At 65.5% G+C, this 219,833-nt stretch carries 240 protein-coding genes, 1 tRNA gene and 1 pseudogene (2 of these 242 cut by a window edge); 132 read left to right on the top strand and 110 right to left on the bottom strand.

The features are described 5' to 3' along the window. The 9 genes in view from ACTIFP_RS01850 to fliS are tightly spaced (at most 45 nt apart) and all read left to right on the top strand, a layout consistent with a single transcriptional unit that may run on beyond the window. A protein-coding gene (locus ACTIFP_RS01850; protein ID WP_439567020.1) for a FliM/FliN family flagellar motor switch protein crosses the window boundary here: on the top strand, positions 1-235 show its end. It extends 698 nt beyond the left edge of the window; 235 of the gene's 933 nt are visible here — the last part of the coding sequence; its start codon lies off the left edge, out of view; the stop codon is at positions 233-235. Next, a complete protein-coding gene (gene fliN, locus ACTIFP_RS01855; RefSeq protein ID WP_310087510.1) occupies positions 228-566 on the top strand; it encodes a flagellar motor switch protein FliN in 339 nt (112 codons plus the stop codon). Before ACTIFP_RS01850 ends, fliN begins: the two co-directional genes overlap by 8 nt. Further along, on the top strand, positions 566-844 hold the full coding sequence (locus ACTIFP_RS01860) for a flagellar biosynthetic protein FliO (RefSeq protein WP_439567021.1): 279 nt from the start codon (positions 566-568) through the stop codon (positions 842-844). Before fliN ends, ACTIFP_RS01860 begins: the two co-directional genes overlap by 1 nt. Then, the gene (gene fliP / locus ACTIFP_RS01865) at positions 834-1,604 is read left to right on the top strand and encodes a flagellar type III secretion system pore protein FliP (RefSeq protein ID WP_439567022.1); all 771 of its coding nucleotides are present in this window, start codon (positions 834-836) and stop codon (positions 1,602-1,604) included. The genes ACTIFP_RS01860 and fliP overlap by 11 nt, the downstream gene beginning before the upstream one ends. Before the next feature lie 28 nt (positions 1,605-1,632). Beyond that, a complete protein-coding gene (locus ACTIFP_RS01870) occupies positions 1,633-1,878 on the top strand; it encodes a flagellar biosynthetic protein FliQ (protein WP_439567288.1) in 246 nt (81 codons plus the stop codon). 7 nt (positions 1,879-1,885) lie between these two features. Beyond that, a complete protein-coding gene (gene fliR / locus ACTIFP_RS01875) occupies positions 1,886-2,665 on the top strand; it encodes a flagellar biosynthetic protein FliR (protein WP_439567023.1) in 780 nt (259 codons plus the stop codon). A gap of 4 nt (positions 2,666-2,669) precedes the next feature. Then, positions 2,670-3,809, top strand: coding sequence for a flagellar type III secretion system protein FlhB (gene flhB / locus ACTIFP_RS01880; protein WP_439567024.1), 1,140 nt, complete (start codon positions 2,670-2,672; stop codon positions 3,807-3,809). A 45-nt stretch (positions 3,810-3,854) separates the two neighbouring features. Further along, positions 3,855-5,231: a flagellar filament capping protein FliD gene (gene fliD / locus ACTIFP_RS01885; RefSeq protein ID WP_439567025.1), complete on the top strand. Its 1,377-nt coding sequence runs from the start codon at positions 3,855-3,857 to the stop codon at positions 5,229-5,231. 11 nt (positions 5,232-5,242) lie between these two features. Continuing rightward, entirely contained in the window at positions 5,243-5,632 is a 390-nt protein-coding gene (fliS, locus tag ACTIFP_RS01890) for a flagellar export chaperone FliS (protein WP_439567026.1), read from the top strand. A gap of 191 nt (positions 5,633-5,823) precedes the next feature. Here the strand turns inward: fliS and ACTIFP_RS01895 are convergent, their stop codons facing one another. From ACTIFP_RS01895 to flgB, 14 genes are all read right to left on the bottom strand, one after another. Beyond that, the gene (locus ACTIFP_RS01895; RefSeq protein WP_439567027.1) at positions 5,824-6,882 is read right to left on the bottom strand and encodes a sigma-54 interaction domain-containing protein; all 1,059 of its coding nucleotides are present in this window, start codon (positions 6,880-6,882) and stop codon (positions 5,824-5,826) included. A gap of 182 nt (positions 6,883-7,064) precedes the next feature. Continuing rightward, positions 7,065-7,922, bottom strand: coding sequence for a flagellar motor protein MotB (locus tag ACTIFP_RS01900; protein ID WP_439567028.1), 858 nt, complete (start codon positions 7,920-7,922; stop codon positions 7,065-7,067). Between the two features lie 266 nt (positions 7,923-8,188). Beyond that, positions 8,189-9,052: a flagellar motor stator protein MotA gene (gene motA / locus ACTIFP_RS01905; protein ID WP_439567029.1), complete on the bottom strand. Its 864-nt coding sequence runs from the start codon at positions 9,050-9,052 to the stop codon at positions 8,189-8,191. A gap of 93 nt (positions 9,053-9,145) precedes the next feature. Next, entirely contained in the window at positions 9,146-9,976 is an 831-nt protein-coding gene (locus ACTIFP_RS01910) for a flagellin N-terminal helical domain-containing protein (protein WP_439567030.1), read from the bottom strand. Between the two features lie 13 nt (positions 9,977-9,989). Continuing rightward, positions 9,990-11,315, bottom strand: coding sequence for a flagellar hook-associated protein FlgK (gene flgK, locus ACTIFP_RS01915; RefSeq protein ID WP_439567031.1), 1,326 nt, complete (start codon positions 11,313-11,315; stop codon positions 9,990-9,992). After that, a complete protein-coding gene (locus ACTIFP_RS01920) occupies positions 11,312-11,641 on the bottom strand; it encodes a rod-binding protein (protein WP_439567032.1) in 330 nt (109 codons plus the stop codon). The genes flgK and ACTIFP_RS01920 overlap by 4 nt, the downstream gene beginning before the upstream one ends. Further along, positions 11,638-12,747: a flagellar basal body P-ring protein FlgI gene (locus ACTIFP_RS01925; protein WP_439567033.1), complete on the bottom strand. Its 1,110-nt coding sequence runs from the start codon at positions 12,745-12,747 to the stop codon at positions 11,638-11,640. The genes ACTIFP_RS01920 and ACTIFP_RS01925 overlap by 4 nt, the downstream gene beginning before the upstream one ends. Positions 12,748-12,761: 14 nt before the next feature. Next, positions 12,762-13,430, bottom strand: coding sequence for a flagellar basal body L-ring protein FlgH (locus ACTIFP_RS01930; RefSeq protein ID WP_439567034.1), 669 nt, complete (start codon positions 13,428-13,430; stop codon positions 12,762-12,764). Beyond that, positions 13,411-14,196, bottom strand: coding sequence for a flagellar basal-body rod protein FlgG (gene flgG, locus ACTIFP_RS01935; RefSeq protein ID WP_439567035.1), 786 nt, complete (start codon positions 14,194-14,196; stop codon positions 13,411-13,413). Before flgG ends, ACTIFP_RS01930 begins: the two co-directional genes overlap by 20 nt. A gap of 12 nt (positions 14,197-14,208) precedes the next feature. Further along, complete coding sequence (locus ACTIFP_RS01940; protein ID WP_439567036.1) at positions 14,209-14,952, bottom strand: flagellar basal body rod protein FlgF; 744 nt, start codon at positions 14,950-14,952, stop codon at positions 14,209-14,211. Positions 14,953-14,987: 35 nt separating this feature from the next. After that, complete coding sequence (locus ACTIFP_RS01945) at positions 14,988-15,815, bottom strand: flagellar hook-basal body complex protein (protein WP_439567037.1); 828 nt, start codon at positions 15,813-15,815, stop codon at positions 14,988-14,990. A gap of 13 nt (positions 15,816-15,828) precedes the next feature. Continuing rightward, entirely contained in the window at positions 15,829-16,125 is a 297-nt protein-coding gene (locus tag ACTIFP_RS01950; protein ID WP_439567038.1) for a flagellar hook assembly protein FlgD, read from the bottom strand. A 1-nt stretch (position 16,126) separates the two neighbouring features. Further along, on the bottom strand, positions 16,127-16,537 hold the full coding sequence (gene flgC / locus ACTIFP_RS01955; RefSeq protein ID WP_439567039.1) for a flagellar basal body rod protein FlgC: 411 nt from the start codon (positions 16,535-16,537) through the stop codon (positions 16,127-16,129). After that, entirely contained in the window at positions 16,534-16,884 is a 351-nt protein-coding gene (gene flgB / locus ACTIFP_RS01960) for a flagellar basal body rod protein FlgB (RefSeq protein ID WP_408021885.1), read from the bottom strand. The genes flgC and flgB overlap by 4 nt, the downstream gene beginning before the upstream one ends. Before the next feature lie 267 nt (positions 16,885-17,151). Between flgB and ACTIFP_RS01965 the strand changes: the two genes are divergently transcribed. From ACTIFP_RS01965 to ACTIFP_RS01990, 6 genes are all read left to right on the top strand, one after another. Next, positions 17,152-17,682: a flagella basal body P-ring formation protein FlgA gene (locus ACTIFP_RS01965; protein ID WP_439567040.1), complete on the top strand. Its 531-nt coding sequence runs from the start codon at positions 17,152-17,154 to the stop codon at positions 17,680-17,682. 179 nt (positions 17,683-17,861) lie between these two features. After that, a complete protein-coding gene (gene flgM, locus ACTIFP_RS01970) occupies positions 17,862-18,158 on the top strand; it encodes a flagellar biosynthesis anti-sigma factor FlgM (protein ID WP_439567041.1) in 297 nt (98 codons plus the stop codon). Beyond that, positions 18,158-18,454, top strand: coding sequence for a hypothetical protein (locus tag ACTIFP_RS01975; protein WP_439567042.1), 297 nt, complete (start codon positions 18,158-18,160; stop codon positions 18,452-18,454). Before flgM ends, ACTIFP_RS01975 begins: the two co-directional genes overlap by 1 nt. Positions 18,455-18,547: 93 nt before the next feature. Beyond that, entirely contained in the window at positions 18,548-19,372 is an 825-nt protein-coding gene (locus ACTIFP_RS01980) for a transglycosylase SLT domain-containing protein (protein WP_439567043.1), read from the top strand. Continuing rightward, positions 19,369-21,492: a flagellar biosynthesis protein FlhA gene (gene flhA / locus ACTIFP_RS01985; protein WP_439567044.1), complete on the top strand. Its 2,124-nt coding sequence runs from the start codon at positions 19,369-19,371 to the stop codon at positions 21,490-21,492. Before ACTIFP_RS01980 ends, flhA begins: the two co-directional genes overlap by 4 nt. Then, positions 21,482-22,228, top strand: a complete 747-nt coding sequence (locus ACTIFP_RS01990; RefSeq protein WP_439567045.1) for a sigma-70 family RNA polymerase sigma factor — start codon at positions 21,482-21,484, stop codon at positions 22,226-22,228. The genes flhA and ACTIFP_RS01990 overlap by 11 nt, the downstream gene beginning before the upstream one ends. A gap of 70 nt (positions 22,229-22,298) precedes the next feature. On the opposite strand, the gene ACTIFP_RS01995 is transcribed toward ACTIFP_RS01990, so the two are convergent. From ACTIFP_RS01995 to manD, 7 genes are all read right to left on the bottom strand, one after another. After that, entirely contained in the window at positions 22,299-22,793 is a 495-nt protein-coding gene (locus tag ACTIFP_RS01995) for a MarR family winged helix-turn-helix transcriptional regulator (RefSeq protein ID WP_439567046.1), read from the bottom strand. A gap of 30 nt (positions 22,794-22,823) precedes the next feature. Continuing rightward, the gene (locus tag ACTIFP_RS02000; protein WP_439567289.1) at positions 22,824-23,237 is read right to left on the bottom strand and encodes a hypothetical protein; all 414 of its coding nucleotides are present in this window, start codon (positions 23,235-23,237) and stop codon (positions 22,824-22,826) included. Positions 23,238-23,262: 25 nt separating this feature from the next. Next, positions 23,263-23,643 (bottom strand): hypothetical protein, encoded by a 381-nt coding sequence (locus tag ACTIFP_RS02005; RefSeq protein WP_439567047.1) that lies wholly within the window; start codon positions 23,641-23,643, stop codon positions 23,263-23,265. 60 nt (positions 23,644-23,703) lie between these two features. Continuing rightward, positions 23,704-24,201: a response regulator transcription factor gene (locus tag ACTIFP_RS02010; RefSeq protein ID WP_439567048.1), complete on the bottom strand. Its 498-nt coding sequence runs from the start codon at positions 24,199-24,201 to the stop codon at positions 23,704-23,706. Between the two features lie 170 nt (positions 24,202-24,371). Continuing rightward, positions 24,372-25,097: a FadR/GntR family transcriptional regulator gene (locus tag ACTIFP_RS02015; RefSeq protein ID WP_439567049.1), complete on the bottom strand. Its 726-nt coding sequence runs from the start codon at positions 25,095-25,097 to the stop codon at positions 24,372-24,374. A 33-nt stretch (positions 25,098-25,130) separates the two neighbouring features. Next, complete coding sequence (locus ACTIFP_RS02020; protein WP_439567050.1) at positions 25,131-26,036, bottom strand: DUF4861 family protein; 906 nt, start codon at positions 26,034-26,036, stop codon at positions 25,131-25,133. Continuing rightward, positions 26,024-27,235 (bottom strand): D-mannonate dehydratase ManD, encoded by a 1,212-nt coding sequence (manD, locus tag ACTIFP_RS02025; protein ID WP_439567051.1) that lies wholly within the window; start codon positions 27,233-27,235, stop codon positions 26,024-26,026. The genes ACTIFP_RS02020 and manD overlap by 13 nt, the downstream gene beginning before the upstream one ends. A gap of 146 nt (positions 27,236-27,381) precedes the next feature. On the opposite strand from manD, the gene ACTIFP_RS02030 reads away from it, so the two are divergent. Further along, on the top strand, positions 27,382-28,587 hold the full coding sequence (locus tag ACTIFP_RS02030) for a glycoside hydrolase family 88/105 protein (RefSeq protein WP_439567052.1): 1,206 nt from the start codon (positions 27,382-27,384) through the stop codon (positions 28,585-28,587). Between the two features lie 136 nt (positions 28,588-28,723). Continuing rightward, positions 28,724-29,893 carry an alginate lyase family protein gene (locus ACTIFP_RS02035; protein WP_439567053.1) on the top strand — a complete coding sequence of 390 codons (1,170 nt, stop codon included), beginning with the start codon at positions 28,724-28,726 and terminating at the stop codon, positions 29,891-29,893. Here the strand turns inward: ACTIFP_RS02035 and ACTIFP_RS02040 are convergent. The 4 genes from ACTIFP_RS02040 to ACTIFP_RS02055 form a co-directional block, all read right to left on the bottom strand. Further along, positions 29,890-31,482, bottom strand: a complete 1,593-nt coding sequence (locus tag ACTIFP_RS02040) for an acyl-CoA dehydrogenase family protein (protein ID WP_439567054.1) — start codon at positions 31,480-31,482, stop codon at positions 29,890-29,892. The two genes, ACTIFP_RS02035 and ACTIFP_RS02040, sit on opposite strands and share 4 nt — an antisense overlap. 2 nt (positions 31,483-31,484) lie before the next feature. Then, complete coding sequence (locus tag ACTIFP_RS02045) at positions 31,485-32,714, bottom strand: acetyl-CoA C-acetyltransferase (protein WP_439567055.1); 1,230 nt, start codon at positions 32,712-32,714, stop codon at positions 31,485-31,487. A 15-nt stretch (positions 32,715-32,729) separates the two neighbouring features. Then, positions 32,730-33,926, bottom strand: coding sequence for a CoA transferase (locus ACTIFP_RS02050; RefSeq protein WP_439567056.1), 1,197 nt, complete (start codon positions 33,924-33,926; stop codon positions 32,730-32,732). 109 nt (positions 33,927-34,035) lie between these two features. Next, positions 34,036-34,500, bottom strand: coding sequence for an Lrp/AsnC family transcriptional regulator (locus ACTIFP_RS02055; protein ID WP_439567057.1), 465 nt, complete (start codon positions 34,498-34,500; stop codon positions 34,036-34,038). Positions 34,501-34,620: 120 nt separating this feature from the next. Here ACTIFP_RS02055 and ACTIFP_RS02060 point away from each other — a divergent pair, with 120 nt between their 5' ends. Beyond that, positions 34,621-35,673 carry a Leu/Phe/Val dehydrogenase gene (locus tag ACTIFP_RS02060; RefSeq protein ID WP_439567058.1) on the top strand — a complete coding sequence of 351 codons (1,053 nt, stop codon included), beginning with the start codon at positions 34,621-34,623 and terminating at the stop codon, positions 35,671-35,673. Further along, a complete protein-coding gene (locus ACTIFP_RS02065; RefSeq protein ID WP_439567059.1) occupies positions 35,670-35,957 on the top strand; it encodes a hypothetical protein in 288 nt (95 codons plus the stop codon). Before ACTIFP_RS02060 ends, ACTIFP_RS02065 begins: the two co-directional genes overlap by 4 nt. A gap of 41 nt (positions 35,958-35,998) precedes the next feature. Here ACTIFP_RS02065 and ACTIFP_RS02070 read toward each other — a convergent pair. After that, positions 35,999-36,075: transfer RNA gene (locus tag ACTIFP_RS02070), tRNA-Arg, on the bottom strand. A 421-nt stretch (positions 36,076-36,496) separates the two neighbouring features. Here ACTIFP_RS02070 and ACTIFP_RS02075 point away from each other — a divergent pair. Then, positions 36,497-37,540: a YeiH family protein gene (locus tag ACTIFP_RS02075; protein WP_439567290.1), complete on the top strand. Its 1,044-nt coding sequence runs from the start codon at positions 36,497-36,499 to the stop codon at positions 37,538-37,540. A gap of 32 nt (positions 37,541-37,572) precedes the next feature. Here ACTIFP_RS02075 and ACTIFP_RS02080 read toward each other — a convergent pair whose 3' ends face one another. Next, the gene (locus tag ACTIFP_RS02080) at positions 37,573-38,331 is read right to left on the bottom strand and encodes a zinc-ribbon domain-containing protein (protein WP_439567060.1); all 759 of its coding nucleotides are present in this window, start codon (positions 38,329-38,331) and stop codon (positions 37,573-37,575) included. Between the two features lie 169 nt (positions 38,332-38,500). Here ACTIFP_RS02080 and ftsE point away from each other — a divergent pair, with 169 nt between their 5' ends. The 4 genes from ftsE to ACTIFP_RS02100 are packed head-to-tail and all read left to right on the top strand — an operon-like array spanning position 38,501 to position 41,403. After that, entirely contained in the window at positions 38,501-39,232 is a 732-nt protein-coding gene (ftsE, locus tag ACTIFP_RS02085) for a cell division ATP-binding protein FtsE (protein WP_439567061.1), read from the top strand. 10 nt (positions 39,233-39,242) lie between these two features. After that, positions 39,243-40,148: a cell division protein FtsX gene (locus ACTIFP_RS02090; RefSeq protein WP_439567062.1), complete on the top strand. Its 906-nt coding sequence runs from the start codon at positions 39,243-39,245 to the stop codon at positions 40,146-40,148. Further along, complete coding sequence (locus tag ACTIFP_RS02095) at positions 40,145-40,675, top strand: YdcF family protein (RefSeq protein WP_439567063.1); 531 nt, start codon at positions 40,145-40,147, stop codon at positions 40,673-40,675. Before ACTIFP_RS02090 ends, ACTIFP_RS02095 begins: the two co-directional genes overlap by 4 nt. Beyond that, positions 40,672-41,403: a lysophospholipid acyltransferase family protein gene (locus ACTIFP_RS02100; protein ID WP_439567064.1), complete on the top strand. Its 732-nt coding sequence runs from the start codon at positions 40,672-40,674 to the stop codon at positions 41,401-41,403. Before ACTIFP_RS02095 ends, ACTIFP_RS02100 begins: the two co-directional genes overlap by 4 nt. Positions 41,404-41,555: 152 nt before the next feature. On the opposite strand, the gene ACTIFP_RS02105 is transcribed toward ACTIFP_RS02100, so the two are convergent. Continuing rightward, a complete protein-coding gene (locus tag ACTIFP_RS02105; protein WP_439567065.1) occupies positions 41,556-42,464 on the bottom strand; it encodes a prephenate/arogenate dehydrogenase family protein in 909 nt (302 codons plus the stop codon). Between the two features lie 4 nt (positions 42,465-42,468). Beyond that, positions 42,469-43,584, bottom strand: coding sequence for a histidinol-phosphate transaminase (gene hisC / locus ACTIFP_RS02110; RefSeq protein ID WP_439567066.1), 1,116 nt, complete (start codon positions 43,582-43,584; stop codon positions 42,469-42,471). A gap of 78 nt (positions 43,585-43,662) precedes the next feature. Here hisC and metX point away from each other — a divergent pair, with 78 nt between their 5' ends. Next, positions 43,663-44,784, top strand: coding sequence for a homoserine O-acetyltransferase MetX (gene metX / locus ACTIFP_RS02115; RefSeq protein WP_439567067.1), 1,122 nt, complete (start codon positions 43,663-43,665; stop codon positions 44,782-44,784). A 2-nt stretch (positions 44,785-44,786) separates the two neighbouring features. After that, on the top strand, positions 44,787-45,371 hold the full coding sequence (gene metW / locus ACTIFP_RS02120; protein ID WP_439567068.1) for a methionine biosynthesis protein MetW: 585 nt from the start codon (positions 44,787-44,789) through the stop codon (positions 45,369-45,371). 29 nt (positions 45,372-45,400) lie between these two features. Here the strand turns inward: metW and ACTIFP_RS02125 are convergent, their stop codons facing one another. After that, complete coding sequence (locus tag ACTIFP_RS02125; RefSeq protein ID WP_439567069.1) at positions 45,401-46,036, bottom strand: TetR/AcrR family transcriptional regulator; 636 nt, start codon at positions 46,034-46,036, stop codon at positions 45,401-45,403. A gap of 202 nt (positions 46,037-46,238) precedes the next feature. Between ACTIFP_RS02125 and ACTIFP_RS02130 the strand changes: the two genes are divergently transcribed. Beyond that, positions 46,239-48,593: a TonB-dependent receptor gene (locus tag ACTIFP_RS02130; RefSeq protein WP_439567070.1), complete on the top strand. Its 2,355-nt coding sequence runs from the start codon at positions 46,239-46,241 to the stop codon at positions 48,591-48,593. A gap of 158 nt (positions 48,594-48,751) precedes the next feature. On the opposite strand, the gene ACTIFP_RS02135 is transcribed toward ACTIFP_RS02130, so the two are convergent. Genes ACTIFP_RS02135 through hemC form a run of 5 tightly spaced genes read right to left on the bottom strand, consistent with a single transcriptional unit; the run spans position 48,752 to position 53,698 of the window. Next, complete coding sequence (locus ACTIFP_RS02135; protein WP_439567071.1) at positions 48,752-49,885, bottom strand: CaiB/BaiF CoA transferase family protein; 1,134 nt, start codon at positions 49,883-49,885, stop codon at positions 48,752-48,754. Further along, entirely contained in the window at positions 49,878-51,080 is a 1,203-nt protein-coding gene (locus ACTIFP_RS02140; protein WP_439567072.1) for an acyl-CoA dehydrogenase, read from the bottom strand. The genes ACTIFP_RS02135 and ACTIFP_RS02140 overlap by 8 nt, the downstream gene beginning before the upstream one ends. A gap of 47 nt (positions 51,081-51,127) precedes the next feature. Next, entirely contained in the window at positions 51,128-52,045 is a 918-nt protein-coding gene (locus tag ACTIFP_RS02145) for a mitofilin family membrane protein (RefSeq protein ID WP_439567073.1), read from the bottom strand. A 19-nt stretch (positions 52,046-52,064) separates the two neighbouring features. Further along, positions 52,065-52,754: a uroporphyrinogen-III synthase gene (locus ACTIFP_RS02150; protein ID WP_439567074.1), complete on the bottom strand. Its 690-nt coding sequence runs from the start codon at positions 52,752-52,754 to the stop codon at positions 52,065-52,067. Continuing rightward, a complete protein-coding gene (gene hemC, locus ACTIFP_RS02155; RefSeq protein WP_439567075.1) occupies positions 52,751-53,698 on the bottom strand; it encodes a hydroxymethylbilane synthase in 948 nt (315 codons plus the stop codon). The genes ACTIFP_RS02150 and hemC overlap by 4 nt, the downstream gene beginning before the upstream one ends. A 62-nt stretch (positions 53,699-53,760) precedes the next feature. Here hemC and tsaD point away from each other — a divergent pair, with 62 nt between their 5' ends. From tsaD to ACTIFP_RS02170, 3 genes are all read left to right on the top strand, one after another. After that, on the top strand, positions 53,761-54,795 hold the full coding sequence (tsaD, locus tag ACTIFP_RS02160; RefSeq protein ID WP_439567076.1) for a tRNA (adenosine(37)-N6)-threonylcarbamoyltransferase complex transferase subunit TsaD: 1,035 nt from the start codon (positions 53,761-53,763) through the stop codon (positions 54,793-54,795). Then, positions 54,792-55,799, top strand: a complete 1,008-nt coding sequence (locus ACTIFP_RS02165) for an NAD(P)H-dependent glycerol-3-phosphate dehydrogenase (RefSeq protein ID WP_439567077.1) — start codon at positions 54,792-54,794, stop codon at positions 55,797-55,799. Before tsaD ends, ACTIFP_RS02165 begins: the two co-directional genes overlap by 4 nt. A gap of 76 nt (positions 55,800-55,875) precedes the next feature. Beyond that, positions 55,876-57,414 (top strand): lipopolysaccharide biosynthesis protein, encoded by a 1,539-nt coding sequence (locus ACTIFP_RS02170; RefSeq protein ID WP_439567078.1) that lies wholly within the window; start codon positions 55,876-55,878, stop codon positions 57,412-57,414. A gap of 13 nt (positions 57,415-57,427) precedes the next feature. Here ACTIFP_RS02170 and ACTIFP_RS02175 read toward each other — a convergent pair whose 3' ends face one another. Next, positions 57,428-57,685: a hypothetical protein gene (locus tag ACTIFP_RS02175; RefSeq protein WP_439567079.1), complete on the bottom strand. Its 258-nt coding sequence runs from the start codon at positions 57,683-57,685 to the stop codon at positions 57,428-57,430. 57 nt (positions 57,686-57,742) lie between these two features. Next, positions 57,743-58,741: an adenosine kinase gene (locus ACTIFP_RS02180; RefSeq protein ID WP_439567080.1), complete on the bottom strand. Its 999-nt coding sequence runs from the start codon at positions 58,739-58,741 to the stop codon at positions 57,743-57,745. Positions 58,742-58,849: 108 nt separating this feature from the next. On the opposite strand from ACTIFP_RS02180, the gene ACTIFP_RS02185 reads away from it, so the two are divergent. Then, a complete protein-coding gene (locus ACTIFP_RS02185; protein WP_439567081.1) occupies positions 58,850-59,533 on the top strand; it encodes an EI24 domain-containing protein in 684 nt (227 codons plus the stop codon). After that, the gene (locus ACTIFP_RS02190) at positions 59,530-59,910 is read left to right on the top strand and encodes a hypothetical protein (RefSeq protein WP_439567082.1); all 381 of its coding nucleotides are present in this window, start codon (positions 59,530-59,532) and stop codon (positions 59,908-59,910) included. Before ACTIFP_RS02185 ends, ACTIFP_RS02190 begins: the two co-directional genes overlap by 4 nt. Before the next feature lie 7 nt (positions 59,911-59,917). Here the strand turns inward: ACTIFP_RS02190 and queG are convergent, their stop codons facing one another. Continuing rightward, the gene (gene queG, locus ACTIFP_RS02195) at positions 59,918-60,970 is read right to left on the bottom strand and encodes a tRNA epoxyqueuosine(34) reductase QueG (RefSeq protein WP_439567083.1); all 1,053 of its coding nucleotides are present in this window, start codon (positions 60,968-60,970) and stop codon (positions 59,918-59,920) included. Between the two features lie 67 nt (positions 60,971-61,037). Between queG and ACTIFP_RS02200 the strand changes: the two genes are divergently transcribed. The 4 genes from ACTIFP_RS02200 (at position 61,038) to msrB (ACTIFP_RS02215) (ending at position 65,167) form a co-directional block, all read left to right on the top strand. Further along, positions 61,038-61,991: an ABC transporter ATP-binding protein gene (locus ACTIFP_RS02200; RefSeq protein WP_439567084.1), complete on the top strand. Its 954-nt coding sequence runs from the start codon at positions 61,038-61,040 to the stop codon at positions 61,989-61,991. Then, positions 61,988-63,283, top strand: coding sequence for an ABC transporter permease (locus tag ACTIFP_RS02205; RefSeq protein WP_439567085.1), 1,296 nt, complete (start codon positions 61,988-61,990; stop codon positions 63,281-63,283). The genes ACTIFP_RS02200 and ACTIFP_RS02205 overlap by 4 nt, the downstream gene beginning before the upstream one ends. Before the next feature lie 68 nt (positions 63,284-63,351). Next, positions 63,352-64,608 carry a cytochrome P450 gene (locus ACTIFP_RS02210; RefSeq protein ID WP_439567086.1) on the top strand — a complete coding sequence of 419 codons (1,257 nt, stop codon included), beginning with the start codon at positions 63,352-63,354 and terminating at the stop codon, positions 64,606-64,608. A gap of 136 nt (positions 64,609-64,744) precedes the next feature. Then, entirely contained in the window at positions 64,745-65,167 is a 423-nt protein-coding gene (gene msrB, locus ACTIFP_RS02215; RefSeq protein ID WP_439567291.1) for a peptide-methionine (R)-S-oxide reductase MsrB, read from the top strand. Here msrB (ACTIFP_RS02215) and ACTIFP_RS02220 read toward each other — a convergent pair. From ACTIFP_RS02220 to ACTIFP_RS02230, 3 genes are read right to left on the bottom strand one after another with little or no spacing between them, the layout of a single operon-like run. Continuing rightward, positions 65,148-67,013 (bottom strand): hypothetical protein, encoded by a 1,866-nt coding sequence (locus ACTIFP_RS02220; protein ID WP_439567087.1) that lies wholly within the window; start codon positions 67,011-67,013, stop codon positions 65,148-65,150. The two genes, msrB (ACTIFP_RS02215) and ACTIFP_RS02220, sit on opposite strands and share 20 nt — an antisense overlap. After that, positions 67,010-67,441, bottom strand: a complete 432-nt coding sequence (locus tag ACTIFP_RS02225; protein ID WP_439567088.1) for a GtrA family protein — start codon at positions 67,439-67,441, stop codon at positions 67,010-67,012. Before ACTIFP_RS02225 ends, ACTIFP_RS02220 begins: the two co-directional genes overlap by 4 nt. Positions 67,442-67,466: 25 nt before the next feature. Continuing rightward, on the bottom strand, positions 67,467-69,005 hold the full coding sequence (locus ACTIFP_RS02230; RefSeq protein WP_439567089.1) for an NAD(P)/FAD-dependent oxidoreductase: 1,539 nt from the start codon (positions 69,003-69,005) through the stop codon (positions 67,467-67,469). A gap of 163 nt (positions 69,006-69,168) precedes the next feature. On the opposite strand from ACTIFP_RS02230, the gene ACTIFP_RS02235 reads away from it, so the two are divergent. Further along, positions 69,169-70,131 carry a patatin-like phospholipase family protein gene (locus tag ACTIFP_RS02235; protein WP_439567090.1) on the top strand — a complete coding sequence of 321 codons (963 nt, stop codon included), beginning with the start codon at positions 69,169-69,171 and terminating at the stop codon, positions 70,129-70,131. A gap of 406 nt (positions 70,132-70,537) precedes the next feature. Here ACTIFP_RS02235 and ACTIFP_RS02240 read toward each other — a convergent pair whose 3' ends face one another. The 7 genes from ACTIFP_RS02240 to mnmG all read right to left on the bottom strand — a co-directional run bounded on the left by ACTIFP_RS02240 (position 70,538) and on the right by mnmG (position 79,854). Then, positions 70,538-73,321 carry an MSCRAMM family protein gene (locus ACTIFP_RS02240; protein ID WP_439567091.1) on the bottom strand — a complete coding sequence of 928 codons (2,784 nt, stop codon included), beginning with the start codon at positions 73,319-73,321 and terminating at the stop codon, positions 70,538-70,540. A gap of 31 nt (positions 73,322-73,352) precedes the next feature. Continuing rightward, a complete protein-coding gene (locus ACTIFP_RS02245; RefSeq protein ID WP_439567092.1) occupies positions 73,353-74,183 on the bottom strand; it encodes a fimbrial biogenesis chaperone in 831 nt (276 codons plus the stop codon). Between the two features lie 198 nt (positions 74,184-74,381). Further along, positions 74,382-74,879, bottom strand: a complete 498-nt coding sequence (locus ACTIFP_RS02250) for a DUF4402 domain-containing protein (RefSeq protein ID WP_439567093.1) — start codon at positions 74,877-74,879, stop codon at positions 74,382-74,384. Between the two features lie 346 nt (positions 74,880-75,225). After that, entirely contained in the window at positions 75,226-76,188 is a 963-nt protein-coding gene (locus tag ACTIFP_RS02255) for a ParB/RepB/Spo0J family partition protein (protein ID WP_439567094.1), read from the bottom strand. Next, positions 76,189-76,971 (bottom strand): ParA family protein, encoded by a 783-nt coding sequence (locus tag ACTIFP_RS02260; protein WP_439567095.1) that lies wholly within the window; start codon positions 76,969-76,971, stop codon positions 76,189-76,191. Next, positions 76,968-77,630 carry a 16S rRNA (guanine(527)-N(7))-methyltransferase RsmG gene (rsmG, locus tag ACTIFP_RS02265; protein WP_439567096.1) on the bottom strand — a complete coding sequence of 221 codons (663 nt, stop codon included), beginning with the start codon at positions 77,628-77,630 and terminating at the stop codon, positions 76,968-76,970. Before rsmG ends, ACTIFP_RS02260 begins: the two co-directional genes overlap by 4 nt. A gap of 361 nt (positions 77,631-77,991) precedes the next feature. Then, positions 77,992-79,854: a tRNA uridine-5-carboxymethylaminomethyl(34) synthesis enzyme MnmG gene (gene mnmG, locus ACTIFP_RS02270; protein WP_439567097.1), complete on the bottom strand. Its 1,863-nt coding sequence runs from the start codon at positions 79,852-79,854 to the stop codon at positions 77,992-77,994. Positions 79,855-80,016: 162 nt separating this feature from the next. On the opposite strand from mnmG, the gene ACTIFP_RS02275 reads away from it, so the two are divergent. Then, entirely contained in the window at positions 80,017-80,349 is a 333-nt protein-coding gene (locus tag ACTIFP_RS02275; RefSeq protein ID WP_439567098.1) for a hypothetical protein, read from the top strand. Then, positions 80,324-80,782 carry a hypothetical protein gene (locus ACTIFP_RS02280; protein ID WP_439567099.1) on the top strand — a complete coding sequence of 153 codons (459 nt, stop codon included), beginning with the start codon at positions 80,324-80,326 and terminating at the stop codon, positions 80,780-80,782. The genes ACTIFP_RS02275 and ACTIFP_RS02280 overlap by 26 nt, the downstream gene beginning before the upstream one ends. Positions 80,783-80,799: 17 nt before the next feature. Here ACTIFP_RS02280 and mnmE read toward each other — a convergent pair whose 3' ends face one another. Together mnmE and ACTIFP_RS02290 are read right to left on the bottom strand one after the other, a co-directional pair. Beyond that, positions 80,800-82,104, bottom strand: a complete 1,305-nt coding sequence (gene mnmE / locus ACTIFP_RS02285) for a tRNA uridine-5-carboxymethylaminomethyl(34) synthesis GTPase MnmE (RefSeq protein ID WP_439567292.1) — start codon at positions 82,102-82,104, stop codon at positions 80,800-80,802. Positions 82,105-82,127: 23 nt separating this feature from the next. Beyond that, complete coding sequence (locus tag ACTIFP_RS02290) at positions 82,128-82,418, bottom strand: DUF6489 family protein (protein WP_439567100.1); 291 nt, start codon at positions 82,416-82,418, stop codon at positions 82,128-82,130. A gap of 104 nt (positions 82,419-82,522) precedes the next feature. Between ACTIFP_RS02290 and ACTIFP_RS02295 the strand changes: the two genes are divergently transcribed. Beyond that, positions 82,523-83,221 carry a dienelactone hydrolase family protein gene (locus ACTIFP_RS02295; RefSeq protein WP_439567101.1) on the top strand — a complete coding sequence of 233 codons (699 nt, stop codon included), beginning with the start codon at positions 82,523-82,525 and terminating at the stop codon, positions 83,219-83,221. Continuing rightward, positions 83,218-83,634: a nuclear transport factor 2 family protein gene (locus tag ACTIFP_RS02300; RefSeq protein ID WP_439567102.1), complete on the top strand. Its 417-nt coding sequence runs from the start codon at positions 83,218-83,220 to the stop codon at positions 83,632-83,634. The genes ACTIFP_RS02295 and ACTIFP_RS02300 overlap by 4 nt, the downstream gene beginning before the upstream one ends. Here the strand turns inward: ACTIFP_RS02300 and ACTIFP_RS02305 are convergent. From ACTIFP_RS02305 to hemE, 6 genes are all read right to left on the bottom strand, one after another. After that, positions 83,631-84,032 (bottom strand): DUF1489 family protein, encoded by a 402-nt coding sequence (locus tag ACTIFP_RS02305; protein WP_439567103.1) that lies wholly within the window; start codon positions 84,030-84,032, stop codon positions 83,631-83,633. The genes ACTIFP_RS02300 and ACTIFP_RS02305 overlap by 4 nt on opposite strands. A gap of 107 nt (positions 84,033-84,139) precedes the next feature. Beyond that, positions 84,140-84,865 (bottom strand): TerC family protein, encoded by a 726-nt coding sequence (locus tag ACTIFP_RS02310; protein WP_439567104.1) that lies wholly within the window; start codon positions 84,863-84,865, stop codon positions 84,140-84,142. Continuing rightward, positions 84,862-85,152 (bottom strand): antibiotic biosynthesis monooxygenase family protein, encoded by a 291-nt coding sequence (locus tag ACTIFP_RS02315; RefSeq protein WP_439567105.1) that lies wholly within the window; start codon positions 85,150-85,152, stop codon positions 84,862-84,864. Before ACTIFP_RS02315 ends, ACTIFP_RS02310 begins: the two co-directional genes overlap by 4 nt. 15 nt (positions 85,153-85,167) lie before the next feature. Further along, positions 85,168-86,424 carry a transcription termination factor Rho gene (gene rho, locus ACTIFP_RS02320; protein WP_120217674.1) on the bottom strand — a complete coding sequence of 419 codons (1,257 nt, stop codon included), beginning with the start codon at positions 86,422-86,424 and terminating at the stop codon, positions 85,168-85,170. Positions 86,425-86,633: 209 nt separating this feature from the next. Beyond that, positions 86,634-87,083, bottom strand: coding sequence for a CopD family protein (locus ACTIFP_RS02325; RefSeq protein WP_439567106.1), 450 nt, complete (start codon positions 87,081-87,083; stop codon positions 86,634-86,636). Between the two features lies 1 nt (position 87,084). After that, positions 87,085-88,113 (bottom strand): uroporphyrinogen decarboxylase, encoded by a 1,029-nt coding sequence (gene hemE, locus ACTIFP_RS02330; protein WP_439567107.1) that lies wholly within the window; start codon positions 88,111-88,113, stop codon positions 87,085-87,087. A 349-nt stretch (positions 88,114-88,462) separates the two neighbouring features. Here hemE and ACTIFP_RS02335 point away from each other — a divergent pair, with 349 nt between their 5' ends. From ACTIFP_RS02335 to ACTIFP_RS02390, 12 genes are all read left to right on the top strand, one after another. Then, positions 88,463-89,275, top strand: coding sequence for a pyruvate, water dikinase regulatory protein (locus ACTIFP_RS02335; RefSeq protein WP_439567108.1), 813 nt, complete (start codon positions 88,463-88,465; stop codon positions 89,273-89,275). Continuing rightward, the gene (locus ACTIFP_RS02340) at positions 89,272-89,868 is read left to right on the top strand and encodes a Maf family protein (RefSeq protein ID WP_439567109.1); all 597 of its coding nucleotides are present in this window, start codon (positions 89,272-89,274) and stop codon (positions 89,866-89,868) included. The genes ACTIFP_RS02335 and ACTIFP_RS02340 overlap by 4 nt, the downstream gene beginning before the upstream one ends. A gap of 10 nt (positions 89,869-89,878) precedes the next feature. Next, positions 89,879-90,691: a shikimate dehydrogenase family protein gene (locus ACTIFP_RS02345; protein ID WP_439567110.1), complete on the top strand. Its 813-nt coding sequence runs from the start codon at positions 89,879-89,881 to the stop codon at positions 90,689-90,691. Further along, positions 90,688-91,311, top strand: a complete 624-nt coding sequence (gene coaE, locus ACTIFP_RS02350) for a dephospho-CoA kinase (protein WP_439567111.1) — start codon at positions 90,688-90,690, stop codon at positions 91,309-91,311. The genes ACTIFP_RS02345 and coaE overlap by 4 nt, the downstream gene beginning before the upstream one ends. Before the next feature lie 19 nt (positions 91,312-91,330). Then, the gene (gene dnaQ, locus ACTIFP_RS02355; RefSeq protein WP_439567112.1) at positions 91,331-92,032 is read left to right on the top strand and encodes a DNA polymerase III subunit epsilon; all 702 of its coding nucleotides are present in this window, start codon (positions 91,331-91,333) and stop codon (positions 92,030-92,032) included. Between the two features lie 45 nt (positions 92,033-92,077). Further along, positions 92,078-92,650 carry a ribosome hibernation-promoting factor, HPF/YfiA family gene (gene hpf / locus ACTIFP_RS02360; protein WP_439567113.1) on the top strand — a complete coding sequence of 191 codons (573 nt, stop codon included), beginning with the start codon at positions 92,078-92,080 and terminating at the stop codon, positions 92,648-92,650. Between the two features lie 162 nt (positions 92,651-92,812). After that, the gene (locus tag ACTIFP_RS02365; protein ID WP_439567114.1) at positions 92,813-93,277 is read left to right on the top strand and encodes a PTS sugar transporter subunit IIA; all 465 of its coding nucleotides are present in this window, start codon (positions 92,813-92,815) and stop codon (positions 93,275-93,277) included. Positions 93,278-93,298: 21 nt separating this feature from the next. Next, positions 93,299-93,637: a DUF1491 family protein gene (locus ACTIFP_RS02370; protein WP_439567115.1), complete on the top strand. Its 339-nt coding sequence runs from the start codon at positions 93,299-93,301 to the stop codon at positions 93,635-93,637. A gap of 193 nt (positions 93,638-93,830) precedes the next feature. Then, complete coding sequence (locus tag ACTIFP_RS02375) at positions 93,831-94,499, top strand: cell wall hydrolase (RefSeq protein WP_439567116.1); 669 nt, start codon at positions 93,831-93,833, stop codon at positions 94,497-94,499. A 144-nt stretch (positions 94,500-94,643) separates the two neighbouring features. Then, positions 94,644-95,255, top strand: a complete 612-nt coding sequence (locus tag ACTIFP_RS02380) for a DUF4136 domain-containing protein (protein ID WP_439567117.1) — start codon at positions 94,644-94,646, stop codon at positions 95,253-95,255. Next, positions 95,252-96,373 carry a M14 family metallopeptidase gene (locus ACTIFP_RS02385; protein WP_439567118.1) on the top strand — a complete coding sequence of 374 codons (1,122 nt, stop codon included), beginning with the start codon at positions 95,252-95,254 and terminating at the stop codon, positions 96,371-96,373. Before ACTIFP_RS02380 ends, ACTIFP_RS02385 begins: the two co-directional genes overlap by 4 nt. After that, positions 96,370-96,852 (top strand): GNAT family N-acetyltransferase, encoded by a 483-nt coding sequence (locus ACTIFP_RS02390; RefSeq protein ID WP_439567119.1) that lies wholly within the window; start codon positions 96,370-96,372, stop codon positions 96,850-96,852. Before ACTIFP_RS02385 ends, ACTIFP_RS02390 begins: the two co-directional genes overlap by 4 nt. Before the next feature lie 78 nt (positions 96,853-96,930). On the opposite strand, the gene ACTIFP_RS02395 is transcribed toward ACTIFP_RS02390, so the two are convergent. Continuing rightward, on the bottom strand, positions 96,931-97,386 hold the full coding sequence (locus ACTIFP_RS02395) for an Hsp20 family protein (RefSeq protein ID WP_439567120.1): 456 nt from the start codon (positions 97,384-97,386) through the stop codon (positions 96,931-96,933). Positions 97,387-97,575: 189 nt separating this feature from the next. Here ACTIFP_RS02395 and gpmA point away from each other — a divergent pair, with 189 nt between their 5' ends. Then, on the top strand, positions 97,576-98,262 hold the full coding sequence (gpmA, locus tag ACTIFP_RS02400; RefSeq protein WP_439567121.1) for a 2,3-diphosphoglycerate-dependent phosphoglycerate mutase: 687 nt from the start codon (positions 97,576-97,578) through the stop codon (positions 98,260-98,262). Between the two features lie 61 nt (positions 98,263-98,323). On the opposite strand, the gene ACTIFP_RS02405 is transcribed toward gpmA, so the two are convergent. The 3 genes from ACTIFP_RS02405 to ACTIFP_RS02415 all read right to left on the bottom strand — a co-directional run bounded on the left by ACTIFP_RS02405 (position 98,324) and on the right by ACTIFP_RS02415 (position 102,108). Then, positions 98,324-100,429 carry a TonB-dependent receptor plug domain-containing protein gene (locus ACTIFP_RS02405; RefSeq protein WP_439567122.1) on the bottom strand — a complete coding sequence of 702 codons (2,106 nt, stop codon included), beginning with the start codon at positions 100,427-100,429 and terminating at the stop codon, positions 98,324-98,326. 162 nt (positions 100,430-100,591) lie between these two features. Continuing rightward, positions 100,592-101,434 (bottom strand): 2,3,4,5-tetrahydropyridine-2,6-dicarboxylate N-succinyltransferase, encoded by an 843-nt coding sequence (gene dapD, locus ACTIFP_RS02410; RefSeq protein WP_439567123.1) that lies wholly within the window; start codon positions 101,432-101,434, stop codon positions 100,592-100,594. Next, positions 101,431-102,108 (bottom strand): pyrimidine 5'-nucleotidase, encoded by a 678-nt coding sequence (locus tag ACTIFP_RS02415; protein WP_439567293.1) that lies wholly within the window; start codon positions 102,106-102,108, stop codon positions 101,431-101,433. Before ACTIFP_RS02415 ends, dapD begins: the two co-directional genes overlap by 4 nt. A 149-nt stretch (positions 102,109-102,257) precedes the next feature. Between ACTIFP_RS02415 and ACTIFP_RS02420 the strand changes: the two genes are divergently transcribed. Continuing rightward, positions 102,258-104,660, top strand: coding sequence for a S8 family peptidase (locus ACTIFP_RS02420; RefSeq protein ID WP_439567124.1), 2,403 nt, complete (start codon positions 102,258-102,260; stop codon positions 104,658-104,660). Positions 104,661-104,702: 42 nt separating this feature from the next. Then, on the top strand, positions 104,703-106,004 hold the full coding sequence (locus tag ACTIFP_RS02425; RefSeq protein ID WP_439567125.1) for an amidohydrolase family protein: 1,302 nt from the start codon (positions 104,703-104,705) through the stop codon (positions 106,002-106,004). Here ACTIFP_RS02425 and ACTIFP_RS02430 read toward each other — a convergent pair whose 3' ends face one another. Next, entirely contained in the window at positions 106,005-106,499 is a 495-nt protein-coding gene (locus ACTIFP_RS02430) for a DNA-deoxyinosine glycosylase (RefSeq protein WP_439567126.1), read from the bottom strand. It lies immediately after the preceding gene. A gap of 307 nt (positions 106,500-106,806) precedes the next feature. On the opposite strand from ACTIFP_RS02430, the gene rpsL reads away from it, so the two are divergent. From rpsL to ACTIFP_RS02570, 28 genes are all read left to right on the top strand, one after another. Further along, positions 106,807-107,178: a 30S ribosomal protein S12 gene (gene rpsL / locus ACTIFP_RS02435; protein ID WP_037515637.1), complete on the top strand. Its 372-nt coding sequence runs from the start codon at positions 106,807-106,809 to the stop codon at positions 107,176-107,178. Positions 107,179-107,251: 73 nt separating this feature from the next. Further along, a complete protein-coding gene (gene rpsG, locus ACTIFP_RS02440) occupies positions 107,252-107,722 on the top strand; it encodes a 30S ribosomal protein S7 (protein ID WP_179497639.1) in 471 nt (156 codons plus the stop codon). Between the two features lie 93 nt (positions 107,723-107,815). After that, positions 107,816-109,909, top strand: coding sequence for an elongation factor G (gene fusA / locus ACTIFP_RS02445; RefSeq protein WP_439567127.1), 2,094 nt, complete (start codon positions 107,816-107,818; stop codon positions 109,907-109,909). Positions 109,910-110,027: 118 nt separating this feature from the next. Next, complete coding sequence (gene tuf, locus ACTIFP_RS02450; protein ID WP_439567128.1) at positions 110,028-111,221, top strand: elongation factor Tu; 1,194 nt, start codon at positions 110,028-110,030, stop codon at positions 111,219-111,221. A gap of 148 nt (positions 111,222-111,369) precedes the next feature. Beyond that, entirely contained in the window at positions 111,370-111,681 is a 312-nt protein-coding gene (rpsJ, locus tag ACTIFP_RS02455; RefSeq protein ID WP_011543089.1) for a 30S ribosomal protein S10, read from the top strand. Positions 111,682-111,980: 299 nt separating this feature from the next. Then, a complete protein-coding gene (gene rplC, locus ACTIFP_RS02460; RefSeq protein ID WP_037515835.1) occupies positions 111,981-112,757 on the top strand; it encodes a 50S ribosomal protein L3 in 777 nt (258 codons plus the stop codon). A gap of 2 nt (positions 112,758-112,759) precedes the next feature. Continuing rightward, positions 112,760-113,386, top strand: coding sequence for a 50S ribosomal protein L4 (gene rplD / locus ACTIFP_RS02465; protein WP_439567129.1), 627 nt, complete (start codon positions 112,760-112,762; stop codon positions 113,384-113,386). Continuing rightward, complete coding sequence (locus ACTIFP_RS02470; RefSeq protein WP_058806667.1) at positions 113,379-113,687, top strand: 50S ribosomal protein L23; 309 nt, start codon at positions 113,379-113,381, stop codon at positions 113,685-113,687. Before rplD ends, ACTIFP_RS02470 begins: the two co-directional genes overlap by 8 nt. 21 nt (positions 113,688-113,708) lie before the next feature. Further along, positions 113,709-114,560, top strand: a complete 852-nt coding sequence (gene rplB / locus ACTIFP_RS02475; protein ID WP_439567130.1) for a 50S ribosomal protein L2 — start codon at positions 113,709-113,711, stop codon at positions 114,558-114,560. A gap of 3 nt (positions 114,561-114,563) precedes the next feature. Further along, positions 114,564-114,839, top strand: coding sequence for a 30S ribosomal protein S19 (rpsS, locus tag ACTIFP_RS02480; RefSeq protein ID WP_037515648.1), 276 nt, complete (start codon positions 114,564-114,566; stop codon positions 114,837-114,839). After that, positions 114,839-115,219 (top strand): 50S ribosomal protein L22, encoded by a 381-nt coding sequence (gene rplV, locus ACTIFP_RS02485; protein WP_088439838.1) that lies wholly within the window; start codon positions 114,839-114,841, stop codon positions 115,217-115,219. Before rpsS ends, rplV begins: the two co-directional genes overlap by 1 nt. Position 115,220: 1 nt before the next feature. Next, complete coding sequence (rpsC, locus tag ACTIFP_RS02490; protein WP_120217696.1) at positions 115,221-115,928, top strand: 30S ribosomal protein S3; 708 nt, start codon at positions 115,221-115,223, stop codon at positions 115,926-115,928. An 11-nt stretch (positions 115,929-115,939) separates the two neighbouring features. Beyond that, positions 115,940-116,371, top strand: a complete 432-nt coding sequence (gene rplP, locus ACTIFP_RS02495) for a 50S ribosomal protein L16 (RefSeq protein ID WP_037515653.1) — start codon at positions 115,940-115,942, stop codon at positions 116,369-116,371. Between the two features lie 4 nt (positions 116,372-116,375). Further along, complete coding sequence (gene rpmC / locus ACTIFP_RS02500) at positions 116,376-116,579, top strand: 50S ribosomal protein L29 (RefSeq protein ID WP_037515654.1); 204 nt, start codon at positions 116,376-116,378, stop codon at positions 116,577-116,579. A gap of 11 nt (positions 116,580-116,590) precedes the next feature. Continuing rightward, positions 116,591-116,872: a 30S ribosomal protein S17 gene (gene rpsQ, locus ACTIFP_RS02505; RefSeq protein WP_439567131.1), complete on the top strand. Its 282-nt coding sequence runs from the start codon at positions 116,591-116,593 to the stop codon at positions 116,870-116,872. Positions 116,873-116,931: 59 nt separating this feature from the next. Continuing rightward, entirely contained in the window at positions 116,932-117,300 is a 369-nt protein-coding gene (rplN, locus tag ACTIFP_RS02510; RefSeq protein WP_011543078.1) for a 50S ribosomal protein L14, read from the top strand. 2 nt (positions 117,301-117,302) lie between these two features. Next, positions 117,303-117,620, top strand: a complete 318-nt coding sequence (rplX, locus tag ACTIFP_RS02515) for a 50S ribosomal protein L24 (protein WP_439567132.1) — start codon at positions 117,303-117,305, stop codon at positions 117,618-117,620. Then, entirely contained in the window at positions 117,613-118,191 is a 579-nt protein-coding gene (gene rplE, locus ACTIFP_RS02520; RefSeq protein WP_439567133.1) for a 50S ribosomal protein L5, read from the top strand. The genes rplX and rplE overlap by 8 nt, the downstream gene beginning before the upstream one ends. Positions 118,192-118,241: 50 nt before the next feature. Further along, positions 118,242-118,547 carry a 30S ribosomal protein S14 gene (rpsN, locus tag ACTIFP_RS02525; RefSeq protein WP_088439825.1) on the top strand — a complete coding sequence of 102 codons (306 nt, stop codon included), beginning with the start codon at positions 118,242-118,244 and terminating at the stop codon, positions 118,545-118,547. Positions 118,548-118,559: 12 nt separating this feature from the next. Then, positions 118,560-118,964 (top strand): 30S ribosomal protein S8, encoded by a 405-nt coding sequence (rpsH, locus tag ACTIFP_RS02530; RefSeq protein WP_439567134.1) that lies wholly within the window; start codon positions 118,560-118,562, stop codon positions 118,962-118,964. After that, positions 118,964-119,497, top strand: a complete 534-nt coding sequence (gene rplF / locus ACTIFP_RS02535; RefSeq protein WP_439567135.1) for a 50S ribosomal protein L6 — start codon at positions 118,964-118,966, stop codon at positions 119,495-119,497. The genes rpsH and rplF overlap by 1 nt, the downstream gene beginning before the upstream one ends. A gap of 3 nt (positions 119,498-119,500) precedes the next feature. Continuing rightward, positions 119,501-119,854, top strand: a complete 354-nt coding sequence (gene rplR / locus ACTIFP_RS02540; protein ID WP_120217705.1) for a 50S ribosomal protein L18 — start codon at positions 119,501-119,503, stop codon at positions 119,852-119,854. A 1-nt stretch (position 119,855) separates the two neighbouring features. Then, the gene (rpsE, locus tag ACTIFP_RS02545) at positions 119,856-120,557 is read left to right on the top strand and encodes a 30S ribosomal protein S5 (protein ID WP_439567136.1); all 702 of its coding nucleotides are present in this window, start codon (positions 119,856-119,858) and stop codon (positions 120,555-120,557) included. Between the two features lie 4 nt (positions 120,558-120,561). Then, positions 120,562-120,747 (top strand): 50S ribosomal protein L30, encoded by a 186-nt coding sequence (gene rpmD / locus ACTIFP_RS02550; protein WP_120217707.1) that lies wholly within the window; start codon positions 120,562-120,564, stop codon positions 120,745-120,747. Between the two features lie 57 nt (positions 120,748-120,804). Further along, complete coding sequence (gene rplO, locus ACTIFP_RS02555; RefSeq protein WP_439567137.1) at positions 120,805-121,332, top strand: 50S ribosomal protein L15; 528 nt, start codon at positions 120,805-120,807, stop codon at positions 121,330-121,332. 141 nt (positions 121,333-121,473) lie between these two features. Further along, positions 121,474-122,847, top strand: a complete 1,374-nt coding sequence (gene secY, locus ACTIFP_RS02560; RefSeq protein ID WP_439567138.1) for a preprotein translocase subunit SecY — start codon at positions 121,474-121,476, stop codon at positions 122,845-122,847. 48 nt (positions 122,848-122,895) lie between these two features. Then, a complete protein-coding gene (locus ACTIFP_RS02565) occupies positions 122,896-123,555 on the top strand; it encodes an adenylate kinase (RefSeq protein WP_439567139.1) in 660 nt (219 codons plus the stop codon). A gap of 48 nt (positions 123,556-123,603) precedes the next feature. After that, positions 123,604-124,308: a hypothetical protein gene (locus ACTIFP_RS02570; protein ID WP_439567140.1), complete on the top strand. Its 705-nt coding sequence runs from the start codon at positions 123,604-123,606 to the stop codon at positions 124,306-124,308. On the opposite strand, the gene ACTIFP_RS02575 is transcribed toward ACTIFP_RS02570, so the two are convergent. Together ACTIFP_RS02575 and ACTIFP_RS02580 are read right to left on the bottom strand one after the other, a co-directional pair. Continuing rightward, the gene (locus tag ACTIFP_RS02575; RefSeq protein WP_439567141.1) at positions 124,305-124,835 is read right to left on the bottom strand and encodes a YceD family protein; all 531 of its coding nucleotides are present in this window, start codon (positions 124,833-124,835) and stop codon (positions 124,305-124,307) included. The two genes, ACTIFP_RS02570 and ACTIFP_RS02575, sit on opposite strands and share 4 nt — an antisense overlap. Further along, positions 124,832-125,362 carry a ubiquinol-cytochrome C chaperone family protein gene (locus ACTIFP_RS02580; protein WP_439567142.1) on the bottom strand — a complete coding sequence of 177 codons (531 nt, stop codon included), beginning with the start codon at positions 125,360-125,362 and terminating at the stop codon, positions 124,832-124,834. The genes ACTIFP_RS02575 and ACTIFP_RS02580 overlap by 4 nt, the downstream gene beginning before the upstream one ends. A 183-nt stretch (positions 125,363-125,545) precedes the next feature. Between ACTIFP_RS02580 and ACTIFP_RS02585 the strand changes: the two genes are divergently transcribed. After that, complete coding sequence (locus tag ACTIFP_RS02585; protein WP_439567143.1) at positions 125,546-126,031, top strand: outer membrane protein assembly factor BamE; 486 nt, start codon at positions 125,546-125,548, stop codon at positions 126,029-126,031. 127 nt (positions 126,032-126,158) lie between these two features. On the opposite strand, the gene ACTIFP_RS02590 is transcribed toward ACTIFP_RS02585, so the two are convergent. Then, positions 126,159-128,423 (bottom strand): NADP-dependent malic enzyme, encoded by a 2,265-nt coding sequence (locus ACTIFP_RS02590; protein WP_439567144.1) that lies wholly within the window; start codon positions 128,421-128,423, stop codon positions 126,159-126,161. Positions 128,424-128,737: 314 nt separating this feature from the next. On the opposite strand from ACTIFP_RS02590, the gene mutS reads away from it, so the two are divergent. Together mutS and ACTIFP_RS02600 are read left to right on the top strand one after the other, a co-directional pair. Further along, the gene (gene mutS, locus ACTIFP_RS02595; RefSeq protein ID WP_439567145.1) at positions 128,738-131,401 is read left to right on the top strand and encodes a DNA mismatch repair protein MutS; all 2,664 of its coding nucleotides are present in this window, start codon (positions 128,738-128,740) and stop codon (positions 131,399-131,401) included. Further along, entirely contained in the window at positions 131,398-134,157 is a 2,760-nt protein-coding gene (locus ACTIFP_RS02600; RefSeq protein ID WP_439567146.1) for a [protein-PII] uridylyltransferase, read from the top strand. Before mutS ends, ACTIFP_RS02600 begins: the two co-directional genes overlap by 4 nt. Here ACTIFP_RS02600 and ACTIFP_RS02605 read toward each other — a convergent pair. The 5 genes from ACTIFP_RS02605 to ACTIFP_RS02625 all read right to left on the bottom strand — a co-directional run bounded on the left by ACTIFP_RS02605 (position 134,154) and on the right by ACTIFP_RS02625 (position 139,969). Beyond that, the gene (locus ACTIFP_RS02605; protein WP_439567147.1) at positions 134,154-134,705 is read right to left on the bottom strand and encodes a methylated-DNA--[protein]-cysteine S-methyltransferase; all 552 of its coding nucleotides are present in this window, start codon (positions 134,703-134,705) and stop codon (positions 134,154-134,156) included. The genes ACTIFP_RS02600 and ACTIFP_RS02605 overlap by 4 nt on opposite strands. Before the next feature lie 87 nt (positions 134,706-134,792). Beyond that, entirely contained in the window at positions 134,793-137,180 is a 2,388-nt protein-coding gene (gene pheT, locus ACTIFP_RS02610; RefSeq protein WP_439567148.1) for a phenylalanine--tRNA ligase subunit beta, read from the bottom strand. Then, a complete protein-coding gene (gene pheS / locus ACTIFP_RS02615; protein WP_439567149.1) occupies positions 137,177-138,274 on the bottom strand; it encodes a phenylalanine--tRNA ligase subunit alpha in 1,098 nt (365 codons plus the stop codon). The genes pheT and pheS overlap by 4 nt, the downstream gene beginning before the upstream one ends. An 82-nt stretch (positions 138,275-138,356) precedes the next feature. Continuing rightward, the gene (locus ACTIFP_RS02620; protein ID WP_439567150.1) at positions 138,357-139,259 is read right to left on the bottom strand and encodes a helix-turn-helix domain-containing protein; all 903 of its coding nucleotides are present in this window, start codon (positions 139,257-139,259) and stop codon (positions 138,357-138,359) included. Positions 139,260-139,708: 449 nt separating this feature from the next. Beyond that, positions 139,709-139,969 carry a hypothetical protein gene (locus ACTIFP_RS02625; RefSeq protein ID WP_439567151.1) on the bottom strand — a complete coding sequence of 87 codons (261 nt, stop codon included), beginning with the start codon at positions 139,967-139,969 and terminating at the stop codon, positions 139,709-139,711. 109 nt (positions 139,970-140,078) lie between these two features. Between ACTIFP_RS02625 and ACTIFP_RS02630 the strand changes: the two genes are divergently transcribed. Further along, a complete protein-coding gene (locus ACTIFP_RS02630) occupies positions 140,079-141,551 on the top strand; it encodes a helicase HerA domain-containing protein (RefSeq protein ID WP_439567152.1) in 1,473 nt (490 codons plus the stop codon). Between the two features lie 8 nt (positions 141,552-141,559). On the opposite strand, the gene ACTIFP_RS02635 is transcribed toward ACTIFP_RS02630, so the two are convergent. After that, positions 141,560-141,757, bottom strand: a complete 198-nt coding sequence (locus tag ACTIFP_RS02635; RefSeq protein ID WP_439567153.1) for a DUF1192 domain-containing protein — start codon at positions 141,755-141,757, stop codon at positions 141,560-141,562. A 137-nt stretch (positions 141,758-141,894) separates the two neighbouring features. On the opposite strand from ACTIFP_RS02635, the gene ACTIFP_RS02640 reads away from it, so the two are divergent. The 3 genes from ACTIFP_RS02640 to ACTIFP_RS02650 all read left to right on the top strand — a co-directional run bounded on the left by ACTIFP_RS02640 (position 141,895) and on the right by ACTIFP_RS02650 (position 144,800). Further along, entirely contained in the window at positions 141,895-142,872 is a 978-nt protein-coding gene (locus ACTIFP_RS02640; protein ID WP_439567154.1) for an NAD(P)H-quinone oxidoreductase, read from the top strand. Between the two features lie 152 nt (positions 142,873-143,024). Further along, positions 143,025-143,660 (top strand): cell cycle transcriptional regulator TrcR, encoded by a 636-nt coding sequence (locus ACTIFP_RS02645; RefSeq protein WP_439567294.1) that lies wholly within the window; start codon positions 143,025-143,027, stop codon positions 143,658-143,660. A gap of 3 nt (positions 143,661-143,663) precedes the next feature. After that, complete coding sequence (locus ACTIFP_RS02650) at positions 143,664-144,800, top strand: MBL fold metallo-hydrolase (RefSeq protein ID WP_439567155.1); 1,137 nt, start codon at positions 143,664-143,666, stop codon at positions 144,798-144,800. A 113-nt stretch (positions 144,801-144,913) separates the two neighbouring features. Here the strand turns inward: ACTIFP_RS02650 and rplT are convergent, their stop codons facing one another. From rplT to hisN, 3 genes are all read right to left on the bottom strand, one after another. Continuing rightward, a complete protein-coding gene (rplT, locus tag ACTIFP_RS02655) occupies positions 144,914-145,279 on the bottom strand; it encodes a 50S ribosomal protein L20 (protein WP_137752332.1) in 366 nt (121 codons plus the stop codon). Positions 145,280-145,292: 13 nt separating this feature from the next. Continuing rightward, positions 145,293-145,496, bottom strand: a complete 204-nt coding sequence (rpmI, locus tag ACTIFP_RS02660) for a 50S ribosomal protein L35 (RefSeq protein ID WP_088439780.1) — start codon at positions 145,494-145,496, stop codon at positions 145,293-145,295. 136 nt (positions 145,497-145,632) lie between these two features. Further along, positions 145,633-146,415: a histidinol-phosphatase gene (hisN, locus tag ACTIFP_RS02665; RefSeq protein ID WP_439567156.1), complete on the bottom strand. Its 783-nt coding sequence runs from the start codon at positions 146,413-146,415 to the stop codon at positions 145,633-145,635. Between the two features lie 116 nt (positions 146,416-146,531). Here hisN and ACTIFP_RS02670 point away from each other — a divergent pair, with 116 nt between their 5' ends. Further along, positions 146,532-147,074, top strand: coding sequence for a TetR/AcrR family transcriptional regulator (locus tag ACTIFP_RS02670; protein ID WP_439567157.1), 543 nt, complete (start codon positions 146,532-146,534; stop codon positions 147,072-147,074). Between the two features lie 4 nt (positions 147,075-147,078). On the opposite strand, the gene ACTIFP_RS02675 is transcribed toward ACTIFP_RS02670, so the two are convergent. Further along, entirely contained in the window at positions 147,079-148,014 is a 936-nt protein-coding gene (locus ACTIFP_RS02675; protein WP_439567158.1) for a ribose-phosphate pyrophosphokinase, read from the bottom strand. 222 nt (positions 148,015-148,236) lie between these two features. Here ACTIFP_RS02675 and ACTIFP_RS02680 point away from each other — a divergent pair, with 222 nt between their 5' ends. The 7 genes from ACTIFP_RS02680 to rpmG all read left to right on the top strand — a co-directional run bounded on the left by ACTIFP_RS02680 (position 148,237) and on the right by rpmG (position 153,862). Beyond that, a complete protein-coding gene (locus ACTIFP_RS02680) occupies positions 148,237-148,731 on the top strand; it encodes a YdeI/OmpD-associated family protein (protein ID WP_439567159.1) in 495 nt (164 codons plus the stop codon). 87 nt (positions 148,732-148,818) lie between these two features. Then, a complete protein-coding gene (locus ACTIFP_RS02685; RefSeq protein WP_439567160.1) occupies positions 148,819-150,501 on the top strand; it encodes an NAD+ synthase in 1,683 nt (560 codons plus the stop codon). A 110-nt stretch (positions 150,502-150,611) separates the two neighbouring features. Continuing rightward, complete coding sequence (locus ACTIFP_RS02690) at positions 150,612-151,043, top strand: DoxX family protein (protein ID WP_439567161.1); 432 nt, start codon at positions 150,612-150,614, stop codon at positions 151,041-151,043. A gap of 4 nt (positions 151,044-151,047) precedes the next feature. Next, the gene (locus ACTIFP_RS02695; RefSeq protein ID WP_439567162.1) at positions 151,048-151,251 is read left to right on the top strand and encodes a hypothetical protein; all 204 of its coding nucleotides are present in this window, start codon (positions 151,048-151,050) and stop codon (positions 151,249-151,251) included. 32 nt (positions 151,252-151,283) lie between these two features. Beyond that, a complete protein-coding gene (gene gltX, locus ACTIFP_RS02700) occupies positions 151,284-152,594 on the top strand; it encodes a glutamate--tRNA ligase (RefSeq protein WP_439567163.1) in 1,311 nt (436 codons plus the stop codon). A gap of 147 nt (positions 152,595-152,741) precedes the next feature. Continuing rightward, positions 152,742-153,479, top strand: a complete 738-nt coding sequence (locus ACTIFP_RS02705) for an energy transducer TonB (protein WP_439567164.1) — start codon at positions 152,742-152,744, stop codon at positions 153,477-153,479. 215 nt (positions 153,480-153,694) lie between these two features. Next, positions 153,695-153,862: a 50S ribosomal protein L33 gene (gene rpmG / locus ACTIFP_RS02710; protein ID WP_058818055.1), complete on the top strand. Its 168-nt coding sequence runs from the start codon at positions 153,695-153,697 to the stop codon at positions 153,860-153,862. Between the two features lie 125 nt (positions 153,863-153,987). On the opposite strand, the gene ACTIFP_RS02715 is transcribed toward rpmG, so the two are convergent. Both ACTIFP_RS02715 and ACTIFP_RS02720 read right to left on the bottom strand, forming a co-directional pair. After that, positions 153,988-154,314, bottom strand: a complete 327-nt coding sequence (locus ACTIFP_RS02715; RefSeq protein WP_439567165.1) for an Lrp/AsnC ligand binding domain-containing protein — start codon at positions 154,312-154,314, stop codon at positions 153,988-153,990. A 61-nt stretch (positions 154,315-154,375) separates the two neighbouring features. After that, positions 154,376-154,474: pseudogene (locus ACTIFP_RS02720) on the bottom strand (Lrp/AsnC family transcriptional regulator); the annotation flags it as partial. A gap of 136 nt (positions 154,475-154,610) precedes the next feature. Between ACTIFP_RS02720 and ACTIFP_RS02725 the strand changes: the two are divergent. Both ACTIFP_RS02725 and ACTIFP_RS02730 read left to right on the top strand, forming a co-directional pair. Continuing rightward, positions 154,611-154,775, top strand: coding sequence for a hypothetical protein (locus ACTIFP_RS02725; RefSeq protein WP_439567166.1), 165 nt, complete (start codon positions 154,611-154,613; stop codon positions 154,773-154,775). 76 nt (positions 154,776-154,851) lie between these two features. Beyond that, a complete protein-coding gene (locus ACTIFP_RS02730) occupies positions 154,852-155,097 on the top strand; it encodes a hypothetical protein (protein WP_439567167.1) in 246 nt (81 codons plus the stop codon). A 10-nt stretch (positions 155,098-155,107) separates the two neighbouring features. Here ACTIFP_RS02730 and ACTIFP_RS02735 read toward each other — a convergent pair whose 3' ends face one another. After that, positions 155,108-155,470, bottom strand: a complete 363-nt coding sequence (locus ACTIFP_RS02735) for a response regulator (protein ID WP_439567168.1) — start codon at positions 155,468-155,470, stop codon at positions 155,108-155,110. An 89-nt stretch (positions 155,471-155,559) separates the two neighbouring features. Between ACTIFP_RS02735 and ACTIFP_RS02740 the strand changes: the two genes are divergently transcribed. The 4 genes from ACTIFP_RS02740 to ACTIFP_RS02755 are packed head-to-tail and all read left to right on the top strand — an operon-like array spanning position 155,560 to position 158,095. Continuing rightward, entirely contained in the window at positions 155,560-155,823 is a 264-nt protein-coding gene (locus ACTIFP_RS02740; RefSeq protein WP_439567169.1) for a DUF3572 domain-containing protein, read from the top strand. Next, positions 155,820-156,461: an HAD family hydrolase gene (locus tag ACTIFP_RS02745; RefSeq protein ID WP_439567170.1), complete on the top strand. Its 642-nt coding sequence runs from the start codon at positions 155,820-155,822 to the stop codon at positions 156,459-156,461. The genes ACTIFP_RS02740 and ACTIFP_RS02745 overlap by 4 nt, the downstream gene beginning before the upstream one ends. Before the next feature lie 12 nt (positions 156,462-156,473). Then, positions 156,474-156,938 carry a RidA family protein gene (locus ACTIFP_RS02750; RefSeq protein WP_439567171.1) on the top strand — a complete coding sequence of 155 codons (465 nt, stop codon included), beginning with the start codon at positions 156,474-156,476 and terminating at the stop codon, positions 156,936-156,938. A gap of 8 nt (positions 156,939-156,946) precedes the next feature. Then, positions 156,947-158,095, top strand: coding sequence for a GNAT family N-acetyltransferase (locus ACTIFP_RS02755; RefSeq protein WP_439567172.1), 1,149 nt, complete (start codon positions 156,947-156,949; stop codon positions 158,093-158,095). Between the two features lie 39 nt (positions 158,096-158,134). On the opposite strand, the gene ACTIFP_RS02760 is transcribed toward ACTIFP_RS02755, so the two are convergent. Beyond that, the gene (locus tag ACTIFP_RS02760; protein ID WP_137752318.1) at positions 158,135-158,449 is read right to left on the bottom strand and encodes a sel1 repeat family protein; all 315 of its coding nucleotides are present in this window, start codon (positions 158,447-158,449) and stop codon (positions 158,135-158,137) included. Between the two features lie 140 nt (positions 158,450-158,589). Continuing rightward, positions 158,590-159,429: a pantoate--beta-alanine ligase gene (gene panC / locus ACTIFP_RS02765; protein WP_439567173.1), complete on the bottom strand. Its 840-nt coding sequence runs from the start codon at positions 159,427-159,429 to the stop codon at positions 158,590-158,592. Positions 159,430-159,514: 85 nt separating this feature from the next. Here panC and ACTIFP_RS02770 point away from each other — a divergent pair, with 85 nt between their 5' ends. The 6 genes from ACTIFP_RS02770 to ACTIFP_RS02795 all read left to right on the top strand — a co-directional run bounded on the left by ACTIFP_RS02770 (position 159,515) and on the right by ACTIFP_RS02795 (position 165,206). Beyond that, positions 159,515-160,363: a division plane positioning ATPase MipZ gene (locus ACTIFP_RS02770; protein ID WP_439567174.1), complete on the top strand. Its 849-nt coding sequence runs from the start codon at positions 159,515-159,517 to the stop codon at positions 160,361-160,363. Between the two features lie 28 nt (positions 160,364-160,391). Then, the gene (gene pgmG, locus ACTIFP_RS02775) at positions 160,392-161,774 is read left to right on the top strand and encodes a phosphoglucomutase/phosphomannomutase PgmG (protein ID WP_439567175.1); all 1,383 of its coding nucleotides are present in this window, start codon (positions 160,392-160,394) and stop codon (positions 161,772-161,774) included. Positions 161,775-161,896: 122 nt separating this feature from the next. After that, a complete protein-coding gene (gene lptB / locus ACTIFP_RS02780; RefSeq protein ID WP_439567176.1) occupies positions 161,897-162,715 on the top strand; it encodes an LPS export ABC transporter ATP-binding protein in 819 nt (272 codons plus the stop codon). Positions 162,716-162,729: 14 nt separating this feature from the next. Further along, on the top strand, positions 162,730-164,199 hold the full coding sequence (gene rpoN / locus ACTIFP_RS02785; protein ID WP_439567177.1) for an RNA polymerase factor sigma-54: 1,470 nt from the start codon (positions 162,730-162,732) through the stop codon (positions 164,197-164,199). 172 nt (positions 164,200-164,371) lie between these two features. After that, positions 164,372-164,497: a type B 50S ribosomal protein L36 gene (gene ykgO, locus ACTIFP_RS02790; RefSeq protein ID WP_003046794.1), complete on the top strand. Its 126-nt coding sequence runs from the start codon at positions 164,372-164,374 to the stop codon at positions 164,495-164,497. Positions 164,498-164,594: 97 nt separating this feature from the next. Then, positions 164,595-165,206 carry an HAD family hydrolase gene (locus ACTIFP_RS02795; RefSeq protein WP_439567178.1) on the top strand — a complete coding sequence of 204 codons (612 nt, stop codon included), beginning with the start codon at positions 164,595-164,597 and terminating at the stop codon, positions 165,204-165,206. Here ACTIFP_RS02795 and ACTIFP_RS02800 read toward each other — a convergent pair. The 3 genes from ACTIFP_RS02800 to ACTIFP_RS02810 form a co-directional block, all read right to left on the bottom strand. Beyond that, on the bottom strand, positions 165,191-166,630 hold the full coding sequence (locus ACTIFP_RS02800; protein ID WP_439567179.1) for a serine hydrolase domain-containing protein: 1,440 nt from the start codon (positions 166,628-166,630) through the stop codon (positions 165,191-165,193). The two genes, ACTIFP_RS02795 and ACTIFP_RS02800, sit on opposite strands and share 16 nt — an antisense overlap. A 241-nt stretch (positions 166,631-166,871) precedes the next feature. After that, the gene (locus tag ACTIFP_RS02805) at positions 166,872-167,135 is read right to left on the bottom strand and encodes a hypothetical protein (RefSeq protein WP_439567180.1); all 264 of its coding nucleotides are present in this window, start codon (positions 167,133-167,135) and stop codon (positions 166,872-166,874) included. Between the two features lie 6 nt (positions 167,136-167,141). Then, positions 167,142-169,292, bottom strand: a complete 2,151-nt coding sequence (locus ACTIFP_RS02810; RefSeq protein ID WP_439567295.1) for a S9 family peptidase — start codon at positions 169,290-169,292, stop codon at positions 167,142-167,144. 84 nt (positions 169,293-169,376) lie between these two features. Between ACTIFP_RS02810 and ACTIFP_RS02815 the strand changes: the two genes are divergently transcribed. From ACTIFP_RS02815 to ACTIFP_RS02835, 5 genes are all read left to right on the top strand, one after another. Further along, entirely contained in the window at positions 169,377-171,203 is a 1,827-nt protein-coding gene (locus ACTIFP_RS02815; protein WP_439567181.1) for an aminopeptidase P family protein, read from the top strand. 7 nt (positions 171,204-171,210) lie between these two features. Next, complete coding sequence (locus tag ACTIFP_RS02820; RefSeq protein ID WP_439567182.1) at positions 171,211-171,672, top strand: acyl-CoA thioesterase; 462 nt, start codon at positions 171,211-171,213, stop codon at positions 171,670-171,672. 263 nt (positions 171,673-171,935) lie between these two features. After that, positions 171,936-172,403: a hypothetical protein gene (locus tag ACTIFP_RS02825; RefSeq protein WP_439567183.1), complete on the top strand. Its 468-nt coding sequence runs from the start codon at positions 171,936-171,938 to the stop codon at positions 172,401-172,403. A gap of 34 nt (positions 172,404-172,437) precedes the next feature. Beyond that, positions 172,438-173,382 (top strand): bifunctional diaminohydroxyphosphoribosylaminopyrimidine deaminase/5-amino-6-(5-phosphoribosylamino)uracil reductase RibD, encoded by a 945-nt coding sequence (ribD, locus tag ACTIFP_RS02830; RefSeq protein WP_439567296.1) that lies wholly within the window; start codon positions 172,438-172,440, stop codon positions 173,380-173,382. A 9-nt stretch (positions 173,383-173,391) separates the two neighbouring features. Beyond that, on the top strand, positions 173,392-174,006 hold the full coding sequence (locus ACTIFP_RS02835) for a riboflavin synthase (protein WP_439567184.1): 615 nt from the start codon (positions 173,392-173,394) through the stop codon (positions 174,004-174,006). Between the two features lie 31 nt (positions 174,007-174,037). Here ACTIFP_RS02835 and ACTIFP_RS02840 read toward each other — a convergent pair whose 3' ends face one another. The 6 genes from ACTIFP_RS02840 to ACTIFP_RS02865 all read right to left on the bottom strand — a co-directional run bounded on the left by ACTIFP_RS02840 (position 174,038) and on the right by ACTIFP_RS02865 (position 178,983). Then, the gene (locus tag ACTIFP_RS02840; protein WP_439567297.1) at positions 174,038-174,499 is read right to left on the bottom strand and encodes an MmcB family DNA repair protein; all 462 of its coding nucleotides are present in this window, start codon (positions 174,497-174,499) and stop codon (positions 174,038-174,040) included. A gap of 147 nt (positions 174,500-174,646) precedes the next feature. After that, positions 174,647-175,195: a single-stranded DNA-binding protein gene (gene ssb, locus ACTIFP_RS02845; protein WP_439567185.1), complete on the bottom strand. Its 549-nt coding sequence runs from the start codon at positions 175,193-175,195 to the stop codon at positions 174,647-174,649. A 31-nt stretch (positions 175,196-175,226) separates the two neighbouring features. Further along, positions 175,227-177,098, bottom strand: a complete 1,872-nt coding sequence (feoB, locus tag ACTIFP_RS02850) for a ferrous iron transporter B (protein WP_439567186.1) — start codon at positions 177,096-177,098, stop codon at positions 175,227-175,229. Continuing rightward, positions 177,095-177,346 carry a FeoA family protein gene (locus ACTIFP_RS02855; protein WP_439567187.1) on the bottom strand — a complete coding sequence of 84 codons (252 nt, stop codon included), beginning with the start codon at positions 177,344-177,346 and terminating at the stop codon, positions 177,095-177,097. The genes feoB and ACTIFP_RS02855 overlap by 4 nt, the downstream gene beginning before the upstream one ends. Before the next feature lie 54 nt (positions 177,347-177,400). After that, positions 177,401-178,066, bottom strand: a complete 666-nt coding sequence (locus tag ACTIFP_RS02860) for a COQ9 family protein (RefSeq protein ID WP_439567188.1) — start codon at positions 178,064-178,066, stop codon at positions 177,401-177,403. A gap of 5 nt (positions 178,067-178,071) precedes the next feature. Next, positions 178,072-178,983 (bottom strand): DMT family transporter, encoded by a 912-nt coding sequence (locus tag ACTIFP_RS02865; protein ID WP_439567189.1) that lies wholly within the window; start codon positions 178,981-178,983, stop codon positions 178,072-178,074. A gap of 113 nt (positions 178,984-179,096) precedes the next feature. Between ACTIFP_RS02865 and ACTIFP_RS02870 the strand changes: the two genes are divergently transcribed. Further along, positions 179,097-180,182: an alkene reductase gene (locus tag ACTIFP_RS02870; protein WP_439567190.1), complete on the top strand. Its 1,086-nt coding sequence runs from the start codon at positions 179,097-179,099 to the stop codon at positions 180,180-180,182. Between the two features lie 116 nt (positions 180,183-180,298). On the opposite strand, the gene ACTIFP_RS02875 is transcribed toward ACTIFP_RS02870, so the two are convergent. Both ACTIFP_RS02875 and ACTIFP_RS02880 read right to left on the bottom strand, forming a co-directional pair. Further along, positions 180,299-181,195, bottom strand: a complete 897-nt coding sequence (locus ACTIFP_RS02875; RefSeq protein WP_439567191.1) for an HNH endonuclease — start codon at positions 181,193-181,195, stop codon at positions 180,299-180,301. An 85-nt stretch (positions 181,196-181,280) separates the two neighbouring features. Further along, the gene (locus ACTIFP_RS02880; RefSeq protein WP_439567192.1) at positions 181,281-181,631 is read right to left on the bottom strand and encodes a hypothetical protein; all 351 of its coding nucleotides are present in this window, start codon (positions 181,629-181,631) and stop codon (positions 181,281-181,283) included. 74 nt (positions 181,632-181,705) lie between these two features. Here ACTIFP_RS02880 and ACTIFP_RS02885 point away from each other — a divergent pair, with 74 nt between their 5' ends. Genes ACTIFP_RS02885 through ACTIFP_RS02895 form a run of 3 tightly spaced genes read left to right on the top strand, consistent with a single transcriptional unit; the run spans position 181,706 to position 185,058 of the window. Beyond that, positions 181,706-183,274, top strand: coding sequence for a recombinase family protein (locus tag ACTIFP_RS02885; RefSeq protein WP_439567193.1), 1,569 nt, complete (start codon positions 181,706-181,708; stop codon positions 183,272-183,274). A 3-nt stretch (positions 183,275-183,277) separates the two neighbouring features. Further along, entirely contained in the window at positions 183,278-184,165 is an 888-nt protein-coding gene (locus tag ACTIFP_RS02890; protein WP_439567194.1) for a ParB N-terminal domain-containing protein, read from the top strand. After that, positions 184,165-185,058, top strand: coding sequence for a plasmid partitioning protein RepB C-terminal domain-containing protein (locus tag ACTIFP_RS02895; protein WP_439567195.1), 894 nt, complete (start codon positions 184,165-184,167; stop codon positions 185,056-185,058). The genes ACTIFP_RS02890 and ACTIFP_RS02895 overlap by 1 nt, the downstream gene beginning before the upstream one ends. An 11-nt stretch (positions 185,059-185,069) precedes the next feature. Here the strand turns inward: ACTIFP_RS02895 and ACTIFP_RS02900 are convergent, their stop codons facing one another. The 3 genes from ACTIFP_RS02900 to ACTIFP_RS02910 are packed head-to-tail and all read right to left on the bottom strand — an operon-like array spanning position 185,070 to position 189,110. Beyond that, the gene (locus tag ACTIFP_RS02900; RefSeq protein WP_439567196.1) at positions 185,070-188,168 is read right to left on the bottom strand and encodes a hypothetical protein; all 3,099 of its coding nucleotides are present in this window, start codon (positions 188,166-188,168) and stop codon (positions 185,070-185,072) included. Further along, the gene (locus ACTIFP_RS02905) at positions 188,161-188,532 is read right to left on the bottom strand and encodes a hypothetical protein (protein ID WP_439567197.1); all 372 of its coding nucleotides are present in this window, start codon (positions 188,530-188,532) and stop codon (positions 188,161-188,163) included. Before ACTIFP_RS02905 ends, ACTIFP_RS02900 begins: the two co-directional genes overlap by 8 nt. Positions 188,533-188,543: 11 nt before the next feature. Next, complete coding sequence (locus tag ACTIFP_RS02910; protein WP_439567198.1) at positions 188,544-189,110, bottom strand: hypothetical protein; 567 nt, start codon at positions 189,108-189,110, stop codon at positions 188,544-188,546. A 102-nt stretch (positions 189,111-189,212) separates the two neighbouring features. Here ACTIFP_RS02910 and ACTIFP_RS02915 point away from each other — a divergent pair, with 102 nt between their 5' ends. Then, positions 189,213-190,157 (top strand): hypothetical protein, encoded by a 945-nt coding sequence (locus ACTIFP_RS02915; RefSeq protein WP_439567199.1) that lies wholly within the window; start codon positions 189,213-189,215, stop codon positions 190,155-190,157. 46 nt (positions 190,158-190,203) lie between these two features. Then, complete coding sequence (gene cas1 / locus ACTIFP_RS02920; RefSeq protein WP_439567200.1) at positions 190,204-191,274, top strand: CRISPR-associated endonuclease Cas1; 1,071 nt, start codon at positions 190,204-190,206, stop codon at positions 191,272-191,274. Here cas1 and ACTIFP_RS02925 read toward each other — a convergent pair whose 3' ends face one another. Further along, positions 191,275-192,240, bottom strand: coding sequence for a hypothetical protein (locus tag ACTIFP_RS02925; RefSeq protein WP_439567201.1), 966 nt, complete (start codon positions 192,238-192,240; stop codon positions 191,275-191,277). A gap of 61 nt (positions 192,241-192,301) precedes the next feature. Here ACTIFP_RS02925 and ACTIFP_RS02930 point away from each other — a divergent pair, with 61 nt between their 5' ends. Then, a complete protein-coding gene (locus ACTIFP_RS02930) occupies positions 192,302-192,562 on the top strand; it encodes a helix-turn-helix domain-containing protein (protein WP_439567298.1) in 261 nt (86 codons plus the stop codon). Positions 192,563-192,648: 86 nt separating this feature from the next. Here the strand turns inward: ACTIFP_RS02930 and ACTIFP_RS02935 are convergent, their stop codons facing one another. The 4 genes from ACTIFP_RS02935 to ACTIFP_RS02950 are packed head-to-tail and all read right to left on the bottom strand — an operon-like array spanning position 192,649 to position 195,675. Next, positions 192,649-193,302, bottom strand: coding sequence for a hypothetical protein (locus tag ACTIFP_RS02935; RefSeq protein ID WP_439567202.1), 654 nt, complete (start codon positions 193,300-193,302; stop codon positions 192,649-192,651). Next, positions 193,295-193,720: a 6,7-dimethyl-8-ribityllumazine synthase gene (gene ribH / locus ACTIFP_RS02940; RefSeq protein ID WP_439567203.1), complete on the bottom strand. Its 426-nt coding sequence runs from the start codon at positions 193,718-193,720 to the stop codon at positions 193,295-193,297. The genes ACTIFP_RS02935 and ribH overlap by 8 nt, the downstream gene beginning before the upstream one ends. Beyond that, entirely contained in the window at positions 193,720-194,997 is a 1,278-nt protein-coding gene (gene ribB, locus ACTIFP_RS02945) for a 3,4-dihydroxy-2-butanone-4-phosphate synthase (protein WP_439567204.1), read from the bottom strand. The genes ribH and ribB overlap by 1 nt, the downstream gene beginning before the upstream one ends. Positions 194,998-195,054: 57 nt before the next feature. Next, positions 195,055-195,675, bottom strand: a complete 621-nt coding sequence (locus tag ACTIFP_RS02950) for an ankyrin repeat domain-containing protein (protein ID WP_439567205.1) — start codon at positions 195,673-195,675, stop codon at positions 195,055-195,057. Positions 195,676-195,761: 86 nt separating this feature from the next. Between ACTIFP_RS02950 and ACTIFP_RS02955 the strand changes: the two genes are divergently transcribed. Genes ACTIFP_RS02955 through ACTIFP_RS02965 form a run of 3 tightly spaced genes read left to right on the top strand, consistent with a single transcriptional unit; the run spans position 195,762 to position 197,561 of the window. Then, positions 195,762-196,406, top strand: a complete 645-nt coding sequence (locus ACTIFP_RS02955; RefSeq protein ID WP_439567206.1) for an SCO family protein — start codon at positions 195,762-195,764, stop codon at positions 196,404-196,406. Continuing rightward, on the top strand, positions 196,394-196,849 hold the full coding sequence (locus ACTIFP_RS02960) for a YcgN family cysteine cluster protein (RefSeq protein WP_439567207.1): 456 nt from the start codon (positions 196,394-196,396) through the stop codon (positions 196,847-196,849). The genes ACTIFP_RS02955 and ACTIFP_RS02960 overlap by 13 nt, the downstream gene beginning before the upstream one ends. Beyond that, positions 196,830-197,561, top strand: coding sequence for a M48 family metallopeptidase (locus ACTIFP_RS02965; protein ID WP_439567208.1), 732 nt, complete (start codon positions 196,830-196,832; stop codon positions 197,559-197,561). The genes ACTIFP_RS02960 and ACTIFP_RS02965 overlap by 20 nt, the downstream gene beginning before the upstream one ends. 2 nt (positions 197,562-197,563) lie before the next feature. Here ACTIFP_RS02965 and ACTIFP_RS02970 read toward each other — a convergent pair whose 3' ends face one another. The 5 genes from ACTIFP_RS02970 to ACTIFP_RS02990 all read right to left on the bottom strand — a co-directional run bounded on the left by ACTIFP_RS02970 (position 197,564) and on the right by ACTIFP_RS02990 (position 203,180). Then, on the bottom strand, positions 197,564-199,735 hold the full coding sequence (locus ACTIFP_RS02970) for a transglycosylase domain-containing protein (RefSeq protein WP_439567209.1): 2,172 nt from the start codon (positions 199,733-199,735) through the stop codon (positions 197,564-197,566). Positions 199,736-199,790: 55 nt separating this feature from the next. Further along, a complete protein-coding gene (msrB, locus tag ACTIFP_RS02975; RefSeq protein ID WP_439567210.1) occupies positions 199,791-200,198 on the bottom strand; it encodes a peptide-methionine (R)-S-oxide reductase MsrB in 408 nt (135 codons plus the stop codon). 95 nt (positions 200,199-200,293) lie between these two features. Beyond that, the gene (locus ACTIFP_RS02980) at positions 200,294-201,391 is read right to left on the bottom strand and encodes an NAD(P)/FAD-dependent oxidoreductase (protein ID WP_439567211.1); all 1,098 of its coding nucleotides are present in this window, start codon (positions 201,389-201,391) and stop codon (positions 200,294-200,296) included. Beyond that, a complete protein-coding gene (locus tag ACTIFP_RS02985; protein WP_439567212.1) occupies positions 201,388-202,101 on the bottom strand; it encodes a methyltransferase domain-containing protein in 714 nt (237 codons plus the stop codon). The genes ACTIFP_RS02980 and ACTIFP_RS02985 overlap by 4 nt, the downstream gene beginning before the upstream one ends. Next, complete coding sequence (locus ACTIFP_RS02990; RefSeq protein WP_439567213.1) at positions 202,098-203,180, bottom strand: type III polyketide synthase; 1,083 nt, start codon at positions 203,178-203,180, stop codon at positions 202,098-202,100. Before ACTIFP_RS02990 ends, ACTIFP_RS02985 begins: the two co-directional genes overlap by 4 nt. An 86-nt stretch (positions 203,181-203,266) precedes the next feature. Here ACTIFP_RS02990 and ACTIFP_RS02995 point away from each other — a divergent pair, with 86 nt between their 5' ends. Then, positions 203,267-203,779 (top strand): DUF4402 domain-containing protein, encoded by a 513-nt coding sequence (locus ACTIFP_RS02995; RefSeq protein WP_439567214.1) that lies wholly within the window; start codon positions 203,267-203,269, stop codon positions 203,777-203,779. Between the two features lie 169 nt (positions 203,780-203,948). On the opposite strand, the gene ACTIFP_RS03000 is transcribed toward ACTIFP_RS02995, so the two are convergent. Next, positions 203,949-204,611 (bottom strand): YggS family pyridoxal phosphate-dependent enzyme, encoded by a 663-nt coding sequence (locus tag ACTIFP_RS03000; RefSeq protein WP_439567215.1) that lies wholly within the window; start codon positions 204,609-204,611, stop codon positions 203,949-203,951. 56 nt (positions 204,612-204,667) lie between these two features. Between ACTIFP_RS03000 and ACTIFP_RS03005 the strand changes: the two genes are divergently transcribed. Continuing rightward, positions 204,668-205,300: a thiamine phosphate synthase gene (locus ACTIFP_RS03005; protein WP_439567216.1), complete on the top strand. Its 633-nt coding sequence runs from the start codon at positions 204,668-204,670 to the stop codon at positions 205,298-205,300. A 91-nt stretch (positions 205,301-205,391) separates the two neighbouring features. Here the strand turns inward: ACTIFP_RS03005 and ACTIFP_RS03010 are convergent, their stop codons facing one another. Then, complete coding sequence (locus ACTIFP_RS03010; RefSeq protein ID WP_439567217.1) at positions 205,392-206,018, bottom strand: hypothetical protein; 627 nt, start codon at positions 206,016-206,018, stop codon at positions 205,392-205,394. A 367-nt stretch (positions 206,019-206,385) separates the two neighbouring features. On the opposite strand from ACTIFP_RS03010, the gene ACTIFP_RS03015 reads away from it, so the two are divergent. The 4 genes from ACTIFP_RS03015 to holA are packed head-to-tail and all read left to right on the top strand — an operon-like array spanning position 206,386 to position 211,024. Beyond that, positions 206,386-206,847 (top strand): DUF3576 domain-containing protein, encoded by a 462-nt coding sequence (locus ACTIFP_RS03015; RefSeq protein WP_439567218.1) that lies wholly within the window; start codon positions 206,386-206,388, stop codon positions 206,845-206,847. Positions 206,848-206,894: 47 nt separating this feature from the next. Continuing rightward, a complete protein-coding gene (gene leuS / locus ACTIFP_RS03020; protein WP_439567219.1) occupies positions 206,895-209,444 on the top strand; it encodes a leucine--tRNA ligase in 2,550 nt (849 codons plus the stop codon). Then, entirely contained in the window at positions 209,444-209,986 is a 543-nt protein-coding gene (gene lptE, locus ACTIFP_RS03025; RefSeq protein WP_439567220.1) for an LPS assembly lipoprotein LptE, read from the top strand. Before leuS ends, lptE begins: the two co-directional genes overlap by 1 nt. A gap of 6 nt (positions 209,987-209,992) precedes the next feature. Continuing rightward, positions 209,993-211,024 carry a DNA polymerase III subunit delta gene (gene holA / locus ACTIFP_RS03030; protein WP_439567221.1) on the top strand — a complete coding sequence of 344 codons (1,032 nt, stop codon included), beginning with the start codon at positions 209,993-209,995 and terminating at the stop codon, positions 211,022-211,024. Positions 211,025-211,130: 106 nt separating this feature from the next. Here the strand turns inward: holA and ACTIFP_RS03035 are convergent, their stop codons facing one another. The 5 genes from ACTIFP_RS03035 to ACTIFP_RS03055 all read right to left on the bottom strand — a co-directional run. Beyond that, positions 211,131-213,938, bottom strand: a complete 2,808-nt coding sequence (locus tag ACTIFP_RS03035; RefSeq protein WP_439567222.1) for a TonB-dependent receptor — start codon at positions 213,936-213,938, stop codon at positions 211,131-211,133. A gap of 250 nt (positions 213,939-214,188) precedes the next feature. After that, on the bottom strand, positions 214,189-216,981 hold the full coding sequence (locus ACTIFP_RS03040; RefSeq protein ID WP_439567223.1) for a TonB-dependent receptor: 2,793 nt from the start codon (positions 216,979-216,981) through the stop codon (positions 214,189-214,191). A 158-nt stretch (positions 216,982-217,139) separates the two neighbouring features. Further along, positions 217,140-217,868, bottom strand: coding sequence for a ligase-associated DNA damage response endonuclease PdeM (pdeM, locus tag ACTIFP_RS03045; RefSeq protein ID WP_439567224.1), 729 nt, complete (start codon positions 217,866-217,868; stop codon positions 217,140-217,142). A gap of 28 nt (positions 217,869-217,896) precedes the next feature. Further along, positions 217,897-218,958: a retroviral-like aspartic protease family protein gene (locus tag ACTIFP_RS03050; RefSeq protein ID WP_439567225.1), complete on the bottom strand. Its 1,062-nt coding sequence runs from the start codon at positions 218,956-218,958 to the stop codon at positions 217,897-217,899. A gap of 78 nt (positions 218,959-219,036) precedes the next feature. Next, positions 219,037-219,833, bottom strand: the 3' end of a protein-coding gene (locus tag ACTIFP_RS03055; protein ID WP_439567226.1) for a ligase-associated DNA damage response DEXH box helicase. It continues 1,624 nt past the right edge of the window; the window shows 797 of its 2,421 coding nt (coding positions 1,625-2,421); the start codon falls outside the window, past its right edge; the stop codon is at positions 219,037-219,039.

The raw sequence follows: 219,833 nt of genomic DNA on the forward strand, positions 1-219,833 counted from the left end.
CAACAAGGCGCTGCGCGATGTCCGCCTGCCCGTCCGGTCGGTGCTGGCGCGCCCCGAAATCAGCCTCGTCAAGCTGCTCGCGCTCGAGGTTGGCGACATCATTCCGCTCGGCATGCCGCGCCATGTGCCGGTGACCGTCGCGGGCCGCAGCTTTGCGGTCGGCAGCATCGGCGAAGCCAATGGCAACGCCGCCATCATGATCGAACATATCGAAAAAGGACCGAACCATGACTGATCTCAGCGACGCCCCGACGGCGCCCCGCGCCGACCGCCGCGACAACCGCAATATCGCCGCGGCGCCCAATTTCGACCTGCTCGCCGGGGTTTCGCTGCGCGTGTCGGTCGAGGTCGGGTCGACCTCGATGACGCTCGCCGAACTGCTTGCGATCGACGAGGGCAGCGTGATCGAACTCGACCGCGCCGCCACCGACCTGCTCGACATCTACGCCAACGGCACATTGATCGCGAAAGGCGAGATCGTCAGCGTCGATGGCCGTTACGGCATCCAGGTCGCCGAAGTCGTCGCCCCGGCGCGCGGCCTCGAAGGCTTTGAGCGGAGAGGCTGATGTTCGAATATATCCTGCGCCTGCTCATCATGCTGCCGATCATTGGCGGCATGGCGTGGGGCAGCCTGTGGCTGTGGAAGCGCGTCCAGATGGGCGTGCCGCTGGTCGGCGGTGCCGCGAAAACGCGCGCCGTCGAAATGGTCGATGTGCTGCCGCTCGGCCCGGGATCGAAGCTCGCGGTGGTCGAATTCGCCGGGCAGCGGATCCTCGTTGCGGTCTCGCGCAATGGTATCACCCGCATTGCGGACGATAGCCAGGGCGACTTCCATGCAGATTGATCGCAAAACCGGGCTGCGCGCCGCGGCGCTGATCGGCGGCCTCGCGCTGCTCTGCGCCGCACCCGCGGTTTATGCGCAGACTGCCGACGGCCTCAGCCGCGCGGTGAACGACATCGGCGGCGACGGCCGCCCGCTCAGCCTGTCGCTGCAAATCCTGGTTCTGATGAGCCTGCTGACGGTGCTGCCGTCGCTGCTGCTGATGATGACCAGCTTCACCCGCATCATCATCGTGCTGTCGATCCTGCGCCATGCGCTCGGCCTGCAACAGACGCCGCCGAACCAGGTGCTGGTCGGCCTCAGCCTGTTCCTGTCGCTGTTCGTGATGCAGCCGGTGATCAGCGAGGTGAACCGCGTCGCGATCGAACCTTACGGTCAGGAACAGATCGACATCGGCGAAGCCGTGTCGCGCTCGGGGGTCGCACTCCACGGCTTCATGATGACGCAGACGCGCAAGACCGACCTGATGATGTTCGCGAAAATCGCCAAGGCGCCGGCCTATGCCAGCCCCAAGGATGTGCCGTTCTCGATCCTGCTCCCGGCGTTCGTCACCAGCGAGCTCAAGACCGCGTTCCAGATCGGCTTTCTCATCTTCCTGCCCTTCCTCGTCATCGACCTGATCGTCGCCTCGGCGCTGATGTCGCTCGGTATGATGATGTTGTCGCCGACGATCATCTCGATGCCGTTCAAGCTGCTCTTGTTCGTGCTCGTCGACGGCTGGGCGCTGACGATGGGCTCGCTCGCCGCCTCGTTCGGGACTTAGCGTCGTGGAAACCGACTATTTCATCGGCATGGCGCAGCAATCCTTGTGGATCCTCGCGCTCGCCTCGGCGCCGCTGCTGCTGCCAGTACTCGTCATCGGGGTGCTGCTGGGCATGGTCCAGGCGGCGACGTCGATCAACGAACAGACGCTGACCTTTGTCCCCAAGCTGATCGTCGCGGCGATCTGCCTCGCGATCTTTGGCGGCAGCATCCTGGTGCTGCTCACCGATTTCACCCGCGACATTTTCGCGCAGATTCCGGCGCTGGTGCGCTAAACCGGTCGTGAACCCCGCCGACATCCCGAATATCGAGGCGATGCTCCAGCTGTGGATGCTGGCGATGATCCGCCCCGGCGCCGCGTTCATCGCCGCGCCGGTGTTCGGCGCGACCAGCGTGCCGATCCAGCTGCGGCTGGTAATTGCGCTCGCCGTCGGCGTCCCCGCGGTGGCGGCATCGGGCATGGTGTTGCCCCCCGAAGGCATCGTCTCGGTTCCCGGCCTGTTGCTGATCATCGGCGAGGTCGTGATCGGGCTCGGCATCGGCTTCATCCTCCAGATGGGGCTCGCCGCCGCGCTGCTCGCGGGCGAAGCGATCAGCAACGCGATGGGGCTGGGCTTCGCCTCGATGGTCGATCCGCTCAGCGGCGCATCGAGTTCGGCGATCGGTCAGTTCCTCTCGATGCTGGCGACCGCGCTGTTCCTGGCCGCCGACGGCCATCTGGTGCTGATCGGGATCATCGTCGACAGCTATGTCGCGCTGCCCCCCGGCAACGCCTTTCCCTCGTTCGACGCGATCGGCGGGCTGCTGCGGTTCGGCAGCCTGATGTTCGCCGCCGGGCTGACGATCGCCATGCCGGTCGGCTTCGTCCTGATTCTGGTCCAGATCATCATGGGGGTCATCGGCCGCTCGGCCCCGGCGCTCAACCTGTTCGCGGTCGGTATTCCCGCGACCTTGCTCGCCGGGATCGTCCTGCTCGGCGTCGCGACCCCGGCGATGGCCGAAGCGATCGTCCGCATATTGTCCGACGCGCTCGACGGCGCGCGGATGTTAGCGGGGCTTTGACGCGATGGCGAGCAAGCCCGAGCAGGACCAGAAGACCGAACAGCCAACCCCCAAAAAGCTGAGCGATTCGGCGCGCGAAGGCGATGTGCTGATGTCGCGCGAGCTGGCGACCGCGCTGATGATGCTCGCCGCCGCGGGCTGGATCGTCGCGGCGGGCGGCTGGTTCGTACAATCCGCCAGCGACCTCGTCCGCCGCGGGCTGACGTTGAGCGCCGCCGACGTCAGCGATTTCGCGCCCGCCGCGGCGCTGATGCGCAACGGGGTCGAAATCCTGCTGCCGCTCGCCAGCCTGTTTGCGCTCGCGCTGGGCGCCGCGGTCGCGGGACCGGCGCTGCTCGGTTCGTTCGGCTGGCGCGGCAAGGCGCTGCACTTCAAGGGCAACCGGATGAACCCGCTGACTGGGCTCAAACGCATGTTCGGGCTGCAGGGCGCGACCGAACTCGGCAAGGCGCTCGCGAAAGTGCTGTTGCTCGGCACCATCGGCTATTGGCTGGTCGGGCGCAGCCTGCCCGCGATCATGACGATGGCGCAGGCCGACCTGCTCGCGGCGATCGACCTCGCCGGACAGGCGATCGGCCACGCGATGCTGGTGCTCGCCGGCGGGCTGGTTGTCATCGCGCTGATCGACGTCCCGGTGCAATGGTTCCAGCGTAACAAGCGGCTGATGATGAGCAAGCAGGAGATCAAGGAAGAGATGCGCCAGTCCGACGGGGCGCCCGAGCTCAAGCAGGCGCAGCGCCAGCGCGCGCACGAAATGCTGAGCGGTTCGGCGCGCAAGGCGGTGTCCGACGCGACCGTCGTGCTCACCAACCCCACCCATTTTTCGGTCGCGCTGCGCTATCGCCCCGGCGTCGATGCCGCACCGGTCGTTGTCGCGCGCGGGCGCGGCGATGTCGCGCTGTCGATCCGCGAGCTGGCGCGCGGCGCCAATGTGCCGCTGCTCGAATATCCGCAGCTGACCCGCGCGATCTATTTCACCGCACGCGCCGGGCGCGTGATCCCTGACGAATTGTTCGTCGCGGTCGCCACCGTGCTCGCCTTTGTCTTCCAGCTCGAACGCATGGTCGCCGAAGGTCATGCGCAGCCGGTGGTCGATATTCCGCCGACCCACCGGTTCGACCCCGACGGGCGCCGCCAGGCTTAAAATCGTCCGCGCGCTGCCGTTAACAGGTGCGAAGGATATTTCGCCATGGTCACCTCTATCGTCAACAGCCTGGGCTTCGGGTCGGGCATCGACACCAAGCAGCTGGTCACCGACCTGGCCGCCGCCTCGCGCGAGCCCAAGGTGGCGCGCATCAATACGCTGACCCAGCAGAACCAGACCCGGATCAGCGCGCTCGCACAGGCGCGATCCGATCTCGAAGGCTTTGCCGATTCGCTGGGCCAGATGATCAGCGACGGGACGCTGCGCAGCACCCCGACGGTATCCGACGACAGCGTGCTGAGCGCCACCGCGCGCGCCGGACTGCACGCCGACAGTTTTGCGGCGACCGTCGTCGTCAGCCAGCTGGCGCGCGCCCAAAGCACCTATTCGGGCGTCGTCGCCGACCGCACCGCCGCGATCGGCACCGGCACGATGACGCTGACCGTCGGCGGGGTCGCCAAAACGATCACCATCGGCGCCAGCAACAACAGCCTCGACGGGCTGGCCAGTGCGATCAATTCGAGCGGCGGCGGGGTCACCGCGTCGATCATCGCCGATCAAGGGGGCCACCGCCTGATCCTGAAGGGTCCGTCGGGCGCCGCCAACGCCTTCACACTCGCCGCCGATGCCGGCGCCGATCCGGGCCTCTCCGCTTTCGCTTATGGCGCGGGCGGCGGCATGACCGTGGGCCAGAGCGCCGCCAACGCCGCATTCACCATCGACGGTGTCGCGTTCAGCCGTGCGTCGAACACCATCGACGACGTGATCCCGGGGATGTCGCTGACCCTGAAAAAGGCGGCCCCCGGCCAGCCGGTCGACATCGGCGCCAGCCGCCCGCTCGATATGATCAAGCAGACCGTCGGCGACTTTGTCTCGGTCTATAACCAGCTCAAAAAAAGCCTGTCGTCGGCCGTCGGCCTGTCGGGATCGACGACGTCGCTGCGCGAACTCGAACGCGAGCTGTCGGGCCTGATCGGCACCGTCATTTCCAGCCACGGTAGCATCAACAAGCTGACCGACATCGGCGTTTCGACGACCAAGGACGGCCTGCTCGCGGTCGATGAAGCCAAGCTGGCAAAGGTTCTGGCGGCGGACGCCGGCGCAGTCGAAGCGCTGTTCAACCCGCGCCGCGACGGCGGCCGCACCGAGACGAGCGACCCGGGTATCGCCTTTGTCCTCGATGCGATCCGCGACAAGGCGATCGCGACCGACGGGGTGATCGACCGGGTGACCAAATCGCTCAACAGCCGCAAGGAAACGCTCGCCGACCAGCTCGAGACGATCGAAATGCGCGAAGACGCCTATCGCGCCCGGCTCGAGAAGCAATATGGCTCGCTCGACGCGAAGCTCGCGGCGTTCAAGGCGACGCAGACCTATCTCGAACAACAGATCAAGCTCTGGTCCAACCAGGGTAACGACTAAGGGTGCCGACCGTGACCGCTACCGCCTCGACCGTCCGGGCGACCGGGCTTTATCGCCGCTTGCAGCACGAAAGTCGCGCCGCCGCCGCCGACCCGATCGAGCTGGTGACGATGCTTTATGACGAGCTGGAAACCGCGATCGGCGTGCTCGGATCGATGGTGCGACAGGGTCAGCGCATTTCGGCGACCGAACCCGCGCACCGCGCCCGTGCGATCCTGATCGGGCTCGACGCCGGGCTCGACCGCGATGCCGGCGGCGACGTCGCCGCGGCGCTGTCGCGCGTCTATCGCAGCATGCGCCGCAAGCTCGACGAAGCCGTCGCGCAAAACGACGGCGAAGCGCTGGCCGACCTGCTCGACGGCGTGATGACGGTGAGCGCGGCCTGGCGCCAGCTTCGCTGAACCCCGTTTCTTCCGCTCCGAATACAGGATCGGCCCGCGTCCCAGGGGCGGGGCACGGGCCGATGCCGTATTACTTGGGTCCCGCTGGGTACCCGGCCGCCCTAGGTGGGGACGGGCGGCCGGGTGGTCAGGGGGCGGACCAGAGCCCCCCTTTTTTCAGCGGGTGCTGAAACTCTTGTCGCGGGCGCCGGTCAGGCGGCCTGCTGCTGAACCCCATATTTGCGCATCTTTTCGATCAGCGTCGTGCGCTTCAGCGTCAGCAGCCGCGCGGCTTCGGAAATGATACCGTCGGCGAGGTCGAGCGCGACGTGGATCTGTTCAAGCTCGATCGTTTCGATCTCGCGCTTGAGGTCGATCGGGCGGCCCGGCGCCGGCGCCTTGCCGAACGGCATGGCCGGGGTTGATTCGTCCGCGCTGGCTTCGACCGCGGCGGGGCTGCTGGGGACAGCCTGCCGCGGCCGAAGCGCTGCGGTGGGGTTCAAAAGAATGGCAACATCATCGGCGCCCAGCGTTTCGCCGCCGTGCAGCACGCTGGCGCGTTCGACGAAATTCCTGAGTTCGCGAACATTGCCCGGCCAGCCGTGCTGCATCAGCAACGCCATCGCATCAGCGTCGAAGCGGCACTTGGCCTCGCCCGGCATCTTGCGCTGGAAGTGGCGGATGAGCGCCGGAATATCCTCGACGCGGCTGGCCAGGCTGGGGACCTGGAGCACAACCACGCCGAGCCGGAAGAACAGGTCTTCGCGGAACTTGCCATCGGCGATCGCGGCGCCGAGATCCTGGTGGGTCGCCGAAATGACGCGGACGTCGACGGCCTTCACATCGCTGCTACCGACGCGGACGATCGTCCGTTCTTCAAGCACGCGGAGCAGTTTGACCTGCATGTCGAACCGCATGTCGCCGATTTCGTCGAGGAACAGCGTGCCGCCCTCGCTCGCTTCGAAATGGCCGATACGGCGGGCGTGGGCGCCGGTGAAGCTGCCCTTTTCATGCCCGAAGAGTTCGGATTCGATGAGGTCGCCGGGGATCGCACCGCAGTTGATCGCGGAAAAGGCCTTGCCCGAGCGGACGCCTTCGTCGTGGATCGCGCGGGCGACGAGTTCCTTGCCCGAACCCGAAGGGCCGCAGAGCATGACCGAAGCGTTCGACCGCGCCACCCGGCGGATCATGTCGCGCAGCTGCGCGGCGGCCGCGCTGCTGCCGATGATCAGCGTCTCGAGCGCTGCGTTGTTGTTGTGCCCCACGGTCATTTCGGTCTCCACCGCGCCCCCCAATTCGGCGCCTTTTCGATGGACCCAGAGATTGACGAAAGTGGTAAACAAAAGATTATCCACTTGCGCATAACCCATTCAAAACAAAGGATTATTGCCAGATTGGATGTATTGGGCACGCAATCGCGTCGTTAACGATCCGATATGCTGCCAAACTGGCACTAATTCTCGGCAGCGGTTCGCCAGCCCAGCGTGATCGAGATGCGGCGGTTGCGCGGATCGAATCGGTCGGCGGGGACATAGGGCTCGCGATCGGCGACGCCTTCGATGCGCTGGAAGCGCGTCTTGTCGACCCCGCGAAACTCCAGAAAGTGGCGCGTGACCTCGGCGCGGTCGACCGACAGGCGCCAATTGTTGGTGCCCGACTTCGCCGACCAGGGCGCGGCGTCGGTGTGCCCGCGCACCATCACCTGGTTGGGCATTTCGGCGACCGGCCCGGCGATTTCGCCGAACAGCCGCACACCGGCGGGGGTCAGCTGGCTGGTGCCGATGGCGAACATCGAAAAATCGGCGTCGTCGATCACGTCGATGCGCATCCCTTCGATCGTTTCGGTAAAACGCAGGTTGCGCGCAAAGCGCCGGAGTTCGCCCTTGGCCTGCACCCGTTCGGTCAGCGCCTTGGCGACGCGCTGGAACTTCAGCCGCTCGCGCTCGCGCCCCGATGCTTCCTTGGGTCCGCCGGTGGCGTCGCGCGGGATCGTCATCGATTTGGTTCCGGTCTGCGCCGCGCCATGCGGATATTTGTCGGCCGCGACGAGCGAATCGCCGCCGAAAAAGCCGTTCGACCCCGCGGTGTCCTGTTTCGACTGGACGATCGTCGGCGCGAAATAGTCGGCGAGCGCCTTGCGCTGTTTTTCGGTCGTCGCGCCGAGCAGCCACATCAGCAGGAAAAAGGCCATCATCGCGGTCACGAAATCGGCATAGGCGACCTTCCACGCCCCGCCGTGATGGCCGGCGTGCGGGGCCTCGATGATCTTCTTGACGATGATCGGCCGCGGCAGGTTGGGACGCGCGGCCATTAGGGTCGAGACCCACTATTTATGGGTCCGAGGCGTCGAAATGGCGAAGATATCGGGTCCGGGCGGATGCAGCGGGTAGCATCGCTACCCGCAAGGCCGCGCGGGCCTGAGATCGAAGCCATTTCGGCGTCCCTGCGGGATTTGACCGATTTTGCCCAGGGCTGCGTCAGCAAGTCTTGAAATATCGTCATATTGCTTCGCCTTGCTTCCTTGCCCTGAACAAAATCGCTTCAAACCTCGGACCCATAAATAGTGGGTCTCGACCCTTAACGACCGCGCATTCCGTCAAACACTTCGGCGAAGCTCGGCTGGTTCGAATGTTCGACCCCCGAACGCGCCGCCTCGATCACCAGCGGCTGCGGATGGCCGTGGAGCGAGGCGATAATCAGCTGCTTCACCGTGTGGTAGATGGCGCCATCGCCTTCGATCACGGTGCGCGCGCGCGTCGCGAACGGGCCGACAAGGCCATAGGCGAGCAACACGCCAAGGAAGGTGCCGACCAGCGCCGACCCGATCATGCCGCCCAGGATCTCGGGCGGCTTGTCGATCGACCCCATCGTCTTCACCACGCCAAGCACCGCAGCGACGATGCCGAGTGCGGGCAGCGCGTCGGCCAGATTCTGCAACCCGTCGGCGGGCTTGATCGCGTGGTGGTGATGGTTCTTGAGCGCCGCGTCCATGACATCCTCGACCGCATGCGGATCGAGCGTCCCCGACGACACGACGACCAGGCGCAGCGTGTCGCAGATCAAATGGACCAGCGTGTCGTCCTTCAGCAATTTGGGATATTGCTGAAACAGGGTCGAGTTTTTCGGATCCTCGATATGCGGTTCGACCGCGACCGGGCCTTCGGTCCGCATCATCTTCATCAAGGTCGAGACGAGCAGGATGCAGTCGAGATAATCCTGTTTCTTATACTGCGGGCCCTTGAACACCTTGGCGAGGCCGCCGCCGAGCGCTTTCAGGTCGGCGCCCGAATTGCCGATGATCAGCGATCCGACCGCAGCGCCGCCGATGATCAGCATCTCGTGCGGCAGCGCGTGCATGACGGGGCCAAGATTGCCGCCGGTCAGCGCAAAGCCCCCGAACACCAGCAGGATCAGTACGACGATGCCGATTGCGGGAAACATGCGGGGGCAACTCCATTCGGGCCAAAAGCCCCAAACTCAAAAAAAGAGACGTCTATATGCTTAACGGCAGCAGCGCCGCGACATTGAGCGCGATCAGTTCAAAATATCGAACAAGGTCTGGCGGTTGATCTTGGCAAAGGCCGCCTGCGCGGCACCGAGCGTCAGATCCTGCGCGTTGAGTTCGGCAATAGCGACCGACAGGTCGGTATCCTCGACCGACGAGCGTTCGTCCTTGAGCGTGATGTCGCGCGCCGCCAGCCCGTCGCCGATACGCTCAAGCCGCGCCGCCGACAGGCCGATCGCGGCATGCCGGTCGGCGACATGGCCGATCGCGGTGTCGAGCGCGGTCAGCGCCGTGCCCATCGCCGGCTTGTTGCCCGCCGCGACCGCGGTCGCGGCATCGCGGATGCCCGTCGACAGGCTGTTGCCCGCGACGACGAAGACATCGGCGGCGGCGGGAACCGGCGCAAAGCTGATGTCCGAATCGAACCGCATGACGCGCGCCGTGCCGCTAGCGAAAATCGGCTCGCCGTTCGAATCGCGCGTCGCCGCCAGACTGTCGATCTCGTCGGCGATCGTGCCGAGTTCGGCAGCGATCGTCGCGCGGTCGGCGGGGCTTGCGGTATCGTTCGCCGCGGCGAGGGTCAGCTCGCGCGCCCTGGTCATCAGATTGCTGACCGATTTCAGCGCCGCGTCGGCCTGCGACACCAGTGCGGTCGCCGCATTGATATTGCTGTTCCACGCGGTGATGCTGGCCTGCGTCGTGCCGATCGTCTCGATCCGCCGCGCCGCCACCGGGTCGTCCGACATGCGCTGCAGCCGCTTGCCGCTCGAAATCTGGATCTGCGTCCGCTCGATCTGGTCAGCGAGCTTCTGTTGGCGCGCGATCTCGCGCGTCATGCGATTGCCCACGGCGTTAATCATCGTCGTCGCCTTCCTAGATCGAGCTCAAGAGCGTTTGCATGGTTTCGCGCGCGACCTGGATCGTGCGCGCCGCGGCCTGATAGGCTTGCTGAAAGCGCAGCAGTTCGGCCGCTTCCTTGTCGAGATCGACCTCGCTCACCCCGTCGCGCGCCGCGGCGGCAGCATCGGCGCGGGTCATCGCGGCGGCATCCTGCGCGCGCGCCGCCGCAGTCGTCTGCGCCTGCGTCGCGAGATGCCCCGACCAGCGCGCTTCGGGATCGCCCGCCCCGCGCAGCGCGCCGAGCGCCAGCATATTGCCGTTGCTGCCCGATGCGTTGGCGGCGGCGACCTGTTCGGGCGCCAGCGCGCTCGCGGTCAGCGTCGCCGCGCTGGTGCCGGTAAACAGCGGCTGGCCTGCGTTGCCATTGGCATCGGTGCCCGCCTGATGCGCCGTGTTGAGCTGCGCCGCGAACGATGTTGCCATCGTATCGAGCCCAGCGCGCTGGTCGGCAACATGGTTGGCTGCCTCGGACAAACCCGCGAGCGAGCCCGTCGCGATCGCCAGCGGCGATCCGCCGACGCCGTACGACAGGCGCCCGTCGGCCGCCGCCGTCACCGCGATCGGGTTCACCCCGCCGCCGCCGACGAGCAGGTCGCCCGACCCGGCGGCGCGCAACGTCACCGATCCGTTATTGTCAAAGGTCGCGCTGACCCCCGCCTGCGACGACAATTTGTCGAGCAACCGATCGCGCTCGTCCATCAGGCTCGCCTGATTGGTCGACCCCGGTCGCGCCTTGCGCAGCCCGATGTTGATCTGCTCGAGCGCGTTCAGATTGGCGTTGAAATCTTCGACCGTGCTCGCCGCGGCGCCCTCGACGCCATCCGACATCTTGTCGAGCTGGCCCGCCGCCGTGCGAAATCCCGATGCGATGTCGTCGGCCGACTGCAGGAACTGGCTGCGCAGCGTGCGGTTCGCCGGATCGGCAGTCAATTGGTCGGCGGTGGTGAACAGCTTCGTCAGCCCGGTCTTGATGCCGTTGCTCTCGTCGCTCAGCGCGCCCTCGACCTTGCCCAGCCAGCCGAGCCTGGTCGCCGACCGTTCCGAATCGCCCGACGAGATCCGCGAATCCTCGATCAGCCAGGCGTCGACCGAACGGCTGACGCCGCGGATCTCGACGCCGCTGGGGTTCACGCTGCCGCGATAAAACAGCGAATCGCTGCCGCTGACCGGCTCCATCATGTCGAGCCGCCGCCGTGCGTAACCCGGCGTCTGGGCGTTGGCGATATTGTCACCGACCGTCGACAGCGCACGCGAATAAGCCTTGAGTCCACTGTAGCCGATACCAAGCAAGTCGGTCATTGTACGCCTCCCGCCGCACCGCCGAGCCGCCCGCGGAACTGGCGTTCGACCATGTCGGCGATGCCGAATTGGCGCATCGCGGCGATCGAGTCGGCGGTGCGCGCGTCGGCCATTTCGCGGAAATTGTCGGTCGCGCTCGATCCCAGCATGTCGTCGCCCAGCTTTGCCTGGCGCATTGACGCCATCAACTGGCGCAGGATCACCGCCTCGAACTGCTCGGCCGCCTTGCGCAGGCCGCCATCGCCGCCGCCGCCAGCAAGGGTCGGGGTGGCCGAGGCGGGCACGAACGATCGCGCTGCGGGGGTCGAAGAAATGGGCATCGTCATATGATCACCAATTCTGCTGTGAGGGCACCGGCCTGGCTGAGCGCCTCGAGGATCGCGACCAGGTCGCCGGGCGACACGCCCAGGCGATTGATCGAGTCGACGAGTTCGGAGAGCGAGGCATTGGGTTTCATCAAAAAGGCGGGTCGATAATCCTCGGCGACCTCGATCTCGCTCGACGGCTCGATCGCGGTCTCGCCGCGGCTGAACGGCGCGGGCTGGACGACCATCGGCGATTCCTTGATCGACACGGTGAGCTTGCCGTGGCTCACCGCCGCGGTGCCGACGCGCACCGCGCCGTTGATCACGACGGTGCCGGTGCGCGCGTTGACGATCACCTTGGCGGGCGGTTCGGAGCGCTGGACGCCCAGATTTTCGATGCGCGACATCAACCGCATCCGGTCGTCGCCATTGCCGCTGGCGCGGATCGCGATGCTGGCGCCGTCGATCATCGACGCGCTGCCCGGGATCGCCGCGTTGATCGCATCGGCGACGCGCTTGGCGTTGGTTGCGTCGAACTGGTGGAGGTTGAAGGTCAGCCAGTCGCCGGTGGCAAAGCCCGTGTCGACCGCGCGCTCGATCGTGGCGCCGCCGGCAATCCGGCCGCTCGACGGAACGTTAACCGTCAGCTTCGATCCGTCGGCGGCATCGACGCCCAGCCCGCCGATGACGAGGTTGCCCTGCACCATCGCGTAAATCTGGCCGTCGGCGCCATAGAGCGGCGCCAGCACAAGGGTGCCGCCGCGCAGGCTTTTCGCCTTGCCGATCGCCGATACGGTGACGTCAAGGCGCTGGCCGGGTTTGCCAAAGGGCGGCAGTTCGGCGGTGATCATCACCGCGGCGGCGTTCTTCAATGCCGGGTTGACCCCCGGCGGCAAGGTCAGGCCAAAGCGCGAGATTGCGCCCTTCATCCCCAGCGTCGAATAATCGAGGCTGTCGTCGCCCGTTCCCGCCAGCCCGACGACGATGCCGTAACCGGTGAGCTGGTTGGCGCGCAGTCCCTGAAACTGGCCCATGTCCTTGATGCGCTGCGCCTGCGCCGGCGCCGCAAAGGCAAGGCTGGCGATCAGGAGCGCGATCAGGGCAAACAGGGTGGGGCGCTGGGTCACGGATAAGATCCTTTTCAGAACGGGCTGATGATCGAGAAGAAGCGCTGGAGCCAACCTTGCTGGCTGGCGCGCGCGATCTCGCCCTTGCCGACGTACCGGATGTTGGCGTCGGCGACGCGGGTCGACAGGATGCGGTTGTCGGGGCTGATATCCATCGCGCGGACGATGCCCGAAATCTGGACGCGTTCGTCGCCGCGGTTGAGCGTGAGCAGCTTTTCGCCGCGCACCAGCATCGTGCCGTTGGGATAGACCGCAGCGATCGTCACGCTGACCTCGCCCGACAGCGCGTTCGATTGCGACGCGTCGCCCTTCCCTTTGAACTGCTGGCCGCCGCCCATCGCGATGTCGCTGGGGTTGAACAGCGACAGCGGCCCGGTCGACGGCGGGATCAGGCCGATATTGCCGTCGCGCTGGGTGCCGGCGGCATTGCTCTTGGTTGCGGCGGTGCGCTCGACAAGCTGAATGGTCAGGATGTCGCCGACCTGCCCGGCGCGGCCGCCCGAGGTCAGCGGGGTATAGCCGCCCTGAAAGATCGAGCCATTGCCGGGCAGCGGCGCCGGGGGTACCGGCGTCGCCGCGGCAAAGGCGTCGGGCGGCAATTTGTCCTTCGCCGCCGCGCCAACCGGCACGAACGCGAGGGCAAAGGCCACGCCAATCGTCAGATTAGAGCGTCTGCGCGGCATTTTTCATCATCTCATCGGTGGCCTGGATCATCTTCGAATTGACCTCATAGGCGCGCTGCGTCTCGATCATGTCGACGAGTTCCTCGACGACGTTGACGTTCGATCCCTCGAGCATCCCGCCGCGCAGACTGCCGCGGCCTTCCTGTCCGGCGGCGCCGACCTGCGGCGCGCCCGAAGCGGCGGTTTCGACGAGCATATTGTCGCCGATCGCCTGCAAGCCCGCCGGATTGGCAAAGCGGGCGAGTTCGATCCGGCCAAGCTCGGTCAGCGCCCCGTCAGCGCCGGTCGCCGATACGGTGCCGTCGGCGCCGATCGACACATTGGTGCTATCCTCGGGGATCTGGATCGCGGGCGTCAGCGGCTTGCCGTCCGAGGTCACGATCGTGCCGTCGGGCGACCGGCCGAAATTGCCGGCGCGGGTATAGCCGGTGCGCCCGTCGGGCATCTCGACCTGAAAATATCCGGCGCCGTCGATCGCCATGTCGAGCGCGTTGCCGGTGGTCGCGAACGTCCCCTGCGTATCGATGCGCGACGTGCCGCCCAGCGACACGCCGGTGCCGAGGTTCAGCCCGGTCGCATAACGGTTTTCGGCCGACGACGGCGCGCCCGGCGCGGTCATCATCTGATAGCTCAGCGTTTCAAAGCTGGCGCGGTCGCGCTTGAAGCCCGTGGTGTTCACGTTGGCGAGATTGTTGGCGATAACCTGCATCCGGAAGCCCTGGGCATCCAGACCGGTTCGCGCGACGTGCAAGGCACCGAAGCTCATTTCATAGTCTCCTTAACGGGGAAGCTGCATCAAATTGGCGGTCGCGTTGTCCATATCGCGCGCGTCACTGACCAGCTTGAGTTGGGTATCCCAGCTGCGGCTCGCCTCGATCATCTCGACCAGCGCGGTGGTGGCGGCGACGTTCGATCCCTCGATCGAGCGGGTGATCAGCCGTGCTTCGGGATCGTCGGGCAAGATGCCGTCGCCCTTGACGCGGAACAGGCCGTCAAGCCCCTTGGCGATGTCGGACCCGGTCGGGGTCGCCAGCCGCAGCCGGTCGACCTCCTGCGGATTTTCGGCATCGCCGCCCGCGGGGACGATCCACACCCGGCCCTCGACGTCGATCGTGATCGCGTCGGCAGGCGGGATGGTCACCGGACCCTGCGCACCCTGGACGGGGTGGCCGTCGCCGGTGGTCAGCAGCCCGCTCGGGGACACCTGCAGGTCGCCGCGCCGCGTATAAGCCTCGCTGCCGTCCTTCGCCTGGACCACGAGCAGCGCGTCGCCCTGCACCGCGATGTCGAGATCGCGCCCGGTCGCGGTGACCGTGCCGGCGCGCATGTCGGCGCCGATCACCTCTTCCGAGGACATGGCGCGCGCATCTAGCCCACTGCCGTTCAGCCATAGCGCCTGCGCTTCGGCCATGTCGGCGCGAAACCCGGGCGTCTGCGCGTTCGCCAGATTGTTGGCGATCGCCGTCTGCCGGGCCTGACTGCCCCGCATCGCGGTAAGGCTGGTATAGATGAGTTTGTCCATCTGAAGGCTCCCGGCAGGCGGCTAAATGCGCTGGATCAACGCATGTTTATGATGGTTTGCGACAGCTGCGACGCGCCCTCGATCGCCTTGGCGTTCGCCTGGAAATTGCGCTGTGCGCCGATCAGCATCACCAGTTCTTCGGTGATATCGACGTTCGAGCGTTCCAGCGCGCCCGAGCGAATCGCGCCCATCGGGCCGTTGGTGGCCGCGTCGATCGTCGGCGGGCCGCTTTCGCCCGACGACTGCCAATGCGCGTCGCCGACGGGGCGCAGCCCTTCCATCGCGGGGAAGGTCGCCATCGCAACCTTGCCCAGCATCTGCGCTTCGCCATTGGCAAAGGTCGCGGTGACCAGCCCGTCAAGGCCGATCGAGACATTGACCAGCTGCGCGGTCGGATCGCTCGGCGCGCCGGCGGGCAGCACGAAGTCGAACGCGCCCGCCAGCGTATTGTTGGTGACGTTGCCGCTGGCGTCGACGGGCAGAAGTTGCAGTTTCTGACCGGTCGAATCGATCACGTTGCGGTCGGGGGTCGCGGTGAACGCGCCGTTGCGGGTGTAGGTCACCTGCTCGCGCGGCGGATCGCCCTTCACGACGAACATGCCCTCGCCGACGATCGCCATGTCGAGCGTCTTTTCGCTCGATTCATACGACCCCTGCGTGAACTGCTGGGTGATGCCATTGAGCCGCTGGCCCTGGCCGGCGATCATCTTGGTCGACTGGGTCGGCGACGAGGCAAAAATGTCGCCGAACTGCGCCTTGCTGCGCTTGAACCCGATCGATCCGGCGTTGGCGATGTTGTTCGAAATGACCGACATGTCGGTCTGGGCGCCCTTGAGGCCCGAAAGCGAGGTATAGAATGACATGGCTTATCCTTCCTTAGGTGGTGGGTGCGGGCGCCGGGGTGGCGGCCTTGATGTCTTTGAGCAGCTGGGTCTGCGCCGTGAGCTGCTCGGAGATTTTCTGCAGCGTCGTGTTGGTTTCGCTGATCCCGGCCAGGCTGGAGAATTGCGCCATCTGGGCGACCATCTGCTGGTTATCGACCGGGTTGAACGGATCCTGCTGCGACAACTGCGCGGTCATCAGGCGCAGAAAATCGCCCTGCCCCATCTGCTGCCCGGCGCCCTTGGGCTGGAGCACGACATTATTGGCGTTGGTGATACTGTTGACGGCCATTTTATTGTCCCATCCTGAGGGTTTCGTTGATCAGGCCCTTCGCGGTTTCGAGGACCTGGACATTGTTCTGATACTGGCGCGCGGTCTCGACCATCTCGACCATCTCGGCGGCGCTATCGACCGCCGCCTGCCAGACGTTGCCGTCCTTGTCGGCCAAGGGGTTCGACGGATCGTGGCGTTTGGATGGCGCCATTTTCGACGTCGTCACCTGATCGACCTGGACCGTCGCGCGGCCCTGACCGTCCATCACGGTACGAAAGACCGGTTTCAGCGAGCGAAAGGCTTCGGCTTCGCTGCCCGCGATCGTCCCGGCGTTGGCCAGGTTCGATGCGGTGGTGTTGAGCCGGACAAGCTGCGCCGACATCGCGCGGCCGCTGATGTCAAAGACCGAGAAGTTCCCGTTCATTGTCATTCGCCCTTGATGGCGCGGGTCAGCGTGTTGACGCGGCCGCTGAGGAACGAAAGGCTGGACCGGTAAGCGAGCGCGTTTTCGGCGAAGGCCGTCTGCTCGGTCGCCATTTCGACGGTGTTGCCGTCGAGCGAGGCCTGCACCGGGACGCGATACGCGATCGCGCCCGCCATCGCATCGGCGGTCGAGCCGCCCTGCTGCGCCAGGTCGAGCGCTTTGGAAAAGTCGAGGTCGCGCGCCTTGTATCCCGGCGTCGCGGCATTGGCGATGTTCGACGCGAGCATCATCATGCGCTGGCTGCGTAGCTGGAGTGCCGTCGCGTGCAGGCCAAAGAGTTTCTCGGATGCCATCATCAAATTCCTTCTTTCGCCGCTGGCTGGGTCCGGTCGCTGCCGGCGCCGACGCGCGGAAAACACAAAGAACGATGCAATCACCGTGCCAAAAGCAATTTATCTATTATTTTCAGTTATTTAAATATAGATGATACGATCGGCGCAGCGGGCCAGTCAAAAAACTGACGACGCATCGTCGCGGCGGCGCCAATCGCGCCGCAAACCGCGACTGGCACGCTTCCTGCAAAATGGCGGGTGACCATTTTGGACCGAAGGAGATGGATCATGTCCCGCCATATCACCACATGCCTGGCCGCTGGCCTCGCCGCCTGTGCCGCCGCCGCCCATCCCGCCTACGCCCAGCAAGCGACCGAGGATTGGCAGACGATCGACGTGCTGACCGATATGGTCGCAGGCGCCATGGGCCGCACCGCGACCCCGGTTGACCGCCGGATCAAGCTGGCGCGCTGCCCCGAACAGGCATCGGTGACCGCGATCGACGCCAATGCGCTCGCAGTACGCTGTGCCTCGCTCGGCTGGCGGCTCCGTGTGCCGCTGAGCACGCCTGCGGCGGGCGCAGCGAACGCGGCACCGACGGCGGTGAGCTATAGCCGCCCCGTCGCCGGCGCCCCGGTCATCCGCCGCGGCGACAATGTCCGGGTGACGATCGACACCGAAAGCTTTTCGATCAGCTATGCGGCGATCGCCGCCGAGGATGGCCGCGTCGGCGAGACGATCGCGCTGCGCGGCAGCGACGCCAAATCGTCGTTGAGCGCCACGGTGACCGGCCCCGGCCGCGCCCGCCTCGACGACTGACCCCCACCCTTTCCTGACCCTGACGACCCACTGGCCCGGTGACTGTCGGCTTTCCGACGTCGCCGGGCCTTTCTTTTGTCTTTTTTGCGACGGGCCGCCTTAATCCCCCGCCGCGGCGTCCGTTAAAGCCTTCGTGAACCGCGTCGTCACTTTTCTGACGGCATCGGATGGAGGCATTTATGTCGGGTGACAGCAAGATCGGACCCGTCGGCGGCATCGCCCGCACGACCCCGCTGCGCAGCGTCGCCAGCGAATCCGCCGCAGCGGCCCGCGCCGCCGCACCGCCCGCGGTGGGCGACAACCTGCCCGCGGCGCGGCTGATCCGCCTCGCCGGCGGGCTCGCCAACCAGACGCCGCCGGTCGATGTCGCGCGCGTCGCATCGCTGCGCAGCGCGATCGCCAGCGGCAATTACGGCGTCCACCCCGCGATCATCGCCAGCGCGATGATCGATTTCCACACCGGCGGGGGCGAGTGATGCTCGACGATGTGCAGGCGCGGCTCGACGCGCTGGTCGACGCGCTCGACGGACATGACGCGGGCGCGATCATCGCCGCCACCGAAGAACTGGCGACCGCGGTGATCCTGTTTCGCGGCGCCGCTATTCCACGGGGCAGCGAACAACGCGCCCAATTGCTGATCGGCAAGACGCTGCGCCAGCTCGAAGCCGCGGCGATCCGCGTCAATGTCCTGAAGGACTGGACGCGTCAGCGGATTGACAGAAACCATGGGATTCGCGGCACCCACCAGCGCGGTGCAGCATTAAGCTACTGATTATTATATAGGTTTCTGCCGTTAACCGTAAATGGCACGATGATTGCGTCTGGCTTGCTGAGACAGCCCTGCTGAACCAGCGGAACCAGATGTATGAACGCGATCAACAATCCCCAGGCCGGCCGCCGCATCGCCGCACCCGTGATCGACGCCGTGCAGATGGCATCGGCGCGCACCGGCGTCGATTTCGACTATCTGGTCGACGTCGCGCGGGTTGAAAGCGGCTATAATCCGACCGCCAAAGCATCGACCTCTTCGGCGCGCGGGCTGTACCAGTTCACCAAACAGACCTGGCTCGCAACGCTCGACCGCCACGGCGCCAACCATGGGCTTGCCTGGGCGGCCGACGCGATCGGCCGTGACGCAGCGGGACGGCTGACGGTCACCGACCCGACGTTGCGCCAGCAGATTTTCGACCTGCGCGACGACCCCGCCGCGGCATCGACGATGGCCGCGGCGCTGACCGGCGACAACCGCGACTATCTGGAAAGCCGGATCGGTCGCAGCGCCGAGCCCGTCGACCTCTATCTCGCGCATTTCCTGGGCAGCGGCGGCGCCGCCAAATTCCTGACCGCGCTCGATGCCAATCCCGACCAACCTGGTGCGCCGATGATGCCCGAAGCGGCCGCCGCGAACCGGTCGGTGTTCTACGCCGCCGACGGCAGCATGCGCAGCCTGGCCGAGATCCGCGACCGCTTTCGCGTCAAGCTCGAGGACGGCGGCAAGATCGAAAATATGAAACCCTTCGCCCCCGCCGGCTGGCACGCTTCGGCGAGCAGTTCGAGCGGCTTGGCGAGCGGTGGGGGACGTCCCCCGCTGCAGATGATGGATATCCAGCCAATGCCGCGCAAACTTTCGATGGGCTTTGCCGCCGATGCCTATCGGCGGCTCGCTTCGATGTCGGGCGGCGCGGCATGACCGCGGGCTTCAACATCGGCAATGTCGGCCGTATCGCCGGCGCGTCGGCGCTGCCCGCGGGGATGCTGATCCTCGTCGCGCTGATGGTCATCCCGGTCTCGCCGCTGATCCTCGACATCAGCTTCATCGCCAACATCATGATCAGCCTGCTGATCCTGATGGTCGCGCTTCAGGCGTCGAAGCCGCTCGATTTTTCCGCTTTCCCGACCGTGCTGCTGCTCGCGACGCTGTTCCGCCTCGCGCTCAACGTCGCCTCGACGCGCGTCGTGCTCGTCCATGGCCATGAAGGCACCGCGGCGGCGGGGCATGTCATCGAAGCCTTTGGCCAGGTACTGATCGGCGGCGATTATGTCGTCGGGCTGTTCGTGTTCGTCGTGCTGATGATCATCAACCTGATCGTCATCACCAAGGGCGCCGGGCGCGTGTCCGAAGTGTCGGCGCGCTTCACCCTCGACGCGCTCCCCGGCAAGCAGATGGCGATCGACGCCGACCTCAACGCCGGGCTGCTCAGCCCCGAAGAGGCCAAGGCGCGCCGCGTCGAAGTCGCAACCGAGGCCGATTTCTACGGCTCGATGGACGGTGCCTCGAAATTCGTGAAGGGCGACGCGGTCGCCGGTCTGCTCATCCTGTTCGTCAACATCGTCGGCGGGCTGATCCTCGGCATCTTCAGCCATGGCCTCAGCTTCTCGGAAGCCGGCAGCACCTATGTCACCCTCGCGATCGGCGACGCGCTGGTGGCGCAGATCCCGGCGCTGCTGCTGTCGATCGCCGCCGCCGCGATCGTCACCCGCGTCGCCTCGCCCTTCGACCTCAGCGGCCAGATCGGCAGCCAGTTCGCTTCGCCGCCGATCTGGATGGCGGTCGGCGCGATCCTGTTCATCCTCGGTCTCGTCCCCGCGATGCCGCAGCTGCTCATCCTGCCCGCCGCCGCGCTGTCCTTTGCCGTCGGCTGGCAGCTGCGCCGCAGCGCCGCGGCGGTCGCCGACGCGCCCGCCCCCGCCGCGCCGGCGCCCGACCCATCGCTGATCGAATGGGCCGACGTCAGCGACGCCAGCGCGTGCCAGCTCGAAATCGGCTACGCGCTGGTCAGCCTGGTCGACGACCGCAAAGGTGCGCCGCTGATGACGCGGATCACGGGCATCCGCCGCCAATTGTCGAAAGAACTCGGCTTCGTCGTCCCGCCGGTGAAGGTCAGCGACGATCTGTCGCTGCCCGGCAACGTCTATCGCATCTCGGTCGCCGGGGTGATCGTCGGCGAGGACGAGGTGTTTCCCAACGAAATGCTCGCGCTCGATTCGGGCGACCTCGTCACCCGCGTCGCCGGGCGGCCGTGCAAGGATCCGACCTTCGGCCTCGACGCGCTGTGGATTCCCAAGGCGACGCAGAATGACGCGATCGCGGCGGGCTACACCGTCGTCGACCCCGCGACCGTCGTTGCCACCCACCTCAACAACAGCATCGTCGGCGCCGCCGCCGACCTGTTCGGAATCGACGACGCGCAGGCGCTGATCGACAATCTGAAGATCCATTATCCGCAGCTGGCGCAGAACCTCAGCCCGCAGGGCTATCCGCTGCCGCGCGTCGCCAGCCTGTGCAAGGCGCTGCTCGTCGAACGCGTGCCGCTGCGCGATTTCCGCAAGATCGCCGAAGCGATGGTGGCGACCGCGGCGCTGCAGCTGGGCGAGATCGACTTGGTCGAAGCGGTGCGTCAGCGCATCGGCGCGCTGATCGTCCAGACGATCGTACCGAGCCGCATGCCGCTGCCCGTCGTCACCTTCAGCCCCGACGTCGAAATGCTGCTGAACCAGGCGGTGCGCGCCAACCAGGGCGCCGAATGGCCGTTCGAACATGGCATGGCGATGAAGATCATCGAGCAGGTCGGGCAGGCGGTCGAACCGCTGCTGCTCCAGACGCGCAGCTTTGCGCTGGTCGCGTCGCCGATCTGCCGCTCGGCGCTGTCGCGGTTGATCCGTGCCACTTTCCCCGACGTCGCCGTGATCTCGTACCTCGAGATTCCGGCCAGCAAACAGACCGAAATCGTCGCGACGATCGGCGCCGAGGTGCCGCGCCTCGCGACCGGGCCCGATGCCCCTATGGAGGACCAAGTGCATGAGAATTGAGCCCGCCGAGCAATTCGCCGCGCCGACGGCGCGCGCGCCGCGCGCGCGCGGCTATGGCGAGAGCGTCGAGGCGCTGGTCGAGGAATATGCGCCGCTGGTCCGCAAAATTGCCTGGCAGGTATTTTCACGGGTGTCGCGGACAAGCGAACTCGACGATCTGATCCAGACCGGGTTGATCGCGCTGATCGAAGCGAGCCAAAATTATGAGGAGCGCGGCTTCGCCTTTGCCACCTATGCGACGACGCGCATCCGCGGCGCGATGATCGACCAGCTGCGCCGCGAGGCCGATGTCGGCCGATCGGCGATGGTCGCGGCAAAGCGCATCCACGCGGCGCGCGCGGCGCTGGAGCAGCAATTGATGCGCGCGCCCGCCGCCGCCGAAATCGCTGCAGCGCTCGACATGTCGCCCGAGGATTATTTCGCGCTCGAACGCAATGCGACCCACGGCCGCTCGACCTCGCTCGACGAACTGGTCGATGTTGGCGCCTTCCTGTTGCCCGACGACGGTGTCGGCGCCGGCGAACAATGCGAGCAGGACGATCTGATGGGGGCGCTGCGCCAGTGCATCACCTGCCTGTCCGACCGCGAACAGATGGTGCTGCAACTCTATTTCTTCGAGGAGCTCAACCTCCACGAGATCGGCCTGACCCTTGACGTCAGCGCGGCGCGGATTTGCCAGATCAAGCGCGAGGCGATGGCCAAGGTCGATCGCATGATGCGCCAGATGACCGATTAGGATCGAAGATCAGGATGGTGACCGGGCACGGCGTGCGACCAGCTCGGCACCGCACCCGGTCGAGGGAAGATCAGGCCGCCAGCGTCTGGCTGTTCTGCCACGCGACGCCGATTTTTTCGAAATAGCTCGCCATGCGCTCGGTGCCGACCGCGGTCAGCCGAACGATCGTACGCCGCCGGTCGCGCTCGTCGATCGAGCGCTGGACAAGCGCCAGCCGTTCGAGCGAGCCGATCATGCGCAGCCCCGACGACAACGGCACGCCGGCGCCGGTCGCAAGGTCGCTGGCGCTGAGCGCGCGGCCATGGCTTTGGGCGAGCATCAGGTCGAGCATCATGTCCCAGACCGGCCCTGCCAGGTCGGCGCTGCCGAAATGACTGCGACGGATGCGGCGGATCTGGATGCTGAACGACAGCTGGTTGAGCAGCGCCGGTTGGGGCGGAGCTTCGCCGCCCCCGCGATAGATGGGGGACGTCGGCAATTCTCCCCCGCGGCCCGCCAACAGCTCGTGAATCTCATCGATACGCGACTTCAGCTCGGCAACTTCTTGGTTCGAAAATTGCTGCATGCAAGGATACCCCCTGGGGCGCCGCGCACATCAGGCTGTTACGTCTTGTTTCCGGTTGGACGAACCTGCCGCATAAATGATCAGCAGCAGGATCGGGTACGATATATAAACTGACAGCAGCGAATAGGGCCGCGCCAATATCTCCGAGAACATATATTTCTGGATGTGGCCAAAAATGGCGATCAATTGCCAGCCGGTGATCCAGTATGGCCAGAAACTCTGCGTCTTCAGGGCAATGAACCAGAAGCTGAGCAGAACCAGCACATCAATGACGAAGATATTAAATTCAATATCGGTCCAGGTCGGAAACGGCGTCACAGCACTGGTGAGAACCGAAGCGATCAGGGCGGTATAGGCCGCCCACCGCTCAAACGGTCCGCCGCGTCTGATCGCGACGGCCACCGTTATGAGCAGCACCAAATAGTAAATCGCCACGGACCACATTGTGGCTGCTAACCCTTCCTGATTCTCAAACGGCCTGCGCGATCGGCAGCGCGGCAACTTCGGCAACCGCCCGATCGTTGCTGCCCTCATCGACCAGCTTCCCTTCGGCGGGCTTGACCCCGGCGCCGAACATGCGGGTTCCCAGGCCGACTTCCTTTTGGGTTACGGTCAGCGCCAGATGCGCGTCGGTCAGCAGCTGGCGGACTTCGCCGGCGGCGGCGAGCGCATGCGCGACCTTGGCCATCGCGGCCTGGCCGACGATCGCCGACATATTGGTTTCGCGCCGTGCCGTGGGCAGCGTCGCAGCGAGCTGGGCAATGCGGATCATCGCTTCGTCGATGGCGTCTTCGGCCTGGTGGAGGTCGGAAGCGATTTTTTTCGCCGCAGAAACACGTTCATTCAGCATGTTCTTTTTCCTTGAAAAAGAATGCCACCGGTTCCCCCCCGTAGCATTCGGCTCGAACTATCAGGTCATCACCCGACCAAGTCCGACAAGGATCGAATAGAGAGCGGAGAAAGCCAAAATGGTCGCGAATGCGATTAGGATTGGCCAGATAATCCTTTCCATCAACCCATGCCGGTTGGCCGGCTGGGACGCGGTAGGAAACGGCGAACCGATGTCGAAAAGTCGCCGAAACGAACTGCGCCCCGGTTCGGCATCGGCCGCCGGGGCAGAGTCGCCTAGGTCGATCAATTGATATGTCAAAGGCTGATAAGGGGTAACATGATCGAAGACACCGTGAACCGCCAGGATGCGAGCAGCTTCAATCCTATTGGAAACATTAAGCTTTTTTAATACCCGCCGCACCCGTTCGTCCACCGTATGCGGCGAGACATTCATCAGGCGGGCGATCTGCTTGGAATTTTTGTGCTCATAAACGTGCCGCAACGTTTCAATCTGCGCGGCCGACAGCAGGCTGATGTAATTGTCGGGATCGCCTTGCACGGGGTTGGAATAGAGCATCACGAGTCGAAATCAAGTTATGGTAGCGGTTTCACTCGACCGCGCATGGCGCGCCCAAAACGGAAATTAACCCCCCAAAACACTCGCTTCGCGGCGATTGGCGCCCTTCGCATTAACCTTGTTGTATGGCAATTTTTTTTTGGCCCGCGCCGGGACAGTCGCCCGCGCCGCTACCGCGACGGCAAATCGCCGCCGCTGTCCTTCAGCGTGCGGTAGCGCTGGATCGATTTTTCGATATGGCGCCGCGCCGCGCGCCGCGCCGCGGCGGGGTCGCCCGCCTCGATCGCGGCGTGAATCGCTTCATGGTCTCGGTTGATTCGGTGCGCATAGCGCTGGTGGCGAACCGGATCGTCGCCTTGCAGGTACAGCCGCCGCGACGGGACGAGCCGCACCCCAAGAAACTGGGTGAAGCGCAGGAAATAGGGGTTGCCCGTCGCGCGCGCGATCGCCGCGTGAAAGGCCGTATCGGCGGCGACCGAAGCATCGACGTCGGTGCTCGCCTCCATTGCGGCGAGAGTGTGGCGCAGCTCGGCCAGATCCTGGTCGGTGCGCCGACGCGCCGCGAGGTCGGCCATCTCGACCTCGAACCCCATCCGCATTTCGAGCAGCCGCAGGACATCGTCGATCTCGCCAATCTCGTCGGCGGTGACCTGGAAGGCGCGATATTGGGCGCCGTCGGGGACATAGGCGCCCGATCCGCGCCGCGACACCAGCAGCCCGCGCGCCGACAGCCGCGAATAGGCCTCGCGCACGACGGTGCGGCTGACGCCGAACGTCTCGGTAATCTCTTTTTCGGTCGGAAAACGCGATCCGACGGGCATCGCGCCCGTCTCGATCTGCTCCTCGAAACGCTGGACCAGATCGTCCGCCAGCGATGCCGCCTTGGTTGCCGCCATGAATGACGCGTTATCATTGCGTATCGAAACTGGCTAGGGCCCGAAATCGGGCCGCTGCGCGGCGACATAGCTATTCCAGGCGTCGCGCGTCGCGAAATCGCCGCCGCGGTCCCACGCGGCGCCGCTGTAATAGACGAACGGCCGCCCGGGGCGGACGCGGATCAGGATCAGATGATTGTCGGCATCCTCGGCAAAGCCGGCAAAGCTGGCGGGATCGACGATCACCGCCGCCGCCATCCGCCCCTTGGCACCATCGGCAGGGCCCCACCAGCTCATCCGCGCCGCGGTTTCGTCGCGGGCGATCTCGCCGGTTTGGCCGCCATGCACCGGCCGTTTCGAAATCCCGATCGCGACGATCAACTCGCCGCCGTCGCTGGCGGTGATTGTCGATGCCATGCGGGTGAAGTTGCTCCCCGCGGGCAAGGTGAAGCGCCGCGTTTCGCGCACCGTCCGCACCGTATCGACCGGCCAGGGGTCGTAATCGACGCTGAAATCGGCGACATCGGCGCCGGACCTCCGAATGCGCGGCCGCACATAGTTGCGCGACGCCCACAGCTTGTTGTCGTACCAGATTCCCAGCCCGCCAACCCCGCGCCCGGTGCCGACATTATAGAAATCGAGCCCCTCGCCCTGATCGCGATGCTGGTCGCCAGTGCGCAGCTGGCGGTCCATATAGGGCCAGCGGACCCGTTTGCCCCATGCGTCTATCCCCGACGACGACGGCGGTTCGGCGCGTTCGAGCGCGCGAGCATAGATGCGAAACGCGATCCGGTCGTTTTCCCAGAGGAGGTCGTCGTAACGATAATCGGCGATGACGACCGCGGCGCGCGCGCGTTGCTCGTCGGCGGTGGCGGGCCGCAGCGGTCGATGCTCCTGCGCGAGCGCCGGGGTCGCGAGTGCGGCCAGCGCAAACACCGCCGCGCGCATCACCAGCTCCACATCGTCCCGTCCTCCAGCCGGTTCACCGGCAGATAGGCGCGGGCATAGGGAAAGCTGGCGGCCAGCGCCTCGTCGATATCGACCCCTAGCCCCGGCGCATCGCCCGGATGGAGCATGCCGTCCGCAAAGCGGTAGGCGTGCGGGAACACGGCATCGGTTTCCGCGGTATGGCGCATATATTCCTGGATACCGAAATTGGGGATCGCCAGCCCCAGGTGCAGCGCTGCCGCCATCGTCACTGGCGACAGGTCGGTGGCGCCGTGGCACCCGGTGCGAATCTGGTACAGATCGGCGAGCGAGGCGATCTGGCGCATATGGGTGATGCCGCCCGCGTGCAGCACGGTGGCGCGGATATAGTCGATCAGCCGGTTTTCGATCAGCGCCTTGCAGTCCCAGATCGAGCTGAAAATCTCGCCGACCGCCAAGGGGGTGGTGGTATGCTGGCGGATCAGGCGGAACGCCTCCTGGTCCTCGGCCTGCGTCGCATCCTCGATCCAGAAGGGGCGATAGGGTTCCAGATCCTTGCCCAGCCGCGCCGCCTCGATCGGGGTCAACCGGTGGTGGATGTCGTGGAGCAGGTGGACGTCCCACCCCAGCGCTTCGCGCGCTGCTGCGAACAATTCGGGGACGACGCGCAGATATTTGGCGGTCGACCAGCTGTTTTCGGTCGGCAGCGCGCCGTCGGCGGGCTCATAGAAATAGCGATCCTTGCTGACGCCGTAGGTCGACGCCATGCCCGGCACGCCGCATTGCAGGCGAATCGCCTTATATCCCTGCCGCTGATAATCGCACGCCGCCTCGACCGTGTCGGCGATCGTGTCGCCATTGGCGTGGCCATAGACCATGCACCCTTCGCGCGCCGCGCCGCCGAGCAGCTGATAGACCGGCAACCCCGCGATCTTGCCCTTGATATCCCACAGCGCCATGTCGACCGCAGCGATCGCCGCCATCGTCACCGGCCCGCGCCGCCAATAGGCGCCCTTGTAGAGAAAGTGCCATATATCCTCGATCCGGTGCGCGTCGCGGCCGATCAGGCACGGGGCGACATGGTCGGCCAGATAGCTGACAACCGCCAGCTCGCGACCGTTGAGCGTCGCGTCGCCGACCCCGGTCGTGCCGTCGTCGCATTCGATCTTCAGCGTGGTGAAATTGCGCCCCGGACAAGTCGTGATCACCCGGGCTGACACTATCTTCGGCATTCCGTCCCCTCTGCGCCCCGCCGGGCGCTAAATCGAAAGTTGTCTGACAACCTTATTGACATGCTCGCCGAAAAAGGAAAGAGATTGTTACCGGTGTCAAGGGCGATAGCCCGGCGATCGCCAGAAGAGGCGCCAGGGAGGCGGAGATGAAACGAGACGGGGTGCTGGCCAGCGCGATCATGCCCGCCGTTGCTGCGGCATCGCTCGGCGTGCTCGCCTCGCTCGTGCCGATGAACGCTCCCGCCGCGGCGGCGGTCGCCGAACCGGCCATGCCGCAACCCGCCGCCATCCTCGCCGCGACGCGCCGCGTCGCCGACTGGCAACTCGCCAACCGCAGCAATTGGGGGGCGATGCCCGCAGCGCGCAAAAGCGTGCAAAACCCCCGCGACTGGCAACAGGCGACCTTCTGGGTCGCGCTCGCCGAACTCGCCCGGCGCGACCGCCGCTATGCGGCCCCGCTGCTCGAACTTGGCCGCGACCAGGGCTGGAGACTCGGCGACCGGCCCTTCCACGCCGATGACCAGCTGATCGCGCAGGCGTGGATCTGGGCCGCGCGCCACGGCGCCGGCAAAGCGGCGATCACCCCGGCGCGCGCCTATTTCGACCATATGCTCGCCAACCAGCCTGCGATCGGGCTCGAATTCGTGCCGCACGCGCCGGGCAAGGGAACGTCGGATTGCACCGACCGCTGGTGCTGGTGCGATGCGATTTTCATGGCGCCGCCGACGCTGCTGCAGATGAGCCGCGCGACCGGCGACCCGCGCTACGCCGAATATGCCCATGCCGAGTACAAGGCGGCCACCGACTATCTCTTTGACCCGGCCGAGCAGCTTTATTTCCGCGACAGCCGTTTTTTCGCGATGCGCGATGCCAAGGGGCGCAAGCTGTTCTGGAGCCGCGGCAACGGCTGGGTAATGGGCGGGCTGGTGCGAATGCTGCAGGCGATGGATAGGAAAGACCCGCGCCGCGCCGCGTATGAAGCGCAGTTCAAGGTGATGGCGGCCAGGCTTGTCCGGTTGCAAAAGGCCGACGGCTATTGGCCCGCCTCGCTGCTCGACGACGACCCTGCCACCCCGCCCGAATCGAGCGGCACCGCCTTTTTCACCTATGCCTTTGCCTGGGGGATCGACACCGGCCTGCTCGACCGCCGCGTCTATCAGCCCGCGGCGGCGCGCGGCTGGAACGCGCTCCAGCGCGCGGTGCAACCAGACGGCATGCTCGGCTGGGTCCAGCAGGTCGGCGACCGCCCCGACAGCGTGTCGGCCAGCGAAACCCAATTTTACGGCAGCGGCGCGTATATTCTCGCCGGGACGGCGATGTACGATCTGTCGGCCCATCGGACGCGGCGCTGACCCGGCGCCCCGCCCGTCATTTCCGGCTTGCGGCATCCGCCGCGACGCCAACCGCCATAGCCCTCCCTTGGGCTTGCCTGGCCGCCGCCGCGACAGTCCCGTCTGCGGCGGCGGCTTTTTCTTTGCGCCGCGCGCCATGATCGCCCGCCGCACGCTGCTGCTCGCGGCGCTGGCCGCCGCGCCGACCGCCTGGGCGCGCCCGCGGCAAGGCGCCTTCGACCTGCGCGCGATCGAGCGGCGCCGCTTGTTGCCGCAGGCGACCGCATGGCTCGCCGCACCGCCGCGCACGATCGCCGCGATCGCCGCGCCGCGCAGCCCGGCGGGGCCGCACGACTATTATTCGGAGGGCGACTATTGGTGGCCCGATCCGGCCAACCCCGGCGGCGCCTATATTCGCCGCGATGGCGAATCGAACCCGGCCAAGTTCGACGGCCACCGCGACGCGCTGATCGCATTCGGGCGCACCGTCCCCGCGCTCGCCGCCTTGTGGAATCTGACCGGCGAGGCACGCTTCGCCGTCGCCGCGATGCGCCACCTGGCCGCCTGGTTCGTCGATCCGGCGACCCGCATGAACCCCCACCTCAACCACGCGCAGGCAATCATCGGGGTGAACCAGGGCCGCGCGATCGGGGTGATCGACACGCTGCAAATCGTCGAGGTCGCGCGCGCCGCGGCGCTGTTCGCGCGCAAAAATGCGCCGGGCTATGCGACAATCCGCGCTGGGGTCGAGAGCTGGTTTGGCGATTACCTCGACTGGCTGACCACCTCGGCTTTCGGCATCGAGGAGCGCGACGAGAAGAATAATCATGGCAGCTGCTGGTTGCTGCAGGCCGCATCCTTCGCCGCGTTGCTGGGCCGCACCGACATCCTCGCCAACGCGCGCACCCGGCTTCAGACGATCATCATCCCGACCCAGATCGAGCCCGACGGCCGCCAGCCGCGCGAACTCGCACGCACCAAACCCTATGCCTATGCGCTGTTCAACCTCGACGTGCTGGCGGCGACCGCGTGGTTGCTGAGTGGCGGCACGGGCGCGTTGATCGGTTGGCAAACCCCCGACGGCCGCTCGATCGACGGCGCGATCGGCTGGATGGCGCCCTATATGGCCGACAAGGCGCGCTGGCCGCTAGCCCCCGACATCGAATATGCGGGCGACTTCCCGGTGCGCCAGCCGAGCCTGTTGTTCGGCGGCCGCGCGCTCGGTCGCCCCGATTGGCTCGCGCTGTGGCAGCGGCTCGACCCCGACCCGGTCGTCGGCGAGGTCGTGCGCAACTTCCCGGTGCGCCAGCCCCTGCTCTGGTTCTAGTTGCGCCGTCCGACCAGCCCGCGCGCGATCACCTGCGCCTGAATTTCCGCCGCGCCTTCGAAGATATTGAGGATCCGCGCGTCGCACAGGATGCGGCTGATTTCATATTCGAGCGCATAGCCGTTGCCGCCATGGATCTGCAGGCTGGCGTCGGCGTTCGACCAGGCGGCGCGCGCCGCCAGCAGTTTCGCCATCCCGGCTTCGATGTCGCAGCGCTTGCCACTGTCCTTAGCGCGCGCCGCGGCATAGCTGAGCTCGCGCGCGGTGACGAAATCGGCCAGGCTCATCGCCAGCTTGTCGGCGACGCGCGGGAAATGGACGATCGCTTGGCCGAATTGCTTGCGGCCCAGCGCATAATCCAGCCCCAGTTCGAGCGCGCGCCGCGCCACCCCGACCGCGCGCGCCGCGGTCTGGATGCGCGCGCCTTCGAACGTCCGCATCAATTGCTTGAACCCCTGCCCCTCTTCGCCGCCGAGCAACGCGTCGGCGGGCGCAATCATCGCGTCGAACTGCAGCGCATATTCGCGCATCCCGCGATAACCGAGCACCTCGATTTCGCTGCCGCTCATGCCTTCGGCCGGGAACGGCACCGCCTCGGTCCCGCGCGGTTTGGGGACCAGCAGCATCGACAGGCCCGCATAGCCTTTCGCGTCGGGCACGGTGCGCGCGAGCAGGGTCATCAGGTCGGAGCGTGCAGCGTGGGTGATCCAGTTCTTCGCGCCGTCAATCACCCAATGATTGCCCTCGCGCCGCGCTTTGGTTTGCAGCGAGCCGAGGTCGGAACCGACGTCGGGTTCGGTGAACACCGCGGTCGGCAATATCGCGCCGCTCGCGATCCGCGGCAGCCAGGCCGCCTTTTGCGCATCGGTGCCGCCCATCGCGATCAGCTCGCCCGCGATCTCCGACCGGGTGCCGAGCGATCCGGCGCCGATCCAACCACGCGACAATTCCTCGGTAACGATGCACATCACCAGTTTCGACAGGCCGAGGCCGCCGAACGCCTCGGGAATGCAGACGCCGAAGGTACCAAGATCGGCCATCGCCTGCACCGTGGCGTCGGGGATCAGGTCGTTGGCGAGGTGCCAGCCATGCGCGTGCGGGATGATTTCGGCGTCGGCAAAGCGGCGAAACTGGTCACGGATCGCATCGAGGTCGGCATCGTGCAGCGTCTCGCTGGGCCAGTCACCATCGGCAAGCGCCGCCGCGACCTCGGCCCGCGTCGCGGCATGATCGGCATCGAGCAGGTCATTGCACGCTGCGGCGAGCGTCCGCGCTGCCGCGCCGATCCCCACGTCGGCGGGCCGGAACATCTCGTTCTGCCCCATCGGCAGGCCGCCGACGAGCTGGCCGATCCCCTCGGCAAAGGCGAGCGTCGCAATCTTGGCATCGAGCGGGTTCGAACCCTGGCCGGACTCGCACCAGTCCAGCACCGCGCCCAGCGCCGCCACCGTCGTCGCCACCCAGGCAAAACCGTGCGCCGCGCGCTGCTCGTGGTCGATCGGCCGCTGCGCCAGCCGTGCGGCGAGCGCCGCCTCGGCCGCCGCGCCATAGGCCGTCGCCGCCCCAAGCGCAGAGCGAAGGTCGGCCATGCTCAGGCGGCGCGCTCGAAGATCGCCGCGATGCCCTGCCCGCCGCCGATACACATCGTCTCGAGCCCGTAACGCCCGTCGCGGCGCACCAGCTCGCGCGTCAGATTTGCCAGGATGCGCCCGCCGGTCGCGCCGATCGGATGGCCGAGCGAAATCCCCGAGCCGTTGACGTTGAGAATCTCGTTCCGGCTGTCGCCCTCCGACCAGCCCCAGCCCTTCAGCACCGCGAGCACCTGCGGCGCGAACGCTTCGTTCAATTCGACCAGATCGATGTCGCCCCACCCGAGCCCGGTGCGCGCGAACAGCCGTTCGACCGCAGGAACCGGGCCGATGCCCATCCGGCTGGGGTCGCAGCCCGCCGCCGCCCAGCTGTGGAACCACGCGATCGGTTCGAGCCCGAGTTCGTCGAGCTTGTCCTCGGCGACGACCAGGCACGTCGCCGCCGCATCATTCTGCTGGCTGGCATTGCCCGCTGTCACCACCGCGCCCGGAATCGTCTTCGCCTCGATCGCGCGCAGCGCGCCCAAGGATTCGAGCGTCGCATCGGCGCGATACCCCTCGTCATGGGCAAAGATCACCGGATCGCCCTTGCGCTGCGGCACCGCCACCGGAACCAGCTCGTCGTCGAACAGCCCCTTCGCCCACGCCGCCGCGGCGCGCTGATGGCTGCCCGCCGCATAGGCATCGCAGGCCTCACGGCTGATCGCATAATCCTTCGCCAGATTTTCGGCGGTCTCGATCATCCCGCTGATCACCCCGAAACGCTCGATCGGCTGCGACATCAACCGCCCACGCGTCAGCCGGTCGTGCAGCGTCAGATTGCCGGCGCGCACCCCCTTGCGGACGTCGATGCTGTAATGTTCGACGTTCGACATCGATTCGACCCCGCCCGCGACGACGACATCGGACATGCCGGTCTGGACCATCATCGCGGCGTTGGCGATCGCCTGCAGCCCCGAGCCGCAGCGGCGGTCGAGCTGATAGCCCGGCACCTCGAGCGGCAGCCCGGCGGCCAGCCATGACCAATGGCCGATGCTCGGCGCCTCGCCATTGCCATAGCCCTGCGAAAAAACGACATCGTCGACGCGCGCCGGATCGATCTTGGTGCGCTCGATCAGCGCTTTCAGCACCACCGCACCCAGCTGCCCCGCATCAAGGCTGGCGAGCGCGCCGCCGAATTTGCCGACGGCGGTACGGATCGGGGCAACGATGGCGGCGCGGCGCAGGGTCATGTCATTCTCCAGGTTTCAGGCGATGCCGACGATACCGGCATCGATCAGCCGGGCAATCTCGCCCGACGACAGCGACAGGCGATCCGCCAAAATTTCTTCGCTATGCTGACCATTGCGCGGCGCGGGACGCGGCGACTGGCGCGCGTCCTGCGGCAATGTCGCAAAGGCACCGGCGGCGGGATAGGTAAAACCGCTAGGGTTGTCCGCGGTGCCAAAGATCGGGTTATCTGCAACCAGCGCCGCATCCTGCACCGCGTCCAGCATCGTGCGATAAGGCGAATGGACGATTCCCCCGGCATCGAAGGCAGCAGCCAGATCGGCATGCGCGCGCGCGCCGATCGCACCCTCGAACAGCGGATAGAGCGCGTCGCGATGGGCAAAGCGCAGGCCATCGTCGGTCGCAAAGGACACGCCGCGCGCCGCCTCGACCGCGGCGATCGCATCGCCCAGACCCAGCGCCGCGACCAGATTGGTCCATTGCCGCGGCGTCACGACGACGATCATCGTCCGCTGGCCATCGGCGGTGACGAAATCGCGCCCGAACAGTCCATAGACGGCATTGCCGAGCCGCGGCCGGTTGGCGCCGCTGTAAAGCACCTCGGCCACCCCGCCGAGATTGGCGACGGTGCCGATCGCCACATCGGACAGCGGCACCCGCACCTCGCCGCCCGCACCCGTCGCACTCCGCCGCTGGATCGCCGCGAGCAGCGCAAAGGCGGCATAAGCGCCGCTGAGCAAATCCCACGCGGGCAGCACATGGTTGACCGGATCGGGCCCGCTGCCGGTGAGCATCGGATAACCCACGCTGTTGTTGACCGTGTAATCGAGCGCCGGCGAACCATCGGCCCAGCCCATCACGCGGACGGTGATCAGGTCGGGGCGCCCCGCCGCCAGCCCGTCGTGCGACAAAAAGCCGCCGACCGGGAAATTGGTGACGAACTGCCCCGTCGCGCGCACCAGCGCCTGCAGCAGCTCGCGCCCCTCGGACCGCGCCAGGTCGAGCGCGACCGATTTCTTGGCGCGGTTGAGATTTTCCCAATAGAGCGAGTCATTGCCTTCGGTCACCGGCCAGCGGCGAAAATCGGGGCCGCCGCCGATCTGGTCGACCCGGATCACCTCGGCCCCCATCTGCGCGCAATACAGCCCGGCGGTGGGCGAGGCAACGAAGGACGAGGCTTCGATCACCGACAGGCCGTTCAGCAGGTCGTACATCCGGCGCCGTCTCCCTCCCAAGCATGGCCTAAACCGCCACGCCCGGCCATCTGGCGCACCCCGCGGCGCGTGTCAAACCGGTCGCCCCGCCCGCACCGCCTATCGCGCCCTAGATAATCGGCAGCTCGTTCGTCGACTTGATTTCGGACAGCGCCACCGTCGAGTTGATTTCCTGCACCCCCGGCAGCTTGCTCAGCTTGTCGAAGAAAAACGCCTCATAAGCGTCGATGTCCCGCGCGACGATGCGCAGCATGAAATCCATGTTGCCCATCAGGACATAGGCGCCAAGCACCTCGGGAAACGCCGCGATCGCAGCGCTGAATTCGTCGAGGTTGGCGCGGCCATGCGCGTTGAGCTTGACCTGCGCAAAAATATGCGCGTGCAGCCCGACCTTGCGCCGGTCGACCACCGCCACCCGCCCCTTGATGTAACCATCGCGTTCCAGCCGGTCGATGCGGCGCCAGCACGGCGACGGCGACAGCCCGACGCGTTCGGCCAGCTCGGCGGTGGTCAGGCTGGCATCGCGTTGCAGCTCGCGAATGATATTCTTCTCGAACGGATCCAGATCGGTCATTTCAACCCCAATTTTTCGATATCGGCGAAATATTGACCCGCATAACGCCAAAGGATCGAAATATCGAGCAAGATTGACCTCGCCCGCTCTGCGATAAGCAACACAGAACAGGAGGCCGTCATGGTTGTGCAATTTTCGGGGCGTTTGCCCGCCCTCGAAACCGTCCGTCTCGAGGACAAAAGCGTCGGACTCGACGGCGTCATCGTCATCCATTCGACGACGCTGGGGCCGGGCGCCGGCGGCTGCCGCCTGTGGGATTATCCCGATCTCGACCATGCGTTTACCGACGCGTTCCGGCTCGCCGAGGGGATGAGTTACAAAAATGCGATGGCGGGCCTGCCGTTCGGCGGCGCCAAGGCGGTGCTGCGCCGTCCCGACGGACCGTTCGACCGCGCCGCGCTGTTCCGCGCCTTCGGCCGCGCGGTCGCAGCGCTGGGCGGACGCTATGTCACCGCCGAGGACGTCGGGACCAGCGTCGCCGATATGCAAGAGGTGGCGCGCGAGACGCGCCATGTCGCCGGGCTGGCGGCGGTCGGCGCCGCAGCGGGCGGCGATCCGTCGCCCTGGACCGCGCAGGGCGTGTTCGCGGCGATCGAGGCGGGCGCCGCCTTCGCGCTCGGCTCCGATCTCAAAGGGCTCACCGTCGCGGTGCAGGGGACCGGCAATGTCGGTGCCGAACTGTGCCGCCGCCTCGCCGATGCCGGCGCCCGGCTGGTCATCGCTGATATCGCGCCCGGCCGCCGCGACCGGCTGGCCACGGTCCTCGGCGCGCGCGTCGTCGGCGCCGATGCGATCGCGGCGGTCGATGCCGACATCTTCGTCCCCTGCGCGCTGGGCGGGGTGCTCGACGAACCGGCCGTCGCGGCGATGCAGGCGAAGCTGGTGTGCGGCGGTGCCAACAACCAGCTTGCGACCCCCGAGGTAGCAGACATGCTACGCGATCGCGGCATCACCTATGTCCCCGACTATGTCGCCAATGCCGGCGGCATCATCAGTGTGTCCGCTGAATATCTCGGCGAAAGCGCCGCTAGCGTCGCAAGCCGGGTCGCGCAGATCGCCCCTCGCGTTGCCGCCATTCTGGAAGAAGCCGCGCGCCGCAACCTGTCACCGGCAGAGGTCGCTGACGAAACCGCCGAGCGCCTGATCGCATCGGCAGGCCGGATCGCTGCGTGAGGCGGCGGTTCCGGATCGTCGCTTACCCCGACCCGCAAACGCTGCCGCGCATCATGGGCGTGTTCGCGCAGCGGTCGTTGATTCCCGCAACATTGGCGGCGCAGCTGCGCGACGGCATGTTCCATGTCGAGGCCGGGCTCGACGATCTCGACCCGCAGGCGGCGGCCATCGTCACCGCCAAGCTGTGCGAAGGCGTACTGGTTGCGAGCGTACACTGCGACACGGCAGAAGACGCCGGTGAAGACCATGGTGCAGCCGCGCCAACCATCATTGCTGCCGCCTGATGCAACCGCATGAAAAGCGCAGTCTCGCCGGAAAAAGGAAATGGCGCACCCGACAGGATTCGAACCTGTGACCTTCGCCTTCGGAGGGCGACACTCTATCCAGCTGAGCTACGGGTGCTTCGGGGCGGTGCCTAGCCGGTTCGACGGGCATCGGTCAACGGATTCGATGCGTAATGGCTCGACCAGCCCAACGGCGATCGCGTACTCCAGCAAAACCCTTCGCACTCTATGATACTACGCAGTATGCTTACGTCATGCTTACGTGAAAGAACCTAACCGATTTGGCTCGCGAATTCCGAAAGAATTTTCGTTAGAGAACAACGAGATAGTTCGAAGTTAGCCGAAAATTGAGGGCTTGACGTCTGCCTTCGGAGGGCAGCGCTCTATCCAGCTGAGCTACGGGTGCCAATAGAGCGCGGCCTCTAGCAAGAGCGTGGCGCGGCAGCAATGGCCTATCGACCGCGGCGCGGCGATGTGCGAAGCGGCGCCATGGGCATGGGGACCGCGGCGTGAGCGCATCATCCGAACAAAGCTGGCCGATGGCGGCCGACCTCTATGGCGAGATGCAGCTTGAAGCGCATCCGCCCGCGAAGCGCCGCTGGCGCGACTATTTGCCCGGGGTGATCGTCACCGCAATCGCGGCGCTCGCCGCGGCGTGGCTTGCCGACCATTATGCCGCGCCGCTGGTGCTGATGGGCCTGCTGATCGGCCTGGCGATGAGTTTCCTGTCGCAGGACAAGCGCACCCACGCCGGGCTCGACCTGATGTCGCAGACCGCGCTGCGCGTCGGGATCGTCCTGGTCGGGGCACGGATCACCGCCGACCAGCTTGTTGAGCTGGGGCCGCTGCCCTTTGCGCTGCTGGTGCTGATCATGCTCGCGGTGATTGTCGTCACCGTCGCCAGCGCGCGGCTGTTCGCGCAGGATCGCCACGCCGCATTGCTCGCGGGCGGCGCGACGGCGATCTGCGGCGCGTCGGCGGCGCTCGCGCTCTATTCGCTGATCGGCGACAAACGCGTCGATCAGGCGCGCTTCACCTTGACCCTGGTCGGCATCACCGTCGCCAGCGCCTTGGCGATGACGCTCTATCCGGTGCTCGCCGCCGAACTGCAACTGACCGACGCGCAGGCGGGGTTCCTGATCGGCGCGTCGATCCATGACGTCGCACAGGCGATCGGCGGCGGCTTTTCCTTCTCGCCCGCTGCGGGTGAGGTGGCGACGATCGTCAAGCTGACCCGCGTCGCGCTGCTCGCGCCAATGCTGATGCTGGTCGCGCTGTGGCTGGGGCGCAGCGGCGGCGCCGATCAAGGCGGGGCCAAGACGCGCATTCCGCTGCGCCTGCCGTGGTTCATTGTCGGCTTTCTGGGCGTCGCGGCGCTCAACTCGCTGGTGGCGATCCCCCGGGTCGCGCAGGATGTCGCGGCGACCGGCGCGCAGGCGTTGCTGCTGCTCGCGATCGTCGCCACCGCGATGAAGGCGCGGCTGCATCTGCTGCTCGATCAGGGGTGGCGCAGCTTCGCGCCGATCATTGTCGCGACGCTGGCCAGTTTCCTGTTGTCGCTCGCCGCGGCGCTGAGCTTATGACGCCGCGGCGTCATGCTATGAAATTGTAAGATTTAGCTTTTCGGCAGCGCCCAGCTGACCGTCAGCTGCGTCGCGCGGCGCGGGATGTCGAGCTTCGCCTCGCTGAAATTGACCTTTTCATTGGGCGGCAGCATCCGCACCGGCGGTTTGATCGTCCAGCTGTAAACGATCGTCCCCTGCGCATCGCGCAGCTCGGCAAGGATCGGCGGCACCCGCTGTTCGCGGTCGGTCGGGTTGATGATCACCCCCGATGCGGCGAAGTAGATCGTCCCGTCGGCGAGCTCGCGATGATCCTGATTGGGCGGCAATTCGATCACCAGGTCGGGTTCGGCGGCCATCCCCGGCAGCGCGAGCCCTTGCGCCCAGCTCGGCAAGCCGAAATAGGACAGGCCCGCGGTCGCGACGATCATCAGCACCGCGGCGCTCACCGCGATCAACGTCCAGCGCTTTGCCGGGTTGCGGCGCGGGCGGCGAAACGGCAACGGCGCTTCTTCGGCGACGACGGGCGCCGGCCGTGGCGGCGGGTCGGCGGCAAAGGCTTCGGGCGGCGGCGGTGCGGGGTCGGCGACCGGCGCCGGTCCTTCATCGTAAGACGCCGCGGGGACAGGCGCAGCCGGTGGCGGCGGCTCAACCGCTGTCACGGGATCGACGGAGGCCGCACGATCGGGCGCCGCGGGCTCTTGGAACCAGCTGTGGCGGCAATTGGCGCAGCGCACGGTGCGCCCGGTCGGTCCGATCGCCGTATCGGGTACGACATAACGTGTATGGCAGGACGGACAGGCGAGGATCATGGCCCTCTCTAAACACGCTGATTCGCGGCGTTGCAAGCGCCGCGTCGCCGCAGGCCGTCCACTCCCCGCTTTACCTGACACAGCAGCCGTGTAACAGGCGGGGCATGAGCGCCGCCGCGCCCCCGTTTCGTGCCATTTCGCCAGCGCCGAACCGCGCGGGTCTGACGCCATGACGGACGCAGCCAGCCCGCGCCCCGGCGGCGCGATGGTCGAGTTCGACGGCGTCGGCCTGCGCTATGGTCCCGATGCCGAGGTGCTGAGCGACATCAGCTTCAACCTGCAACCGGGCAGCTTCTATTTCCTGACCGGCGCGTCGGGGGCGGGCAAGACGTCGCTGCTCAAGATGCTGTATCTGGCGCAGCGGCCCAGCCGCGGCATCGTCCGCCTGTTCGGCGAGGATCTGGTCAATATGCCGCGCCAGCGCCTGCCCGGCTTTCGCCGCCGCATCGGCGTCGTATTTCAGGATTTCCGGCTGATCCCGCATCTGTCGGCGCGCGACAATATCGCGCTGCCGCTGCGTATCGCGGGGGTCGGCGAAGAGGATCTGTCGGGGCCGGTCGGCGAAATGCTGAGCTGGATCGGGCTGGGCGACCGCGCCGACGCCCACCCCGCGACGCTGTCGGGCGGCGAGCAGCAACGCGTCGCGATCGCGCGCGCGGTGATCGCGCGGCCGCAACTGCTCGTCGCCGACGAACCGACGGGTAACGTCGACCCCGAAATGGCGATGCGACTGCTCGGCCTGTTCGAGGCATTGAACCGCCTCGGCACCACAGTCGTCGTCGCAACCCACGACATCCACCTGATCAGCCGCATCGAAAATGCCCAGATGATGCGGCTGGAAAAGGGGCGGCTGGCCGATCCGACCGGCGCGCTGCGCTATCCGCCGGCAAACCGGGCATGACGGGGCGCCCATGATCATCCCGCGCGTCCCCGTCCAGCACCGCCGCCTGCTCCCCGAACACCGGCTGTCGGGGCCGACGCCGTGGGTCATCGCGATATTGATGATGCTGACCCTGCTCGCCGCCGCCGCCGGGGTCGGGCTGGCGCGCTCGGCGAATGCGATCGGCAGCGCGATTGCCGGGCGGGTCACGGTGCAGATCGTCACCGCCAATCCGGTGACGCGCGCCGAGCAGGCCGTAGCGCTGCGCCGCGCCGCCGCCGCCCAGCCCTTTGTCCTGTCGGCGCGCGCGGTCGATCGCGAGGAGTTGCAGGCGACGCTCGGCCAGTGGTTCGGCAGCGCCGACGGTGACGATCCGGTGCTGAACTCGCTTCCGCTTCCTGCACTGGTCGATATCGATTTCGTCGGCGAAAACCGCCGCCGCCATATGGAACAGCTGCGCGTGCTGGTCGCCGCCGAAGCGCCCGGGGCGCGGATCATCCCCCACGCCGAATGGCTGGGGCCGGTCGCGCGACTGATTGGTTCGCTGGCGTGGATCGCCGGTGGGCTCGTGCTGCTGATGACGCTTGCCAGCGCCGCGGTGGTGATCATGACTGCGCGCGCCGCGCTCGGCACCCATTTCGCGACGATCGAGATGCTCCACCTGATCGGCGCCACGGATCGCCAGATCACCCGGCTGTTCCAGCGCCGCATCGCGATCGACACCGCTTATGGCATTGCGCTGGGCAGCGTCGTCGCCGCCGCGATCCTGATGCTGATCGGCTGGCAATGGGCGGGGATCACCTCCGGGCTCGCCGCGACCGCCTCGCTGGGGCCGACCGGCTGGGCGCTCTTGCTGGCGCTGCCGCTATTGGCTATCGCGCTCGCAGCCCTGACGGCGCGCCAAACGTTGCTCGCCGCGCTCAAGAAGATTCTATGATCAAGCGCCTGATTTCCCTTCTCTTCCTGGCCTGGATGCTCGGCTTTGCGTGGTTTGCGCTGCTGCCGCCGCTGCCCGCCGCGGCGCAAAAGACCGACGCGATCGTCGTGCTCACCGGCGGGCCGGGACGCATCGACCGCGCGCTCGAACGGCTGGAGGCGGGCGATGCCAAGCGGCTCTTGATCAGCGGTGTCGCGCGCGAGGTGAAACCGCGCGAACTCGCCGCCGAATATAAGCGTCCGCAGGCGCTGTTCGATTGCTGCATCGCGCTGGGGTTCGAGGCCGAGGATACGCGCTCGAATGCGACCGAGGTCGCGACCTGGGTTGCGCGACGCAACTACAAGAGCATCCGGCTGATCACCACCGACTGGCATATGCGCCGCGCCGAATATGAAATCGGCCGCGCCGTCGGCGACAAGGTGACGATCCTGCCCGACGCGGTGCGCAGCGAGCCCAATTTCGCGACCCTGTTCCGCGAATATCACAAATACCTGGCCGGATTGGCGGGCGGGCTGCTCGGCCTGTGAGATACAGCATCGCCCTGTTCCGTTCGGTCCTGTTCTGGATCGCCTTTTTTGTGATGAGCAGCATCTCGTCGATCGGCGGGGTGATCGCGCTGCCGATCTCGCACCGCGGCACGATCTTTTTCGTGCGCATCTGGGCGCAGGCGCACCGGCTGTTTGCGCGGTTCCTGCTTGGCCAGACGATCGTCGTCGAGGGCGAAATGCCCGACATCCCGGTGCTGTATGTCTTCAAGCATGAATCGGCGTTCGAAACGGTCGAGCAACCGATGCTGTTCAAACACCCCGCGGTGTTCGCCAAGGAAGAATTGTTCGCGATCCCCGTCTGGGGTCAGGCGGCGCGCTTTTACGGCCTGATCCCCGTCGATCGCGACGGCGGCGGCAAGGCGATGCGCGCCATGCTCGGCGCGGCAAAGGCGGCGCTGGCGGCGGGCCGCCCGCTGGTGCTGTTCGCCGAAGGGACGCGCGTACCGCACGGACAGGCGCCCGGATTGCGCCCCGGCTTTGCCGGCATGTACCGCCTGCTCGGGGTCGATGTGATCCCGGTCGCGGTGAACAGCGGCATCGCCTACCCGCCGCGCCGCTGGGTCAAATGGCCCGGCACGATCACCTACAAGATCGGCGAAACGATTCCCGCGGGGCTGCCGCGCGAAGAGGCCGAGGAGCGGGTGCGCGTGGCGATCAACGCGCTGAACCCGCCCGAGGCGTTGCTGGAAAGCAACACCTCCCTCTAGATCCCGTTTGTGTCGAGCGAAGTCGAGACACGCGATGGCTCGGGCAGTGCAAGCGTAACTCGACTCCGGCCATAGGCCGAAGTTTATCCTGAGCGCCCGCCCTGCAGGCAGTCGAAGGGCTCGATACGAACGGATTCTGCGTCCGTGACCGCCTAATGCTTGCGCCCGAAATCGGGCGCGGGATCGTCCTGCCCCTCGGCAATGATCGACCGCCGGATCGCGCGCGTGCGCGTAAACCAGTCCTCCAGCTTGTCGGCATCGCCGCGGCGGATCGCCTGCTGCAAAACGGTCAGATCCTCGTTGAAGCGCTGCAAGGTCGCGAGCACCGCATCCTTGTTCGCCAGGAACACGTCGCGCCACATCACCGGATCGCTCGCCGCGATGCGGGTGAAATCGCGGAAACCGCCGGCCGAATATTTGATCACCTCGCTCTCGGTGACCTCTTCCAGCTCGCTGGCGGTGCCGACGATCGTATAGGCGATCAGGTGCGGCAAATGACTGGTCACCGCCAGCACCATGTCGTGGTGCGCGGCGTCCATGACGTCAACCTTGGCGCCCAGCGCTTCCCAGAAGGCCGAAAGCGCCGCAACCGCATCGTCCGGCGCCGCCGCGTCGGGGGTGACGATGCACCAGCGCCCGTCGAACAGGCTGGCAAAGCCGGCTTCAGGCCCGCTGTTTTCGGTCCCCGCGACCGGATGCGCCGGAATGACGATATGGCCGGGCAAGGCCTTGGCCAGCGCCTCGGCGACGCTCGCCTTCGACGATCCGACGTCGGAGACGATCGCGTCCCGGGCCAGCCCCGGCGCCATCGCCTGCGCCGCGGCGGCCATACCGCCGACCGGCACCGCCAAAATGACCAGATCGGCATCGGCGACCGCAGCCGCGGCATCATCGCTCACCGCATCGCACAGCCCCAGCGTCCGGGCGATCTCCCGCACCGCGCTGCTGGCGTCATGGCCGGTCACCATCACGCCCGGCAGCCGCGCCTTGACCGCGCGCGCGATCGACGATCCGATCAGGCCAAGGCCGATGATCGCCAGCCGTTCGACCCGCCGCGGCATCGTTTCAGCCGTTCAGCGCGGCGCGGATCGCCGCCGCCAGTCCACGCGTCTCGTCCTCGGTGCCGATCGTCATACGCAGCGCCCCCGGCAATCCCTGCCCCGGCAGCCAGCGAACGATATAGCCCGCATCCATCAGCCGATTATACACCGTCTCGGCGCTGACATCGCCCTCGAACAGCACGAGCAGGAAATTGCACGCCGACGGGACGACGCGCAGGCCGTGATTGCCCAGGCTCTCGATCTCCTGCGCCAGCCAGGCGCGCCATTTGGCGTTATGTTCGCGGCTGGCGGTCACGAAATCCTCGTCGCCGATCGCTGCGATCGCCGCCGCCTGCCCGGCGCGGGTGACGTTGAACGGCAGGCGGATGCGGTGCAGCGCCGAAATCACCTCGGCACAGGCATAGCCCCAGCCGATGCGCTCGGCGGCAAGTCCGTGGATCTTGGAAAAGGTGCGGGTGATGAACACATTCGGTTGGGTCTTTGCAAGCTCGAGCCCGCCGTCATCCTCGGCGTCCGACAGATATTCGGAATAGGCCTGGTCGATCACGAACAGCACATCCTTCGGCAGCCCTGCATAGAGCCGCGCGACCTCGTCCTTCGACGCCAGCGTGCCGGTTGGGTTGTTCGGATTGGCCAGATAGACGACGCGCGTCTTGTCGGTCACCGCGGCGAGCAAGGCATCGACGTCGGTCGCATAATCGCGGTCGTCGGCCTCGACCGGCATCGCGCCCACGCGGCGCGCCGCAATCTCGTACACCGCGAAACCATAACGTACGTACAAGATTTCGTCGCCGACGCCGGCATAAGTGCCTGCCGCCAGATGCAGCAGCTCGTCCGACCCGTTGCCGCAGATGATCCGCGCCGGATCGAGCCCGAATTTCGCCGCGATCGTCTCGCGCAGTTCGATCGAACCCGGATCGGGATAGCGCGACAATGCGTCGGGCGCCGCCTGCGCCGCGGCGAATGCCGCGCGCGCCTTCTCGCCCGTCCCCAGCGGATTTTCATTGGCGCTGAGTTTGATCAGCGGGCGGCCGTCGGCGCCCGCCGACTTGCCGGGAACATAGGGAGCGATGCCGCTGATCCACGGCTTCGGGCTGAGCGTTTGCGTCGTGTCGGTCATGCCGCGCCGTTTAGCGGCTGAGGCGCCCGAGTCCAGCACGTTGACAGGCTTCGCGCGCCCGCTTAGCCCCGCGCGACCATGGCGAGCCTGCTTCACCAGATTCAGCATCACAACGTGACGATCGCGGCGGCGCTGCCGCTCGACAGCGGACAGATACTGCCATCGGTGACCATCGCCTATCAAAGCTATGGCGCGCTCAACGCCGACAAATCGAACGCGGTGCTCATCTGTCACGCGCTCACCGGCGACCAATATGTCGCGAGCGACCATCCTGCGACGGGCAAGCCCGGCTGGTGGGCGCGCATGGTCGGCCCCGGCAAACCGATCGACACCGACCGCTTCCACGTCATCTGCGCCAATGTGCTGGGCAGCTGCATGGGGTCGAGCGGGCCGGCGACCCCCGACGCCGCAACCGGCGCGCCGCTCGGGATGGCATTCCCCGTCATCACCATCGCCGACATGGTGCGCGCGCAGGCAATGCTGCTCGACCATCTCGGCATCGCGCGGCTGCACGCCGTCGTCGGCGGGTCGATGGGCGGGATGCAGGCGCTCGCCTGGGCGGCCGCCTATCCCGAACGCCTCGCCTCGGCGCTCGTCATCGCCAGCGCGGCGCGCCATTCGGCGCAGAATATCGCGTTCCACGAGGTCGGGCGGCAGGCGATCATGGCCGATCCTGACTGGCAGGACGGCCAATATTATGGCAGCGCCCGCGCGCCGACCAAGGGGCTCGCGGTCGCGCGCATGGCGGCGCACATCACCTATTTGTCCGAGGAAGGGCTGACCGAGAAATTCGGTCGCCGCCTGCAGGCACGCGACATCAAAAGCTTTGGTTTCGATGCCGATTTCCAGGTCGAATCCTATTTGCGCCATCAGGGGCTGGCCTTCACCGACCGCTTCGACGCCAACGCCTATCTCTATATCACCCGCGCGATGGACTATTTCGACCTTGCCGATCCGCACGACGGGCGGCTCGCGATCGCCTTTGCCGCCGCCCGGGACGTGCGCTTCACCCTCGTCAGCTTCGACACCGACTGGCTCTATCCGACCGCCGAATCGCGCCGCATCGTCCAGGCGCTGCAAAGCGTCGGCGCGGCGGCGAGCTTTGTCGAACTGTCGGCACCCTTTGGCCATGACTCGTTCCTGCTCGACGTCCCCGCGCTCGACCGCATCGTCGCAGGTGCGCTCGGCGGAGGCTGCTGACGATGGCGCTGCGCCCCGACCTTGCGATCATCGCCGCCGCGGTGCCGATCGGCGCGCGCGTGCTCGATGTCGGCTGCGGCGACGGCGAGCTGATGGCGGCGCTGCAGCACAAGGGCGTCGATGCGCGCGGACTCGAAATCGATCCCGCCAATGTTACCGCGGCGATCGCGCGCGGCCAGTCGGTGGTGCAGGGCGACGCCAACCGCGACCTCGCCGATTATCCCGATGACGCGTTCGACTATGCGATCCTGTCGCAGACGCTGCAAACGACCGAGCGCCCCGACCGCGTCGTCGACGAACTGCTGCGTATCGCACCGCGTGCTTTCGTCAGCTTCCCCAATTTCGCACATTGGCGCGTCCGGCTCGACCTCTTGTGGGGCGGGCGGATGCCGGTGACTCGCCTGCTGCCCGTTGCGTGGTACGAAACCCCCAACATCCACCATGTCACGGTCAGCGATTTTCGCGACCTGCTGCGCGGCAAGGGGATCGAAGTCGAGGCGGCCTGGTATTTGTCGGGCGACAAACCGACGAGCGACGCTGCCGCAACATGGCGTGCCGAACACGCGATTTTCTTGATTTCGCGATAGTCCGTCGCCCCCGCGAAGGCGACGGTAACTCAATCCCGCTTCACCAACCCGTTGGCGACAAAATCGTTCGCGATCCGGGCAATCTCCGAAATATCGGCATCTTCGTCCCACAGGCCGTAGCGCATGCCCAGAAACACGTTCATCCCGCCGATCGCCCAAGCGTGAATCTCCCCGACATCGGCGCGAATCTCGCCGCGCGCGGCGCCCGCCTCCAACCGCTGGCGCACGCGTGCGACGGTCGTTTCATAATGGCGGCGATAGCTCGCATAATCGACGAACTCGGCCTCATCGATGATCCGATAGATTTCCTTATGCTCGCGCACAAAGCCGAGGAAGGATTCAAGCCCGATGCGTTCGGCGCTGATTTCGTCGCGTGCCGCCTGCACCAGCGGCGTGACATGGTCGCGCAACTGCTCGCTCATGTAGCGGACGAGCGCCTGGAAGATTTCGTCCTTCGAATCGAAATAGGTGTAAAAACTGCCAAGCGCGGTGCCGGCGCGGCGGGTGATGCCGCTGATCGACGCTTCGTGAAAGCCGCGCTCGCCAAATTCGACCGCCGCCGCGTCGAGCAATTTGCGCAAGGTGCGGCGCCCGCGATCGGTGCGCGGCGTCTTGTCGCGCGCTTCGCCCGCGATCTCCGGTGCTGCGTCTTGCGGCTGATCCATGACTGTTTTCCGTCTCCCCTCCGCCCGCTCTCGCTGCATCGTGGCTTTTTCGCACCACTGGCAAGCAAAAAACGACGAAGTCATATTCCAAGTTGAAACTTGGTTCATGTTTCATTATTGGGTGCGTCGCGGCTTGGCAAGCACCGAGCCCAAAAAAACGAAAAGGGCGGTCCCGGTCGCCCCTTATATGGGAGAGTCCTACATGCGTCCTTTCGCTCGTCCGCTGCGCCGTGCCATCCTCGCCTCGAGCGCGCTGTCCCTGCTCGTCTTCGCCCCCGCCGCCTTTGCCCAAACTGCCGAAGCGGCCGCCAGTGCCGATGCCGGCGATGACGAGATCATCGTCACCGCGCGCCGCCGCGACGAGCGCTTGATCGACGTTCCCGTCGCGATCACCGCCTATTCGGGCGAAGCGCTGGAAAAAGCGGGCGCGATCGACATCACCGACATCGGCCAGACGACGCCGAACACCACGCTCGAAGTGTCGCGCGGCACCAATTCGACGCTTAGCGCCTTCATCCGCGGCGTCGGCCAGCAGGATCCGGTGTCGGGTTTCGAACAGGGGGTCGGCCTCTATCTCGACGACGTCTATCTCAACCGTCCGCAGGCCGCGGTGCTCGACATCTATGACGTCGAACGCATCGAAATCCTGCGCGGGCCGCAGGGCACACTCTATGGCCGCAACACCATCGGCGGCGCGGTCAAATATGTGACCAAGCAGTTGCCCGAGGAGTTTTCGCTCAAGATCAAGGGCACGCTCGGCACCTATAAGCAGGCCGATCTGGTCGTCACCGCCAGCGCGCCGATCGGCGACATCGTCCGCGTCGGCGGTTCGCTCGCGCGGCTGTCGCGCGGCGGCTTTGGCGACAATCTCACCACCGGCCTCGAAAATTACAACAAGGACGTGTGGGCGGGCCGCGGCACCATCGAGCTGGGCGGTTATGGCGAACCGGTGCTGATCCGCATTTCGGGCGATTACACCAAGGACGAGAGCGCGCCGCGCGGCGGCCACCGCCTGATCCCGTCGCTGCGTACCAACGCGCCGGTGCTGGGCAATGTCTTCGATAGCCGCGGCGGCTTGGTCGATCCGACCCAGGAAATCGAATCCTATGGCCTGGCGATGAACGTCACCGCCGAACTGACCGACACGCTCACGCTCCGCTCGATCAGCGCCTGGCGCAAGGACACGTCGGCGACCCCGATCGATTTCGACGCGCTGCCCGCGGTCGATGTCGACGTTCCCGGCTTCTATTTCAACGAACAGATCAGCCAGGAATTCCAGCTGCTCTATGAAGGCGACCGCCTGAAAGGTCTGCTCGGCTTCTACTATCTCGACGCGACCGCCGACACCTTGTTCGACGTCCGCATCTTCAACACCCTTGCCGGGCTGACCGCCTTTACCGAAGCCGATGTCGACACCACGACCTTTGCGGTGTTCGGCGACGCGACCTTCGATTTCACCGACCAGCTCAGCTTGTCGGTCGGCGGCCGCTACACCTGGGATACGCGCGAGGCGTCGATCCTGCGCCAGAATTATCTCGGCGGCGGCTCGCCGGTGTTCGGCGGCGCCGGCGTTCCCTTCGGCGCCCCGGGGACCAATTTCGACGGCAAGCGCAGCTTTAACAAATTCACCCCGCGCGCCTCGCTGTCGTTCAAACCCACCCCCGACCACACGCTCTACGCCAGCTTTTCGCAGGGCTTCAAAGGCGGCGGCTTCGATCCGCGCGGCGTCGGCGTCAACGCCCCCGATCTCGACGGCAACGGCACCCGCAGCGACGCCGAAATCGCTGCGTTCCTCAGCTTCCGTCCCGAACAGGTCGACAGCTATGAAGTCGGCTACAAGGGCAGCCTGATGGACGGCGCGGTCAATGTCGCGATCGCCGGCTTCTATGCCGATTACACCGACGTCCAGATCCCGGGCTCGGTCGCCTGCACCGTCAGCGGCCTGCCCAGCTTCTGCGGCATCGTCTCGAACGCCGGCAAGGCGACCTTCAAGGGCTTGGAATTCGAAGGCCGGGTACGACTGGGCGAGGATCTGGCAGCGGCGGGCGACCGGCTGACGCTGTCGACCGCGCTCGGCTACATCGACGCGGATTATAAGGAGTATGTGTCGAACATCGGCGGCCGCCCGACCGATGTCGCCGAATTCCGCGAAGTCCAGAACACCCCCAAATGGACCGCCAGCGGCACCCTCGCCTACGCCACCCCGATCGGCGACGGCGACCTGAACTTTGGCACGACGCTGTCGTACCGCAGCAAGACGCATCAGTTCGAAATCCCGAACCCCTATATCGACCAGAAGGGATTCGCGATGCTCGACGCCAGCATCGTCTATACCGCGCCCGACGACCGCTGGAGCATCGGGCTGTTCGGCAAGAATCTGACCGACAAGGAATATAAGACCTCGGGCTACACCTTCATCAACGTCAATCCGACCACCGGCGTGCCGGTGATCGGCGCCAACGGCCTGCCAACCTCGGCGCTCGGCACCGAAGGCACGCTGACCGCCTTCTACGGCAACCCGCGTCAGATTTTCGTCACCGGCACGGTGAAGTTCTGAGCCACTGAATATCCAAAAATGGAGGAAAGGGGCGTCTGAAGGGGCGCCCCTTTTTCGTGCGCGAACGCGATGGTGGGTTGGGGTGATGTCCGGGCCAATCCTCTACCCCGTTTGTGTCGAGCGGAATATAAAGGACAGTTTGTTCGCTTCCGCCCGCCCTATCCGCCCAGCCGCGGTGCTCCACCGTCAGCAACCATTCGCTCGCCGTCGATGACGATCGGACTCGCCAGCCCGTCGACGAAAGCGCCTTCAGGCCGAAACCGCATTCCGCGCGCCGTCACCTGCGGGTCGGCAAACACCGCCGCCATATCGTTGATCGGTCCCGCCGGCACGCCCTCGCCCTCGAGCGCCAGTGCCAGCGGCTGCGCGTCCCAACCGGCGATCTTTGCCGCAAGCAGCGGGATCAACGCCGCCCGATTCGCCAGCCGCGCGGCATTGCTTGCAAAACGTGCGTCATCGGCCCAGCCCGGTTCGCCCAGGATCAGACATAATTTACGGAACTGGCCATCATTGCCGACCGCGATCACCAGCTCGCCATCGGCGGTCGCGAACGCCTGATACGGCACGACATTGGCGTGGCCATTGCCCATCCGCCGGGGCGAAACACCGCTCGCCAGATAATTGGCCGCCTGATTGGCGAGCACCCCGACCTGGCAATCGAGCAGCGCCATGTCGATATGTGCGCCCCCACCCTTGGCATCGCCCGTGGCGTCACGGCGCCGCAACGCCGCGAGGATCGCGACCGCCGAATACAGGCCGGTAAAGATGTCGGCATAGGCAATCCCGGCCTTTTGCGGCGCGCCATCGGGCTCGCCGGTCAGCGCCATCGCCCCGCCCATCGCCTGGATGATGAAATCATAACCCGCGCGGTGGGCATAGGGGCCGGTCTGCCCGAACCCGGTGATCGAACAGACGATCAGCCGCGGAAAGTCGGCGCGCAGCGTCGCGGGATCGAGGCCATATTTCGCCAGCCCACCGACCTTGTAGTTTTCGATGACGACATCGGCATCGACGATCAGGTCGCGCACCGCAGCCTGCCCCTCGCTGGTCGCAATATCGATCGTCACCCCCGCCTTGCCGCGATTGGTGCTGTGATAATAGGCCGCGCCCAGATTCGCGCCATCCTCGCCCATAATGAACGGCGGCCCCCAGCTGCGCGTGTCGTCGCCGACCCCCGGCCGCTCGACCTTGACCACCTCGGCGCCCAGATCGGCGAGCAATTGCCCGCACCACGGCCCCGCGAGCACCCGCGCCAGTTCGACGACGCGGATGCCCTCCAGAGGCTTAGGCAAAGGCGGAAATGCCGGTGATCGCGCGGCCCAGGATCAGCGCATGAACATCGTGCGTGCCCTCGTACGTGTTCACCGTTTCCAGGTTCACCGCATGGCGGATGACATGATAATCGGCCGAAATCCCGTTGCCGCCATGCATGTCGCGCGCGACGCGGGCGATATCGAGCGCCTTGCCGCAATTATTGCGCTTGAGCAGGCTGACCGCGTCGGGGATCAACCGGCCCTCGTCGATCAGCCGCCCGACGCGCAGCGCCGCGTGCAGCCCCAGCGTGATTTCGGTGAGCATGTTCGCGAGTTTCAGCTGGACGATCTGGTTCGCCGCCAGCGGGCGTCCGAACTGCTGGCGCTCGCCGGTGTAATTGCGCGCCGCTTCGTAGCAAAACTCCGCCGCGCCCATCGCGCCCCAGCCGATGCCATAGCGCGCGCGGTTGAGGCAGCCGAATGGGCCTTTCAGCCCCGAGACATGCGGCAGCAGCGCATCCTCGCCAACCTCGACCGAATCCATGACGATCTCGCCGGTGACCGAGGCGCGCAGACTCACCTTGCCCTCGATCTTCGGCGCCGACAGGCCCTTCATGCCCTTTTCGAGCACAAAGCCGCGGATCGCGCCGTCATGCGCCTCCGACTTCGCCCACACGACGAACACGTCGGCGATCGGCGAATTGGTGATCCACATCTTGGCGCCCTTCAGGCGGTAACCGCCCGCGATCTTTTCGGCGCGCGTCCGCATCCCGCCGGGGTCGCTGCCTGCGTCAGGCTCGGTCAGCCCGAAACAGCCGACGAGTTCGCCCGAGGTCAGCCCGGGCAGATATTTCCGCTTCTGTTCCTCGCTGCCATAGGCATTGATCGGATGGATCACGAGCGAGCTTTGCACCGAACAGGCCGATCGATAGCCCGAATCGATCCGCTCGACCTCGCGCGCGATCAACCCGTAACTGACGTAATTCAGCCCCGCGCCGCCATATTCGGGGTCGATCGTCGCGCCGAGCAGCCCCAACGCGCCCATCTCCGACATGATCTCGCGGTCGAACCGCTCGTCGAGAAACGCCGAGGTGACGCGCGGCAACAGCTCGCCCTCGGCATAGGCTCGCGCGGTGTCGCGCACCATCCGCTCTTCGTCGCTGAGTTCGGCGTCGAGCTGGAGGGGATCGAGCGGGTCGAGCGCTTCGATGCGCTGCGGGTCGGCGAGGGCCATGAAAAAGGGCTTTCTCTTAAAGGCGAGCCGCCCTTTCGGGATGCGCGCTAGGGGGTCGGTGCCGCGGTGCTGCGGACGATGGCGGCAGCCGGGCTGTCGCGCGGCTCCAATATCGCCGCGGTCTCGATCAGGTCAAGCGCACGCCGCGCCTCATGATAGCGCCGCGCGTCGATCAGCCAGTCGTTCGCGGCGGCGGCACCCGGCATCGCCTCGACCTCGGCGATCGCCAGATCGGCCTGCCCCGCGCCCAGATAGCGCCGCGCGCGGTCGAGTCGCTCGGCGGCGCGCGGCGACTGTGTTCCTGCCGCGCGGACGACGAACAATTCGCCGAGTTCGCGGCGCAGCCCCGTCCACAAGCTGCCCGTGCCGTCGCCGCCACGGCCGACGAGCTGCGGCGCCAGCGTGTCGAGTTCGGCGCGCAATTGTTCGAGCGTCACCGGTTCGCGCGAGGTTTCGATGATCGTCTTCACCGCATTGGGCTGATCGTCGCCAAAACGCAGGCGCAGCTGGGCATCGAGATAACCGAGCGACAGCCCGCGATCGAGCGCGCGGCGCACCGCGAACGCCACCAGCAGCCCTTCGGAGCGCGACGCATTGCCCGACGCCGATTCGGCTTCGAGGGTGATCCGCGACAGCCGTTGCTCGAGTTCGGCGACCCGCGCCGCGAGCGCATTGGCGCCGTCGACCGGCGCGACGATCAGCGGCTGCCCCGGGCCAGCGCCTTTCGGCGCGGCGCCGGCGATCAGCGCCGGGTCAGCGATGTCGCCCGTCGCCGGGCCATCGACCATTTTCGCTGGCGCCGCCGTTCCGTCGCCCGTCAGCCAGCGATTGACCGCCCAGCCGCCGCCGGCAATGCCAATCAGCAGCAGGAGCAGGGCAGCGATGGCGAGCAGCCGAAACGATGGCCCCCTCGCCGGGACCGCCTCGTCCGCGGGCGAGGGGGTGTCGATGCTGTCGATTGCCATATATCTCTTTCGAACGACCCTATTTTTGACCCTTGTGGCACAAAGCACCCGCCAGTGCCAACATTGACGCGTCGTCGGGCTGCGCCGCAGCGGCGCGTTCGGCCCAGCCGTCGCCCGCCTTCGCGGCGACCGCGGGGCTGATCGCGACGAGCATCAGATGCGCGCGCCGCGACCCGACCAGGTCGGAAATCCGCTGCGCCGCGCGCGCCGAATGGGCGAGCAGCACCGCTGGGGCGGCGACGCGTTCCTCCCAGCCGGGCGGCGGATCAACCGCATCGACCGCATAACAGGCCAGCGGCTCCAGCGCCGCACCGCGCGAATCGAACCCGGACCGCTCGCGGCCGCAAAGCCATAAGATCCGGGCGATTTTTTCTGACGTCATGGCATCAAGAAGGCTTTGAGCACCCGCTGCGCCGGTCTGCGCGACGGTCAGTCCCGCCGCCCGCGCGGCATCGGCGGTGGCGGTGCCCACCGCATAAACCGGAAGCACCGCCAACCCTGCAAGCTGCGGCCCGGCGAGCCGCACCGCCTGCGCGCTGGTGAGCAACAGCGCGTCGAAATCGGCGGGCGATGGCGCTGTCCACGCGATCGCCCGCGCCGCAAACAGCGGCATCGCATAAGCGTCAAGGCCCAGCGCCGCGGCGCGCGCGGTCGTGGCGCTATTGCCCGGTTCGGGGCGGGTGACGAGCAGCGGCAGACCGCCGTTCATGCCGCGAACAGCCGCCGCACCGTATCGGGGGCGTCGTCGAGCAAACGCCGCGCCAGCGCCGCCGCGGCATCGTCATGATCGATCACCGCATAGCCCGCGGCATGATCGGCGCCATCCTCGGAAAAAATTTCGGCATCGAGCCGCAGCGTGCCATCGTCCAGCCAGCGCGCATGCGCCGCCACCGGCGATCGGCAATCGCCGCCCAGCGCCGCCAGAAACGCACGTTCGGCCGCCACCGCACGGTGGGTCGGCGCATGGTCGATCGCGCGCAGGAGCGCCAGCGCAGCGCCATCGGCGGCGCGGCATTCGATGCCGATCGCGCCCTGCGACGCCGCGGGCAGCAGGATCGCCGCATCTTGCGCGCTGCCCACCGCGTGCATCCCCAGCCGGTCGAGCCCCGCCGCCGCCAGCAGGGTCGCGTCGGCCTCGCCCGCCGCCAGCTTCGCCAGCCGCGTCGCGACATTGCCGCGCAGCAGCACCGGCACCAGATCGGGACGGATTCGCCGGATCTGCGCGGCGCGGCGCGGGCTGCTCGTCCCCAGCCGCGCGCCATACGGCAGGTCGGCGACGCTCGTCGCCACAATGCCCTCGCGCACCACCAGCCGGTCGCGTGGATCGGCGCGTTCGAGCATCGCACCGAGTGCAAAGCGCGCATCGCGCAGCGTTTCGACGTCCTTCAACGAGTGGACCGCAATGTCGATCACCGCGGCGTCGAGCGCCGCATCGAGCTCGCGCGTCCACAGCTCCTTGCCGCCGACCTCGGCAAGCGCGCGGTCCTGGATGCGGTCGCCGGTCGCGGTCATCGGCACGATTTCCAGCGCCTCGGACGCGATGCCATGGGTGGCAATCAGCGCCGCCGCCGCCATATGCGCCTGCGCCATCGCCAATGGCGACGCCCGCGTGCCGATCCGCAGCGGATTCTCGATATCGGGAAGTTCGGTCATCGCGACGCTGCTAGCGCGGCTTGCCCTGCCGATAAAGGGGCGGGTAAGGGGTGCGCACGATTATGACTCTCATCCTTGGCCTTGAATCGAGCTGCGACGAAACCGCGGCGGCACTCGTCGACAGCGATCGGCGTATTTTGGCGCACCGCGTCGCGGGGCAGGAGGCCGAGCACGGCCCGTTCGGCGGGGTCGTCCCCGAAATCGCGGCGCGCGCGCATGTCGACCGGCTCGCGCCGATTGTCGCCGGGGTGCTTGCCGATGCCGGTGTGTCGCTCGCCGACGTCGATGCCGTCGCCGCGACCGCCGGTCCCGGCCTCATCGGCGGGGTGATGGTCGGGCTCGTCACCGGCAAGGCGCTCGCGCACGCCGCGAACAAGCCGCTGATCGCGGTCAACCATCTCGAAGGTCATGCGCTGTCGCCGCGGCTTGTCGAGCCCGGCCTCGCCTTTCCCTATCTGCTGCTGCTCGTTTCGGGCGGCCATTGCCAGTTGCTGCTGGTCAGAGGCGTGGGCGATTATCGCCGCCTCGCCACCACGATCGACGATGCCGCGGGCGAGGCGTTCGACAAGACCGCCAAGCTGCTCGGGCTTGGCTATCCCGGCGGCCCAGCGGTCGAGCGGATCGCGCAGGATGGCAATCCGCACGCCGTGCCGCTACCGCGCCCGCTGGTCGGCAGCGCCGAACCGCATTTCTCGTTCGCCGGGCTCAAAAGCGCCGTCGCCCGCGCTGCGGCCAGCGAAACGCACAGCGTCCCCGACCTCGCCGCCTCATTTCAGCAGGCGGTCGTCGACTGCCTCGTCGACCGCAGCCGCATCGCGCTCACCGCCTGCCCGGAAGCGACCGCGTTCGTCGTCGCCGGCGGAGTCGCCGCCAATGGCGCGATCCGGACGGCGCTCACGGATCTCGCCGCGCGCTTTGATCGCCCGTTCGTCGCGCCGCCTTTGTGGCTGTGCACCGACAATGGCGCGATGATCGCCTGGGCCGGGGCCGAACGCTTCGCCGCCGGGCTTTTCGACGATCTGTCGGTCGCCGCGCGCCCGCGCTGGCCGCTCGATCCCGCGGCGGAAACCGTGCGCGGCGCCGGAGTGAAAGCATGACTCGTGAAAGCATGACGTCATACAAGAATTTCGGCGTGGTCGGCGGCGGCGCGTGGGGCACCGCGCTCGCGCAGCTGCTCGCCGCCGATGGGGCGCCGGTGCGCCTGTGGGCGCGCGAGGATGATGTCGTCGCCGCGATCAATGCCGAGCATCGCAATCCGGTCTTTCTGCCCTGCGCCGCGCTGTCGCCCTCGCTCAGCGCGACCGGCGCGCTCGCCGACATGGCCGCTTGCGATGCGCTGCTGATCGTTGTGCCGGTGCCGTTCCTGCGCGCGGTGCTCGCCGATCTGCCTGCGGGCGATGCGCCGCTGATCTTTTGCAGCAAGGGGATGGAGGCAGGCAGCTTCGCCTTCCCGATCGATATGGCCCGCGACCTCGCGCCGCTGCGGCCGCACGCGGTGCTGTCGGGGCCGACCTTCGCACACGAGGTCGCCGCCGGCCTCCCGACCGCGATCACCCTCGCCGCCGCCGATCCCGATCTCGCCACCGCCATCGCAGGCGCGATCGCGCGGCCGCATTTCCGCCCCTATGTGTCGACCGACGTCATCGGCGCCGAGATTGGCGGCGCGATCAAGAATATCCTCGCTATCGCCTGCGGCATCGTCGACGGCGCCGGACTCGGGCTCAACGCCCGCGCCGCGCTGATCAGCCGTGGCTTTGCCGAAATGACGCGGTTCGGGCTGGCGCGCGGCGCGCAGGCAGAAACGCTCGCGGGGCTCGCCGGGCTCGGCGATCTTGTCCTCACCTGCACCTCTTCCAATTCGCGCAACTTCGCGCTCGGCCAGGGCCTCGGCCGCGGCGAAGATGCTGCGGCGCTGATGGCCGACCGCCGCACCGTCGCCGAAGGCGCGTTCAGCGCGCCCGTCATCGCCGCAGCGGCGCGCGCCGACGGCATCGACATGCCGATCTGTGACACGGTGGCGCGGCTGGTCGCGGGCGAAACGCGCGTTTCCGATGCCATTCACGCCCTGCTCAGCCGCCCGCTGCGATCCGAGGGTCGGTGATCGATTGCACAGATTTGCCTGCGCCCCCGCGCCGCGCTAGACTGCGGGCCGGGGAACAGCAGAAGGGGCGGCGGGCTTGAGCCAGACGGACAGCGCAGCCGCGCCCCCTTCATCCGCGGGCGCCCTCTCGGGCGATGCCGACACCGCCGCGCTCGCCAAGGGCGGGCGCACCAATTTCTTCGGCTTCATCCTGCGACTCGTCGCGCGCCTGCCGTTCCTTTATGTCGCCGGGCGCTGGTACGGGCCTGAAGCGGTCGGGCGCTTTGCCTTTGCCGTGCTCGTCATCGAACTGGTCGCGCAGCTCGCGACGCTCGGCCTCAAACGCGGGCTCGCGGAGCAGTTAAGCGCGCCCGGCGCCGATCATCGAATGGTGGTTTGGGATGGCATGTTCGTCGCGCTGCTCGCCTCGGCGGCGGGGTCGGCGCTGCTTTTTCTGCTGCCTCAGCTCATGTTTCCCGCGGGCGATGTCGGCGGTGCCGATCGCTGGATGGCGCTGTTGGTATTCGCCATTGCTGGCACCGACATCGCGCTCGCCGCCTCTGCCTATCGTTTCGACATCGGCGCGACAGTGCGCGCGCGTGCGATTGTCGAGCCGTGGGTGATCAGCGCCGCGGCGGCGGGTTTCTGGTTCGTGTCGGTGCGCGATGGCCTGATGCTGTCCTATGCCGCCGCGATGATCGGCGCCTTTCTGACCGCGCTGATCCCGATGCTGCGCCATTATGGCGGCCCGCGCGGCTGGCAGCCGCACCCAGCCAATCTGATTGCGGTTGCGCGGCGCAACGCGCCGCTCGCTGCCGCCGACGCGATCGAATGGGGCACGCGCCGTCTCGACCTGTTCATCCTCGGCCAGTTCACCTCGCCGACGATCTACGGCATTTATTACATGGCCCAGCAGGTCGCGTCGCTGCCGCAGAAGCTCAAGACCAGCTTCGAACCGATCCTCGGCCCGGTCATCACCCGCAACCTCGCCGAAAACCGGCTTGCTGCCGTGGCGGCACAGGTCAGCCAGGTCGGCTTCTGGATCATCGCCGCACAGGCGGGGGTCGCGCTGGCGCTCGGCATCCCGGGTGAGGCCGTCATGGGCCTCGTCGGCCCCGAATTCGTCAGCGGCACCGCAGCGCTCGCCTTCCTGCTCGCCGCCGAGGTCGTCGCCGCGACCGCGGTCGTCAGCGAGGCGGCGCTGGTCTATGTCGCGCGGCACCGCAATCTTTTGATCAGCATCGCGACGCTCGCGCTGCAGGCGGTGTTCAGCGTCGCGCTGATCCTGCTCGCGAAATCGATGGACATGCCGCCGATCACCTATGCCGCCGCCGTCGCGCTCGCGCTGATGCTCGCGCTCGGCTTTGCCTCGCTGGTCAAGGCGCGGCTGCTCGCGCATGTGCTGAAGGCGCCGGTCAACAGCCTGCGCTGGGCGCTCGTCTGGGCGACCGCGGGCGCCGCGATCCTCGGCTGGGGCGCGACGCAACTGCCCGAATGGGCCGAGCTGCTGATCGGCGTGCCGGTGATCCTCGGCATTTATTCGTGGCTGATCTGGACCCGCGGTTTCGGTCCCGCCGACCGCGCGCTGTTCAAGAAACATCCTGAGGCGGCGGACGCCGAGCCCGCCGCCACCTAGGATCTGGTGCTGATTATTTCACCGCATCCTGCGCGGCATCGCCGACATCCTGCGCCGCGTCGCCGACCTTCTGCGCGGCTTCGGTGATCGCGCCGGTCTCGGCGCTATCGTTGGCGAGGAACTGGAACGCGAAAAAGCCCGCGACCGCCAGCACGACGAGCAGGATCAGGCCCATGCCCAATCCGCCGCCGCGCCGCGGTTCGCGGTCGATGATCGTCGTGGTGTGCGTCGTCCCGTCGGGCGCGCGCGTTTCGTGAATCTCGTCGGCCATGTCATCCTCCTGTGCCATTCATCTGGCGCATAGGACGCGTTGGGTGGCCGAAGGTTCCTAGCCGAGCCGTGCGGCAACCTTGGCGCGAAGGTCGGTCTGTGCGCGCGGCCCGACCTGCGCGATGATTTCGCGCGCGCACACCGCGCCCATCGTCAGGCAGTCGGCAATCGGGCGCCCTTCGGCCAGCCCGGCCAGGAAACCGGCGGCGAACAGATCGCCCGCCCCCGTCGTGTCGACGACATCATCGATCGGCTCGGCGGCGACTTCGGTGCGTTCGCCGTTCGTCACCGCAACCGCGCCATGCTCGCCGCGCGTCGCGACGAGCAAGGGCACCTCGGCCGCGACCTTCGCAAGCGCGGTTTCAAAATCGCCTTCCTGCGCCAGTTCGAGCAGCTCGGCCTCATTGGCGAACAGGATGTCGATTTCGCGCGCCGCCATCATCCGACGGAAATCCGCGCCATGCCCGGCGACGACGAAGGTGTCGGACAGGGTGAAGGCGACACGGCGGCCCGCCGCCTTGGCCAGCCCGATCGCCTCGGCCATCGCGGCGCGCGAGGCGTCGGCGTTCCACAAATAGCCTTCGAGATAGAGGATGTCGGCGTCGGCGATCAGCGCCGCGTCGAGCGATTCATGCCCCAGATTCTGCGACGCACCGAGGAAGGTGTTCATCGTCCGCTGGCCGTCTGGGGTCACCAGGATCAGGCAGCGTGCGGTGGGGGCGCCCTCGTCCGACGGCAGTGTGTCGAAAGCGACGCCGAGCGAGGTCAGGTCGTGGGTGAACACCTGGCCCAGCTGATCCTGCGCAACCTGGCCGATAAAACCGCAGCGGCGCCCGAGCGCCGCCATCCCGGCGAGCGTGTTCGCGGCACTGCCGCCCGACATTTCGATCGCCGGACCCATCGCCGCATACAGCCGCTCGGCCTCATCGGCGTCGATCAGCCGCATCGATCCTTTGGTCAGCCCCTCGGCGGTGATCAGCGCGTCATCGGCGCGAGCAAGGACGTCGACAATCGCGTTGCCGATGGCAACAACGTCGAAACGGGCGGTGGCGGCCATGAAATATCCTGTGGTGCGCGGGGAAAAGCTGCCGCGCTTTAGGGATGCGGGCCGATCAAGGCAAGCGCGACGCTTGACGCACGCCCCGCCGCCCACCATCCCCGGACCATGACCCGCGCCGTCCACGCCTTTCTGCTCGCGCTTCGGGATCTGCCGAACCCACGCGTGCTGCGCATCCTGCTGCAAAGCCTCGCTCTCACGCTGCTCCTGCTGATCGTCGCGGGCGCCGGGATCTGTTTCGCCGCGCGATGGGCGATGGACCATTGGGAATGGCTCGGCTCCGCCGAACGCGACATGGCGGGAATCTTGGTCGTCCTTGCGATCATCGCGGGCAGCTGGCTGTTGTTCCGCGCTGTCGCGATCGTCGTCGTCGGATTGTTCGCCGATGCGATCGTAGCCGATGTCGAGGGGCGCCATTATCCCGCCGCGGCGGCGCGCGCCGTCGATGTCGGCTGGCGGCAGAATATCCGCTTGGCGCTTGCATCGGTGGTGCGGCTGATCGGCGGCAACCTGCTCGCGCTGCCGGTCTATATCCTGCTGCTCGTCACCGGCATCGGCACCCCGATCTTCGCGCTGTTCGTCAACGCCCTGCTGCTCGGACGCGATCTGGAGGCGATGGTGCTGGCGCGCCACCCCGACCACCCGCGGCTGGGCCGCGCTGCGCGCTGGTCGATCGGGCTGCTGTCCGCCGCAAGCTTTGTGGTGCCCGTCGCCAATCTGTTGGCGCCGATCGTCAGCGCCGCTATGGCCGTCCACATGCTCCATTTGGCGAGCGGGGACCAGAAAAGATGATCAACAACAGCCGCTTGGCGATATTCACCGGGCTTGCCTTGCTGCTCGGCGGCTGCGCCGGGAACGCGATACCGCGTGCCACCCCGCCCAAGACACCACCGGCGGCGGGTCCGATCACCGCGCCGCGCCCGACCCAGAACAACAGCCTGATCGGCCGCCCCGCGAACGCCGCGCTGGGGCTGTTCGGCAAGCCGCGCCTCGACGTCGCCGAGGGCACGGCGCGCAAATTGCAGTTCGGCGGCAGTTCCTGCATCATCGACATCTATTATTATGCGCCGAAACAAGGCGCCGATCCGCTCGCCACCCATGTCGATGCGCGCACCCCCGACGGCCGCGATGCCAATGTACCGAGCTGTATCGAGGCGCTGCGCCGTTAGGCTGACGTCACGACGCCAATTCGTCCAGCGCCCAGCGCGCCGCGTCCGCGACCATCGGCGTTTCATCCGCCGCCAGCCGTTCGAGCACCGGCCGAAACCCCGGATCGCCGCTATTCCCCGCGGCAATCGCGGCGTTGCGCACCATCCGACCGCGCCCGATGCGCTTGATCGGCGACCCCGCGAATATCTGCCGGAACCCCGCATCGTCGAGCGCGAGCAAGTCGGCGAGCGACGGCGCGACCAGTTCGGCGCGCGGCAGGAAGGCCCGATGCGCGTGCGCCGTCTCGGCAAATTTGTTCCACGGACACACCGCCAGACAATCGTCGCAGCCATAGACGCGGTTGCCGATCCCGCGCCGCAGGTCGAGCGGGATCGGCCCGTCATGCTCAATCGTGAGATACGAAATGCAACGCCGCGCGTCGAGCTGATAGGGCGCTGGAAAGGCCTGTGTCGGACAGGCCTCCTGGCATGCCGAACAACTGCCGCAGCGGTCGCGCCCGGGCGTGCTCGTTACCAACTCCAGCGTCGTGTAGATCGCGCCCAAAAACAGCCAGCTGCCATGGTCGCGGCTGACCAGATTGCTGTGTTTGCCCTGCCAGCCCAGCCCGGCCGCCGCCGCCAGCGGCTTTTCCATCACCGGCGCGGTGTCGACGAATACCTTGAGCTCTACGCCGGGCGCTTCGGCGACCAGCCAGCGCGCCACCGCCTTCAGCGCCTTTTTGACGACGTCATGATAATCGCCGCCCTGCGCATAGACCGAAATCCGCCCGCGATCCGGATGCTCTGCGAGCGCCAGCGGGTCGTGCGCCGGGGCGTAGCTCATCCCCAGCGCGATCACCGATTTGACCTCGGGCCACAGCCCGCGCGGCGAGCCGCGTTGCGCCGCGCGGCTCTCCATCCAGATCATGTCGCCGTGGCGCCCATCGGCCAGCCACTGGTGCAATCGCGCGGCGGTTTGCGGCGCCGCGCCGGCGTCGGCGATCCCGAACGCGACAAAGCCCTGCGCGCGCGCCACCCCCGCGAGGCGGTCTTCAAGGGTAGGCAAGGCTTCGGCAACCATTGCCGCTCTATACGCGAGCCGTCCGTCCGTGCCATAGCTTGCGGATAGCCAGATCAGGGACCGAGGTTTGAACGATTTCAGCGTCGAGGCGACCGGCCTCACCAAATATTTCGGCGATTTCAAGGCGGTCGACGATGTCTGCCTCGCGGTGCCGACCGGCAGCATCTATGGCGTGCTCGGCCCCAATGGCGCGGGCAAGACCACCAGCCTGCGGATGACGCTGGGGATCATCGACCCCGACGAGGGCAGCAGCCGCGTCTTTGGCGAAAGGCCGCAGGCGGTGCGCCACCGTGTCGGCTATCTGCCCGAGGAACGCGGGCTATATCCCGGCATGAAGGCGCGCGAAGCGATCGCTTTCATGGGCGCGTTACGCGGGCTCGACTGGTCCGAAGGCCGCCGCCGCGCCGCAAATTTCATGACCGAACTCGGGCTCGAACGCGTGATCGACGAAAAAATCCGCAAGATGTCAAAGGGCATGGCACAGATGATCCAGCTGATCGGGTCGATCGTCCATGCGCCCGACCTCATCGTCCTCGACGAACCCTTTTCGGGGCTCGACCCGGTCAATCAGGAACGACTCGAAATGCTCGTCCGCCGCGAGCGTGATCGAGGTGCGACGATCCTGTTTTCGACTCATGTCATGGCGCATGCCGAGCGCCTCTGTGACCGGCTGGCGATCATCGCGCGCTCGCAGCGCCGTTTCGAAGGCACGGTCGACGACGCGCGCGGATTGCTGCCGATGCAGGTGCGCTACACCCCGCGCGGCGACGCTGACACCCGCTCCATCGCCGCGCTGCTCCCGGCAGGCGCCGAACCGCGCGGCGACAGCTGGTTTTTCCCGATCGAGGATGCGGCGGTCGAACCGCTGCTGGCGCGCATCACGACCAGCGGGCTGGGCGTTGCGGGGCTCTCGATCACCCGCCCCGCGCTCCACGATGCGTTTGTCCACATCGTTCGCCAGGTCGATGCCAGCTTCGACGCCGATGCCGGAACCGATGCGGTCGAGGAGGCGCTGGCATGACCCCTTTCCTGAAAAATATGCTCGTCATCGCGCGCCGCGATTTTCTCGCGATCGTCGCCACCCCGACCTTCCTGCTATTCCTGCTCGCGCCGCTGTTCATGGTCGGCATGGGGCTGGCGGGCGGCATGGGCGCGTCGCAGCTTGCCGACAGCGCGCGCGGTACCGGTCGCATCGTAGCGGTCGTCGATGCCGCGGATGTCGAGGCGCTGCGCGCGGCCGACCGCCGCCTCCGCGACGCCTTTACCCGCGGCGACGCGCCGCCGCCGCTCGAATATCGCATCGCCGGGCTGGGCGCGCCCGATCCGCTGGCGATCACCCGCGAAGAGGGCGCCGACACCTATGCGGTGATGACCGGCCCGCTCGCCAGCCCGCGCATCGTCGAGCGCAATGCCGACGGTGGTTCGGGGCGGTATCTCACCCTGCTGGTCAATCAGGTGCTGCGCGACCGCGCCGCTGGCGAAATCGCCCCCGCAAAACCCCGCTTTGAAAGCGTCCAGCGCGGCGGCACCAGCATTGCCGTGCAGCAGTCACTCGGTTTTGGCGCGGTGTTCATCATCTTCCTGCTGACCTTGCTGCTCGCGGGCCAGACGGTGAGCTCGCTCGCCGAGGAGAAGGGCAACAAGGTCATCGAAATCCTCGCCGCCGCGGTTCCGCTCGAGAGCGTTTTCCTCGGCAAGCTGCTCGGCTTTCTGGGGGTCGCGGTGCTGTTTATCGCCTTCTGGGTGGCGATGGCACTCGGCGGCGGGCTGATCGCGGCGATGCAGATCGACCCCGCGACGCTGGCTGCCGCCGAAGGTGCCAGCAAGGCGACCGCGGCGCTCGGCGCGACGCCCGCGACCGACTGGGCATTCTTCCTCGGCATCGGCTTTGTCTATTTCATCCTGTCGTTCCTGCTGCTGGGCGCGGTGTTCCTTGGCGTCGGGGCGCAGGCGGCAACGGTGCGCGAAATCCAGATGCTCAGCCTGCCAATCACGATCTTCCAGGTCGGCATGTTCAGCCTGTCGACCGCCGCAGCGAGCGCCCCGGGAAGCACGCTCGCGACCATCGCGCAGATTTTCCCTTTCTCTTCGCCGCTCGCCATGGCCGCCCGCGCCGCAACCGACGACAGCAAGGCGGTCCACCTGCTTGCGCTCGGCTGGCAGGCGATCTGGGTCGCGCTCGTGATCTTACTTTCGGTGCGCCTCTTCCGCGCCGGAGTACTCAGCGGCGGCGGCAGCTGGAAATTCTGGCGGCGCGGCGGAAGGGCGGCGGCAATCGCCGCCACGACCGCACAGGGCGCCGACCCTCATTGACAAAGCTGTAAATAGTGGCATTCTGCAACTGAATCGGCCGCGCGATGACGGCTGGACGGAGGATAGCCATGGCCACCCAAATTCGCACCGCTCCCGAAATCGCCAACCCGCTCGACGTCAGCCGCGCCGAATTGTGGAGCGAGGACCGCTGGCAGGAACCGATGCGCCAGCTGCGCGCCGAATCGCCAATCTATCATTGCGAGGATTCGAAATTCGGCCCCTATTGGTCGGTGACGACCTATAAACCGATCCAGCATATCGAGGCGCTGCCCAAGATTTTCTCCTCGTCGTGGGAATATGGCGGGATCACCGTCGCGGGCGACGGGGTCGAACATCTGAAAGAAGGCGAAATCCCGCTGCCGATGTTCATCGCGATGGATCCGCCGCAGCACACCGCGCAGCGCCGCACCGTCGCCCCGGCCTTTGGTCCCTCCGAAATCGAGCGGATGCGCGCCGACACGCAGCAGCGCACCAGCGACCTGATCGACACCTTGCCGATCGGGCAACCTTTCGACTGGGTCGAAAAACTGTCGATCGAACTCACCACCGACATGCTCGCGCTGCTATTCGACTTCCCGTGGGAGGAACGCCACCGGCTGACCGCCTGGTCCGACGCGCTGGGCGACATCGAATCCTTCGACACCACCGAACAGCGTCAGGCGCGCACCGCAAAAGCCTTTGAAATGGGCGCCGCGTTCAAGGAATTATGGGATCGCAAGGCGCTGAATCCCGGCCCGCACGACCTCATTTCGATCATGCTCCAATCCGACGCGATGAAGCATATGAGCGAGCATGAATTCATGGGCAACCTCATCCTGCTCATCGTCGGCGGCAACGACACGACGCGCAATTCGATGTCCTCCTATGCCTATGGCCTGCACTGCTTCCCCGAGGAACGCGCAAAGCTCGAGGCGAACCACGACCCCGAACTCGCGGTCAACGCGATGCACGAAATCATCCGCTGGCAGACCCCGCTCGCGCATATGCGCCGCACCGCGATGGAGGATACCGAGCTGTTCGGCCACCAGATCAAGAAGCGCGACAAGATCGCGCTCTGGTACGCCTCGGCGAACCGCGACGAGAGCGTCTTTCCCGATGGCGACCGGATCATCGTCGACCGCGAAAACGCGCGCCGCCACCTCGCTTTCGGCTATGGCATCCACCGCTGCGTCGGTGCGCGCGTCGCCGAGTTGCAGCTCACCACCCTGATCTCTGAAATGCAAAAGCGCCGTCTGCGCGTCAATGTGCTCGCCGAACCCGAGCGGGTGCACGCCAGCTTCGTCCATGGCTATCGCCACATGCAGGTCGAGCTGGAGAAATATTGACGCCGCTTGAAACCCGGTACCATTAACCCACGTATCTAGCGGGAAGGCCCGCCGTTCGGGCCAGGAGACCGCCATGATCGAACGCCGTTTTCTGCTCGCTGGCCTGGCCCTTGGCGGCGGGGTGATCGCCGCCCCGATGCTGTTCGCCAAATCGGCCCGGCCGCAGGCCGTCCCCGGCTGGCGGCTTTCCGAAGCCGAATGGAAAAAGCGTCTGTCGCCGCTGCAATATCGCGTCCTGCGCGAAGCGGCGACCGAACGGCCGTTCAGCCATCCGCTCGACAAGGAAAAGCGCGCCGGCACCTTTGCCTGTGCGGGCTGCGCGCTGCCGCTCTATTCGAGCAAGACCAAATATGACAGCGGCACCGGCTGGCCCAGCTTCTGGGCGCCGCTCAAGGGCGGGATCGCGACATCGACCGACTATGACCTTGGCTATGCGCGCACCGAAGTGCATTGCAAACGCTGCGGCGGCCATCTTGGCCATGTCTTCAACGACGGGCCGAAACCGACCGGCAAGCGTTATTGCATGAACGGCGCCGCGCTCAGCTTCCGCCCGGCTTGATCCGCCACACCGACAGTTTGGTCGAGGTGCCGAGCGGCACGGGTTCGAGCCATGCGGGCGGCGTTCCGGCGTAAAGCTGCGCCGCCAGCGCATCTTTGCGCGCGCGGCGATATTGGATCAGGTCGTTCGCGGTGCTGCAGATCATCACCAGCGTCGCCTTTTGCTTGCGCACCAGTCCCTCGGCCGCGGCCGGATCGCCGACAAAGGCGCGGATCGTGTCGGCCATCGCTTCCTTGTTGCGATGATGTCCCGACGCCACCAGCCCATGGTGGGTCCAGAAAATCACCGGCGCACCCAGGTCGATCGGGGTCAGGATCGTCGTCGCGGGCAGCCGGTTCAGCGCCGCGATCGTCGCCGGATCGAGGCAGGTGCGCTCATAGGCGGTCGGCGCCGCGCTGGCCTCTTCGTCGGCCTTCACCGCGGGGAATACCGTCCCCAGCGCCAGCGCCGCCGCGATGCTGCCGATCGTCGGCAGGGTGAGCGTGGCCGCCGCCGACGCCACTATCCGCGGCAACGCCGAAGGGAGCGACCGCGCCCATGCCCAGGCGCGCAGCCCCAGCCAGGCACAGCCGGGGAGCGCAAACAGATGCGCGGTCGAAACGCTGCGCAGCACGAACAGCGACAGCGCCGCCGCGCCAAACAATGCTATGATCACCGTCGTCCAGTTGCGGCGATCGACCGCCAGCCCCGCGCTGCGCCAGGCGAAGACCGCGCCGACCAGCCCGACGAGCGAGGGCACCAGCACATAAATCGCATCATGCGCCCCGGACGCCCATAGCGGCTGGCCTTCGAGGATGTTGCGGTACCAATATTCGACGACGATCGGGTCGAGCGAGGCGAACGGTCCGTTCGCGCATTGCGGCTCGGTCCACACCAGCGCGCCCGCCGCCGCGACGCCCGCGCCGCCGAGCAGCACCAGGCGAAGCCACACCGCCCCCGGGTTGGCGCGCACGACAGCGAATGTCGCCGCCGCCGCCGCCACGAACGCCGCCATATAGGGCGCCGACAGCGAATCGCACCAGGTTCCGGCCAACCCGACCGGGCCGCGCGTGATAAACTGGATCAGGATGGCGCCGCCCGCGAGCGCACCGATATATCCGCACAAGCGGTTGCGATCGGCGGCGGCGCCGTGGAGCGTCCAGCGCAGCGCCGCCAGCGCAGCGAACAGCGCGACGATCGGAAGGCCTTCGATCGACACCGCGAGCAGCGCCGCGGCGCACGCACCGGCCCACAGCCCGGCGCGCCAGCTCGCGGGGCGGAGCGCCTGCGCCATGATCAGCATCGCAAACAGGATTTGCCAGCCGTGATGATCGACCCGGAGCGGGCGGAACTGCATCACGATAAACCCCGACAGGATCAGGAACAGCGGCGCGACATAAGCGATCCGCCGGTCGGACAAATTTCGATAGCCCAGCGCGCAGGCGACGCTGAGCGCCGCGCCGAGCAGCGGCGGCCACAACGTCATCACGATCCGTTCGGCCATCGCCTGCCCGAACAGCGGTTTCAGGATCAGGATGCCGGCAGCGAGCGGTGCGTCGACGATCCGCGACCAGTGCATCAACACCCCGCCGCCCGCGGGATTGACGCGATATTGCGCCAGATCCCACCAGCTTTGCCCGGCCAGCAGGTCGCGCACCTGCGCCATTCGCATCGCGTCGTCGGTGTCGCGCAGGTTGAGCGCGACGATCGCCGACCAGTTCACGATGATCGCGACCAGGCTCATCGCGCTCCAGATGACCAGCGCGATCCGAAGCGGGGTGAACCATGCCCCCAAATCGAACCCCGCCGAATTTGCCGACACCGTCGGGGCGGCGGCGGCCGCGGCCAGTGCAGGCGTATCGGTCACGCCGCGGTGGCCCGGAAAACGATATGGCGGCGCAACAGATAAGTGGTCTGGAAACTGACGACGATCGCCGCCAGCTTGGCGAGCCGCGGGTCGAGTCCGAACGCGCTGCCGGTGCCGACAATCGCCGTCGTGACCGCCAGGCCGACCAGCGCCGATCCGACGAACAGCATCTTCTGGCGATGCCGTTCGCCCGTGCCGCGCGCCGCGGCGCCATCGGCAAAGACAAGGCGGCTCGATACCAGCCAGTGCACCAAAATCCCGGCGCAATAGCCGGCTGCCGACGCCGGCATCGGCGACAGCCCCGAATCGAGCAGCAGCAGGAACAGCCCCGCATCGCTGCCCAGCGCCAGCCCGCTGGCGAGCAGATAGTTCAGCCAGCGGATCTCGCCGCGGCGGATCGATCCGATCAGTTTGTTGACAGGGAGCATGGCAAGGACCCCTCCGGCCAAGGCTTCAGGCCGCCTTCGTCACGCGCGCCGGCACGTCGCGGACCGACGCCAGCGCCGCCTGCTCGCCTTCGGTGCCGCTTTCGTGATATTCGGCGTCCTCGTTGACGCCCCAGATGTCATAGACGCGTGTCCCGGCGACGATATTGCGCACCGTCAGCATCGCGGTCATCATCGCATGATCCTGGTTGTTGTAGCGGTGCATGCCGTTGCGCCCGACCATGTGCAGCGTCGGATAGCGCGTCTCGAGCTCGCTGCGCATCGTTTCGACATGCGCGGCATAATCATCGTCATAGACCGGATAGGCCTTTTCCTGCCGCACCACAGCGCCGCCGACGACATCCCTGGGATCGCAGAGGCCCAGGATCGCCATTTCCTTCGTCGCCAGCGCGACCAGCTCCTCGTCGCTCGACGCCCACAGCCCGTCGCCCTCGAAACAGAAATATTCGAGGCCAACGCACGCCAGTTCGGGGTCCGGCACCATCTCGGGCGACCAGCTGCGGAAATTCTGCACCCGGCCGACCTGCACCTTGCTGTCGTGGATATAGATCCAGTTGTCGGGGAACAGATCCTCCGACCGGATTTTCAGCGCGACGGTCAGAAAGTCGCGATATTTCAAGGACGGCGCCGCGGACAGCGCGCAGGCGGGCAGCGGATGGATACGCGCCGCCAGTTCGCGCATCGGCGCCGAGCTGATGACATGCGCCGCGTCGATCACGACGTCGCCATCGGGGCCATTGGCGGTCAACCGCCAGCGTCCGCTCACCTGATCCTGCGTCAGCTGCTTGAAGCTGTGGCCCATCAGCACATGGTTGCCGCCCGCCACGACCTTGTCGCGCGCCGCATCCCACATCATGCCGGGGCCAAGCCGCGGGTAGCGGAAGGTTTCGAGCAACGTCTTGGTCGCCATGCCGTCATTCGGGCGCTTGTTGAGCCCCAGGCTGCGCTTCAGCCCGTCGAGCACCGCCGCGCCCAGGCTCAGCCCCTTGATGCGCTGCGCCGCCCAGTCGGCCGACATTTCGTCGCACGGCATGCCCCACACCTTCTCGGTATAGGTCTTGAAAAAGATCGAATAGAGCTTCCGCCCGAACTGGTTGATCGTCCAGTCCTCGAAACTGCGGACATTCTTGTTCGGCAGCAGCTTCGCCTGCGCATAGCTCACCATGCACAAAGTCGAACGCACGATGCCGAGGTTCCACAGCGCCTCGAACGCGCGCAGCGGATAGGAATAGAATTTGCCCTCATAATAGATGCGGCTCATCCGTGGCCGCTGGATAAAATCGTCGGGCAGAATCTCGTTCCACAGATCGACGACTTCCTGGCTTTTCGAGAAAAAGCGGTGGCCGCCGATGTCGAAACGAAAGCCTTCATGTTCGACAGTGCGGCTGATCCCGCCGACATAAACCGGATCCTTCTCGATCACCGTGACCTTATACCCTTGCCGGGTCAGCTGATAGGCGGCGGTCAGCCCCGCAGGACCGGCACCAATGATGGCAACGTCGGCGCTGGTCGGGCGGCCTTTGCTCGAACCGGACATATTGGACATTGATCGACTTCCCCACAGGCAAATTCATGCTCCCGCCCGCTGTGACCAATCATGGATAAAAAGTGGTTAATTCGGGGTCGCGATTCTCGGCAACGCGGCCTTTCGCGGCTTGGGGTGCCGCCCGAATTGCGATAAACTCGGCGCTTGGCCAAGGAGGCGCGACATGGCGGGTGGTCTGGCGATTGTCTTGAGCGGCGGCGGCGCCAAGGGGGCGTTTCAGGTTGGTGTCGTCCACGAACTCGTCGTTAATCGCGGCGTCCGGCTCGATATTGTCGCCGGGGTGTCGACCGGCGCGATCCAGGCGCTGGGGGTCGCGCAGGACGATGTGCCGGGGCTTCTCGACGCGTGGCTCGCGATCCGCGGCAACAGCTCGATCTACAAATCGCGCCCGCTGGGCGTCGTCGGCGGGCTGCTCGGCGAGGATGCGATCTACGACACCGCACCGCTCAAACGTCTGCTCAAGGGCTTTGCCAACGACGCCAAACTGCGCGCCAGCGGGCGCAAATTGTTGCTGGGCGTCGTCAATCTCGGCACCGGTACCTATCGCAGCATCGACGAGACCGTCCCCGGCATCCACAATTGGGTCTATGCCAGCTGCGCGATGCCGCTGTTTTTCGACCCGCTCAGGACGCGCGCGAGCGACGGGACCGAGGAACAATGGGTCGATGGCGGGGTGCGCGACGTGACCCCGCTCAGCGCGGCGCTCGACATGAACCCGCGCGGCGTGATCGCGGTGCGCGCCTCGCCCGCGCCGCGGCCCGGCCCGGTGCGTGTCTTCCCCAATCTGATCAAGATCGGACTACGCGCGGTCGACATATTGCAATCGGAGGTGTCGGCGAACGACCTTGCCGGCGCCGCGCTGATCAATGACCTGATCGCCGCGCGCGAGGGCCAGCTACGCGCGCTGCAAAGCGAAGGCATCGGCGGCGCGCAGGCCGCGCGCATCCTCCGCCCGCTGGACGTCCAGATCGCGCGCTACCGCTTCGCGCCGATCCGTATCATCGAACCCGAAGAGGAAGTCGCCGAAACGCTCGAATTCGACCCCACCAAAATCCGCGCCGCGATCGACGCCGGCCGCCGCGCGGTCGACCGCGAATGGGATGCGCTCGAGCCGTTGCTGAGCTGAATTGCCCCGGGAGCGCCGCTATCGGTTCACCGACAAGCGCGCTTTTTGGGCCTCTTCGCAGTATTCTCCGCGTTGGGTGCACGCGGCTTCGAGCGCCTGGATCGATTTTTCCCATTGATCGATAACATAGGGATCCTTCGCGATAATGGGCGAATAGACTTGTCGGCTCTTCGCTCCCGGGGCCGCGCGGCCCTCGATCGAAGACGGCTCTCCGCTGCCATGTCGCGGCGATGGTACGGCCGAAACCAGCACCGCAAGGAATCCTGCTCCCGCCAGCAGGAGGCCAAGCGACACCGCTATCCACACCGCTTTTCGCACATCATGCCTTCCGGAACCGCCTTCGTCGCTGTGTTTAATCGCTGCCGCCGCCCGGCACGGCAAGCAAATTGCCCACCGTCCCGGCAGGCTATGATCCGGAACCGCCCGCGTCCGGCGGCCCGCGCGCGCTGGTTCCGCCCGACGCCGCGTCGTCCAGCCCCGCGACGTCGCGACGCTGCGGCTTCAGTATCAGCGTGCCGAGCCGGACGCGCGGCGTCGCTTTTCCGGGCACCGCGCCCACCGCAAAATTGCCGTCGAGCCGCAGCGCCGCCGCCGACGCCTGCCCCAGCCGCACCGTGTAACGCCCGTAAGCAACGCTTTCGAAAAGGAAATATCCGTCAAATTCGGTCAGCGTCGTCGCGCGCACGCGCCCTTCGGCATCGACCAGTTCAAGGCCCAGCCCCTCGACCGGGTTGCCGCCGTCGCGCCGCACCACGCCTTCGATCTCGCCCGCCGCCGCCATCGGCAGCGCGATGCGCGTCGCGACGCCGGGGCGCGGCGACACGACCACGCCAGGCAGCGCCGGCTGGACATAGGGATCGGGCAGGCTGCCGGCATCGATGCCGATCAGCACCGGACGGAACGGCTCCAGCCCGTCGATCGTCGCCTGTCCCTGCTGGTCGGTCGCCGCGTCGATAAAGCCGTGGCCCGCGGTCAGCGGCACCCCCGCCAGCGCCGCTTCGCCCGGCTGGCGGATTCCGTCGCCATTGTCGTCCATCCACACATCGGCGATCACCTGGCCACGGCTCGCCAGCTTTTCGCTCGACACCCGCCAGCCGCCATTCGGCTTCGGCCCAAAGCTGAACGCGAGCGACAGCGACGCCGCGAGCGATCCATCGCTCGCCACTTCGCCAAAGCCGCTCAGCTGTAAACGTTTGAAACGGCGTGTATATCCGGCGCCGACCCGCGCCCGGTCGAACCCGCGATCATAGCCGAGTTCGGCGCGCCATTCGGCGTCGCTCCCAGATCGTCCGGCGCCGGCCCATTCGCCGATCAACGCCACCCGCGTGTCGCTGCTGTCGCCCGACAGCGCAAAGCGCGCCTCACCACGCAGGCGGACACGCCCGATCCGGGCATTGGCGAGCAGGCTGGCGGTCAGATTGTCGGGCGGATCGGGACCGATCGGCACCTTGGTCCGACTCCAATCGAGCTGGCCGGTAAAGGTCAGCGCGCGAAAACTCGCCGATGCGCGCGCGCTGGCTTCCAGGCTGGTGATTCCCGACCGCCGATCGATCTGGCGCACGTCGAAATGCAGCGGCAACACCGTCCGCCCCAGCTTGACCGACTGATCGACTGAAATCGAATAGAGGCCATTGATATTGCCCAGGAAACGGTCGGACACAAAGCCGTTCCAGCCGCGCATCGCGTCGGCGCGGACATAGGTTTCGCCGAATGCCGCGAGCCAGCTCGCGCGCACCGCCCCGCCGCTGTCATCCGCATAGCTGCCGCCGACCTCAAGCAAGGTCGGGCCGAGCGAGCGGCGCAGCGCCACCTCGGCGTAATTGCGCCGCACATTTTCGATCATCAGGCTATGGGCATAAGCGGCGACCGACGTCCGCGCGTCGAGCCCGCGCTCGGCGCCCAGCGTACCGCGCCAGCCGCGGCGGAACGGACCGCGCCGCCGCCCGCCAAATTCGATCAGGTCGGCGTCTTCCTGTGCAAACCCCGCCCAATACCAGGTCTGCTGCGGCGGGATCGAATCCATCCCCACCTGCACCTGCTTGATTTCGCGGCGGATTTGCCCCTGCGGACCATAGAGCACGATTTCGAAGCGGTTCGATCCATATTGCAGCGGCACGTCGAGAAATTCGTAGCGGCCGTCGCCATTGGGGCTGGTGAACGCCAGCAATTGGCCGTTGCGATACAGTTCGGCGTCCCAGCCCGCAGGCAAGTCGCCGCGGAAATTGGTCTTGTCGAAACTGTCGGGGCGTTCGACCGGGCGATTGGTGACCACCGCGCCGCGCCCCGGCGCCGACGATGCGACGATTCCGGTCGACAACAGGCTGACGTCGCCCGCGGCATAATGCGTTGCCTTCAGCGGCCCGAGCAGCCGCCCTTCGGGATCGGTGCGATACAGCCGCATCCGCAGGCTGTCGGGCACGCCTTCATTGTCCGACGACAGCCGCGCGTCGAAACTTTGCCCCAGCACCTCGCCCGCGGCGAAAATCTCGTACCGCCCCTGAACATAGGAACCGCCGCGCTTGTCGGACACGAACCCCGCCGAAGCGACGACATCGACCGACGGTGTCGCCCACGCCTGATACGGCCGCGCCGCCTGCGGCAGGCTGGCGAGGTCGAATTGCGCCGTCGGACGGATCGCGGCGGCGCGCGCGCGCCGTTCGGCGGCAAGCTGGAACGGCAGCTTATCCTTGGTATCGATGCGCAGCACCGCGTTCGACAGGTCGGCGGCGATCGGCACCCCCAGCCAGTTGGTCAAACTGTCCAGATCGACGCACCAGCCCGCGGGGGTATCGCGGATCATCGTTGCCGACAGCCGAAAGCTCTGGCTGCCCGCGCGCACTTCGCCCGCGTCGCGGTCGATCGTCAGGCTGCGCCGCTCGTCGAACACCCAGCCGGTTGCGCGGCGCAACTTCTTGTCGACGCGCACCGCCAGATCGAGCGCCAGCACCATGTCGGCCAGGTCGACGCACACCCCCTGCGGCGTCTGATAGCCGCGCACTCCGTCACCCAGCCGATATTGTCCCGAGCGCAGGTCGAACAGCCAGCTGTCGTCCTCGGTCGGCACCCAGCCATCGGCGGCGAGCGAAACAGGCTGGTTATCAACGGCCGCGGCGCCGGCCGGGACAAGCCCGACCAGCGCCAGCCCGGCGAGGATCGCCGGTTTCCATCGAGCAAGCACCGCGCGGATCACGGCTTTACCTTGCTGTTGCGCCCCTATGCGCTCACTTCACCACCCGGTCTGCCTCGTCGATCGTGCCGCCGCCGATTTCGCGGTCCTCGCTATAGCGGATGTGCACCGGCCCTTTGAGCTTTGCCGCGAGTTCGGGCGGGACGCGCAGCGACACCTGGCGCGCCGCGACCTCGGGATAGACCGCGATACCGCGCGCGATCAGCAGCGGTTCGGGCGCGCCCGGCCGCGTCACCTCGATGTCGCCATAGACCGAGCGGTTGCCGCTGCGGGTCAGGTCGAAATTGAACGCCGGGCCGTCAGGCGTTTCGGCAACCCATGCCTCACCGATCGCCGCCTCGGCGCCCAGATCGCCAACGCGCACGATCACCGGAATGGTGATGCCGTAGATCGGGGTGAGCGCGATCGACACCCCGCCGCCCGCGGGCTTCGCCGCATCGGCGGGAACCGCAGCGGCGGCGTCGGGCACGGCACGAAACAGCATATGGGCGCGATATTCGCCTGGCGGGGTGCCTTCGGGAATGCGCACCCCGACGCGGATCACCTGCGGCTGGTTGGGCGGCAGGGTGACGCGGCGCGGGCTGAACGCGATCATGTCGAGCGCGGTGCGCTCGGCAGGGCTGACCTTGTCCTCGGCGATCTCGTCGAGCCCGCCCGCCGCGGTCATCCGCTTGATCTCTAGGCTGATGCGATAGGTCGCGGGCTCGGCGCCGATATTGTTCAGCACCACTTCGGTGCCGCGCGATCCGTCGAGTACCACCCGCGTCGGCGCGACGAGCAGGTCGCCCGCCGCCTGCACCGGCAGCGCCGCGCCGCCAAACGCCAACGCGAAAAACAGGCCGAAGCCCTTGAAAAATCTAGGCATGGATACGATCCCCACAATCGTTGGTCCGGAATGGCCCACACCATTCCGCTGGTCGCATCCTGCCTGCGCCAACATGGTTGATATTTCGCTAACCAAGCCGTGCCGATCGTGCGCGCCGCGCACAAAAAAGGGCCGCCAGACCCAGGTCCGGCGGCCCCTCTTTTGGCCGGCGAGCCGAGGCCCGCCGGTCCCCCCACCTTATTGGTAGTTGGCGGTGACGTTGAACGTCCCGGTATAATCGCCCGCGGTCTGGTTGGCGCCGACGCTCAGCGTGCCGCCGACCTGAAAGCTGCCGCCGGTCGCGCCCAGCGTGATGTTCGCCGCCGAATAGCTCAGCGTCGAGGCCATCGTGCCGCCCAGCGAACCGTTGAGCGTCACGTTGGCGTCACCACCGACCAGCACGACGGCGCCGTCGGTACCGGCGACGTTGAAATTGGCCGCGGTGGTCGTCCCCGTGCAGGTCAGGCCCGCGCCGCAGGTGCGGGCGCCAGCGGTGGTGACCGCGACGGTCGAAGCGGTGGCACCGCTGATGATCGTCGCATATTGCAGGTCGCTGGTGTTGGTAAGCGTGATCTGGCGCAGGATCTTGGCCGTGGCCGTCCCGGTTGCCGTCGCCGCATGGGCCGCCGAAGCGTTCATGGCGAGGGCAGCAATCGCGGCGCCGACGACGGCGCGCTTCATTCCAAATTTGCGCATAGTTTTGGTCCCTTGAATTCGAAAACTGACAATCGAAACGCGAATGGAAATCCCACCCCATTCGTCGACCCGTTTAGCGGGCGACAGGTTCAACCTTTGCCAGCAAGATTGGTTAACAGCGCAATAGCAATTGTCCCGCCTTACCGACGGTAAGCGAGGAAAATCAAGGATTTAGTCTGACGATAGCGGCGGCGTGGGGACCGTCCGCCCTTCTTTAACGGCCCGGACTGGCACAAATTAAGCAGCTCGGGCGCGGCGAATCGCGTCGGCCATAGCAAGCGGCGCCTGAACGATTCGCCTGCCTCTTTCGTGATCCCGGCCTGCACCGGAATGACGGGCCGATCGATCAGATCGCCTCGCCGCTCAATCGCTGGCAGATCATGTCGAGCTGGTCGAGCGACGCGAATTTCAGCGTCAGCGCCCCCTTGCCGCCGCCGGCATAGTGAATCGCAATCCCGATACCGAGCAGTTCGGACAAATGGCGCTCGACCGCGACGATGTCGGGATCGCGCCCGCCGACGCCGTCCATGCTCTTATATTCCATTGGCGCCTTGCGCCCGCCGCCCCTGTCCTCGCGCACCAGCGCCTCGACCGCGCGCACCGACAGGCCTTCCTTGACCACCCGCCGCGCGATCGCTTCGGCGTCGGCGGCGCCGACCAGCGCGCGCGCATGGCCCATCGCCAGCGATCCGTCGCCGACCAGCGCCTGCACGGCCTCGGGCAGGTCGAGTAGCCGCATCAGGTTCGCGACATGACTGCGCGATTTGCCGACCAGCTTGGCCAGCGCTTCCTGATTATGCCCAAAATCGTCGATCAGGCGGCGATAAGCGCCCGCCTCTTCGATCGCGTTGAGGTCTTGCCGCTGGATGTTTTCGACCAGCGCGATTTCATAGGTCGCGGCATCGTCGAGTTCGCGGACCAGCGCCGGAATCTGGTGGAGCCCGGCGCGTTGTGCCGCGCGCCAGCGCCGCTCACCGGCGACCAATTGATAGCCGTCGCCGTCCGGCGCACGGCGGACGATGATCGGCTGCAACAGCCCGCGCAGCCCGATCGAATCGGCGAGCTCGGCGATGGCATTCTCGTCGAAGTGGCGCCGCGGCTGCCCCGGCAGCGGACGTATCGCTCCCAGCGGCACATGCTGCACCGCATCGCCCGACACCGTCGGCGCGACCTTGGCCGCACTTCCCGCGCTGGCCAGCACCGGCGCCTCGGCGGCGACGTCGCCGAACAGCGCGTTCAGCCCGCGGCCCAGCCCCGACGGCCGCTTGCGCGCCGGCGATGCTCCACTTTCGTCTTTATCATCAGTCATTTATGCCGCCTTACGGACGTTGGGCAAGCGATCGATCAGCTCGCGCGCCAGCGCGATATACGCCGCCGACCCGGCGCAGCGATGATCATAGATCAGCGCCGGCAGTCCGTGGCTCGGCGCTTCGGAGAGACGGACGTTGCGCGGAATGACGGTTTCGAACACCACCGGCCCCAGCACTTCGCGCACATCGTCGGACACCTGGTCGGTCAACCGGTTGCGGCGGTCGAACATCGTCAGCGCGACGCCCAGGATCGACAATTTCTGATTGAAGCGTTCGCGCACCCGCTCGACCGTCGTGAGCAGTTGGCTCAGCCCCTCAAGCGCGAAAAATTCGCATTGCAGCGGCACGATCAGCGATTCGGCGGCGATCAACGCGTTGAGCGTCAGCATTCCCAGCGACGGCGGACAATCGATCAGGCAGATGTCCCACTGCCCCGCCTCGGCGCCCGACAGCGCCTGCTGCAAGCGATGCAGCCGGTCCTGAAACTCGATCAGCTCGATCTCGGCGCCCGACAGATCGACCGTCGCGGGGACGATGTCGAGCCGCGGCACCGCGGTCGGAATCGCACATTCGGCCAGGGTCGCGTCGCCGCGCAGCAATTCGTAGCTCGAATATTCGCGCTGCGCCTGCTTGATTCCCAGCCCGGTCGACGCATTGCCCTGCGGATCGAGGTCGATGATCAGCGTCCGCCAACCCGTCGCCGCGAGCGCGGTCGCCAGGTTGATCGCGGTCGTCGTCTTGCCGACCCCGCCCTTCTGGTTCGCCACGCAAATGCGGATCATGCTTTTCCTCGCTGTTTTGCCGGGATTTTTCCAGTGCCGACCAAAATCTGGCTGTCGGCGTCGGTACGGCTTTGTTCCACGTGAAACAGATTCTGCCACGGCTGCGGCAGCAACGCCAGTTCCTTAACCGCGTTTCGCCCCTTTGGCAGCAGCCAGCGCGTCGATTCGGTGGAAAAACGCGCGGATAAGTCGATCAACTTGTCGAGCGGCGCAAACGCCCGCGCGCTGATCGTCGCCGCAAGCCGCGTTTCCATCCGCTCAAGCGGCGCCTCGACCACCTCGACATGCGCCAGATCGAGCTCGCCGACCACCGCGCGCAGGAAATCGCACCGCCGTTTGCGCGATTCGACCAGCATCATCGGCCGCTCACTGAGCAGCGCGACGACCAGCCCCGGCAGCCCCGGCCCGCTCCCCAGATCGAGCCACAGCCCATCGCGGCCACCATCGAGCGTCAGCAACTGGGCGCTGTCGGCGATATGCCGCACCCACAATATGGGGATCGTCGACGCCGCGATCAGGTTTTGCTGCGCGCTCTCGGCCACCAGCATCGCCGCAAATCGCTCCAGCCGCGCCCATTGATCGGCCGACGGCGCAAAGGCCGCCCCGATCCAATCGCGTGCGGCATCTTCACTACCCAATATCGCGTCAACGCTGTCCATCAACTCACAACCCCAATTCCGTCATTCCCGCGAAAGCGGGAATCCCGCTACCCTTCTTCGCGCCTTTGCGCCTTTGCGTGAGATTTCTATTGGTTCACGCAAAGGCGCAAAGGCGCAAAGAAATGGCCCGATTGCCGATCAAGAAAAATTTCTCACACAGAGACACGAAGATGTCGCGTCAAACCTCATTACGGAGCGCTTCGCACGCATAATCAGCACCACCTCAGCTTCCGTTCGTGTCGAGCGAAGTCGAGACACTCATCGGGTTGTGCCTCGTGCGACATCTTGAACGTTCTTCGGACGCCGAAGCCACCCTCTTTGTGTCTTTGTGTGCGATTCCAATATCCTGCCGCTTACGACCTCACGCGGCGCGCCGCCGACTATGCACCATGATCGCGGTCAACGCCGCCGGGGTCACCCCGTCGATCCGCGCCGCCTGCCCCAAGGTCTCCGGCCGCGCCTTCCCAAGCCGCTCGACCATCTCACGCGACAGCCCGCCAATCGCGGTATAGTCGAGCGCGGGGTCGAGGCTGATTGCCTCATTCGCCGCCAGCGACCGCAGTTCGGCGTCCTGCCGCGCGATATAGGGCGCATAATGCGCATCCTCGACCAGCTCGGCGACGATGGTGCGATCGATCGCGGCGAGTTCGGGTGCCAGCATGGCCAGCGTTGCAACCGTTACGCCGGGAAACCGCAGCAGCTCGATCCGCATCCGCGCGATCCCATCGCCCGGGATGCTCATTCCGATTACCCCATAATCGGCGCTCGTCACCGGTACCGCGAGCAAGGCCTCGGCTTTGGCGCGCTCCGCCTGCCGCGCTGCAAACAGCGCCGCCGTCGCGGGGCGGACCAGCCCCAGTTCGATTCCGATCGGGGTCAGCCGTGTCGCGGCATTGTCGGCGCGCAGCCGCAGCCGATATTCGGCGCGCGCGGTGAGCATGCGATAGGGCTCGGTTACTCCCTGCAACACCAGATCGTCGACCATCACCCCAATGTAGCTTTGCGACCGGTCGAGGATCAGCGGCGCACGCCCCTGCCCCGCCAGCGCGGCATTCGCGCCCGCGATCAGCCCCTGCGCCGCCGCTTCTTCATATCCGGTCGTGCCGTTGATCTGCCCCGCACAATAGAGGCCGGGCATCGCGCGGACCTGCAATGTCCGGTCGAGCGCGCGCGGATCGATATGGTCATATTCGACCGCATAGCCCGGTACGACCATCTCGACCGCTTCCAGCCCGTCCATCGTGCGCAGCATCGCCAGCTGGACATCGGCGGGCAGCGAGGTCGAAATGCCGTTCGGATAGACAAGATGCGAGTCGAGCCCCTCGGGCTCCAGAAACACCTGATGCCCGTCGCGATCGGCGAAACGGTGGATCTTGTCCTCGATCGAGGGGCAGTAGCGCGGCCCCGCCGCCCCGATCGCACCGGTGAACAGCGGCGATCGATGCAGATTCGCGGCGATGATCGCGTGCGATTCGGCGTTTGTGCGCGTGATTGCGCAGAAAATCTGCGGCACTGTCCGCGCATTGTTCCACGTGGAACAGGTCCATGTCGCCCCGTCCGACGGCTGTTCTTCGAGCCGCGCCCAGTCGATCGTCCGCGCGTCGAGCCGCGGCGGCGTCCCGGTCTTCAGCCGCGCCATCGGCAGATCGGCGGCGCGCAGCTGCTCGGCGAGCCGATGCGCGCCATCCTCGCCGATGCGCCCGCCGACCATTCGCTCCTCACCGCGGAACATCCGACCACCCAGGAAGGTGCCGGTCGCGAGCACCACCGCGCCCGCGGTCAGCGTCGTCCCATCGCCCAGAACCAGCCCCCCCACGACGGCGTCGTCATCGGCCAAGAGTAACGCCGCGGCTTCGCCGCCAATCACCGTGATGCCATCCTCGGCGGCGAGCAGCTGCTGGATCGCATCGCGGTAGCGCGTCCGGTCAGCCTGGACCCGCGGACCCTGCACCGCCGCGCCCTTCGACGCGTTGAGCATCCGGTAATGGATCGCCGCACTATCCGCCGCGCGCGCCATCCACCCGTCGAGCGCGTCGACCTCGCGCATCAAATGCCCCTTGCCGAGCCCGCCGATCGCCGGATTGCACGACATCGTCCCGATCAGCGCCGGATCAAAACTGACCAGCGCTACCCGGGCGCCAAGCCGCGCCGCGGCGGCTGCGGCCTCGGTCCCGGCGTGCCCCCCGCCAACGACGATGACATCATATATTGTGCTGCTGTGCATGATTGCTGCGGCGCATAGCTGAAAGTCAAAGCCGAATCCACTACTCCGCCACGGACTCAATGTTTCACGTGAAACAGCTCTGGAGAGAAATTTAATTACGAATTTCTGCCCGTGTTGATTCCTAAAGGAATCCGACGGACTCATTTGGTTTCGTTTGTCAAGATGGAAGGTGACAGCGTCGAGAATTTCGTGCAGAATCTCATGAACGTTGGGGGGAAAAAGGGAAACCGAGCCATGGATCAATCGCGAGAAAACGAAATTGATCGAAACTACATCGCTTTCAAAACGATGCTGCCAAAGCTACTTGAGGAGCATCTGGGGAAGTATGCGCTCATGAAAGCGAGGGCTGTCGTGGCATTCTATGAAAGCGCTGGTGATGCTGAACGGGCGGGGGCCAAGGCATTTTTGGATGGGTTATACTCCGTTCAGTTGGTTTCAAGTGAGCCGGTGGATTTAGGCTTCTATTCCTATGTACTCGCTCAAGGGACGGCTTGAAGATCGCCGAGCGCTGGTTCGAGTTGGCATCCGTCCATTTCTTCCGGCCAATGAAACAAGCGGTCTCCCTGAACCGGCTGGTTTTCATTTTTCGGAATACTCGGCGCTCATCGACACTGGAGCACTACGAACTTGCGTCTCGGAGCGAGTCATTCAGGATCTCCGCCTCACTAAAACAGGACGCGTTGAAATATCAAACGTGAAGCGAACAGAAAATCACTGGACTTACCTCTTCTACGTCGGAATCTGGCCCGATGCCGACGAAGGAATCTCGACAGTGATAGGTCTTGGTGGCGAAATTGAGGGAATAGACCTCGGCTTCAATAAGTATTTTGATGTTCTGCTGGGTATGGACGTTATTAGCAAAGGCTTCCTTCACATTGAGAATGATGGAACCTTTGAGCTGGGTTTTCCAAGACGAGCTTCATACTAAAATCGCCAGAATTCTTGTCATTTCCCGATGCAGAATCGCCCGAACAGCGTGTCGAGCATATCCTCCACCCCCGCGCCCCCGGTGATCCGATCGAGCGCCCCGCTCGCAAGCCGCAGCCGTTCGGCGAGCAGGATCAGGTCGATCGCTTCGCGCGTCCCCGCGACGATCCGCAGCCAGTCGCGCGCCTCGCCCAGCGCCGCGCGCTGCCGCTGGCGCAGCGCCGCCTCGCCCTCGCGCGGCAGCAAGGTGCGCGCCATCTCGACGATCATCCGGTGCAGCCGGTCCATCCCCTCGCCCGTCGCCGCCGACAGGCTAAGGTCGCACCGCGCCGCATGGGCCTCCGCCGCCGCATCGCCCTTCCAGCGGTCGGCCTGCGCCGCGATCAGGATCGCCCGCGGGTGGTTCGGGACATCCTGCGGCGGTCCCAGCCACAACAATATGTCTGCCGCCTCGACCGCCGCCTTCGCGCGGTCGATCCCGATCATCTCGATGTCGTCGGCACTTTCCGCGCGCAATCCTGCCGTGTCCGAAAAGCGCATCGCGATCCCGTCGAGCGCCAACGGCGTCTCGATCACATCGCGCGTCGTCCCCGCGACCGGCGACACGATCGCCAGCTCACGCTGTGTCAAAGCATTGATTAAAGTGGATTTTCCAGCGTTCGGCGGCCCTGCTATGACCACCGACAACCCCTCCGAAATCACCTCCGCCGCCGGCCGCGCTAACCACTGCCCCAGCTCGTCCGCCAAAGCTGCCATCCCCAAAATCAACCTCTGCGCGACACCTTCGCCAACTTCGACATCGTCCTCATCGGCAAAGTTCAGCTCCGCCTCCGCCCCCGCCATCAACGTCAACAGCTGATCCTGCCACCCCGCCACCGCGCGCGACACATGCCCGCTTGCCATGCCCAGCGCCTGCACCCGCTGGCTCTCGGTCTCAGCCGCGAGCAGGTCGGCCAACCCCTCGGCCTCGGCCAAGTCTATCCGCCCGTTGAGGAATGCGCGCCGCGTGAACTCCCCTGCTTCGGCGCGCCGCAGCCCGGGCAGCGCGCCAAGCGCCGCCTCGACCGCCGCCACGACAGCGCGGCCGCCATGCAAATGCAGCTCGGCCAGATCCTCACCCGTCGCCGTCGCTGGTCCGGGGAACCAGAGCATCAGGGCACGATCGAGCGGTGCGCCGGTAACGGTCCTGAGATCGGCGAGTGTCACCCGCCGCGCCGCGGGCAAGCGCCCGGCCAGCGCCTGCAACGCCGCCCCCGCCGCTACCCCGCTGATCCGCACGACCGCAATCGCCGCCGGCGGCATCCCGCTCGACAGCGCAAAAATCGTGTCGCTTACCTCGGCTTGGTTCAGCTCTTGCGCCCCTTGGCGGTCTTGTCGTCATCGCCGGTCGCTTTCGCGGCGCTGCCCATCAGCCCGCCGCCGAACTGGCCGAGCAGCGACTGGACCAGCCCCAGCCCGCCCTCGCCCATCGGCACCCAGGTCTTGACCATCGCCTGCACCATGTCGGGGGTGATCCCCTTCGCCATCAATTCCTTGACGCGGTCGAGGTAGATGTCGTGCAGCGGCTCGAGATCGGGCAGGCCGAACAATTGCCGCGCCTCCTGGGGGGTGCAATCGATCTCGATATTGAACTTCATCGCCTGTCTCCGCCCCGAAATGCCGGTAAGCCGCTTGAGCCATGCCCGCAGCCCCGCTAGCTTCGCGCTTTCAAAGCGATTTAGCAAGAGTCAGGAGCCGCCCCATGCCCGCGACGAACATCTCCATCCCCGCGCTCGACGGGACAGGCGCGATCCCCGCCTATGTCGCGCGTCCCGACGCCGACGGCTCGCGCGCGATCATCGTCATTCCCGAAATCTTTGGGGTGAACGCCGGGATCCGCGAAAAATGCGACGACTGGGCGGCAGAGGGTTATCTGGCGATCGCCCCCGACCTGTTCTGGCGCTTTGCCCCCGGGGTCGAGCTCGATCCCGATGTCGAGGCCGAACTGCAGGAAGCCTTCGGCTATTTCGGCCAATATGACGCCGGCGACGGAGTTCAGGATATCGAGGCGGCGATCCGCTGGCTCCACGCGCAGGGCGCCACGAAAGTGGGCTGCGTCGGCTTCTGCCTTGGCGGCCGGCTCGCCTATATGGCCGCGGCGCGCACCGACGTGAACGCATCGGTCGGCTATTATGGGGTGATGATCGATCAGATGCTGAATGAAAGCCACGCGATCGCGCACCCGCTGATGCTGCATATTCCCACGATGGATCATCTCGTCGGCCCCGAGGCGCAGGCAAAAATGCACGAGGGGCTGGATCCACATCCAAAGGTCACGCTCCACGACTATCCGGGGCTCGACCACGGCTTTGCTGCGACCGGCGGCAATCGCCGCGACAATGCGGGTGCCGAACTCGCCGATGGCCGCACCAAGGCCTTTTTCGCCGAGCATCTGGCATGAGCGCGGCCAATCTCGCCCAGACAGGCGTCGCCGCCTGGCACGCTTATATGGAGGGCGGCGGCGACCCGCAGATGCTGCGCGATATGCTTGCCGAGGACGCGGTGTTCCACTCTCCCGTCGTCCACTCGCCGCAGGCGGGGCGCGACAAGGTGTTCGCCTATCTCCACGCCGCGAGCCACGTCCTCGGCGGCGACGATTTCCGTTACGAGCGTGAGATTATCGACGGCGACCAGGCGATGCTCGAGTTCGCGACCACGCTCGACGGCATCCACATCAACGGCGTCGACATCATCCGCTGGAACGAGGATGGAAAAATCATCGATTTCAAGGTGATGGTCCGCCCGCTCAAGGCGATCAACAAGGTGTGGGGAAAAATGGCCGAAATGCTCGCCACGCATAGGGTGACGCCCTAGATCAGCATCAGCGCGGCGAGTTCGCGATAGAGGTGCGGCGGCAGGTCAGCGACGCCGTCATGGTCGGCCATGCCTTTCGGCGCATCGTCATCGGCCAGATAGCGCCACCCCTGATGCGCGCGCTTTGACAGCGGCGGCAGGATTTCGACCTCGGCGGCGCAGACGATGTCGACCCGGCCATCCTTGCGATCGTCGAAGCGCAAGATTTGTTGCCGCGCGACGATCCGGTGCTTGATGATCCAGTGCAGATAACCGCCGACCAGCTCGTCCATCCGCTTTGGCCGCATCCGCGTCGGCACGCGCAATTCGCCGTCGCGAACGCGCGTTGCTACCCGGCGCGCAAAGGTCTCGACATGCGCGCAGCCGACCGCGACCTTGGTGAGATGGAGTGGGGGCATAGCGGCTAAATGGGGCGGGCGGCGGCAAAAACCAACCCGTCACCGCCCATAACACCATCGCGCCGCTGGCCCGCAGCCAGCCGCACGATGGTAAATTCCGGGCCGCCTTAGCCGAGCAGCGTCCCCAGCCCGACCGAAGGATCGACCCAGCCGTCATAGATCATCTTGACCGCGACATAGACGATGACCGCAAGGCCGAAATAGGCAATCCAGCGGTAACGCTCGATATATTTGGCGATGATGTTCGCCGCGAGGCCCATCAGCGCGACCGCGACGATCAGGCCCACAATCATGATCCCCGGATGATCGCGCGCCGCGCCGGCGACCGCGAGCACATTGTCGAGGCTCATGCTGACGTCGGCGATCGCGACTGCCCAGGCAGCACCGGCAAAGCTTTTCGCGGGCTTCAGACCCGAATGTTCGTCGCCGGCGACTTCGGGCGATCCGGCCGAATGCGCACCTTCGCGCAGTTCGCGCCACATTTTCCACGCGACCCAGGCGAGCAGCAGCCCGCCGATGAAGATCAGCCCGACGATCTGGAGCAGCTGGGTAACCACCAAAGCAAAGGCGATGCGCAGCACCAGCGCGGCGAGCACGCCGATCAGGATCACCTTGCGGCGCTGTTCGGGCGGCAGGCCCGCGGCGAGCGCGCCGACGACGATCGCATTGTCGCCGGCGAGGACGAGGTCGATCAGCAGAACCTGCAAAAAGGCCGCCATTGCCGCGGGTTCGGTGATGTTCGAAAAATCGCTGACGATATGCCCCCAGATTTCCGACGGGCCACCCAGCCCCTGCGCGGCCGTCGTGGCGGCGGTCAACAAAAGGTCAATCACACAGGCTCTCCGAAATAATGCACGACCGGCATCGGGTCATAAAAAGGGTGCAACAGCGCCCGCCACTGTTCATATCGTTCGGAGCGGCGGAAACCATCGCGATGGTCCTCCATGCGGTCCCAATGCACGATCAGCAAGTAGGTTTCCACCGCTTCGCACCCGCGCCGCACGTCCATGCCCAAAAATCCGGGCGAGGCGGCGATCAGCGGGCGGGCGGTGGCGAGCGCGCGCTCGAAAGCGGCGCCCTGCCCGGGCCGAACCTGCAACAGGGCCTGTTCGACGATCATCCCGCCCGAGCGGTGCTATTGGTTCATCGAGTCGAAGAAATCCTCGTTGGTCTTCGAGTCCTTGATCTTGTCGAGCAGGAATTCCATCGCATCGATCGTGCCCATCTGCATGAGGATGCGGCGCAGCACCCACATCTTGCTGAGCTTGTCCTTCTCGACGAGCAATTCTTCCTTGCGCGTGCCCGACTTGCCGACGTCGAGCGACGGGAAGATGCGCTTGTCGGCGACCTTGCGGTCGAGGACGATTTCGGAGTTACCGGTGCCCTTGAATTCTTCGAAGATGACTTCGTCCATGCGGCTGCCGGTATCGATCAGCGCAGTGGCGATGATCGACAACGACCCGCCTTCTTCGATGTTGCGTGCGGCGCCGAAAAAGCGCTTCGGCCGCTGCAGCGCATTGGCATCGACACCCCCGGTCAGCACCTTGCCCGAGCTTGGGACCACGGTGTTGTAGGCGCGGCCCAGGCGCGTGATCGAATCGAGCAGGATGACAACATCCTTCTTGTGCTCGACCAGGCGCTTGGCCTTTTCGATCACCATTTCGGCGACCTGGACGTGGCGCGTCGCAGGTTCGTCGAAGGTCGAGGAGACGACTTCGCCCTTCACGCTGCGCTGCATGTCGGTGACTTCTTCGGGGCGTTCGTCGACCAGCAGGACGATCAGATAGACCTCGGGATGATTGTCGGTGATCGCCTTGGCGATATTCTGCAGCAACACCGTCTTACCCGTGCGCGGCGGCGCGACGATCAGCGCACGCTGGCCCTTGCCCTGCGGGCTGACCAGGTCGATGACGCGCGCCGACTTGTCCTTGACGGTCGGGTCGACGGTGTCGAGCGACAGCTTCTGGTTCGGATAGAGCGGGGTGAGGTTGTCGAAATTGACCCGGTGGCGAACCACGTCGGGATCGTCGAAATTGACGCTGATCAGCTTGGTCAGCGCAAAATAACGCTCGCCGTCGCGCGGCGCGCGGATTTCGCCTTCGACGGTATCGCCGGTGCGCAGGCCATATTTGCGGACCTGGTTCGGCGAGACATAAATGTCGTCAGGACCGGCGAGATAATTGGCGTCCGACGAGCGCAGGAAGCCGAACGAGTCGGGTAGCACTTCGATCGTGCCCGACCCGATGATTTCCTCGCCCTCTTCGGCGAGTTCTTTCAGGATCGAGAACATCAGATCCTGCTTGCGCAGCGTCGAGGCACCCTCGACCCCCAGCTCTTCAGCCATTTCGACAAGCTGCGCGGGGGCTTTGGTTTTGAGTTCTTTAAGATGCATGGATGGATTCCAGGGTAAGATATATGGAGAAAGTACCGTCGGTTTTCAGTGCACCGCTGGGGTGCCTATCCGGCCGTGGGACGACCGTTTGCGATAGCTCCGGCACTTGGGAAGCGCCGGCCCGGCTGGCGGGATTGAAATGGCCCCTATCCCTCGCGCCATGCCAAGTCAATCGGGCTGCGCCCGAAGCTGGCACCAGTGGCGCGCGATCAGGGACGAACGACCGCCAGGATGACGACGATCGCCGCGGCAACACCCGGCACTTCGTTGAGCAGCCGCAGTTGCTTTTCGGTGAGCGGGCGCAGCCCTTTTTCCAGCTTCTTGAAATAGCCGATCATCCAGCCGTGATAGCCCGACAGCGCAAGAACGAGGATGAATTTGGCGATGAACCAGGTCTCGCCCCAATAATTGCCGTTGAAGGCGAGCAACAGGCCGAGCGCCCAGACGATCGTCAGCGCCGGGTTCAGGATGATGCGGCGCAAGCGATCTTCGCGCTCGATCCACTTTTTATCTTCGTCCGACCCGACGGGGCATTGGTGGTGATAGACGAAGAAGCGCGGCATCATGAACAGGCCGGCCATCAGGAAGATGACAAAAATGATGTGCGCCGCTTTGACCCAAAGCATCGTCACCCCGAGAAATCCTGCCCAGTCTGCCATATTACCCGCCGCGAACGCGTCTGATCAGATGTTCGACATGGGCTACGGCCGTATCGGGGACGATGCCATGACCCAGATTGAAGATATGGGGACGCGCCGGGAAAGCCGCAAGGATACGGTCGATCGCGGCGTCGAGCGCCGCGCCGCCCGCGACGAGCGCGAGCGGATCGAGATTGCCCTGCACCGGCAGATGCGGCGGCAGGACGCCGTTGGCCCAGGCCGGATCGACCGTTTCGTCAAGCCCGATCGCATCGACACGGGTTTCGTCGGCATAGGCGCGCAGCTTGCCGCCCGCTCCCTTGGGAAAGCCGATCACCGGGGTGTCGGGGTGCATCGCCTTCAGCTGGCGGACGATTTCGGCGTTCGGCGCGATCACCCAGCGTTCGAACTGCGCTGGGCTGAGGCTGCCCGCCCAGCTGTCGAACAATTGCACCGCCTCGACGCCATGTTCGATCTGGCCCGATAGGTAAGTTACCGTAACATCGACGATCGCATCGATGATCGCCTGGAACGCCGAGGGATCGCCGAACGCCATGCGCCGCGCCGCGGCCTGGTCCTTCGACCCCTGCCCCGCCACCATATAGGTTGCGACGGTCCATGGGCTGCCCGCAAAGCCCAGGAAGGTCGTTTCGGCAGGTAGCGAAGCTGCGACGCGTGCGACGGTCGCATAGATTGGATCGAGCCGCTGCGGTGCCGCTTCGAGCGATGCCAGCGCGCTGTCGACCAGCGGCGGGGCGAGCCGCGGCCCCTCACCCGCCTCGAACCACAGATGCTGGCCGAGCGCGTGCGGGATGACGAGAATGTCGGAGAACAGGATCGACCCGTCGAACCCGAACCGCCGGATCGGCTGCAAGGTCACCTCGGCCGCGGCCTCGGGATCATAGCATAGCTCGAGGAAACCGCCCTTGGTTTCACGCAGCGCGCGATACTCGGGCAGATAACGTCCGGCCTGGCGCATCAGCCACAAGGGCGGGCGCGTTTGCCGCGTTCCGCGCAGCACGGCCAGCAAGCTCTTCGGTGACGCCTTCACACGGCCCCTCTTTCTCTTTCCAATATAATATTAAATATGATTGTGGTGGTTTGTTGGTCGGCGGACAGCGCGGCTTTAGGCGGGGGCGTCGTTTTTGCCAACAGCTTGACTCGCGCGGCATCGCCGCTCGCAACAGAGTCGCGCCCCGCTTTGCCCCATATTCACAGCCTGTGGACAAGATTTGTCCCTTGTGGACAAGTGGTGGAGCGGAATCGACACGGTCGGGGATGAATCCTCGCTCCCGATTCCGTCCCCGCGCTTCTCCAATACTTATCCACAGTCGCTTTTTCGACAGCGCCGACCGGTTCCGGGATTGCCTTTTTCCGCGGCTTCCCGCCATGGTGCCGCGATGGGCCGGCTCCACCTTCATCTCATATCCGACTCCACGGGCGAGACACTCGAAAATATCGCCAAGGCGGCGATCGCGCAGTTCGACGATGTCGAGGTGGTGCGCCATTTCTGGCCGATGGTGCGATCGGAATCGCATCTCGACCGGATCATGGCCGAAGTGCAGGCGAGCCCCGGCATGATCCTGTTCACGCTGGTCAATGGTGACCTGCGCGTCAGCCTCGAACGCCGCGCCGGGGCGCTCAACCTGCCGCTCGTCCCCGCGCTCGACGCGGTGACCGATGCGCTTTCGCGAATGCTGGGCCAGGAAGCGAAGGCGCGCCCCGGGCGCCAGCACCAGCTCGATGCCGCCTATTTCGCGCGGGTCGAGGCGATCCAATTCACCGTCGCACACGACGACGGCATCGGCTGGGAAAATTGGGAACAGGCCGACATCGTCCTGGCCGGGGTGTCGCGCACGTCGAAGACCCCGACGAGCATCTATCTCGCCAACCGCGGTTTCAAGACCGCGAACATCCCGATCGTGCCCGAATCGCCGCCGCCTGACGCCTTGTACCGGCTGAAACGCCCGATGGTGGTCGGGCTGACCACCGGACTCGACCGGCTGGTGCAGGTGCGGCGCAACCGGCTGCTGTCGCTCAACCAGGCGCCCGAAACCTCCTATGTCGATGACGAGCGGGTGAAGGCCGAACTCGCCTATGCGCGGCGCATGTTCGCCGACAATGGCTGGCCGGTGATCGACGTGACGCGGCGTTCGATCGAGGAAACCGCGGCGGCGGTGATCAAGCTCGTCGAGGATCGCGGCGCCGCATGACCTTGCTGCTCGCCTCGCAAAGCAGCGGCCGCGCCGCGATGCTGCGTGCCGCAGGGCTGACGTTCGAGACCAGCGCGGCGCATGTCGATGAAGAGGCGCTGACCGCGTCGCTGCTTGCCGTCGGCCAGACGCCGCGCAACATCGCCGACGCGCTCGCCGAGGCGAAAGCGATCAAAATCTCGTCGCGCCTGCCCGGGGTTACGGTGATCGGCGCCGACTCGACGCTCGCGCTCGACGATGGGTCGATGCTTTCGAAACCCGAGACACCTGAAGAGGCAGCCGATCATCTGCGCCGCATGGCGGGGACGCGCCACCGGCTGCTCAGCGCTGCGGTCGCGGCGCGCGACGGCGCCCCGGTGTGGCGCGCGATCGGCGAAGCAAAGCTGTGGATGCGCCCCTTGTCCGACGCCTTCATCGCCGCCTATGTGGCGCGCGAATGGGATAGCATCCGCTGGACCGTTGGTTGTTACGAGATCGAGGGCGCCGGGGTGCAATTGTTCGACCGGGTCGAGGGTGACCCCTGGACGATCATCGGCATGCCGATGCTGCCCTTGCTGGCGTGGCTGCGGGCGGCGGGATTGGCCCAGCAATGAAAGACATCGCATGAGCGTTCCCTTTGCCGAAGTCATTGGCGACCCGATCGCACAGAGCAAATCCCCGCTGATCCACGGCTTCTGGCTGCGCGAGCTCGGCCTCGAAGGCGATTATCGCCGCGCGCATGTGACGCCGGACGATCTCGCCGCCTATGTCGCCGAGCGCCACGCCGATCCCGCCTGGCGCGGCTGTAATGTCACCCTGCCCCACAAGCTGGCGGTGATGGATCTGGTCGAGGATCCGGGCAATATCCGCGGCACGATCGGCGCGATGAACACGGTTGTGCGCCAGCCCGACGGGGCGTTGATCGGCACCAACACCGATGCGGCGGGATTCTACGCCCCGCTCGCCGAGCTCGACCTTGGGGGCGCGCCGGTCGCGGTGGTCGGCGCCGGGGGCGCGGCGCGCGCGGTGCTGTTCGCGCTGGCGCGCGCTGGCGTCGGCCATGTGACGATCCTCAACCGCAGTCCGCTGAAGGCGATGGGGCTGCTCGCGACCTTTGGCCTGAAAGGCGAGGTCGTCGGACTCGATGCGGCGCTGCCGCCCGCCGCGCTGCTCGTCAATTCGAGCAGCCTCGGCATGACCGGTCAGCCGCCGCTCGACCTTGACCTGTCGTCGCTGGCTGACGATGCGATCGTCTATGATCTGGTCTATGCGCCGCTCCAGACCGGGCTGCTGCGGGCCGCCGCGGCGCGCGGGCTCGATACCGTCGACGGGCTCGACATGCTGATCGGCCAGGCCGCGCTCGCCTTTGAACTGTTCTTCGGCGCCGCGCCGCCCGAGGGCCGCGACGACGAACTGCGCGCGCTGCTCACCACATGACGCATCGGCCGCGCCCCGGCTCGCGGCTGCGACGGCCGTTCATCCTCGGGCTCACCGGTTCGATCGGCATGGGGAAATCGACCGCTGCCCTGATGTTCGAACGCGAAGGCGTGCCGGTGTTCGACGCCGATGCCGAGGTGCACCGGCTGCAAGGCCCGGGCGGCGCGCTGGTCGCGGCGATCGAGGCGCGCTTTCCCGGCACCACCGGGCCCGGCGGTGTCGACCGACCGAAACTCGGCGCGCTGGTGCTCGGCAACCGCCACGAACTCGCCGCGCTCGAAGCGATCGTCCATCCTGCGGTGTTCCAGGCGCAGAAGCGATTCCTTGCCCGGCACCGCGCCCGTGACGTGGTCGTGCTCGACATCCCGCTGCTCTTTGAAAAGGGCGGCTGGCGCCGCGTCGGCGCAATCGCGGTGGTGTCGGCGCCGACGTGGATGCAGACCAAGCGGGTGATGCGCCGCCCGGGAATGACCTATGGCCGGCTCAAAGCGATCCGCCGCCTCCAGGTTGCCGACCGCGTCAAACGCGCGCGCGCCGATTTCATCATCGAAACGGGTGGACCGAAAAGCGAGACGCATCGCCAGATTCGCGCCATCGCCTCTTGTTTCCGAGCCCGATAGGGTCCAGATTGATCGCTCAATGCGCGAGATTATCTTCGATACGGAAACCACGGGGTTCGATCCCAAGACCGGGGACAGGCTGGTCGAAATCGGGTGCATCGAACTGGTCGACCGTCGCGAGACCGGCCTCAGCTTTCACGCCTATTTCAACCCCGAACGCGACATGCCCGCCGCCGCCGAAGCGGTGCACGGGCTGTCGATCCAGTTTCTGTCAGACAAGCCGCTGTTCGCGGCGCGTGTCGACGAGCTGATGGAGTTTCTGGGCGATGCGCCGCTGATCGCGCACAACGCCGCCTTCGACTTCGGCTTCGTCAACGCCGAACTGGCGCGCGCGGGGCGCCCGGCGCTCGACATGGCGCGCATGTGCTGCACGGTACAGATGGCGCGCAAGCTCCATCCCGGCGCCAAGCACAGCCTCGACGCGCTGTGCACCCGCTACGGCATCGACCGTAGTCACCGCGTCAAGCACGGCGCGCTGCTCGACGCCGAACTACTCGCGCACCTCTATATCGAAATGACCGGCGGGCGGCAGATCGGGCTGGGACTCGCGTCGTCGGCCGCGGGCGCTGCCGCTTCGGCCGCCCCTGCCCCAGCCGCGCCGCGCGGCGGTGACCGGCCGTTTCGCGAACCCAGACCCCATATGGCATCGGCGGCCGATCTGGCGCGCCATGCCGAATTTGTCGCAGGGCTGAACCAGCCGCTGTGGCTCGATACGGTGTGATGACCCTCCCTTAAGTCATTGCGCCGGCCAATAAGGAGAAGAACAATGGAAATCCGCGTCTCTGGCCACCAGATCGAAACCGGCGAAGCGCTGCAGGCGCATGTGTCGGACCGGATGAACGCGATTGCCGACAAATATTTCTCGCGGGCGATCGGCGCGCACGCGACCTTTGGCAAAGGGCCGCACGACAGCTTCCAGTGCGACATCGTCGCGCATGTGATGCAGGGGCTGGTGCTCAAGGGGCATGGCCAGGCGCAGGACGCGCATGTGGCGTTCGAGGGGGCGGCCGAACGTATCGAAAAGCAGCTGCGGCGTTATATGCGGCGGCTGAAGGACCGCAACAACGGCCCGGCGCAGCCGTCGCCGACGGTCGACGAGATCGAGGATAACGCCAGCTACATCGTCTTCGACGGCGGCAATGAGGAAGACGCCGGTGACGCACCCGCGATCATTGCCGAAACGCGCGTCGACATTCCCAGCAGCAGCGTGTCCGATGCGGTGATGATGCTCGACCTGCGCAACACCAACGCACTGCTGTTCGTCAACAGCAAGACCGGGGCGCACAATATGGTCTATCGCCGCGACGATGGGACGATCGGCTGGGTCGAACCACGATAGGGCTGGATTTTCTTCGCCAACCGGCATAAGGGCCGCGCCCAACACACGTCCCCAATAACGGCTATGCCATGATGGCGGGGCGCCGGTACGACCGACCCGCAGTCGATTGCTCAGGAACGGCCGGCCCCTCTGCCCGGCGGCTACACAGATTTGACCAGAACAATGAACCTTTCTTCCCTTCTTTATCCGGCGACCGTGCGCGCGCATGTGCAGCTCGATTCGAAAAAGGCGCTGTTCCCCTTCGTGGGCGATCTCGCCAGCCGTTCGCTCGGCCTCGACGCGGGCGAGGTCAGCGAAGCGTTGCTCGAACGCGAGCGGCTCGGATCGACCGGCTTCGGGCGCGGGATCGCGCTGCCGCATGCCAAGATGGCCGACCTGACCGGGGTGCGCGGGCTGTTCCTGCAATTGTCGCGCCCGATCGATTTCAACGCGGTCGACGGCCTGCCGGTCGATCTGCTGTTCGTGCTGCTGTCGCCGCTCGACGCCGGTGCCGATCACCTGAAGGCGCTCGCCGGGGTGTCGCGCATGCTGCGCAACGGGGCGATCGCCGAACGGCTGCGCGGCGCCAAGAGCGACGAAGCGCTCTATGCGCTGCTCGCCGACACCGAAACGCGTGACGCGGCGTAACACCGCGGCGCGAGCCTTCCCATGACGCGGCTGACCAGCCGCTTCCTCGTCGATCTGCTGCTGCGCCGCACCGAATCGGCCGGCGGTTTTGCGACCGTGCTCGCTAAGGGCGATGAGCATTCGGGCACCATATTGGTCCAATGCACCGAACGCGGCCAGCCCGGCCTGCTGCTCGAACGGCGGTTTTCGGCGAGCGGCCACTATATCTGGGAGGCGGTCGGTCCCGACGACCCCAAAGATGCTGAATCGCGCGCCAACTACCAGGACCGGCGGCAAAAGGCCGATCCCGATCTGTGGATCGTTGAACTGGATATCGCAGATGCGCCACGACTCGTCGCGGAGTGGGCCGCGTTAACTTGACTCTGTTGCGGTGCACAATAGGTGGCGCCCATTCGATAACGCGTAGGTCGTTCCGTGGGTTGCATCGTCTTGGCGATGCCCCGGCAAAACGGGTTGGACACGCAGTCGGACGATGACCGCAGGCGATATTGGACCATAGTCCCCCGTCTGTTTTGAGAGGTTCGGTTCATCGGCCGCACTTTTGACGGACACTATGAGTCGCATTTTGAACGTAGCCAGCGTGGCTGCCGTCGGCATGACTGCCGCCACCATGCTGCTTTTGGCGGAACCTGGCTTTGCAAGCGATCTTGCCGCCGACGCCAATCTTCCCGCGCTGATCGCGCCGAGCGCCGAGGCGCCGGTTGTCGCTGAACAGGCGGATCTGTCGGTCAAGGCCGAGGCGCCGATCGAAGCCATTACCGAAAATGGCGAAAAAGCCCCCGCGCCGGAAGCGAAGCCGGCCCCGGTCACCGCCGAATCGCTCGCCGCGCTCGTCGCCGCGACCCCGCGCCCGGCCGAGATGGATCCCGAGCTGCGCTGCCTGGCCGGTGCGGTCTATTTCGAATCGCGCGGCGAATCACTCCCCGGCCAGCTCGCGGTCGCGCATGTCGTGATCAACCGCGCCCAGTCGGGCCGCTTTCCCAAGAGCCTGTGCGGCGTCGTCCACCAGAAGAGCCAGTTCAGCTTCGTGCGCGGCGGCAGGATGCCCGCCGTCCGCGAAGGCACCCAATGGGCCAATGCGATCGCGATCGCCCAGATCGCCCGCGACGGCAGCTGGAAGAACCACGCGCCGGGCGCGCTGTTCTTCCACGCGCGCTATGTCTCGCCGGGCTGGCGCAAGACGCGCATCGCGCAGATCGACAACCATATCTTCTATCGCTGAGCGGGCGGGCTGCTCCCGCAGCAGCTTCCTCGCTACTTGTCATCCCGGCTAAGGCCGGGATGACAATTCTATGAGATGGCAGCGTTCTGGCGTCCCAGCATCCCATTCATTGCCAAGCCATATTTGCTGGCGCATGATGCCGTGATGACGCGTCAACTTTCTGTCGCCCTGCTTGGTGCAGCGGCGCTTTCGTTCGGCGGCTGTGCCACCGCGGTGCCGCCGGTTGAAGTCACCCGTTTCCATAACGCGGTTCCCAGCTGGGCGCCGGGGACGCGCTATGCGATCGCAACCGCGCCGCTCGACGGCCCGGCGGCGGGGATGCCCTCGCTCGAATGGAACAGCTATCGCGCCGCGGTTGACCAGCAATTGCAGCGTCAGGGTCTGGTCGCGGCGGGCAGCAACGAACGCGCGCCGCTGCTCGTCCGCATCGCCTTCGAGCGCAGCGAACAGCCGCTCGCGGCGCGCCGCTCGCCGGTATCGGTTGGGGTCGGCGGTTCGACCGGCAGCTATGGCTCGGGCGTTGGTCTCGGCATCGGCCTCAACCTCGGCGGCGGGCCGAAGCGGATGGCCGATCTGCAGCTGTCGGTGCGCATCGACGATGCCGCGACCGGGCAGGCCTTGTGGGAAGGCCGTGCGCTCGCCGCGATCCCGGTAAAGGCCCCCGCGTCGCAGCCGTCGCTCGCTGCGGCAAAATTGGCCGAGGCCTTATTCAAGGACTTCCCCGGCGAATCGGGACGCACTATCAGCGTCCCATGACCATCACCATCAACGCCGCTTTCGACAGCGGCAATATCGTCGTGGATTCGATCGACGGCACCGCCGCGCGGCTGTCGATCCGCAAGGATCGCGAATCCGACTTCTTTCAATGGTTCCACTTTCGCGTCGCGTGCGCGGTCGGCGATGCGCTCGAGCTGGCGATTACCGGGCTCGGCGCGTCGGCCTATCCCGACGGCTGGCCCGGCTATGCGGCGTGCGCCAGCTATGACCGCGATTATTGGTTCCGCCTCGACACCAACTACGATGCCAAAGCCGGTGGGGGCACGCTGACCATCCGCCACACCGCCGAAAGCCCGATCCTCTACCTCGCCTATTTCGCGCCCTTTTCGATGGAGCGGCACCACGACCTGATCGCCAGCGTCGCCGAGTGCGAGGGCGTCACCTATCGCTGCCTTGGCACCAGCATCGAAGGCCAGCCGATCGACTGCCTCGAAATGGGCAGCGGCGACACTCAGGTGTGGCTCTATGCGCGTCAGCATCCGGGCGAGAGCATGGCCGAATGGTGGATCGAGGGCGCGCTCGAAAAGCTCACCGATCCCGCCGATCCGCATGCGCGCTCGCTGCTTCGGAAATGCCGCTTTCACATCGTCCCGAACATGAATCCCGACGGGTCGTGCCGCGGCCATCTGCGCACCAACTATGCGGGCGTGAACCTCAACCGCGAATGGCACGCGCCGACTGCCGAGCGCAGCCCTGAAGTGCTGTGCGTGCGCAATGCGATGGACGAAAGCGGCGTCGACTGGGCGATGGACGTCCATGGCGACGAAGCGATCCCGGCGGTGTTCCTCGCGGGATTCGAGGGCATTCCGTCGCTGACGCCCGGGCAGCTGGAAAAATACAAGGCGTTCCAGACGGCGCTCGCCGCGAACACCCCCGATTTCCAGGTCGCGCTCGGCTATAGCGAATCGGCGCCGGGCAAGGCCAATCTGTCGATGTCGACGACCCAGCTCGCCGAACGCTTCGGCGCGGTGTCGATGACGATCGAAATGCCGTTCAAGGACAATGACGACCTGCCCGACGCGGTCGCCGGCTGGTCGCCCGAACGCTCGAAACTGCTGGCGCATGCGTGCCTCGCGACGCTGGACCAGATGCTGTGACACGCGGCGCGGGGGACGGAGACTGGCGGATCGTCGAGGACGATCTGTCGGGCGCCGCGATCCGCGCCCTGCTCGAACAGCATTTCGCGGGCATGCTCGCCAATTCGCCGGCGGGCAGCTGCCACTTCCTCGACTTCGACGGGCTGAACGCTGCCGATGTGACCTTCTGGTCGATCCATGACGGCGACGCGCTGGCGGGGTGCGGCGCGCTCAAGCTGCTCGATGCGGCGCATGGCGAGATCAAATCGATGCGCACCGCCGACGCGTTCCTCCGCCGCGGCGTCGCGGCGCGCATGCTCGACCATATCATTGCCGAGGCGAAGCGCCGCGGGTTGACGCGGCTCAGCCTGGAAACCGGGTCGGGCGCGACGTTTGCGGCTGCGATCGCGCTCTACCATCGCTATGGTTTTGCCGATTGCGAACCCTTTGCCGAGTATAAGCCCGATCCGTTCAGCCGGTTCATGACGCGGCAGCTCTAGCGGCCTAAACGGAAACGGGGTCCGGAAGGGACTCCGGACCCCGTTCATCATGCCCCGCGGGGCGGGGCTGTGGGCAGGCTAGGCCGCCTGCTTGTCCTCGATCACCGGCGTTCCGCCGCCGATCGCGATCTTGTGCGGCTTCATCGCCTCGGGCACTTCGCGCACCAGGTCGATGGTCAGCAGCCCGTCGGCCAGGTCCGCCTGATCGACGCGCACGAAATCGGCGAGCTGGAAGCGGCGTTCGAACGCGCGCGTCGCGATGCCGCTGTACAGCAGCTGGCGGGCTTCGCCCTCGGCGGCGGGCGCCTTGCGGCCGCTGACGGTCAGCATATTCTGCTGCGCGACGATGTCGATTTCGTCGCTCTTGAACCCGGCAACCGCCACGGTGATGCGGAAATGGTCGTCGGCGATTTTTTCGATGTCGAACGGCGGATAATTTTCGGCGCCCGAGCCGCTGGTTTCGAGGAAATCGAACAGGCGGTCGAAACCGACGGTCGAACGGCGATAGGGGGTCCAGTCGAAACTGTTACGCATGGTCTTTCTTCCTTGTCTAAAGCGAAGTCAGGGACCGCGGCAGCGCGCCGCGATCGCCACCCGGCCCCGTGTCGGCGACCGGATGCAGCAAATCTGGGTGCGCGCGAAACCATTTCAAGAGGGGCGTTGGCCTTCGCGGAAAAGCCGCGCTATGGGGCAGCGCATCCGCTTCCATCGAAGGACCGAAACATGCCGCAGCTCATCCTTATCCGCCATGGCCAGTCGCAGTGGAACCTCGAAAACCGCTTCACCGGCTGGTGGGATGTCGACGTCACCGAAAAGGGCGCGGCCGAGGCGTGGGCGGCGGGCGAATTGATGAAGGCCAAGGGGATCGCGCCCGACACCTGTTTCACCTCGGTCCAGTCGCGCGCGATCAAGACGCTGAACCTCGCGCTTGAGGCGATGGGGCGGCTGTGGCTGCCGGTGACCAAGGACTGGCGGCTGAACGAACGCCATTATGGCGGGCTGACCGGGCTCGACAAGGCCGAGACCGCGGCGAAGCATGGCGACGAGCAGGTCAAGATCTGGCGCCGCAGCTTCGACATCCCGCCGCCGCCGCTCGACGCCGGATCGCCGTGGGATCTGGCGAGCGACCCACGCTATGCGGGCATCGCGATCCCCGCCACCGAAAGCCTGAAGGACACGATCGCGCGCGTGCTGCCCTATTATGAGGGCGCAATCGCGCCCGAACTCGCGGCGGGCAAGACGGTGCTGATTTCGGCGCACGGCAACAGCCTGCGCGCGCTGGTCAAGCATCTGTCGGGCATTTCGGACGCCGACATCACCAGCCTCGAAATCCCGACCGGCCAGCCGATCATCTACGAGCTGAACGCCGATCTGAGCGCACGCGAGCGTTATTATCTGAGCGAGCGGTAAGTCGCCGCCGCCTTTTGAATCGTCATCCCGGCCTTCGCCGGGATGACAGAAGGTTGGACGTCTAAAGCGTCCCGGTTACGGTCAGCTGGAAATATCGCCCGAACTCGCGCAGGCGGCTTTCGCGGAACGCGATCGGCCCATTGCGGCGGTCGACGAACACCGTGCGGTCGAGCCCGTTCTTCTGGCCGGCGAGATTGCGGTACGACAGCTTGACCGTGAAACCCGCAACATTCTTATGCTCGACAAAGGCGGTGACGAACGCGCCATCGTTATAGACAGTCTCGATCGCATCGAGCCGCACATTGGGGCTGAAATGTTCGTCGAGATAGCCGGCCCCCCAAGCGAGCTGCGAACCTGGGATGTCGTGGCGCAGGCTGACATCGACCAGATACTCCTGCCCATCGCTCTGGTCGCGCCACCGGCCGGTCAGCGGGTCGCGCACCCGGTTGCGGCGCCAGGTCAGGTCGCTGTTGATCCGGGCGCCTTTCCACCCCAGTCGGTCGAGCAACAACGTCGCCTTCGAACTGATGCGATAAAGATGCGCGGGCGGCAGATTGCCGCGACCCTCGGTGGTTGGCGACAATGGGATCTGGTCGACCAGATCCTGTGCATAGGCATAAGCAACGGCAACCGACGCATTGCCCCACGCGCCCATGTCCTGGACCATCTCCAGCTCGGTGCGATTGACCACCGGGGGGACGAGCAGGCCGTTGCCACCATTGCCCTGTCCGGTCGCGACATCGACCGAACTGGCAAAGTCGTAGAAATTGAGTTGATCGACGCGGCGCTGAAGCAGGTAGTTGATCGTCGTTTTGGGACCGACTTTCCAGGCCAGCGCCAGCTTCCCCTTGGGCCGGACAAAGCGCCGTGTCAGCCCGCCGGGCCCCGACGACGCCAGTTCGCTATACTCGGCGCTCAGATTGATCTGCGCCGTCAGATTGGCGGCAAGCGATCGGCCCCAGCTTAGCGATGCCTCGCCGCGTTTTTCCTCGACCTTCGTTTTCTCGCCGCCGAAGATGACTGGCTGGAAGCTGCCGTCCGGGCGCAGCGTCGCGAATTCGGCATCGACGTCGAGCGTGTTGTAGGCGCCCTCCAGCGCGACCTGCCAGTCGGTGCCGCCCGCGGTGCGCCAGCTATATTCGCCGCGCAGGATCGATTCGCTTTCATCCGCGGTCTGTTTGAATCGTTCGCCGCGCCGCCCGCCGATCGTCCGGTCGACGATGAAGGTTTCGGCGGTCGGGCTGTGTTCGAAGCGGTAAAGGCCGATCAGCTTGAGCCGGCCCGCGCCCAGCCCCAGCTCGTAATCGCCGCCGATGTCGAAATTATGCTCGTCCTCGACGAACCGGAAAACTTCGCGAACCGGCCCGGCGACGGGCTGGACCGATGTCCCGCGGACATTGGCGTTGAGCTGCTGCAACTGCCCGCCGAGGTTCAAATTCCATTTGTTGCCGTTCGCGGTCGTGCGGGCCAGCGCGGTCGACAATCGCGGCCGATCGCCGCCATTATGGCCGAATTCGTCGCGGATGAACGACAAGTCGCCATTGCCGTCAAACCGCTGCTCCGGCCCCCAATGGCCCTGCCGGTTCGCCTCGTTCTTCAGGCTTAGCGTCACATTGGTACCGTCGATCTGGCCGGTGGTCGAAACCTCGCCATTCAACCAATTGTTGGCGATCCGCGGGCGCCATTCGGGTTGCCAGCGGATGGTGGTCTTGAACTTTTCGCCCCCCGCCCCGGCCACCAGCACAACATTGGCAACCTGGCCGGTCAGGCCCGGGACATTCAGGCTCGCGCCGTCGACAATCTCGACATAGGCGACTTGCGTCGCCGCAATGCGTTGCAGTGCGCTGCGCGCGTCGGTCGATTTATTGGCGATGCGTTCGCCGTTGATCAGCACATTCTGGGTTGCCGCACCCAAACCGCGATCGCCGCCATTGGTGCCGGTGACGATCAGGAATCCCGGTATTTTTTCGACCATGTCGAGCGCGGTACGCGGTGCGAACCGGACGAAGTCGGCGTGCGCATAGCGTTGCGCGCCGTTGGCGGGCGTGGGAACGGCGACCGCAGCATCGCCGCCCACCGGTTCGGCGCTCTGCGCGATCGCAAATTCGGGCGCCAACAATCCCATGGCCATCGCCAACGTCGATGTCCTTGCGGTCATCCGCATCATAATCCCTCCCTCTGTGCTGTCCCGTCGACACAGCACCCGGGGCGATCGTTTTCAGGGGCTGGAAGTCAAAAGCTTATCCACCAACGTCGGGAGGATTTCGACGAGCACGGTGCACTAGTGCCTCGACCGGCACAGCATAGGGTGGCAGCGGCGCCGCGAAACTCAGTCGCGCAGCAGTTCGTTGATCCCGGTCTTGGCGCGCGTCTTGGCGTCGACGCGCTTGACGATCACCGCGCAATAGAGCGACGGGCCGGGCGACCCGTCGGGCAGCGGCTTGCCGGGCAGCGCGCCGGGGACGACGACCGCATAGGGCGGCACTTCGCCGATGAACACTTCGCCCGTCGCGCGGTCGACGATCTTGGTCGATGCGCCCAGGTACACGCCCATCGACAGCACCGCGCCCTCACGCACGATCACCCCCTCGGCAACCTCGGCGCGCGCCCCGATAAAGGCGCCGTCCTCGATCACCACCGGCCCGGCCTGCAGCGGTTCGAGCACGCCGCCGATCCCGGCGCCGCCCGACAGATGGACGTTGGCGCCGATCTGTGCGCAGCTGCCGACGGTAGCCCAGGCATCGACCATCGACCCTTCGCCGACGCGTGCGCCGATATTGACGAAGCTCGGCAGCAGCACCGCGCCCTTGGCGATAAACGCGCCGTGGCGAACGATCGAACCAGGGACGGCGCGGAAGCCCGCGTCGCGGAACCGGTTCTCGCCCCAGCCGGCGAATTTCGACGGCACCTTGTCCCACCAGCGCGCGCCGCCGGGGCCGCCCTCGATCAATTCCATATCGTTGAGGCGGAACGACAGCAGCACCGCCTTTTTCAGCCATTGGTTGACCTGCCAGGTGCCGCCCGCATCGCGTTCCGCCACGCGGTAGCTGCCGTCGTCGAGCCCGGCGAGTGCGGCCTCGACCGCTTCGCGCACCGCGCCCTGCGTGGTCAGCCCCAAAGTATCGCGCGCATCCCAGGCGGCGTCGATCGTTGTTTGCAGGTCGGTCGTCATGAAATCCCCCAGGGTGCAGGCAAGGTATCGAGCCAGTCGGCAATGTCGCTGGCGTGAAAGTCGACATGCTCCGGCAGGTGGTCGCGATGGCCGCTTTCGCTGCCATTGTCCAGCCACACGGTGGTCATTCCCAGCGCCTTTGCGGGGGTCAGGTTGCGCGCCATATCCTCGACGAACAGGCTGCGCGCGGGGTCGATGCCCAGATGCGCCGTCATCATCCTGTAGGCCGCGGGATCGGGTTTGGGCGTATAGGCGGTGGCGCGAATGTCGCAGACGCCGTCGAACAGGTCGGCGATGCCCCGCGCCGCCAGCACGCGCGCGGCATAATCGGCATCGGCGTTGGTAAAGATCAGCTTGCGTCCGGGCAGGCGTTCCAGCCCCGCGCGCAGCCGCGCATCGGGCGCGATGCGGTCGAGCGCGATCGCGTGGACGTCGGCCAGGAACGTCTCGGGATCGACGCCGTGGTGGCGCGTCAGCCCCGCCATGGTCGTGCCATGATCGTGGAAATATTGCTTCTGCACCCGCCGCGCTTCGGCGGCATCGACGTCCAGCAACCGCATGATGAACGCGCCCATGCGCGCGTCGATCAGGTCGAACAGCTTTGCCGACGGCGGATAGAGCGTGTTATCGAGATCGAAGATCCAGCAATCGATATGGTCGAGCGAGACGGGCATGGCGGAGCAGCGCATAAGCGCTGGGCTGTGCGGCGGCAAGCGGTGTCGCTTTACCTTCCTGCAATGTCTTTGGCCTTACACCTGAAACTGCTAATCTTCATGGCCATCCCGGCCTGTGCCGGTATGGCGACGAGAAAAGAGGAACGGCGATGGCCAAGGTAAACCGACGCGATTGTATCCGGCGGATGGCGGGGCGGCCTTTGCCGTTGTTGCTCGGCATCGCCGCGTTGTCGCTCGCCGGTTGTGGCGGCGGGGGCGGGGCGCGGCCTGCGCCGACCCCGGCGCCGCCGGCCGCTCCCGCGCCGACCCCGGTGCCGACGCCGACCCCCGCTCCCACGCCAACCCCGACCCCACCGCCGACGGGCAATTTCAACACCCCCGAGACACGGCGATCGGACGGGGTCAATTTCCACGGCGCGATCACCGCCTATCAGGCGGGGGCGACGGGGCAGGGGATATTGGCGGGGGTCATCGACGACGGCATCGACGAGGACAGCCCGGAATTTGCCGGACGCATCTCGTCCTTTTCGGCCGACGTCGCCGGATCGCGCGGCATCAACGGCGAAGGCAGCCACGGCACCAATGTGGCACAGATCCTGCTCGGGGCGAAGAACGATGCAGGCACGATGGGCATCGCGTTCAACGCCAATCTGCTCGTGCTGCGCGCCGATCGGCCGGGCAGCTGTGCGACCGAGGATCCCGCCAACGACGAAAGCGGCTGCCAGTTTCCCGAAAGCGCGATCGCCGCAGGGCTCGACCGCGCGATCAGTGCCGGTGCGCGCGTCGTCAACATCTCGCTCGGCGGTGACGATCCCCCGGGGGCGACGCTCCGTTCGGCGGTCCAGCGTGCCACCGCGGCGGGGATCATTGTCATCCTGTCGGCGGGCAACGAAGGCGACACCACCGCGAACGGCAATGATCCGAACAACCCCGAACCCTTTGCCCGGGGGATGCGCGATGCGGGCGGCGCGCTGGTCATTATCGCCGGATCGGTCAACGAAAATGGCGTCAGTTCGGATTTCAGCAATCGTGCGGGGATCTATGCCGGATCCTATCTGGCGGCGCTGGGCGAGGATGTCTGCTGCACCTACAAGAACGGGGTGATCGAGACCGATGGCGCTTTCGTCTTTGTCATCAGCGGCACCAGCTTTGCGGCGCCGCAGATCGCGGGCGCGGTGGCGCTGCTGGCGCAGGCTTTTCCGAACCTGTCGAGCCAGCAGATCGTGCAATTGCTCTATCAATCGGCGCGCGATGCCGGGGTCGCGGGCGACGATGCGGTGTATGGGCAGGGCGTGCTCGACATTGCGCGCGCGTTCCAGCCGATGGGGGCGACGACGCTTGCGGGTACTGCGACCGCGGTCAATCTGGGCAGCGCGCTCGGGATGCTCGGCGGGCCGATGGGCGATGCCGGGGCGGGGCGACCGGGTTCGACGATCGGGCTGGTCGCCGACGGCTTCGGCCGCGCTTTCAGCGTCGATTTCGGCCAGTCGCTGGCGCCCCGCCGCCCCGATTTCAAGCTGTCGGGCGCGATCGGCGGGCTGGTCCGCCAGCAAAGCGCCGCCTCGCGATCGACCGCACTGTCGCTTGTCACCGCACCGGGAATGGGCGCGGGCGATGCGCTGGCGGGCCTGTCCTTCCATGATGCGCGCGTCGCGCGCACGCTGGCGGCGTCGATGGTGACGCGCCTCGACGCGCGGACGCGGATCGGCTTTGCCGCTGGGCGCGGTACGAGCGGCTTGCTCGCGGGCGAGCGCGGCGAGAGCGGCCATGCGATGCTGATCGGCGACGGTGCGCACGACGGGGTGGGCTTTGCCGCCAGCCCCGGCGTGGCAACGCTGATCCGGCATAATATATATAATAATCAATATATTAATATATCGGCCGAAAGCGGCTGGGTGTCGGGTTCGCGGTGGCAGGATGATCCGTTGCTGCGTTACCGTTCGGGGCGCGACAGCCGGTACCAGCGGCTCGGCGCTGCATGGGACGGGCGGTTCGGTGCGGTGCGCGCTGCGCTCGGCGCCAGCTGGCTGCGCGAATCGGACAGCCTGCTCGGCACGCGCCTGGGCCCGGTGTTCGGCGCCGGGGGGGCGACCAGCCTGGTTGGCGACGCGAATCTCGGCATCGACCTTGCGGACGGGTGGCGCCTGTCGGGTGCCTGGCGCCAGATGTGGACGCGCCCCGATCGGGCCGGGCTGATCGCCAACGGCGCGCTGTGGTCGTCGGCCTTTTCGTTCGATGTCGCCAAGGCGGGGCTGCTGCGTCCCGGCGACCGCGCCGCGCTCCGCTTTGCCCAGCCGCTGCGTGTCGCGCGCGGCGGCATCGACCTTTTGCTTCCCGTCGCGCATGATTATGCCAGCGGGCGCACCGATTTTGGCCGTCGCAGCTATAATCTGGCGCCGACAGGGCGCGAACTGGTGGTCGAGGCGAGCTATGCGCTGTCGCTGCTCGGCGGCGATCTGGTCGCCAACGCCTGGGTTCGCGGCGATCCCGGCCATATCGCGGCGATGCCCGACGACCGCGGGGCGGCGCTGCGCTTTACGCTGGGCTTCTGATCGGCTTTAACGGTCCCCAACGTCAAATCAGGGGATGCCAGAATGAAACCGATCCATTGCCTCTCGCTCGCGCTGCTCAGCGCCACGCTGGCCGCGCCGCTCGCCGCGCAGGCGCCCGCGCGCACCGTGATTCACGCCGGGCAATTGCTCGCCGAACCGGGCAAGCCGGTGCGCGGGGCTTCGACGATCGTCGTCGAGAACGGCCGGATCGTCAGCGTCGCCGACGGTCATCAGCCCGTGGAACCCGGCGCGACGCTGATCGACCTCAAGGACAAATATGTCCTTCCCGGGCTGATCGACAGCCATGTCCATCTGACCAGCGACGCCGGCGGTATCGCCGGGCAGCTCGAAGAAATCACCCTCAGCCCCGCGGCGCAGGGCTTTAATGCGCAGGTCAACGGCATGAAGACGCTGCGCGCCGGGTTCACCACCGTGCGCAACCTCGGCGATGGCGACGGCGCGACGCTGGCGCTGCGCGATGCGATCCTCGCGGGCAAGGTGCAGGGGCCGCGCATCGTCGATGCGGGCAACAGCATTTCGGGCAGCGCGGGGCATATGGACGGCTCGCTCGGCTATCGCGACGAACTGCGGCCCTTCTTTGCGGGCGCGGGCAACACCTGCAACGGCGCCGACGATTGCCGCCGCGCGGTGCGGCTCCAGGTCGGGCGCGGCGCCGACGTGATCAAATTCGCTTCGACCGGCGGGGTCAACAGCCGCATCGGCGCCGGGCTGGGCAAGCAGATGTTCGACGATGAAGCGCAGGCGATCGTCGAAACCGCCGCGTTGTTCGGCAAGAAGGTTGCGGTCCACGCGCATGGCGCCGACGGCATCCGTCTCGCGCTGACCGCGGGTGCCGATTCAATCGAACATGGCACGATCCTCGACGAAGCGACGATCGCCCAATGGGCCAAATCGAAAACCTATTATGTCCCGACGCTGTCGACGGTGAACGGGTATAAGGAACGCATTGCCGCCAACGCCGCCGCCTATGAACCCGACGTGCTGGCGAAGATCAAATGGCGCATCGAAATCACCGGAAAAAGCCTGGAGCAGCTCGTCCCGCGCGGGGTGAAGATCGCCTTTGGGACCGACGCCGGGGTATCGAAGCACGGCCGCAACGGCGACGAGTTCGAACTGATGGTCCAGCACGGCATGACCCCGGTCGCGGCGCTGAAAGCGGCAACGGTGAACGCCGCCGACCTGCTCGGCCTGTCGAACGAAATCGGCACGATCGCCGCGGGCAAAAGCGCCGACATCATCGCGGTGGCGAGCGACCCGATCGCCGATGTGCGCGTGCTGAAAAAGGTCGACTTCGTCATGGCGCGCGGCGTGGTGGTGGACTGACTAGAGGGCGCTGCGCAGCGCCAGCCAGCGATCGAGTTTGGCGTCAAAGCCGATCGTATGCGCCGCGCTGCTCGATGGCAGATCGATGACCGCGATGGCGTTCAGCATCGGCAATTGCCGCCGCCCGATCGCGGCGGCCGTGCCGCCATTGAACGCGATCATCCGCAGATCGGGCAACGTCGCGATCAGTGCCGCCAGATCGTGCGGATCGGCTTCGCGGATGTCCGAATCGCTGCTCGAGCGTCGCTCCGCCGTACGGATCACGTCCCACAGGCCGATCTTCGCCGCGCCCAGCATCGCGAGCCGGGCGGAATATTCGAGCTCGGCGAGCGGTTCGCCGATCACCGCGCCGACCAGTCGCCAGAACTGGTTGGTCGGATGCGCATAATATTGCCGCGCGGCGAGCGACCGTGCGCCGGGCAGGCTGCCGAGGATCAGCAGCCGCGTGTCGGGGGCGACATAGGGGGTAAAGCTGGCGTGGCGAACGGCGGGCATCGGGGTGCGATACCCCGCGCGCGGCGGCGCAACAATATTGCTCCTCCCCTTGACCGTTCGGGGAATCACCGCTAGGGGCGCGCTCGACCGAAAAGGGCGGTTTGCCGCCTCTTCCGGTCCCAACAGCGCTGAACATTGCTGGCGCGGATGGAGCCTCCGGACGATCAATTGCGATTGGCCGGGGTCTTTTGCTGTTACAAGGTTGCCCGTTTTCCGCGGATTTCTGCGGGCTTCGGACCGATGCTTCATCCACCGCGGTACAGTAACCGTTCGCCCTGATGGGCGGACATTTAAAGGTGAAGCATTCATGCCCACGATCAACCAGCTGGTCCGCAAGGGCCGGACTCCCCAGAAGGTGAAGTCCAAAGTCCCGGCGATGGACGCGAACCCGCAAAAGCGCGGCGTTTGCACCCGTGTCTATACGACGACCCCGAAAAAGCCGAACTCGGCGCTCCGCAAGGTTGCCAAGGTTCGCCTGACCAACCAGCGCGAAGTCATCACCTACATCCCCGGCGAAGGCCACAACCTCCAGGAACACAGCGTCGTGCTGATCCGCGGCGGTCGTGTCCGCGATCTTCCCGGTGTGCGTTACCACGTCCTGCGCGGCGTGCTCGATACGCAGGGCGTGAAGGACCGCAAGCAGAGCCGTTCGAAATACGGTGCGAAGCGTCCGAAGTAAGGACCGCTTTTTCGGCTATTTGATCATCCCAGGCCGCCCATGCGCCGGGATGCTGTTGTAAAAGGAATTACCTATGGCTCGTCGTCGTCGTCCTGAACGCCGCGAAATCCTGCCCGATCCCCGTTTCGGTGATACGGTGCTGTCGAAATTCATGAACAGCGTCATGCTGGACGGGAAAAAGTCGGTCGCCGAAAACATCGTTTACGGTGCGCTCGAATCGGTCGAAGCCCGCGCCAAGAAGGAACCGCTGGGCGTGTTCCACGAAGCGCTGGCGAACATCCGCCCGAACATCGAAGTCCGCAGCCGCCGCGTCGGCGGTGCGACCTATCAGGTGCCGGTCGAAGTCCGCCCCGATCGCGCACAGGCGCTGGCGATCCGCTGGCTGATCACCGCGGCGCGCAACCGCAGCGAAACCACCATGGCAGCTAGGCTGTCGGGCGAACTGCTCGACGCGTCGAACAACCGCGGCAACGCGGTGAAGAAGCGCGAAGACACGCACCGCATGGCCGAAGCCAACCGCGCCTTCAGCCACTACCGCTGGTAATCTGCTGGACGCCCCGGCGTCTCGTAATCGCAACAAAACTTCCTATATCGGGGGCGGCTTCAAAGGCCGCCCCCCACATCCAAGGAAAAGACCATGGCACGCAGCCATCCGCTCGAAAATTATCGCAACTTTGGGATCATGGCGCACATCGACGCCGGTAAGACCACGACGACCGAGCGCATCCTTTACTACACCGGCAAGTCCTACAAGATCGGCGAAGTCCATGACGGCGCCGCGACGATGGACTGGATGGAGCAGGAACAGGAACGCGGCATCACGATCACGTCGGCGGCGACCACTTGCTTGTGGAAGGCCGACGAAGGTCAGGGCCCCGAGCATCGCCTGAACATCATCGACACCCCCGGACACGTCGACTTCACGATCGAAGTCGAGCGCTCGCTGCGCGTGCTTGACGGCGCGATCACCGCGTTCGACGGCGTTGCCGGCGTTGAGCCGCAGTCGGAGACCGTGTGGCGCCAGGCCGACAAGTATAAAGTTCCGCGCATGTGCTTCGTCAACAAGCTCGACCGCACCGGCGCTGACTTCTATTATTGCGTCCAGACGATCATCGATCGCCTCGGTGCGACCCCGGCCGTCCTCTATCTGCCCATCGGCGCCGAAGGCGACTTCAAGGGTCTCGTCGACCTCGTCAACGAGCGTGCGATCATCTGGAAGGACGAAAGCCTCGGCGCCGAATTCTTCTATGAGGAAATCCCCGCCGACCTCGTCGACAAGGCGGCCGAATATCGCGAAAAGCTCGTCGAGCTCGCCGTCGAACAGGACGACGATGCGATGGAAGCCTATCTCGAAGGCACCGTCCCGGACGTCGCCACGCTCAAGAAGCTGATCCGCAAGGGGACGCTGGCACAGGCGTTCGTTCCGGTCCTCTGCGGCTCGGCGTTCAAGAACAAGGGCGTCCAGACGCTGCTCGACGCCGTCGTCGACTATCTGCCTTCGCCGCTCGACATTCCCGACGTTCAGGGCCTCAAGCTCGACGGCGAGACCCCCGATTCGCGTCCGCCGGCCGACGACGCGCCGCTGTCGCTGCTCGCCTTCAAGATCATGAACGACCCGTTCGTCGGTTCGCTCACCTTCGCCCGCATCTATTCGGGTACCCTGAACAAGGGCACGTACCTGAACTCGGTGAAGGACAAGAAGGAAAAGGTCGGCCGCATGCTGCTGATGCACGCGAACAGCCGCGAAGACATCGAAGAAGCCTATGCGGGCGACATCGTTGCGCTCGCCGGCCTCAAGGAAACCACCACCGGGGACACGCTCTGCGCGACCAACGCGCCGATCATCCTCGAGCGGATGGAATTCCCCGAGCCGGTCATCGAGCTGTCGGTGGAACCGAAGACCAAGGCCGACCAGGAACGTATGGGCATCGCGCTCAATCGCCTGGCCGCCGAGGATCCCTCGTTCCGCGTGTCGACCGACCATGAATCGGGCCAGACGATCATCAAGGGCATGGGCGAGCTTCACCTCGACATCCTGGTCGATCGCATGAAGCGCGAATTCAAGGTCGAAGCGAACGTCGGCGCGCCGCAGGTGGCGTACCGCGAATCGCTCGCGAAGGCGGTCGACGTCGATTACACCCACAAGAAGCAATCGGGCGGCTCGGGCCAGTTCGGCCGCGTCAAGGTCAGCGTCGCCCCCGGCGAACGCGGCGCGGGCATCACCTTCATCGACGAGATCAAGGGCGGTAACATTCCGCGCGAATATATCCCGTCGGTCGAAAAGGGCATGCGCGAGTCGGCTGAAAACGGCCATATGATCGGCTTCCCGATCATCGACTTCGAAATCAAGCTGACCGACGGCGCGTACCACGACGTCGACTCGTCGGCGCTGGCGTTCGAAATTGCGGGCCGTGCGGCGATGCGCGAAGTGGCGGCGAAGGCCGGCATCAAGCTGCTCGAGCCGGTGATGAAGGTCGAAGTCGTTACCCCTGAGGAATTCATGGGCGACGTGATCGGCGATCTCAACAGCCGCCGCGGCCAGATCCAGGGCACCGACAGCCGGGGCATCGCTCAGGTCGTCGAAGCGATCGTGCCGCTGGCGAACATGTTCGGCTATGTGAACCAGCTGCGCAGCTTCAGCCAGGGTCGCGCCAGCTACTCGATGCAATTCTCGCATTATGAAGAAGTGCCGACGAACGTCGCCGAAGAAGTGAAGGCCAAGATGGCCTGATGGGTCAAAGCCGCGCGGGCTTGCACCGCGCGGCAAGACCCTCTAAGGGCGGCGCCTGATTCAGCAGGCTCGTCCAGGACTGATCAACGCAAACATTGAACAAGAAGGTTATACCATCATGGCCAAGGCTAAATTTGAGCGGACGAAGCCGCACTGCAACATCGGCACCATCGGTCACGTCGACCATGGCAAGACCTCGCTGACCGCAGCGATCACCAAGGTGCTCGCCGAAAACGTCGCGGGCAACGCCGCGGTCGACTTCGCGAACATCGACAAGGCGCCCGAAGAGCGCGAGCGCGGCATCACCATTTCGACCGCACACGTCGAATATGAAACGGCTGCCCGTCACTATGCGCACGTCGACTGCCCGGGCCACGCCGACTATGTGAAGAACATGATCACCGGTGCCGCCCAGATGGACGGCGCGATCCTGGTGGTGTCGGCTGCTGACGGCCCGATGCCGCAGACCAAGGAGCACATCCTGCTCGCCAAGCAGGTCGGCGTGCCGACCATGGTCGTCTTCCTGAACAAGGTCGACCAGCTGGACGATCCCGAACTGCTCGAACTGGTTGAGCTGGAGATCCGCGAAGAACTGTCGAAGCGCGACTTCGACGGCGACAATATCCCGATCATCCCGGGTTCGGCGCTCGCCGCCCTCGAAGGTCGCGACGACGCGATCGGCAAGGACGCGATCCTGAAGCTGATGGCCGCCGTCGATGCGTGGATCCCGCAGCCGGAACGTCCGCTCGACAAGCCCTTCCTGATGCCGATCGAAGACGTGTTCTCGATCTCGGGTCGCGGTACCGTCGTCACCGGCCGTATCGAAACCGGCATCGTCAAGGTGGGTGAAGAAGTCGAAATCGTCGGCATCAAGGACACCAAGAAGACCGTCGTCACCGGCGTCGAAATGTTCCGCAAGCTGCTCGACCAGGGCCAGGCCGGCGACAACGTCGGTGCGCTGATCCGCGGCGTCGGCCGTGAAGAAGTCGAGCGTGGCCAGGTTCTCTGCAAGCCGGGCACGATCAAGCCGCACACCGAATTCACCTCGGAAGTCTATGTGCTGTCGAAGGATGAAGGCGGCCGTCACACGCCGTTCTTTGCCAACTATCGTCCGCAGTTCTACTTCCGCACCACCGACGTCACCGGCGAGGTCATCCTCCCCGAGGGCACCGAGATGGTGATGCCGGGCGACAACGTCCAGCTGTCGGTCAAGCTGATCGCCCCGATCGCGATGGATCCGGGTCTGCGCTTCGCAATTCGCGAAGGCGGCCGTACCGTCGGCGCAGGGGTTGTGGCGACGATCACAAAGTAATATAGGGCCGCGAGCCGCCTGATTCGGAAGCGATTCGGGCGGCTCGTAGCTTAAAGATTTTTGATGGCCGATCCGGCTTCCTTGTGGAGGTCGGAGCAGGCCATTTCGGCTCTTTCGCATCGTCAGACGGGATTCGACTGGAACAGTCATGGAAACGCAGAATATTCGCATTCGCCTGAAGGCCTTTGATCACCGCGTGCTCGATCAGGCCACCACCGACATCGCCGACACGGCGCGTCGTACCGGAGCGCTTATTCGCGGCCCGATCCCGCTGCCGACGCGCATTGAAAAATTCACCGTGAACCGCGGCCCGCACATCGACAAGAAGTCGCGCGAGCAGTTCGAGGTGCGTACCCACAAGCGGCTGCTCGACATCGTGCAGCCCACCCCGCAGACGGTCGATGCGCTGATGAAGCTCGACCTCGCCGCGGGCGTGAACGTCGAAATCAAGCTGGCCTGAGCCAGCGACGCCCCGGCTAGCGCCGGGGTCTCTATCGGCAGGCACTTCGGTGGCTGCATTGTCCGGAGCGATCCGGACCGACGATAGGGTGGATACCGCCGGTCGCCTTCTTCGGAAGGCATGAACGACCGGGCTGCGTCCCCCGTCTCGCCGCTTCTCCTTCGGGAAGGTGGCACCTCAGCCCGGACGGGGCGACCATCGAAATTCTGGGCTGGGAGGGTTTCCACCGGGGTTTGCCCCGACGGAGGCCCGCACGCCGTGCGGAATGGTCCGCCCGGCCTCTGTTGAGGAGTATGATCATGCGGACTGGCGTGATCGCGAAGAAAATGGGGATGACCCGCCTGTTTCAGGACGACGGCCGCCACGTGCCCGTCACCGTCCTGAGCCTTGAAGGCTGTCAGGTCATTTCTGTGCGCGAACAAGAACGCGACGGCTATGTGGCCGTCCAGCTGGGCGCAGGCTCGGCCAAGGCGAAGAACGTCGCCAAGCCGCAGCGCGGCGCTTTCGGCAAGGCCGAAGTCGAGCCCAAGGCGAAGGTCGTCGAATTCCGCGTCGCTGACGACGCGACGCTCGACGTCGGCGCCGAACTGTCGGCCGACCATTTCGTCGCCGGCCAGATCGTCGACATTCAGGGCGTCACGCAGGGCAAGGGCTTTGCCGGGGCGATGAAGCGCTGGGGTTTCGGCGGTATGCGCGCCACCCACGGTGTTTCGATCAGCCACCGTGCGCATGGTTCGACCGGTAACCGCCAGGATCCGGGCCGCGTCTTCAAGAACAAGAAGATGGCCGGCCATATGGGCGCGCGCAACCGCACCCAGCAGAATCTCGAAATCGTCCGCACCGACGTCGAGCGCGGCCTTCTCTTCGTCAAGGGCTCGGTCCCTGGCTCGAAGGGTGGCTGGCTGATGGTCCGCGATGCGGTCAAGCTGCCGCGTCACCCCGAGGCCCCCTATCCGGCGGGCATCAAGAGCGCGGCGAACGCCAATCAAGAAGCCCCGGCTGATGCGCCCGTGGAAACCCCGGTTGAAGAAACCGTGGTCGACACCGCCACCACCGACGGCGCACAGGAGTCCTGAGCATGAAGGTCAAGGTTCAGACCCTCGACGGCAAGGCCGGCACCGACATCGATCTGAATGACGATGTGTTCGGCGTCGACGCCCGCGCCGACATCCTGCACCGCGTTGTCGCATGGCAGCTCGAAAAGCGCCGCGGCCCGGCTCGCGCCGCCCGCGAACGCAGCGATGTGTCGCGCACCGGCAAGAAGTTCGGTCGCCAGAAGGGCGGCGGTACCGCCCGTCATGGCGATCGCAAGGCGCCGATCTTCATCGGCGGTGGTAAGGCGCACGGTCCCCGGGCCCGCACCTTCGGCCACTCGCTGAACAAGAAGATCCGCACCCTCGGCCTGAAAATGGCGCTGAGCGACAAGGCGAAGGGCGGCAAGCTCGTCGTCCTCGACACGCTCGAGCTCAAGGATGCCAAGACCAAGGCGCTCGCCGGCAAGCTCGGCAAGCTCGAGCTCGGCAACCGCGCGCTCTTCATCGACGGTGATGCGGTGCACGAAAGCTTCGCAATGGCGTCGGCCAATCTGATCGGCGTCGATGCGCTGCCGGCGATCGGTGCCAATGTCTATGACATCATCCGCGCCGACACGCTGGTCCTGACCCGCGCGGCGGTCGAACAGCTGGAGGCACGCTGCAATGGCTAAGGCAAAAACAGTCGACGCGCGTCACTATGACGTGATCCTCGCTCCGGTGATCACCGAAAAGTCGACGCTGCTCAGCGAAAACAACGCGGTGGTGTTCAAGGTCGCAAACGACGCGACCAAGCCCGCCATCAAGGCCGCCGTCGAGGCGCTGTTCGATGTCAAGGTGATCGGCGTCAACACGCTCGTCACCAAGGGCAAGACCAAGCGCTGGAAGGGCAAGCCCTACACCCGCAGCGACGTGAAGAAGGCGATCGTTCGCCTGGCCGAAGGCCAGTCGATCGACGTCACCACCGGCGTCTGATTGTAGGAAAAGGCAGAGAAAATGGCACTTAAGTCCTATAATCCGACCAGCCCCGCGCAGCGCGGCCTGATCCTCGTCGACAAATCGTCGCTGTGGAAGGGCAAGCCCGTCAAGGCGCTGACCGAAGGCAAGAACAAGACCGGTGGCCGCAACAACAAGGGCCATGTCACGTCGCGCGGCATCGCTGGCGGCCACAAGCAGCGCTATCGCATCGTCGATTTCAAGCGCCGCCTGTGGGACGTCGAAGGCACCGTCGAGCGGCTGGAATATGACCCCAACCGCACCGCCTTCATCGCCCTCGTCAACTATGGCAAGGACGATGCCGGCAAGGACCGCGTCGCCTATATCCTGGCGCCGCAGCGTCTGGCGGTTGGCGACAAGGTGATCGCCGGCAAGAAGACCGACGTGAAGCCCGGCAATGCGATGGAATTGTCGCAGATGCCGGTCGGCACGATCGTCCACAACATCGAGATGAAGCCGGGCAAGGGCGGCCAGATCGCCCGTTCGGCAGGCACCTATGCGCAGGTCGTCGGTCGTGACCGCGGTCTTGTCATCGTGCGTCTCGGTTCGGGCGAGCAGCGTTACATTCGCGGCGAGTGCATGGGTACGGTTGGTGCGGTGTCGAACCCCGACAACCAGAACACCAACCTGGGCAAGGCGGGTCGCAGCCGCTGGCTCGGCAAGCGCCCGCTGACCCGCGGCGTTGCAAAGAACCCGGTCGATCACCCGCATGGCGGCGGCGAAGGCCGCACCTCGGGCGGCCGTCACCCGGTGACCCCGTGGGGCAAGCCGACGAAGGGTGCGCGTACGCGCCACAACAAGTCGACCGACAAGATGATCATCCGGTCGCGTCACGCGAAGAAGAAGAGGTAAGCCATGGCTCGCTCGGTCTGGAAGGGTCCGTTTGTGGACCTCCATCTGCTCAAGAAAGCCGAAACGGCCCAGGACGGCGGCAGCAATGCCCCGATCAAAACCTGGTCGCGCCGGTCCACCATCCTGCCGCAGTTCGTGGGGCTGACCTTCAACGTCTATAACGGCCGCAAGTTCGTGCCGGTATCGGTCAACGAAGACATGGTCGGCATGAAGCTGGGTGAATTTGCGCCGACGCGCTTCTTCCCCGGTCACGCTGCCGACAAGAAGGGCAAACGCTAATGGGCAAGGAAAAGTCCCCCCGCCGCGTTGCGGATAACGAGGCGCTCTCGGTCGGCACGCAGATTCGCGGTTCGGCGCAGAAGCTGAACCTCGTCGCCGCGCTGATCCGCGGCCGCAAGGTCGAAGACGCGATGAACATCCTCACCTTCTCGAAGAAGGCGATGGCTGTCGACGTGCGCAAGGTTCTCGCCAGCGCCGTCGCCAACGCGGAAAACAACCACAACCTCGACGTTGATGCACTGGTCATCCAGGAAGCAAGCGTCGGCAAGTCGATCTCGATGAAGCGCTGGCACGCTCGCGGCCGCGGCAAATCGACCCGGATCGTCAAGCCGTTCAGCCGCATCCGCATTGTCGTGCGCGAACAGGAAGAAGAGGCGTAAGATGGGCCAGAAGAGCAATCCGATCGGCCTGCGCCTGCAGGTCAACCGCACCTGGGACAGCCGCTGGTTCGCCGAAGGCCAGGACTATGGCCGCATGCTGGTCGAGGATCTGAAGATCCGCCAATATGTGTTCAAGACCCTGCCGCAGGCCGCGATCTCGAAGGTCGTGATCGAACGCCCGGCCAAGCTGTGCCGCGTGTCGATCTATGCCGCCCGCCCGGGCGTCATCATCGGCAAGAAGGGCGCGGACATCGAAAAGCTGCGCAAGAAGCTGGGCGAACTGACGGGCAGCGACGTGTCGCTGAACATCGTCGAAATCCGCAAGCCCGAGGTTGACGCCAAGCTCGTCGGCCAGGGCATTGCCGACCAGCTCGAACGCCGCGTCGCGTTCCGCCGCGCCATGAAGCGCGCGGTGCAGTCGGCGATGCGTCTGGGCGCCGAAGGCATCCGCATCAACTGCGCCGGCCGTCTCGGCGGCGCGGAAATCGCGCGCACCGAATGGTACCGCGAAGGCCGGGTGCCGCTCCACACGCTGCGCGCCAACGTCGACTATGCCGAATCGACCGCGCACACCGCCTATGGCGTGTGCGGGATCAAGGTGTGGATCTTCAAGGGCGAGATTCTCGGCCACGACCCGATGGCGACCGACCGTCTGATGCTCGACGCACAGACGACCGGCGTCCGTCCGGCTCGTGAAGATCGCCGCTAAGGACTGCTGACATGCTGCAACCGAAAAAAACCAAGTTTCGCAAGGCTTTCAAGGGCCGCATCCATGGCAATGCCAAGGGTGGCACCAGCCTGAACTTCGGCTCCTATGGGCTGAAGGCGATGGAACCCGAGCGGATCACCGCGCGCCAGATCGAAGCGGCCCGCCGTGCGATCAGCCGTGCGATCAAGCGCCAGGGCCGTTTGTGGATCCGCATCTTCCCCGACGTCCCCGTGTCGTCGAAGCCGGCCGAAGTCCGCATGGGTAAGGGCAAGGGTTCGCCGGAATTCTGGGCCGCGCGCGTTAAGCCCGGCCGCATCCTGTTCGAACTCGACGGCGTTCCCGGCCCCGTGGCCGCGCTGGCATTCGAACGCGCGGCGATGAAGCTGCCGATCAAGACGAAGGTGATCGCCCGTCTCGGCGACACCTCGCACCTGGAGGGCTAAGGACATGGCCAAGACCGAAGATTTCAAGGCCAAGACCGACGACCAGCTCGCCGAACAGCTTGGCGAACTGAAGCGCGAGGCGTTCAACCTCCGCTTCCAGGCGGCCACCGGCCAGCTTGAAAAAGCATCGCGCGTCAAGGAAGTCCGGCGTTCGATCGCCCGCATCAAGACGCAGCAGACCGAGCGCACGCGCTCGGCCGCGAAGTAAGGAGACTATCGATGCCGAAGCGCATTCTGACCGGTACGGTGGTGTCCGACAAGGGCGACAAGACCGTCGTGGTGAAGGTCGAGCGGAAGGTGAAGCACCCTCTGTACGGCAAGATCATCCGCCGTTCGAAAAAATATCACGCCCATGATGAGGACAACGCCATCAAGGCTGGCGAAACCGTCCGCATCGAGGAAACGAAGCCGATTTCGAAGCTCAAGACGTGGAAGGTGCTCGACAAGGTCGACACCCACAGCAAGCCCAAAACGGCTGCTCCCGCCGCGGCCGAAGGCTGACACCAGTTCACGGAACCGCCGGGGTTGCCCGGTAGGCCAAAACAGAAGGAAATGCATCGATGATTCAGATGCAGTCACAATTGGAAGTCGCTGACAACAGCGGTGCCAAGCGCGTCCAGTGCATCAAGGTGCTCGGCGGGTCGAAGCGTCGCACCGCCGGCGTCGGCGACGTGATCGTCGTGTCGATCAAGGAAGCCCAGCCGCGCGGCAAGGTGAAGAAGGGTGACGTGCATCGCGCCGTCATCGTCCGCACCGCCAAGGACGTGCGCCGTGCCGATGGCTCGGTGATCCGTTTCGACAGCAACGCCGCCGTGCTCGTCAACAAGAACGAGGAGCCGATCGGCACCCGTATCTTCGGCCCCGTCGTCCGCGAACTGCGCGGCCGCGGCTATATGAAGATCATCAGCCTGGCACCGGAGGTTCTCTGACCATGGCCAACAAGATCAAGAAGGGCGACACGGTTGTCATCCTGTCCGGCAAGGACAAGGGCAAGACCGGCGAAGTGACGCAGAGCCTGCCGAAAGACGGCAAGGTCGTCGTTGCGGGCGTCAACATCATCACGCGGCACCGCAAGCCGAGCCAGACCAACCCGCAGGGTGGCCTGGAACGCAAGGAAGCGCCGCTGCACGCAAGCAAGGTGGCGATTGCCGACCCCAAGAGCGGCAAGCCGACGCGCGTTCGTTTCGAAACCAAGGACGGCAAGAAGGTGCGTGTCGCCGTGAAGTCCGGGGAGACCATCAGTGGCTGATAATTACACCCCGCGCATGCGGACGCGTTACGACGAAGTGATCGTCAAGGCGATGACCGAGAAGTTCGGTTACAAAAATGCGATGGAAGTGCCGAAGATCGAAAAGATCGTGCTCAACATGGGCGTCGGCGAAGCCACGCAGGACAAGAAGAAGGTCGAAGCGGCAGCTGCTGAAATGGAGCTGATCGCGGGCCAGAAGCCTGTCGTGACCAAGGCGAAGAAGTCGATCGCGCAGTTCAAGCTGCGCGAAGGCATGCCGATCGGCTGCAAGGTGACCTTGCGCCGCGAACGCATGTACGAATTTCTCGACCGGCTGATCACCATTGCAATGCCGCGCATCCGCGACTTTCGCGGCGTGTCGGCGACCAGCTTCGACGGCCGCGGCAATTATGCCATGGGCCTGAAAGAGCAGATCATTTTCCCCGAGATCAACTATGACCGCATCGACCAGGTGCGTGGCATGGATGTGATCGTGACCACCACGGCGCGCACGGATGACGAAGCCCGCGAACTGCTCAAGCTGTTCGGCTTCCCCTTCCCGATCGTCGCCGAAGAAAAGGCAGCCGCCTGAACCCTTTGGGATCAGAGTGGCTCTTTCAAGAAGGAAAGAGAACTTAAGTCATGGCGAAACTGAGTTCGACGAACAAGAATGAGCGTCGCAAGCAGCTGGTGAAGAAATATGCCGGCCGTTACGCGAAGCTGAAGGCGATTGCTGCGGACACCTCGCTCGACGAAGGCGAGCGTCTGATCGCGCGCCTCAAGATGGCGGAAATCCCGCGCAATGGTAACCCGACCCGCATCCGTAACCGGTGCGAGCTGACCGGGCGCCCGCGCGCTTATTATCGCAAATTCCGGCTGTGCCGTATTCAGCTCCGCGATCTGGCCAACAAGGGCCTGATCCCCGGTGTTGTAAAGTCGAGCTGGTAAGGGACAGACAAGATGGCAATGACCGATCCTTTGGGTGATATGCTCACCCGCATCCGCAACGGCCAGACGGCGAAGAAGGACAGCGTCCTGACGCCGGCTTCGACCCTGCGCGTCCGCGTTCTCGATGTCCTCCAGCGCGAAGGCTATATCCGCGGCTACAGCGAAGAAGCGCTGGGTGCCAAGGGCCAGCACAAGGGCATCCGCATCGAGCTGAAATATTTCGAAGGCCAGCCGGCGATCCGCCACGTGGCGCGCGTTTCGAAGCCGGGCCGCCGCATCTATTCGGGGTCGAAAGACCTGCCGATCGTGCGCAACGGCCTGGGCATCACCATCGTGTCGACCCCGCGCGGCGTTCTGTCGGACGCCGAAGCCCGCGAGCATAATGTCGGCGGCGAAGTGCTGGCGGAGGTGTTCTGATGTCGCGCATTGGTAAAAAGGCAGTAGCGATCCCCGGCGGCGTCACCGCCGCGATCGACGACGGCCAGCTGTCGGTCAAGGGACCGAAGGGCACGCTCGCGATGCCGCTTTCCGACCTCATCACCTATGAAGTCGCCGAAGGCAGCATCTCGGTCCAGCCCGCGAACACGACCCGCGAAGCGCGTGCCTTTTGGGGCATGCAGCGCACGCTGGTGCAGAACCTGATCACCGGCGTCACCGAGGGCTTTACCAAGGTGCTCGAAATCACCGGTGTCGGCTATCGCGCCAACGCCCAGGGCAAGAATCTGAAGCTGCAGCTCGGCTACAGCCACGATGTCGATTTCGCGGTGCCCGAAGGTATCGAGATCAAGACGCCGGACAACACGACGATCGAGATCAGCGGTATCGACAAGCAGCAGGTCGGCCAGGTCGCGGCGGAAATCCGTCGCTGGCGCAAGCCGGAGCCCTATAAGGGCAAGGGCATCAAATATCGCGGCGAGTACATCTTCCGCAAAGAAGGCAAGAAGAAGTAAGCCATGGCACATCTTACCCCATTCGAAAAACGCCGCCAGCGCGTTCGTACTGCCCTCCGCAAGCGGGCTGGTGGGCGCGCGCGCCTGTCGGTGCACCGTTCGGGCCGGCATATCTATGCCCAGCTTATCGACGATGCCGCCGGCCAGACGCTGGCTGCGGCCTCGACGCTGGACAAGGATGTCCGCGGCAAGACCGGCGCGACCACCGCGGCGGCTGCCGACGTTGGCAAGCGCCTCGCCGCTGCCGCGAAAAAGGCGGGTGTGACGCAGGTCGTGTTCGACCGCGGCGGTTTCCTGTTCCACGGGCGCATCAAGGCGCTGGCCGACGCGGCTCGCGAAGGCGGATTGGAGTTCTAATATGGCTGACGAAGTACAGAACGTCGAAGGCGCTGCGGAAGCGACCACCGAAGGCCAGGCCCCGCGCCGCGGCCGTGGCGGCGGCCGCGATGGCGGTGCCGGTCGTGGCGGTCGTGACGGTGGCCGTGGCCGCCGCGACGATCGTCGTCCGCGTGACGAGGATGGCGGCGAAGAGCTGATCGAAAAGCTCGTCCACATCAACCGCGTCTCGAAGACCGTGAAGGGCGGCAAGCGCTTCGGTTTTGCCGCGCTCGTCGTCGTTGGCGACGGCAAGGGTCGTGCCGGCTTCGGTCATGGCAAGGCGCGCGAAGTGCCCGAAGCCATTTCGAAGGCAACCGCGGCGGCCAAGAAGTCGATGATCCGCGTGCCGCTGCGCGATGGCCGCACTCTGCACCATGATGGCCGCGGCCATTTCGGCGCCGGTCTGGTCACCGTCCGGTCGGCACCCGCCGGTACCGGCATCATCGCCGGTGGCCCGATGCGCGCCGTGTTCGAATCGCTGGGCGTGGCTGACGTTGTGACCAAGTCGAACGGCACCTCGAACCCCTATAACATGATCCGCGCGACCTTTGAGGCGCTCGGCGAACAGACCAGCCCCAAGTCGGTCGCGCAGCGTCGCGGCAAGAAGGTGTCGGATCTGATCAAGCGCGGCGGTGCATCCGACCGTGCAGCCGAAGCCGAAGCGGCAGCGGTGACGGAGTAAGATCATGGCCGACAAGAAGATCAAGATCCGCCAGATCGGTTCGCCGATCCGTCGTCCCAAGGGCCAGCGCGCCATCCTGACCGGGCTTGGCCTGGGCAAGATGCACCGCGAGGTCGAACTGGTCGACACCCCCGAAGTGCGCGGCATGATCCGCAAGCTGCCGCACATGGTCGAAGTCGTCGAGGGCTAAGCCCCTCGCGACCCGGCCCTTTTCTATCAGCGCGACAAAAGCGAAAGCGAGTGCACCATGACGATCAAACTTAACGAACTGCGTGACAACAACGGTGCCCGCAAGGGCCGCATGCGCGTCGGACGCGGCATCGGTTCGGGCAAGGGCAAGACCGCCGGCCGCGGCCAGAAGGGCCAGAAGGCCCGCAGCGGCGTCGCGATCAACGGTTTTGAAGGCGGCCAGATGCCGCTCCACATGCGGATCCCGAAGCGCGGCTTCAACAATATCTTCGCCAAGGATTTCGCGATCGTCAATCTGGGCATGATCCAGAAGCTGGTCGATGCGAAAAAGCTCGATGCCAAGGCGGTGATCGATCACGCCGCACTCAAGGCCGCTGGCGTTGCCCGCGGCGGCAAGGACGGCGTCCGCCTCCTCGCCAAGGGTGAATATACCGCCAAGCTGAATTTTGCCGTGGCCGGCGCGTCAAAGGGCGCGATCGAGGCGGTCGAAAAGGCCGGCGGCAAGGTCGAACTGCCCGAAGCCAAGCCCGAGGGCGACGGCAAGAAGGCCACGCGCAAGGCCGCAGCGACCGCCAAGAAGAACTAATGCCTCGGGGGCGGACGGCATCGGGCCGATCCGCCCCCGCTGCATTTGAATCGGGCCTTTCCCCTTGCGCTTCGTGACCTCCGAACGCACATAGGCGCCGGGTCGCGGGGGGCGCGGTCCGGAACCCGAGGAAAGAATACCATGGCCTCTCGCGCCGACCAGCTTGCTTCCAACCTGAACTTCTCGAAATTCGGCAAGGCGACCGAACTCAAGAACCGCATCTGGTTCACGATCGGCGCGCTGATCGTCTTCCGCTTTCTGTCGTTCGTGCCGCTGCCGGGGGTCGATCCCGTGGCGCTGGCGTCGCTGTACAGCCAGGCGGCGTCGGGCGGCGTCCTCGACATCTTCAACACCTTCTCGGGCGGCAGCCTGGAGCGCATGAGCATCATCGCGCTCGGCGTCATGCCCTATATCACCGCCTCGATCGTCGTGCAGCTGGCCGCGGCGCTGTCGCCCAGCCTCGCCGCGCTCAAGAAAGAGGGCGAAAGCGGGCGCAAGAAGCTCAACCAATATACGCGTTACGGCACCGTGCTGCTGACCGCGATCCAGGGCTATTTCATCGCGGTCGGGCTCGAAACGCTCGGCGCGAGCCAGGGCATCGCCGCGGTCGTCGATCCGGGCATGATGTTCCGCATCGGCGCCGTGATCAGCATCGTCGGCGGCACCCTGTTCCTGATGTGGCTCGGCGAACAGATCACCAGCCGCGGCATCGGCAACGGCGTGTCGCTGATCATCATGGCGGGCATTCTGGCCCAGCTGCCGCGCAGCTTTGCGCAGATGTTCACCCAGGTCCGCGAAGGATCGATGGGCGGCGGCACGGTGGTCGCGGTGCTTGGCGGCGCGATCGTCATCATCGCCTTCATCGCGTTCATGGAGCGCGCCCAGCGCCGCGTGCTCGTCCAATATCCCAAGCGCGCGACGCAGCGCGGGGTGATGCAGGCCGACCGCAGCCATCTGCCGCTCAAGGTCAATACCGCGGGCGTTATCCCGCCGATCTTTGCCTCGTCGCTGCTGTTGATGCCGCTGACCGTCACCCAGATGATGGGCAATAATGTGCAAGGCGACACCGCGACCGGCGATTTCCTGATCTCGCTCAACCAGTATCTGGCGCATGGCCAGCCGCTGTACATGGCGCTCTATGCGTTCGGGATCATCTTCTTCTGCTTCTTCTACGTCGCCGTCGTCTTCAATCCCGAGGAAACCGCCGACAATCTGAAGCGCCAGAACGGCTTCATTCCCGGCATCCGTCCGGGCAAGAACACCGCCGCCTATCTCGATTTCGTGCTGACGCGCATCACCGTGCTCGGCGCGGCCTATCTGGCGGCGATCTGTCTGGTTCCCGAATATTTCATCGCCCAGTCGGGGCTGCCGTTCCAACTCGGCGGCACCAGCCTGCTGATCATCGTCAATGTGACGATCGACACGATCAGCCAGATCCAGAGCCATATGCTCGCGCATCAATATGGCGACCTGATCAAAAAGGCCAAATTGAAGGGCGGCGTTGCGCGGCGCTAAACGCCAAGCTACGGCAACTGCGACTGGGCAGAGGCAATAGGGGCTTCCATGACGCTGAACATCATTTTGCTGGGCCCGCCGGGGGCGGGCAAGGGAACGCAGGCGGCGCGCCTGGAAGACGAGCATGGCATGGTCCAGCTGTCGACCGGTGACATGCTGCGCGCCGCGGTCAAGGCGGGGACGCCGATCGGGGTGCAGGCCAAGGCGGTGATGGACGCGGGCGAACTGGTGTCGGACGACATCGTATCGGGGCTGATCGGCGAACGGCTCGACCAGCTTGGCGCCGAGACATCGGTGATCTTCGACGGCTATCCGCGCACCGCGGCGCAGGCCGATGCGCTCGATACGATCCTGAGCGACCGCGGCCGCCAGCTCGACCATGTCATCGAACTGCTGGTCGAGGAAGATGCGCTGGTCGATCGCATCACCGGCCGCTTTTCGTGCGGTACCTGCGGGGCGGGCTATCACGACCGCTACAAGCTGCCGAAGGTGGCGGACACCTGCGACCAGTGCGGCGGCCATGATTTCAAACGCCGTCCCGACGACAATGAGGAAACGGTGCGCACCCGCATGGCCGAATATCGCGCCAAGACCGCGCCGATCCTGCCGATCTACGACGCGCGCGGCATCGTCACCCGCGTCGATGGCATGGCGCCGATCGACCAGGTCAACGACGCGATCGAAGCCGTTCTCACGCCTGCTGGCTAGCCAGCTTCCCCGGCGCCGGTTATTGAGGCGCCAAGGGGGAACAGGCTGATGGCATTTTCCGGTTATTTCGCAGGCGCCGCGCTGATCGCTGCGCTGACACTCGCGCCCGCGGCGGCGGCCAAGGTGGTCGACCAGAGCGAGGCGGGTTTCACCGTCGCGCACACCGCGCAGGTCGCCGCAACCCCCGCCGACGTGTGGAAAATGCTCCGCATGCCGCAGAACTGGTGGTCGAAAGAGCATAGCTGGTCGGGCGACGGCGCCAATTTCTGGCTCGATTCGCAGGCTGGCGGCTGCTTCTGCGAAAAATTGCCCGACACCGGATCGGGGGTCGGCAGCGTCCAGCACGCGCGGGTGCTGTTTTCAAAACCGGGGCAGATGCTCCGCCTGTCGGGCGCGTTCGGCCCGCTGCAGGGCGAGGCGCTGAACGGCACGTTGACGATCCAGATCAAGCCCACCCCGACCGGCAGCGCGCTGCGCTTCGACTATGTCGTCGGCGGCTATATGCGCTTCAAGGTCGCCGACATCGCGCCCGCAGTCGATAAGGTGATCGGCGAACAATTGCTGGGATTGGCCAACGCGCTCGGTGGCGCGCTGCCGCCCAGCCGCGAGGAAAAAGCCGCGGCGGCGGCCGAAAAGCCGGCAACCGAAGCGCCGCCCGCCAAGGAGGAACCCGGCCTCGACGCCGCGGTCGCCGATCTGGTCGAGGATGCGCCGCAGGGAGATGCGCCGCAGGCCGAGCCTGAGGCGCGCTAGGCGTCGGGTTTCCCGCGCAGCTTTGCCAGCGCCGCGAACGGCCCGGCGGCGTCTTCGCTCAGCACGCCCTTTTCGGCGAGGATGCGGTCGGCGTCGGGGTAGCGCGGAAATGGGTCGAGCGCGAGCGACAGCGTCTGCACCGCGGCTTCGCCCAGATCGACGCTGTCGCCGTCGAGCGGCAGCAGGTCGAGGTCGTCGCTGCCGATCTCGATCTCTTCGTCCGCCGCCACCGGCGCGTCGACGTCGCGCAGGAAGCGCAGGTCGAAAGGCTCGCTCAGCGTCGCCGGAACCGGCAGGCCGGTGGCGGCGCACGACTGGACAACCGCGGCGTTCACCGTGCCTTTCGCGCCGATGCCACCCGCGACAGAGCGGATTTCGGCGGTGAGGGCAAAATGATCGACCGCGACCAGCGCCAGCCGCCGCGCGATCCGGGCGCGAGCCTCCGCATCGGCCTCGACGGCGATGGCGCGGCCCTGCGCGGCGTCGGCCAGCGTCAGGACCAGCGAAAATTCGGGTTCCGCACTCACGCCGGTGCCTCGCCCAGCCGGTCGGCGACGATCAGCTCGGCGACCGGGGTCGCGGTCAGCGCCGCGCGCAGCCGCGCCACCTCGGCCAGGACGTGCGCGAGCCCGGCGGCATCGGGTTCCTTGCCGCGCCACAGATTGCGGACCAGCGCCGCGCTGAGTTCCGCCGACCCGTCGGCGGCGCGATAGACGCCGAGCCGCCCGCCGAGCGCGCCGACCATCCGCCCGATCTGCTTGCCGACCACCATGTCGCCAAAGCCGATCTGGCGCATCTGGCCGTCCATGTCGGTCACGAACAATTCGGTGAGCTCGACCCCGGCGCGCGCCTGCGCCGGATCGTCGTCGATGCGGTGGAGGACGAGCGCCAGAACCAGGCTGACCATGTCGAAACGGCCGTCGAGCGTGTCGGGGACCGAGCCCTGGGCATACCAGTGCGGCGCGCGCGCGGCGGCGACGACCGCGTTCCACAGCGGGCGGCGCGCCTCGCGCGGGTCGGGCTCGGAGCGAAAGAGGTTGCGGAGCGAGAACATGCGCCCCGCTTAGGCGCAATCGCCGCCGCCGAAAAGGGGGCGCGGCGCGCTGCGTCGGTCAGCTTGTGGCAAGCTTTGCCGCGCCACAAGCGGCTTGTGCCTCCTGTCCGCTTGCGGTTAAGAGGCGCGAGAGCGAGCGCCGAGCGCCGAGTGAGGCCGCGACAGGCGCAACGGAGATTATAGATGTCGAATTCCAATTTTTCCTTTGCCGCTCCGCGCGCGCGCCTGATCGCCCTTGGTCTGGTGGTCGCGGTGGCGACCAGCGGCTGCGCGCAGCTCAAGGGGCGGCAGGGCTATATCGTCGACCCGTTGCTGACCGAGGCGATCACCGCGGGCGTCGACAATCGCGAATCGGTCGAAAAGACGCTCGGCCGCCCGACCTTCGTCGGCCAGTTCAGCAACAATGAATATTATTATGTGTCGCGCGAAACGCGCCAGCTCGCCTTCGCCAAGCCGCGCCCGGTGGGGCAGCAGGTGCTGCGCGTCCGCTTCGACCCCGCGGGCAATGTCGTCGCGGTCGATCGCACCGGGCTGGAACTGGTGAGCAAGATCAGCCCCGAAGGCGACAAGACCCCGACGCTGGGCCGCGAGCGCAGCTTCTTTGAAGATATCTTCGGCAATATCGGCGCGGTCGGCGCCCCGGGCGCGGGCGCGCCCACCGGGCAGTAAATCTTTGCTTCAGCTTCACTGAAGCGCGGCACCGGCCCGCTCCCCCTCCCGGCCTCCCCAACGATAGTAACCTATGGGAGGCCGGGAGGGGGAGCGGGCCGGTGCCGCTTCCGGCGTCAGCCGGAAATCATTGCGCGATCCCGCCCGCGGCCAGCACCGCCAGCGTCACCAGGTCGGACGCGGGCGATGCCATCGTTGCGACCTGCACCGGATGTTCCATCCCGATCAGCATCGGGCCGATCACCGCGCCGCCGCCCAGTTCGCGCAGCAGCTTCGCCGACAGGTTCGCCGATTGCAGCCCCGGCATCACCAGCACATTGGCGGGCCCCGACAGGCGGCAGAAGGGATATTTCGCCATCACCTTTTCGTTCAGCGCGACGTCGGGCGCCATTTCGCCTTCATATTCGAATCCCGGTTTGCGCTGGTCGAGGATCGCCACCGCATCGCGGATATTGTCGAGCCAGCTGCCCGGCGGATTGCCGAAGGTCGAATAGGACAGGAACGCGACGCGCGGTTCATGTCCCATTCGCCGCGCCACCTGCGCGGTGCGTTCGGCGATGTCGGCCAGCATTTCGGCGGTCGGCCGCTCGTTGACCGTGGTGTCGGACATGAAGATCGTGTGATGCTGCCCGACCAGCACATGGATGCCGAACGGCGTCTTGCCCTCGGCATGGTCGATCACCCGGCGGACCTCGCGCATCGTCTGCGAATAGGTGCGGGTGACCCCGGTAATCATCGCGTCGCCCAGCCCCAGCTTGAGCATCAGCGAGCCAAAGATGTTGCGGTCGCGGTTGACCATCCGTTCGACGTCGCGGCGCAAATAGCCGCGCCGCTGCAACCGCTGGTACAAGATGTCGACCATCTGCGGCACGTGCGGCGAATTGACGCTGTTATGGACCTCGTAACTTTCGGGATCGGCGACCCCCATTTCCTTCAGCTTGTCGCGCAGCCCTTCGCGCCCGACCAGCACCGGGGTGCCATAGCCGCCGTCGCGGAACTGGATCGCGGCGCGCAGCACCACCTCCTCTTCGCCCTCGGCAAACACGACGCGCTTCGGATTGGCGCGCGCCGCTTCATAGGCGAGCGTCAGCACCGACGTCGTCGGGTTCAGCCGCGCGCGCAGACGGGTGCGATATTCGTCAAGGTCGGCGATCGGCCGCTGCGCGACGCCGGTTTCCATCGCTGCCTTCGCCACCGCGGCGGGGACGATTTCCATCAATCGCGGGTCGAAGGGTGAGGGGATGATATATTCGGGGCCAAAGCTCGACGCACGGCCGCCGTAGGCCGCGGCGACTTCCTCGGGCACCTGCTGGCGCGCGAGGTCGGCGATGGCATAGGCGGCGGCGATCTTCATTTCCTCGTTGATCGCGGTCGCGTGGACGTCGAGCGCGCCGCGGAAGATGAAGGGGAAGCACAGCACATTATTGACCTGGTTCGGATAGTCCGAGCGCCCGGTCGCGATGATCGCGTCAGGGCGTGCGGCGCGCGCATCGGGCGGCGAGATTTCGGGGTCGGGGTTCGCCATCGCAAAGATGATCGGCGCCGGCGCCATGTCCTTGACCATTTCGGGCTTCAGCGCGCCTGCGGCTGACAGGCCCAGGAACACGTCGGCGCCGACCAGCGCCTCGGTCAGGTCGCGCGCTTCGGTCGGCACCGCATGCGCCGATTTCCACTGGTCCATACCCTCGGTGCGGCCCTGATAAATCGTGCCTTTGCGGTCGCACATGATGACATTTTCGTGCCGCACCCCCATCGATTTGATCAGCGAGGTACAGGCGATCGCGGCGGCGCCGGCGCCGTTGACGACGACCTTGACCGTCGCCAGGTCGCGGCCGGTCAGGTAACAGGCGTTGATCAGCCCCGCCGCGGTGATGATCGCGGTGCCATGCTGGTCGTCATGGAACACCGGGATGTTCATCTTTTCCTTCAGCGCCTGTTCGATGATGAAGCAATTGGGCGCCGCGATGTCTTCCAGGTTGATGCCGCCAAAGCTCGGTTCGAGCAGCTCGACCGCCTCGATAAAGCGCTGTGGGTCTTCGGTATCGACCTCAAGGTCGATCGAATCGACGTCGGCGAAGCGCTTGAACAGCACCGCCTTGCCCTCCATCACCGGCTTCGAAGCCAGCGCGCCAAGGTTGCCGAGGCCAAGGATCGCGGTGCCGTTGGAAATCACGGCGACCAGATTGCCCTTGATCGTATAGTCGTAAGCCGTCGCGGGATCTTCGGCGATCGCCTTCACCGGCACCGCAACGCCGGGCGAATAGGCAAGGCTCAGGTCGCGCTGGGTCGCCATCGGCTTCGACGCGACGATCTCGATTTTGCCGGGTCGGCCATATTCATGGTAAAGCAGGGCCTCGCGGTCCGAAAACTGCACCTTGCTGCCGCTGTCCATCATCTATCCCCTATCCAAACTCATCAGACGCGCGCCCGAGCCCTTTCCCTAACGTCGCGGGCGGCGATTGTAACCCCGGCAATGTTGCGAAGCATTGGTTCCGAAGGACGCGCGGCCCGCTCGTTTGTCACCCCGGACTTGATCCGGCGTTCATGATGTCGGGGCGTCCTTTGTCCGGCGATTGTGGATTAGCCCATTCATCCTCTCTCCCCGTGAGGGAGAGATACGCAGGCTTGGCAGCTTGCTACCCACCCCCGACTAAACATCCCCCACTCAACCTTGCCATGCCGCCCCCAATCACTAAGCAGGGTCCGATGCCCGTCGCCGCTCCCAAACCCGCGAACAGCAACAGCGCCGCCCCCGCCGCAACGCCGATGATGGCGCAATATTGGGCGCTGAAGGATAAGGCGGGCGACTGCCTGCTGTTCTACCGCATGGGTGATTTTTTCGAACTGTTCTTCGACGATGCGAAGGCTGCGGCGGCGACGCTCGACATCGCGCTGACTGCGCGCGGCGAGCATGATGGGCAGCCGGTGCCGATGTGCGGGGTGCCGGTGCACGCCGCCGAATCCTATCTCGCGCGGCTGATCCGCGCCGGGCACCGCGTCGCGATCGCCGAACAGGTCGAAACCCCCGCCGAGGCGAAGGCGCGCGGCGGGTCGAAGGCGCTGGTGGCGCGCGCGATCGTCCGCTTCGTCACCGCAGGGACGCTGACCGAAGAAAGCCTGCTCGAAGGGCGCAGCGCCAACCGCCTTGCCGCGCTCGCCGAGGTTGGCAGCGAGGGCGAAGTGGCGATCGCTGCCGCCGATATTTCGACCGGACGGTTCGAGGTCGTCGCGGTGCGGCCCGAAGCGGTCGATGCCGAACTGGCGCGGCTCGCGCCGTCCGAGTTGCTGGTCAGCGAGGGCGCCGCCGAGGCACCGGCATGGACCGCGCGCCAGCTGGTGCGGCGACCCCCGGGCGATTTTTCGAGCACCGCGGCGCAGAAACGCCTCGAAGCCTTTTTCGGCGTCCAGACGCTCGACGGCTTCGGCGCCTTTTCGCGCGGCGAGATCGCCGCAATGGGCGCGCTTGTCGCCTATCTCGACCATGTCGGCACCGGGCAGCCGACCTTTCTCCAGCCGCCGCTCCGCGTGTCCGCCTCGGGGCGCATGGCGATCGACGCCGCGACGCGCGAAAGCCTCGAACTCGTCCGCACCATGGCGGGGACGCGCGACGGCAGCCTGCTCGGCACGATCGACCGCACCGTCACCGCCGCAGGGGCGCGGCTGCTCGCCGACGATCTCGCCAGCCCGCTCACCGACAAGGCGGTGATCCTCGACCGGCTCGACCTGGTCGACGGCCTTGCGCGCGATGCGCTGTGGCGCGGCGAACTGCGCGCCGCCTTGCGCGCGCTCCCCGACGCCGGGCGTGCGCTCGGCCGCCTCGTCGCGGGTCGCGGCGGGCCGCGCGACCTCGCGCAGTTGCGCGATGCACTCGGCGGCGCGCGGCTGCTGCGCGAACGCCTCGCGCGACGTCCCGACCTGCCGCCCTTGCTCGCGCGCCTGCTCCCCGCGCTCGACGGCCATGGTGCACTGGTCGACGAACTCAGCCGCGCGCTGATCGACACCCCGCCGGTCGATGCGGCGCAGGGTGGCTATATCGCCGAGGGCTATGACCATGCGCTTGACGCGCTGCGCGAAACCGCGCGCGACGGGCGCAAAGCGATCGCCGCGCTCGAAGCGGGCTATCGCGACCGCACCGGCATCGCCTCGCTCAAGATCCGCCATAACGGCGTGCTCGGCTATCATGTCGAGGTGCCCGCGAAGCACGCCGACGCGCTGATGCTCCCCGAATCGGGCTTCACCCACCGCCAGACGCTCGCGGGGGTCGTGCGCTTCAACTCGGCCGACCTGCACGAAGCCGCGAGCCGGGTGACGCAGGCGGGGGTGCATGCGGTCGCCGCCGAGGCGGCGCATCTCGAATCGCTTACCGACGCCGCCGTCGCGCGCCGCGAGGCCATCGCCGCGAGCTGCGACGTGCTGGCGCGGATCGATGTCGCCGCGGCGCTCGCCGACCATGCGATGAGCCATGGTTGGTGCCGCCCCGACCTTGTCGACACGCCGTGCCTCGACGTCGCCGGCGGGCGCCATCCGGTGGTCGAGGCGGCGCTGGCGAAAGCGGGCGAGCGCTTCGTCCCCAATGATGTGGCGCTGTCCGAAACCGACCGATTGTGGCTCGTCACCGGCCCGAACATGGGCGGCAAATCGACCTTCCTGCGCCAGAATGCGCTGATCGTTGTGCTCGCGCAAGCGGGCGGCTTTGTCCCCGCCGCCGCGGCGCGGCTTGGCCTCGTCGATAAATTGTTCAGCCGCGTCGGCGCCAGCGACAATCTGGCGCGCGGGCGCTCGACCTTCATGGTCGAGATGGTCGAGACCGCGGCGATCCTCGCGCAGGCGACCGAGCAAAGCTTCGTCATCCTCGACGAGGTCGGGCGCGGCACCTCGACCTACGACGGGCTGGCGCTCGCCTGGTCGGTGGTCGAGGCGGTGCACGAGGTCAACCGCTGCCGCTGCCTGTTCGCGACGCACTATCACGAACTCACCCGGCTTGCCGAAACGCTGGGCGCGCTGTCGCTCCACCACGTCCGCGCGCGCGAATGGCAGGGCGATCTGGTGCTGCTCCACGAGCTCGCCGAGGGGCCCGCCGACCGCAGCTACGGCCTCGCGGTCGCGCGCCTCGCGGGGGTTCCCGCGGGGGTGGTCAAGCGCGCCGAGGCGGTCCTCGCCAAACTCGAAGCGGGGCGCGAGGCGACCGGCGGCCTCGCCGCGGGGCTCGACGACCTGCCGCTATTCGCCGCGACGCTCGCCGCCGCGCCCGCTGCGGCGAAGGATGTGCTGCGCGACGCGCTCGCCAGCATCGACCCCGACGCGCTCGCTCCGCGCGAGGCGCTCGACGCGCTTTACAAGCTCAAACGCCTGCTGGCGGACGAGGCATGAGCGACCTGTTCGACAATCTCGACCAGCGCCGCGCGATCATCGATCGCCGCGCGCTGGCGGGCCAGCTCGACGACATCGCCGCGGGCACCCCTGATACCGCGGCGCGGCGCCGCGCGATGGTCGCGCTCTTGAAGGCGGCGCTCGACGACGGGCGCGCCGAGATCGACCGCCGCCTGCTCGCGCGTCCGTCGGCGGGGCGCGTCGCGGCGAACGCCACCGCCTTCCTGATCGACCAGATCATCCGGCTCAGCCATGATTTCACCATCGGCTATCTCTATCCGTCGGCGAACCGCTCGGCGGGCGAGCGGCTGACGCTGATCGCGGTCGGCGGCTATGGCCGCGGCGAAATGGCGCCGCACAGCGACATCGACATCGGCTTCCTCACCCCGTTCAAACAGACGAGCTGGACCGAACAGGTGATCGAGGCACAGCTCTACACGCTGTGGGATCTGGGACTGAAGGTCGGCCATTCGTCGCGCTCGCTCGACGAGATGGTGCGCGCCGCGAAGGACGACCTCACCATCCGCACCGCGCTGCTCGAAGGCCGCTTCATCTGGGGCGACCGCGCGCTGTACGATCAGGCGTCGGCGCGCTTCGACGCCGAGGTCGTCGCCGGCAACGCGCGGGCGTTCGTCGCCGAAAAGCTCGCCGAACGCGATGAGCGCCACAAGCGCATGGGCGATTCGCGCTATGTCGTCGAACCCAATGTGAAGGAGGGCAAGGGGGGGCTGCGTGATCTTCACACGCTGTTCTGGATCGGCAAGTTCATCCACCGCGTCCGCACCGTGCCCGAGCTGGTCGATGCGGGCTTGCTCAGCGCCCGCGAGCTCAGGCAATTCGAACGCGCGGAAAATTTCCTGCTCGCCGTCCGCTGCCACCTCCATATTCTGGCGGGGCGCGCCGAGGATCGGCTGACCTTCGACTTCCAGCCCGAAATCGCGCGCCGGATGCACTTCGCCGACCGGCCGGGGAAGAGCGCGGTCGAACGCTTCATGCAGCTCTATTTCCTCCACGCGAAAAGCGTCGGCGACGTCACCGGCACCTTCCTTGCGCACCTCGACGACCAGATGGCGGCGCGCGGGCGGCGTTTTTTGCCGACGATCCGGCGGCGCCCCGGCAAGCTCAATGGCTTTGTCCTTGACCGCGGCCGCCTCGCGCTACCCGGCGACGATTTCTTTCAGGCCGACCCGGTGCGGTTGATCGAGATTTTCGCGCTCGCCGACAAGCATGGCCTCGAAATCCATCCGCAGGCGATGCGTCAGGCGCGCCACGACGCAAAGCTGATCGACGCGCGCGGGGTGCGCCGCATTGCCAAGGCGAACGCGCTGTTCCTCGATGTGCTGACGTCCCCACGCGACCCCGAAACGGTGCTGCGCTGGATGAACGAGGCGGGGGTGTTCGGCCGCTTCGTCCCCGATTTCGGCCGCGTCGTCGCGCAGATGCAGTTCGACATGTATCATCACTACACCGTCGACGAACATACGATCCGCGCCATCGGGCTGCTCGCCGACATCGAACAGAACCGGCTCGAGGGCGACCATCCGCTGTCGACGTCGATCATGGGTCAGATCCATTCGCGCCGCGTTCTTTATTGCGCGGTGCTGCTCCACGACATCGCCAAGGGGCGCGGCGGCGACCATAGCGTGCTCGGCGCCGAACTGGCGCTGCGTGTCTGCCCGCGGCTGGGGCTGAGCGAGGCCGAGACCGAAACCGTCTCGTGGCTGGTGCGCTATCATCTGCTGATGTCGGCGACCGCGTTCAAGCGCGACCTCGCCGATTTCAAGACGATCCTCGATTTTGCCGGCCAGGTGCAAAGCCCTGAGCGGTTGCGCCTGCTGCTCGTGCTGACGGTGGTCGATATTCGCGCCGTCGGCCCGGGGGTGTGGAACAGCTGGAAACGGCAGTTGCTCACCGAGCTGTACGACGCCGCCGAGGAAGTGCTGCGGCTCGGTCACAAGCAGCGCGGCCGCGAACAAAGGATCGCGAGCAAAAAGGCCGATGCGGCGGCGCTGCTCGGGCTCGACGACAAGGGCTTTGCCCGCCTCGCCAGGCGCCTGCCCGAAAGCTATTGGATCGCCGAGCCGGTCGAGGTCATCGCCGCCAACCTCACCCATATGCAGCAGGCGGGCAGCGCGCCGTTGCATATCGCCGCGGTGCCCGATCAGGATCGCGGCGCGACGCTGGTGATGGTGCTCGCCGCCGACCATCCCGGGCTGTTCTATCGCATCGCCGGGGGCATCCACCTTGCCGGCGGCAACATCATCGACGCGCGCATCCACACCACCCGCGACGGCCTCGCGCTCGACAATTTCCTCGTCCAGGATCCGCTCGGCCGCCCGTTTGCCGAGGCGGGGCAGATCGGCCGGCTGACCCGCGCGATCGAAGACGCGCTCGCCAACCGCCACAAATTGCTGCCCAAACTCGAAGCCCGCGCGCTGCCGCGCACCCGCGCCGAAGCGTTCCGCATCGCCCCCAATGTGTTCGTCGACAACAAGGCATCGAACCGCTTCACGGTGATCGAGGTCAACGCGCAGGACCGCCCCGCGCTGCTCAACCAACTCGCCTATGCGCTGTTCCAGTCGAAGGTCACCGTGCACAGCGCCCATGTCGCCACCTATGGCGAACGCGCGGTCGACACCTTTTATGTCACCGACCTGATCGGCGACAAGATCGACAGCGCCGCGCGGGTGAAATCGCTGGAAAAACGCCTTCTCGAGGCGGCGACGAGTCAGAGCGAGGACGCGGTGGCGGCTTAGAAGTCGAACCCCTGCTGCATCGGACCAGCCGTCACGCCTTCGAGTTCGAGCATCCGCACCTTGGATAGCGAGCCGCCAGGCGCCGAGAAACCGCCGATTTTGCCGCCCGCAGCCATGACGCGGTGGCAGGGAATGATTAGCGGCACGGGATTCGTCGCCATGGCTTGTCCGACGGCACGAGCATATTCGGGTCCGGCGTCAAGCGCATGCGCGATGGCGCCATAGGTAGTCGTCTCGCCCCAGCCGAGCTTGCGCACCTGCTCGTACACCCGTGCGAAGAAGGGAGGCTGTTCACCCAGATCAACCCGTACATCGAAAAAATCGACCGGCTCTCCCGCGAAATACCGAACTATCGCATCAATGACGGCCTGTACGTCGGCCGACTGTTCCGTGCGCATCGCATCAGGCAGGCGGCGCAAGAGGGCGCGCTCGGTTTCGGGCGCGGTCGGCGCCGGCAGGCGCAGGGTTGTGACACGGCCGTCATGCCAGCCGATGGCCGCGACGCCGACGGCGGTTCTGAAAAGCTGATAATGCTTGTTGTCGGCCATGACCCGTTCTCCACCAGCATGGATATAAGACAGGTTTTCGCCGAAACCATATTGCCGCTTCCCGCCCCTTCTGGCTGGCAAGGACGGTTACCCCCGCAGCACCGCCCCAACCTTCGCCGCCGCCGCGACCACCTTGTCGGCGATCGCCTTCAGCTCGGCATCGGTGAAGCTTTTCTCCACCGGCTGCAATTCGACCTCGACCGCCAGGCTCACCTGACCTTCGGGCACGCCCTGCCCGGTGAAACGGTCGAACAGGCGAGCATCGGTGATGCTCGCCTTGTCGGCGCCGCGGATCGCGCGGACCAGGTCGGCGGCGGTCAGGCTGGTCGAGGCCAGGAACGCGAAGTCGCGGCGCACCGACTGCAGCGCGGGCGGGGTGAAGGCGGCCCGCGCCGGGCTGCTCGCGCGCTTTGCCGGGATCGCATCGAGGAAAATCTGCACCGCCATCACCGGCCCATCGACATCGAAATGCCGGGTGAGCAGTGGGTGGAGCGCGCCGAACTCGGCGAGCACCGCCTTGGGGCCGAGCCGCAGCGTCGCCGACTGGCCGGGGTGCCAGATGCTGCCCTCGGCGACCGCCTCCATCACCTGCAAGCGGTCGGCAGGGGCACCTGCGGCATCGAGCAGCGCCAGTGCCGCGGCCTTGGCGTCGAACGCATCGAACGGTGCGGCCTTGCCCGCCTGCCAGCCGCGCGCGCGCTTGTCGCCCGCCATCAGCACGGCCAGCGTCGGATGCTCGGCATCGGCCAGATAGCGCCGCCCGATTTCGAACAGGCGGATGCTGGATACGCCGCGGTTCTGGTTGCGCTGCGCCGCGCCGAGCAGGCCGGGGAGCAGCGACGGGCGCATGACCTTCAGATCTTCGCTGATCGGATTGGCGAGCGACCAGTCGCCGCCGCCGAACGGCGCCGCGTCGCGGTCGCTGATGAACGACCAGGTGACCGCTTCGGCGAACCCCGCCGCCGCGGCCGCGCGGCGCAGGCGGCGTTCGAGCATCTGTTCGGGGGTCGCGGTCGGTTTGGCGACTCCGTCCACGCGCGGCAACGCCACCGACGCGATCGCGTCGAACCCGGTGATGCGCGTGACTTCCTCGACCAGATCGGGGGCGCCGTCGATGTCGCGTCGCCAGCTTGGCACCGCGACCTGCCAGCGACCGCCCTGCTCGATCACCGAAAAACCAAGCGCGGTCAGGATCTCCTGCTGCCGTTCGGGCCCGATCGCGATGCCGCCGAGCGTCGCCGACAGCGCCGGGTCATAATCGACCGTCTTCACCTCGGCGGGCGGCGTTCCGGCGCGGGTCACCGCCGACGCGGTGCCGCCGCAAATCGCGAGCACATGCGCGGTGACGATCGCGGTCGCATCGTCGAGGAACGCCGGATCGACCCCGCGCTCGAAGCGGCTGCGCGCGTCGCTGGTCAGCGCCAGGGCTTGTCCGGTCAGCGCGATGCGCTCGGGGGTGAAGTAAGCGATTTCGAGCAGCACGTCGGTCGTCGTCTCGCTGCACCCGCTATGCTCGCCGCCCATGATGCCGGCGATGTCGTGGACGCCGCTGTCGTCGGCGAGCACCGTCATCGTATCGGTCAGGGCATATTCCTTGCCGTTGAGCGCGGTCGCCGTCTCGCCTGCCGTGGCGCGGCGCGCGACGAGCGCACCGGTCAGCTTGGCGCGGTCATAGATGTGGCTCGGGCGGCCGAGGTCGAACATCACATAATTGCTGATGTCGACGAGCGCCGAGATCGAGCGTTGTCCAACCGCTTCCAGGCGGCGGCGCATCCATTCGGGGGCGGTGCCGTTGGTGACGCCGCTGATCGTGCGGCCATAGAAAGCGGGGCAACCTCCAGGATCGTCGGTACGAATTTCGGTCGTCGGCGCGCCCTCGCCCGCGATCGTCGGGACGTCGAGCGGCTTCAGCGTGCCGAGCCCGGCGGCGGCGAGGTCGCGCGCGATGCCGCGCACCCCCATGCAATCCTGCCGGTTCGGGGTGATCGAAATATCGATCACCGGATCGCCTGCGCCGCTATAATCGGCAAAGCTGGTGCCGATCGGCGCATCGGCGGGCAGCTCGATGATCCCGTCATGGTCGTCGCCAAGCTCAAGCTCGCGCGTCGAGCACATCATGCCGTTCGATTCGACCCCGCGGACGGCGGCGACCTTCAGCTCCATCCCGTTCGCGGGCACCACCGCGCCGGGCAGTCCGAGCACGCCGACCAGTCCGGCGCGCGCATTGGGCGCGCCGCACACGACGGTCAGCGCCGCGCCGCCGTCGCCGGTATCGACCGTCAGCACCTGCAATTTGTCGGCCTGCGGGTGTTTCTCGGCGGTCAGCACGCGCGCGACGCGGAAGCCTTTCAGTTTGTCGGCCGGGTTCTCGACGCCTTCGACCTCATGGCCGATGCGGTTGAGCGTCGCGACGACGTCGTCGACGCTCGCGGACGTTTCCAGATGCTCCTTCAGCCAGTCGAGGGTGATCTTCATGCCGAAATCCCCCCGCTCAGCGTCGGGACACTCAGCGCGCCAAATCCATAATGGGCGAGCCAGCGCAGGTCGCCATCGAAGAAGGCGCGCAGGTCGTCCATGCCATATTTCAGCATCGCCAGCCGATCGACCCCGACCCCAAAGGCAAAGCCCTGCCACTCGTCGGGATCGAGCCCGCAATTGGCGATGACGCGGCGGTTGACCATCCCGCTGCCGAGCAGCTCCATCCACGCATGACCATCATCGTCGCCATGCCCGCCGACGATGCGGCGGCCCTTTTCCTGCTTGTAACCGACGTCCACTTCCGCCGAGGGTTCGGTGAAAGGGAAATAGCTCGGGCGCAGCCGCAGCACGATGTCGTCGCGCTCGAAATAGGCCTTCAGGAAGGTCTCCAGCGTCCATTTGAGGTGGCCGAGCGTGATCCCCTTGTCGATCACCAGCCCTTCGATCTGGTGGAACATCGGCGTGTGCGTCGCGTCGCTGTCGCTGCGATAGACGCGGCCCGGCGCGATGATGCGGATCGGCGGGGCTTCAGACATCATCGTCCTAATTTGCACCGGCGATGTGTGCGTCCGCAGCAACATACGCTGCGCGGCACCTTCGCCAACTTCCGGGAAATAGAAGGTGTCGTGCATCGCGCGTGCGGGATGCGTTTCGGGAATGTTGAGCGCGGTGAAATTGCGCCAATCGTCCTCGATCTCGGGACCGGTCGCGACGGCAAAGCCCATATCGGCAAAGATTTCGGCGAGCTCGTCCATCACCTGGCTCACCGGGTGGACGCTGCCGCGCGGGGCGGTGTCGGCGGGGAGCGACATGTCGATCGCCTCGGCGGCGAGCTTGATGTCGATCGCGGCGGCGTCGAGCGCCGCCTTGCGGTCGGCGATCGCGGCGGTGACGGCTTCGCGCAGGGCGTGGATCAACGGCCCCTGTTCCTGCCGCTCATCGGGGGTCATCCCGCCCAGCGATTTCAGCAGCGCGGTAACGCTGCCCGCCTTGCCCAGCGCGGCGACGCGCAGCGCCTCGAGCGCGTCGAGGTCGCTCGCCGCCCTTATGTCGTCGACCAGCCGGGTCTGGGTGGCCTGGATATCGCTCATCGTCATTTATCCTGCAACGGCCGCGCTTCGCCCGCGCCGCCGCTTGCACCGAACGCGATGCGTGGGTCAAGCCCTTGGGGGGTCAACCCCCGGGCTTGTGCAGCCCCTGCACTGCGGCGCCCGCTGCGGCGGCGCGGGCTTTGGCAGCGGCGCCCAGGATCGGTTTGGGCCGCGCCGCATAGTCGCGCGGGCTCATACCCATGAATTTGGCGAAGTCGCGGGTGAATTGCGCCTGGTCGTAATAATGATGATCCATCGTATCGATCCACGCCATCGACGGGTCGAGCATGAAGCGCGCCAGCGAGCGCAGGAAACGCTGGCGGCGAAGCAGCAGCTTGGGCGAAAAGCCGAAGGCGCGGTGGCTCAATCGTTCGATCGAGCGTTCGGACAGCTCCAGCTTGGCCGAAAGGTCGGCGACGGTCGCCAGCTCGTCGTCGACCAGCGCGCGGTGCGCCGCCAGGATCGCCGGGTCGTCGGGTGGCGCGCGACCGAGCAGGGCGCAGAAATAGGCGTCGATCATCGCCGCGGCGGCATCGACGTCGTTCACCTCGCGCAACTTCCCCCCGAGCGGCGCGAAAGCGGCAAAGGCGGGGTGAGCGGCGCCGTCGCAAAACCGGTCGGCCAGATCGTCGGCAGGCAGCGGGATGAATTTCGCCCAACCCAGCGGCACGACGCCGATGCCCCACACGCGCATGGTGCCGGTCGCGAAATAGGTGGCGGTGCTGGTCGGGCCGGTGGCGATAAAGCGCGGCGTGGCGATGACCGGCGCGCCGCCCACCGACGCCAGCGGCACCTCGCCTTCGACAAAGCGCAAATTTGCCCATTCGGGATGCAGATAATCATCGACGCGGGTGCCCGCCGGGACCGACACTTCGGTCAGATAGATCGTGCTGAGATAGGGGCGCAGCGGCGCCGACACCGCGAAAAAGCGAGTGGAGATTCGGACGTCGGACGGATCCGGCGCGGCGGTGTCGCTGTTTAGCATCGACTTTCCTCTAGCCGTCATTAACGACGAAAAACAACATTTTGACGCCATTTCTTGTCGGGTTTTTACAATTTTCTACGCACCAACTTCGCCATAGTTGCGCGGTGAGGCTCGGCAAGCGGGCGGGTGAGACGAATATCGGGAGGTCGCGGCGACGGCAGAGTGGTGGCGCCAAATGAGGGGGATTTGGCGGCGACCTGAAAACAGACGATAGATTTTTCCGAGCTTCGTCCCGGCCGGCAGCTTTCTGCGACCCACGGCTTTTCGGAACGGGCGGGGGGGCGATGGTTTCCACTGGAGCCATTGTCGGGGCGGCGCGAAGCGAAAGCTTCGCGCCGCTTCTTCGTTCGGATGCGGTCGTTTGGGGTAGGGGCGGATGTTGCTCAATATCGTCGGCTCCGCCTGCGCGGCGGCGACGGCTGATTTCGGCGGCTTCCCGGCGCTGACGATCAACCCTCGCCCGCGCGATCCGCCATATCCATGAAATCGCGCGCGATGTTGCGTTCGGCTTCATCCTTGAACGCGACATCCAGGTCGGGGGCGACGCCGAGCATGTACATCAGCGCCCACAGCGCGAAGCGGCGGCCGGGATTGGCTTCCAGGCCGAAGTCGACGCGCATGCGCTCGGTGCCCGCGGCATGCGCCTCGGGGTGGATCGCCGCGAGGTCGGCGGTGCCGAAGTAGCGGCGGAGCTGGTCGTCGAAATCCATGTCCCCTTTTCGTGGTTTTGTCGGCCTTGGCAAGGCGGCGCGGAAAAATCGGGTGGTTCGAAACGGCGCTCGGTTGTCTTTGGGCAAGCGCCCCGATAGGGCGGCGTCCGTGAAGACGAGCATCGAGATCGGAACCGACAGCGGCGGGCAGGGCGTGCATATCAACGTCCAGGAACTGCTGGCGACGCGCCTGCTTGTCCAGGGCAATTCGGGGTCGGGCAAGTCGCACCTGCTGCGCCGCATTCTCGAGGAAAGCGCCGCGCTGGTGCAGCAGATCGTGATCGATCCCGAGGGTGATTTTGTCACCCTCGCCGATGTGTACAGCCATGTCGTGATCAACGGCGGCGATTATAATGAGCGCGAGATCGCGGCGATGGGCGCGCGCATCCGCGAACATCGCGCGTCGATTGTCCTCAGCCTCGAATCGCTCGACATCGAGGCGCAGATGACCTGCGCCGCGGCGTTTTTGAACGCGTTGTTCGACGCGCCGCGCGAACATTGGTTTCCGGCGCTGGTGGTGGTCGACGAGGCGCAGATGTTCGCGCCGAGCGTCGCAGGCGATGTGTCGGACGCTGTCCGCCGCGCAAGTCTGTCGGCGATGACGAACTTGATGTGCCGCGGGCGCAAGCGCGGCCTTGCCGGCGCGATCGCGACGCAGCGGCTCGCCAAGCTCGCGAAGAATGTCGCCGCCGAGGCGAGCAATTTCCTGATGGGGCGCACCTTTCTCGACATCGACATGGCGCGCGCCGCCGACCTGCTCGGGATGGAGCGGCGGCAGGCCGAAGCGATCCGCGATCTGGAGCGTGGCCATTTCCTGGGGCTGGGTCCGGCGATCTCACGGCGCCCGCTCAGCATCCGCATCGGCGCGACGCAGACCGCGACGCGAATGGGGACGCACAGCCTGATGCCGCTGCCGCAAGCGGACGGCGCCGACATGCGATCGATGCTGTTCACCGAAATGGAGGCGCCAGCGGCGCCGCGCGTCTTCGCGCCCGAACCCGCGCCGGTCGCGGCGAGCGAAGTGCTCGAACGCATTGCCGCGGTCGAGGGGCTGCACGACGACCGCGACGCGCCGGTCGTGCTCGACATCGTCGCCGCGGTCGAGGAAGCCGAGCAGAGCGATGCGGTGGTCGTCGCAATGCTTGAGGAGATGCTCGCCGATCCCGACAGCGCCTTCCAGCCCGAATCCTTCCTCTATCAGGATTTCTCGGTGCGCTGCCGGATGCAGAAACTGAAAAAAGTGCCGCTCGATCTGGCGGCGTTCCGCCGCCGTTTCGCGCTGGCCAAGGGTGGGGTGTTCGACCCGTCCGAACCGCGCTGGACCGAAGCGTTGCGCGTCGCCGAGCGGCTGCCCGACGACATGCTCGCGCCATTCCTGCAAATCGCGCGCGCCGCGATGGACGGCGACAGCTGCCCCGACGACGACGTGCTGGGCCGCGCCTATGGCAGCCGCTCGCCGGGGCGCATCCGGCGGCTGGTCGACTATATGGAAAAGCAGGGCGCGATCGTCGTCCGCTCCGATTTCGGCGGGCGCCGGTCGATCGGCATTCCCGAGCTGGGACTGAGCACCGAGGCGGAATAGCGGCCGCCCTACCCCTTTTTGAACAGCGACTCGGCGACCGCCTTGTGACTCGTTGCCGCGGCGCGGTGCGCCTTGACGCGGTCGATCTCGGCTTCGAGCGTCGCGATACGGTCATCGAGTTCGGCCAGCGACAGCGGATCGAGCGGTTGTCTGGTCAGCGCCGCGAGCCCATCGTCGCGGCGGCGGGGAAGGTCGTCATCGTCCATGGCGGTTCCTCTCTCTCGCTGGTCCGGGGTGGCAAGGCGGCGAGTGTTGACCCGGTGCGCCACGCTGTCAATAAGGTGGCCGAGAGGGCGAATTGAAAAGTGGGGGAAATTTCAACGTGATCAGCCTGCCAGCGAGCATGACCGCGATCGCCATCAGCGCGCCCGGAGGGCCAGAGGTTCTGGTCCCCGCGCAGCGCCCGGTGCCGCAGCCGGGGCCGGACGAGGTGCTGATCCGCGTCGCCGCCGCCGGGGTTAACCGTCCTGACGTGTTGCAACGCATGGGCTATTACCCGCCGCCGCCGGGGGCATCGGACCTGCCCGGGCTGGAGATTGCCGGGACGATCGTCGCGGTCGGGCCGGGCTGTGATGCCGAGCTTTTGGGGCAGGCGGTGTGCGCGCTCGTCGCGGGCGGCGGCTATGCCGAATATTGCGTCGCCCCCGCGGGAAGCTGCCTGCCGGTGCCCAAGGGCTTTGCGATGGCCGAGGCCGCGGCGCTCCCTGAAACGATATTCACCGTCTGGCACAATCTGTTCGAACGGGCGTGGGTGAAGGACGGCGACACCGTGCTGGTCCATGGCGGCACCAGCGGCATCGGGACGACCGCGATCGGGCTATGCAAGCTGTTCGACATCCGGGTCATCGTGACCTGCGGCAGTGCCGACAAATGCGCCGCGGCGATGGCGCTCGGCGCGACCCAAGCGATCGATTATTCCGCCGACGATTATGTCGAGGCGGTGAAGGCGTTCACCGATGGGCGCGGGGTCGATGCGGTGCTCGATATGGTCGGCGGCGATTATCTGCCGCGCAACCTCGCCTGCCTGGCCGAGGACGGCCGCCATGTCACCATCGCATTCCAGCGCGGGATGAAGGTCGAGATCGACATCGCCGACGTCATGCGCCGCCGCCTGACGCTGACCGGATCGACGCTCCGCGCGCGCAGCCCCGATTTCAAGGCTGCGCTGGCCGACGAAATCCACCGTATCGTGTGGCCGCGCCTGGCCGAGAGCGGGTGGAAGCCGGCGATGGACCGGATCTTCCCGCTCGCCGAGGCCGGCGCGGCGCATGCACGGATGCAGGCCGGCGCGCATGTCGGGAAGATCGTGCTGATCGTCTGAGCGGCGGAAACGGGCGCCGCGCCGCGCCCCCTTGCCCCTTTTGCCAATCCGGTTTACAGCCACCCCCATTATTCGGCCGCTCCGCGAGGGGCGGCCCTTATTATTTGTGCTTTTGGAGAGCAGTCATGGCCAATCCCGATGCCACCCCGCTGATGCCGCATGCGACCGCCGCCTGGCTGGTCGACAACACCGGCCTCACCTTCATCCAGATCGCCGAATATTGCGGCATCCATATTCTGGAAGTACAGGCGATCGCCGACGAGACCGCGGCGACCAAATACACCGGCCGCGACCCGGTGCGCGCGCACGAGCTGTCGATGGACGAGATCGAAAAGGGTCAGAACGACCCCAATTACAAGCTCAAGATGAGCAAGCAGGCGCAGGACACGATCCGCCGCACCCGCGGCCCGCGCTACACCCCGGTCAGCAAGCGCCAGGACAAGCCCGACGGCATCGCGTGGATCCTGAAGAACCATCCCGAAGTATCCGATGGCGCGATCGGCAAGCTGATCGGCACCACGCGCAACACGATCAATGCGATTCGTGAGCGCAGCCATTGGAACAGCGCCAACATCGTCGCCAAGGATCCGGTGACGCTGGGCCTGTGTTCGCAGCGCGAGCTCGACGCGCTGGTTGCCAAGGCGGCGAAAAAGGCGGGGATTGCCGCACCGACCGACAACCGGTTCGAAGGCGACCGCGAAGCGCTGCTCGAAGAGTTGCGCGCCGAACGCACCGCCGCGAACGAGGCGCGCGCCGCCGAGGCAGCCGAAGCCGACGGCGAAGCCTGACCGATGTCGGGCAGCGATGACGACAATATCCCGGCGGCCAGCGGCTCGCCGGATGCTTCGCTGACCCAAGACGACAGCTTTACCGCGACCAGCCATGCGGGTCTGACCTACCCATGGGGTGAGGCTGCGCCGGGGGCGGGCGAGACGATCCGCATCGCGGGCGGGATCAGCTGGGCGCGCATCCCGATGCCGGGGTCGCTCGGCCATATCAACAGTTGGCTGCTCGACGACGACGCCGATGGCGCGGACGGGGTCGCGATCGTCGACACCGGCATCTGCCTGACCATGTGTTCGGACGCGTGGAAGGCGCTCTATGCGGGCGCCTTGAACGGCAAACGGATCACGCGCGTCATCGGGACGCACCTGCACCCCGACCATATTGGCCTCGCCGGCTGGATCGCGAAGAAACAGGGCGTCAAGCTGTGGATGACGCGCGGCGAGATGCTGACCGCGCGCGCGATCGTCGCTGATTCGTCTGACGCCGCCCCCGACGAGGTGCTGACGCAGTCGCGCGCCGCGGGCTGGGACGAAGCGGCGATCGAGACGCAGCGCTCGCGCGGCTGGAACATGTTCCAGCGTATGATCTTTCCGCTGCCACGCAGCTATGTGCGGATCGAGGACGGCGACCGGATTGACCTGGGCGCGCACCAGTGGCGCGTCGTGGTGGGATCGGGACACAGCCCCGAACATGCGTGCCTGTGGAACGAGCGCGAGGGCGTGCTGGTGTCGGGCGACCAGGTGCTGCCGCGGATCAGTTCGAACGTGTCGGTCAACATCACCGAACCCGACGCCGATCCGCTCGGCGAATGGCTGGCGTCGATCGACAAATTGCTGAGCGTCGTCCCCGCCGACGTCACCGTCTGCCCCGCGCATGGCGAACCGTTCAAGGGACTGCACGTCCGGTTGATGGCGCTGCGCGACGAGCATCGCATGCGGCTCTATAATCTGGCCGAAGCCGCGGCGCAGGCGCCGATGCGTGCGGTCGACAGTTTCCCGCTGCTGTTCAATCGCCCGATCGGCGAGCATAATCAGGGGCTGGCGACCGGCGAGGCGCTGGCGCATCTGAAACGGCTCGAAGTCGAGGGCCGGGTCCGGCGCGAAGACCGCGACGGCATATGGTGGTATCACGGCGTCGGGTGATCGGCCGATCCGGCTGGCATCGATCGCCAGCCGACATCCCTGGCGTATCCCCCAACGAAAAAGGGCGGCCCCGTCGGGACCGCCCTTGTTTCTTGTCGTCTGGCTGAAAAGCGTCAGGCTGCCTTGGGCAGCGCCGCCTTTGCCTGGGCGATGATGGTGGTGAAGACGGTGCCTTCGTTCATTGCCAGGTCGGCCATGACCTTGCGGTCGAGCTCGATCCCCGCCAGCTTCACGCCGTGCATGAACTGCGAATAGGTCAGGCCTTCGGCGCGAACCGCAGCGTTGATGCGCTGGATCCACAGACCGCGGAAATTCCGCTTCTTAACCTTGCGGTCGCGATAGGCATATTGGCCAGCCTTTTCGACCGCCTGCTTGGCGATACGAATGGTGTTCTTGCGACGGCCGTAAAAGCCCTTCGCCTGTTCCAATACGCGTTTGTGCTTGGCGCGCGTGGTGACGCCGCGTTTGATGCGTGACATGCCTTAGCGCTCCTTACTTCAGGCCGTAGGGCGCCCAGAGGCGCACATGGGCCACATCCGAATCGCTCAGCACGCTGGTGCCGCGGTTGGTGCGGATATACTTGGAATTGTGCGAAATCAGGCGGTGACGCTTGCCGGCAACGCCGTGCTTCACTTTGCCCGAGGCGGTGAATTTGAAGCGTTTCTTCACACCGCTCTTGGTCTTCATTTTGGGCATTTTGGTCTCCTTTGGAAGTCCGTTTGCGTATCGGCCTGGCAGCCCTTGTCGCCAGCCGACACAATCGGAAGCGGGGCGCTTAGGGGGATTCGCCCGGAAATGCAAGCGTTGCGGGAACAAGAGGTCCGCCGCCGTTTCAATGGTGGCAGGCTAGCCCCTCGATCACATCCTCGAGCCGCGCCGGATCGCCGAGCGCGATGACATGCCCCATGCTGTCGGCGTTGAGCGGGTCGCCGTTCCAGTCGCACATCGTCCCGCCCGCTCCCTCGACGATCGGCACCAGCGCGGCAAAGTCGTGCAGCTTCAGCCCGGCCTCGACGACGAGGTCGATATGTCCGCTCGCGAGCAGACCATAATTATAACAGTCGCCGCCGAAGACCATGCGCTTGTGCGACGTCTTTGCCGCCAGCGCCATGAAATGTTCGGCGTCATGGTCGGCGAAATATTGGGGGCCGGTGGTGGCGAGCGTCGCATCGGCCAGCGCGCGGCAAGTGCGGGTGCGGACGGGCTGGCCGCCGAACAGCGTCGGCTGTCCCAGCGCGCCGACCCAGCGTTCGCCGCTGATCGGCTGGTCGATGATGCCGAGGATTGGCCAGCCGTCCTGGAGCAGCGCGATGAGTGTGCCGAAAATCGGCCGTCCGGCCATGAAGCTGACGGTGCCGTCGATCGGGTCCAACACCCATTGCCGCGCCGCATCGGGACGCTCGGCACCATATTCCTCGCCGATGATTCCGTCGCGCGGCGCTTCGGCATCCAGCAGGCGGCGCATTGCGGCTTCGGCAGCGCGGTCGGCCTCGGTCACCGGCGAGGCGTCGTCCTTGGCTTCATGGGCGAACGCGGCGCGGAACAGCGGGCGAATGGCGTCGCCGGCCGCGTCGGCGAGGCGATTGGCGAGGGCGAGGTCGGAGGTGATCGTCATGCCATCGGCGCTAGCGCAGCACGGCGGCTCCCGCCAGCCCCGGACCACTTCGACCGCCGGTCGCGCACCGAATATATCAATTTTACAGATTTCATATATTTTGTAAAATGGAGCCTATGTCCGACCGCATTTCCGCCGATTCGCTGTTGGCCGCCGCTGCGCGCACCGGTTTTCGCAAGGCATCGATGGACGATCTGGCGCGGGCCACCGGCGTGTCGCGGCAGGCGCTCTACAACCGCTTCGGGTCGAAAGACGCGCTGATCGACTGGGCGATCCGATCGCGGATCGACCGGTCGCTGGCGGAGGCGCTGGGCAGTCTGGACAATCCCGCCGCTGCATTGGTCGCGCGATTGCTGGCCGCGCTCGACGCGTGGGTCGGCCAGCATATGATAATGCTGCGCGCCTCGCCCCATGGGGTCGATGTCGCGCCGATGGCGGTGCCCGACCCCGGCGAAGCGGTGCGCGCGGCCGAACGCAGGCTGGTGGCGGGGATGGCGAACGCGATCCGGCGCGGCGGCCCCGGCACCGCCGTCGCGCGCGCCGGCAGCCTGGCGCAGGCGCTATGCTGGACCGCGAAGGGGCTGGTTCACGCGGCGCCCGACCATGCGGCTTTTCGCCGCGAACTGGAATCGATCGTCGGCGCCCTGCTGGCGCGGTGACGAATTAGTCGAACAGCGAGGAGACGCTCGATTCGTCGGCGATGCGCTTGATCGCTTCGCCGAGCAGCGGCGCGACGGTCAGCGCGCGGACCTTGCTGCTGTCGTTCACTGCGTCGGTCGGCTGGATCGAATCGGTGATAACCAGCTCGGTGAGCTCGCTCGCCTCGACGCGTGCAACCGCGCCGCCCGACAAGACGCCGTGGGTGCAATAAGCGACGACGCCCTCGGCGCCCGCGGCCTTCAGCGCCCCGGCGGCGTTGCACAGCGTGCCTGCCGAATCGACGATGTCGTCGATCAGGATGCAGAAGCGCCCCTTCACGTCGCCGATGATGTTCATCACTTCCGATTCGCCGGCGCGCTCGCGGCGCTTGTCGACAATCGCCAGCGGCGCGTTGTCGAGCCGCTTGGCGAGCGCCCGCGCGCGCACGACGCCGCCAACGTCGGGCGACACGACCATCAGATTCTTGCCGGCAAAGCGCGCCTGGATGTCGGCGCTCATCACCGGCGCGGCGTAGAGGTTATCGGTCGGGATGTCGAAGAAGCCCTGGATCTGCCCGGCGTGCAGGTCGATCGCGAGGACGCGGTCGGCGCCCGAGGTGGTGATCAGGTTCGCGACGAGCTTCGCCGAGATCGGGGTGCGCGGGCCGGGTTTGCGGTCCTGGCGGGCATAGCCGAAATAGGGGACGACTGCGGTGATGCGCTTTGCCGAGGCGCGGCGTAGCGCGTCGTTGATGATCAGCAGCTCCATCAGATTGTCGTTGGCGGGGAAGTTCGTCGGCTGGACGACGAAAACATCCTGGCCGCGGACATTTTCATGAATCTCGACGAACACTTCCTCGTCGGCAAAGCGGCGCACGCTGGTATCGGTCAGCGGCAGTTCCAGATAGTCCGCGATCGCGCGGGCGAGGGGAAGGTTGCTGTTGCCGGAGATCAGTTTCATGGGGTGCGCGGCCCTTTCGCGGCGGATAGGATTGCGCGCCCCTTAGCCAGCGGGGGCGGATAGGGGAAGGGGTTAAAGGCCAGCTCCATGCGGAAACGGCGCGGGATGGCGAATGGCGATTACTCGGCCGAAGGATCGATGCGCGCTGATCGCCCTGGCTGGACCTTGCGTTCCGGGTCGCAAGGCGCTTGATGGCGCCACCGGGCGGCGTATGGACCGAAAATGAAGTTCAAAGCGAAGATCGAGCGCAAGGGGATCAACCCCTATGTACGGGTAAGCGCGGCCCGCGCGCAGCGGATCAAGGCAGGCTGGAAGAAACCGCTGCCGGTTCTCGTCCGGGTGAACGAAAAGCCGGTCGACGGCGCGCCGGTCAATATGATGCCGGCCGGTGACGGCGGCTTTTTCCTGTATCTGGACAGCCGCGTCCGCGCGGCGTCTGAGACCGAGGTTGGCGACCTGGTCGATGTGTGGATCGTCTTCGACCGCAGCTATCGGCCCGGCCCCCAGCATCCGATGCCTTTCGAATTCGCCTCGCGCCTTGATAGCAACCCGCGAGCAAAGATGTGCTGGGACGGCCTGACGCCCAGTCTTCAAAAAGAGATATTGCGGTATCTGGCCAGTCTGAAATCCGATGCGGCAAGGCAGCGTAACCTTGAGCGCGCAATCGAGGTGCTCAGCGGGGCCAAGGCACGTTTTCTGGCGCGCGAATGGAATTGAGGATGAAGCGCGCGGTCAAGCATCGCCGCCCCGGCCTTTTTCTCCTGCGCGGTTGAATTTGGGCGGGTTGAGCCTAAACCGCTGGACATGACCGACGCCGCCGACACGCTCACCATCGTCCTGGCCCAGATGACGCAGGCGGTCGGCGACCTTGCCGCCAACGCCGAAGCGATGCGCAGCGTTCGGGCCCGGCACGCCGATGCCGACCTGATTCTCTACCCCGAATTGCAGCTGATCGGTTATCCGCCCGAGGATCTGGTGCTCAAGCCCGCGCTGGCGACGCGCGCTGCGACGCTGCTCGCCGAACTCGCCGCCGAGACCGCCGACGGCGGCCCGGCGATCCTCGTCGGATCGGTCGAGCGCGCCCAGAATGCGGATGGGAGCGATGCGCTCTACAACATCATCGCGCTGCTCGACGGCGGCCGGATCGTCGCGACGCGGCGCAAGCACGAGCTGCCCAATTACGGCACTTTCGATGAAAAACGCGTCTTCGCGCCCGGCCCGCTTCCCGACATCGTCGAATGGCGCGGGATCAAGCTGGGATTGCCGATCTGCGAGGATGGCTGGTTGCCCAAAGTATCGCGGCATCTGGCCGATCAGGGCGCCGAGCTGCTGATCTCGGTCAATGGCAGCCCCTATGAAATCGACAAGGACGAACGGCGGCTGAGCCAGGTGTTCGCGGGCCGTGTCGCCGAAACCGGCCTGCCGCTGATCTTTCTCAACCGCATTGGCGGGCAGGACGAACTGGTGTTCGACGGCTGTTCGTTCGTGCTGAACGCCGATGGCGCGACGGCGCACCGTCTGACCGATTGGGAACCCGAAGAACGTGTCACGCACTGGACGAAGGGTGCCGAAGGCTGGAGCTGCGCGGCGGGCGCGATCGCCGAGTGGGAAGCGCATCCCGCCGACATCTACAGCGCGATGATCGTCAGCTTGCGCGACTATGTGACGCGCAACCGCTTCCCCGGCGTCGTGCTCGGGCTGTCGGGCGGCATCGATTCGGCGATTTGTGCCGCGATCGCCGCCGACGCGCTCGGCCCCGACCGCGTGTGGTGCGTGATGATGCCCAGCCGCTTCACCAGCCAGGCGAGCCTCGACGATGCCGCGGGCTGTGCCGCGCTGATCGGTTGCAAGCTCGACACCATCTCGATCGTCCCCGCTGTCGAGGCGTTCGATGCGATGCTGGCGGGCAGCTTTGCCGATGTCGAGGTCGACATCACCGAGGAAAATGTCCAGTCGCGCATCCGCGGCGTGACCCTGATGGCGCTCAGCAACAAATTCGGCCCGATGCTGCTGACCACGGGCAACAAGAGCGAGATGAGCGTCGGCTATGCGACGATCTATGGCGATATGGCGGGCGGCTATAATCCGCTGAAAGATGCCTATAAGATGACGGTGTTCGCCGTCGCCAAGTGGCGCAATGACAATGTGCCGCGGCTGTCGCTTAACCGGGTGGCCCCGGTGATGCCCGACAGCATCATCACCAAGCCGCCGAGCGCCGAGCTGCGCCCCGACCAGAAGGACGAGGACAGTCTGCCGCCCTATGCCGACCTCGACCGCATGCTGCACATGCTGGTCGAGGAGGAAGCGAGCGTCGACGATGTCGTGGCGCGGCATGGGTTCGACCGCGATGCGGTGGTGCGGATCGAACGCCTGCTGATGCTCGCCGAATATAAGCGGCGCCAGGCGCCGCCGGGGGTCAAGCTGTCGACGCGCAACTTCGGCCGCGACCGCCGCTATCCGATCACCCATGGCTTTCGTACCGGCTGACGCGCCGTGGGTGCCGGGCCGCGGGTACCGGTACGTCGGCGCGGTTTCGGCGCCCCATTGCAGGACGCTAGGCTTCGCCGATCGGAAACTTGCGATGAGGGGGATGGAAGATGGGGTTGCTGGGAGCCAAGGCGCCGCCGCACCGGGCCGAACGCGTGGTCGATATGCTGCGGATCACCGTCGCGCTGTTGATTTTGATCCACGGGCTGTTCCGCCTCGTCGCCGGCGGCGTGGTGCCCTTCGGCATCTGGCTGGAAAGCCAGGGTTTCCCCTGGGGCTATGGCTGGGCGATGGCGGTCACGCTGTACGAACTGGTCGGCCCGGCGCTGATCCTGACCCGCCGCTGGACCAGCCTTGTCGCGCTCGGTCATGCCGCTATCCTGACGCTCGGCATGATTCTGGTCCATCTGCCCTTCGGCTGGTTCGTCGTCGGCGGCGGACGTAACGGGATGGAATATAGCGTGATCCTGATCGTGTCGTTGCTCGCCCTTGCCTGGGCCTATTGGCCGGCGCGCCGCGCGTCGTCCGTAGCGGAGAGTTGATCATTTGGCGAACTGGCTGACCGGAATTGGATATGCGCTGTCGATCGTCAGCGTCGCGTTGCTGGCTTGGGTCGCCTGGCCCGCGCCCGATGAAGACCCAGCATTGGTCGGGGCGGTGATTGCTGGCGCGGCGCTTTCGGTGATCGGCATGGCGCTGCGCTGGGCGGCGCATATCATGATGAACCGCAAGATCGCGGAAGACGACTGACGACGGCCCATTATGCGGTTATAGGCGCGGCCATGACTGTCGTGACCCGCTTTGCCCCCTCGCCGACCGGCACCCTGCATGTCGGCAATGTCCGCACCGCGCTCCACAATTTTCTGTGGGCGCGCAAATATGGTGGGCGCTTCCTGCTGCGGATCGACGACACCGACCTTGAACGGTCGAAAGAGGATTATGTCGACGCGATCCGCGCCGACCTCGCGTGGCTCGGCTTCGATGTGGATGGCGAGGAACGCCAGTCGGCGCGGTTCGCGCTGTACGAGGCCGAATTTGCCAAGTTGCAGGCCGCGGGCCGCGTCTATGCCTGTTACGAAACCCCCGAAGAACTCGACATCCGGCGCAAGATCCTGCTCTCGCGCGGGCTGCCGCCGGTTTATGAGCGCAAAGCCGCCGACGCGCCGGCGCCCGACGGCGTGGCGCCGCACTGGCGCTTCCGCCTCGACCATGACGCAGCGATCGAATGGGCCGATATGGTTCGTGGTGATCAGCATTTTGAACCGAAAACTATGTCCGATCCGGTGGTCCGCCGCGCCGACGGCAGTTGGCTCTATCTGCTGCCCAGCGTCATCGACGATATCGCGATGGGCATCACCCATGTCGTGCGCGGCGAGGATCATGTGTCGAACACCGCGACGCAGATCCAGATGTTCGCGGCGCTCGGCGCCGCCCCGCCGCGGTTCGCGCATGAGGCGTTGCTTGTCGGGACCGAGGGCAAATTGTCGAAGCGGCTCGGCTCGCTGGGCATGGCCAGCCTGCGCGACGCCGGGATCGAGCCGATCGCGCTCGCGGCGCTGCTCGCGCGGCTCGGGACCAGCGACCCGGTCGAACCGGTCACCAGCCTGGCGCCGCTGATCGAGCATATCGACTTTGCGCGCTTCGGTCGCGCCCCGGCGCGGTTCGACGACGCTGAACTGGCGCTGCTCAACCAGAAGATTTTGCACCACACCGATCATGAAGCGGTCGCCGATCGCTTGCCCGCCGCGATCACCGCGGTGCGCTGGCACGCGATTCGCCCCAACCTGATGACGGTCGCCGAGGCCGCCGAGTGGCTGCCGGTGTTCGACGGGCCACTGGCGCCGCCGCCGGTCGACGATGCCGACCGGCCGGTGCTGGCCGCCGCCGCCGCTGCGGCGCCCGCGATCGATTGGAGCGCCGACCCCTGGCACGCGCTGACCGCGGCGGTGAAGGGGGCGACGGGGGCCAAGGGCCGCGCGCTGTTCCTGCCGCTGCGCCGCGCGCTGACGGCGCGCGACCATGGCCCCGACATGGCCGAATTATTGCCGCTGATCGCCAAGGATCAGGCGGTGGCGCGGCTGGCTGCCGACTGATCGATCCATCGCGAACAACTGCGCCATCCTTGCCTACCTTGTCGCTTGACAAAAAGAGTGATGATATATTATCTCTCAATTCTGGCTTGGCCCATAGCGGTGGTCGAAACACGGCAGGGCCGGGTCTGACCGGCAAGGAGAGATGCCATGACCCTGATACCCTTGATTTCGGCCATCATGACCGCGCCCGAGGCGACGATTGCGCCCGCGGGCGCAGCAACCCTTTCACCCCGTAACAGCTATGGCAGCGACCACGGCCGCCACCCGGTCGCCGCGCTCCTCGCCGTTGGCCTGCCGGCGGCGCTGGTCGTCGCGGTGGCGCTGTCGCCGATGATCATGGAGGCGCCGCCGAAATCCAAACCGATGCAAGGCACGTTGATCGAACTGACCAAGCCGCTCGATCCGCCGCCGCCCCAGCCGACCGAGGAGGTGGCGCCGACCGAGAGGACCGCCTCGGCGACTGACGCCGTCAAACCCGTCATCGATATAAATTCGCTGAGCGACAATCGGGTCGTCGAAGGGCCGGTCGTCATCGATCTTCGCCCGATCGATCCCGGCCCCCCGGCGCGCCCCGCCGATCCGCCGCCCGCGCCCAGGCTGGTGTTCGCCGAACTCGACCCACGCTACGCCGGGGCGTTCCAGCCCGACTATCCCGCGAGCGAGCAGCGGCGCGAGATCGAGGGGGTCGCCAAAGTGCGCGTCCTGATCGGCACCGACGGGCGGGTAAAGGCGGTCGAACTGGTCAGCACCGACAGCCCGGGCTTCTTTGCCGAAACGAAGCGGCGCGCGCTCGCCAAATGGCGTTTCACCCCCGCGACGCGCGGCGGCGTGGCTGAGGAAAGCTGGAAGGTGATGACGGTTCGTTTCGAGATCAAGGCGGCTTAGGCACCCGGCGATACCCCTCTCGGGCGGGCGGTCACGCGCCGTCCGCCCGCTCTTTTGCTTGACAGAAGCGCCGAATCCGGTCAGAGGCGCGCGGATATTGGGGGCGGCGCCTCGTGCGCGGCCCTTTATGTTTTTCACACCAACGTCGGGGCCCCTAGTCCCGCCGCATCGGTCGGACCTCCGGCGGATGTGCAGATATTTCGAGGAACAGGGCCATGGCCAAGCCGACGACCGTCAAGATCAAGCTGGTGAGCACCGCCGACACGGGCTTTTTCTATGTGACGAAAAAGAACCCGCGCACGATGACCGAAAAAATGTCGGTGCGCAAATATGACCCGCGCGTGCGCAAGCACGTCGAGTTCAAGGAATCGAAGATCAAGTGACGCATCGACCCGTTCAGCAACGCTGAACGGAACGGCGATGCGTCATCCCGGCGAAAGCCGGGATCGAGGGGCGGCCTTTGCGCCGCCCTTTTTCGTGCCTGAACGAAGCGTCTTGCCTGCTGCGTTTACCGGACGCGCAGCGGCCGCCGAGCGACATCATTCTCGATGATGCTGCGGATCGTGATCAGCGTCTTGAACGAATGGACGCCCTTGTCCTCGCCCAGCGCCCGGCGGGTGAAGGCGTCATATTCCTCCATCGTCGCGACCTGCAGCTTCAACAGGAAATCATCGTCGCCGGTCACGTCCCACGCGCCCGTCACTTCGGGATGACGGACAATCTCGCGAGCAAAGCCGTCCATCGTTTGCGGCCCCGCCTGCTGCATCTGGATCAGCACATGCATCGTCAGCGCGGATCCGGTGAGCGCCGGATCGACGATTTGCAATATCCGCAATGATTACCTTTTCGTCGCGCAGCCGCCGCAGGCGGCGGAGCACCGCCGACAGCGATAGCCCGACCTTGTCGGCGAGCACGCGCGCCGGTTCGAGATTATTCTGGCGCACCAGATCGAGCAGGCGGCGGTCGAAGCTGTCGAGATCGATCATTTTTCGCATGATTGGTCAAATAGCGCAAAAATTGATCGTCCGCACGGTCAATTTTAGCGCCAATCGCCATAGCGGCGGAGTTAAAAGGTCATTGTCCGGCCCGCACTCTCCCTCTTCCTGCGGCACCGGATGCAGGAGACGAACAATGACCACCAACCCCGAAACGAACCGGCTTCATCGCCTGTGGACCGCGGTGATCGACGCGTCCGCCGCCATGGTGGCGATCCACTATGCGGCACCGTGGGACGAGTCGGCGAGCCGCCGCGGCGAAGATCGTCGCCGCGACCATCGCGAAAACTGCGCGGCCTAAGTCCGGCCGCACCCGCTCCATTATCGCGCTGTTTACGACAACAAGCTTATGCTCGGCGCGATAAGGGAGCGGAGCCATGAGCCTCGAAGATTTTTCGCGCGAAGTCATAGGCAAAGCGCCAAAGAACCGGAGCACCATCGACCGCATGCTGGTTACCGACGACAGCGGATGCAGCTATGACCAGCAGGTGATGACCATTCGCCTGCCATTTGGAATAGGGCTGGCAGCGGTCGGAGGATTGCTGCTGGTCGCGTGGGCAAGCGACGATCCCATGTGGGTCAGGCTGGTCGGGCAAATCCGGTCGATCGTGAATTTCTTCTAGCAGCGACGCTTCAGGCGAACACCCCAACGCTCTCGATGAACTTGATCACCGAAATCGGCTTCGACACATAGGCTTCGGCGCCCGCGGCGCGGATCTGTTCCTCGTCGCCTTTCCCGGCATAGGCGGTGACCGCCATGATCGGCACGGCGCGTAGGGTCAGGTCGGCCTTCATCTGGCCGATCAGCTCCAGCCCGCTGACATGCGGCAGCTGGATGTCCATGATGATCAGGTCGGGTGTGACCTCGCGCGCCTTGTTCAGTGCATCGCGGCCGTCGCGGACCGGGTGGGCGGTGTAGCCATGGGCGTTGAGCAGGTCGCAGAACAGGCGCAGGTTCAGCTCATTATCCTCGACGACCAATATGGTCTTGCCCATGATATTTCGCTTCCCCACCTTGCGTTCGCGGCCCGTTTAGGCGAATCGGCGGCGTGACACAATTGCCTCCCTTTGAAGGGAAAAATGCCTTGCACGACGACGACGCGGCTTTGGCGCTCCAGGCGCTTGGCTGGATCTTGACCGATGAACCGCGCGCCGAGCGGCTGCTCGGGCTCACCGGACTGGCGCAGGCCGACCTCCGATCCTCGCTCGGTGAACAGGCGACGCTCGCAGCGATCCTGTCGTTTCTGACGAGCCATGAAAATGATCTTGTCGCCTGCGCCGATGCGCTGCAGGTGCCGCCCGGCGCCATCGCCGCGGCGTCGCAGCGACTCGAAGGAATGCGTCCATGAACCGCCCGCTCGTCATCACCGATTGCGACGAGGTGCTGATGCACATGGTCGTGCCCTTTGCCGAATGGGTCGATGCCGAACATGGCGTATTGTTCCGCATCGAGGACGCCAGCTTTGCCGGGGCGCTGAAGCGCAAGGAATGTGGGACGCCGCTCGAGGCGGCCGAGGTCTGGCCGCTGCTCGACAGCTTTTTTCGCAGCGAAATGACGCGGCAATATCCGATCCCCGGCGCGCTCGCCGCGATGGCGGCGATCGCCGAGCAGGCCGACATCGTCGTGCTGACCAACGTCGGCCCCGACCATCAGCAGGCGCGGATCGACCAGTTGGCACTCCATGATTTCCACGCGCCGGTAATCGGCAGCCGCGGCGGTAAGGGGGAACCGGTGCGTCGTCTGATCGAACAATATCGGCCCTCGGTCGCGATCTTCATCGACGATCTGGCCGGCCATCATCATTCGGTGGCGGAGGTCGCGCCCGATGTGTGGCGGCTGCATCTGGTCGGCGAGCCCGCGATCGCCGACAAGATCGCGCCCGCAAAACACGCGCATGTCCGGATCGACGACTGGCCGGCGGCGCAGGAGTGGATCCTGGCGCGCCTCGCCGAAAACATCCCCGCCCCCGCCCCCCAAACGACGTAAGAAGGAACCATCATGGATATTATCGCAAAGCTTGCCGAACGCGGCCTCGAACTGCCCAAGGCGGCGGCACCCGTCGCCGCCTATGTCCCCGTCGTCGAACAGGACGGCCTGCTCTATGTCAGCGGCCAGCTGCCGTTCCGCGATGGCCAGGTGGTGACCGGGCGCCTTGGCGACGACATGGATGTCGCGGGCGGACAGGACGCGGCACAGCGCGTCGCGCTGATGCTCGTCGCGCAGATCGGGCAGGCGCTCGGCGGCGACTGGTCGCGCGTCGAGCGCGTCGTCAAACTCGGCGTGTTCGTCAACAGCGCGCCCAGCTTCACCGATCAGGCGAAGGTCGCCAATGGCGCGTCGGAGCTGTTCGAGGCGCTGTTTGGCGACGCCGGGCGTCATGCGCGCGCGGCGGTCGGCGTCGCGGTGCTGCCGCTCGGCGCCGCGGTCGAGGCCGATGCGATCGTCGCGGTGAAGCCCGCCTAAGGGCCGCGATGGCCGAAGCTGACCCGCCAACTCGGACGATCGCGCTCGGAACCGGCGTCGCTGCGATCGATGCTGCGGCGTGGGATGCGCTGCACGATGGCGGCAATCCGTTTGTCGGCCACGCGTTTCTGTCGCTGCTCGAGCTATCGGGCAGCGTCGGGCCGGGAACGGGCTGGCAGGCGGCGCCGCTGCTGGTCGAGGATGCGGCAGGTGTGTTGCTCGCCGCCGCGCCCGCCTATCTGAAATCGCACAGCCAGGGCGAATATGTGTTCGACCAGGGCTGGGCCGACGCCTGGGCGCGTGCGGGCGGCGACTATTATCCCAAGCTTCAGATCGCAGCGCCCTTCACCCCGGTGCCGGGGCCGCGGCTGCTGGCGCCGGACGGCGATGACGCGCGGCTTTTGATCCGCGCCGCCGAGGCCGTGGTGTGCCAAAACGGCCTGTCGTCGGCGCACGCGACCTTTGTCGCGCCCGAGCAGATGCCGCTGTTCGAAGGCGCGGGTTGGCTGGTGCGCCGCGACATCCAGTTCCATTTCGCCAATGCGGGCTATGCCAGCTTCGACGATTTCCTCGCCACGCTGACCTCGGCCAAGCGCAAGCAGCTGCGCAAGGAGCGCGCCCGCGCTGTTCGAGGTCTGCGGATCGAGGAATTGACCGGCGCCGCGATCCGCCCCGAGCATTGGGACGCGATGTGGCTCTTCTATCAGGACACCGGTGCGCGCAAATGGGGGCAGCCCTATCTGACGCGCGCAGCCTTCGACCTGATCGGGGAGCGGATGGCGGAGCATATCCTGCTGCTGCTCGCCTATGATGGCGAGCAAGCCGTGGCGGGGGCGTTGCATTTCGTCGGCGCCGATACGCTATATGGGCGTTATTGGGGATGCCTGACCGAGATCCCCTATCTGCATTTTGAACTCTGCTATTACCGCGCAATCGACATCGCGATCGCGCGCCGGCTGGCACGGGTCGAGGCGGGCGCGCAGGGCGGGCATAAGCTGGCGCGCGGCTATGGCCCGGTCGCGACCTGGTCGGCGCATTTCATCGCCGATCCCGGGTTCCGCCGCGCGGTGGCCGATTTTTTGGACCAGGAGCGGCAGGCAGAAGAAGTCGAAATGGCGTGGCTCGAAGGGCATATGCCGTTCCGGCGGGCGGATTAGACGTCCGCTATTTTGTCACCCGGCACGACGGGAAAGAGATTACGCCGCGAACCGCCGCGCGGCCGGACGGCGCGCGGTTTCGTCGAGCCACGCGCGGGCTTGGCGCTGGGCTTCGGCGATTTCGTCGCGGCTCATTTCATCGGACAGATCGGCGCGGCATTGCTGGCCTTCCTTGTTGCCGCCGAGCGCGGCAAGGTTGAACCATTTATGCGCCTGGATCAGGTCGACATCGACCCCGCCGGTGCCGGTCGAAAAAGCGATGCCGAGATCGAAATAGGCATTGGCATCGCCGCGTGCGGCATCGAGCAGGCGGCTTTCGATCAGATACGCTGCGGACTTCAGACTGTTGGCCATAAAAACCCCCTGTCGCCTCCCCCCACAGGAGGCTTCGGGGTCCAACCTTGCGGCTTATGGTCAACAAAGCGTTAACGTGATTGGCAATTTCTTGTGGATAGCGCGCTGAAACGGCTGAATTCTGCCGTTTCCGTTTTTCCTCAGCCCACCGGATAATTGTCGATCAGCCGCGTTTTGCCGATCCGCGCAGCCGCCAGCAGCCGCGCCGGCGTGCGAAAAATGTCCAGCCTTTCCAAACTGTCGGCATCGGCGAGCGCGATATAGTCGACGCTGTCGAACCCGCCGCCGACGATCGCCGCTTCGGCTTTCGCGAGCGTTTCGTACATATCGCCGCCGTTCGCGAGCGCGGCGGCTGCCGCCTTGAGCGCATCCGGAAAGGCGACCGCGGCGCTGCGCTGTGCGGGCGACAGATAGGCGTTGCGCGACGACAGTGCGAGGCCGTCGGGGTCGCGCGCGATCGGCGCCCCCAAAATGTCGAGCGCGAAATCGAGATCGCGCGCCATGCGGCGGATAATCGCGAGCTGCTGCCAGTCCTTTTCGCCGAAAATGGCGATGTCGGGGCACACCTGGTTGAACAATTTGGCGACGACGGTCGCGACCCCGTCGAAATGGCCGGGCCGCGCGGCGCCGCAATAATCGGCGCCGAGTTCGGCGACCTCGATGTGGGTGCTGTGGCCGCCCGGATACATCACCGCGACGTCGGGGGCCCAGAGCAGCGCCACGCCTTCCTCGACCAGCAAGGCCGCGTCGCGCGCTTCGTCGCGTGGATAGGCGGCGAAATCCTCGTTGGGGCCGAACTGGGTCGGGTTGACGAAGATTGACACGACGACATGGTCGGCAACGCGCCGTCCCATCTGCACGAGCGAAAGGTGACCATCGTGCAGTGCGCCCATCGTCGGCACCAAAGCAACGCTTTTGCCGTCCTGCTTCAGCGCGGCGATGGCGCGGTGCAGCGTCGCGATATCACGGATGATTTGCACGCTTGCCCGGCCTCCGATATTGGCGGCGCAACTGCACCACTCGCGCCGCCGCCATGCGCCGCCAACCGGAAAATCGCAACTGCCCATGACGACCTCCACAACGACTGGCCCCGTAACAACCGGCACGACGAAGCCCGCCCCGCATCGCATCATCTTTGCCAATGAAAAGGGCGGCACCGGCAAATCGACCTGCGCGGTGCATTTCGCGGTCGCGCTGGCGAGCCAGGGATGGAAGGTCGCGGGGCTCGATCTCGACCCGCGCCAGCGCACTTTTCACCGCTATCTCGAGAATCGCGTGGGCACCGCAAAACGCCGCGCCATCGAGCTGCCGATGCCGCATTTCGAAGTGTTCGAGGGCACAACGGTCGCGGAGCTCGACGCGCAGGTCGCGCGGCTGACCGCGGATTGCGATTATTTCGTCGCCGACACCCCGGGCCGCGACGATGTCTTTGCCCGCCACCTCGCGATGACCGCCGACACGCTGGTCACCCCGATCAACGACAGCTTCATCGATTTCGACCTGATCGGACAGGTCGACCCCGAGACTTTCCAGGTCACCCGCCCCAGCTTTTATTCCGAACTGATCTGGGACACGCGGAAAGCTCGCGCCAAGACCGACGGGCGGACGATCGACTGGATCATCCTGCGCAACCGCCTCCAGCATGTCGACGCGCACAATATGCGCCGCGTCGGCGAAGCGCTCAGCCAGCTGTCGCGCCGCGTCGGCTTTCGCGTCATCCCCGGCCTCGGCGAGCGGGTCATCTATCGCGAGCTGTTCCCCGCCGGGCTGACCTTGCTCGACAAGGCGCATCTGGGCGGCATGGGTATTGGTCATGTCGTTGCGCGGCAGGAATTGCGCGAGGCGATGGGGGGGCTGAACCTTCCGGCGCGCGAGCGTTTTCATCCCGACGGCGACCTCTTCGCCGCCGCCTGAGATTTTTCTTTCCCCACGAGGATCAACGATGACGCATATTTTCCATCCCACGATGCTGCGCGAATATGACATCCGCGGCGTCGTCGGTGACACGCTGTCGGACAAGGACGCCTATGCGATCGGGCGCAGCTTTGCGACGCTGGTCGCGCGCGCCGGGGGCAGCCGGGTCGCGGTCGGCTATGACGGGCGGCTGTCGTCGCCGATGCTGTGCGATGCGCTGGTCGCCGGGATCAACGCGGCGGGGATCGACGCGCTGAACGTCGGACTGGGCCCGACGCCGATGCTCTATTACGCGGCATCAACCGAAGAGGTGGACGGCGGCATACAGATAACCGGCAGCCACAATCCCCCCGACTATAACGGCTTCAAATTTGTGATGCAGGGCCGGCCTTTCTATGGCGCCGATATTCTGCGGATCGGCGAAATGGCTGCCGCGGGGGATTGGGAAACTGGCGAAGGTGCCGCGCAGAGCATCGACATCATCGACGCCTATGTCGATCGGCTGGTCGAGGGTTTCGTCGGCGGCGCCTTCCGCATCGGCTGGGACGCCGGCAACGGCGCCGCGGGGACGGTCATCGAGAAGCTCACCGCGAAGTTGCCGGGCGAGCATCATCTGTTGTTCACCGACATCGACGGCCATTTTCCGAACCATCATCCCGATCCTACCGAAGAGAAGAATCTGGCGGACCTGAGAAAGCTCGTCGCCGAGAAGCGGCTCGATTTCGGCGTCGCTTTCGATGGAGATGGCGACCGTATCGGCGCGATCGACGGCGAGGGGCGGGTGATCTGGGGCGACCAGCTGCTGCAAATCTATGCCGCGGCGCTGCTCGCTGACACGCCCGGCGCAACGATCATCGCCGACGTAAAGGCGAGCCAGGCGTTGTTCGACCGCGTTGCTGAACTCGGCGGCACGCCGCTGATGTGGAAGACCGGCCACAGCCTGATCAAGGCGAAGATGAAGGAGACCGGCAGCCCGCTGGCGGGCGAGATGAGCGGGCATGTGTTCTTCGCCGATCGCTATTACGGCTATGACGATGCGCCCTATGCTGCAGTGCGGCTGGTCGAGGCAGCGACCAAGCTGGGGCAGAGCGTCACCGGGCTGCGCGGGGCGATGGCGCCGATGGTCAACACCCCCGAGCTGCGCTTCCAGGTCGACGAGGTGCGCAAATTCGCCATTGTGGACGAAGTTCTGGCGCGGCTCGCGGCGTCGGGGGCAAAGGTCGACCGCACCGACGGCGCGCGGGTGCTGACCGATGACGGCTGGTGGCTGCTCCGTGCCTCGAACACGCAGGACGTGCTCGTCGCGCGCGCCGAGGCGAAGGATGAAGCGGCGCTGGCGCGGTTGATGGCGGCGATCGACGAACAGCTCGCGCTGTCGGGCATCGTTCGGGGGCCGCAGGCGGGGCATTAGCCTTTTCCCCCTCCCGCTTGCGGGAGGAGAGTAGAAAGCCCCTGCAAAAATCTTGCCAGATTGACCTTGGCGGCGCTCCTCGGGTAACGCCCGCACATGTCTCCTCAGGAAGCGATGTGGAAATGACCGACGACGAAGCGACCCCGGCCACGCTGACCGCCGACGCCGATCACGGCGTCGCCGAACACAAGGCGCATGTTCGGGACGATGCTGCGGCGGGCAACGGCCTCGCGGTTATCTCGATCGCCAAAAGCTATGACAAGCGCACCGTGCTGTCCGACGTGTCGCTGTCGGTCGGCAAGGGTGAGGTCGTCGGCCTGCTCGGCCCCAACGGCGCGGGCAAGACCACCTGTTTCTATTCGATCATGGGGCTGGTGAAGCCCGATGCCGGGCGCATCATGCTCGACGGGTCGGACATCACCGCGCTGCCGATGTACCGCCGGGCGATCCTCGGGCTGGGCTATCTGCCGCAGGAAACCTCGATCTTTCGCGGCATGACGGTGGCGCAGAATATCGGCGCGGTGCTCGAACTCAGCGAACCCGACAAGGTGTCGCGCGAACGGCGGCTCGAAGAACTGCTCGACGAATTCGGCCTCACCCGGCTGCGTGATTCGGCTGCGATGGCGCTGTCGGGCGGCGAACGGCGCCGGGCCGAAATCGCGCGCGCGCTTGCCGCTAACCCCTCGATCATGCTGCTCGACGAACCCTTTGCGGGCATCGATCCGCTGTCGATCAGCGACATCCGCGATCTGGTCGCCGATTTGAAAACGCGCGGCATCGGGGTGCTGATTACCGACCATAATGTCCGCGAAACGCTCGACCTCGTCGACCGCGCCTGCATCATCTATGATGGCAAGGTGCTGCTCGCGGGTTCGCCCGAGGAACTGGTCGCCGATCCCGAAGTGCGCCGCCTCTATCTCGGCGAAGGCTTTTCCCTGTGAGGTCATAGCGATCCATGGCGTTGGGTCCGCGCCTCGATCTCCGCCAGTCGCAATCGCTGGTGATGACGCCGCAGCTGCAGCAAGCGATCAAGCTGCTGGCGCTGTCGAACCTCGAACTCGAAGCCTATCTGGCCGAGGCGCTCGAGGGCAATCCGTTGCTCGATTCGGCGTCGGCGGACAGCGATGGTAGTATCGGCGATCCGGGCGACGAGTCCGGCGGCGAGGCTCCGGCGACCGAGGCGGCGGCGCTCGACGCCGACCAGGCGCTGGCGTCGGACAGCGGCACCGCCAACGATCTCGACGTCGACATGACCGCCGAAAGCTTTCATCACGACAGCGTCAGCGACAATGTCGGCCTGTCGGGCACCGACGGCGAGGGCATTGATTTCGACAGCTTCGCGGGCGAGGACGAAACGCTGCACGGCCATCTGCTCGCGCAGGTCGGCGAACGCTTCGGCGGGCTGGAGGCGATGGTCGCCGAGCAGCTCGTCGCGCTGATCGACGAGACGGGCTATCTGCGCGCCGACCTGGCCGAGGTCGCGCAGCGGCTGGGGGTGCCGCTGGCGCTCGTCGAGAGTGTGCTCGCGGGCGTCCAATGTTTCGATCCCTCGGGCGTCGGCGGGCGCGATCTGGCCGAATGTATCGCGATCCAGGCGCGCGAGGCCGATCGGTACGACCCGGCGATGGCCTGCATGATCGCGCACCTCGATCTGGTCGCCAAGGGCGCTTTTCCGCAATTGAAGCGCATCTGCGGCGTCGACGACGAGGATCTGGCCGACATGATCCGCGAATTGCGCGGCTATGATCCCAAACCCGGGCTGAAATTCGGCGGCGATGCCTCGCAGGCGGTCGTTCCCGACCTCTATATTCGCCGCACGGCAGCGGGCTGGGCGGTCGAGATCAACAGCGGCACCCTGCCGCGGCTGCTGGTCAACCGCCGCTATTACACCGAGCTGGCCAAGGGGGCGGCGGCCAAGAGCAAGGCGTGGCTGTCCGAACAGCTGGCGGGCGCCAACTGGCTGGTCCGCGCGCTTGACCAGCGCCAGCGCACGATCGTCAAGGTCGCGAGCGAGATCGTCAAGCAGCAGGAGGGGTTTTTCCTCCACGGCGTCGCGCATATGCGCCCGCTGACGCTGCGGCAGGTCGCCGAGGCGATCGGGATGCACGAATCGACGGTCAGCCGCGTCACCAGCAACAAATATCTCAGCTGTCCGCGCGGCCTGTTCGAGCTCAAATATTTCTTTTCGAGCGGTATTTCGGCGACCGAAGGCGACGGCGCGGTGTCGGCCGAGGCGGTCAAGAGCCGAATCAAGGCGATGATCGAGGCCGAGGACGGCAAGGCGATCCTGTCCGACGAGACGATCGCGCAAAAATTGTCGGCCGAAGGCCACGACATCGCACGTCGCACCGTGGTCAAATATCGCGAGGCGATGGGATTTGGCTCGTCGGTGCAACGGCGGCGGCAAAAGGCGCTGGCGGGGTAGGATTTGGTCGCCCCCGCGAAGGCGGGGGCCGTTGTCGGCCTTGCGCGGCATTGCCAGCGGTCCCCGCCTTCGCGGGGGCGACGTTTTCTCCTTAGGGGCGGTTGACTTTTTGCCCCCATCCCCATAGTTGCGCCGCTTCGCGTCAATACGCCAAGATTTACGGACAGAGATCATGAAGATTCGCAACAGCCTGAAGTCGCTGAAGGACCGCCACCGGGATAACCGCGTTATCCGCCGCCGTGGCCGCACCTATGTGATCAACAAGACCAACCGCCGCTTCAAGGCGCGCCAGGGCTGATGCCCCCGCGCGGGGCTCAATCGCCCCGTTTGCTTTTGATGACCAGCGTTACGCCGTCGGATGCTTCCGGCGGCGCTTTCGCGTGTTTGGAGCGGCTATGATTCGCCGGAGCGTGATCTTCGACGTCGGCCGCGTCCTGTTCGACTGGGATCTGCGCTATCTTTTCGCCAAGCTGATCGCCGACCCGGACGAACTCGAATGGTTCGTCACGCATGTCGTCACCCCGGAATGGCATTTCCAGCACGACGCGGGGCGCCCGCTCGCCGCGATGGTCCCCGAACTGAAGGCCGGGTTTCCCGATCATGCGCCGCTGATCGATGCCTATGCCACGCGCTTCAACGAGACGATCCCCGGCTCGGTCCCCGGCAGCCTCGACCTCGTCGAACGGCTCGATGCCGCGGGGGTGCCGCTGTTCGCGATCACCAATTTTGGTCATGAATTCTGGGAAGGCTTTCGCCCGACCCAGCCGATCTTTGACTGTTTTCAGGGCATCATCGTGTCGGGGACCGAGAAATTGATAAAGCCCGATCCCGCAATCTATCGCCTCGCCATCGACCGCTTTGGTATCGATCCTGCGGGCGCACTCTTCGTCGACGATGTGGCAGCCAATGTTGCGGGGGCCGAATCACTCGGCATCGCCGGCCATCTGTTCAACGGCGCGGCGATGCTCGAACAGGATTTGGTCCGGCGCGGCTATTTGCCCGGCTGATCGAAGCGCAGCACGAGTCGGCGTCCGGTCGCGATCTCGGCGGTGAAGCTGCCGTCGGGCTGCGCGCGCAGATCGGCGATGCCGAACGGATTGACCAGTCCGGCGCGGCCCAGCCCGCCTTTGGGATCGAGCCCGACCAGCGTCAACGGCGCGTCGGACCGCTGCATGGCGGTGCCGAAATAGGCGCGCATCGCCGTATGCTGGTCGGCGGTGCCGACGCACAGGCCCTGTTCGATGCGGAAACGGACGGTGCCTTCGACCGCGGCGTCGCCAAATGTCCCGCTGTAGCGTTGCGCGCCGACGGGGCAGGCGGCGGTGTTCAGCCCCGCCGGAACGCGGCGGAACGGCGCCGCGAGCATCTGCGCGGTCGGTTCAATCCGCGACACCCATTCGGAATTCGACAGCAGGCTGACCGCGGCGCGTTCTTCGCGCCAAACGCCCAGCGTGCTGCGCGCGCCCACCGTGATCCCGCTGTGGTGGACAAAGTCTGCGCCGTCGGTGTCACGCCCGATTCGCCAGCCGAAACCGACGCTATAGTCGCGCTCGCCAGCCGTGCCGCCATTTGCCAGCGTTGCGGGGACAAGCATGGCGTCGAAGGTTGCGGGGGCGATGATGCGTCCCTCGATCATCTGCCCGCCGAAGATGGCGACCGCACGCGCTGTTCCGCTGAGGCCGCCGCCGCCCCATGTATAGCTGAAATCGCGTAGGGCGGCTTCGACCGTCATTTTGTTCTCGAACCCATAAGCGCGCGAGGCATTGGCATCGCCGCTGTGCGTTGCGTCGGCGCGGATCGCGAGCCCGGGGACGAGGCGGGTGCGGATATAGTCGGGGAAGGGCAGGCCTGCGCGTTCCTCGACCAGCGTGCCGAGCAAGGTGTAGCCCCATGATGAGTAGCGGTACGCCGTGCCCGGCGGCGTGAGGAGATCGCGATCGGCGAAGATCGCGACCGCGTCGCGGCCCGTCGCATAATGTTTCGCGCCGAGCAGTTCGTCGCCGTCGCGATAATGCGGCAGGCCCGAAATATGCGCCGCCAGCTGGCGCGGTGTCATTGCCGGCCAACGGGTGCCGAGCCAGGGCAGCTGTGCCTGCACCGGTGTATCGAGGTCGAGCTTGCCCTCCTGCGCGAGTTTGGTCGCGGCGGTTGCCGCGAACAGCTTCGACACGCTGGCAAGGCGGAACAGCGTGTCGGGGGTCACCGGAAGGCGGCGCTCGACATCTCGCAGCCCGCTCGATCCCTCCCACACGATCTTGCCGTCCTGCCACACCGCGGCGCCCATGCCCGGCACGCCGTTGGTCTCGCGCAGCGTGTCGAGCAGGCGCTGGGCAGTGGCGGCGGCGTCGGCGCGCGGTTCGGCCTGGGCGGTTGGTGCGCTCGCCAGCAAAGCCATCAGGCCTGCAACGCACGCAATCGATCTTGTCGTCATTCTGTCTCTCCCTCGGCGGAGGGGAGGCGGTGGTGGCGAGCTGTCGCACCGATGTGCCGAAATGTCGCGCGCTTGTCGCAGACCGCGGCGCTATCGGTACCGGTACATATTTCGTGACCTCCAGCGGCCTGACTTGGCGACATGACCCGCTCCCGCAGTGTCGTCCGCGCCGAATTTGTCGAATCGGGAGATAGCGTTTCGTCGGCACGCCGACGTTGGAGCGCGAGTTGAATGGGCGATGCTATCTTTCCGGATGATCGCGCGTATCCGTCGTTCGGGACACTAAAGGATAGATCAGGTTGAACAACCAGCTCGCGGCACCAGCCAAGACGATAACCAAAATTCCGAGCGGCGTGCGGCGCCCGCCACCTTTCTCGATCAACGGCGTTTCGGCGAACATTTTCCAAACCACTTCGTAAGCCAGATAAACCGCCACGCCGATGAAGATCAGGTGGATGAGCAGGCGGTGCCAGGAAATGGTGATCGGTCGCGGTTCATCGGCCATCCGGCGTCATTGCTCCACCCCCAACTGCGTCAGCACGAAGGCAAATTCCTCGGCATCCTCGCGCAGCGCGCCCCAGCGGCCTGACTTGCCCGCATGGCCTGCGCCCATGTTGGTGCGCAGCAGCAGCGCCGCGTCGTTGGTGCGTGTCGCGCGCAGTTTCGCGACCCATTTTGCCGGTTCCCAATAGGTCACGCGCGGGTCGTTGAGCCCCGCCGACACCAGCATCGGCGGATAGGCTTTCGCGGTCACATTGTCATAGGGGCTGTAGCTCAGCATGAAATCGAACGCCGCCTGGTCGGTGATCGGATTGCCCCACTCGGGCCATTCGCCCGGGGTGAGCGGCAGCGTCTCGTCGACCATCGTGTTGATGACATCGACAAAGGGTACCCCGGCGAGCACCGCGCCCCACAATTCGGGCGCCTCATTGTAAACGACCCCCATCACCTGTCCGCCCGCCGAGCGGCCCTCGATCGAAATCTTGCCCGCGCTGGTATATTTCGCGGCGATCAACCCCTTGGCGACGTCGATGAAGTCGTTGAACGTGTTCTTGCGTGCGGTCGTCTTGCCCGCGAGATACCAGGCGCGGCCGAGATCGTCGCCGCCGCGGACATGCGCGATGGCATAGATCATGCCGCGATCGACCAGGCTGAGGCGGGTCGTCGAAAAACCCGGCGGGACGCGGTAGCCATAGCTGCCATAGACGTAGAGGTGCATCGGCGCGCTGCCGTCGCGCGGCGTGCCTTTCTTATACACCAGCGATACCGGCACCGGGGTGCCGTCGCGCGCGGGCATGTTCACCAATTCGGTTACATAGTCATCATGATTATAACCGGAAGGAATTTCCTGCACCTTGAGCGTTTCGAGCTTTTTGCTCGCCACATCGAAATCGAACACCGTGTCGGGGGTGACCATCGATTCATAGTCGAGCCGCAGCTTGTCCTGATGATATTCGGGATTGTCGCCGAGGCCCGCCACATAGGTCGCTTCGGGGAATGTAATCCGGCCGGGGGTCAGCGGGGCGTTATATTTGCGGATATCGACCTGATCGACGCCCTGCTCGCGCGCTTCGAGGACGAAATAGTCGCGAAAGATGGCGAGTCCGGTGATGTAGGTCGCATCCGAACCGGGGATCAGCGTTTTCCATTCGCCGGGCTTGTCGAGGCTGGCAGTGGCGACGCGGAAGTTCGCGTGATCGTCGTTGGTATAGATATAGAGCGTCTTTTCGCGCACATCGACGCTATATTCGCGGCCCTTCTGGCGCGCCGACACCAGCATCGGCTCGGCGCCCGGCTCGTCGGCGGGGAGCAGATAGACCTCGCTCGTCTCGTTATCGCCGGTCGCGATCACGATATAGGCATCGTCGGCGGTCTTGCCGATGCCGACCCCAAAGCCGATGTCGGCTTCCTTGTAGATGCGGACATCCTCGCTCACCGGGGTGCCGAGCCGGTGGACATGGACATTGTCGGTGCGCCAGTTTTCGTTGGCGAGCCCATAAAGCAGCGCGTCGTTGTTCGCGGTCCACACCAGCGACGACAGGGTGCCGGGGATGACATCGGGCAGCGGCTTGCCGCTTGCCAGGTCGGTGAAGCGCACTTCGAATCGTTCGGAGCCATTGTCATCGACCGCATAGGCCATCAGTCTGCCATTGGGGCTGATCGACACGTCGGACAGGCGGAAATATTCCTTGTCCTTCGCCATCGCGACCTCGTCGAGAATCAGGACCGCGTCGCCGGAGCCTGACGCCGGCCGCCGATACCATTTCTTATACTCGGCGCCTTCCTCATATTCGACCCAATAGACCCAGTCGCCGTCCTTTTGCGGCACGGAGGAATCGGCCTCCTTGATCCGGCCCTTCATCTCCTGAAACAAGGTTTCGACGAGCGCCGCGTGCGGTTTCATCGCCGCGTCGAAATACGCGTTTTCGGCTTTCACATAATCGAGCACGTCCTTGTCATCGATCACCGGATAGCTCTCGTCCTTCAGCCAGTGATACGGATCGGACAATTTTTTGCCGTGCAGCACCGTTTCGTGCGGGCGCTTCTCGGCGACCGGGGCGGCAGGCAGGGCAGGGGTCGGGCTGGTCAAGGCGGCGTCTTTCTGTTGGGCGAGCAGGGGCGGTGATGCGACAAGCGGGGTGGCAATTGCTGCCAGAAACATCCAAATAGCGCGCATCGAAAAATCCCCGACGGTGTCGCCCGAACTGGGCGGGATCGTCCGCGATGTAGGAATAAGGAACGTCTGATGTCCAGCGCCATCCATGCCGACCGTCTCGCCCGCGTCCGCGCCGCGCTTGCTGCGCGGGGCCTCGACGGCTTTGTCGTCCCGATCAGCGACGAACATATGAGCGAATATGTCGGCGACTATGCGCAGCGCATGGCCTGGCTGACCGGCTTTGGCGGTTCGGCCGGAACGGCTGCGGTGCTGCCGACCAAGGCCGCGGTGTTTATCGACGGGCGCTATACGGTGCAGGTGCGCGACCAGGTCGACGGGTCGCTGTTCGACTATGTCGGCGTGCCGCAGTCGAGCGTTGCCGAATGGCTCGGTGCGAACGTCAGTGCGGGGCAGAAGATCGGCTTTGACCCCTGGCTGCACGGCATCGATTGGGCACGTTCGTTGGGCAAGGCGCTGACCGCAAAGGGTGCGCAGCTGGTGGCGGTCGATAAAAACCCGCTCGACGCGGCGTGGGACGACCAGCCGGCGCCGAGCGATGCGGTCGTGAGCGTTCACGACGTCGCGCTTGCGGGGCAGAGCGCCGCCCAAAAGCGCGAAGTCATCGCCGACTGGCTAAAAGCCAACGGTCTCGACACCACGGTGATGACCGCGCTCGATTCGGTCGCCTGGACCTTCAATATTCGCGGGACCGACGTCAGCCACACCCCGGTCGGGCTCGCCTTTGCGTTGCTCCACGCCGATGCGACCGCCGACCTGTTCATTGCCCCCGAGAAAGTCACCGACACGGTGCGCGCGCATCTGGGCAACAGCGTCCGCATCCATGATCGAACCGCGTTCGAGGCTGCGCTCGCCGACCTGAAGGACAAGAAGGTGGCGGTCGATCCCGACCGCGCCGTCGCCGCGATCTTCACCGCGCTGGAAGCGGCGGGTGCGAAGATCGCGCGCCACCGCGACCCCGCGGTGCTGCCCAAGGCGATCAAGAATGACGTCGAACTCGGCGGCACGCGCGCCGCGCATGTCCGCGACGGCGTGGCGGTGGCGCGCTTCCTGCGATGGATGGAGGATGTCGCACCGCAGGGCGGCCTCGACGAACTCGGCGCCGCGGCGAAACTGCGCGCGTTCCGCGACGAAAATGGCGCGCTCGTTGACCTGAGCTTCGACACCATTTCGGCCGCCGGGCCGAACGGCGCGCTGCCGCATTACAAGGTCGATGCGACGACCAATCGCGCGATCGAGACGGGCACGCTCTATCTGGTCGATTCGGGCGGGCAATATGCCGACGGCACCACCGACATCACGCGCACGATCGCGATCGGCGCGCCGACCGCCGAAATGCGCCGCCGCTTCACCCAGGTACTGAAGGGCCATATTGCACTCGCCACCGCGCGCTTTCCCAAGGGGACGCGCGGCAGCCAGCTCGACATTCTGGCGCGCCAATATCTGTGGGCCGATGGGGTCGATTATGCACATGGCACCGGCCACGGGGTCGGCGCCTATCTGGCGGTCCATGAAGGGCCGCAGCGCATCGCCAAGCCCGCGGGCGGGCAGGCGGGAACCGAGGAGCCGCTGCATGCAGGCATGATCCTGTCGAACGAGCCGGGCTATTACAAGGCGGGCAGCTTTGGCATCCGCATCGAAAATCTGGTGATCGTGGTGCCGGTCAGCATCGACGGCGCCGAGGAGGATATGCTGGGGTTCGAGACGATCACCTTTGCCCCGATCGCGCAAAATCTGGTCGAAACCGCGCTGCTGTCGCCCGCCGAGACTGACTGGCTCGACGCCTATCACGCCGCGGTGTTCGCCAAGCTGGCGCCGGGAATGGTGGATGGCGATGTCGCCTGGCTGGAAGCCGCGTGCGCGCCGCTCGACCGCACCCCTGCCGCGCTCGCCGCCTGACGCCGCCATGGATCGCAGCAACTGGGACGTGCCGCTGAACGATTTTCGCGTCCATGAAACGGTGCGGGTGCGTTTCAACGAGATCGACGGCCAGAACATCGTCTTCAACGGCAATTACCTGGTCTATGCCGACATCGGGGTGACCGAATATTTTCGCGCCCTCGGCGAGGGCCAGCCCGGCCCCTATTTTCACCAATATGGTACCGACATCCGCGAAGTGCATTGCGAGATCGATTATCATGGCTCGGCGCGGCTCGACGAAAGGATCACCATCGCGGCGCGGGTGAGCCGCTTCGGGCGGACGAGCTTCACCGTCCATTGCGCGATCTTTCGCGACGCCGAGCGACTGACCGACATCGAGATCAGCTATGCGCATATCGACCTCGACAGCGGCGGCGCGACGCCGCTGCCCGGCAGTTTCATTGCCGAGGTGCGGCGATTCGAAAAGCGGACCCCGCTGCAAGAGTGATTCGCGAATCGCCGAACAAGTCCAGCCATTCCCATCTCTCAACCAAAAAGGTCGAAAAAAAAGGGCCACCCGAGGGTGGCCCATGAAAGTTTTGGGAGAGGATGCCTAAAAGGCATGCTCATATTGCAGCGCACAAAAAATTGTGCAACTGCGAAATAAGCATCCGCACTTGCATTTTTTGCAATCGTTACCCGTTTGGGCAATCATTCGGTGCAATCCGTCACCCCCTCGCAAATTGCCGCGACATCGCCTAAATTGGCCCCATGGGAATGTTCAACAACGTCGATGTCGGCGGCGGCCTGTCCGATTTCTGGGCCTATGTCCGCGAACCGCGCCCGCATCGCTGGGCCAGCTGGGGCGTCGCGATCGTGCTGCCGCTCGTCGTCTTCTATGGCTTTTCCGAACATCTGATCCGCACCGAGGAGCCGAAGGCGCAGATCATCTATTTCGAAAACTGGTCGGCGGATCGCAGCGACGCCGAGATCCGCGCCGAATGGGTCGCGCGTGCCAAGGAAACGACGCGCGCCAACGCCGAAAAGCGCGCCGAATATCAGCGGCTGGCCGACATGATGGGGGTCGAATATGATTCGGCCGAGGCCGACAAAGTGACCCGCGAAACGTTGGGCGACGAAGCGGCGGCTGCGGCGAAACAGCGAAAGCCGACCCCCGCCGCGCGCTCGACGCTCGCCGAGCGCGCGGCGCGTGGGCCGCAATCGCAGGCCGCCGACTGAGCGCATGCAGCGCCCGCCCGCCGACTCCGACTGGATGGCGGCCGCCATCGCGCTGTCGCGGCGCGGCCGCCCGGCATCGGCGCCTAACCCCAATGTCGGCTGCCTGATCGTCAGGGATGGCCGGGTCGTCGCGCGCGGCTGGACCCAGCCCGGCGGCCGCCCGCATGCCGAGGCGATGGCGCTCGCCGTCGCGGGGGGCGCAGCGCGCGGCGCCACCGCCTATGTCAGCCTCGAACCCTGCGCCCATGCCAGCCCGCGCGGCCCGTGCTGCACCGACGCGCTGATCGCCGCAGGGATCGCGCGCGTCGTCGTTGCGGCGCAGGATCCCGATCGCCGCACCGACGGTCAGGGCGTCGCGCGATTACGCGATGCGGGGATCGCGGTTGTCGAGGGCGTGCTGTCCGCCGACGCGCGCGCCGCGATGGCGCCCTGGTGGATGCGGCAGGATGACGGACGGGCGTTTGTGACGCTCAAGCTCGCGACCTCGCTCGACGGCTGCATCGCAATGGCGGATGGATCGAGCCGCTGGATCACTGGCGCCCGCGCCCGCGCGCACGGCCACCTCGAACGCGCGCAGCATCAGGCGATCCTGGTCGGGCGCGGGACGCTGCACGCCGATGCGCCGCGCCTTGATGTGCGGTTGGCCGGATTGGAGGATCGCAGCCCGAAGAAGCTGCTGCTGACCTCGGGCAAAGCGCCCGCAGGCTGGACCGCCGTCGCTTCGCCCGATGCGATCGACGATGTTGATTCGGTGCTGGTCGAGGGCGGCGCCGGCGCGGCGTCGGCCTTTCTCGCCGCCGACCGCGTCGACCGGCTGCTGCTTTACCGCGCCCCGATCCTGATCGGCGGAGGAACGCCCGCGCTGGGCGACATCGGGCTGATCGACCTGGCCGACGCCCATGGCCGCTGGCGGCTGGCCGACAGCCGCCTGCTTGGCAGCGACCGGCTCGACGTTTACGAGCGGGTCAGAGAAGGATAAGCGCGCCCCATGTTTACTGGCATCATCACCGACATCGGCACCGTTCGTTCGCGCGAAGATCGCGGCGACACGCGGCTGGTCATCGCCACCCGCTACGACACCGGCACCATCGACCTCGGCGCGTCGATCGCCTGTTCGGGGGCGTGCCTGACCGTGGTCGACAAGGGGCGCGACGCTGACGGCGACTGGTTCGCGATCGACGCCAGCGCCGAAACGCTTGGCTGCACTGCGGCGGGAATGTGGGATGCGGGCCGCCGCCTCAACCTCGAACGCGCGCTGAAAGTCGGCGACGAGCTGGGCGGGCATATCGTTACCGGTCATGTCGATGCGGTGGGGACCATCGTGTCGGTCGTCCCGGTAGGCGACAGCGTGACGGTCACCGTCGCGGCGCCCGTCTCGCTCGCGCCGCATATCGCGCCGAAAGGTTCGATCACCGTCGATGGTGTGTCATTGACGGTCAACGACGTGACCGACCAGTCGAACGGCGAAGCGCATTTCACGCTCAACATCATCCCCCACACGCAGGAAATGACGACGCTCGACGAAGCCGCGGCGAGGCGCCCGGTCAACCTCGAGATCGACATCCTCGCGCGCTACCTGGCGCGGATGCAGGCGCGTTCCTGATCCTTCGTCCCAGCCTCCGCGGGCGCGACGGTCAGGTTTCCATCCACCCTACCGCAATTTCGGGGTCCATCGCCACCATCGAACGCCGCATCGCGAGCCTGCCGATGCGCAGCAGTTCGGCCTTGCGCCGCGCGGGCGCCAAGTTGCAGCTCGCCGCTTCGCGCACCACCGCTGCGCCATAGCGGTCGGCGATGATGAGACCGGAAGTTTCGGGGCGATAACCCTCGGTGTCGAGGATCGCGGGGTCGAGCCCCGAGGCGAGCGCCCAATAAAAGCGGTCGCACCAGTCGCAATAGTCGGGCCATTTGCCGTCGCCGTGCAGGTCGGCGCGGCTGACCTTGATCTCGACGATGGTGATCTGACCCTTGGCGTCGATCGCGGTCAGGTCGGTGCGCCGCCCGTTGGGCAGCGGCACCTCGGGGATCGCGACCAGCCCCGCCCGCGCGAACAACCGGCACACGCCGCGCGCGACGTCCGTGGCGGTGATTGCCATTTCGGCGCTGGCGCCGACTAGTCCAGCCACGGTCTCACCTAACACCGTTCGCCCTGAGCTTGTCGAAGGGCCGTTCTTCTTTCCCGCGACGTCATACGAAAGGACGGTGCTTCGACAAGCTCAGCACGAACGGGTTTGGGGTTGCGATCAGAATGGGACGTCGTCGTCCAGATCATCATCGAACGGCGGACGTCCACCACCGCCGCTGCCACCGCTCGAACCGCCGCCAAAGCCGCCGCCGGACGATCCGCCCGAACCGCCGCCCTGATTCCAGCCGCCGCCCGAGCCGCCGCCATTGCCCCAGTTATCGTCGCCGCCACCGCCGCGCGATCCGCCGCCGCCCGGGGCGCCGTCAAGCATGGTCAGCGCGCCGCCGATTCCGGCGATCACCACTTCTGTGGTATATTTGTCGTTGCCGTCGCGGTCTTGCCATTTGCGGGTGCGCAGGCTGCCCTCGATATAGACCTTCGAGCCTTTTTTCAGGAAGCGTTCGACGACCCCGACCAGCCCTTCGCCGTTGATCACGACATTATGCCATTCGGTGCGCTCCTTGCGCTCGCCGGTCATCCGGTCCTTCCACTGTTCGCTGGTCGCGATGCGGATATTGGCGATCTTGCCGCCATTCTGGAACGACTTGATTTCGGGATCGGCGCCCAGGTTGCCGATCAAAATTACCTTGTTGACGCTGCCAGCCATGCCGCTCCGCTCCGCATAAATGTTGGAAGGATCAGCCTAGGCCAAAGGCGACGGCTGTCCAGTAAGTGATACCTGCTGCGGCATAGGCGAGCGCGAACAAATAGCCAACCATGAACAGCGGCCATTTCCACCCATTGGTTTCGCGCCTGGTGATCGCGATGGTCGAGATGCACTGCGGCGCGAACACGAACCACGCGAGGAAGGCGAGCGCGGTGGCGATGCTCCAGCGGCCCTGCAGCCGTTCGCTCAGCGATTGTGCCATCGCTTCCTCGTCATCGCCCGCGTCGATCGCGTTGGCAGTGGCGAGCGCCGACACCGCGACCTCGCGCGCAGCCATCGCGGGGATCAGCGCCAGCGCGATGTCGTGGTTGAATCCGATCGGCGCGACGACGACCTCCAGCCCGCTCGCAATGCGGCCGGCGACGCTGTAATCGACCTGGCTTTCCGTGCTGTCCGTCGGTACCTTGGGATAAGATAGCAACAGCCACAGCGCGATCGTGGTGACAAAGATGATTGTCCCGGCGCGGCGCAGGAAGATCCATGCGCGCTGCCACAAAGCAATGCCCACATCGCGCAGCCGCGGCCACTGATACCGCGGCATTTCCATCATGAAGCCCGCCGCATTGCCCTTGGCGACGGTGCGGCGCAGCACCAGCGCGACGACGAGCGCGCCGACGATGCCCGACAGGTACAGGCCGAACAGCACCAGCCCTTGCAGCCCGACCGGCGATCCGCCGACGTCGCTGTTCGGGATGAAGGCGCCGATGATCAGCGTATAGACGGGCAGCCGCGCCGAACAGGTCATCAGCGGCGCGATCAATATCGTCGTCAGCCGGTCCTTCGCATCGGGGATCGCGCGCGTCGCCATGATCCCGGGGACGGCGCAGGCAAAGCTGGACAGGAGCGGGATGAAGCCGCGCCCCGACAGGCCGACCTTGGCCATGATGCCGTCCATCAGGAACGCGGCGCGGGTCATGTAGCCCGATGCTTCGAGCAGCAGGATGAAGAGGAACAGGATCAGGATCTGCGGCAGGAAGACGATCACCGACCCGACCCCGCCCAATATGCCTTCGTTGATCAGCCCGCGCAGGAAGCTGTCGGGCAGCGCCGCGGTCACCGCCTCCTGCAACGCCGCAATGCCGCCCTCGATCCAGCCGATCGGCGCTTCGGACCAGGCGTAGACGCCCTGGAACATCACGAACATCAACGCGAGCAGGATCAGGAACCCCGCGACCGGGTGGAGCAGCACCGCGTCGACGCGCTGCGTCCAGCGGCGCACCGGGGTTTCGCTCAGCGTTGCGGCGCTTGCGATCGCGCGCGCCCGCTGGTGGAGCGCGGCGTCGGACGGCGGCGGTGCGGATTGTGGGGCCGTCTGCGTCTGGTGCGACAGGATCGCGCCATCGACCGCCGCGAGCAGATCGGTCAGCCCGCGCTTGCGCACCGCAACCGTCGGCACCACCGGCACCCCGAGCTGGCGCGACAGGATGGCGGGGTCGAGCGTCAGCCCGTCGCGTTCCGCCAGATCGAGCATGTTGAGCGCAACCACCGTCGGCAGCCCCAGCGCGATCAGTTCGAGCGCGAAGCAGAGATGATTGTCGAGGTTGGCGGCATCGACGACGACGATCAGGGCGTCGGGGCGGCGTTCGCCCGCCTGCTGGCCCAGCACGACATCGCGCGTCACCGCTTCGTCGGGGCTGGCGGGGGTCAGGCTGTAACTGCCGGGCAGGTCGACCAGCGACAGCGGCCGCCCGTCGGCGAAGCTGGCGTGCCCCGCCTTGCGTTCGACGGTGACCCCCGGATAATTGGCGATCTTTTGCCGCGCGCCGGTCAGCGCGTTGAACAGGCTCGATTTGCCGGCATTGGGATTGCCGACCAGTGCGATCGTCGGAATGGCGGCGGTCATGGCGCGGTCGGCGCCACTTCGATCATCGCTGCTTGACGGGCGCGGATGATCACCTGCATCCGCCCGACCGCCAGCGCCAGCGGGTCGCGCGAAAACAGGCTGCCGCGGTGGAGCGGGGTGACCTCGATCCCCTCCATCAACCCGAATTCGCGCAGCCGCCGCCCCTCGTCATGCGACATGTCATCCCAGTTGATGCGGGATATGCGGACAGCCACGCCCAACGGGGCGGAATCGAGCCTTGCGTTCATTTGCTAGCGATTATCAATAACAGACAGCTGGCGCCAGCCCCTTGATTCGCCTCTTCAGCGCCCGGGGTAGCGCAGACGCCCGACGAAGCGCGCGAGGCTAGGGCGTTCGGTGCTGCGCGAGGCGCGGCGATATTTCCAGCTTTCGAAGCGCATCACCTGGTCGATGCGGCGGCCCAGAAAGGCGCGGGTGTCGGCGAAACCGTCGCTCTCGTCGTTCAGGAACACCGCCATCGTCGAGGCATAGACGGCGCCAAGGATCGCGCGCTTGCTGTAGTGATTATAGTCGGTCGCGGTGTCGCCCGCGAGCCGCCACATGATGTCGGCGCTCCGCCAGCCAAGCTTCGCCGCGAACGGTACATTGGTCGGGAGTGCGAGCAGCGCGAGCGCGCGGCGCAGCGCTTCGCGATCGGGGGAAAGCAGGTCGATGCGCGTTTCGACAAGGGTCGTGATGCGCTCGCGAATCTTGAGCGCCGCCAGTTTTTCGGCGGGGCATTTCGCCCCCATGCGCGCATCGATGTCGGCGAACCAGGCATCGACCATGTCGCGCCCGCCGCCGGGAAAGGCGAGGCTGGCGACGTCGGGATCGACCGCGGCGCGCCGCGCCGCATCGGCGAGCGCGGCGGCGCCGAAACCGTCGAAGGCAGCGGACGAGGCGATCAGCGGCGCGAGTGCGGCGCGAATCTCGTCGAGGGTCGGATCGGCAGGAAGGATCGAGGCCATGGGGTTTAGATAGGCGCCGCACGGCGGCTCGGCAACCGGATCAATACCAGCGCCGCGCCGACGAGCATGCCGCCGAAAATGTCGATCGGGCCGAGCAGCTCGCCAAACGCCAGCCATCCGGCAAGCGCGGCGACCGCAGGTTGGACGAGCAAGGTGAGCCCGATGACGAGCGGCGAGAAGCGCGGCAGCGACCAGGTCATCAACCCCTGCCCGATGATCTGGCTGGTCAGCGCGAGCAGGATCAGCGGCGTCCAGTTCTGCGGCATGATCGTCTCGCCGAGCGCCAGCGCGGTGCCGAGCAGGATCGGGACGCAGACGACCGACGAAATCGCGAGCGCGGTCCACGGCTCCAGCGTCCCGCGCACCCGCTGCATCAGGATGACATAGACGGTGTAGAGTATCCCCGCGAGCAGGCTGAGCAGATCGCCGACCAGATAGGCGGGCGACAATTCATAGCTTTGCCCCATGAGCAGCGCCGACCCCGCAAAGGCGAGCAGGATCGCCAGCGCCTGCCACCCGCGTGGCCAGCTCCGCGCCAGAAAGATGCCCCAGATCACGAGCAGCAGGCTGGCGCAATTGCCGAACAGCGTGGCGTTGGCGACCTTGGTCTGGAGGATGCCGATGTGCCAGGCGACCAGATCGAGCGCGAAAAAGATGCCCGCCGCGCTGGCCACGACGATCGCGTTCCTCGGTGGCAACCGCCCGCCACCCTCCCGCCACGCGAGCGCGAGCAGGAAGGGCAGTGCGATCGCCATGCGCCAGAAGGCCGAGGCGGTCGGCCCGGTGTCGGCAAGGCGGACGAGCAGCGCGCCGATCGACAGCGAGATATTGCCCGCGAGCAGCGCCAGAAAGGCCCAGCGTCCGACGCGAAGCGCCGCTGTGTCTTTCGCGTCGAGGCTTTCGATCTTGGCTGTCATTTAGATTTTCTTTTGATACTGACCATTGTGCAGGCACCGCGGCGTTCATAGCTTTGCGGGCCATAGCGGCGCCCCGATCGGTCGTCGCGCGCTATTTAGGACGTGGAGGATTTATGGCCGTATCGCTTTTCGACCCGATCAAGCTGGGCGCCATCGAGGCGCCGAACCGCATCATCATGGCGCCGCTGACCCGCGGCCGCGCCGCCGACGGTTTTGTCCCGACCGAGCTCGCGGTCGAATATTATCGCCAGCGCGCCTCGGCGGGGCTGATCATTTCGGAAGCGACCGGCATTTCGCAGGAAGGGCTCGGCTGGCCGTCGGCGCCGGGGCTGTGGACCGACGCGCAGGTCGAAGGCTGGAAGCCGGTGACCGACGCCGTCCATAAAGCCGGCGGGCGTATCGTTGCGCAGCTATGGCATATGGGCCGCCTGGTCCACTCGGTGTTCAACGACGGCAAGCCGCCGGTCTCGGCCTCCGCGACCGTCGGCGCCGGCCGCGCGCATACGCCCGTCGGCCGCCGCGACCTGGAAGTCGCGCGCCCGCTCGAGCTGGTCGAAATTCCGCGGCTGATCGCCGATTATGCCAAGGCGGCCGAGAATGCGAAGCGCGCCGGTTTTGACGGGGTGCAGCTGCACGGCGCAAACGGTTATCTGATCGACCAGTTTCTGCGCGACAACAGCAATTTGCGCGATGACGATTATGGCGGCTCGGTCGAAAACCGCATCCGGCTGCTGCGCGAAGTGACCGAGGCGCTGATCGGCGTCTGGGGCGCCGACCGCGTCTCGGTGCGCCTCTCGCCCAACGGCGATTCGCAGGGGGTCGATGACAGCGCGCCCGAAAAACTGTTCCCGATCGCCGCCGCGGCGCTGAGCGCGCTTGGCATCGGCTTCCTCGAACTGCGCGAACCCGGCCCCGACGGCACCTTTGGCAACACCGAGGTGCCAAAGCAGTCACCCTCGATCCGCGCCGCGTTCAAGGGGCCGCTGATCCTCAACAGCGACTATGATGTTGCGAAGGCGGAGGCGGCGCTGGCCAGCGGCCTTGCCGACGCGATCGCCTTTGGTCGCCCCTATATCGGCAACCCCGACCTGGTCGAACGCATCCGGAGCGGCGCTGAATGGTCGGCCGACAATCCGCAGACTTGGTATTCGCCGGGCGCCGAGGGGTACACCGACTATCCGGCGCTGGTGGACGCTTAGCATCTCGATCGTCGCCCCCGCGAAGGCGGGGGCCGCTATCGGTTTACGCCTTCATTGCTGCGTCAGACCGACGGCGGCCCCTGCCTTCGCAGGGGGGTATAGTGACACTGGCTCAATTAGTCAGAATTGACCACACGCTGACGCAATCGCTCATTTGAAATCCTTAGCTGGCGTAGAAGTGCTAATAGCTCTTGCTGAATATCATCTTTCCGCTGCGCGTAGTGTGCGCGTCGATGATCGTTCGGACATAGTGCTGCGACATTGAAAACGTCGTCGTCTCCTCGATCAGCGAGTGGAATGACATGGTGCGTTTCAAGATAAACGGCACCACCTGCCATTTCAAAACCCTTCGCCCCGCAAAGCTCACACATGCCATTGGCACGACGCAAAACTGCCTTGCGGACCTTCGGATCACGGTAATAAGCCGATGAACTAGTTTCGATTTTTTTGGGTCCAGATTTTGCGAGTTGGTCCATATCAAATTGATCAACAAATTCCTGATCAAGAATGCCCCTCGTTAATTCAAATTTGCCAGTCGCCATATCGTATGCGGTGAGGGTCCAAGGCTCCGGGTCTAACTCGCGTTTTCTGACCTTGGACGCCTCAGTCGATTTGTTAGGATCGGTTTTGTCGCGCTGTTTTCCATCGACGACAATGACACGAATTGGCAGGTTCCCGATGAGCGCCGCCTGCAAGGCGTTATCCAGCCGAGTGGCCCTTGTTCGCCATTGCGTCTTACCATTGGGTCCACGGTGCGAGGCGGCGTCTGCCCTAAAGTTTCCACGCTGTTTGATCAGGCCGTTCTCGTGGAGCATATTTTGATACCATAGATTAAATATGACGACTTTGCCGGGTTCAGTGAATGACCATTCGTAGCAATATTTTGGGTTAGCTTTATGCCCGCGTTTATCTGTCGAGCTTGCGATCCAATCCCCTACGTCGAAACCCGCTTGCTCGGCCAAGTCGAACACATTGCAACTTTTTTGAGGTTTCAGGCTCGCCAACTCGACCATACAAAATTCCTTGAAATCCGCGTTTCGACGATTTCCCGTCTCAAAATTGGAAGATCGACTTACCAGATAGATCGGATTTTTGCGGCTACATCATTTCGTCGAGCGCTGCCATCGTATCGGCTAGCAAGCGTTTGAGAGAGATCAGGCTTGCTCCCAAAGACATCTCCGGTCGCTCCGCCATCAGCATAATTGCTTTGAGGACGGCATTTGATTCACGAGCCAATAAAACGAGATTCAGGCCGCTCGGAGCATGAGCGCCATTCAACCAGTTTTTAGCTGTCCGGTGGCTTGTGCCAGTCCATTTCATGATCGTCTTTGCAGCGTTGCGGGTTGATCCGAATTCGATCTTTAATGCCGATGCAATCACTTGTGCGAATTCCGCATCAGTGAATGCGTCGCGTCCGATTGGAAATTTTCTGCCCTTCTTTGGAAACATGTTGCCTCTCCTTTGCTGTTACGGGGAGGCCACAGGGCCAATTTAACATTGGCCGAAAGATTCAAGGCACCAACATGGTCATTGAATGGCGGACAGAAAATGGCAGTAACTCCGGCGACCAGCCGAAAAAACGGGCTGCTGAATATGTCCGGATGTCCACTGAGCATCAAAAATACTCGACCGACAATCAGGCTGCCGAAATCCGTGCATATGCTGCCCGCCGGGGATTCGAAATTGTCCGCACCTATGCCGATGAGGGCAAAAGTGGGCTGAGCATCGATGGGCGTTTGTCGCTACAGCAGCTATTGGCTGACATCGAACGAGATGACGTCGATTTCGAAGCTGTGCTCGTCTATGACGTAAGCCGCTTTGGACGTTTCCAAGATCCGGATGTTGCCGCGCATTATGAATTGCGTCTGAAACAGGCTGGGATCACTGTCCATTACTGCGCGGAGCAGTTTGAGAACGATGGGACCATCGGTTCTTCCATCATAAAAACCGTTAAGCGCGCAATGGCGGGGGAATATAGCCGCGAATTGTCAGTAAAGGTTTTTGCAGGCCAATGTCGGCTGATCAGTCTCGGCTATCGCCAAGGGGGTGCGCCGGGTTTTGGCCTGAGGCGAATGCTCGTTGACGAACAGGGTCAGCAAAAGGGAATACTGGAGCGTGGCGAGCATAAGAGCATCGCTACCGACCGCGTTGTTCTTGTCCAAGGCCCGGCGGAAGAAATCGCCACGGTTCAAGAAATCTACCAGCGGTTTGTTGAGAACCAAGAATCCGAACGCCAAATAGCCGACTGGCTTAATTCGCAAGGTATCCTGTCCGATCTCGGGCGGTTATGGACCCGCGGCGCTGTCCATCAAATTCTGATCAACGACAAGTATGCGGGTCACAACGTATGGGGTCGCACGTCGTTCAAGTTGAAATCTAAGCATGTGCGCAATGATCCATCCGAATGGATTAGGCATGATCAAGCTTTTCCCGCCATCATTTCGCAATCGCAGTTCGAGCAAGCTAAGCTCCTTATCGAGCAGCGCTCAAAGCGGCTGACAGATGACGAACTAATTGCATTGCTCGCGGAAATTTTTGCGAAGAACGGGCTTTTGTCAGGCTTAATTATCGACGAATTTGAGGGGCCGTCTAGCAGCGCCTATCAATCGCGGTTCGGCAGCTTGCTAAGAGCCTACGCGCTTGTGGGCTACGTTCCGGCGCATGACTATCGCTATCTGGAGATAAATCGGGCGCTTCGGCGATTGCACCCTTCCATCGTGAAAAGCGTCATTGAGGGCGTCGAAGCGGTGGGCGGCACAGCCATTCAAAACCTCCAAGACGATACGCTCCTTATCAACGATGAGATCGCGGCCTCGGTCGTAATCGCACGTTGCAAGCTGACGAAAGGCGGGAGCCGGCGTTGGAAGATTCGTTTGGACGAAAGCCTCCGCCCTGATCTCACAATATGCGTCAGAATGGATGAGAACAACATGAACGCCTACGACTTCTATATCCTACCGAGAATGACACTTGCGGAAGGCATTGTCCGGCTCGCAGATCATAACGGGCTATCGCTAGATGCATTTCGGTTCGACTCCTTGGAAGAGTTTTTCATCCTCGCGAAGCGCGCACCTTTTCGGCGAGCCGCATAGGCAATGGCGCTCCCGGCCCAACGCGTCGAGATGATCCCGATTGACCGGATCACCGTCGTCAACCCGCGAATTCGCAACAAGAAGGTGTTTCAGGGGATCGTCGAAAACATCGCTGAAATAGGGTTGAAGAGGCCCATAACGGTCACGCGTCGGCAGGGTCCGGACGGACCCTTGTATGATCTCGTTTGCGGTCAGGGGCGCCTCGAAGCTTTCCATGAGCTTGGCCAATCGGAAGTGCCCGCGCTCATTGTCACAGCGGACCCTGAGGACTGTTTGGTGGCGAGTTTGGTTGAGAACTGCGCACGCCGCCAGCATCAGGCGGTTGACCTTCTCCAAGACATCGTGGGGATGCGCAAACGAGGTTATTCGGATACCGAAATTGGCGAAAAAACAGGACTGTCAGGATACTATGTCGGCTGTGTCGCGAGATTGCTAGAGCGCGGCGAACGCCGTCTCGTCGCAGCAGTTGAAGCCGGTTATCTGCCTATATCGGTCGCGCTGGAAATCTGCGAAGCCGACGATCAAGGCGTGCAAGCAGCACTTCACAAAGCATATGAGGACAAATTGCTGCGCGGGCGTGATCTTATTGCGGCTCGCCGTCTGGTCGAGGTTAGGAAGCGCTCCGGTAAGGCCAATCCCCGAAATGGATATGTCCACAAAGATTCAATGACTCCGGAAAGTCTCGTCAAAGCATTTCAAGAAGATACCGAACGCAAACGCGCGATGATCAGGAAAACTGATGCGACGCGCAATCGCCTTGTGTTTGTAGTCGAAGCGCTTGGTCAGCTTTCGAATGACGATACCTTCGTTGCACTTCTTGAAGACGAAGGGTTGGCATCAATGCCAAACCGACTGGCCGAGCGGATTCAAAACACAAGGATCGCAATGTAATGGGCAGCGGCAATCGACATCGCAAAGTCAAACTTGCTTTCGAGGCAACGAGCCTCCGAATTCCTCTTGCGGATATAATCACAATTCGAGAGGTGCAAAATGCGGTCAGGAAATCCCTCAAATATGGTCAGATTGCCGCGTCGATCCGCGAAGTAGGCATCATTGAGCCACCCGTCGTGGTAAGGATACAAGGGGACGATGATCAATATCGCCTTCTGGACGGCCACCTTCGGCTCGATATATTGAAAGAGCGGGGCGACAAGGATGTAGTGTGCCTCGTCGCAACTGATGATGAAGCGATAACCTACAACAAGCGCATTAGCCGCATGGCAACCGTCCAAGAGCATCGAATGATCCTGAGGGCGTTGGAAAAGGGGGCGTCCGAAGAGCGTCTCGCCCGTGCGCTCAATGTGAATATCGGGAGCATTCGGGATAAGCGTCGGTTGCTGGACGGCATTTGCAGTGAGGTGGTCCAACTGCTCCAGGATCGGATCGTGCCTATCAACACCTTTCGAGAGCTAAAGAAATTACGGCCACTGCGCCAGATCGAAGTCGCCGACACTATGATTGCCATGAACAGATATTCTTGGCCCTACGCTCGGTCTCTAGTCGCAGCCACGCCACAGAATCAGCTTGTCAGTGAGCAACGGAAGTCGATCAGAGGCTTGAGCGACGAGCAGATAGAACACATGGAGCGAGAAGCCACGAACGTGGATCGTGAATTCAGGATGATCGAGCAGAGCTTCGGCGTCGATCATCTCGATCTCGTTCTTGCGACTGGCTACATCTGCCGCCTCATTGAGAATGTGCGCATTGTCCATCATCTTGCAAAGCACCATCCCGAACTTTTGGCTGAGTTTCAGAGAATTGTTCAACTGCGCAATGCCGCTTAGCCAAGGCCTCATTATTGACGGTGGGGTAAGCCGCGATTTGCCAGCTTTCTTCGCAAGTTCGACGGATCGACTCCAAGCTGGCGAGCGGTTTCTCGCAAACCTTCTTGACCGCAACGTCGTTTCAAATCGTCGATTTCTTGCGCCGCTTTTCGCTCCCGCATCTGCAATTCGCCAATCAGCGGCTGAATATCGGCGCCTGTCTGCAAGGCTAATTCGTGAGCGCAATCTGCGCTCAAAAATCGGTCGATCCGGTCAATGGTCAGGTCGCCACGCTGCGCTATTTCGGATTTACTGAATATGCCGCCAAGCCGTTGCAGCTCGTGCTGCATCGCCGCCACATCATCAGGCCCGTAGCCATAGGCCGGTTGCTCATGGCGATCATAGCCAAGCTGCACTTGCCGTTCCCAATCATTCGCCTCTTTGCCGATGTTGGCGACGTGCGACATGTGGACATGCCGCCGCTGCGTCGTTCCGCTGTCGAGATAGTCGCCGTTCAAAAACTTGTTTTCAGGGTGCAAATGATATTGTGCCAGACATTGCGCATAGGTGCGCAGCTTGTCGGCTGACACGGGTGCGCCGCTGTTGCGGTCAAACGCGGTTGCCGCCGCAATTTCCGGGTCGGTTGTGAAAGCGGCCACCGGCTGAATTGGTCCCGCGTTGGGCTTGCGGCGTTGAGGGCCGTCGAGTGCGGTTTCGGTCGCCGCGATTACTTTCATCGATAGAGCGGTTAGGAAGCCAAACGGTTTGACCTGATCGGCATAATCACACCCCGCGTTGTGATGCTTGAACCAGCGCAATATTGCGGGTGATGTTGCCGCATAGCGGCTGATCGCGGGAAGCTGCAACGCAGGATGATAAGACAGATCGACCCGCTCGGGATGATCCGAATAGGCGGCTTCAATGATTTTGATCCATAAATCATGCTGCCAAAGTTCGACACCGATGTTGGCCAGACTATCTTGCGGCGGCGCAATACCAATGGCGGGATTGCTGGCATCATAAGGTGCGCGCAAATGGCCAAGGCCGTGCGCCGATGCTTTGCGCAATATGGGGTCGCCGTTGCCGTCCAAATTATACAGCGCATAGCGTTTGGCCGAAATGGCAAAGCAATAGAGCGGTGCCAAAGTGCCGCTATTACCCAGCGCAAAATTGACCGCCTCGCTTTTGAGGATCGATCCGCCAAAGGCATACGGATTGAGTTCGCCAAACCAATCTATGATCGCCTGCACCTTGTCGGCAAATTCGTCCTGACCCATGCTTTCGGGCTTGGCGAGCGCCATGCTGTCGGTATCGCAAAACGCCCATTCCAATCCGCTATCGGTGGCCAGCCGTTCGGTGATCGCCAGCATAAGTCGCGCCGCGCCGGTAATTAGTGTTGCCAGCAAGGGATGAAAATGCAGTCCCGGCGCTTCAATTTTTGACGGGCAAAGATCATAGGGGATGTCGTCGCCATTATGGACGCGGGCGATGGTTTTTGCTTTGGCTTCGCTGACATTGATCTCGACAAAAATGCCGTAGCTAGTCGAGTTGGCGAGAATCTTGAGATTGTGCTGCGCTATTTCCAGCCGGTCGCATTCAATCTCGCTTGCGCCGTTCATTGCCGATTTTGTCGCATGACGCAGTTCGATCAGCCGTTTGTAGAAATCATCCGTTGCTGGATTGATGGCGTAATCCGATTCGCCATTGATGTTGATCGAACGCAAACCGCGTTGTTTCCGCTTGGGAGAAAAACCAATTGCTTCGACAATCTCGGGGCATTCCCCGCCGATTAATTTCGCCGCGATACAATCGCTCAAGGTGAACCAAAGCGGGCGATTTGCCGACAGACCATTCAGCCCGATAGTGGCTTGCTGCGCATCGGCATAATGGGCGCGAACGGGGAAAATATCGGCATCGGGTTTTACGCGAACCAATATGGCCAAGCGTTTCCAAATCGCTTTGGATTGCAGGGTTTCGAGCGTGACGCTTTCCAGCAACTCGCGAGCGTCATTTGTCGCATCGCGCGTATCGATGCCACCCGCAATCACCATCGGCCATAAATCCAGCAAGGTGCAGACGGTCGGATACATCGACAGGAAATCGCACAGCATTACTTGGCAGGGCTTGCGGCGTATCTTGATTTCAGAGCGCCCGCCAAAATAGCTCGCCATGATTGTGCCGATCATCGCGGGCGAGAAATCGGGCTGGCATTGCTGCCACGGCCTAATTGCCATTTCCTTCAAATAGGCTTTGCCGACGCTGGCCTCGCTATAGATTTTCTCGGGTAAGGTCTGGCGCAAACCCAAAGCCTGATATTTCGCAACCAGCTTTTCGTAGCATTCCCATGTCGCTTGCGTGTCGCGCACGGCGTAGGCGATCATTTCATTTGAGATTGGTCCTGAAAATCCATCAAAGTTCAATTTGGCGTTGGCCACGTCCAGCATCGTGCAAAGGGTAGCCAGCGAAAATGGCTTTGCAAAAAGGGCAAAGGCCAGCGTCTTTACATCGATAAAATGCCCGCGCTGAACCCGCTCTTTCTGGTTGCGCTTTTGCCCGGAGCGATTTGTTCGATTTTTGAACGGCGCGGCAAATTGGATGAAAGCCGCTTTCGACGAATGATGTTTAACCTGCACATGCGGGGGGCGCTTGTCATGGGAAAGCGCGAACGAAAAGCCGCCGCGCATTTTGCCCTTGGCTGACCCTTGCCGGATCGCGATGCGCGACAGATCGAACGGCAGGTTGAAGCCGACAATCGCGGCGCGATAGTCATATCCAATGCCAAAGAATATCTGATCGGCGAATTCATCGCGGGTCAGCAATTTCATGTCTTTGCTAGCTGCAAACTGTTCCAACAGAGCGAGTTCGGGAGGCGACACATTGGCGGGGTCATAGAATATGCCCGCCTGCCAAAGCTGACCCTCAAGCCGTACCTGATAGGTGCCAAAGCGCAGTTTCTGACTGGCATCTATTGTCGTTTCGCAGTCGAATATCAGCGTCCATTCCGATGAACCTTGCGGCGGCTTCGTCGTTTTGCCGGAACGCCGAACATCTTTCACGGCTGCTATTGGCGGCACATAGGCCCGCAGCGATATTGGCAAATGGTCGGTGATGGGCGGCGCAGAATTATTCATGGCCCACCCCCCGCGCATTTTCAGGCTTGGCCATATCGATCAGCAAAAGACCAAATTGATAGAGCTTTTCAATGATGATCCTCAGCATGTCAGCACAGCCGATCAAAAAATGGCCGATGCGATCCAGAACAGGATCGGCGTTCGGATCGAACGGCGGATGATCTTTTTGATCATCGCTAACTTTGCGGTGGCAATTGCGGCACAGGCAAACCGTTGTTTCATCGCGGCCATAGTCGGCGACATGATGCGCTTCCAAACAGCGCCAATCCTTTTCGCCACAGTCACCGCAAATCGGATTGTTGCTACCCAGCTTCGCCAATCGCGCCTGCTTGCGGCGCTCTTTATCTCCACTGAATTTTGGCATATTTTTTCCTCTCAATTGACGAAACGATAGATTTGCTCAAACGGCTCATCACCGCTGGTAAGCCGGTAAAGTTCGTTGGGAGCGGTCTCGAAAACGTGACGCTTGCCCTTGGCATCGCGCACCGATTTGCCGACGAACGGCTCAATGAAGCTGTAGTCATTGGTCGCAAGAAACCGCTCGACCGCTTCGAGAAATTCGCCATTCAATGATGCCGGATCAAAGCCGCGCAGCTTCAGTTGGACAGCACGGCCATCGGTGAAGCTGGCCATTTCGCGAAGCCGATTATCGGTGAATGACCATTCGCGACCCTTGCGACTGGCGAGGTCATTTTCGCGCAAGAATCGACGCAACCGTTCCGGCGAAACCCCGGCTTCCCGCGCAGCGGTTGCTTGCGAACCATGCTTGCGCATCTGACGCAGCGCCCGTTCAAGGCGGGTGTCAGATTGCCCGGGTTTGGCGCGCACCGGCCTTTCATCAGCCCGCGCATGACCGCGAGCTTGCGAACGGCTCAGTCCACGTTTGGCCGCGTTGGCTATGCGGCGCTCATATTCTGCCTTGTAGTTTCGGCTTGTCGCCACGCGAATCACTCCCGTTGAACGGAGTGACAAACCTACGCATCGCCATTTGCCGAAAACGGCTATCCTACGCGCAGCTCTAATGATTCGGATTTTGGCTTTGGCATGACCGCTGGTTACGAAACTGAGTCTGACATTCAGGGAGCATTCCGAGATGCTGGCGTCTCGATCTCTCCTGATCAGCTTCGCCGGTGGCGCGATCAAGGATTGATGCCCCGCGTAAAGCAGGTCGGCATGGGCCGCGCAGCGGGCAGCGTAATTCATTACCCGCTGGGGACGGCGCAGCTTGCTTTGGAAATTGGGCGGCTTCTAGCGATCAAGAAAAAGGCCCGCTTTGTCGGGTGGCAATTGTGGCTGCATGGCCATGAGGTTTCAGAGGAGCATTGGAAACCTGACATCAGTTCCGCGTTGGCAGAGTTGAAACGCATCCCAGCTTTTTTGCGTCTTATGGAAATCAGAAATGCGAATAAGAATGAGACAATTTTCGATCAAATTGAACCAGTGCAATTCCGTAAAACGCCCTTTGCCAAAGGTTTGGCCAAGCCCTCAGCCAATATGACAGCTTTAGCCTTCGCACTGTTGGCCGATGTGGCCAAAGGCAATTATGCGCCGCACCAAATAGCGGACCTTTCCGAGCAAATTCAGAATGTCCGGGCGATTTCCAAACTCATTGGCCAACCCACGAAAACTAAGGGTGCGAAGGAATCATCCAAATCGGATTTTGAGATCGATTTGGAAACTCAATTGGAAGCAATTTCTCTCGCAATGGAGAAAATTCAAAAGCAGCCGGATTTTGTGTTGGCCCAATTGACGCCTGAGGTGCGAATTGAGTTGGCAACGGTCTTTCAAATTGCACGCCAGCTAAATTTGGCAGTTCCAGCATTTGAAAAAAGCCCAATTGGCCGGTTTGCAAAGGCCATAGCTGACGACGGGATTGGACAAGCGCACAGTGTTATAATTTGGAGTCTGTTCCGCAAAATGGGGACAATTCTTGACCCCGATCAAATTGCCGCAATGGCACAAAATCTTGCATTGAAATCGGAGAATTAACTGTCAATTCGTTGGCCGAATTGGCGCGAATTGGCTATTCTTCGTTATGTTTGAAAATGCCAATTTCCAGCCCGACAACTGCGCCGATGAATGGGCAATGCGCTCCGAATTTTGGATTGCCCAAAGCGCAAATGCGATAAAGCCGCGAAAGCGCCGCGAGCGCAATTCCGATGCACTTATTTTGACGGGTCATGGCAATTCAATGCGAATTGAAAATGGCGCGCTATTCATAAAACAGGGCTTTTCCCATTATCCACAAAAGGCGGAATGCCATCGCTATTTCCCCGGCAGTCGCGACATTCCCGAGCGCATTCTCATTCTCGACGGCAGCGGCTCATTGTCGTTCGATGTTTTGTCATGGCTTGGCGAACAAGGCGTTGCATTGGCGCGGATCAAATGGACAGGAGAGGTTGCCGTTGTCGCGGGCGGCACCGGCTATGCGTCTGACCGCGCCAAAGTCGATTGGCAGATCGAGCGAAGAGACAATGACGAAAAGCGCAAATCCTTTGCCATCGATCTTGTGACGCGCAAACTCGCCGCCACCATCGAAACACTGGATCGGCACGTTCCCGAAAGCCGGAAAAGAACGACCGCGCTGGAATGGCATCGGAATGCAATCGATAGGCTGGAACGGGAGAGCATCGCCACGGTCAACGATTTGCGCGGGATCGAAGGTCAGGCCGCAACACTCTATTTCGGATCATGGCAGGGATTGCCGATAAATTGGGTCGGCAAACGGCCCGTTCCCGATGACTGGCATCAATATGACATTCGCAGTTCAATGGCGAACGGCCCTAAACCGCAAAATCGCAACGCCTCGCACCCGCTCAATGCGATGCTGAATTACGCCTACACGGTGAAGCTGGCGCAAATGCAGATTCAAGCCGTCGCCGATGGATATGATCCGACGATTGGCATCATGCATCACGGGAGGCGCGGTAAGCCGTCATTCGTATTCGATCTGATCGAACCGGAGCGGCCTAAGATCGACGCGGCCATTCTCCAATTCGTTGCAGATCAGCCGTTTTCGGCGGCAGATTTTGTGATCCTAAAGGATGGCGGTTGCAGGCTATCGCCGCAATTAGCGCGGACGGTTGCAACGCTTACATCATCCTAATCAGCTCTTATTGCGCTTCCCGGAAAACGCTGCTTTTTCCCGCGAATAGGCGATTTGAAACTCTTGATTGCGAGTTTTGAGCAAATTTGCACTCGCGGCAAGGCGGGAGCAGACCAGTAGATTATCGGCCTCACATTCCGCGATTAGCCAAGGCGATTGCGATGCCGTCTCCGTCATGAACCCGTCCAAGGATTGCGCATAAGATTGCACGTCCCGATGCGTGGAATCCATATCGCTAGAAATCCCGTTAATGTCGTAGTCGATTTCACCGACGCGATATGATCCATCGTCGGCGTTTGTGTCGATACCTCGCTTTGCGGTTTGCATTTTGCCGATGCGGTCGCGAGCCGAATGATAGCTGGCGATCACAACATCAATTTTCTTGGATTTTTCTTGTAACTCTTGCGCTTTGGCAAACAGTTTGTCCGCAAGATCATCAATCGATTTTTGCGTTTTAGACCGCTGTTCCATGCGTTCTTTTTGTGCGGCAGCGGTCTCGATTTCCTGCTGCTTTTCGGCAGAACGGTGGCGCGTGGCACCGACCAGCTTGTCGAATTCTACCGCATTGCTCTTGGCGAATACAATCTGACTGGAATCTCCTTTTCCGAAAAATGTCAGTCGCAGCTTTTCACCTTCCATCATGCCAGTCACGAGCGAAAGGCCTGTGCCATTTTCAACGGATAGATTGAGCGCATTGTCCTCAAGCGTTCCCGAGAGAGGCCGCGTAACCGCCGAGGTTTTCCCATCTTCATCGGCGACCACAACGGACATCGTGCCATTTATCCGGCCTTCTTCAATCGAAGTGATTTGAACCATCATCGCCGTGTCGGCGTCTGACGCAACATAGCTGCCAACACCTTCTGGCTTGGTGGAACAACCAGCAAGCAGGCCCGCAGCCAAAACGATAATCGTCCAAGTCTTTTTCACGGCAACAGCCCCCGAGCAGATGCATTCAAGTGTCCCCATTATGGGGACGCTCCGGTTTACATATACCTAAGGCTCCGATTCAGGAATCGGGGATGTGTTGATGCAGCGGGGATGGGTGGTTTCACCCGAATATCGATCTGCTATCGACGCGATCAAAGAGGTCAGAACCGAGCTAGGTTTATCTCAACGAGAGTTGGCCCGACGCCTTGGCAAACCGCCTTCATTCGTCAACAAAATCGAACAGATTGAACGGCGATTGGACGTCGTTGAGTTCATCGCAATCGCACACGCAATGGCCGTGAAGCCTGAAAAACTGTTCGGCGCATTGCTGAGCGTTCTGCCCAATCCACTCAAACTTTGAAGCGAATTGATTGCGGTTGTGGTCAAAGTCTCATAATTTCGCGACCATCACTATACCCCCCTGCCTTCGCAGGGGCGACGGGATAGTCAGCCCTTTTCGGCGATCGCCTTGTCGACGATTCCGGCGCCCAGCGGGCCGAGGATGTTGCTGCCGAAACGGAATAGCAGGAAGCCGCCGACGAAAAACAGGATCGGCTCGATAAAGAGCGCGACGATCGCGGCGATCACCACCGCAAAGAACAGAAACATGAAGCCGCCGGTCAGTTCGGCCTGCCCCTTCGGGCCAAGCTCGATCGTGCGCGGCCCTTTCGCGTCCCACCATTTGCCGGTGACGATGGTCTTGCGGGCGCCGCTTTGCGATGCCGGGCGGTTCGGGATGCGGGCAGGCGTCGGCGCGGTATCGGACGTCAGCGCTGGCCGGTCTTTCGGCTCGGTTGCCCAGGGCCGCTTGCTTCGTTCGGCCGTCGCGGCGGCAGCGCGCGGTTTGGTGGGGGTTGCCGCGGGCGACTGGATTGGCGCGGGGCGGGCGCTCAATCCCGACTCGGCGCGCGCCGCCGCGGACAAATCGGGGGCATTGGCCCGCCGCTCGGGCCGCACCGGCTCGATGCCAAGCTGGCGATCGTGAATTTCCATACGCTCGGCGGCGCTCAGCGGCGTCTGGCCGGTTTCCCTGTCGATGACCACCAGCCGCCCGCCGCGCTCGACGACGGAAAAACGGCTGGGGGGCGGGCGGTCAACCAATGCCGAATTGTTCCTTCAGGGCCAGCATGGCGAGCGCGGCCTTTGCCGCTTCGCCGCCCTTATCCTTGCGCGTCTTGTCGGCGCGCGCAAGCGCCTGTTCGTCATTCTCGACGGTCAATATGCCGTTGCCGATCGCCAGCCCGTCGAGGGTCAGCGCCATGATGCCGCGCGCGCTTTCGTTCGACACGACCTCGAAATGATAGGTTTCGCCGCGGATCACGACGCCCAATGCGACATAGGCGTCGTAGCGCCCGGTTTCGGCGGCGAGCGAGATCGCCGCGGGCACTTCGAGCGCACCGGGGACGGTCACCGTCTCATGGCTGTGCCCCTCCGCCGCAAGCGCGCTGCGCACGCCGTCGAGCAGCATGTCGTTAAGCTCTGAATAAAAACGGGCTTCGACGATCAGTATATGCGCCATTATGCGGCCTCCCCGGGGATCGAACGTTCGCCGACGACCGACAGGCCATAGCCCTCCAGCCCGACCAGATTATTGTGCGACGGCGTCAGCAATTCCATCGCATGGACCCCCAGGTCCGCGAGGATCTGGGCGCCGATGCCATAGGTGCGAAGGTCCATGCCCCCCGACGGCGGCGGAATTTCCTCGGCCGCCGCCGATCCGGGCAGCGGGCGCATCAGCATGACGATGACGCCCGAACCGGCCTCGCCGATCGCTTCCATCGAACGTTGCAGGCGGCGTTTTTTCGGCCCCGGGCGCCCCATGATGTCGTCGAAGATCGACACCGGGTGCATGCGGACCAACGTCACGCCGGCGGGATCGACCGCGCCCTTTTGCAGCACCAGATTGACGCTGCCGTCGACCTTGTTGCGATAGGATTTCAGTCGCCAGTCGCCGCCATAATCCGATTCGAACGGCTCGTCGGAAACGCATTCGACCAGCCGGTCGTTGCGGTGGCGATAGGCGATCAGGTCGGCGATCGTCCCGATCTTGAGCCCGTGGCGCCGCGCAAAGGGGATCAGGTCGTCGAGCCGCGCCATCGACCCGTCGTCGTTCATGATCTCGCAGATCACCCCCGACGGGTTCAGCCCGGCGAGCCGTGCGATGTCGACCGAAGCTTCGGTATGCCCGGCGCGCACCAGCACCCCGCCGTCGCGCGCGATCAGCGGAAAGACATGGCCGGGGGTGACGATGTCGTCGCGGCCCTTGGCGCCGTCGATCGCGACCGACACGGTGCGCGCGCGGTCGGCGGCTGAAATGCCGGTGGTAACGCCCTCGCGCGCCTCGATCGAGGTGGTGAAGGCGGTTTCGTGACGGGTGCCGTTCGCGCGGCTCATCAATTCGAGCCCGAGCAGGTCGACGCGCGCCTTGGTGAGGGTCAGGCAGATCAGGCCGCGGCCGTGGGTCGCCATGAAATTGACCGCATCGGGGGTCGCCATCTGTGCCGGGATGACCAGATCGCCCTCATTCTCGCGGTCCTCGTCGTCGACCAGGATGAACATGCGGCCGTTGCGTGCCTCGGCGATAATTTCTTCGGGAGTGGCCATCGGCGACAGGTCGCTGCCGTGCGCGAGCCAGTTTTCCAGCTTGCGCAGCGTCTCGGCGGTCGGGTTCCAGCCGGGCGAATCGAGATCGCGCAGGCTGTTGGCGTGCAGACCGGCGGCGCGGGCGAGGCCCGACCGCGACATGGACCCGTCATCGACGATGGCGCGAATGCGCTCGATAAGCTGTGTGGACATGGCGGCCATGTCTCACACTGAAATGTGAATGTCAATCAGGATGTCACATTCTGCGGATCAGTTGGGGCCGAAACTTGGCCCCAGCTCGCGCGCCGTTCCGTCGGCCTTGGCGTCGAGCAGCGTGACGATCTGTCCTGTGCGGTCATCGCGCTTGGCATAGTCGCGCGCGCTCATCCCGGTCGCGTGGTCGGCCTTGTCGGGATTGGCGCCGCGCCGCACCAGCAGGCGCACCATCGCGACATTCTTGGTCTGCACCGCCAGGATCAGCGCGGTTTCGCCGCGGCGGTTGGTCTGGTCGACCGGCGCCTTGGCATCGAGCAATTCGGTCGCACCGTCGGTGAAGTTGAGCAGCGCGGCGTGCATCAGCGGGGTCATGCCGCGCCGGTCGGCAATCGCCGGGTCGGCGTCCTTCGCCAGCAGGAAGCGCAGCCACGTGCCGTCGCGGCGTTTCGCGACGAGGATCAGCGCGGTCTCGCCGGTGTCGGGATTGCGCGTGTTGACCAGCGTCGCGTCGTCCTTGAGCGCGTCGGTCGCCTTGGTTCCGTCGCGTGCCTCGACCGCCTGCAAAAAGGCATAGCCCCCGCGGAACTGCGCCTGCGCCGGGCCGTGGAGGAGGCCCGCCGCCGCGACGAGCACGAAAAGCAGGGCGGCGAGGCGGAACTCCGCGCGTCGGAACATGATCTGGGTGACCCCTGGCAAGCAGCGCCGCAACATCGCGACGACAATGGTTGATTTTCGCGGGCTAGCCGACCAAGGCTGGCCCCATGATGAATATCGCGAATATGGGACAAAAGCTTGTCCGTGCAAGCCTGATCGTTGCTTTCGGCGCGCTGCTGGCGGGATGCAATGGTGCTGCGGAGGCGCCGCCGGCGACCCCGCCGCTCGAAGGCGCGCGGATCGGCGGGCCGTTCACGCTCACCGACCAGAATGGCAAAACGGTTCGCGACAGTGATTTTGCCGGGAAATACCGCCTCGTCTATTTCGGCTACAGCTTTTGCCCCGACATCTGCCCGGTCGACCTGCAAAAGCTGATGCGCGGGCTGGCGCAGTTCGAAAAGACCGATCCGGCGCGCGGGGCAAAGATCGCGCCGCTGTTCGTCACCGTCGATCCGGCGCGCGATACGCCCGAAGCGCTGAAGCCCTTTGTGGCGCGCTATCATCCGCGCCTGCTCGGGCTGACCGGCACCCCCGACCAGATCGCCGCGGTCGCCAAGGCCTATGTCGTCACCTATAACAAGGTCGATGGTTCGGCCCCCGACCGCTATCTGATGGCGCACAGCCAGCTTGCCTTCCTGATGGACCCGGCGGGCAAGCCGCTCGCGCTGCTGCCGCTCGATGATCCGTCGACCGACGCCGACGAAGGGGCACCCGCCGCGGTCGCCGCCGATCTGGCGAAATGGGTCCAGTGACCGGGCGTGCGGCGCCCCGCCCCTTTTGGGAAGCGCCGCTCGCCAGCCTTGACGCCGGTCAGTGGGAGGCCTTGTGCGACGGGTGCGGCAAATGCTGCCTCCACAAGATCGAGGATGAAGATACGGGGCGCATCTATCCGACCAATGTCGCGTGCCGCCTGCTCGACCTCACCACCGCGCGCTGCGGCGATTACAAGCACCGTCGCCGCCACGTTCCCGATTGCCTGACGCTGACCAAGGCCAAGGTCGGGGCGATCGAATGGTTGCCGCAAAGCTGCGCCTATCGCCTGCGCGCCGAGGGCGAGCCGCTTCCCGCATGGCATTATCTGGTTTGCGGCGATCGCGATGCCGTCCACCGCGCCGGCCAGTCGATCGCCGGCTGGACGGTCAGCGAGGATGTCGCCGGACCGCTGGAAAATCATCTTGTCGAACGCGTGGTTTAATTCGCGCGCCGATACGCCGCACATCCAGGTCGGCGATGACGCTTGGCCGGTGCGCGTCGTCCAGCACGCGCAATCGCGGCGCTATCGCCTGGTGTTCGACGCCGCGCGCGGCCAGTTGCGGCTGACCGTACCGCGCCGCACCAATATCCGCGCGGCGCTCAAATGGGCGAGCGAGCAGCAGGCGTGGCTGGCCGAACAGGTGGGCAAGGCGGCATTGCCGGTGATCGTCGGTCCCGGCGCTTCGGTGCCGTTCCTGGGCGTCGATCGCCGGATCGACTGGACCCCGGCGGCGCCGCGCGCGATCGGCCTCGATCCAGACGCGCTGCGCGTCGGCGGCCCCGCCGAAACCGTCGGACGCCGGGTCGAACGCTGGTTAAGGGGGCAGGCGCTCGAACTGCTCGATCGCGAAAGCCGCGACATCGCCGCCCGCGCCGGGCTGGCGGTCGGCCGTGTTGGCGTCGGCGATCCGCGCAGCCGCTGGGGCAGCTGCACGCACGACGGCGACCTGCGTTACAGCTGGCGGCTCGTCATGGCGCCTGACCATGTCCGCCGCGCGACGGTGGCGCACGAGGTCGCGCATCTTGAACATATGGACCATGGCCCCGCCTTCCACGCGCTGGTCGACGAACTGCACGACGGCGACGTCGCTGCGGCGCGCGGCTGGCTGCGCCGCGAAGGACGCGGCCTCCACCGCTACCGCTTCGCCGCCTGACCTTAGTTGAACTCAGCCGGTGGCGGGCGCTGCGCCGGCGCCTTTGTCACCGGCGGCTGCCCTTTCGGCGGTGCGCCGTTTTTGGGCGCTGCACCGGGGTCGCCCGAGCTGCGCCGCCCGGTCTGTTCTTCGATCCATTGCTGGTCGAGCACCGGGCCATCCTCGGGCGCCGGGACGGGGTCGGCACTTTCGGGCGGCCGCAGGTCATAGGGCAGCTCGATCGGCATGCCATTTTCATCGACCAGCCCACCTTCGCCGGGCTCGCCCATATAGGCTTCGCCTTCGTCTTCCAGCTGCCATTCGGGCAGCACGACTTCGGTGTCGAACGCCTCGACCGGGCGCCGCGCCGTCGCGACGCGCATATAATCGGCAAAGGCCTGCGCCGGCGCCCGCCCGCCCTGCAAACCGCCGACCGCCCTGGCATCGTCGCGGCCCATCCACACTCCGGTGGTCAGCCCGCTGGAAAAGCCCAGGAACCAGCCGTCCTTGTTGCTCGACGTCGTCCCGGTCTTGCCCGCGACGGGGCGGCCGATCTGTGCCGCGCGCCCGGTGCCGGTGTTGACCGCGGTCTGCAGCAGGTCGGTGATCCCCGCGGCGACCCAATTGTCGACCAGCACCTGGCCGCGCTCCGCCGGGCGCTGATACAGCAGGCGGCCGTCGGCGGTCGTCACCTTGGTGATACCATAGGGTTCGACCGAAATGCCGCCGCGCGACACCGCGGCAAAGGCGGCGGCCATGTCGATCACCCGCACCTCGGCGCTGCCCAGCACCATCGACGGGTGGGTGTTGACCGGGGTGGTGATGCCGAACCGCCGCGCCATATTGGCGACCGACGAAAAGCCGACCTCGTCGCCCAGCTTGGCCGCGACGGTGTTGACCGAATAGGCAAAGGCGCTGCGCAGATCCATCGCGCCGGCAAAGCGCCCCGACGAGTTGCGCGGCGACCAGCCGTTGATCGTCACCGGTTCGTCGACCACGGGATCGTCGACCTTATACCCCGCTTCCAGCGCCGCCATATAGACGAACAGTTTCCACGCCGACCCCGGCTGGCGCAGCGCCTGCGTCGCGCGGTTATAGTTCGACGTCACATAGTCGGTGCCGCCGACCATCGCGCGCACCGCGCCGTCGCGGTCGAGCGAGACCAGGGCGCCCTGCACCCCGCGCGGGGTGTTCGCCTGGATCGCCGCGGTCGCCGCGCGCTGCATGTTGAGGTCGATCGTGGTGTAAACGTCGAGCGCCTCGCTGCCCTCGTCGATCAGCATGTCGAGCTGTGGCAGCGCCCAGTCGCTGAAATAGCGCGCGCTGTTCTGCCCGGTTTCCTGCGCCAGTTTGACATCGGCGGGTTTGGCGCTGTCGGCCTGGCTCTGGGTGATGACGCCGGCATCGACCATCACGCTGAGTACGACGCCGGCGCGGCCCAGCGCGGCGGACGCATCGGCGGTCGGCGAATAGCGCGACGGTGCTTTCACCAGCCCGGCGACGACCGCGGCTTCGGACAGCGACATTTCGGTTGCGCTATGCCCGAAAAAGCGGCGCGAAGCGGCATCGATGCCGTAACTGCCGCCGCCGAAATACACCTTGTTCAGATAGAGTTCGAGAATCTCGTCCTTCGAAAATTTCCATTCGAGCGCGAGTGCGAGGATCATCTCGCGCGCCTTGCGCTTAAAATCATAGCTGTTCGACAGAAAGACGTTGCGCGCCAGCTGCTGGGTGATCGTCGAGGCGCCCTGCAGGCGCCGTCCGCTGCCGCGGTTCTGCACCGCGACCGCCGCGGCGCGCGCCATGCCGACGGGATCGAGCCCGGGGTGATAGCGAAAGCGCCGATCCTCGACCGCGACCATCGCGTCCTGCATCACCTGCGGCGTTTCGCGCAGGGTCAGCCAGCGGCCGTAATTGGGCCCGAGCGACAGGAACACGGTGCCGTCGGCGGCGCGGACGCGGATCGTCTGTCCGGCGGGCGATTTCTTGAGCTCCTCGAAACTCGGCATGCGCTGCACGGCGATGCCGACCGCGACCGCCAGCGCAACGAGCGCGACGATTGCCAGGCCAAGGCCCCAGCGGAAAATCCGCCGCACCCAGACGCGCAAACGCGACGGCGCGGCGTCGGGCGTGCCGCTGCGCTTGCTGGACGATGACGATTTATTCGACGAAGCCTGCTCTCTTTCGCGGCGCAAAGCCCGTGTTCCTTCCCTCGCTTCGCCCCTGATCGCTCAGCCCGGCGACAGCGTTTCAGCCTTCGCCGGTCTGCGCCTCATCCGGTGCGCGACCCTCGAAGTCAAGCGCCGCGCTGTTGATGCAATAGCGCAGCCCCGTCGGCCCGGGGCCGTCGGGGAAGACATGGCCCAAATGACCTTCGCATCTGGCGCAGCGCACTTCGGTGCGGACCATGCCATGGCTGGTGTCGGTCAGCTCCTCGACCGCGCCGCCCGCGGCGGGCGCGGTGTAGCTGGGCCAGCCCGAGCCGCTGTCATATTTGGTACGGCTGTCGAACAGCGGTTCGCCGCACCCGGCGCAGCGATACATCCCGTCACCCTTGTGATCGGTATATTTGCCGGTGAAGGCGCGCTCGGTGCCGCCTTCGCGCAGCACATGATGCGCCATCGGGTCGAGCGTCTTTTCGGGGTTCGGGTCGGTCATGGCCGATTTCTCCTTGGGTGCGGGCCGGTCTTCGGCAGCATCGCGATTGCCCACAATATCGGGTCGAACCCGCGGTTACGCAAGGGGCCGGCCGCTCAGCCGCCCCGGATTCGCGTCGCTTGCGACGCCCAGCGGACCAGCGGTGGACAGGAGGCCGCCAGCAGCGTCAAAACGCCCGCGGTGCGCGGGTTCTCGCCCGCGCGCCAGACGGCGCTTGCGATTCCAAAGGGCCGCGTCATGCGCGCCGCGAGCGCGCGCTGGAACGCGGGCGCTGCGTCACCGCCACCGCGGCGCCACGCCGCCACTGCCGCATGCCCGCTGGCGAGCGCCAGCCCCATGCCCTCGCCCGCCAAGCTGGGGATGACCCCCGCCTGATCGCCGAGGCGGAACAGACCGGGCGCGGTCTCGGCGGTGCGCCAACCATAGGGGATATGGCCGATCGCGTCGATCGATTGGGACCAGTCGGCAAACGCCAGCCGCTCGCCCAGCACCGGATGCGCGGCGCCCAGTGCGCGCAGCAGCGCCGCCGGATCGCCGCTGGCGTCGTCAAGGCGCGACTTGTGGGTGGCGAGGCACAGGTTCGCGCTGCCATCCTCCTGCCGCACGAGCCCGGCATAACCGCGGTCGAACAGATGAAGCTCGACCGCATCGCCAATCAGGCGGTCGAGCGCGGCGTGCTGCGGCAACCGCAGCCGCAAGCCCATCACCGGGTCGTGCTGTTGCCAGGACGCTGGTTCGCGCGGCTGCCCGCGAAAGCCATGCTTGCCGGCGGCGAGGAAGATCGCGGGCGCGACGCGCGTCGCGCCATCGCGGGTCTGAACCGTGGCACCGTCGATCGCTGTCGCATGGACGCCGCGCTGCAAATCTGCCCCCGCCGCGACCGCCGCGGCTTGCAAGACCGTGTCGAGGCGGCGGCGCGATACCCCCATCGCCGCTTGCGGCAGGCGGGTCTCGCTGCGCCGCGACCCGGCAAACAGCCGCACCCGCGCGACTTGCTGCCCGCCCAGCGCGGCGCGGTCGATCCCCAGCGCGTCGAGCCGCGCCAGCGAATGCCAGCTCAGGAACCCGCCGCACAGCGCATCGCCCGTCTCGCGCGTCCGTTCGAGCAGCCACACCCGCGCGCCCGCGCGCGCCAGCCCGATTGCTGCCGCCGCTCCGGCGGGTCCGGCGCCGATGACGATCGCGTCGGTCACCTTATGCGCTCGACGCACAGCCGATAGGGAAAGCTGCGAAAGATGCGCGTGTTCGCCGCGGTATCGGGAAGCGCTCCCGCCAGCATCGCCTGCCACTCGGCACGGCGAAAACTGCGCCCGACCGACAATTGCCCGTCGCGGCGGACGATCGGGTCGACCAGCGCGAGCGTCGCCAGCAGCGGGTAACCGGCAAAGGGCAGGCGCTGGCGGTGGAGGTCGTTGACCAGCCAGCCGCGCGCGCTCTCCGTGTCCATGAAGCGCAGGAATTCGGCGCGCTGGGCGGCGTTCATATGATGGGTGACGAGGCTGGAGAGGATGATGTCCCACCCCTGACCCGCCAGATCGCGGTAATCGCCGGTGAGTAGCTGTGCCCGCCCGCCCAGCCGCGTGGCGGCGACCGGGGCGCTTTTGGGGTTGAGGTCGATCCCGACCAGATCGAGCGTGATCCCGCGCCGCGTCCCCCAGCGGTCGATCCGCGCCAGCATGTCGCCGCTGCCGAAACCGACATCCAGGATGCGCCACGGCCTTGTCCCCACCCCGCGCGCCGCGACGCGGTCCAGAAAACCGAGCGTCGGGCGCGCCGCCAGCGTCAGCGCGTTGATCCGCGACAGGTCGGCGAGCACACGGGCGTAGCGGGCGGGCGGCAGCTCAGCCGCGTCCATCTCCTCCTCGGCGTCGATCGGCGCGCGAAGGCTGGTGAAGGGGTTCATGGTGCGAAGAAGCGGATCGCTTCGGCGGCAAGCCCGGGACCGAAAGCGATCGCCAGCCCCTCGCCCTTCGCATCGCGCGCCATCATGTCGGCGAGCACGAACAGGATTGTTGCCGAGGACATGTTGCCAAAGCGCGCAAGCACCGCACGGCTGTCGGCCAGCGCCTCGGCGGGTACGCCGAGCGCATGTTCGACCGCGTCGAGCACCGAGCGGCCGCCGGCATGAACCGCGAGCAGCGGCGGCGGAGCGCCGCTGCCGAACAGCTGGTTTCGTACCGCAGGCGCCGACAGGGCATCGCGCAGCCGTCCCGGCACCTCGCCCGACAGCTGCATCGCAAAGCCGGTGTCGCCGATGTCCCAGCGGATCAGCTCGGCGCTATCCTCCAGCGCCAGACTCGCGCCGTCGCCCAATTCGAACCCGGCCGGGTCGGCGGACACGATCGCCGCCGCGGCGCCATCGCTGAATTGCAGCATCGCGAGCAGCGGTTCGGGTTCGCCCGCGAGTTGCAGGTGCAGCGTCGACAATTCGACGCTGACCACCAGCACCACCGCACCCGCCTCCGACCGCACGATATGCCGCGCGGTGCGCAGCGCGGTGACCCCGGCGTAGCAGCCCATGAAGCCGATCAGCACCCGCTCGACGGTCGGCGACAGGCCGAGCCGCCGCGCCAGGATCTGGTCGATCCCCGGCGCGACAAAGCCGGTGCAGCTTGCGACAACGATATGGGTGATCCGCGCCGCATCGAACGCATCGCCCAGCGCGGCAATCGCCTGCATCGCCAGGTCGGGGGCATGGTCGGCGTAGGCGCGCATCCGCGCCGATGTCGGCGGCAATCCCGGAACGTCGTAAAAGCCGCCCGCCGCGACCGGCGATCCGCCCGCCGCCGTGGGGGGCAGCACCGACCAGCGATGCGCGATCCCCGATCGCGCGGCCATTCGCGCAAAGATCGCGCGGACGCGCTCGTCGGTCAGCCGCGGGATGGCCCAGTCGATAAAGGCTTGATGGATATCGTGCCCCGGCACGGCCGTGGCGAGCGCGTTCAGCCGGGGGGACGGCGGGGGGATGGTCATCGCGCACATGTGGCCGAAAAGCGGAAAACTAGCCAGCGATTAGCGGCATGGGCGTTTTACGCGAGGTTAACCATGACATCGCTATTGTCGCAGGTGTGAAACTGCGTCTTGTTCTTGCCGGTGCACTGGCCTTTGCCAGCACCCCCTCCGCGGCGGCGCAGTGCCTGCTCTGTGCGCCGGAAAAGCCGGACAAGGCGGCGGCGCGCGAGGCCGCGATGCCGCTGCGCGTCGAGGTCGAAACCCGGCTCGATATGGGGCGGATCGCGGTCGGCGCGATGGGCGGCGAGGTCGCGGTCGATCCGGTATCGGGCGCGCGCCGCCTCAGCGGGGACGTCGTCGATCTCGGCGGCTTCGCGCTGACCGGCACCGTCACCGTGCGCGGCGAACCGGGGGCGGAAGTGCGGGTCATCATGCCCGCCAGCATCGATCTGGAGGGCGGCCACGGCCGCTCGGCGCGCGTCACCGGCCTTGCCACCGACCTGTCCGCCGCGCCGCGGCTCGGCCCCGACGGTCGTCTAGTGTTCCGTTTCGGCGGCCGCTTGCAGATCGCAGGCGCCGACGACGGCGACTATCGCGGGCGGATTCCGGTGACGGTGGAATATCAATAGGGCCGGGTGGCGGTTTCGGGGTGGGGGCCGACGTAACAACAACGTCGCCCCCGCGAAGGCGGGGGCCGCTGTCGGCCTGCTCAGCAGCGCAGGAATAGGCCGCTAGCGGCCCCCGCCTTCGCGGGGGCGACGGGCTAGTTTCGGTCGTTAGCCGACGAACACCGTTGACCTACCCCCGCGCCCCGAACAACGCCGTCCCCACCCGCACATGCGTCGCGCCCAGCATCACTGCGGTTTCGCAATCGCTGCTCATCCCCATCGAGCGTCCCGTCAGCCCGTGGCGCTCGGCGAGTTCGTCGAGTAGCGCGAAGAAGGGCGCGGGTTCGATGTCGGCGGGGGGGATGGCCATCAGGCCTTCGATCTTGAGGCCTGCCGCTTTGGCTTCGGCCAGCAATGCGGGCAGGTCGGCGACCTTGCAGCCGCCCTTCTGCTCCTCGTCGCCGATATTGACCTGGGCGAACAGCTGCGGTTGCCTGCCCGCCTTTTCGCAGGCTTTTGCAAGTGCTTGCACCAACGAGCTGCGATCGACCGAATGGATCGCGTCGAACAGCGCGACGGCTTCGTCGGCCTTGTTCGATTGTAGCTGACCGATCAGGTAGAGCACGATGTCGGGGGTTCCGGCGCGCAGGTCGGGCCATTTCGCCGCGGCTTCCTGCACCCGGTTCTCGCCGAAGTGGCGCTGCCCCGCAGCGATCAGCGGGCGGATGGCGGCGGCGTCATGCGTTTTCGACACCGCGATCAGGCAAATGTCCCCGCTCTGCCGCTGCGCGCGTGTCGCTGCGGCGGCGATCGCCGCCTGTACCTCGGCCAGTCTTTCTGCCGCTTCGCTCATCAATCTTCCTATCCCGGCGCGTTGCGTGCGCCTGCGACGCGCCTATAGGAAGGGCGATGGTCCGACGCCACCCCCTGCCGCCGCAATGGCTGTTTAGCGACGAACGGCTGGCGGTCGGAGTCGTTCAGCTGGCGGCGCTGCTGCCGCCGGGCAGCGGGGTCGTCCTGCGTCATGACAGCCTTGCTCCCGGCGCCCGCTGGCGCCTGTTGCGGCGGCTGATGCGCGTGGCGCGGGCGCGGCAGCTGACCGTGTTGATCGCGGGTACGCCGGACATTGCACGCTGCTGGGGCGCCGATGGTGTTCACCTCCGCCAGCATGACGCGCGCCGCGCCGCGCAGGCGCACCGGCTCGGTCTGCTTGTGACGATGCCGGTGCATGGCGCGCGCGAGGCCCGCAGCGCGCGCCGTGCCAAAGCCGAGGCGGTATTTATCTCACCGCTGTACCCGACGCGTTCGCATTCTGGAGCAAAGGCGCTCGGCTCCGCGGAGTGGTTCCGGCTGGGGCGGCTCGCAGCCGGCCAGCCGATCGCGCTGGGCGGGATGACGCTCACCCGCGCCCGCGCGCTGAACCGCCAGGCGAGCAGCCAAAACCCTGGTTGGGCAGCAATCGATGCCTGGGAGCAAAGGGCCGCACAGCGGTTAGGGCGTCGCGCTGAAAAATCGCGCAATCCTCAAATCCGTTTGTGCTGAGCTTGTCGAAGCACCGTTCTTCTTTCCAACGTTAAAAGAAAGAACAGCCCTTCGACAAGCTCAGGGCGAACGGTTCATATTAAACGCAGGCCTAGAAGCGGAAGGCAGTTCCGACATAGACCGCCTGGCTGTCGCGGCGGGCATCGGTCAGCGGTTCGACGCGGTCGTCGCTGCGATAGCGGACGCCGGCGGTGACATCGATATTCTTGGTCAGGCGATAGCTGCTGACGACATCGACCGCGGGGGCTTCGCCCGGCGCGATGATGCGGTCGGTCGCGCCGCTCGGGTCGGCGGGCCGGTTGATCATCCGCGTCGCGAAACGCGACTTCTTTTCGGCCTGTTCGGGCGCCTTGGCGACCGGCAGGTTGCGAAGGTCGGTGCCGCGCGGCAGCGACGGGGTGACGAATTTCTCGAACCCGACCGACGCACCCAGATTATAGGCGACCGGGGTGATCGCGATCGGCGCGGTGCGGCTCGCGGCCAGTGCCGAGGTGCGCGCGGCGCTCGATGCGTCGTCGCGGGCGCGAATCACTACGGTGATCGCGCGGTTTTTGCGGCTTTCGTCGGTCAGTGCGGGGGTGAAGCTGAAGCTGCGGCGCTGTTCGGCCGACATTTTGGCGTAGCGCGCGATCAGGCGCGGGTCGCCCGATGCCGGGGTGAACTGGCCGAGCAGGGTTTCGGACAATGCGGTGTCACGGATGCGCTCCGACCGCGACATCGCGGCGAGGGCCGGCGGCAACGCAAGCGAAACCACCGCCAAAGCGGTGAGGCTTCCCTTCCAAAAATGTCGCGATTTCCGCGCCATGTTGCTGCGACTCCAACCCCAATCGAATCCCGAGATAGGACCGCTGCGGCGATATTGCCAGTGAATCCCACCGATTTATCGCAACAGGCCCGCTTTTCGCCGAAATTGTTGCGCGATCGTCACACTGCGTATCGAATCTGACCAGAATCTGAACCGCGGCAACGGCGGAATTGCCGCGCTTGCGGGGCGGCGGCAAGGACGATAGAGACGCTGGCAATTCCGTTCTGCGCGGCGCGGATTTGATGATCCGGCGGCGCCCAATAGATAAGGTGTTATCGGCATGTCCCAGCTTTCCGTCCTAGCTTCGCGTGGTCGCCGTCCGGCCCTGTACACGCTGCTCGGGCTCGCGGCACTTGGCCTTTCGGCCTGCGCCAGCAAGGACCGGCCGCGCGCCGACCTCGCCGCCAGTCAGGTCACGACGATCGGCGTCAACAGCTATTTGTGGCGCGCCTCGCTCGACGCGCTGTCGTTCATGCCGTTGCTCCAGGCCGATTCGTCGGGCGGGGTGATCATCACCGACTGGTATGCGAACCCGGGCAACCCCGGCGAACGGATGAAGGTGACGGTGTCGATCCTCGACCGCGACCTGCGCGCCGACGCGCTGCGCGTCGCCGCCTCGCGCCAGGTCGCGCAGGGCGGCGCCTGGGTCGATGCGCCGGTACAGGCGGCGACGGTGCAAAAGCTCGAAGAAATCATCCTCACCCGCGCCCGCGATCTGCGCCGTAGCGCCATCGAGGGCTAATCCGGCGGCGCCACGCCGCCCAGACAGACTAACGGGGTAACCGAAGAATGACCCGCGAACCGCGCTTTGGCGCCTTGGCCGCCGACGCCCGCTGGCAAGCGGCGTGGGAGGCGGCGAACAGCTTTGCCACGACCGATAGCAGCGACAAGCCCAAGGCCTATATTCTCGAGATGTTCCCCTATCCTTCGGGGCGCATCCATATGGGGCATGTCCGCAATTATGCGATGGGCGACGTGCTGGCGCGCTTCAAGCGGATGACCGGCCATGACGTCCTCCACCCGATGGGCTGGGACGCGTTCGGCATGCCGGCCGAAAATGCTGCGATGGAAAAGGGCGTTCACCCGGGCGGCTGGACGCGCGACAATATCGCGTCGATGCGCGGCCAGCTCAAACGCCTCGGCCTTGCGATCGACTGGAGCCGCGAACTCGCGACGTGCGAGCCCGACTATTACGGCCAGGAACAGGCGCTGTTCCTCGACCTGTTCGCCGCGGGGCTGGTGACGCGCAAGGAAAGCTACGTCAACTGGGATCCGGTCGACATGACCGTGCTCGCCAACGAGCAGGTGATCGACGGTCGCGGCTGGCGCTCGGGCGCGCTGGTCGAGAAGAAAAAGCTGTCGCAGTGGTTTTTGAAGATCACGGACTTTGCCGACGAACTGCTCGAAGGGCTCGGCAGCCTCGACAGCTGGCCCGACAAGGTGCGGCTGATGCAGGAAAACTGGATCGGCAAGTCGCAGGGGCTGGAGTTTTCGTTCAAGCTGGCCGGCGGCGCGCCGGGCTTCGACGTCTTCACGACGCGCCCCGACACGCTGTTCGGCGCGAGCTTCGCCGCGATTTCGCCCGACCATCCGCTCGCCGAGCGGCTGGCGAAGGATTCGCCCGAGCTGACCGCGTTCATCGCCGAATGCCGCCGCCAGGGCACGTCGGCCGAGCAGCTGGAAACCGCCGAGAAACTGGGCTTCGACACCGGCCTGTCGGTGGAGCATCCGCTCGATCCGAACTGGCATATGCCGGTCTGGGTCGTGAATTATGTGCTGATGGACTATGGTACCGGCGCGATCTTCGGCTGCCCGGCGCACGACCAGCGCGATCTTGATTTCTCGCGCAAATATGGTTTGCCGGTTCACCGCGTGATCGCCGATGGCGACGAGGTCGCGCAGCATTTCACCGGCGCCGAAGCTTACACCGGCCCCGGCAAGCTGGTGAACAGCCATTTCCTCGACGGCATGAGCATCGACGAAGCCAAAGCCGCGGTCGTCGCGCGCGCCGAGCATGAAGGCTGGGGCAAGGGCACCACCGTGTGGCGCCTGCGCGACTGGGGCGTGTCGCGCCAGCGTTATTGGGGCACCCCGATCCCGTTCATCCACTGCGATGCGTGCGGTACGGTGCCGGTGCCCAAGGGACAGCTGCCCGTCGTGCTGCCCGAAGATGTCGATTTTTCGGTCCCCGGCAATCCGCTCGATCGCCATCCGACGTGGAAGCACGCTGCCTGCCCGACGTGCGGCGGCGACGCGGTGCGCGAAACCGACACGCTCGACACTTTCGTCGATTCGTCCTGGTATTTCCTGCGCTTTGCAAGTTCGCCCGCCGACAAGCCGTTCGATCCGGAAGTCATCCGCCGCTGGCTGCCGGTCGATCAATATATCGGCGGCATCGAGCATGCGATCCTCCACCTGCTTTACGCGCGCTTCTGGACCCGCGCGCTGAACAAGATGGGGATGATCGACATCAAGGAACCCTTCGCCAGCCTGTTCACGCAGGGGATGGTGACGCACGAGACCTACAGCCGCGATCAGGGCGAAGGCCTGCCGCCGCTCTATTTCACCCCCGACGAGATCGAGCGCGGCGCCGATAGCGCGACGCTGACCGCCGACGGCGCGCCAGTCGCAATCGGCCGCGTCATCAAGATGTCGAAGTCGAAGAAGAATGTCGTCGATCCCGACGCCATCCTCGACCAATATGGCGCCGACGCGGCGCGCTGGTTCATGCTGTCCGACAGCCCGCCCGAGCGCGACCTGCCGTGGAGCGAGGCGGGGATCGAGGGTGCGTGGCGGTTCGTCCAGCGGCTGTGGCGCTTGTTCGGCGACACCGAAAATGCTGGCGACGGATCGGAAGACAGGGCGCTGGCGCGTAAACTGCATCAGGCGATCGCCGGGGTCGCCGCCGACATCGAATCACTCGGCTTCAACAAGGCGGTCGCCAAGATCCACGCGCTCGCCAACGAGATCGAGAAGGCCAAAGCTTCGGCGACGCGCGCCGAGGCGTGCCTGACGCTGATCCGCCTCGTCGCGCCGATGATGCCGCATCTCGCCGAAGAAGCCTGGGCGACGCTGCCCGCGGCGCAGCGCCCGACCGCGATGGTCGCCGATGCGGCGTGGCCCGCCGCCGATCCGGCACTGCTTGTCGATGACGAGGTGACAATCGCGATCCAGATGGCGGGTAAGCTGCGCGATACGATGACGCTCGCCAAAGGCCTCGACCGGCAAGCGGTCGAAGCCGCGGCGCTCGCACGTCCGCGCATCGCCGAACTGCTTGCCGGGGCGGCGCCGAAGAAGGTGATTGTGGTGCCCGACCGTTTGGTGAATATCGTACCCTGATGCGTAGTCTTCTCGTCTCCTCGCTTGTCGCTGCCTCGCTGCTTGTCGGCGGCTGCGGGCTGCGTCCGCTCTACGCGAACGGCAGCCGCGGCGCGGTGGCGACGGTGCTCGCTGATGTCGATGTCGCGCCGATCGAGGGGCATTCGGGCTGGCTTGTCCGCAACGCGCTGCGCGACCGGTTCCAGGCGACGCAGGCGGGGCGCGGGGCGGGCAAGCGGCTGCGGCTCGACGTCCGGCTCGAAGATTCGATCACCGGCTTCGGCGTCCGCGCCGACGATGCGGTGACGCGCGAACGCCGCACCTTGCGCGCGCGCTATCAGCTGGTCGATGCCGCGTCGGGCGAAGTGCTGCTCGACGCGACCGCGGCGCAGGACGCCGGGATCGACGTCGTCGGCAGCGAATATGCGACGATCGCCGCTGAAAGTTCGGCGCTCGAACGGCTCGCCTCGGGGGTCGCCGACCAGATCGTCGCGCGGCTCGCGGTCTATGCCGATCGCGGCGGCGGCCGGACGTCGGTCGAGACGCCCGCGCCGACCCCGTAACCGGCGATGAAGAGCGTCAAACCCGCCGACCTCGAACGCCAGACGCGCCTCGATCCCGTCGTGCGGTTCACGCTGCTGACGGGCCCCGACGAGGCAACGATGGCTGCGGTCGCTGGTCATCTGGTCGGCCTCGCCGGCAAGGACGCCGAACGGCTCGACCTGTCGGGGTCGCAGCTGGCGCAGGATCCCTCGCTGCTCGCCGCCGAAGCCGCGTCGATGTCGCTGTTTTCGCCGGCACGGATCATCCGCATCGAACTCACCGGCAGCGGCGACGATAGCGTACCCGCGGTCGAGGCGCTGCTGGCGGCCGACACGGTTATCAACCCGGTGATCGCCACCGGAGCGTCGGTCACTGCCAAGTCGAAACTGGTCAAACTGGTCGAAGGATCGGCGCATGCGGTCGCCGCCATCTGTTACCAGCCCGACCGTCGTGCGCTGGTCGGCATCGCGATGGCAGCGGCCGAAGAACAGGGACTACGGCTCGCCAATGCCGAGGCGCAATTGCTGATCGATCTGGTGTCGGGCGATCAGGCGCTGATGCGGCGCGAGATCGAAAAGATGGCGCTGTATCTCGACGCCGCCGCCGACCGCCAGCGGCAGGTCACCGCCGCCGACATCGCCGCGCTCGGCGCTGCGACGCACGAGGAAGACGTCAGCGAGTGCATCAACGTCGCGCTGGGCGGCAAGGTGCGCGAGATGCCGGCGATGCTCGCTAAAGCCACAGCAGTCGGCGTCGCCGAAATCCGCATCATTCGCGCGCTGGCGATCCGCGCCGTGGCGCTCGCGCGGCTGCGCGCCGAGGTCGATGCCGGGGCGCATCCCGCCACCGTCGTCGCGGCGCGGACGAGCGGGATTTTCTGGAAAGAACGCGACGCGGTGACGGCGCAGCTGCGCATTTGGGATTCGGTGCGCGTTGCGCGGCTGATGAGCCGCCTCATCGATTGCGAACGCGCGCTTAAATCGTCGGGCACGCCGGGCGGGGTGCTGTTCCGCAAGCTGATGACCGACATCGCGCATCAGGCGGCGCGCGCGCGGTAACCACCCCAGAGCCCTGTCCCAAAGGAAAGGGCCTGACGCAACAGTGCCCGGCTGCGACAGGCCCTCCCCACCCCCTCCCCGGATGGAGGAGGGGGAAGAGGCTGGATCAGAACTGACCGCGCAGCGTCACGCCATAGGTGCGCGGTTCGCCGGGGAAGCCGACGAACAGCTGGTTCGCGGTACCGCTGAGCCCGCTCGATGCCGGCGCCGCGACGGCGCGGAAGGTGCCGCCGCCCTGGAGCGGCATGTCGGCGCCGATCTGGTAATAGCGCTTGTTGAACAGATTCTGGCCCCACAGCTCGACCCCCCAGCGGCGATCGGGGCCATAGAGGCCCAGCCGCCCGTTGAAGATCGCAAAGCCGTCCTGGATCTTTTCGATGTCGAGATCGGACCCGGTGTTGGTGTCGCTTTGCAGGCGGGTGTCGAAATAGACGAGCGCGCTCATCCCCGAACTGCCGATCGGCGGGGTCCAGCTGACGCCTGCGGTGGCGACGTAGCGCGGCGCGTTCGACACCCCGCGGCCAGGCAGCTGGAACAGCACCGGCGACAGCGGGCGTCCGCCGGTGCCGACCAGATTGCGGCGATAGAGCGTGTCGACATAGGTCAGCCCCATGTTCACCGACACGTAGCGCGCCGGGCGCAGGAATGCCTCGATCTCGATCCCCTTCGACCGCACCCCGGGCTTCAGCCGGTTGGCGGCGCAGCCGCCGGTCGTCGCCGACCCGTCGGCATCGGCGCCGTTCAGATCGTCCTTGCACGCCTGGATATTGGTGACCTCGAAATTGACCCCGTTGAAGGTGTTCAGCTGGTAATTGCTATACTCCTGAAAAAAGGCGGCGACGTTGAGGTCGAAGCCGGGGCCGTCATATTTGACCCCGATTTCATAGGCATCGACCTTTTCGCTGGCGAACTGCAGGTCGCTCGCCTCGGGGCGGCCGTTGCCGCTGGTGTTCGCGGGCAGCGCCAGCCGCGCCGCGCACGCGGTGTCGAATGCGACATTGCAGGTGCGGTCGAGCGCCGAGAAGTCGAGGTTGAACCCCCCGGCCTTATACCCCTTTGACGCCGAGCCATAGACGAGCACATCGGGGGTCGGCTTCCAGCTGAGCACCGCGGTGCCGGTCCATTCATTATCCTTGAACACCGTCCCGGCGCTGCCGCGCGGCAGATCGGGCGCGGTGCCGTTGATCACGCAGGGCAAGGTCGCGAGCGACTGGAACGGCGAATTGACCACCAGCGGGCAGATCGCATTGTTGAAATTGGCATCGGCGTCCAGCGTCTTGCGCTCGCTGGTATAGCGCGCGCCGACCGTCAGGGTCAGCACATCTTCGACGATGTCAAAGCTGTTGTGGGTGAAGACCGCAAAGTTGCGGCTTTTCTGGGCAAAGGTCGATCCCTGGTTGCCGGTACCGTTGATCGCCAGCGTCGGCTGGCCGAGCGCCGCGGCGAGCGACCCGAAGCCGGGGCGCGCGGGGTTGGCGATCAGTGCCGACAGGAGCGGGATCGACGCGCGGCGCGGGTCGCCGACGGGCAGCCCCGACAGCGCGGTGATCGTCCCCTGCACGACCGGCACGTTGACGCATTGCGGGTTCGACGGCAGCACCGCGGTCGGCAGCGCGCTGGCGAACAGCAGGCAATTGGCGAATTGCTCGTAGTTATTGCCGTAAACGATGTCGTCGTCGACATCGAGTTTCTCGTTCGCATAATAGCCGCCGACCAGCCAGTCGAGCCGCCCGTCGAACGCCTCGCCCTGCAGCCGCAGTTCCTGGGTGAACAGGCGGAACCGGCGGTCGAGGTCGGTGCGGCGCAAGATGTCGAGCGCGCTGAAATCGGCGTCCTGGCCCTGCGCATTCTTGTAATCGCGATAGGCGGTGATCGAGGTCAGCGACGCATTGCCCAGATCCCAGCCGATTTCGCCCGACATACCCCAATCCTTTGTGTCCGAACGATAGGTCACCCCCGGGGTGGTCGACTGACGGCGGACAAAGCTGGTGCCGGCAGGCGGCACCTGGTGATTGGCGCCGAGCGCCTGAAGCACCGGCAGCAGCGTGTTCGCCGATGCGACCGGGAAACCGTCGGCGCCGCGCGCCAGGTTGCGAACCGGATTGAGCAGGACGCCGCCGCAGCAATTTTCTTGGCGCTCGCTGTAATCGGCGATCAGGCGGACCTTCAGGCTGTCATTGGGTTCCAGCGCCAATTGCCCGCGGACCAGAAAGCGGTCGCGGTCGTTGACGTCGGGCTCGCCCGCCGTCGCATTGTCGATAAAGCCGTCGCGGCGTTGCCACACGCCATCGACGCGCACCGCGGCCTTTTCGCCGAGCGGCGCGTTGACCATGCCGTCGACGCGCCAATAGTCATAATTGCCGAAACTGATCGAACCCTTGGCGCCGAACGCGCCAAGATCGGGGCCTTTGGTGACGATGTTGATCAGCCCGGCGGTCGAGTTGCGGCCGAACAATGTGCCCTGCGGGCCGCGCAGCACTTCGACGCGTTCGATGTCGCCCAGTTCGGACAGGCCAACCCCGGTGCGGCTGCGATAGACGCCGTCGATGAACAGCCCGACCGACGATTCCAGCCCGGGATTTTCGCCGACCGTGCCGATACCGCGGATGCGTGCCGAAAAATTGACCTCGCTGGTCGCACCCGACACCAGCAGCGACGGCGCCACCTGGCCCAGCGCGCGGACGTCGGTCGCGCCCGTCTTTTCTAGCGTTTCGCCGGTGACCGCCGATACCGCGATCGGCACGTCGGACAGCGCCTCGCTGCGGCGGGTGGCGGTGACGATGATCGTTTCGTCGCTCGTCTCGGCCCCGGCGTCCTGCGCCATGGCGGGCATCGCCAGCATGGCGAAGGACAGCGACAGGCCGGCGGCGCTGGTGCGCAGCAAGCGGGCGGCGCGATGGGAATTGTTTGTCATGGATCTGGCCCTCCTCAATCGGACAATCTTTTCTGGGAGAGCGGCACATTATGTTGTTTGAACGCCAGCGTATCACGACAGCCAAGCGGCAGGCTAGCCCAAGCCGGTACCGTAGCGTCATTGCGCGGCGAGCGCGGCTTTTGGGTCACAGCTGACAGAAGTGACGGGTTGACGGACGCGGGCGCGCTGCGGGCAAAAAAAGGGCGGGACCACTGGCCCCGCCCTTGATGCCGTCAAAGATCGTGCGCGGTCAGAATTTGCCGCGCAGCGTCACGCCATAGGTCCGCGGTTCGGCCAGGAACTGCGAGAAGATCTGGCGGCCGCCCGGATATTGCGGGTCGACGAACGGCGCCGACGTCGTCCCCGCCTGGAACGGCGAGTTGAACGCGACCTGGGCGTAGTTTTTGTTGAAGATATTCTGCGCCCACAATTCGATGCCCCATTTCTCGTCGGGGCCGCGCAGGCCAAGGCGGGCGTTGAACAGCGCATAGCCATCCTGCGCCTTTTGCGGGAACAGGTCGGACCCGGTGTTGTAATCGCTGGTCATGCGGCCATCGATGTAAACCAGGCCGGTCAGCCCGCTGCTGCCGATGTCGGGGGTCCAGGTCACGCTGCCGGTGGCGACCAGTTCGGGCGCGTTCGACAGATTGTTGCCGGGCAGCTTGCGCAGCGCCGAATCGAGCGCCGAACCGCTCTTGTTGCCGACCAGATCGCCGCGATATTTGGTGCGGGCATAGGTCAGGCCGGCTGCCATGCGGAAGTTGCGCGCCGGGACCAGCTGTGCCTCCAGCTCGAACCCCTGGGTGCGCACGCCATAGGTGACATCGCCGCTGGCGCAGGTTCCGGTCGTGTTGCTGAGATCGGTATCGGCATTGGGTCCGCCGACCAGATTGTCGCAACCGTTGATCGTCTGGACCAGGAACACGGTGCCGTTGAAGGTGTTCAGCTGGAAGTTGCTGAAATCCGAGCGGAAGGCCGACAGGCTGACGCTGAGCGGGCCGGTCGAATATTTGGCACCGACTTCATAGCTGTCGACCAGTTCGGGATCGAACTGCAGATTGCCGACCAGCGCCTGTGCACCCGCCTGACCGCCGAACGGCACGATCGGCGATTTCAGCGCCGAACGGTCGAGGTTGAACCCGCCCGCCTTATAGCCGCGCGCAAAGCTGGCGTAGAGCAGCAGGTCGTCGATCGGCTTGTACGACAGGATCGCGGTGCCGGTCCATTCATCCTCGCTCCGCTTGTCGTTGATCGACACGCCATTGAGCTCGGCGGTCGAGTTGCCCTGACAGCCAAGGCCGATCAGCGCCCCCGCGAGCGCGCGCGCCGTTGCCGTCGTCGCCGGGTTGGTCGCATCGTCGAGAACCAGCCCCTGGATCGTCGTGCAGGCCGTGTTGTCGTTGCCAAAGGTCGCGTCGAACTTTTTCTTGTCGTTCGTGTAACGCAGCCCCAGCGTCAGATCGAGGCGGTCGGTGATGTGGATGATATTGTGGGTGAACAGCGCCCAGTTGGTGCCGTCCTGGAAATAACGGTCGTTGGTCGTCCCGCGATCGTTGAGGCCGTTGAGCGCGGTGAAGGCGGCGACGATATCGGCGCCCGAAATCGGCCCGCTGGCCGCGGCGATGGTGTTGCGCCCGACGCCCGCCAGATTGCCGATCCCGCCCGCGACGCAGCCCGGTTCGGTCGGCGAATAAAGCCCGGCAAGGCCACCGCCCGAAATGATGCGGCAGGTGGCAAAGCGGCCATATTGGCTGCCGAACCGCAGATTGTCGCGGACGGTCAGTTTTTCATTGGCGTAGAAGCCGCCGACCAGCCAGTCGAGCGTCCCGTCGAACGCTTCACCCTGCAGGCGCAGCTCCTGGGTGAAGGTGTGGAACTGGCGATACGCATCGTCGCTCGGCGCGCGATAGAGGATGTCGACCGCGCCATAGTCGGTGTCCGACGCCTGGCCCGACCGATATTCGCGGTAGGCGGTGATCGAGGTCAGCGTCGCGCCGCCAAAATCATAGTCGATCTGACCCGAGAAGCCGTAATCCTTGGTCTGGCCTTCAAAGCTGCGTCCCGGGCTGACCGAGATCGCGCGGCCGTAACCCTGGCTGAACGCCGACAGCGGCTGACCCAGGTCGCGCAGCACGTTGATGATGTTGTTGCCGGTGGTCTGAAGCGGCGCGAGCGGCGTCGACGGGTTGTTGAGATTGCCGATAAACGGGTTGACGCTGTTGTCGACATAGGTCGCGGCGCAGCATTTTTCGTTGCGATAGGTATAGTCCGCGATCAGCCGGATCGACAGCGCGTCGGTCGGCTCGAACAGGATCTGGCCGCGCAGGAAATAGCGGTCGCGGTCGTTGACGTCGGTATCGTTCGTGGTGTCGCGATAAAAGCCGTCGCGCTGGACATAGACGCCGTCGAGCCGCGCTGCGATCGTTTCGCTGATCGGGCCGGTGACGCTGCCGGTGAAGCGCAGGAAGTCATAGTTGCCGTAAGTGATTTCGCCATTGGCGCCGAAATCGAACTCGGGCTTTTTCGAATAGATGCTGATCAGGCCGGCCGACGAGTTGCGGCCGCCCAGCGTGCCCTGCGGGCCGCGTTGCACTTCGACGCGGTCGATTTCGCCCAGCTCGTTGAGCCCGATGCCCGAACGCGAACGGTAAACGCCGTCGATGAACACGGGGACCGAGCTTTCGAGGCCGGGGTTGTCGCCGACCGTGCCGATACCGCGGATACGCGCCGAACCATTGGCTTCCGACCCGGTCGACGAGACGAGCAGCGACGGGGCGACCTGGTTGAGCTGGCGGATGTCGTTGGCGCCGCTGTTCTGCAGCGTTTCGGCGTTCACCGCCGAGATGGCGACAGGCACGTCGGACAGGAGCTGCGAGCGGCCCTGCGCGGTGACGATGATCGGGGTGTTGTCGCTGTCGTCGACGGCTTCGTCGGCCGGCGCATCCTGCGCAAAGGCGGGCATGGCGACGACGGCCATCGCGATCGAGACGCCGAGTGCGCTGGTGCGCATAAATCGGGCAGCACGAAGGGTAGATGATTTCATATCGGGCACTCCTCTCAACATTTCATTATTTTTGTTGCGCGCGGAGCATAACTCAATTGCGCGACCGATCCAGCGGGAGGCCTGTATTTGCGTCGTTTTTGAACGGGTGATGCTTTTTGGTCACAGCCGAAAAGTGGCGGTTCGGCGGGGCTTAGCGGCTAATTTGCGGGCAAGGCGCGGCTTGCCGTAGCGTCATCGCGCGCGGCGCCCGGGCAAGGGAAGCAAAGCCGCCGCCCGCGCGCCACCAGCATCGCCTGATAGGGCCCGGCGAAATTGGCCGCGATCACCGGGTCTGCGGCGGCGATTCCGCCGGTCAGGCTGCCAAAGGCAGGCAGAATCAGCCGCTGTTCGTCGCCCGCAAAACAGGGGCGCGACACATGGCGGCCGCGGACGTTCAGCCGCAGCTTGGGGTGGAAATGCCCCGAAATTTCGGCGCGGGTTTCGCAGGCCACGCTCTGGTGCCGAAAGACGATGCCGTCGACAACATGCTCGTCGGCGATCTCGCCGCCCCACGCACCGCCGGTCAGCCCGTCGTGATTGCCCGCGATCCACAACAGCTTTGTCGCCGCGGCCTGCCCGCGCAGGCGCTGGGCGATGGCGGGGACGATGCGGCTGGCGGCATCGCGGTCGTGGAAACTGTCGCCAAGGCACCAGATCGCGCGCGCGCCGGTTTCGGCGGCCAGGCGCGCGAGGCGGTCGAGCGTATCGTGGCTGTCATAGGGGGGCAGCGGCTGGCCGAGCGCCGCGTACCAGCTCGCCTTTTCCAGATGCAGGTCGGCGACGATCAATGCGGCGTGGCGCGGCCAGAACAGCGCGCGATCGGCCAGCATCTGAAACGACTGGCCGGCAAAGGCAAAGGGGGGGGCAAAGGACGGCGCGGCGGACATCGCGCCGCTATGGCAAACCGGCGCGGGTCTAGCTACCCCGCGCCGACATGTTCGCGGCAAAGCGCAGCGCGGCATCGCGGTTCGCCCCGTCGGGCAGGTCGAACACGACCCGCCGGTTCGGGAAATCGATCTCGACGCGGTCGAACAGCGACAGGCTGTCCATGCCCAGCAACAGTGCGGGCTGTTCGTGAAGCCCGAGGACGCGAAACGCCTGGCTGTCGGCAAAGCTGACCGGCAGGTCGTTGATGTCCATGCCGTTGATCACGATGCGCTTGATCGCGGTTCGCATCGCGGGAACCGCCTCGCCGCTCACCGCGCTGAGTTCGGTGGCGACGAAGGGCAGGCGATTGGCGCGGCGATCGGCGACCATTTTCTGGAGCGCGATGTTGCCGATGCTGGTCTGGGCGCCGGTATCGACGATCACGTCGATGCGTTTGCCGTGCAGCCGCGCATCGGACAGGATCAGGCGGCCCGCCGAATTGCGCGCGGTGACGACGATCGCGTCGTCATCCTTGATCAGCGATGGCGCGCGGCGGCGCGTTTCCATGATCTGCATCGTTTCCTTGCGGAAATCGATCAGCAGGCGGCGTTGTTCGAGCATGTCGACGCCGATCAACCCCGCGGCGCCGATATGCCGGCCGTGAAAGGCCGGGGCTTCGACCGACGCGAGGTGCAGGTTCGACATTTGCAGCGCCGCAACGCGGAAACTGGGCACCGTCGCCGATCCGCCGATCGTCGCGAGCTTCAGCTTGGCGCCTTCGGCAAGGCCGAGCCGGAGCGCGAGTTCGCGTGCGATCACCGTCCGTTCGGCGCCGGTATCGACCAGAAAGGCGAACGGGCCTTTGCCGCCGACCATCACCTTGACTGACATTCGCCGCGTCGCGTCGAGGTCGAACGGCTGGATGAAGGGGACGATCTCGCTGGTGGTGGCGGGTTCGACCAGCGCGTCGATCGCATCGGCGGCGGTCGGGGACGGGGTCTGGGCCGCAATGGCGGGCGGCGGCGCGGGGGGTGTTTGGCTGGCGCCGATCAGCACCGGCGCGGCGAGTAGTGCCGTCCAGAACATCGACCGCCTGAAAAGGTGGGTCATCGCGGGCATCCTCTATATATTTTGGCGCAATCTACGCCTCATCCGGGTTCGCAGCAAGCGAAACGCCATGCGGCACCGCTATCGCGGCCCCATCGCCTGATCCGCCAGGCTGTCGGCGAGTTCGCCGAGCAGGACATCGTCGATGTCGGCGCCAGCAACGCTTTCGCGGCCGATCAGCACGAGCACCGGAATCGCCAGCGGGCTGATCCGCTCCAGCCGCTGGTGCAGCATCGTCCCCGCCGCGCGGTCGAGCAGGTCGCCGAGCCGCGCAACGTCGGTCAGCCGCTCGCGTGCATCGGCCCACGCCGCTTCCAGCAGCAGATGGTCGGGCTCATATTTGCGCAGCACGTCAAAGATCAGGTCGGTCGAAAAGGTCACCTGCTTGCCAGTCTTGCGCTTGCCGGGGTGCTGGCGCTCGATCAGCCCGCCGATCACCGCGACCTCGCGAAAGGCGCGCTTGAGCAGATGCGATCCCTCGACCCACTGGGCAAATTCATCCTCGAGGATCGCGGGGTCGAGCAGCGCCGCCGGGTCGGCGACCGGGCGCAGCGACCAGATCGCGAGCGCATAGTCGGACGCGACGAACCCCAGCGGCTGCAACCCGGCGCGCTCCATCCTTTTGGTGATCAGCATGCCCAGCGACTGATGCGCGTTCCACCCCTCGAACGGATAGGCGACGAGATAATGATTGCCCTCGTGCGGGAAGGTTTCGACGAGCAGCTCGCCGGGGCGCGGCAGCACCGAACGCAGCGCCTGCATCTCGAGCCAGAAGCGCACATCGGCGGGGAAGCGCTGCCAGCTTGCCGGATCGGCGAGGAAGCCGCGCACCCGGTCGGCGAGTCGCGTCGACAGCGCCATGCGCGCGCCGACATAGG

The organism is Sphingopyxis sp., assembly GCF_051861155.1.
Classification (GTDB): Bacteria; Pseudomonadota; Alphaproteobacteria; order Sphingomonadales; family Sphingomonadaceae; genus Sphingopyxis.

Bases quoted from the DNA above. Each gene is read 5' to 3' on its own strand.
- fliN (WP_310087510.1), top strand. From the start codon at position 228: ATGACTGATCTCAGCGACGCCCCGACGGCGCCCCGCGCCGACCGCCGC.
- ACTIFP_RS01860 (WP_439567021.1), top strand. From the start codon at position 566: ATGTTCGAATATATCCTGCGCCTGCTCATCATGCTGCCGATCATTGGC.
- fliP (WP_439567022.1), top strand. From the start codon at position 834: ATGCAGATTGATCGCAAAACCGGGCTGCGCGCCGCGGCGCTGATCGGC.
- ACTIFP_RS01870 (WP_439567288.1), top strand. From the start codon at position 1,633: ATGGCGCAGCAATCCTTGTGGATCCTCGCGCTCGCCTCGGCGCCGCTG.
- flhB (WP_439567024.1), top strand. From the start codon at position 2,670: ATGGCGAGCAAGCCCGAGCAGGACCAGAAGACCGAACAGCCAACCCCC.
- fliD (WP_439567025.1), top strand. From the start codon at position 3,855: ATGGTCACCTCTATCGTCAACAGCCTGGGCTTCGGGTCGGGCATCGAC.
- ACTIFP_RS01895 (WP_439567027.1), bottom strand. From the start codon at position 6,882: ATGACCGTGGGGCACAACAACAACGCAGCGCTCGAGACGCTGATCATC.
- ACTIFP_RS01900 (WP_439567028.1), bottom strand. From the start codon at position 7,922: ATGGCCGCGCGTCCCAACCTGCCGCGGCCGATCATCGTCAAGAAGATC.
- motA (WP_439567029.1), bottom strand. From the start codon at position 9,052: ATGTTTCCCGCAATCGGCATCGTCGTACTGATCCTGCTGGTGTTCGGG.
- ACTIFP_RS01910 (WP_439567030.1), bottom strand. From the start codon at position 9,976: ATGATTAACGCCGTGGGCAATCGCATGACGCGCGAGATCGCGCGCCAA.
- flgK (WP_439567031.1), bottom strand. From the start codon at position 11,315: ATGACCGACTTGCTTGGTATCGGCTACAGTGGACTCAAGGCTTATTCG.
- ACTIFP_RS01920 (WP_439567032.1), bottom strand. From the start codon at position 11,641: ATGACGATGCCCATTTCTTCGACCCCCGCAGCGCGATCGTTCGTGCCC.
- ACTIFP_RS01930 (WP_439567034.1), bottom strand. From the start codon at position 13,430: ATGCCGCGCAGACGCTCTAATCTGACGATTGGCGTGGCCTTTGCCCTC.
- flgG (WP_439567035.1), bottom strand. From the start codon at position 14,196: ATGAGCTTCGGTGCCTTGCACGTCGCGCGAACCGGTCTGGATGCCCAG.
- ACTIFP_RS01940 (WP_439567036.1), bottom strand. From the start codon at position 14,952: ATGGACAAACTCATCTATACCAGCCTTACCGCGATGCGGGGCAGTCAG.
- ACTIFP_RS01945 (WP_439567037.1), bottom strand. From the start codon at position 15,815: ATGTCATTCTATACCTCGCTTTCGGGCCTCAAGGGCGCCCAGACCGAC.
- ACTIFP_RS01950 (WP_439567038.1), bottom strand. From the start codon at position 16,125: ATGGCCGTCAACAGTATCACCAACGCCAATAATGTCGTGCTCCAGCCC.
- flgC (WP_439567039.1), bottom strand. From the start codon at position 16,537: ATGACAATGAACGGGAACTTCTCGGTCTTTGACATCAGCGGCCGCGCG.
- flgB (WP_408021885.1), bottom strand. From the start codon at position 16,884: ATGGCATCCGAGAAACTCTTTGGCCTGCACGCGACGGCACTCCAGCTA.
- ACTIFP_RS01965 (WP_439567040.1), top strand. From the start codon at position 17,152: ATGTCCCGCCATATCACCACATGCCTGGCCGCTGGCCTCGCCGCCTGT.
- flgM (WP_439567041.1), top strand. From the start codon at position 17,862: ATGTCGGGTGACAGCAAGATCGGACCCGTCGGCGGCATCGCCCGCACG.
- ACTIFP_RS01975 (WP_439567042.1), top strand. From the start codon at position 18,158: ATGCTCGACGATGTGCAGGCGCGGCTCGACGCGCTGGTCGACGCGCTC.
- ACTIFP_RS01980 (WP_439567043.1), top strand. From the start codon at position 18,548: ATGAACGCGATCAACAATCCCCAGGCCGGCCGCCGCATCGCCGCACCC.
- flhA (WP_439567044.1), top strand. From the start codon at position 19,369: ATGACCGCGGGCTTCAACATCGGCAATGTCGGCCGTATCGCCGGCGCG.
- ACTIFP_RS01990 (WP_439567045.1), top strand. From the start codon at position 21,482: ATGAGAATTGAGCCCGCCGAGCAATTCGCCGCGCCGACGGCGCGCGCG.
- ACTIFP_RS01995 (WP_439567046.1), bottom strand. From the start codon at position 22,793: ATGCAGCAATTTTCGAACCAAGAAGTTGCCGAGCTGAAGTCGCGTATC.
- ACTIFP_RS02000 (WP_439567289.1), bottom strand. From the start codon at position 23,237: ATGTGGTCCGTGGCGATTTACTATTTGGTGCTGCTCATAACGGTGGCC.
- ACTIFP_RS02005 (WP_439567047.1), bottom strand. From the start codon at position 23,643: ATGCTGAATGAACGTGTTTCTGCGGCGAAAAAAATCGCTTCCGACCTC.
- ACTIFP_RS02010 (WP_439567048.1), bottom strand. From the start codon at position 24,201: ATGCTCTATTCCAACCCCGTGCAAGGCGATCCCGACAATTACATCAGC.
- ACTIFP_RS02015 (WP_439567049.1), bottom strand. From the start codon at position 25,097: ATGGCGGCAACCAAGGCGGCATCGCTGGCGGACGATCTGGTCCAGCGT.
- manD (WP_439567051.1), bottom strand. From the start codon at position 27,235: ATGCCGAAGATAGTGTCAGCCCGGGTGATCACGACTTGTCCGGGGCGC.
- ACTIFP_RS02030 (WP_439567052.1), top strand. From the start codon at position 27,382: ATGAAACGAGACGGGGTGCTGGCCAGCGCGATCATGCCCGCCGTTGCT.
- ACTIFP_RS02035 (WP_439567053.1), top strand. From the start codon at position 28,724: ATGATCGCCCGCCGCACGCTGCTGCTCGCGGCGCTGGCCGCCGCGCCG.
- ACTIFP_RS02040 (WP_439567054.1), bottom strand. From the start codon at position 31,482: ATGGCCGACCTTCGCTCTGCGCTTGGGGCGGCGACGGCCTATGGCGCG.
- ACTIFP_RS02045 (WP_439567055.1), bottom strand. From the start codon at position 32,714: ATGACCCTGCGCCGCGCCGCCATCGTTGCCCCGATCCGTACCGCCGTC.
- ACTIFP_RS02050 (WP_439567056.1), bottom strand. From the start codon at position 33,926: ATGTACGACCTGCTGAACGGCCTGTCGGTGATCGAAGCCTCGTCCTTC.
- ACTIFP_RS02055 (WP_439567057.1), bottom strand. From the start codon at position 34,500: ATGACCGATCTGGATCCGTTCGAGAAGAATATCATTCGCGAGCTGCAA.
- ACTIFP_RS02060 (WP_439567058.1), top strand. From the start codon at position 34,621: ATGGTTGTGCAATTTTCGGGGCGTTTGCCCGCCCTCGAAACCGTCCGT.
- ACTIFP_RS02075 (WP_439567290.1), top strand. From the start codon at position 36,497: ATGGCGGCCGACCTCTATGGCGAGATGCAGCTTGAAGCGCATCCGCCC.
- ACTIFP_RS02080 (WP_439567060.1), bottom strand. From the start codon at position 38,331: ATGATCCTCGCCTGTCCGTCCTGCCATACACGTTATGTCGTACCCGAT.
- ftsE (WP_439567061.1), top strand. From the start codon at position 38,501: ATGACGGACGCAGCCAGCCCGCGCCCCGGCGGCGCGATGGTCGAGTTC.
- ACTIFP_RS02090 (WP_439567062.1), top strand. From the start codon at position 39,243: ATGATCATCCCGCGCGTCCCCGTCCAGCACCGCCGCCTGCTCCCCGAA.
- ACTIFP_RS02095 (WP_439567063.1), top strand. From the start codon at position 40,145: ATGATCAAGCGCCTGATTTCCCTTCTCTTCCTGGCCTGGATGCTCGGC.
- ACTIFP_RS02105 (WP_439567065.1), bottom strand. From the start codon at position 42,464: ATGCCGCGGCGGGTCGAACGGCTGGCGATCATCGGCCTTGGCCTGATC.
- hisC (WP_439567066.1), bottom strand. From the start codon at position 43,584: ATGACCGACACGACGCAAACGCTCAGCCCGAAGCCGTGGATCAGCGGC.
- metX (WP_439567067.1), top strand. From the start codon at position 43,663: ATGGCGAGCCTGCTTCACCAGATTCAGCATCACAACGTGACGATCGCG.
- metW (WP_439567068.1), top strand. From the start codon at position 44,787: ATGGCGCTGCGCCCCGACCTTGCGATCATCGCCGCCGCGGTGCCGATC.
- ACTIFP_RS02125 (WP_439567069.1), bottom strand. From the start codon at position 46,036: ATGGATCAGCCGCAAGACGCAGCACCGGAGATCGCGGGCGAAGCGCGC.
- ACTIFP_RS02130 (WP_439567070.1), top strand. From the start codon at position 46,239: ATGCGTCCTTTCGCTCGTCCGCTGCGCCGTGCCATCCTCGCCTCGAGC.
- ACTIFP_RS02140 (WP_439567072.1), bottom strand. From the start codon at position 51,080: ATGGCCCTCGCCGACCCGCAGCGCATCGAAGCGCTCGACCCGCTCGAT.
- ACTIFP_RS02145 (WP_439567073.1), bottom strand. From the start codon at position 52,045: ATGGCAATCGACAGCATCGACACCCCCTCGCCCGCGGACGAGGCGGTC.
- ACTIFP_RS02150 (WP_439567074.1), bottom strand. From the start codon at position 52,754: ATGAACGGCGGTCTGCCGCTGCTCGTCACCCGCCCCGAACCGGGCAAT.
- hemC (WP_439567075.1), bottom strand. From the start codon at position 53,698: ATGACCGAACTTCCCGATATCGAGAATCCGCTGCGGATCGGCACGCGG.
- tsaD (WP_439567076.1), top strand. From the start codon at position 53,761: ATGACTCTCATCCTTGGCCTTGAATCGAGCTGCGACGAAACCGCGGCG.
- ACTIFP_RS02165 (WP_439567077.1), top strand. From the start codon at position 54,792: ATGACTCGTGAAAGCATGACGTCATACAAGAATTTCGGCGTGGTCGGC.
- ACTIFP_RS02175 (WP_439567079.1), bottom strand. From the start codon at position 57,685: ATGGCCGACGAGATTCACGAAACGCGCGCGCCCGACGGGACGACGCAC.
- ACTIFP_RS02180 (WP_439567080.1), bottom strand. From the start codon at position 58,741: ATGGCCGCCACCGCCCGTTTCGACGTTGTTGCCATCGGCAACGCGATT.
- ACTIFP_RS02185 (WP_439567081.1), top strand. From the start codon at position 58,850: ATGACCCGCGCCGTCCACGCCTTTCTGCTCGCGCTTCGGGATCTGCCG.
- ACTIFP_RS02190 (WP_439567082.1), top strand. From the start codon at position 59,530: ATGATCAACAACAGCCGCTTGGCGATATTCACCGGGCTTGCCTTGCTG.
- queG (WP_439567083.1), bottom strand. From the start codon at position 60,970: ATGGTTGCCGAAGCCTTGCCTACCCTTGAAGACCGCCTCGCGGGGGTG.
- ACTIFP_RS02205 (WP_439567085.1), top strand. From the start codon at position 61,988: ATGACCCCTTTCCTGAAAAATATGCTCGTCATCGCGCGCCGCGATTTT.
- ACTIFP_RS02210 (WP_439567086.1), top strand. From the start codon at position 63,352: ATGGCCACCCAAATTCGCACCGCTCCCGAAATCGCCAACCCGCTCGAC.
- msrB (WP_439567291.1), top strand. From the start codon at position 64,745: ATGCTGTTCGCCAAATCGGCCCGGCCGCAGGCCGTCCCCGGCTGGCGG.
- ACTIFP_RS02225 (WP_439567088.1), bottom strand. From the start codon at position 67,441: ATGCTCCCTGTCAACAAACTGATCGGATCGATCCGCCGCGGCGAGATC.
- ACTIFP_RS02230 (WP_439567089.1), bottom strand. From the start codon at position 69,005: ATGTCCAATATGTCCGGTTCGAGCAAAGGCCGCCCGACCAGCGCCGAC.
- ACTIFP_RS02235 (WP_439567090.1), top strand. From the start codon at position 69,169: ATGGCGGGTGGTCTGGCGATTGTCTTGAGCGGCGGCGGCGCCAAGGGG.
- ACTIFP_RS02245 (WP_439567092.1), bottom strand. From the start codon at position 74,183: ATGCCTAGATTTTTCAAGGGCTTCGGCCTGTTTTTCGCGTTGGCGTTT.
- ACTIFP_RS02250 (WP_439567093.1), bottom strand. From the start codon at position 74,879: ATGCGCAAATTTGGAATGAAGCGCGCCGTCGTCGGCGCCGCGATTGCT.
- ACTIFP_RS02255 (WP_439567094.1), bottom strand. From the start codon at position 76,188: ATGACTGATGATAAAGACGAAAGTGGAGCATCGCCGGCGCGCAAGCGG.
- ACTIFP_RS02260 (WP_439567095.1), bottom strand. From the start codon at position 76,971: ATGATCCGCATTTGCGTGGCGAACCAGAAGGGCGGGGTCGGCAAGACG.
- rsmG (WP_439567096.1), bottom strand. From the start codon at position 77,630: ATGGACAGCGTTGACGCGATATTGGGTAGTGAAGATGCCGCACGCGAT.
- mnmG (WP_439567097.1), bottom strand. From the start codon at position 79,854: ATGCACAGCAGCACAATATATGATGTCATCGTCGTTGGCGGGGGGCAC.
- ACTIFP_RS02275 (WP_439567098.1), top strand. From the start codon at position 80,017: ATGGAAGGTGACAGCGTCGAGAATTTCGTGCAGAATCTCATGAACGTT.
- ACTIFP_RS02280 (WP_439567099.1), top strand. From the start codon at position 80,324: ATGTACTCGCTCAAGGGACGGCTTGAAGATCGCCGAGCGCTGGTTCGA.
- ACTIFP_RS02290 (WP_439567100.1), bottom strand. From the start codon at position 82,418: ATGAAGTTCAATATCGAGATCGATTGCACCCCCCAGGAGGCGCGGCAA.
- ACTIFP_RS02295 (WP_439567101.1), top strand. From the start codon at position 82,523: ATGCCCGCGACGAACATCTCCATCCCCGCGCTCGACGGGACAGGCGCG.
- ACTIFP_RS02300 (WP_439567102.1), top strand. From the start codon at position 83,218: ATGAGCGCGGCCAATCTCGCCCAGACAGGCGTCGCCGCCTGGCACGCT.
- ACTIFP_RS02305 (WP_439567103.1), bottom strand. From the start codon at position 84,032: ATGCCCCCACTCCATCTCACCAAGGTCGCGGTCGGCTGCGCGCATGTC.
- ACTIFP_RS02315 (WP_439567105.1), bottom strand. From the start codon at position 85,152: ATGATCGTCGAACAGGCCCTGTTGCAGGTTCGGCCCGGGCAGGGCGCC.
- rho (WP_120217674.1), bottom strand. From the start codon at position 86,424: ATGCATCTTAAAGAACTCAAAACCAAAGCCCCCGCGCAGCTTGTCGAA.
- ACTIFP_RS02325 (WP_439567106.1), bottom strand. From the start codon at position 87,083: ATGGCAGACTGGGCAGGATTTCTCGGGGTGACGATGCTTTGGGTCAAA.
- ACTIFP_RS02335 (WP_439567108.1), top strand. From the start codon at position 88,463: ATGGGCCGGCTCCACCTTCATCTCATATCCGACTCCACGGGCGAGACA.
- ACTIFP_RS02340 (WP_439567109.1), top strand. From the start codon at position 89,272: ATGACCTTGCTGCTCGCCTCGCAAAGCAGCGGCCGCGCCGCGATGCTG.
- ACTIFP_RS02345 (WP_439567110.1), top strand. From the start codon at position 89,879: ATGAGCGTTCCCTTTGCCGAAGTCATTGGCGACCCGATCGCACAGAGC.
- coaE (WP_439567111.1), top strand. From the start codon at position 90,688: ATGACGCATCGGCCGCGCCCCGGCTCGCGGCTGCGACGGCCGTTCATC.
- dnaQ (WP_439567112.1), top strand. From the start codon at position 91,331: ATGCGCGAGATTATCTTCGATACGGAAACCACGGGGTTCGATCCCAAG.
- hpf (WP_439567113.1), top strand. From the start codon at position 92,078: ATGGAAATCCGCGTCTCTGGCCACCAGATCGAAACCGGCGAAGCGCTG.
- ACTIFP_RS02365 (WP_439567114.1), top strand. From the start codon at position 92,813: ATGAACCTTTCTTCCCTTCTTTATCCGGCGACCGTGCGCGCGCATGTG.
- ACTIFP_RS02370 (WP_439567115.1), top strand. From the start codon at position 93,299: ATGACGCGGCTGACCAGCCGCTTCCTCGTCGATCTGCTGCTGCGCCGC.
- ACTIFP_RS02375 (WP_439567116.1), top strand. From the start codon at position 93,831: ATGAGTCGCATTTTGAACGTAGCCAGCGTGGCTGCCGTCGGCATGACT.
- ACTIFP_RS02380 (WP_439567117.1), top strand. From the start codon at position 94,644: ATGACGCGTCAACTTTCTGTCGCCCTGCTTGGTGCAGCGGCGCTTTCG.
- ACTIFP_RS02385 (WP_439567118.1), top strand. From the start codon at position 95,252: ATGACCATCACCATCAACGCCGCTTTCGACAGCGGCAATATCGTCGTG.
- ACTIFP_RS02395 (WP_439567120.1), bottom strand. From the start codon at position 97,386: ATGCGTAACAGTTTCGACTGGACCCCCTATCGCCGTTCGACCGTCGGT.
- gpmA (WP_439567121.1), top strand. From the start codon at position 97,576: ATGCCGCAGCTCATCCTTATCCGCCATGGCCAGTCGCAGTGGAACCTC.
- ACTIFP_RS02405 (WP_439567122.1), bottom strand. From the start codon at position 100,429: ATGATGCGGATGACCGCAAGGACATCGACGTTGGCGATGGCCATGGGA.
- dapD (WP_439567123.1), bottom strand. From the start codon at position 101,434: ATGACGACCGACCTGCAAACAACGATCGACGCCGCCTGGGATGCGCGC.
- ACTIFP_RS02415 (WP_439567293.1), bottom strand. From the start codon at position 102,108: ATGCCCGTCTCGCTCGACCATATCGATTGCTGGATCTTCGATCTCGAT.
- ACTIFP_RS02420 (WP_439567124.1), top strand. From the start codon at position 102,258: ATGGCCAAGGTAAACCGACGCGATTGTATCCGGCGGATGGCGGGGCGG.
- ACTIFP_RS02425 (WP_439567125.1), top strand. From the start codon at position 104,703: ATGAAACCGATCCATTGCCTCTCGCTCGCGCTGCTCAGCGCCACGCTG.
- ACTIFP_RS02430 (WP_439567126.1), bottom strand. From the start codon at position 106,499: ATGCCCGCCGTTCGCCACGCCAGCTTTACCCCCTATGTCGCCCCCGAC.
- rpsL (WP_037515637.1), top strand. From the start codon at position 106,807: ATGCCCACGATCAACCAGCTGGTCCGCAAGGGCCGGACTCCCCAGAAG.
- rpsG (WP_179497639.1), top strand. From the start codon at position 107,252: ATGGCTCGTCGTCGTCGTCCTGAACGCCGCGAAATCCTGCCCGATCCC.
- fusA (WP_439567127.1), top strand. From the start codon at position 107,816: ATGGCACGCAGCCATCCGCTCGAAAATTATCGCAACTTTGGGATCATG.
- tuf (WP_439567128.1), top strand. From the start codon at position 110,028: ATGGCCAAGGCTAAATTTGAGCGGACGAAGCCGCACTGCAACATCGGC.
- rpsJ (WP_011543089.1), top strand. From the start codon at position 111,370: ATGGAAACGCAGAATATTCGCATTCGCCTGAAGGCCTTTGATCACCGC.
- rplC (WP_037515835.1), top strand. From the start codon at position 111,981: ATGCGGACTGGCGTGATCGCGAAGAAAATGGGGATGACCCGCCTGTTT.
- rplD (WP_439567129.1), top strand. From the start codon at position 112,760: ATGAAGGTCAAGGTTCAGACCCTCGACGGCAAGGCCGGCACCGACATC.
- ACTIFP_RS02470 (WP_058806667.1), top strand. From the start codon at position 113,379: ATGGCTAAGGCAAAAACAGTCGACGCGCGTCACTATGACGTGATCCTC.
- rplB (WP_439567130.1), top strand. From the start codon at position 113,709: ATGGCACTTAAGTCCTATAATCCGACCAGCCCCGCGCAGCGCGGCCTG.
- rpsS (WP_037515648.1), top strand. From the start codon at position 114,564: ATGGCTCGCTCGGTCTGGAAGGGTCCGTTTGTGGACCTCCATCTGCTC.
- rplV (WP_088439838.1), top strand. From the start codon at position 114,839: ATGGGCAAGGAAAAGTCCCCCCGCCGCGTTGCGGATAACGAGGCGCTC.
- rpsC (WP_120217696.1), top strand. From the start codon at position 115,221: ATGGGCCAGAAGAGCAATCCGATCGGCCTGCGCCTGCAGGTCAACCGC.
- rplP (WP_037515653.1), top strand. From the start codon at position 115,940: ATGCTGCAACCGAAAAAAACCAAGTTTCGCAAGGCTTTCAAGGGCCGC.
- rpmC (WP_037515654.1), top strand. From the start codon at position 116,376: ATGGCCAAGACCGAAGATTTCAAGGCCAAGACCGACGACCAGCTCGCC.
- rpsQ (WP_439567131.1), top strand. From the start codon at position 116,591: ATGCCGAAGCGCATTCTGACCGGTACGGTGGTGTCCGACAAGGGCGAC.
- rplN (WP_011543078.1), top strand. From the start codon at position 116,932: ATGATTCAGATGCAGTCACAATTGGAAGTCGCTGACAACAGCGGTGCC.
- rplX (WP_439567132.1), top strand. From the start codon at position 117,303: ATGGCCAACAAGATCAAGAAGGGCGACACGGTTGTCATCCTGTCCGGC.
- rpsN (WP_088439825.1), top strand. From the start codon at position 118,242: ATGGCGAAACTGAGTTCGACGAACAAGAATGAGCGTCGCAAGCAGCTG.
- rpsH (WP_439567134.1), top strand. From the start codon at position 118,560: ATGGCAATGACCGATCCTTTGGGTGATATGCTCACCCGCATCCGCAAC.
- rplF (WP_439567135.1), top strand. From the start codon at position 118,964: ATGTCGCGCATTGGTAAAAAGGCAGTAGCGATCCCCGGCGGCGTCACC.
- rplR (WP_120217705.1), top strand. From the start codon at position 119,501: ATGGCACATCTTACCCCATTCGAAAAACGCCGCCAGCGCGTTCGTACT.
- rpsE (WP_439567136.1), top strand. From the start codon at position 119,856: ATGGCTGACGAAGTACAGAACGTCGAAGGCGCTGCGGAAGCGACCACC.
- rpmD (WP_120217707.1), top strand. From the start codon at position 120,562: ATGGCCGACAAGAAGATCAAGATCCGCCAGATCGGTTCGCCGATCCGT.
- rplO (WP_439567137.1), top strand. From the start codon at position 120,805: ATGACGATCAAACTTAACGAACTGCGTGACAACAACGGTGCCCGCAAG.
- secY (WP_439567138.1), top strand. From the start codon at position 121,474: ATGGCCTCTCGCGCCGACCAGCTTGCTTCCAACCTGAACTTCTCGAAA.
- ACTIFP_RS02565 (WP_439567139.1), top strand. From the start codon at position 122,896: ATGACGCTGAACATCATTTTGCTGGGCCCGCCGGGGGCGGGCAAGGGA.
- ACTIFP_RS02570 (WP_439567140.1), top strand. From the start codon at position 123,604: ATGGCATTTTCCGGTTATTTCGCAGGCGCCGCGCTGATCGCTGCGCTG.
- ACTIFP_RS02580 (WP_439567142.1), bottom strand. From the start codon at position 125,362: ATGTTCTCGCTCCGCAACCTCTTTCGCTCCGAGCCCGACCCGCGCGAG.
- ACTIFP_RS02585 (WP_439567143.1), top strand. From the start codon at position 125,546: ATGTCGAATTCCAATTTTTCCTTTGCCGCTCCGCGCGCGCGCCTGATC.
- ACTIFP_RS02590 (WP_439567144.1), bottom strand. From the start codon at position 128,423: ATGGACAGCGGCAGCAAGGTGCAGTTTTCGGACCGCGAGGCCCTGCTT.
- mutS (WP_439567145.1), top strand. From the start codon at position 128,738: ATGCCCGTCGCCGCTCCCAAACCCGCGAACAGCAACAGCGCCGCCCCC.
- ACTIFP_RS02600 (WP_439567146.1), top strand. From the start codon at position 131,398: ATGAGCGACCTGTTCGACAATCTCGACCAGCGCCGCGCGATCATCGAT.
- ACTIFP_RS02605 (WP_439567147.1), bottom strand. From the start codon at position 134,705: ATGGCCGACAACAAGCATTATCAGCTTTTCAGAACCGCCGTCGGCGTC.
- pheT (WP_439567148.1), bottom strand. From the start codon at position 137,180: ATGAAGATCACCCTCGACTGGCTGAAGGAGCATCTGGAAACGTCCGCG.
- pheS (WP_439567149.1), bottom strand. From the start codon at position 138,274: ATGAGCGATATCCAGGCCACCCAGACCCGGCTGGTCGACGACATAAGG.
- ACTIFP_RS02620 (WP_439567150.1), bottom strand. From the start codon at position 139,259: ATGCTAAACAGCGACACCGCCGCGCCGGATCCGTCCGACGTCCGAATC.
- ACTIFP_RS02625 (WP_439567151.1), bottom strand. From the start codon at position 139,969: ATGGATTTCGACGACCAGCTCCGCCGCTACTTCGGCACCGCCGACCTC.
- ACTIFP_RS02635 (WP_439567153.1), bottom strand. From the start codon at position 141,757: ATGGACGATGACGACCTTCCCCGCCGCCGCGACGATGGGCTCGCGGCG.
- ACTIFP_RS02640 (WP_439567154.1), top strand. From the start codon at position 141,895: ATGACCGCGATCGCCATCAGCGCGCCCGGAGGGCCAGAGGTTCTGGTC.
- ACTIFP_RS02645 (WP_439567294.1), top strand. From the start codon at position 143,025: ATGCCGCATGCGACCGCCGCCTGGCTGGTCGACAACACCGGCCTCACC.
- ACTIFP_RS02650 (WP_439567155.1), top strand. From the start codon at position 143,664: ATGTCGGGCAGCGATGACGACAATATCCCGGCGGCCAGCGGCTCGCCG.
- rplT (WP_137752332.1), bottom strand. From the start codon at position 145,279: ATGTCACGCATCAAACGCGGCGTCACCACGCGCGCCAAGCACAAACGC.
- rpmI (WP_088439780.1), bottom strand. From the start codon at position 145,496: ATGCCCAAAATGAAGACCAAGAGCGGTGTGAAGAAACGCTTCAAATTC.
- hisN (WP_439567156.1), bottom strand. From the start codon at position 146,415: ATGACGATCACCTCCGACCTCGCCCTCGCCAATCGCCTCGCCGACGCG.
- ACTIFP_RS02670 (WP_439567157.1), top strand. From the start codon at position 146,532: ATGTCCGACCGCATTTCCGCCGATTCGCTGTTGGCCGCCGCTGCGCGC.
- ACTIFP_RS02675 (WP_439567158.1), bottom strand. From the start codon at position 148,014: ATGAAACTGATCTCCGGCAACAGCAACCTTCCCCTCGCCCGCGCGATC.
- ACTIFP_RS02680 (WP_439567159.1), top strand. From the start codon at position 148,237: ATGAAGTTCAAAGCGAAGATCGAGCGCAAGGGGATCAACCCCTATGTA.
- ACTIFP_RS02685 (WP_439567160.1), top strand. From the start codon at position 148,819: ATGACCGACGCCGCCGACACGCTCACCATCGTCCTGGCCCAGATGACG.
- ACTIFP_RS02690 (WP_439567161.1), top strand. From the start codon at position 150,612: ATGGGGTTGCTGGGAGCCAAGGCGCCGCCGCACCGGGCCGAACGCGTG.
- gltX (WP_439567163.1), top strand. From the start codon at position 151,284: ATGACTGTCGTGACCCGCTTTGCCCCCTCGCCGACCGGCACCCTGCAT.
- ACTIFP_RS02705 (WP_439567164.1), top strand. From the start codon at position 152,742: ATGACCCTGATACCCTTGATTTCGGCCATCATGACCGCGCCCGAGGCG.
- rpmG (WP_058818055.1), top strand. From the start codon at position 153,695: ATGGCCAAGCCGACGACCGTCAAGATCAAGCTGGTGAGCACCGCCGAC.
- ACTIFP_RS02725 (WP_439567166.1), top strand. From the start codon at position 154,611: ATGACCACCAACCCCGAAACGAACCGGCTTCATCGCCTGTGGACCGCG.
- ACTIFP_RS02730 (WP_439567167.1), top strand. From the start codon at position 154,852: ATGAGCCTCGAAGATTTTTCGCGCGAAGTCATAGGCAAAGCGCCAAAG.
- ACTIFP_RS02735 (WP_439567168.1), bottom strand. From the start codon at position 155,470: ATGGGCAAGACCATATTGGTCGTCGAGGATAATGAGCTGAACCTGCGC.
- ACTIFP_RS02745 (WP_439567170.1), top strand. From the start codon at position 155,820: ATGAACCGCCCGCTCGTCATCACCGATTGCGACGAGGTGCTGATGCAC.
- ACTIFP_RS02750 (WP_439567171.1), top strand. From the start codon at position 156,474: ATGGATATTATCGCAAAGCTTGCCGAACGCGGCCTCGAACTGCCCAAG.
- ACTIFP_RS02755 (WP_439567172.1), top strand. From the start codon at position 156,947: ATGGCCGAAGCTGACCCGCCAACTCGGACGATCGCGCTCGGAACCGGC.
- ACTIFP_RS02760 (WP_137752318.1), bottom strand. From the start codon at position 158,449: ATGGCCAACAGTCTGAAGTCCGCAGCGTATCTGATCGAAAGCCGCCTG.
- ACTIFP_RS02770 (WP_439567174.1), top strand. From the start codon at position 159,515: ATGACGACCTCCACAACGACTGGCCCCGTAACAACCGGCACGACGAAG.
- pgmG (WP_439567175.1), top strand. From the start codon at position 160,392: ATGACGCATATTTTCCATCCCACGATGCTGCGCGAATATGACATCCGC.
- lptB (WP_439567176.1), top strand. From the start codon at position 161,897: ATGACCGACGACGAAGCGACCCCGGCCACGCTGACCGCCGACGCCGAT.
- rpoN (WP_439567177.1), top strand. From the start codon at position 162,730: ATGGCGTTGGGTCCGCGCCTCGATCTCCGCCAGTCGCAATCGCTGGTG.
- ykgO (WP_003046794.1), top strand. From the start codon at position 164,372: ATGAAGATTCGCAACAGCCTGAAGTCGCTGAAGGACCGCCACCGGGAT.
- ACTIFP_RS02795 (WP_439567178.1), top strand. From the start codon at position 164,595: ATGATTCGCCGGAGCGTGATCTTCGACGTCGGCCGCGTCCTGTTCGAC.
- ACTIFP_RS02800 (WP_439567179.1), bottom strand. From the start codon at position 166,630: ATGACGACAAGATCGATTGCGTGCGTTGCAGGCCTGATGGCTTTGCTG.
- ACTIFP_RS02805 (WP_439567180.1), bottom strand. From the start codon at position 167,135: ATGGCCGATGAACCGCGACCGATCACCATTTCCTGGCACCGCCTGCTC.
- ACTIFP_RS02810 (WP_439567295.1), bottom strand. From the start codon at position 169,292: ATGTTTCTGGCAGCAATTGCCACCCCGCTTGTCGCATCACCGCCCCTG.
- ACTIFP_RS02815 (WP_439567181.1), top strand. From the start codon at position 169,377: ATGTCCAGCGCCATCCATGCCGACCGTCTCGCCCGCGTCCGCGCCGCG.
- ACTIFP_RS02820 (WP_439567182.1), top strand. From the start codon at position 171,211: ATGGATCGCAGCAACTGGGACGTGCCGCTGAACGATTTTCGCGTCCAT.
- ACTIFP_RS02825 (WP_439567183.1), top strand. From the start codon at position 171,936: ATGGGAATGTTCAACAACGTCGATGTCGGCGGCGGCCTGTCCGATTTC.
- ribD (WP_439567296.1), top strand. From the start codon at position 172,438: ATGGCGGCCGCCATCGCGCTGTCGCGGCGCGGCCGCCCGGCATCGGCG.
- ACTIFP_RS02835 (WP_439567184.1), top strand. From the start codon at position 173,392: ATGTTTACTGGCATCATCACCGACATCGGCACCGTTCGTTCGCGCGAA.
- ACTIFP_RS02840 (WP_439567297.1), bottom strand. From the start codon at position 174,499: ATGGCAATCACCGCCACGGACGTCGCGCGCGGCGTGTGCCGGTTGTTC.
- ssb (WP_439567185.1), bottom strand. From the start codon at position 175,195: ATGGCTGGCAGCGTCAACAAGGTAATTTTGATCGGCAACCTGGGCGCC.
- feoB (WP_439567186.1), bottom strand. From the start codon at position 177,098: ATGACCGCCGCCATTCCGACGATCGCACTGGTCGGCAATCCCAATGCC.
- ACTIFP_RS02855 (WP_439567187.1), bottom strand. From the start codon at position 177,346: ATGAACGCAAGGCTCGATTCCGCCCCGTTGGGCGTGGCTGTCCGCATA.
- ACTIFP_RS02860 (WP_439567188.1), bottom strand. From the start codon at position 178,066: ATGGCCTCGATCCTTCCTGCCGATCCGACCCTCGACGAGATTCGCGCC.
- ACTIFP_RS02865 (WP_439567189.1), bottom strand. From the start codon at position 178,983: ATGACAGCCAAGATCGAAAGCCTCGACGCGAAAGACACAGCGGCGCTT.
- ACTIFP_RS02870 (WP_439567190.1), top strand. From the start codon at position 179,097: ATGGCCGTATCGCTTTTCGACCCGATCAAGCTGGGCGCCATCGAGGCG.
- ACTIFP_RS02875 (WP_439567191.1), bottom strand. From the start codon at position 181,195: ATGGTCGAGTTGGCGAGCCTGAAACCTCAAAAAAGTTGCAATGTGTTC.
- ACTIFP_RS02880 (WP_439567192.1), bottom strand. From the start codon at position 181,631: ATGTTTCCAAAGAAGGGCAGAAAATTTCCAATCGGACGCGACGCATTC.
- ACTIFP_RS02885 (WP_439567193.1), top strand. From the start codon at position 181,706: ATGGTCATTGAATGGCGGACAGAAAATGGCAGTAACTCCGGCGACCAG.
- ACTIFP_RS02890 (WP_439567194.1), top strand. From the start codon at position 183,278: ATGGCGCTCCCGGCCCAACGCGTCGAGATGATCCCGATTGACCGGATC.
- ACTIFP_RS02895 (WP_439567195.1), top strand. From the start codon at position 184,165: ATGGGCAGCGGCAATCGACATCGCAAAGTCAAACTTGCTTTCGAGGCA.
- ACTIFP_RS02900 (WP_439567196.1), bottom strand. From the start codon at position 188,168: ATGAATAATTCTGCGCCGCCCATCACCGACCATTTGCCAATATCGCTG.
- ACTIFP_RS02905 (WP_439567197.1), bottom strand. From the start codon at position 188,532: ATGCCAAAATTCAGTGGAGATAAAGAGCGCCGCAAGCAGGCGCGATTG.
- ACTIFP_RS02915 (WP_439567199.1), top strand. From the start codon at position 189,213: ATGACCGCTGGTTACGAAACTGAGTCTGACATTCAGGGAGCATTCCGA.
- cas1 (WP_439567200.1), top strand. From the start codon at position 190,204: ATGTTTGAAAATGCCAATTTCCAGCCCGACAACTGCGCCGATGAATGG.
- ACTIFP_RS02925 (WP_439567201.1), bottom strand. From the start codon at position 192,240: ATGGGGACACTTGAATGCATCTGCTCGGGGGCTGTTGCCGTGAAAAAG.
- ACTIFP_RS02930 (WP_439567298.1), top strand. From the start codon at position 192,302: ATGCAGCGGGGATGGGTGGTTTCACCCGAATATCGATCTGCTATCGAC.
- ribH (WP_439567203.1), bottom strand. From the start codon at position 193,720: ATGGCGCATATACTGATCGTCGAAGCCCGTTTTTATTCAGAGCTTAAC.
- ribB (WP_439567204.1), bottom strand. From the start codon at position 194,997: ATGTCCACACAGCTTATCGAGCGCATTCGCGCCATCGTCGATGACGGG.
- ACTIFP_RS02950 (WP_439567205.1), bottom strand. From the start codon at position 195,675: ATGTTCCGACGCGCGGAGTTCCGCCTCGCCGCCCTGCTTTTCGTGCTC.
- ACTIFP_RS02955 (WP_439567206.1), top strand. From the start codon at position 195,762: ATGATGAATATCGCGAATATGGGACAAAAGCTTGTCCGTGCAAGCCTG.
- ACTIFP_RS02960 (WP_439567207.1), top strand. From the start codon at position 196,394: ATGGGTCCAGTGACCGGGCGTGCGGCGCCCCGCCCCTTTTGGGAAGCG.
- msrB (WP_439567210.1), bottom strand. From the start codon at position 200,198: ATGACCGACCCGAACCCCGAAAAGACGCTCGACCCGATGGCGCATCAT.
- ACTIFP_RS02985 (WP_439567212.1), bottom strand. From the start codon at position 202,101: ATGAACCCCTTCACCAGCCTTCGCGCGCCGATCGACGCCGAGGAGGAG.
- ACTIFP_RS02990 (WP_439567213.1), bottom strand. From the start codon at position 203,180: ATGTGCGCGATGACCATCCCCCCGCCGTCCCCCCGGCTGAACGCGCTC.
- ACTIFP_RS03000 (WP_439567215.1), bottom strand. From the start codon at position 204,611: ATGAGCGAAGCGGCAGAAAGACTGGCCGAGGTACAGGCGGCGATCGCC.
- ACTIFP_RS03005 (WP_439567216.1), top strand. From the start codon at position 204,668: ATGGTCCGACGCCACCCCCTGCCGCCGCAATGGCTGTTTAGCGACGAA.
- ACTIFP_RS03010 (WP_439567217.1), bottom strand. From the start codon at position 206,018: ATGTCGCGGTCGGAGCGCATCCGTGACACCGCATTGTCCGAAACCCTG.
- ACTIFP_RS03015 (WP_439567218.1), top strand. From the start codon at position 206,386: ATGTCCCAGCTTTCCGTCCTAGCTTCGCGTGGTCGCCGTCCGGCCCTG.
- leuS (WP_439567219.1), top strand. From the start codon at position 206,895: ATGACCCGCGAACCGCGCTTTGGCGCCTTGGCCGCCGACGCCCGCTGG.
- lptE (WP_439567220.1), top strand. From the start codon at position 209,444: ATGCGTAGTCTTCTCGTCTCCTCGCTTGTCGCTGCCTCGCTGCTTGTC.
- holA (WP_439567221.1), top strand. From the start codon at position 209,993: ATGAAGAGCGTCAAACCCGCCGACCTCGAACGCCAGACGCGCCTCGAT.
- ACTIFP_RS03035 (WP_439567222.1), bottom strand. From the start codon at position 213,938: ATGACAAACAATTCCCATCGCGCCGCCCGCTTGCTGCGCACCAGCGCC.
- ACTIFP_RS03040 (WP_439567223.1), bottom strand. From the start codon at position 216,981: ATGAAATCATCTACCCTTCGTGCTGCCCGATTTATGCGCACCAGCGCA.
- pdeM (WP_439567224.1), bottom strand. From the start codon at position 217,868: ATGTCCGCCGCGCCGTCCTTTGCCCCCCCCTTTGCCTTTGCCGGCCAG.
- ACTIFP_RS03050 (WP_439567225.1), bottom strand. From the start codon at position 218,958: ATGACCCACCTTTTCAGGCGGTCGATGTTCTGGACGGCACTACTCGCC.